This is a genomic window from Thermococcus sp. 2319x1 (assembly GCF_001484685.1).
Lineage (GTDB): Archaea > Methanobacteriota_B > Thermococci > Thermococcales > Thermococcaceae > Thermococcus_A.
Genome location: NZ_CP012200.1, coordinates 389923 through 609275 on the forward strand (window position 1 = coordinate 389923; position 219353 = coordinate 609275).

The 219353-nt window shown below is 44.9% G+C and carries 258 protein-coding genes, 5 tRNA genes, 3 pseudogenes and 1 CRISPR repeat array (2 of these 267 only partly in view); of the genes and pseudogenes, 172 read left to right on the plus strand and 94 right to left on the minus strand.

The genetic code is table 11. The features are described 5' to 3' along the window. The 4 genes from ADU37_RS02165 to ADU37_RS02180 all read left to right on the plus strand — a co-directional run. Nucleotides 1-63: the end of a FeoA domain-containing protein gene (locus ADU37_RS02165; RefSeq protein WP_238981985.1), read on the plus strand. The gene continues 180 nt to the left of window position 1, outside the view; the window shows 63 of its 243 coding nt (coding positions 181-243); the start codon falls outside the window, past its left edge; the stop codon is at nt 61-63. Further along, nucleotides 63-2108: a ferrous iron transport protein B gene (gene feoB / locus ADU37_RS02170; RefSeq protein ID WP_058946074.1), complete on the plus strand. Its 2046-nt coding sequence runs from the start codon at nt 63-65 to the stop codon at nt 2106-2108. The genes ADU37_RS02165 and feoB overlap by 1 nt, the downstream gene beginning before the upstream one ends. 12 nt (nt 2109-2120) lie before the next feature. Then, complete coding sequence (locus tag ADU37_RS02175; protein ID WP_058946075.1) at nt 2121-2378, plus strand: helix-turn-helix domain-containing protein; 258 nt, start codon at nt 2121-2123, stop codon at nt 2376-2378. Between the two features lie 81 nt (nt 2379-2459). Beyond that, complete coding sequence (locus tag ADU37_RS02180) at nt 2460-3701, plus strand: sugar phosphate nucleotidyltransferase (RefSeq protein WP_058946076.1); 1242 nt, start codon at nt 2460-2462, stop codon at nt 3699-3701. 15 nt (nt 3702-3716) lie between these two features. Here ADU37_RS02180 and ADU37_RS02185 read toward each other — a convergent pair whose 3' ends face one another. Beyond that, nucleotides 3717-4514 (minus strand): diadenylate cyclase, encoded by a 798-nt coding sequence (locus ADU37_RS02185; RefSeq protein WP_058946077.1) that lies wholly within the window; start codon nt 4512-4514, stop codon nt 3717-3719. 135 nt (nt 4515-4649) lie between these two features. Here ADU37_RS02185 and ADU37_RS02190 point away from each other — a divergent pair, with 135 nt between their 5' ends. The 3 genes from ADU37_RS02190 to cyaB are packed head-to-tail and all read left to right on the plus strand — an operon-like array spanning nt 4650 to nt 6178. Next, nucleotides 4650-5183, plus strand: coding sequence for a UbiX family flavin prenyltransferase (locus ADU37_RS02190; RefSeq protein WP_058946078.1), 534 nt, complete (start codon nt 4650-4652; stop codon nt 5181-5183). A gap of 1 nt (nt 5184) precedes the next feature. Continuing rightward, nucleotides 5185-5667, plus strand: a complete 483-nt coding sequence (locus ADU37_RS02195) for an Lrp/AsnC family transcriptional regulator (RefSeq protein ID WP_058946079.1) — start codon at nt 5185-5187, stop codon at nt 5665-5667. Nucleotide 5668: 1 nt separating this feature from the next. Next, nucleotides 5669-6178, plus strand: a complete 510-nt coding sequence (gene cyaB, locus ADU37_RS02200; RefSeq protein WP_058946080.1) for a class IV adenylate cyclase — start codon at nt 5669-5671, stop codon at nt 6176-6178. Here the strand turns inward: cyaB and ADU37_RS02205 are convergent. Then, nucleotides 6171-7364: a redox-regulated ATPase YchF gene (locus ADU37_RS02205; protein ID WP_058946081.1), complete on the minus strand. Its 1194-nt coding sequence runs from the start codon at nt 7362-7364 to the stop codon at nt 6171-6173. The two genes, cyaB and ADU37_RS02205, sit on opposite strands and share 8 nt — an antisense overlap. Before the next feature lie 452 nt (nt 7365-7816). Here ADU37_RS02205 and ADU37_RS02210 point away from each other — a divergent pair, with 452 nt between their 5' ends. From ADU37_RS02210 to ADU37_RS02225, 4 genes are read left to right on the plus strand one after another with little or no spacing between them, the layout of a single operon-like run. Next, nucleotides 7817-8047: an LSm family protein gene (locus tag ADU37_RS02210; RefSeq protein WP_058946082.1), complete on the plus strand. Its 231-nt coding sequence runs from the start codon at nt 7817-7819 to the stop codon at nt 8045-8047. A gap of 17 nt (nt 8048-8064) precedes the next feature. Further along, nucleotides 8065-8253 (plus strand): 50S ribosomal protein L37e, encoded by a 189-nt coding sequence (locus ADU37_RS02215; protein ID WP_058946083.1) that lies wholly within the window; start codon nt 8065-8067, stop codon nt 8251-8253. A 55-nt stretch (nt 8254-8308) separates the two neighbouring features. Next, entirely contained in the window at nt 8309-9313 is a 1005-nt protein-coding gene (locus ADU37_RS02220) for an ABC transporter substrate-binding protein (RefSeq protein ID WP_058946084.1), read from the plus strand. Nucleotides 9314-9373: 60 nt separating this feature from the next. Beyond that, the gene (locus ADU37_RS02225; RefSeq protein WP_058946085.1) at nt 9374-10738 is read left to right on the plus strand and encodes an MATE family efflux transporter; all 1365 of its coding nucleotides are present in this window, start codon (nt 9374-9376) and stop codon (nt 10736-10738) included. On the opposite strand, the gene ADU37_RS02230 is transcribed toward ADU37_RS02225, so the two are convergent. From ADU37_RS02230 to ADU37_RS02240, 3 genes are all read right to left on the minus strand, one after another. Beyond that, nucleotides 10739-11875, minus strand: coding sequence for a tRNA (guanine(10)-N(2))-dimethyltransferase (locus tag ADU37_RS02230; protein WP_058946086.1), 1137 nt, complete (start codon nt 11873-11875; stop codon nt 10739-10741). A gap of 31 nt (nt 11876-11906) precedes the next feature. Next, nucleotides 11907-12170, minus strand: coding sequence for a 50S ribosomal protein L35ae (locus ADU37_RS02235; RefSeq protein ID WP_058946087.1), 264 nt, complete (start codon nt 12168-12170; stop codon nt 11907-11909). A 61-nt stretch (nt 12171-12231) separates the two neighbouring features. Continuing rightward, nucleotides 12232-12308 (minus strand) — tRNA-Phe (locus ADU37_RS02240). Nucleotides 12309-12452: 144 nt separating this feature from the next. On the opposite strand from ADU37_RS02240, the gene ADU37_RS02245 reads away from it, so the two are divergent. After that, on the plus strand, nt 12453-12962 hold the full coding sequence (locus ADU37_RS02245) for an Hsp20/alpha crystallin family protein (RefSeq protein WP_203226258.1): 510 nt from the start codon (nt 12453-12455) through the stop codon (nt 12960-12962). A gap of 75 nt (nt 12963-13037) precedes the next feature. Beyond that, nucleotides 13038-15470 (plus strand): CDC48 family AAA ATPase, encoded by a 2433-nt coding sequence (locus ADU37_RS02250; RefSeq protein WP_058946089.1) that lies wholly within the window; start codon nt 13038-13040, stop codon nt 15468-15470. 177 nt (nt 15471-15647) lie between these two features. Here ADU37_RS02250 and pfpI read toward each other — a convergent pair whose 3' ends face one another. Then, a complete protein-coding gene (gene pfpI, locus ADU37_RS02255) occupies nt 15648-16148 on the minus strand; it encodes a deglycase PfpI (RefSeq protein ID WP_058946090.1) in 501 nt (166 codons plus the stop codon). Nucleotides 16149-16294: 146 nt separating this feature from the next. On the opposite strand from pfpI, the gene ADU37_RS02260 reads away from it, so the two are divergent. The 5 genes from ADU37_RS02260 to ADU37_RS02280 all read left to right on the plus strand — a co-directional run bounded on the left by ADU37_RS02260 (nt 16295) and on the right by ADU37_RS02280 (nt 18801). After that, nucleotides 16295-16711, plus strand: a complete 417-nt coding sequence (locus ADU37_RS02260) for a YhbY family RNA-binding protein (RefSeq protein ID WP_058946091.1) — start codon at nt 16295-16297, stop codon at nt 16709-16711. Nucleotides 16712-16714: 3 nt separating this feature from the next. Further along, nucleotides 16715-17167, plus strand: coding sequence for a 30S ribosomal protein S19e (locus ADU37_RS02265; RefSeq protein ID WP_058946092.1), 453 nt, complete (start codon nt 16715-16717; stop codon nt 17165-17167). Nucleotides 17168-17237: 70 nt separating this feature from the next. Then, nucleotides 17238-17576 carry a DNA-binding protein gene (locus ADU37_RS02270; RefSeq protein ID WP_058946093.1) on the plus strand — a complete coding sequence of 113 codons (339 nt, stop codon included), beginning with the start codon at nt 17238-17240 and terminating at the stop codon, nt 17574-17576. Continuing rightward, nucleotides 17539-17853: a hypothetical protein gene (locus tag ADU37_RS02275; protein ID WP_058946094.1), complete on the plus strand. Its 315-nt coding sequence runs from the start codon at nt 17539-17541 to the stop codon at nt 17851-17853. Before ADU37_RS02270 ends, ADU37_RS02275 begins: the two co-directional genes overlap by 38 nt. Before the next feature lie 48 nt (nt 17854-17901). Beyond that, nucleotides 17902-18801 (plus strand): transcription initiation factor IIB, encoded by a 900-nt coding sequence (locus tag ADU37_RS02280; RefSeq protein WP_058946095.1) that lies wholly within the window; start codon nt 17902-17904, stop codon nt 18799-18801. Between the two features lie 22 nt (nt 18802-18823). On the opposite strand, the gene fen is transcribed toward ADU37_RS02280, so the two are convergent. Both fen and ADU37_RS02290 read right to left on the minus strand, forming a co-directional pair. Then, a complete protein-coding gene (fen, locus tag ADU37_RS02285; RefSeq protein WP_058946096.1) occupies nt 18824-19846 on the minus strand; it encodes a flap endonuclease-1 in 1023 nt (340 codons plus the stop codon). Continuing rightward, a complete protein-coding gene (locus tag ADU37_RS02290) occupies nt 19846-20265 on the minus strand; it encodes a phosphate-starvation-inducible PsiE family protein (RefSeq protein WP_058946097.1) in 420 nt (139 codons plus the stop codon). The genes fen and ADU37_RS02290 overlap by 1 nt, the downstream gene beginning before the upstream one ends. 456 nt (nt 20266-20721) lie before the next feature. On the opposite strand from ADU37_RS02290, the gene ADU37_RS02295 reads away from it, so the two are divergent. The 5 genes from ADU37_RS02295 to acs all read left to right on the plus strand — a co-directional run bounded on the left by ADU37_RS02295 (nt 20722) and on the right by acs (nt 25877). Beyond that, on the plus strand, nt 20722-22077 hold the full coding sequence (locus ADU37_RS02295) for a S1 family peptidase (protein WP_058946098.1): 1356 nt from the start codon (nt 20722-20724) through the stop codon (nt 22075-22077). Beyond that, entirely contained in the window at nt 22068-22694 is a 627-nt protein-coding gene (locus ADU37_RS02300; RefSeq protein ID WP_058946099.1) for a hypothetical protein, read from the plus strand. Before ADU37_RS02295 ends, ADU37_RS02300 begins: the two co-directional genes overlap by 10 nt. Before the next feature lie 188 nt (nt 22695-22882). Further along, a complete protein-coding gene (locus ADU37_RS11555) occupies nt 22883-23209 on the plus strand; it encodes a hypothetical protein (protein ID WP_238981986.1) in 327 nt (108 codons plus the stop codon). Nucleotides 23210-23246: 37 nt separating this feature from the next. Continuing rightward, nucleotides 23247-24254 (plus strand): adenosylmethionine-8-amino-7-oxononanoate aminotransferase, encoded by a 1008-nt coding sequence (locus ADU37_RS02305; RefSeq protein WP_238981987.1) that lies wholly within the window; start codon nt 23247-23249, stop codon nt 24252-24254. A gap of 234 nt (nt 24255-24488) precedes the next feature. Next, nucleotides 24489-25877 carry an acetate--CoA ligase alpha subunit gene (acs, locus tag ADU37_RS02310; protein ID WP_058946100.1) on the plus strand — a complete coding sequence of 463 codons (1389 nt, stop codon included), beginning with the start codon at nt 24489-24491 and terminating at the stop codon, nt 25875-25877. A 36-nt stretch (nt 25878-25913) separates the two neighbouring features. Here the strand turns inward: acs and rgy are convergent, their stop codons facing one another. Beyond that, the gene (gene rgy / locus ADU37_RS02315) at nt 25914-29558 is read right to left on the minus strand and encodes a reverse gyrase (protein WP_058946101.1); all 3645 of its coding nucleotides are present in this window, start codon (nt 29556-29558) and stop codon (nt 25914-25916) included. A 76-nt stretch (nt 29559-29634) separates the two neighbouring features. On the opposite strand from rgy, the gene ADU37_RS02320 reads away from it, so the two are divergent. After that, a complete protein-coding gene (locus tag ADU37_RS02320; RefSeq protein ID WP_058946102.1) occupies nt 29635-30006 on the plus strand; it encodes a hypothetical protein in 372 nt (123 codons plus the stop codon). On the opposite strand, the gene ADU37_RS02325 is transcribed toward ADU37_RS02320, so the two are convergent. Beyond that, complete coding sequence (locus ADU37_RS02325) at nt 29975-30514, minus strand: SWIM zinc finger family protein (protein ID WP_058946103.1); 540 nt, start codon at nt 30512-30514, stop codon at nt 29975-29977. The genes ADU37_RS02320 and ADU37_RS02325 overlap by 32 nt on opposite strands. Before the next feature lie 117 nt (nt 30515-30631). Here ADU37_RS02325 and infB point away from each other — a divergent pair, with 117 nt between their 5' ends. After that, nucleotides 30632-32425, plus strand: a complete 1794-nt coding sequence (gene infB, locus ADU37_RS02330; RefSeq protein ID WP_058946104.1) for a translation initiation factor IF-2 — start codon at nt 30632-30634, stop codon at nt 32423-32425. A 30-nt stretch (nt 32426-32455) separates the two neighbouring features. After that, nucleotides 32456-33067, plus strand: a complete 612-nt coding sequence (locus ADU37_RS02335; RefSeq protein ID WP_058946105.1) for an asparagine synthase-related protein — start codon at nt 32456-32458, stop codon at nt 33065-33067. On the opposite strand, the gene ADU37_RS02340 is transcribed toward ADU37_RS02335, so the two are convergent. Next, on the minus strand, nt 33058-34779 hold the full coding sequence (locus ADU37_RS02340) for a glutamate--tRNA ligase (RefSeq protein ID WP_058946106.1): 1722 nt from the start codon (nt 34777-34779) through the stop codon (nt 33058-33060). The two genes, ADU37_RS02335 and ADU37_RS02340, sit on opposite strands and share 10 nt — an antisense overlap. Nucleotides 34780-35034: 255 nt before the next feature. On the opposite strand from ADU37_RS02340, the gene ADU37_RS02345 reads away from it, so the two are divergent. From ADU37_RS02345 to ADU37_RS02375, 7 genes are all read left to right on the plus strand, one after another. Continuing rightward, complete coding sequence (locus tag ADU37_RS02345) at nt 35035-35418, plus strand: hypothetical protein (protein WP_058946107.1); 384 nt, start codon at nt 35035-35037, stop codon at nt 35416-35418. A 35-nt stretch (nt 35419-35453) separates the two neighbouring features. Further along, nucleotides 35454-35831: a hypothetical protein gene (locus ADU37_RS02350; RefSeq protein ID WP_058946108.1), complete on the plus strand. Its 378-nt coding sequence runs from the start codon at nt 35454-35456 to the stop codon at nt 35829-35831. An 83-nt stretch (nt 35832-35914) separates the two neighbouring features. After that, nucleotides 35915-36313 (plus strand): hypothetical protein, encoded by a 399-nt coding sequence (locus ADU37_RS02355; protein WP_058946109.1) that lies wholly within the window; start codon nt 35915-35917, stop codon nt 36311-36313. 12 nt (nt 36314-36325) lie between these two features. Further along, entirely contained in the window at nt 36326-37012 is a 687-nt protein-coding gene (locus tag ADU37_RS02360) for a hypothetical protein (RefSeq protein WP_058946110.1), read from the plus strand. Between the two features lie 85 nt (nt 37013-37097). Beyond that, nucleotides 37098-37619, plus strand: coding sequence for a nucleoside-diphosphate kinase (gene ndk, locus ADU37_RS02365; RefSeq protein ID WP_175059057.1), 522 nt, complete (start codon nt 37098-37100; stop codon nt 37617-37619). A gap of 54 nt (nt 37620-37673) precedes the next feature. Then, nucleotides 37674-38933 (plus strand): C69 family dipeptidase, encoded by a 1260-nt coding sequence (locus ADU37_RS02370; protein ID WP_058946111.1) that lies wholly within the window; start codon nt 37674-37676, stop codon nt 38931-38933. A 40-nt stretch (nt 38934-38973) separates the two neighbouring features. Beyond that, nucleotides 38974-39441: a COG2426 family protein gene (locus tag ADU37_RS02375; protein WP_058946112.1), complete on the plus strand. Its 468-nt coding sequence runs from the start codon at nt 38974-38976 to the stop codon at nt 39439-39441. Between the two features lie 22 nt (nt 39442-39463). Here the strand turns inward: ADU37_RS02375 and ADU37_RS02380 are convergent, their stop codons facing one another. From ADU37_RS02380 to ADU37_RS02390, 3 genes are all read right to left on the minus strand, one after another. Further along, on the minus strand, nt 39464-40789 hold the full coding sequence (locus ADU37_RS02380; protein WP_058946113.1) for a TldD/PmbA family protein: 1326 nt from the start codon (nt 40787-40789) through the stop codon (nt 39464-39466). 5 nt (nt 40790-40794) lie between these two features. Beyond that, entirely contained in the window at nt 40795-42213 is a 1419-nt protein-coding gene (locus tag ADU37_RS02385) for a TldD/PmbA family protein (RefSeq protein WP_058946114.1), read from the minus strand. A gap of 132 nt (nt 42214-42345) precedes the next feature. After that, a complete protein-coding gene (locus tag ADU37_RS02390; protein WP_058946115.1) occupies nt 42346-44478 on the minus strand; it encodes a DUF4350 domain-containing protein in 2133 nt (710 codons plus the stop codon). A gap of 118 nt (nt 44479-44596) precedes the next feature. On the opposite strand from ADU37_RS02390, the gene ADU37_RS02395 reads away from it, so the two are divergent. Then, entirely contained in the window at nt 44597-45112 is a 516-nt protein-coding gene (locus ADU37_RS02395; protein ID WP_058946116.1) for a cob(I)yrinic acid a,c-diamide adenosyltransferase, read from the plus strand. 5 nt (nt 45113-45117) lie between these two features. Then, nucleotides 45118-45804 (plus strand): aspartate/glutamate racemase family protein, encoded by a 687-nt coding sequence (locus ADU37_RS02400; RefSeq protein WP_058946117.1) that lies wholly within the window; start codon nt 45118-45120, stop codon nt 45802-45804. Here ADU37_RS02400 and ADU37_RS02405 read toward each other — a convergent pair. After that, a pseudogene (locus ADU37_RS02405) lies at nt 45799-46685 on the minus strand (magnesium and cobalt transport protein CorA). The gene ADU37_RS02400 and the pseudogene ADU37_RS02405 sit on opposite strands and share 6 nt — an antisense overlap. 128 nt (nt 46686-46813) lie before the next feature. On the opposite strand from ADU37_RS02405, the gene ADU37_RS02410 reads away from it, so the two are divergent. Together ADU37_RS02410 and ADU37_RS02415 are read left to right on the plus strand one after the other, a co-directional pair. Continuing rightward, entirely contained in the window at nt 46814-47059 is a 246-nt protein-coding gene (locus ADU37_RS02410) for a hypothetical protein (protein WP_058946118.1), read from the plus strand. A 194-nt stretch (nt 47060-47253) separates the two neighbouring features. Further along, nucleotides 47254-47658 (plus strand): tyrosine-type recombinase/integrase, encoded by a 405-nt coding sequence (locus tag ADU37_RS02415; RefSeq protein WP_058946119.1) that lies wholly within the window; start codon nt 47254-47256, stop codon nt 47656-47658. A gap of 327 nt (nt 47659-47985) precedes the next feature. Here the strand turns inward: ADU37_RS02415 and ADU37_RS02420 are convergent, their stop codons facing one another. Continuing rightward, complete coding sequence (locus ADU37_RS02420) at nt 47986-48393, minus strand: hypothetical protein (RefSeq protein WP_058946120.1); 408 nt, start codon at nt 48391-48393, stop codon at nt 47986-47988. Between the two features lie 108 nt (nt 48394-48501). Next, nucleotides 48502-48954 (minus strand): DUF365 domain-containing protein, encoded by a 453-nt coding sequence (locus ADU37_RS02425; RefSeq protein WP_058946121.1) that lies wholly within the window; start codon nt 48952-48954, stop codon nt 48502-48504. Nucleotides 48955-49122: 168 nt separating this feature from the next. Between ADU37_RS02425 and ADU37_RS02430 the strand changes: the two genes are divergently transcribed. From ADU37_RS02430 to ADU37_RS02465, 8 genes are all read left to right on the plus strand, one after another. Further along, a complete protein-coding gene (locus tag ADU37_RS02430) occupies nt 49123-49620 on the plus strand; it encodes a hypothetical protein (RefSeq protein WP_058946122.1) in 498 nt (165 codons plus the stop codon). Nucleotides 49621-49848: 228 nt separating this feature from the next. Beyond that, a complete protein-coding gene (locus ADU37_RS02435; protein WP_058946123.1) occupies nt 49849-52908 on the plus strand; it encodes a DUF1156 domain-containing protein in 3060 nt (1019 codons plus the stop codon). Next, nucleotides 52905-56291, plus strand: coding sequence for an ATP-binding protein (locus ADU37_RS02440; RefSeq protein WP_058946124.1), 3387 nt, complete (start codon nt 52905-52907; stop codon nt 56289-56291). Before ADU37_RS02435 ends, ADU37_RS02440 begins: the two co-directional genes overlap by 4 nt. A gap of 1 nt (nt 56292) precedes the next feature. Then, nucleotides 56293-56823, plus strand: coding sequence for a hypothetical protein (locus ADU37_RS02445; protein ID WP_144433171.1), 531 nt, complete (start codon nt 56293-56295; stop codon nt 56821-56823). Next, a complete protein-coding gene (locus ADU37_RS02450) occupies nt 56823-59819 on the plus strand; it encodes a helicase-related protein (RefSeq protein WP_058946126.1) in 2997 nt (998 codons plus the stop codon). Before ADU37_RS02445 ends, ADU37_RS02450 begins: the two co-directional genes overlap by 1 nt. Before the next feature lie 243 nt (nt 59820-60062). Continuing rightward, entirely contained in the window at nt 60063-60326 is a 264-nt protein-coding gene (locus ADU37_RS02455; RefSeq protein WP_058946127.1) for a hypothetical protein, read from the plus strand. Nucleotides 60327-60330: 4 nt separating this feature from the next. Then, a complete protein-coding gene (locus ADU37_RS02460; protein WP_058946128.1) occupies nt 60331-60609 on the plus strand; it encodes a hypothetical protein in 279 nt (92 codons plus the stop codon). Between the two features lie 41 nt (nt 60610-60650). Further along, entirely contained in the window at nt 60651-61082 is a 432-nt protein-coding gene (locus tag ADU37_RS02465) for an EVE domain-containing protein (RefSeq protein ID WP_058946129.1), read from the plus strand. A 466-nt stretch (nt 61083-61548) separates the two neighbouring features. Here the strand turns inward: ADU37_RS02465 and ADU37_RS02475 are convergent. Next, nucleotides 61549-61625, minus strand: a tRNA-His gene (locus tag ADU37_RS02475). A 142-nt stretch (nt 61626-61767) separates the two neighbouring features. Here ADU37_RS02475 and ADU37_RS02480 point away from each other — a divergent pair. Next, nucleotides 61768-62394: a hypothetical protein gene (locus ADU37_RS02480; RefSeq protein ID WP_058946131.1), complete on the plus strand. Its 627-nt coding sequence runs from the start codon at nt 61768-61770 to the stop codon at nt 62392-62394. Here ADU37_RS02480 and ADU37_RS02485 read toward each other — a convergent pair. Next, on the minus strand, nt 62366-63334 hold the full coding sequence (locus tag ADU37_RS02485) for a ribose 1,5-bisphosphate isomerase (protein WP_058946132.1): 969 nt from the start codon (nt 63332-63334) through the stop codon (nt 62366-62368). The two genes, ADU37_RS02480 and ADU37_RS02485, sit on opposite strands and share 29 nt — an antisense overlap. A 259-nt stretch (nt 63335-63593) precedes the next feature. On the opposite strand from ADU37_RS02485, the gene ADU37_RS02490 reads away from it, so the two are divergent. Beyond that, complete coding sequence (locus ADU37_RS02490) at nt 63594-64847, plus strand: PLP-dependent aminotransferase family protein (RefSeq protein WP_058946133.1); 1254 nt, start codon at nt 63594-63596, stop codon at nt 64845-64847. A 144-nt stretch (nt 64848-64991) separates the two neighbouring features. Next, the gene (locus tag ADU37_RS02495) at nt 64992-65720 is read left to right on the plus strand and encodes a helix-turn-helix domain-containing protein (protein ID WP_058946134.1); all 729 of its coding nucleotides are present in this window, start codon (nt 64992-64994) and stop codon (nt 65718-65720) included. On the opposite strand, the gene ADU37_RS02500 is transcribed toward ADU37_RS02495, so the two are convergent. The 3 genes from ADU37_RS02500 to ADU37_RS02510 are packed head-to-tail and all read right to left on the minus strand — an operon-like array spanning nt 65717 to nt 68585. Continuing rightward, on the minus strand, nt 65717-66505 hold the full coding sequence (locus ADU37_RS02500) for a 4-phosphopantoate--beta-alanine ligase (protein ID WP_058946135.1): 789 nt from the start codon (nt 66503-66505) through the stop codon (nt 65717-65719). The two genes, ADU37_RS02495 and ADU37_RS02500, sit on opposite strands and share 4 nt — an antisense overlap. Nucleotides 66506-66551: 46 nt before the next feature. Next, complete coding sequence (locus tag ADU37_RS02505; RefSeq protein WP_058946136.1) at nt 66552-68084, minus strand: hypothetical protein; 1533 nt, start codon at nt 68082-68084, stop codon at nt 66552-66554. A 42-nt stretch (nt 68085-68126) separates the two neighbouring features. Further along, nucleotides 68127-68585, minus strand: coding sequence for a hypothetical protein (locus ADU37_RS02510; RefSeq protein WP_058946137.1), 459 nt, complete (start codon nt 68583-68585; stop codon nt 68127-68129). A 179-nt stretch (nt 68586-68764) separates the two neighbouring features. On the opposite strand from ADU37_RS02510, the gene ADU37_RS02515 reads away from it, so the two are divergent. From ADU37_RS02515 to ADU37_RS02555, 10 genes and pseudogenes are all read left to right on the plus strand, one after another. Further along, nucleotides 68765-69091 carry a transcription factor S gene (locus ADU37_RS02515; RefSeq protein WP_058946138.1) on the plus strand — a complete coding sequence of 109 codons (327 nt, stop codon included), beginning with the start codon at nt 68765-68767 and terminating at the stop codon, nt 69089-69091. An 11-nt stretch (nt 69092-69102) separates the two neighbouring features. Continuing rightward, a complete protein-coding gene (locus tag ADU37_RS11480) occupies nt 69103-69273 on the plus strand; it encodes a hypothetical protein (RefSeq protein WP_175059091.1) in 171 nt (56 codons plus the stop codon). Nucleotides 69274-69275: 2 nt separating this feature from the next. Then, nucleotides 69276-70025 (plus strand): DNA polymerase sliding clamp, encoded by a 750-nt coding sequence (locus tag ADU37_RS02520; RefSeq protein WP_058946139.1) that lies wholly within the window; start codon nt 69276-69278, stop codon nt 70023-70025. 31 nt (nt 70026-70056) lie between these two features. After that, nucleotides 70057-70617, plus strand: a complete 561-nt coding sequence (locus ADU37_RS02525; RefSeq protein ID WP_058946140.1) for a hypothetical protein — start codon at nt 70057-70059, stop codon at nt 70615-70617. 9 nt (nt 70618-70626) lie between these two features. Then, complete coding sequence (locus ADU37_RS02530; protein ID WP_238981988.1) at nt 70627-72525, plus strand: molybdopterin-dependent oxidoreductase; 1899 nt, start codon at nt 70627-70629, stop codon at nt 72523-72525. A 59-nt stretch (nt 72526-72584) separates the two neighbouring features. Continuing rightward, on the plus strand, nt 72585-72905 hold the full coding sequence (locus ADU37_RS02535; protein WP_058946141.1) for an iron-sulfur cluster assembly protein: 321 nt from the start codon (nt 72585-72587) through the stop codon (nt 72903-72905). A 5-nt stretch (nt 72906-72910) separates the two neighbouring features. Next, nucleotides 72911-73270 carry an iron-sulfur cluster assembly protein gene (locus tag ADU37_RS02540; RefSeq protein WP_058946142.1) on the plus strand — a complete coding sequence of 120 codons (360 nt, stop codon included), beginning with the start codon at nt 72911-72913 and terminating at the stop codon, nt 73268-73270. Continuing rightward, nucleotides 73260-74096 (plus strand): annotated as a pseudogene (locus ADU37_RS02545) (aldo/keto reductase). The gene ADU37_RS02540 and the pseudogene ADU37_RS02545 overlap by 11 nt, the downstream one beginning before the upstream one ends. Before the next feature lie 33 nt (nt 74097-74129). Next, nucleotides 74130-74369 (plus strand): LysO family transporter, encoded by a 240-nt coding sequence (locus ADU37_RS02550; RefSeq protein WP_058946143.1) that lies wholly within the window; start codon nt 74130-74132, stop codon nt 74367-74369. Further along, nucleotides 74366-74953, plus strand: a complete 588-nt coding sequence (locus ADU37_RS02555; RefSeq protein WP_058946144.1) for a lysine exporter LysO family protein — start codon at nt 74366-74368, stop codon at nt 74951-74953. The genes ADU37_RS02550 and ADU37_RS02555 overlap by 4 nt, the downstream gene beginning before the upstream one ends. On the opposite strand, the gene ADU37_RS02560 is transcribed toward ADU37_RS02555, so the two are convergent. Beyond that, complete coding sequence (locus tag ADU37_RS02560) at nt 74941-75138, minus strand: hypothetical protein (RefSeq protein WP_058946145.1); 198 nt, start codon at nt 75136-75138, stop codon at nt 74941-74943. The genes ADU37_RS02555 and ADU37_RS02560 overlap by 13 nt on opposite strands. Before the next feature lie 74 nt (nt 75139-75212). Continuing rightward, nucleotides 75213-75503, minus strand: coding sequence for a hypothetical protein (locus ADU37_RS02565; RefSeq protein WP_058946146.1), 291 nt, complete (start codon nt 75501-75503; stop codon nt 75213-75215). A gap of 163 nt (nt 75504-75666) precedes the next feature. On the opposite strand from ADU37_RS02565, the gene ADU37_RS02570 reads away from it, so the two are divergent. The 6 genes from ADU37_RS02570 (at nt 75667) to ADU37_RS02595 (ending at nt 79313) form a co-directional block, all read left to right on the plus strand. Next, the gene (locus tag ADU37_RS02570) at nt 75667-75945 is read left to right on the plus strand and encodes a 50S ribosomal protein L44e (protein WP_058946147.1); all 279 of its coding nucleotides are present in this window, start codon (nt 75667-75669) and stop codon (nt 75943-75945) included. Between the two features lie 17 nt (nt 75946-75962). Beyond that, nucleotides 75963-76154: a 30S ribosomal protein S27e gene (locus ADU37_RS02575; protein WP_175060245.1), complete on the plus strand. Its 192-nt coding sequence runs from the start codon at nt 75963-75965 to the stop codon at nt 76152-76154. Nucleotides 76155-76233: 79 nt separating this feature from the next. Then, on the plus strand, nt 76234-77061 hold the full coding sequence (locus ADU37_RS02580) for a translation initiation factor IF-2 subunit alpha (RefSeq protein ID WP_058946149.1): 828 nt from the start codon (nt 76234-76236) through the stop codon (nt 77059-77061). Further along, nucleotides 77058-77237, plus strand: coding sequence for an RNA-protein complex protein Nop10 (locus ADU37_RS02585; protein ID WP_058946150.1), 180 nt, complete (start codon nt 77058-77060; stop codon nt 77235-77237). Before ADU37_RS02580 ends, ADU37_RS02585 begins: the two co-directional genes overlap by 4 nt. Continuing rightward, on the plus strand, nt 77234-78019 hold the full coding sequence (locus ADU37_RS02590; RefSeq protein WP_058946151.1) for a proteasome assembly chaperone family protein: 786 nt from the start codon (nt 77234-77236) through the stop codon (nt 78017-78019). The genes ADU37_RS02585 and ADU37_RS02590 overlap by 4 nt, the downstream gene beginning before the upstream one ends. 28 nt (nt 78020-78047) lie before the next feature. Next, nucleotides 78048-79313 (plus strand): TIGR00375 family protein, encoded by a 1266-nt coding sequence (locus ADU37_RS02595; RefSeq protein ID WP_058946152.1) that lies wholly within the window; start codon nt 78048-78050, stop codon nt 79311-79313. On the opposite strand, the gene galT is transcribed toward ADU37_RS02595, so the two are convergent. Continuing rightward, on the minus strand, nt 79310-80290 hold the full coding sequence (galT, locus tag ADU37_RS02600; protein WP_058946153.1) for a galactose-1-phosphate uridylyltransferase: 981 nt from the start codon (nt 80288-80290) through the stop codon (nt 79310-79312). The two genes, ADU37_RS02595 and galT, sit on opposite strands and share 4 nt — an antisense overlap. Nucleotides 80291-80343: 53 nt before the next feature. Between galT and ADU37_RS02605 the strand changes: the two genes are divergently transcribed. Next, nucleotides 80344-81606, plus strand: coding sequence for a glycoside hydrolase family 1 protein (locus ADU37_RS02605; protein ID WP_058946154.1), 1263 nt, complete (start codon nt 80344-80346; stop codon nt 81604-81606). On the opposite strand, the gene ADU37_RS02610 is transcribed toward ADU37_RS02605, so the two are convergent. From ADU37_RS02610 to ADU37_RS02620, 3 genes are read right to left on the minus strand one after another with little or no spacing between them, the layout of a single operon-like run. Next, on the minus strand, nt 81601-82932 hold the full coding sequence (locus tag ADU37_RS02610) for an MFS transporter (RefSeq protein ID WP_058946155.1): 1332 nt from the start codon (nt 82930-82932) through the stop codon (nt 81601-81603). The two genes, ADU37_RS02605 and ADU37_RS02610, sit on opposite strands and share 6 nt — an antisense overlap. Then, entirely contained in the window at nt 82919-84013 is a 1095-nt protein-coding gene (locus tag ADU37_RS02615; RefSeq protein WP_058946156.1) for a polysaccharide deacetylase family protein, read from the minus strand. Before ADU37_RS02615 ends, ADU37_RS02610 begins: the two co-directional genes overlap by 14 nt. Then, nucleotides 84014-85063, minus strand: coding sequence for a galactokinase (locus ADU37_RS02620; protein WP_058947607.1), 1050 nt, complete (start codon nt 85061-85063; stop codon nt 84014-84016). Nucleotides 85064-85154: 91 nt separating this feature from the next. Here ADU37_RS02620 and ADU37_RS02625 point away from each other — a divergent pair, with 91 nt between their 5' ends. Next, the gene (locus tag ADU37_RS02625; RefSeq protein WP_058946157.1) at nt 85155-86090 is read left to right on the plus strand and encodes a thiamine-phosphate kinase; all 936 of its coding nucleotides are present in this window, start codon (nt 85155-85157) and stop codon (nt 86088-86090) included. Here ADU37_RS02625 and ADU37_RS02630 read toward each other — a convergent pair. Next, complete coding sequence (locus tag ADU37_RS02630) at nt 86087-86794, minus strand: SDR family oxidoreductase (protein WP_058946158.1); 708 nt, start codon at nt 86792-86794, stop codon at nt 86087-86089. The two genes, ADU37_RS02625 and ADU37_RS02630, sit on opposite strands and share 4 nt — an antisense overlap. 99 nt (nt 86795-86893) lie before the next feature. Between ADU37_RS02630 and ADU37_RS02635 the strand changes: the two genes are divergently transcribed. From ADU37_RS02635 to ADU37_RS02690, 12 genes are all read left to right on the plus strand, one after another. Then, nucleotides 86894-87559, plus strand: a complete 666-nt coding sequence (locus ADU37_RS02635) for a helix-turn-helix domain-containing protein (RefSeq protein ID WP_238981989.1) — start codon at nt 86894-86896, stop codon at nt 87557-87559. Nucleotides 87560-87612: 53 nt separating this feature from the next. Beyond that, nucleotides 87613-87882: a hypothetical protein gene (locus ADU37_RS02640; protein WP_058946160.1), complete on the plus strand. Its 270-nt coding sequence runs from the start codon at nt 87613-87615 to the stop codon at nt 87880-87882. Beyond that, nucleotides 87851-88303 carry a type II toxin-antitoxin system VapC family toxin gene (locus ADU37_RS02645; RefSeq protein WP_058946161.1) on the plus strand — a complete coding sequence of 151 codons (453 nt, stop codon included), beginning with the start codon at nt 87851-87853 and terminating at the stop codon, nt 88301-88303. Before ADU37_RS02640 ends, ADU37_RS02645 begins: the two co-directional genes overlap by 32 nt. Before the next feature lie 68 nt (nt 88304-88371). Beyond that, nucleotides 88372-89223, plus strand: coding sequence for an ABC transporter ATP-binding protein (locus tag ADU37_RS02650; RefSeq protein ID WP_058946162.1), 852 nt, complete (start codon nt 88372-88374; stop codon nt 89221-89223). After that, nucleotides 89220-89921 carry a hypothetical protein gene (locus ADU37_RS02655; protein ID WP_058946163.1) on the plus strand — a complete coding sequence of 234 codons (702 nt, stop codon included), beginning with the start codon at nt 89220-89222 and terminating at the stop codon, nt 89919-89921. Before ADU37_RS02650 ends, ADU37_RS02655 begins: the two co-directional genes overlap by 4 nt. Then, a complete protein-coding gene (locus ADU37_RS02660) occupies nt 89918-90622 on the plus strand; it encodes an ABC transporter permease (RefSeq protein WP_058946164.1) in 705 nt (234 codons plus the stop codon). The genes ADU37_RS02655 and ADU37_RS02660 overlap by 4 nt, the downstream gene beginning before the upstream one ends. A 224-nt stretch (nt 90623-90846) precedes the next feature. Continuing rightward, nucleotides 90847-91194 carry a hypothetical protein gene (locus ADU37_RS02665; RefSeq protein ID WP_144433175.1) on the plus strand — a complete coding sequence of 116 codons (348 nt, stop codon included), beginning with the start codon at nt 90847-90849 and terminating at the stop codon, nt 91192-91194. A gap of 94 nt (nt 91195-91288) precedes the next feature. Then, a complete protein-coding gene (locus ADU37_RS02670; RefSeq protein ID WP_058946166.1) occupies nt 91289-91813 on the plus strand; it encodes a hypothetical protein in 525 nt (174 codons plus the stop codon). A 171-nt stretch (nt 91814-91984) separates the two neighbouring features. Next, complete coding sequence (gene amrS / locus ADU37_RS02675; RefSeq protein WP_058946167.1) at nt 91985-93031, plus strand: AmmeMemoRadiSam system radical SAM enzyme; 1047 nt, start codon at nt 91985-91987, stop codon at nt 93029-93031. A 1-nt stretch (nt 93032) separates the two neighbouring features. Beyond that, nucleotides 93033-93857, plus strand: a complete 825-nt coding sequence (locus ADU37_RS02680) for a hypothetical protein (RefSeq protein WP_058946168.1) — start codon at nt 93033-93035, stop codon at nt 93855-93857. A 283-nt stretch (nt 93858-94140) separates the two neighbouring features. Beyond that, the gene (locus ADU37_RS02685) at nt 94141-95940 is read left to right on the plus strand and encodes an S-layer protein (protein ID WP_058946169.1); all 1800 of its coding nucleotides are present in this window, start codon (nt 94141-94143) and stop codon (nt 95938-95940) included. A gap of 45 nt (nt 95941-95985) precedes the next feature. After that, entirely contained in the window at nt 95986-96660 is a 675-nt protein-coding gene (locus tag ADU37_RS02690; protein WP_058946170.1) for a hypothetical protein, read from the plus strand. On the opposite strand, the gene ADU37_RS02695 is transcribed toward ADU37_RS02690, so the two are convergent. The 6 genes from ADU37_RS02695 to ADU37_RS02720 all read right to left on the minus strand — a co-directional run bounded on the left by ADU37_RS02695 (nt 96653) and on the right by ADU37_RS02720 (nt 102053). Then, nucleotides 96653-98398 (minus strand): radical SAM protein, encoded by a 1746-nt coding sequence (locus ADU37_RS02695; RefSeq protein ID WP_058946171.1) that lies wholly within the window; start codon nt 98396-98398, stop codon nt 96653-96655. The two genes, ADU37_RS02690 and ADU37_RS02695, sit on opposite strands and share 8 nt — an antisense overlap. 173 nt (nt 98399-98571) lie before the next feature. Then, nucleotides 98572-99390 carry a 16S rRNA (adenine(1518)-N(6)/adenine(1519)-N(6))-dimethyltransferase RsmA gene (rsmA, locus tag ADU37_RS02700; protein ID WP_058946172.1) on the minus strand — a complete coding sequence of 273 codons (819 nt, stop codon included), beginning with the start codon at nt 99388-99390 and terminating at the stop codon, nt 98572-98574. A 2-nt stretch (nt 99391-99392) separates the two neighbouring features. Then, nucleotides 99393-100019: a DUF655 domain-containing protein gene (locus ADU37_RS02705; protein WP_058946173.1), complete on the minus strand. Its 627-nt coding sequence runs from the start codon at nt 100017-100019 to the stop codon at nt 99393-99395. Nucleotides 100020-100095: 76 nt separating this feature from the next. After that, nucleotides 100096-100458: an RNA polymerase Rpb4 family protein gene (locus tag ADU37_RS02710; protein WP_058946174.1), complete on the minus strand. Its 363-nt coding sequence runs from the start codon at nt 100456-100458 to the stop codon at nt 100096-100098. 5 nt (nt 100459-100463) lie between these two features. Continuing rightward, nucleotides 100464-100757, minus strand: coding sequence for a 50S ribosomal protein L21e (locus ADU37_RS02715; protein ID WP_058946175.1), 294 nt, complete (start codon nt 100755-100757; stop codon nt 100464-100466). Nucleotides 100758-100880: 123 nt separating this feature from the next. Continuing rightward, nucleotides 100881-102053 (minus strand): tRNA pseudouridine(54/55) synthase Pus10, encoded by a 1173-nt coding sequence (locus tag ADU37_RS02720; protein WP_058946176.1) that lies wholly within the window; start codon nt 102051-102053, stop codon nt 100881-100883. A gap of 45 nt (nt 102054-102098) precedes the next feature. Here ADU37_RS02720 and ADU37_RS02725 point away from each other — a divergent pair, with 45 nt between their 5' ends. The 3 genes from ADU37_RS02725 (at nt 102099) to gatE (ending at nt 105680) form a co-directional block, all read left to right on the plus strand. After that, the gene (locus tag ADU37_RS02725) at nt 102099-102392 is read left to right on the plus strand and encodes a transcriptional regulator (RefSeq protein WP_058946177.1); all 294 of its coding nucleotides are present in this window, start codon (nt 102099-102101) and stop codon (nt 102390-102392) included. 79 nt (nt 102393-102471) lie between these two features. Continuing rightward, nucleotides 102472-103791: a Glu-tRNA(Gln) amidotransferase subunit GatD gene (gene gatD / locus ADU37_RS02730; RefSeq protein ID WP_058946178.1), complete on the plus strand. Its 1320-nt coding sequence runs from the start codon at nt 102472-102474 to the stop codon at nt 103789-103791. Continuing rightward, nucleotides 103791-105680, plus strand: a complete 1890-nt coding sequence (gene gatE / locus ADU37_RS02735; RefSeq protein WP_144433290.1) for a Glu-tRNA(Gln) amidotransferase subunit GatE — start codon at nt 103791-103793, stop codon at nt 105678-105680. The genes gatD and gatE overlap by 1 nt, the downstream gene beginning before the upstream one ends. A 244-nt stretch (nt 105681-105924) precedes the next feature. On the opposite strand, the gene ADU37_RS02740 is transcribed toward gatE, so the two are convergent. The 9 genes from ADU37_RS02740 to ADU37_RS02780 all read right to left on the minus strand — a co-directional run bounded on the left by ADU37_RS02740 (nt 105925) and on the right by ADU37_RS02780 (nt 115009). Continuing rightward, entirely contained in the window at nt 105925-107208 is a 1284-nt protein-coding gene (locus tag ADU37_RS02740; protein ID WP_058946180.1) for a sodium-dependent transporter, read from the minus strand. A 216-nt stretch (nt 107209-107424) separates the two neighbouring features. Further along, nucleotides 107425-107994, minus strand: a complete 570-nt coding sequence (locus tag ADU37_RS02745; protein WP_082663005.1) for an RNA 2'-phosphotransferase — start codon at nt 107992-107994, stop codon at nt 107425-107427. 19 nt (nt 107995-108013) lie between these two features. Next, complete coding sequence (locus ADU37_RS02750; protein WP_058946182.1) at nt 108014-109333, minus strand: NAD(P)/FAD-dependent oxidoreductase; 1320 nt, start codon at nt 109331-109333, stop codon at nt 108014-108016. A 50-nt stretch (nt 109334-109383) separates the two neighbouring features. Next, the gene (pyrH, locus tag ADU37_RS02755; protein WP_058946183.1) at nt 109384-110061 is read right to left on the minus strand and encodes a UMP kinase; all 678 of its coding nucleotides are present in this window, start codon (nt 110059-110061) and stop codon (nt 109384-109386) included. Between the two features lie 60 nt (nt 110062-110121). Next, nucleotides 110122-112617, minus strand: a complete 2496-nt coding sequence (malP, locus tag ADU37_RS02760; RefSeq protein WP_058946184.1) for a maltodextrin phosphorylase — start codon at nt 112615-112617, stop codon at nt 110122-110124. A gap of 89 nt (nt 112618-112706) precedes the next feature. Then, complete coding sequence (locus ADU37_RS02765) at nt 112707-113495, minus strand: energy-coupling factor ABC transporter ATP-binding protein (RefSeq protein ID WP_058946185.1); 789 nt, start codon at nt 113493-113495, stop codon at nt 112707-112709. Continuing rightward, the gene (locus ADU37_RS02770) at nt 113492-114148 is read right to left on the minus strand and encodes an energy-coupling factor transporter transmembrane protein EcfT (protein WP_058946186.1); all 657 of its coding nucleotides are present in this window, start codon (nt 114146-114148) and stop codon (nt 113492-113494) included. Before ADU37_RS02770 ends, ADU37_RS02765 begins: the two co-directional genes overlap by 4 nt. A gap of 1 nt (nt 114149) precedes the next feature. Beyond that, nucleotides 114150-114398 (minus strand): PDGLE domain-containing protein, encoded by a 249-nt coding sequence (locus tag ADU37_RS02775; protein WP_058946187.1) that lies wholly within the window; start codon nt 114396-114398, stop codon nt 114150-114152. Then, on the minus strand, nt 114395-115009 hold the full coding sequence (locus ADU37_RS02780) for an energy-coupling factor ABC transporter permease (RefSeq protein ID WP_058946188.1): 615 nt from the start codon (nt 115007-115009) through the stop codon (nt 114395-114397). The genes ADU37_RS02775 and ADU37_RS02780 overlap by 4 nt, the downstream gene beginning before the upstream one ends. 200 nt (nt 115010-115209) lie before the next feature. Between ADU37_RS02780 and ADU37_RS02785 the strand changes: the two genes are divergently transcribed. The 3 genes from ADU37_RS02785 to ADU37_RS02795 all read left to right on the plus strand — a co-directional run bounded on the left by ADU37_RS02785 (nt 115210) and on the right by ADU37_RS02795 (nt 118436). Next, nucleotides 115210-116484, plus strand: a complete 1275-nt coding sequence (locus ADU37_RS02785) for a S8 family peptidase (RefSeq protein ID WP_058946189.1) — start codon at nt 115210-115212, stop codon at nt 116482-116484. 61 nt (nt 116485-116545) lie between these two features. After that, nucleotides 116546-117166 (plus strand): hypothetical protein, encoded by a 621-nt coding sequence (locus ADU37_RS02790; RefSeq protein WP_343203976.1) that lies wholly within the window; start codon nt 116546-116548, stop codon nt 117164-117166. 97 nt (nt 117167-117263) lie between these two features. Beyond that, nucleotides 117264-118436 (plus strand): CBS domain-containing protein, encoded by a 1173-nt coding sequence (locus tag ADU37_RS02795; protein ID WP_058946191.1) that lies wholly within the window; start codon nt 117264-117266, stop codon nt 118434-118436. A 13-nt stretch (nt 118437-118449) separates the two neighbouring features. On the opposite strand, the gene ADU37_RS02800 is transcribed toward ADU37_RS02795, so the two are convergent. The 4 genes from ADU37_RS02800 to ADU37_RS02815 form a co-directional block, all read right to left on the minus strand. Then, complete coding sequence (locus tag ADU37_RS02800) at nt 118450-119562, minus strand: DUF835 domain-containing protein (RefSeq protein ID WP_058946192.1); 1113 nt, start codon at nt 119560-119562, stop codon at nt 118450-118452. 5 nt (nt 119563-119567) lie between these two features. Further along, the gene (gene glmU / locus ADU37_RS02805) at nt 119568-120827 is read right to left on the minus strand and encodes a bifunctional sugar-1-phosphate nucleotidylyltransferase/acetyltransferase (protein ID WP_058946193.1); all 1260 of its coding nucleotides are present in this window, start codon (nt 120825-120827) and stop codon (nt 119568-119570) included. Next, nucleotides 120824-121642 (minus strand): undecaprenyl-diphosphate phosphatase, encoded by an 819-nt coding sequence (locus tag ADU37_RS02810; protein ID WP_058946194.1) that lies wholly within the window; start codon nt 121640-121642, stop codon nt 120824-120826. Before ADU37_RS02810 ends, glmU begins: the two co-directional genes overlap by 4 nt. A 120-nt stretch (nt 121643-121762) precedes the next feature. Continuing rightward, nucleotides 121763-121978 carry a TRAM domain-containing protein gene (locus ADU37_RS02815; protein ID WP_058946195.1) on the minus strand — a complete coding sequence of 72 codons (216 nt, stop codon included), beginning with the start codon at nt 121976-121978 and terminating at the stop codon, nt 121763-121765. A 341-nt stretch (nt 121979-122319) separates the two neighbouring features. Between ADU37_RS02815 and ADU37_RS02820 the strand changes: the two genes are divergently transcribed. From ADU37_RS02820 to ADU37_RS02960, 29 genes are all read left to right on the plus strand, one after another. Next, the gene (locus tag ADU37_RS02820) at nt 122320-122820 is read left to right on the plus strand and encodes a monovalent cation/H+ antiporter subunit E (protein WP_058946196.1); all 501 of its coding nucleotides are present in this window, start codon (nt 122320-122322) and stop codon (nt 122818-122820) included. Next, nucleotides 122817-123080, plus strand: a complete 264-nt coding sequence (locus ADU37_RS02825; protein ID WP_058946197.1) for a cation:proton antiporter — start codon at nt 122817-122819, stop codon at nt 123078-123080. The genes ADU37_RS02820 and ADU37_RS02825 overlap by 4 nt, the downstream gene beginning before the upstream one ends. After that, nucleotides 123077-123442 carry a monovalent cation/H(+) antiporter subunit G gene (gene mnhG, locus ADU37_RS02830; protein WP_058946198.1) on the plus strand — a complete coding sequence of 122 codons (366 nt, stop codon included), beginning with the start codon at nt 123077-123079 and terminating at the stop codon, nt 123440-123442. The genes ADU37_RS02825 and mnhG (ADU37_RS02830) overlap by 4 nt, the downstream gene beginning before the upstream one ends. Beyond that, nucleotides 123439-123705: a DUF4040 domain-containing protein gene (locus tag ADU37_RS02835; RefSeq protein ID WP_058946199.1), complete on the plus strand. Its 267-nt coding sequence runs from the start codon at nt 123439-123441 to the stop codon at nt 123703-123705. The genes mnhG (ADU37_RS02830) and ADU37_RS02835 overlap by 4 nt, the downstream gene beginning before the upstream one ends. Continuing rightward, a complete protein-coding gene (gene mbhE / locus ADU37_RS02840) occupies nt 123702-124001 on the plus strand; it encodes a hydrogen gas-evolving membrane-bound hydrogenase subunit E (RefSeq protein ID WP_058946200.1) in 300 nt (99 codons plus the stop codon). The genes ADU37_RS02835 and mbhE (ADU37_RS02840) overlap by 4 nt, the downstream gene beginning before the upstream one ends. Further along, a complete protein-coding gene (locus ADU37_RS02845; protein ID WP_058946201.1) occupies nt 123991-124437 on the plus strand; it encodes a Na(+)/H(+) antiporter subunit B in 447 nt (148 codons plus the stop codon). The genes mbhE (ADU37_RS02840) and ADU37_RS02845 overlap by 11 nt, the downstream gene beginning before the upstream one ends. Further along, nucleotides 124434-124796, plus strand: a complete 363-nt coding sequence (locus tag ADU37_RS02850) for an NADH-quinone oxidoreductase subunit K (protein ID WP_004066472.1) — start codon at nt 124434-124436, stop codon at nt 124794-124796. The genes ADU37_RS02845 and ADU37_RS02850 overlap by 4 nt, the downstream gene beginning before the upstream one ends. After that, on the plus strand, nt 124793-126376 hold the full coding sequence (locus tag ADU37_RS02855; RefSeq protein WP_058946202.1) for a proton-conducting transporter membrane subunit: 1584 nt from the start codon (nt 124793-124795) through the stop codon (nt 126374-126376). The genes ADU37_RS02850 and ADU37_RS02855 overlap by 4 nt, the downstream gene beginning before the upstream one ends. A gap of 1 nt (nt 126377) precedes the next feature. Further along, entirely contained in the window at nt 126378-126725 is a 348-nt protein-coding gene (locus tag ADU37_RS02860; RefSeq protein WP_058946203.1) for a hypothetical protein, read from the plus strand. Nucleotides 126726-126729: 4 nt separating this feature from the next. Next, complete coding sequence (locus ADU37_RS02865) at nt 126730-127200, plus strand: NADH-quinone oxidoreductase subunit B family protein (protein ID WP_058946204.1); 471 nt, start codon at nt 126730-126732, stop codon at nt 127198-127200. Then, complete coding sequence (locus ADU37_RS02870; RefSeq protein WP_058946205.1) at nt 127197-127718, plus strand: NADH-quinone oxidoreductase subunit C; 522 nt, start codon at nt 127197-127199, stop codon at nt 127716-127718. Before ADU37_RS02865 ends, ADU37_RS02870 begins: the two co-directional genes overlap by 4 nt. Before the next feature lie 2 nt (nt 127719-127720). Beyond that, on the plus strand, nt 127721-129010 hold the full coding sequence (locus ADU37_RS02875) for a nickel-dependent hydrogenase large subunit (protein WP_058946206.1): 1290 nt from the start codon (nt 127721-127723) through the stop codon (nt 129008-129010). Beyond that, a complete protein-coding gene (locus tag ADU37_RS02880) occupies nt 129010-129999 on the plus strand; it encodes a respiratory chain complex I subunit 1 family protein (protein ID WP_058946207.1) in 990 nt (329 codons plus the stop codon). Before ADU37_RS02875 ends, ADU37_RS02880 begins: the two co-directional genes overlap by 1 nt. Then, the gene (locus ADU37_RS11805) at nt 129996-130565 is read left to right on the plus strand and encodes a 4Fe-4S binding protein (RefSeq protein WP_058946208.1); all 570 of its coding nucleotides are present in this window, start codon (nt 129996-129998) and stop codon (nt 130563-130565) included. The genes ADU37_RS02880 and ADU37_RS11805 overlap by 4 nt, the downstream gene beginning before the upstream one ends. A gap of 278 nt (nt 130566-130843) precedes the next feature. Next, nucleotides 130844-131347, plus strand: coding sequence for a Na+/H+ antiporter subunit E (locus ADU37_RS02890; protein WP_058946209.1), 504 nt, complete (start codon nt 130844-130846; stop codon nt 131345-131347). Further along, nucleotides 131344-131619 (plus strand): cation:proton antiporter, encoded by a 276-nt coding sequence (locus ADU37_RS02895; protein ID WP_058946210.1) that lies wholly within the window; start codon nt 131344-131346, stop codon nt 131617-131619. The genes ADU37_RS02890 and ADU37_RS02895 overlap by 4 nt, the downstream gene beginning before the upstream one ends. After that, nucleotides 131616-131972 carry a monovalent cation/H(+) antiporter subunit G gene (gene mnhG / locus ADU37_RS02900; RefSeq protein ID WP_058946211.1) on the plus strand — a complete coding sequence of 119 codons (357 nt, stop codon included), beginning with the start codon at nt 131616-131618 and terminating at the stop codon, nt 131970-131972. The genes ADU37_RS02895 and mnhG (ADU37_RS02900) overlap by 4 nt, the downstream gene beginning before the upstream one ends. Continuing rightward, nucleotides 131962-132225, plus strand: coding sequence for a hydrogenase subunit MbhD domain-containing protein (locus ADU37_RS02905; protein ID WP_058946212.1), 264 nt, complete (start codon nt 131962-131964; stop codon nt 132223-132225). Before mnhG (ADU37_RS02900) ends, ADU37_RS02905 begins: the two co-directional genes overlap by 11 nt. Beyond that, nucleotides 132222-132497, plus strand: coding sequence for a hydrogen gas-evolving membrane-bound hydrogenase subunit E (gene mbhE, locus ADU37_RS02910; protein ID WP_058946213.1), 276 nt, complete (start codon nt 132222-132224; stop codon nt 132495-132497). The genes ADU37_RS02905 and mbhE (ADU37_RS02910) overlap by 4 nt, the downstream gene beginning before the upstream one ends. Then, nucleotides 132494-132961 (plus strand): MnhB domain-containing protein, encoded by a 468-nt coding sequence (locus ADU37_RS02915; protein WP_058946214.1) that lies wholly within the window; start codon nt 132494-132496, stop codon nt 132959-132961. The genes mbhE (ADU37_RS02910) and ADU37_RS02915 overlap by 4 nt, the downstream gene beginning before the upstream one ends. Next, nucleotides 132951-133316, plus strand: a complete 366-nt coding sequence (locus ADU37_RS02920; protein WP_058946215.1) for a sodium:proton antiporter — start codon at nt 132951-132953, stop codon at nt 133314-133316. Before ADU37_RS02915 ends, ADU37_RS02920 begins: the two co-directional genes overlap by 11 nt. Then, the gene (locus ADU37_RS02925) at nt 133313-134866 is read left to right on the plus strand and encodes a proton-conducting transporter membrane subunit (RefSeq protein WP_058946216.1); all 1554 of its coding nucleotides are present in this window, start codon (nt 133313-133315) and stop codon (nt 134864-134866) included. The genes ADU37_RS02920 and ADU37_RS02925 overlap by 4 nt, the downstream gene beginning before the upstream one ends. Further along, nucleotides 134863-135204 (plus strand): hypothetical protein, encoded by a 342-nt coding sequence (locus ADU37_RS02930; RefSeq protein ID WP_058946217.1) that lies wholly within the window; start codon nt 134863-134865, stop codon nt 135202-135204. The genes ADU37_RS02925 and ADU37_RS02930 overlap by 4 nt, the downstream gene beginning before the upstream one ends. Nucleotide 135205: 1 nt before the next feature. Continuing rightward, the gene (locus ADU37_RS02935) at nt 135206-135652 is read left to right on the plus strand and encodes an NADH-quinone oxidoreductase subunit B family protein (RefSeq protein ID WP_058946218.1); all 447 of its coding nucleotides are present in this window, start codon (nt 135206-135208) and stop codon (nt 135650-135652) included. Next, nucleotides 135649-136209 carry an NADH-quinone oxidoreductase subunit C gene (locus tag ADU37_RS02940; RefSeq protein ID WP_058946219.1) on the plus strand — a complete coding sequence of 187 codons (561 nt, stop codon included), beginning with the start codon at nt 135649-135651 and terminating at the stop codon, nt 136207-136209. The genes ADU37_RS02935 and ADU37_RS02940 overlap by 4 nt, the downstream gene beginning before the upstream one ends. Further along, nucleotides 136202-137440 carry a nickel-dependent hydrogenase large subunit gene (locus tag ADU37_RS02945; RefSeq protein ID WP_058946220.1) on the plus strand — a complete coding sequence of 413 codons (1239 nt, stop codon included), beginning with the start codon at nt 136202-136204 and terminating at the stop codon, nt 137438-137440. Before ADU37_RS02940 ends, ADU37_RS02945 begins: the two co-directional genes overlap by 8 nt. Next, entirely contained in the window at nt 137437-138405 is a 969-nt protein-coding gene (locus tag ADU37_RS02950) for a respiratory chain complex I subunit 1 family protein (protein ID WP_058946221.1), read from the plus strand. Before ADU37_RS02945 ends, ADU37_RS02950 begins: the two co-directional genes overlap by 4 nt. Before the next feature lies 1 nt (nt 138406). Then, nucleotides 138407-138865 (plus strand): 4Fe-4S dicluster domain-containing protein, encoded by a 459-nt coding sequence (locus ADU37_RS02955; protein WP_058946222.1) that lies wholly within the window; start codon nt 138407-138409, stop codon nt 138863-138865. 23 nt (nt 138866-138888) lie between these two features. Continuing rightward, nucleotides 138889-139608, plus strand: coding sequence for a DUF72 domain-containing protein (locus tag ADU37_RS02960; RefSeq protein WP_058946223.1), 720 nt, complete (start codon nt 138889-138891; stop codon nt 139606-139608). Here the strand turns inward: ADU37_RS02960 and gyaR are convergent. Next, nucleotides 139589-140590 carry a glyoxylate reductase gene (gene gyaR, locus ADU37_RS02965; protein ID WP_058946224.1) on the minus strand — a complete coding sequence of 334 codons (1002 nt, stop codon included), beginning with the start codon at nt 140588-140590 and terminating at the stop codon, nt 139589-139591. The genes ADU37_RS02960 and gyaR overlap by 20 nt on opposite strands. Before the next feature lie 73 nt (nt 140591-140663). On the opposite strand from gyaR, the gene ADU37_RS02970 reads away from it, so the two are divergent. Then, on the plus strand, nt 140664-141887 hold the full coding sequence (locus ADU37_RS02970; RefSeq protein WP_058946225.1) for a PLP-dependent aminotransferase family protein: 1224 nt from the start codon (nt 140664-140666) through the stop codon (nt 141885-141887). An 82-nt stretch (nt 141888-141969) separates the two neighbouring features. Here the strand turns inward: ADU37_RS02970 and ADU37_RS02975 are convergent. Next, nucleotides 141970-142057 (minus strand) — tRNA-Leu (locus ADU37_RS02975). 102 nt (nt 142058-142159) lie between these two features. Here ADU37_RS02975 and ADU37_RS02980 point away from each other — a divergent pair. The 4 genes from ADU37_RS02980 to ADU37_RS02995 all read left to right on the plus strand — a co-directional run bounded on the left by ADU37_RS02980 (nt 142160) and on the right by ADU37_RS02995 (nt 144068). Further along, nucleotides 142160-142237 (plus strand) — tRNA-Lys (locus ADU37_RS02980). 98 nt (nt 142238-142335) lie between these two features. Next, nucleotides 142336-142701, plus strand: coding sequence for a BlaI/MecI/CopY family transcriptional regulator (locus ADU37_RS02985; protein WP_058946226.1), 366 nt, complete (start codon nt 142336-142338; stop codon nt 142699-142701). A 6-nt stretch (nt 142702-142707) separates the two neighbouring features. Beyond that, complete coding sequence (locus ADU37_RS02990) at nt 142708-143490, plus strand: M48 family metallopeptidase (protein WP_058946227.1); 783 nt, start codon at nt 142708-142710, stop codon at nt 143488-143490. A 47-nt stretch (nt 143491-143537) separates the two neighbouring features. Further along, a complete protein-coding gene (locus tag ADU37_RS02995; RefSeq protein ID WP_058946228.1) occupies nt 143538-144068 on the plus strand; it encodes a cytidine/deoxycytidylate deaminase family protein in 531 nt (176 codons plus the stop codon). On the opposite strand, the gene ADU37_RS03000 is transcribed toward ADU37_RS02995, so the two are convergent. Beyond that, nucleotides 144065-144427 carry a DUF2304 domain-containing protein gene (locus tag ADU37_RS03000; RefSeq protein WP_058946229.1) on the minus strand — a complete coding sequence of 121 codons (363 nt, stop codon included), beginning with the start codon at nt 144425-144427 and terminating at the stop codon, nt 144065-144067. The genes ADU37_RS02995 and ADU37_RS03000 overlap by 4 nt on opposite strands. Nucleotides 144428-144432: 5 nt before the next feature. Further along, nucleotides 144433-145755: a glycosyltransferase gene (locus tag ADU37_RS03005; RefSeq protein ID WP_058946230.1), complete on the minus strand. Its 1323-nt coding sequence runs from the start codon at nt 145753-145755 to the stop codon at nt 144433-144435. A 76-nt stretch (nt 145756-145831) separates the two neighbouring features. Here ADU37_RS03005 and ADU37_RS03010 point away from each other — a divergent pair, with 76 nt between their 5' ends. Continuing rightward, the gene (locus ADU37_RS03010) at nt 145832-146731 is read left to right on the plus strand and encodes a glycosyltransferase 4 family protein (RefSeq protein ID WP_082663006.1); all 900 of its coding nucleotides are present in this window, start codon (nt 145832-145834) and stop codon (nt 146729-146731) included. On the opposite strand, the gene cas6 is transcribed toward ADU37_RS03010, so the two are convergent. Further along, nucleotides 146700-147437: a CRISPR-associated endoribonuclease Cas6 gene (cas6, locus tag ADU37_RS03015; RefSeq protein ID WP_058946231.1), complete on the minus strand. Its 738-nt coding sequence runs from the start codon at nt 147435-147437 to the stop codon at nt 146700-146702. The two genes, ADU37_RS03010 and cas6, sit on opposite strands and share 32 nt — an antisense overlap. A 199-nt stretch (nt 147438-147636) precedes the next feature. On the opposite strand from cas6, the gene ADU37_RS03020 reads away from it, so the two are divergent. Genes ADU37_RS03020 through ADU37_RS03040 form a run of 5 tightly spaced genes read left to right on the plus strand, consistent with a single transcriptional unit; the run spans nt 147637 to nt 151495 of the window. Further along, a complete protein-coding gene (locus tag ADU37_RS03020; protein WP_058946232.1) occupies nt 147637-148092 on the plus strand; it encodes a 30S ribosomal protein S15 in 456 nt (151 codons plus the stop codon). Nucleotides 148093-148122: 30 nt separating this feature from the next. Continuing rightward, nucleotides 148123-149550 (plus strand): DHHA1 domain-containing protein, encoded by a 1428-nt coding sequence (locus ADU37_RS03025; RefSeq protein WP_058946233.1) that lies wholly within the window; start codon nt 148123-148125, stop codon nt 149548-149550. Beyond that, complete coding sequence (locus tag ADU37_RS03030) at nt 149540-149785, plus strand: KEOPS complex subunit Pcc1 (RefSeq protein WP_058946234.1); 246 nt, start codon at nt 149540-149542, stop codon at nt 149783-149785. The genes ADU37_RS03025 and ADU37_RS03030 overlap by 11 nt, the downstream gene beginning before the upstream one ends. A gap of 16 nt (nt 149786-149801) precedes the next feature. Further along, entirely contained in the window at nt 149802-150404 is a 603-nt protein-coding gene (locus ADU37_RS03035) for a 30S ribosomal protein S3ae (protein ID WP_058946235.1), read from the plus strand. A 35-nt stretch (nt 150405-150439) separates the two neighbouring features. Then, on the plus strand, nt 150440-151495 hold the full coding sequence (locus ADU37_RS03040) for an SPOUT family RNA methylase (RefSeq protein ID WP_058946236.1): 1056 nt from the start codon (nt 150440-150442) through the stop codon (nt 151493-151495). A gap of 46 nt (nt 151496-151541) precedes the next feature. Here ADU37_RS03040 and ADU37_RS03045 read toward each other — a convergent pair whose 3' ends face one another. The 8 genes from ADU37_RS03045 to ADU37_RS03080 form a co-directional block, all read right to left on the minus strand. Beyond that, on the minus strand, nt 151542-152246 hold the full coding sequence (locus ADU37_RS03045; protein ID WP_058946237.1) for a TIGR00297 family protein: 705 nt from the start codon (nt 152244-152246) through the stop codon (nt 151542-151544). Nucleotides 152247-152334: 88 nt separating this feature from the next. Continuing rightward, the gene (locus ADU37_RS03050; protein ID WP_058946238.1) at nt 152335-152784 is read right to left on the minus strand and encodes an Lrp/AsnC family transcriptional regulator; all 450 of its coding nucleotides are present in this window, start codon (nt 152782-152784) and stop codon (nt 152335-152337) included. 110 nt (nt 152785-152894) lie between these two features. Next, complete coding sequence (locus tag ADU37_RS03055; protein WP_058946239.1) at nt 152895-153194, minus strand: MazG nucleotide pyrophosphohydrolase domain-containing protein; 300 nt, start codon at nt 153192-153194, stop codon at nt 152895-152897. Between the two features lie 25 nt (nt 153195-153219). Beyond that, a complete protein-coding gene (locus tag ADU37_RS03060) occupies nt 153220-153597 on the minus strand; it encodes a helix-turn-helix transcriptional regulator (protein ID WP_058946240.1) in 378 nt (125 codons plus the stop codon). Nucleotides 153598-153660: 63 nt separating this feature from the next. Further along, nucleotides 153661-154029, minus strand: coding sequence for a Mov34/MPN/PAD-1 family protein (locus tag ADU37_RS03065; RefSeq protein WP_058946241.1), 369 nt, complete (start codon nt 154027-154029; stop codon nt 153661-153663). Beyond that, a complete protein-coding gene (locus ADU37_RS03070; RefSeq protein ID WP_058946242.1) occupies nt 154013-154627 on the minus strand; it encodes a hypothetical protein in 615 nt (204 codons plus the stop codon). The genes ADU37_RS03065 and ADU37_RS03070 overlap by 17 nt, the downstream gene beginning before the upstream one ends. Nucleotides 154628-155136: 509 nt before the next feature. Beyond that, nucleotides 155137-155445 (minus strand): hypothetical protein, encoded by a 309-nt coding sequence (locus ADU37_RS03075; protein WP_058946243.1) that lies wholly within the window; start codon nt 155443-155445, stop codon nt 155137-155139. Further along, complete coding sequence (locus tag ADU37_RS03080; RefSeq protein WP_058946244.1) at nt 155442-156191, minus strand: ParA family protein; 750 nt, start codon at nt 156189-156191, stop codon at nt 155442-155444. Before ADU37_RS03080 ends, ADU37_RS03075 begins: the two co-directional genes overlap by 4 nt. Before the next feature lie 142 nt (nt 156192-156333). Here ADU37_RS03080 and ADU37_RS03085 point away from each other — a divergent pair, with 142 nt between their 5' ends. From ADU37_RS03085 to ADU37_RS03105, 5 genes are all read left to right on the plus strand, one after another. Next, nucleotides 156334-157659, plus strand: a complete 1326-nt coding sequence (locus ADU37_RS03085) for an SLC45 family MFS transporter (protein ID WP_058946245.1) — start codon at nt 156334-156336, stop codon at nt 157657-157659. Nucleotides 157660-157669: 10 nt separating this feature from the next. Further along, nucleotides 157670-158971 (plus strand): MFS transporter, encoded by a 1302-nt coding sequence (locus tag ADU37_RS03090; RefSeq protein WP_058946246.1) that lies wholly within the window; start codon nt 157670-157672, stop codon nt 158969-158971. Then, entirely contained in the window at nt 158968-159828 is an 861-nt protein-coding gene (locus ADU37_RS03095) for an alpha/beta hydrolase (protein WP_058946247.1), read from the plus strand. Before ADU37_RS03090 ends, ADU37_RS03095 begins: the two co-directional genes overlap by 4 nt. Nucleotides 159829-159898: 70 nt before the next feature. Next, nucleotides 159899-160903: a phosphorylating glyceraldehyde-3-phosphate dehydrogenase gene (locus tag ADU37_RS03100; RefSeq protein ID WP_058946248.1), complete on the plus strand. Its 1005-nt coding sequence runs from the start codon at nt 159899-159901 to the stop codon at nt 160901-160903. Nucleotides 160904-160940: 37 nt separating this feature from the next. Next, nucleotides 160941-161297, plus strand: coding sequence for a hypothetical protein (locus ADU37_RS03105; RefSeq protein WP_058946249.1), 357 nt, complete (start codon nt 160941-160943; stop codon nt 161295-161297). Here the strand turns inward: ADU37_RS03105 and ADU37_RS03110 are convergent. Beyond that, the gene (locus tag ADU37_RS03110) at nt 161294-161578 is read right to left on the minus strand and encodes a DUF167 family protein (RefSeq protein WP_058947609.1); all 285 of its coding nucleotides are present in this window, start codon (nt 161576-161578) and stop codon (nt 161294-161296) included. The two genes, ADU37_RS03105 and ADU37_RS03110, sit on opposite strands and share 4 nt — an antisense overlap. 48 nt (nt 161579-161626) lie before the next feature. Here ADU37_RS03110 and ADU37_RS03115 point away from each other — a divergent pair, with 48 nt between their 5' ends. Both ADU37_RS03115 and ADU37_RS03120 read left to right on the plus strand, forming a co-directional pair. Continuing rightward, the gene (locus ADU37_RS03115) at nt 161627-162253 is read left to right on the plus strand and encodes a right-handed parallel beta-helix repeat-containing protein (protein ID WP_058946250.1); all 627 of its coding nucleotides are present in this window, start codon (nt 161627-161629) and stop codon (nt 162251-162253) included. Then, entirely contained in the window at nt 162222-162560 is a 339-nt protein-coding gene (locus ADU37_RS03120; RefSeq protein ID WP_058946251.1) for a hypothetical protein, read from the plus strand. Before ADU37_RS03115 ends, ADU37_RS03120 begins: the two co-directional genes overlap by 32 nt. Here the strand turns inward: ADU37_RS03120 and ADU37_RS03125 are convergent. The 8 genes from ADU37_RS03125 to ADU37_RS03160 all read right to left on the minus strand — a co-directional run bounded on the left by ADU37_RS03125 (nt 162534) and on the right by ADU37_RS03160 (nt 168810). Next, nucleotides 162534-163049 (minus strand): DUF402 domain-containing protein, encoded by a 516-nt coding sequence (locus ADU37_RS03125; protein ID WP_058946252.1) that lies wholly within the window; start codon nt 163047-163049, stop codon nt 162534-162536. The genes ADU37_RS03120 and ADU37_RS03125 overlap by 27 nt on opposite strands. A 406-nt stretch (nt 163050-163455) precedes the next feature. Next, the gene (locus ADU37_RS03130; protein ID WP_058946253.1) at nt 163456-164088 is read right to left on the minus strand and encodes an ATP-binding cassette domain-containing protein; all 633 of its coding nucleotides are present in this window, start codon (nt 164086-164088) and stop codon (nt 163456-163458) included. A gap of 1 nt (nt 164089) precedes the next feature. Next, entirely contained in the window at nt 164090-164497 is a 408-nt protein-coding gene (locus ADU37_RS03135) for a hypothetical protein (protein WP_058946254.1), read from the minus strand. 4 nt (nt 164498-164501) lie between these two features. After that, complete coding sequence (locus ADU37_RS03140) at nt 164502-165650, minus strand: hypothetical protein (protein ID WP_058946255.1); 1149 nt, start codon at nt 165648-165650, stop codon at nt 164502-164504. 35 nt (nt 165651-165685) lie between these two features. Then, on the minus strand, nt 165686-166129 hold the full coding sequence (locus ADU37_RS03145) for a hypothetical protein (RefSeq protein WP_058946256.1): 444 nt from the start codon (nt 166127-166129) through the stop codon (nt 165686-165688). A 103-nt stretch (nt 166130-166232) separates the two neighbouring features. After that, nucleotides 166233-167939, minus strand: a complete 1707-nt coding sequence (gene glyS / locus ADU37_RS03150) for a glycine--tRNA ligase (protein ID WP_203226276.1) — start codon at nt 167937-167939, stop codon at nt 166233-166235. Nucleotides 167940-168030: 91 nt separating this feature from the next. Beyond that, nucleotides 168031-168107, minus strand: a tRNA-Ala gene (locus ADU37_RS03155). A gap of 46 nt (nt 168108-168153) precedes the next feature. Further along, nucleotides 168154-168810 carry a YfcE family phosphodiesterase gene (locus tag ADU37_RS03160; protein ID WP_058946258.1) on the minus strand — a complete coding sequence of 219 codons (657 nt, stop codon included), beginning with the start codon at nt 168808-168810 and terminating at the stop codon, nt 168154-168156. 81 nt (nt 168811-168891) lie between these two features. Here ADU37_RS03160 and ADU37_RS03165 point away from each other — a divergent pair, with 81 nt between their 5' ends. Beyond that, nucleotides 168892-169221 (plus strand): hypothetical protein, encoded by a 330-nt coding sequence (locus tag ADU37_RS03165; RefSeq protein WP_058946259.1) that lies wholly within the window; start codon nt 168892-168894, stop codon nt 169219-169221. 48 nt (nt 169222-169269) lie between these two features. Beyond that, complete coding sequence (locus ADU37_RS03170; protein WP_058946260.1) at nt 169270-170283, plus strand: deoxyhypusine synthase; 1014 nt, start codon at nt 169270-169272, stop codon at nt 170281-170283. 59 nt (nt 170284-170342) lie between these two features. On the opposite strand, the gene ADU37_RS11400 is transcribed toward ADU37_RS03170, so the two are convergent. From ADU37_RS11400 to ADU37_RS03185, 5 genes are all read right to left on the minus strand, one after another. Continuing rightward, nucleotides 170343-170483 (minus strand): hypothetical protein, encoded by a 141-nt coding sequence (locus ADU37_RS11400; protein ID WP_158508480.1) that lies wholly within the window; start codon nt 170481-170483, stop codon nt 170343-170345. 101 nt (nt 170484-170584) lie between these two features. Then, nucleotides 170585-171775, minus strand: a complete 1191-nt coding sequence (glp, locus tag ADU37_RS03175) for a gephyrin-like molybdotransferase Glp (protein WP_058946261.1) — start codon at nt 171773-171775, stop codon at nt 170585-170587. A gap of 43 nt (nt 171776-171818) precedes the next feature. Then, nucleotides 171819-172328 carry a molybdenum cofactor biosynthesis protein B gene (locus ADU37_RS03180; protein ID WP_058946262.1) on the minus strand — a complete coding sequence of 170 codons (510 nt, stop codon included), beginning with the start codon at nt 172326-172328 and terminating at the stop codon, nt 171819-171821. Between the two features lie 162 nt (nt 172329-172490). Further along, complete coding sequence (locus tag ADU37_RS11865) at nt 172491-172709, minus strand: CPBP family intramembrane glutamic endopeptidase (RefSeq protein ID WP_082663009.1); 219 nt, start codon at nt 172707-172709, stop codon at nt 172491-172493. 24 nt (nt 172710-172733) lie between these two features. Continuing rightward, complete coding sequence (locus ADU37_RS03185) at nt 172734-172991, minus strand: hypothetical protein (protein WP_058946263.1); 258 nt, start codon at nt 172989-172991, stop codon at nt 172734-172736. Between the two features lie 130 nt (nt 172992-173121). Here ADU37_RS03185 and ADU37_RS03190 point away from each other — a divergent pair, with 130 nt between their 5' ends. The 3 genes from ADU37_RS03190 to ADU37_RS03200 all read left to right on the plus strand — a co-directional run bounded on the left by ADU37_RS03190 (nt 173122) and on the right by ADU37_RS03200 (nt 176310). After that, nucleotides 173122-174309: a TIGR00529 family membrane protein gene (locus tag ADU37_RS03190; protein ID WP_058946264.1), complete on the plus strand. Its 1188-nt coding sequence runs from the start codon at nt 173122-173124 to the stop codon at nt 174307-174309. Nucleotides 174310-174591: 282 nt separating this feature from the next. Next, nucleotides 174592-175647 (plus strand): DUF835 domain-containing protein, encoded by a 1056-nt coding sequence (locus ADU37_RS03195; protein WP_058946265.1) that lies wholly within the window; start codon nt 174592-174594, stop codon nt 175645-175647. Nucleotides 175648-175695: 48 nt separating this feature from the next. Then, the gene (locus tag ADU37_RS03200) at nt 175696-176310 is read left to right on the plus strand and encodes a DUF116 domain-containing protein (RefSeq protein WP_058946266.1); all 615 of its coding nucleotides are present in this window, start codon (nt 175696-175698) and stop codon (nt 176308-176310) included. Here ADU37_RS03200 and ADU37_RS03205 read toward each other — a convergent pair. After that, a complete protein-coding gene (locus tag ADU37_RS03205; RefSeq protein ID WP_058946267.1) occupies nt 176307-177140 on the minus strand; it encodes a DMT family transporter in 834 nt (277 codons plus the stop codon). The genes ADU37_RS03200 and ADU37_RS03205 overlap by 4 nt on opposite strands. A gap of 113 nt (nt 177141-177253) precedes the next feature. On the opposite strand from ADU37_RS03205, the gene ADU37_RS03210 reads away from it, so the two are divergent. The 5 genes from ADU37_RS03210 to ADU37_RS03230 all read left to right on the plus strand — a co-directional run bounded on the left by ADU37_RS03210 (nt 177254) and on the right by ADU37_RS03230 (nt 180764). Continuing rightward, entirely contained in the window at nt 177254-177805 is a 552-nt protein-coding gene (locus tag ADU37_RS03210; protein WP_058946268.1) for a 4Fe-4S dicluster domain-containing protein, read from the plus strand. A gap of 5 nt (nt 177806-177810) precedes the next feature. After that, nucleotides 177811-179685 (plus strand): aldehyde ferredoxin oxidoreductase family protein, encoded by a 1875-nt coding sequence (locus ADU37_RS03215; RefSeq protein ID WP_058946269.1) that lies wholly within the window; start codon nt 177811-177813, stop codon nt 179683-179685. Nucleotides 179686-179757: 72 nt separating this feature from the next. Beyond that, nucleotides 179758-180189, plus strand: coding sequence for an OsmC family protein (locus ADU37_RS03220; RefSeq protein ID WP_058946270.1), 432 nt, complete (start codon nt 179758-179760; stop codon nt 180187-180189). A gap of 43 nt (nt 180190-180232) precedes the next feature. Beyond that, on the plus strand, nt 180233-180559 hold the full coding sequence (locus ADU37_RS03225) for a hypothetical protein (protein ID WP_058946271.1): 327 nt from the start codon (nt 180233-180235) through the stop codon (nt 180557-180559). After that, entirely contained in the window at nt 180543-180764 is a 222-nt protein-coding gene (locus tag ADU37_RS03230) for a MoaD/ThiS family protein (RefSeq protein WP_058946272.1), read from the plus strand. Before ADU37_RS03225 ends, ADU37_RS03230 begins: the two co-directional genes overlap by 17 nt. Here ADU37_RS03230 and ADU37_RS03235 read toward each other — a convergent pair. Beyond that, nucleotides 180761-181045: a hypothetical protein gene (locus ADU37_RS03235; RefSeq protein WP_058946273.1), complete on the minus strand. Its 285-nt coding sequence runs from the start codon at nt 181043-181045 to the stop codon at nt 180761-180763. The genes ADU37_RS03230 and ADU37_RS03235 overlap by 4 nt on opposite strands. Nucleotides 181046-181100: 55 nt before the next feature. Between ADU37_RS03235 and ADU37_RS03240 the strand changes: the two genes are divergently transcribed. Then, nucleotides 181101-182900, plus strand: coding sequence for a glycoside hydrolase (locus ADU37_RS03240; RefSeq protein WP_058946274.1), 1800 nt, complete (start codon nt 181101-181103; stop codon nt 182898-182900). Here ADU37_RS03240 and cca read toward each other — a convergent pair. Genes cca through ADU37_RS03255 form a run of 3 tightly spaced genes read right to left on the minus strand, consistent with a single transcriptional unit; the run spans nt 182897 to nt 185273 of the window. Then, nucleotides 182897-184246, minus strand: coding sequence for a CCA tRNA nucleotidyltransferase (gene cca / locus ADU37_RS03245; protein ID WP_058946275.1), 1350 nt, complete (start codon nt 184244-184246; stop codon nt 182897-182899). The genes ADU37_RS03240 and cca overlap by 4 nt on opposite strands. An 11-nt stretch (nt 184247-184257) precedes the next feature. Then, a complete protein-coding gene (gene thpR, locus ADU37_RS03250) occupies nt 184258-184815 on the minus strand; it encodes an RNA 2',3'-cyclic phosphodiesterase (protein ID WP_058946276.1) in 558 nt (185 codons plus the stop codon). After that, nucleotides 184812-185273 carry a phosphoribosyltransferase gene (locus ADU37_RS03255; RefSeq protein WP_058946277.1) on the minus strand — a complete coding sequence of 154 codons (462 nt, stop codon included), beginning with the start codon at nt 185271-185273 and terminating at the stop codon, nt 184812-184814. Before ADU37_RS03255 ends, thpR begins: the two co-directional genes overlap by 4 nt. A gap of 82 nt (nt 185274-185355) precedes the next feature. Continuing rightward, nucleotides 185356-185662: direct repeats of the CRISPR family, unit length 30 nt; unit sequence CTTTCAATTCTTTTGAAGTCTTATTGGAAC. A 173-nt stretch (nt 185663-185835) separates the two neighbouring features. Between ADU37_RS03255 and ADU37_RS03260 the strand changes: the two genes are divergently transcribed. Next, entirely contained in the window at nt 185836-186123 is a 288-nt protein-coding gene (locus ADU37_RS03260) for a hypothetical protein (protein WP_058946278.1), read from the plus strand. A 22-nt stretch (nt 186124-186145) separates the two neighbouring features. Here ADU37_RS03260 and ADU37_RS03265 read toward each other — a convergent pair whose 3' ends face one another. Next, complete coding sequence (locus ADU37_RS03265) at nt 186146-187921, minus strand: ribosome biogenesis/translation initiation ATPase RLI (protein WP_058946279.1); 1776 nt, start codon at nt 187919-187921, stop codon at nt 186146-186148. 301 nt (nt 187922-188222) lie between these two features. On the opposite strand from ADU37_RS03265, the gene ADU37_RS11570 reads away from it, so the two are divergent. The 4 genes from ADU37_RS11570 (at nt 188223) to ADU37_RS03280 (ending at nt 192168) form a co-directional block, all read left to right on the plus strand. After that, nucleotides 188223-188765: a hypothetical protein gene (locus ADU37_RS11570; RefSeq protein ID WP_238981990.1), complete on the plus strand. Its 543-nt coding sequence runs from the start codon at nt 188223-188225 to the stop codon at nt 188763-188765. Next, complete coding sequence (locus ADU37_RS11575) at nt 188755-189123, plus strand: hypothetical protein (RefSeq protein WP_058946281.1); 369 nt, start codon at nt 188755-188757, stop codon at nt 189121-189123. The genes ADU37_RS11570 and ADU37_RS11575 overlap by 11 nt, the downstream gene beginning before the upstream one ends. A 60-nt stretch (nt 189124-189183) precedes the next feature. Further along, complete coding sequence (locus ADU37_RS11750; protein WP_255357529.1) at nt 189184-189318, plus strand: hypothetical protein; 135 nt, start codon at nt 189184-189186, stop codon at nt 189316-189318. 162 nt (nt 189319-189480) lie between these two features. Further along, entirely contained in the window at nt 189481-192168 is a 2688-nt protein-coding gene (locus tag ADU37_RS03280) for a DEAD/DEAH box helicase (RefSeq protein ID WP_058947610.1), read from the plus strand. Here the strand turns inward: ADU37_RS03280 and ADU37_RS03285 are convergent. From ADU37_RS03285 to ADU37_RS03300, 4 genes are read right to left on the minus strand one after another with little or no spacing between them, the layout of a single operon-like run. Next, nucleotides 192146-192541, minus strand: a complete 396-nt coding sequence (locus ADU37_RS03285) for a hypothetical protein (RefSeq protein WP_058946282.1) — start codon at nt 192539-192541, stop codon at nt 192146-192148. The genes ADU37_RS03280 and ADU37_RS03285 overlap by 23 nt on opposite strands. Then, nucleotides 192519-192842, minus strand: coding sequence for a hypothetical protein (locus ADU37_RS03290; protein WP_058946283.1), 324 nt, complete (start codon nt 192840-192842; stop codon nt 192519-192521). Before ADU37_RS03290 ends, ADU37_RS03285 begins: the two co-directional genes overlap by 23 nt. Then, complete coding sequence (locus ADU37_RS03295; protein WP_203226260.1) at nt 192805-193665, minus strand: DNA-3-methyladenine glycosylase; 861 nt, start codon at nt 193663-193665, stop codon at nt 192805-192807. Before ADU37_RS03295 ends, ADU37_RS03290 begins: the two co-directional genes overlap by 38 nt. Then, complete coding sequence (locus ADU37_RS03300; RefSeq protein WP_058946284.1) at nt 193653-193940, minus strand: hypothetical protein; 288 nt, start codon at nt 193938-193940, stop codon at nt 193653-193655. The genes ADU37_RS03295 and ADU37_RS03300 overlap by 13 nt, the downstream gene beginning before the upstream one ends. A 93-nt stretch (nt 193941-194033) precedes the next feature. Here ADU37_RS03300 and ADU37_RS03305 point away from each other — a divergent pair, with 93 nt between their 5' ends. The 5 genes from ADU37_RS03305 to ADU37_RS03325 all read left to right on the plus strand — a co-directional run bounded on the left by ADU37_RS03305 (nt 194034) and on the right by ADU37_RS03325 (nt 198940). Next, nucleotides 194034-195389 carry a nodulation protein NfeD gene (locus ADU37_RS03305; RefSeq protein ID WP_058946285.1) on the plus strand — a complete coding sequence of 452 codons (1356 nt, stop codon included), beginning with the start codon at nt 194034-194036 and terminating at the stop codon, nt 195387-195389. Between the two features lies 1 nt (nt 195390). Next, on the plus strand, nt 195391-196188 hold the full coding sequence (locus ADU37_RS03310) for a slipin family protein (RefSeq protein WP_058946286.1): 798 nt from the start codon (nt 195391-195393) through the stop codon (nt 196186-196188). A 71-nt stretch (nt 196189-196259) separates the two neighbouring features. Next, complete coding sequence (gene minD / locus ADU37_RS03315; protein WP_058946287.1) at nt 196260-197093, plus strand: cell division ATPase MinD; 834 nt, start codon at nt 196260-196262, stop codon at nt 197091-197093. Continuing rightward, on the plus strand, nt 197090-197332 hold the full coding sequence (locus ADU37_RS03320; protein ID WP_058946288.1) for a hypothetical protein: 243 nt from the start codon (nt 197090-197092) through the stop codon (nt 197330-197332). Before minD ends, ADU37_RS03320 begins: the two co-directional genes overlap by 4 nt. Before the next feature lie 96 nt (nt 197333-197428). Further along, nucleotides 197429-198940 carry an AMP phosphorylase gene (locus tag ADU37_RS03325; protein WP_058946289.1) on the plus strand — a complete coding sequence of 504 codons (1512 nt, stop codon included), beginning with the start codon at nt 197429-197431 and terminating at the stop codon, nt 198938-198940. Here ADU37_RS03325 and ADU37_RS03330 read toward each other — a convergent pair. Then, nucleotides 198937-199317 carry a DUF2095 family protein gene (locus ADU37_RS03330; protein ID WP_058946290.1) on the minus strand — a complete coding sequence of 127 codons (381 nt, stop codon included), beginning with the start codon at nt 199315-199317 and terminating at the stop codon, nt 198937-198939. The two genes, ADU37_RS03325 and ADU37_RS03330, sit on opposite strands and share 4 nt — an antisense overlap. Nucleotides 199318-199418: 101 nt before the next feature. Here ADU37_RS03330 and ADU37_RS03335 point away from each other — a divergent pair, with 101 nt between their 5' ends. The 3 genes from ADU37_RS03335 to ADU37_RS03345 all read left to right on the plus strand — a co-directional run bounded on the left by ADU37_RS03335 (nt 199419) and on the right by ADU37_RS03345 (nt 201533). After that, entirely contained in the window at nt 199419-199880 is a 462-nt protein-coding gene (locus ADU37_RS03335) for a DUF123 domain-containing protein (protein WP_058946291.1), read from the plus strand. Beyond that, on the plus strand, nt 199858-200625 hold the full coding sequence (locus tag ADU37_RS03340) for a geranylgeranylglyceryl/heptaprenylglyceryl phosphate synthase (protein WP_058946292.1): 768 nt from the start codon (nt 199858-199860) through the stop codon (nt 200623-200625). The genes ADU37_RS03335 and ADU37_RS03340 overlap by 23 nt, the downstream gene beginning before the upstream one ends. A 65-nt stretch (nt 200626-200690) precedes the next feature. Beyond that, on the plus strand, nt 200691-201533 hold the full coding sequence (locus ADU37_RS03345; RefSeq protein WP_058946293.1) for a M55 family metallopeptidase: 843 nt from the start codon (nt 200691-200693) through the stop codon (nt 201531-201533). On the opposite strand, the gene ADU37_RS03350 is transcribed toward ADU37_RS03345, so the two are convergent. The 3 genes from ADU37_RS03350 to ADU37_RS03360 all read right to left on the minus strand — a co-directional run bounded on the left by ADU37_RS03350 (nt 201530) and on the right by ADU37_RS03360 (nt 204940). Beyond that, the gene (locus tag ADU37_RS03350; protein WP_058946294.1) at nt 201530-201769 is read right to left on the minus strand and encodes a hypothetical protein; all 240 of its coding nucleotides are present in this window, start codon (nt 201767-201769) and stop codon (nt 201530-201532) included. The two genes, ADU37_RS03345 and ADU37_RS03350, sit on opposite strands and share 4 nt — an antisense overlap. A 200-nt stretch (nt 201770-201969) precedes the next feature. Beyond that, nucleotides 201970-202572, minus strand: a complete 603-nt coding sequence (locus ADU37_RS03355) for a DUF257 family protein (RefSeq protein ID WP_058946295.1) — start codon at nt 202570-202572, stop codon at nt 201970-201972. A 52-nt stretch (nt 202573-202624) separates the two neighbouring features. Beyond that, entirely contained in the window at nt 202625-204940 is a 2316-nt protein-coding gene (locus tag ADU37_RS03360) for a DEAD/DEAH box helicase (protein WP_058946296.1), read from the minus strand. Nucleotides 204941-205028: 88 nt separating this feature from the next. Between ADU37_RS03360 and ADU37_RS03365 the strand changes: the two genes are divergently transcribed. Further along, complete coding sequence (locus ADU37_RS03365; RefSeq protein WP_058946297.1) at nt 205029-205391, plus strand: DUF134 domain-containing protein; 363 nt, start codon at nt 205029-205031, stop codon at nt 205389-205391. Nucleotides 205392-205512: 121 nt separating this feature from the next. Here the strand turns inward: ADU37_RS03365 and ADU37_RS03370 are convergent, their stop codons facing one another. After that, nucleotides 205513-206400: a P-loop NTPase gene (locus ADU37_RS03370; RefSeq protein WP_058946298.1), complete on the minus strand. Its 888-nt coding sequence runs from the start codon at nt 206398-206400 to the stop codon at nt 205513-205515. 5 nt (nt 206401-206405) lie between these two features. Next, nucleotides 206406-207266, minus strand: a complete 861-nt coding sequence (locus ADU37_RS03375; protein WP_058947612.1) for a P-loop NTPase — start codon at nt 207264-207266, stop codon at nt 206406-206408. A 297-nt stretch (nt 207267-207563) separates the two neighbouring features. Between ADU37_RS03375 and ADU37_RS03380 the strand changes: the two genes are divergently transcribed. The 15 genes and pseudogenes from ADU37_RS03380 (at nt 207564) to ADU37_RS03445 (ending at nt 216776) form a co-directional block, all read left to right on the plus strand. Next, nucleotides 207564-208142, plus strand: coding sequence for a NifB/NifX family molybdenum-iron cluster-binding protein (locus ADU37_RS03380; RefSeq protein ID WP_058947613.1), 579 nt, complete (start codon nt 207564-207566; stop codon nt 208140-208142). Between the two features lie 98 nt (nt 208143-208240). Continuing rightward, nucleotides 208241-208570: a NifB/NifX family molybdenum-iron cluster-binding protein gene (locus ADU37_RS03385; RefSeq protein ID WP_238981991.1), complete on the plus strand. Its 330-nt coding sequence runs from the start codon at nt 208241-208243 to the stop codon at nt 208568-208570. Nucleotides 208571-208701: 131 nt separating this feature from the next. Then, nucleotides 208702-209609: pseudogene (locus ADU37_RS03390) on the plus strand (hypothetical protein). A gap of 242 nt (nt 209610-209851) precedes the next feature. Further along, nucleotides 209852-210208, plus strand: a complete 357-nt coding sequence (locus ADU37_RS11580; RefSeq protein WP_238981992.1) for an MBL fold metallo-hydrolase — start codon at nt 209852-209854, stop codon at nt 210206-210208. Nucleotides 210209-210250: 42 nt separating this feature from the next. Then, nucleotides 210251-211042, plus strand: a complete 792-nt coding sequence (locus ADU37_RS03400; protein ID WP_058946299.1) for an SDR family oxidoreductase — start codon at nt 210251-210253, stop codon at nt 211040-211042. Between the two features lie 171 nt (nt 211043-211213). After that, nucleotides 211214-211444 (plus strand): hypothetical protein, encoded by a 231-nt coding sequence (locus ADU37_RS11225; RefSeq protein WP_144433177.1) that lies wholly within the window; start codon nt 211214-211216, stop codon nt 211442-211444. Then, nucleotides 211410-211685 carry a hypothetical protein gene (locus ADU37_RS03405; RefSeq protein ID WP_058946300.1) on the plus strand — a complete coding sequence of 92 codons (276 nt, stop codon included), beginning with the start codon at nt 211410-211412 and terminating at the stop codon, nt 211683-211685. Before ADU37_RS11225 ends, ADU37_RS03405 begins: the two co-directional genes overlap by 35 nt. An 87-nt stretch (nt 211686-211772) precedes the next feature. After that, on the plus strand, nt 211773-212054 hold the full coding sequence (locus ADU37_RS03410) for a hypothetical protein (RefSeq protein WP_144433179.1): 282 nt from the start codon (nt 211773-211775) through the stop codon (nt 212052-212054). 361 nt (nt 212055-212415) lie between these two features. Further along, entirely contained in the window at nt 212416-213267 is an 852-nt protein-coding gene (locus tag ADU37_RS11230; RefSeq protein WP_158508481.1) for a hypothetical protein, read from the plus strand. Next, a complete protein-coding gene (locus ADU37_RS11485; RefSeq protein ID WP_203226261.1) occupies nt 213261-213413 on the plus strand; it encodes a hypothetical protein in 153 nt (50 codons plus the stop codon). The genes ADU37_RS11230 and ADU37_RS11485 overlap by 7 nt, the downstream gene beginning before the upstream one ends. Nucleotides 213414-213475: 62 nt before the next feature. Then, nucleotides 213476-213784: a hypothetical protein gene (locus ADU37_RS03425; protein WP_058946304.1), complete on the plus strand. Its 309-nt coding sequence runs from the start codon at nt 213476-213478 to the stop codon at nt 213782-213784. Nucleotides 213785-213856: 72 nt separating this feature from the next. Beyond that, on the plus strand, nt 213857-214429 hold the full coding sequence (gene scpB / locus ADU37_RS03430) for an SMC-Scp complex subunit ScpB (protein ID WP_058946305.1): 573 nt from the start codon (nt 213857-213859) through the stop codon (nt 214427-214429). Nucleotides 214430-214546: 117 nt separating this feature from the next. After that, a complete protein-coding gene (locus ADU37_RS03435) occupies nt 214547-215608 on the plus strand; it encodes an OB-fold nucleic acid binding domain-containing protein (protein WP_058946306.1) in 1062 nt (353 codons plus the stop codon). Next, nucleotides 215608-215976 carry a hypothetical protein gene (locus tag ADU37_RS03440; RefSeq protein ID WP_058946307.1) on the plus strand — a complete coding sequence of 123 codons (369 nt, stop codon included), beginning with the start codon at nt 215608-215610 and terminating at the stop codon, nt 215974-215976. Before ADU37_RS03435 ends, ADU37_RS03440 begins: the two co-directional genes overlap by 1 nt. After that, entirely contained in the window at nt 215973-216776 is an 804-nt protein-coding gene (locus tag ADU37_RS03445; protein ID WP_058946308.1) for an OB-fold nucleic acid binding domain-containing protein, read from the plus strand. The genes ADU37_RS03440 and ADU37_RS03445 overlap by 4 nt, the downstream gene beginning before the upstream one ends. A gap of 31 nt (nt 216777-216807) precedes the next feature. Here ADU37_RS03445 and ADU37_RS03450 read toward each other — a convergent pair whose 3' ends face one another. The 3 genes from ADU37_RS03450 to ADU37_RS03460 are packed head-to-tail and all read right to left on the minus strand — an operon-like array spanning nt 216808 to nt 219152. After that, complete coding sequence (locus ADU37_RS03450) at nt 216808-217188, minus strand: hypothetical protein (protein ID WP_058946309.1); 381 nt, start codon at nt 217186-217188, stop codon at nt 216808-216810. 4 nt (nt 217189-217192) lie between these two features. Further along, entirely contained in the window at nt 217193-218032 is an 840-nt protein-coding gene (locus ADU37_RS03455; protein ID WP_058946310.1) for a geranylgeranylglycerol-phosphate geranylgeranyltransferase, read from the minus strand. Between the two features lie 46 nt (nt 218033-218078). Continuing rightward, nucleotides 218079-219152 carry a Clp1/GlmU family protein gene (locus ADU37_RS03460; protein ID WP_058946311.1) on the minus strand — a complete coding sequence of 358 codons (1074 nt, stop codon included), beginning with the start codon at nt 219150-219152 and terminating at the stop codon, nt 218079-218081. 150 nt (nt 219153-219302) lie between these two features. Between ADU37_RS03460 and ADU37_RS03465 the strand changes: the two genes are divergently transcribed. Continuing rightward, a protein-coding gene (locus ADU37_RS03465) for an Lrp/AsnC family transcriptional regulator (protein WP_058946312.1) crosses the window boundary here: on the plus strand, nt 219303-219353 show its 5' end (the start). 414 nt of this gene lie beyond the right edge of the window; 51 of the gene's 465 nt are visible here — the first part of the coding sequence; the start codon lies at nt 219303-219305; its stop codon lies off the right edge, out of view.

A 219353-nucleotide genomic window follows, 5' to 3' on the forward strand; every position in this document is an offset into this window, starting at 1 on the left:
AATACCCGCATAGCTCTGGGAAAAGGGGTGGCGGAGAAGATCATAGTTAGGAGGGAGCTTTGATGAGCTCTTGCTGCAATATTGAGAAAGTCCCCGTGGAAAAGAAAAAGGGCTTGAAGGTCATTGCACTGGCCGGTAACCCAAACGTTGGGAAAACTACGATCTTCAATGCCCTAACTGGTCTTAGACAGCACGTGGGGAACTGGCCTGGAGTGACGGTTGAAAAGAAAGAGGGAATAATGAAGTACCGGGAGAAGGAATTTTTAGTAGTAGACCTTCCGGGAACGTATTCTCTTACCGCAAATTCTATAGACGAGCTCATTGCGAGAAATTTTATTCTCAATGGGAATGCGGATGTTATTGTGGATATAGTCGATGCCTCCTGTCTTATAAGGAACCTCTTTTTGACGATGGAGATTTTTGAAATGGGAGTCAAAAACGTTGTTATTGCTCTGAATAAGATTGACATTGCAAGAAAAAGGGGAGTTCACTTTGATGTTAAGAAAATGGAAAAAGTTCTTGGGGTTCCTGTGGTTCCAACAAATGCTAAAGAAGGGGAAGGACTGGAAGAATTGAAAAGAACCATAGCCAATATGGCAGAGGGAAAAATAACGGCCAACCCCGTAATACCCGTATATGAAGAACCAATAGAAAGGGAGATAGAGCACATCTCCAGCCTTTTGAGAGAAACTCCGTTGGAGGAAATGTACAACATCAGATGGCTGGCAATAAAGCTCCTCACTAGAGACCAAGAAGTAATAAAGCTTGTCTTGAATTATCTCGGCCCGGGAAAAATGGATGAAATACTTAAGCATATAAGCGAGCTGGAGGTTTATTATAAGCGCTCCCTTGACGTAGTGATAGCGAATCAGAAGTACGAGTTTATAGATGATCTTATGCACCAATTCGTCACTCACTTTGGAGAAGTCAAAGAAACTCTGAGTGATCAGATAGATGGAATTCTCACTCACCCAGTTTATGGACTTTTGGGACTTTTGGGGGTATTCTACGTTCTGTTCAAGTTTGTGTTCACAATAGGCACACCCATGCAGGAGTTTCTGGACAATGCCTTTGCATCACTCGGTGAATTTGTTGCTGGATTCATTGGGAATGAAACATTAAGAGGATTAATTGTCGATGGAGTCATAGGTGGTGTTGGTTCGGTTTTGAGTTTTTTCCCATTGGTTTTCTTGCTGTTTATTGCAATGTCAGTTCTCGAGGACAGCGGGTATATGGCTAGAGCGGCTGTCGTCATGGAAAGGATAATGAGGAAGTTTGGTCTTCCGGGAAAGAGCTTTATCCCGATGGTTTTGGCATTTGGATGCAACGTTCCAGCTATAATGGCAACAAGAACGTTAGAAGACGAAAGGGATAGAATATTAACCATGCTGGTAAATCCACTTGTCCCCTGCAGTGCAAGGATGGTCGTCATAACTTTCCTAGCCGGGGCATTCTTTGGCGACCATAAAGTCCTCGTAGCGGTGGGCATATATGCAATTTCCCTCTTTCTCGCTCTACTTTCGGCTTTAATCCTTGGAAAATTTGTTGTTAAAGGGGAGGAGAGCCCGTTCGTAATGGAACTTCCCGAGTATTCTCTTCCATCATGGAAAGTTGCGGTAGTGCATTCATGGGAGAGAAGCAAGGAATTTCTAAGGAAAGCTGGTACAGTAATTTTACTTGGCTCTGTGGCGATATGGTATCTAAGCACTTATCCCGAACCCGTAGGTAGCGGCTTGAGTTATGCAGAAAAGCTTGGAAAGGTTTTTGAGCCTTTTACACTGCTCATGGGTCTCGACTGGAAAGCAGCCGTGAGCTTGATCTTTGGGATAATAGCCAAGGAGAACGTTATTGCAACATATGGCATAATATATGGCATAGGAGAAAGCGAAGAGGCTCTCATATCGCTGATGCAGAGTGCCATGACTCCCCTACAAGCGTTTGTCTTAGCCTTGGTGACCACTTTGTATATTCCGTGTATAGCCACAATAGGGGCAATAAGAGCCGAAGGAGGGAGTAAGTGGGCTTTGGTGGCCTCTCTCTACAACCTTTTGCTTGCGAGCTTGGTCGGCATACTCGTTTACAACATTGGTCTCTTGCTTGGGTTTTGATGGGTGAAGCGGATGGGAAAACTCGATGATGTGCTGGAATTGATAAAGAATGGGGTAAGAACATCCAAGGAAATAGCTGAAAGGCTCAACCTTACAGTTGATGAGGTTGAAGGAATAATAAAAATCCTGAAAAGCCTGGGCTACGTGGAAAAAGTCGAGATGGGTTCTTCGTGCCAGAGTTGTCCCCTAAAGAAAATTTGTCCGGGCAGTTGTGTAGTGTTTAAAGGCAGCCTCTATGAGCTCAAGAAGGATGACGAAAAGAATACATAGGCTGAAAAGCCGTTCATTGAGGGAATATTTAATCCACGTAAAATATTTAAGGCGATGGCCTAATGTATTATTGGTGATACTATGAAAGCGGTTATTCTTGCCGGTGGTTTTGGAACAAGATTAAGGCCACTCTCTTCAACCAGACCAAAGCCCATGATCCCGGTTCTTGGCAAGCCAAATCTCCAGTACATACTCGAAAGCTTGGAGAAGATAAAGGAGATCGACGAGGTTGTCCTTTCGGTCCACTATATGAGGGGAGAGATCAGGGAATTTATAGAGGACAAGATGAGCGATTACCCGAAGGATATTAGGTTTGTCAATGATCCAATGCCCTTAGAGACAGGAGGGGCCCTTAAGAACATTGAGGAGTTTGTAGGCGAGGAGTTTTTGGTTATTTATGGAGACGTGTTTACTAACTTCAACTTTGAAGAGCTCATAAAAGCACACAGAGAGAACGAAGGGCTTGTAACGGTGGCACTTACAAAGGTCTATGATCCAGAAAAATACGGTGTGGTCGTTACAGACGAAGAAGGAAAGATAATTGATTTTGAAGAAAAGCCCCTGAAGCCCAAGAGCAACATTGTGGATGCTGGAATTTACATGGTCAACAAAGATGTTTTGAAGGAGATACCCAAAGGAAAAGAAATATACTTTGAGAGAGAAGTACTTCCAAGGCTTGTAAGTCAGGGTCAGGTTTATGGATACATGATGCCGAGAGAAAACTACTGGGTCGACTTAGGAACTCCGGAAGATTTCTTCTATGCCCACCAAGTTGCGCTGGATGAGATAGCTAAAAATAACGGTTATTACACAGTAAAAGAGGGAGCCGAAGTGCCAGAGGACGTCGAGATACAAGGGCCGGTGTACATTGACAGAGGCGTCAAAGTAGGACATGGAGTCAAAATCAAGGCCTACACTTACATAGGGCCGAACACAATTATAGAGGACAAGGCATACCTCAAGAGGTCAGTACTCCTAGGACACGATATAATAAGGGAGAGAAGCGAGCTGAAGGACTCAATTCTTGGAGAAGGTGTCGTAGTTGGCAGAAATGTTATCCTAAAAGAGAACGCAGTAATTGGGGACTACGCAAGAATTTATGATAATCTCGTAATATATGGGGCGAAGGTACTCCCATGGAAGAAAGTTGAGGAGTACGAAGCATACCTAAAGATAAGACTCGATCCGACCAAAGTAAGGCCAGAGCTTACTCCAGAAAGGTGTCCTCTCGGGTTACCAGAGTGTATATACTCAAAGTTCAAGGCAATAGCAGCGGAAAAGCCACCATGTGATGAGTGTATAGAAAACCAGTGGCTCTTCTGACCCTTTATTCTTTATTTAATGCAGTCTTGGGTTATACTCGAAGATTATCTTTCCATCTTTGAAGACCCTCACTATCCCACTCTCCGAGACCGTTATTGCTATTGCTTTGGTAACTTTTGAAATTCCCGCCGCTGCTAAGTGTCTACTTCCCAATCCGGAAGGAATGTTCACGCTTACTTTCTTAAAATCAATATCCAAATACCTTCCTGCGCATAATACCCTACCCGACTTGCTTATGACAAAAGCTCCATCTAAGAAGGCGAATTCCTTTATGATCTCTTTACTCCCCTTATCAAAGATGTTTATCTTGTATCCCTTAAAGGGATTTGGCACCATCTGGTGAGAATGCTTGATAACGTTTTGCGTATCCCCTATTACGAATATAGTCCCTATTGGCTTTCCTTCCCTGCCCTCAAGGCTAAGCTCTATGGCAAGCTCAAGAACCTCTTGGAAAACATGTTCAATTTGGGAAAAAAACTCGTCTTTAACCTCTACGGCCTTTTTGGCCTTTCTAATGCCCAGTGTGGATGGGGTCACGTATATGAACGTTTCTCCCTCTTTGATTATTCCCTCGGCTATCATAAAGCTCGAAGCTAAATTCACGAGATTCTTGGTTCCCATTGAGAGGGGAAGAGAGAGGGTTTTAAGGCTGTGTTGTTTGCTCGTTTCTCTTCCTACTAAAAGGGTTGGTATATTTATTTTTGGGGGCTTTTTTAGTTCTATGCCTATGACAACTAAGGCTTTGATATCCAGAACCTCCGTGAGCTCCAGGGCTTTTTTGAGAAGAACCTCTGCGTAGTCATTTCCCTTCATCTTTACACCTGAGTGTAAATATGGACAACTCAACCTTATAAACATTGTTTCGAAAAGCAATGCATCCGTTATGAAATTCACAACAAAGTATTTTTAAGTACCTGAACGTAAAAGCACTCAAAACGGTGAAGGGTTATGAGAATCGTGGTTGCCATTACTGGGGCAAGTGGGGTTATTTACGGGGTTCGGTTAATTGAGGTTCTAAAAGAGTTGGGACATGAGGTCATTAGCGTTGCCTCAGAGACGGCTTTGAAGGTTATAAAATATGAAGTGGGAGTTGACTTTAAGCCTGACTTCAGAGAGAATGACCTCTTTGCACCAATAGCCTCCGGTTCTTATGGGTTTGATGCCCTTGTTGTGGCTCCGTGTTCAATGAAAACGCTGAGTGCCATAGCTAATGGGTATGCCGATAACCTTATTACGAGGGCTGCAGACGTTGCTCTAAAAGAACGAAGGAAGGTAGTATTGCTGATAAGAGAGACTCCTTTAAACTTGGTGCATATCCAAAACATGTTGAGGGTTACCCAAGCAGGAGCTATTGTTATGCCAGCATCTCCAGGTTATTACCATAAGCCTAAAAATTTAGACGACATCGTTAATTTTATAATTGGAAAAATTTTAGATGCTCTCAGCATACCCCATAATTTGTACAAACGATGGGGTGAGTAGGATGATGTATTTAGACGATTTAGATAGGGCGATTTTAAAGGTGCTCAAGGAAGATGCTCGGTTAACAATCTCCGAGGTTAGTGAGAGGCTGGGCAAGCCTGAATCTACTATACACTTCAGAATAAAGAAGCTCATTGAGAGAGGGATTATAGAAAAATACACGATAGTCCTAGGTGAAGTCGCAAGGCCCAAGGAGGTTGCCTTTGTAGTCTTGGAGATAGAAAAGCCGATAATAGAGGATTTCTTAGGCAGATACCTTGAGTATGTATCAAAAAACCTGGCAAATCTTCCCAATGTCCTCTTGGTGGCAAAAACCGAGGATGAGCGGATAGTGGCTCTCATTGGAGCAGAAACAAAAAAGGAGTTGAATGAGTTCATTGAGGAAAACATAAAAAGCATACCGAGCGTACGGGAGATTGTAGTTTACCCAATAGAGGAGTTCAAAAAGGGAGAGGAAATTAAGGGGTTGCTCTTAGGGGTTTAAAATGGAAGTTGAAGTGAAGTTCAGGGTTCTCTTCGATGAAACAAAGAAGAAGATAGAGAAACTGGGGGCTGAACTGGTTAGAGAAGAAGTTCAGGAGGATCTCTACTTTGATATTCCTCTCCCCAACCTTCTTCGCATTAGGCGTATTGTAAATACAGGTGAAATAATCCTGGGATACAAGGAGATCAAAGACCAGAAAAATGAGGAATTTGACGAGATAGAGGTAGAAGTGAAGGATTTTGACAAAATCAGGGAGATTTTGAGGCGCTTGGGGTTCAAAGAGGATGTATGGGTTAAGAAACACCGGCATGTGTACAGACTTGGCAACGTTACCTTTGAGCTAAATCGGGTTGAGGGGCTCGGGGATTTTCTGGATATAGAGGTCATAAGCGATGACGTGGAAGAAGCGAAAAGGAAAATATGGGAGGTTGCGAGGGAACTTGAATTAAAAGAGGAAGATGTCGAGCCAAGGCTCTACCAGGAGCTTATAAAAGAAAAGGGATCTACCTAGCGGTGGCAACTATCTTTATGATGTCGTTGAACTCAAGCTGGTAATCTTCCCCAATCCTTCTGTGGGTTTTGGCATTGATGGCATAAAGGAAGGTCTTCCCCAAATCGGTGTGCACTTTAAACGCAAGGTCTCTCGGTGTTGAGCCCTTCTTCATTAAGAACACATGCGGCAGAACGTTTCCAAATTGATCTGTTAGCTTGTGCTCATCCTCCACGGGATAAACTGGAATTAGTTGAAGGAGTCCAAAAACTGCTCTGTTTATCACCTCCTGAACTCCGGTAGATCCGAATCTGTTGAGCACCTTCTCCCTGATTAGCTCCAACCCGTGCTTTTGCTTTTCGTTCAAAGGCTTTAAGATTTTAAAATCCCCCGACCCCGGGATGTAGTCAATGTACCCTGCTTTAGCGGCTTTTCTGAGTGTTAGCTCGGCAGCTGCCGAAGTAGGCACTACTATGTATCCCCTTTTCTCACCTTCTCTTATTAATCGTTTTATCTGCTCATCGTCGGCAGCGTCGGCTTTGTTTGCGGCTATGATTATGGGCTTGTTTATCTTTCTAAGTTCTCTAACAAAGTTAAAGAGCTCTTCCTCGCTCCATTTTGTTGGGTCATCGCTCAAATTTACCCTGTGCATGGCACCGAGTACGTCATCTTCACTAACCCCAATTCCAGTAAGCTGCTCAGCTATTGCCTTGGAAAGCTTTAAACCCTGCATTTTTATCCTCTTGGCAAACTTCTCCCAGTTTTTTCTTAGAATTCCGTATATCCAGTAGTCTATTTCTTTCTCCAAAAATTCTATATCCTCGACGGGATCGTGGTAATCAGTTGGTTGTCCTTCGGCATCGGTTTTTCCGGTTGCATCAACCACATGTATTAAAGCGGATGCCATCCTTAAGTCGTCTAAGAACTTGTTCCCCAAACCCCTCCCCTCATGAGCTCCGGGTACTAATCCAGCAACGTCTATCATCTTTATTGGAATTAGGGCAATTCCGTCTTGGTACTGATAGTTCTGTGGATTTGGAGTGCAGTTGAGCTCTTTGCATGGATGCTCCGCGGTTGCGTAGCTAACTCCTATGTTGGCCTCTATTGTTGTGAAAGGATAATTCGCTATTTGCACATCCACAAGCGTGGCAGCGGCGAAAAATGTGGACTTCCCCACGTTTGGCTTTCCTACAACCCCAATTTCCATGCTATCACCTCAGAGTATTGTGAATTCCCCATTTTTCATAACAGACAGTCGTAATGGTTCAAAGCTGGAGCATCGTTGTCGTAATTTGCTCCTATAGTGGTTCTTTTACTGTCTCTTCCTAATTAATGCCGTAAGCTTCTATAACGGCTCTCCCTGCGTACTTTAGAGTTCCTTTTGGGCTCTGCCTCGTACTCTTTAGCAGCTTCAAGGAGGCTCAGAGATATTTCAAGAGACTCTCCACGGTTGTTATTATTAAAATCTTTTTTCCTTTTCAACTCCTGAGACCCGTTCCATGACCGTTCTTGATACATAGATTAGCTTCATTTTTTCAACCTAACCTTCTTTTGCTTTCCCCCTTAATTAGACTTATGCTCAAGAAGGGAAAGAGTTATAAAGCAAACTTCCCGTTATCACTGTGAGCTCTATCTTTGATTATTTAGGAGGGAAGAAAAATGGCGGAAAGACCACTCGATGTTATACACAAGTCACTTGATAAGGAAGTTTTGGTGATCCTCAAGAGAGGAGCTGAGTTTAGGGGAAGACTCATCGGTTATGATATCCACCTGAACGTTGTTTTGGCTGATGCCCAGTTTATTGAAGAGGGTGAGCCAAAGAAGAACTATGGCAAGATCGTTATTAGAGGGGACAATGTTTTGGCCATCTCCCCGGTTGAGATAGAATGAGCGAGAGGTGAGGCTTCGTGGGAAGTGGAACAGCCCCTCATGGAAAAAGAAACAGAACTCCCACTCACATAAAGTGCAGGAGATGCGGGAGAAAGTCCTTTAACGTTAGAAAAGGCTACTGTGCGGCCTGCGGTTTTGGAAGAAGCAGTAGAATGAGGAAATACAGCTGGAGTCACAAGTGGAAGAAGGCAAAGAACGTCCTCTGATTTTCTTTCTTTTTTGGAGATAAATTATAAAAGCACTACGTTCTTATCCTTTCTCATGAGTGCCAGAGATGACATTTTGAAGTATCTTTGGGAAAAATCCCATGAAGGGGCACTTCAAAGTGAGCTTTACGAACTCGGGTACTCCAGATCCACGATAGCTGAGGCCATTGAAAGCCTCGAATCTGAAAAAAGAATTGTGAGAAGAGAAGTTGGGAGAAAGGCATATAGGATATGGATTGTTGAAGAGGCGCCGTTTCCTATTAAGGGACTTCTCAGGCTTGGGGTGTTAAAGGCCGCTGAGTATCCCCATGCCCTTTTGACAGCCAGAGATCTTGAAAAAAAGCATGATGTTAGGGTAATCGTTTACAGCAGCGCTTTGGAGCTTACCAATGCCTTAGCATTGGGCAAAGTCGATCTGGCATGTTCACCATTAGTGACCCAAGTACTTTTTGGACTTTTGACCAAGAGTTTGAGAATCGCTGCGGGCTGTGGTTTTGGGGGAAGTGGCCTTGTTGTTAGGAAAGAACTCAAAGAGGGAATAATCATAGGCTCGTCTGAGCTCTCCACGATGGAAACGATGCTGAAGCTCTTTTTAGAAAAGCACGATCTCATTGGCAAGGTTAACGTGGTCTACTTCAGGAAGCCGGAGGAGATAATAAAGTCATTTTTAGAAGGGGAAATTGACGGTCTGAGCATATGGGAGCCCTATCTGAGCAAGCTGGGAAAGAAAGGGTTTAAGGTGTATAGGTACACGGAAAAGTTTGGTCTTTATCCTTGCTGTACTTTGGGAGTAAATAGGGAGTTCCTAAAAACTAACGGGGAGATTTTCAAAGAATTTATGGAGTTGTACAAGGAGAACACCGAAAGGTTAAAGGAAAGGAAGGAAGAAGCTTTGGAGATAATGGTTCGCCTCTTTGGATTTAGCAAAGAAGAAGCAAAAGCGGGGCTAAAAGGATTTGTTTTTGATTACAGATTGAGCGAAGAGCAGATAGAAGAAGCCTTAGAGCGCTTTGGTCTTAAGGTCTTCAACCTCGATTCCCTTTTAGCAAAAGATTTTTAACCCCCTATGCTTCTTTTTATTCTGTCTCTAACCGTTAAGACAATAATCTAAGTGAGCACCATGGACGGCGAACTAAGAAAAGGGCTATGGGCGTTAGCATGGCCTGCCATCCTCGCTAATATAGGCCAGACGCTGGTAAACCTAGTGGACATGATAATGGTGGGACAGCTCGGCTCTTTGGCCATAGCAAGCGTTGGCCTTGGGGGGCAGTTTTCTTGGTTTATGATGCCGCTCATGTTTGCAATCTCTACTGGAACCCTTGCACTGGTTGCCAGATTTGTAGGTGCCAAGGACATTGAGACCGCTGAGAAGGTGCTTGAGCAGAGCATATATCTGGCATTTATAATGAGCATTCCGGTGATGCTGTTCGGTCTTTTCTTTGGAGATGATGCGTTGAGAATAATGGGTGCGAGTGAAGAGGTTGTGAGACTTGGGTACTCGTATATCCGTGTCTTCTTCCTGTTTTATCCTGTGAATTTTATGGCATTTGCAGCTTTTAGTGCCCTTAGAGGTGCCGGAGATACAAAAACCCCAATGAAGCTTAGTTTGCTTACCAATGGGGCAAACGTTTTCTTAAACTACGGTTTAATATTCGGGCACTTCGGTCTTCCGAGGCTTGGGGTCGTTGGAGCGGCGTTAGCTTCAGGCTTATCAATTCTCCTTGCCTTTATAGTGGGGTTGGTTCTCTTTCTAAGGGGTTCTCTCGTTTTAAAGTTTAGACCATCCTTTAAACCTGAACTCGAAACCATAAAGAGAATCTTAAGAATAGGGATCCCTGCAACCATTGAAAGGGCTATCTTCAGCTTTTACAACTTCCTCTACATCAGTATAGTCACGCGTTTTGGTACCATAGCCTTGGCGGCCCATCAAGTGGGCCTCAGGGTGGAGAGCATTGCCTATATGCCCGCATTTGGGTTTAACGTTGCTGCATCAGCTTTAGTCGGTCAGAGCCTTGGAGAAGGGAATCCAGAGAAGGCTGAGAAAGTAGTCTATGAGGCATTAAAAATGGTCTCCGTGTTCATGGGGGTTATGGCAATAATACTGGTGGTTTTCCCCAAATACCTTGTCATGCCGTTTGTCACAAAGAGCGACCCGAACTATGCCGAAGTTCTTAGGCTCGCAAGCATCTACCTCATAATCGTGGGAATAAGTGAGATTCCGCTTGGGTGGACTTTTGTTCTCAGCGGTGCCCTCAGGGGTGCTGGAGACACGAAGAGCCCTATGTATGTAACGGCCATAAGCAAGCTCTTGTTTAGAATAATACCTTCCTACATTCTCGGCTTTGGGATTTCACTCTGGATAATTCATATCGAGGGAATGGGAGTTATTGCGGCATGGCTTGCGATGACACTGGAGACCTTCACAACGGCGCTCTTCTTCTGGTGGATATTCAAGAGGGGAAAGTGGAAGTACATAAAGGTGTAGCTACTGGAGAGATTTTAGAGCTTCCAGCACCTCTTCAAAGGGAGCGTCGGTTTTTATTGCAGTCGGAGAGAAGTGCGTTCTGCTAACTCTATATCCCTTTTCTTGGAGCATAGCCGCTATATCTGAAAGCTTTCTTACCTCAAGGGAGTTTCTTCTTGCCAGAGCGTGGATATCGTAGAAAAATGGAACGTCAAGCTCTTCAACAACAACGTTCAAAAATTTGGAGACTTTCTTTTTCTCGGCCAGTTCGCCTTTATCCTCGGCGTTCATCTTCTCCACGATCTCTTGGCTCTTAAGGGGACCAAGCCACAGCGGTCCAAAGGCGTCCGGTTTACTTGGCAGAAAGGCCCTCTCAACTTTAAACTTCCCCGTCTTTTTGTCGAAGTAAAGATACCCGAGGTTTTTGAGGGCTTTATCTCCTTCCTTTGCACCATCTTTTAGCCTTAAGAACGCTCTGAAGTAGTGGTCTTTGTAGTAGGCAAAGAGAACTTCAACACCGAGATCATATTTTGCCGCATACCTCACAGCAGTTCCGATTAAAATCCTCAAACCGCTTTCGTGGCATAATTCTCCCCTTACTGGTTTTGCATTATACTTTCGCAGGCATGCCTCTGGATGAGCTCCGCAAAGGGGAGCTGTATCTGTTGCCGTCAGTGCAATGACCCCTTTTCTCTTTACACTCCTAAGGGAAGAATCGAGGAACTCCACTGGAGAGCCAAAAGGATCGAGGTCAAGGAAGTCAAAGTACCTGAACTTTTCAGCCATTAAAAGGTTTGCATCTTTGTTTTTGGCTATTAACGTTTTTTTGTCCTTTAAAGTTGCGGATTTCTCATTAATCTCTACTTCTCCTTCAAAATTAAGCTTCAAATTTTCAATTATCAGCTTAAACGCCTCGGGATTTATATCGTTGAGCCAGATTTCATCCACATCGGTTTCCAAGGCGTATCTTATTCCCCTAACACCTGTGGCGGATAAAGCGTCTAAAACTCTCTCCGCCTTTACAACCCTTAGGAGAAGAACGCTCAGGTCTCTGTTAAGTGCCATTACTGGATTGTAAAATACTGGAGCATCGTAAATACGCTCTGCTTTAGGCACAAGAATTTCGGCTTTCCCTTCTTTGAGTTTGATTAACTCCATTAAGTTGCCTCCAAAAAAGAGGAGAGAGAGTTCACTTTATTTCAACATAGTCTCCTAGAGCTTGGCCGGGCAAGGGCCTCTCGAACCTTACCTTTACTTCCCCCCTTGTGCCGTGGGCCCTTGTGATTTTGCCAACAAGGAGCTTTCCGGTTGGGCTCTTCCAAATTACTTTCCTTCCTATTAGCCCCGAGGCCTGTTCTCTGCTGTCGATTCCAAGAGGCTTAATAATCATGTGGTTGTTGTGCTGGTTCTCTTTACTTCTCATATAGCTCAACACTATGCCCTTCATTATCATCACCGGAAATCACTATGGAATGGGACTTTTAAATTTTTATGTTGCCTTAGAAGCGCAGAAGTGGTGGGGCGAGGGGGATTTGAACCCCCGACACCCGGATCTTCAGTCCGGCGCTCTCCCAGGCTGAGCTACCGCCCCGCACTCAAAGTATAAAAGGTTAAATCCGCTTTATAAATCTTGCGGTGAGGTTAATCTTACCCTTTTATACTAAAATCGAAAAGTTTATAAAGGGTTACCATTTTAATAACTATTGGTAACCAAAAGTGGGGGGAGGTGATGGGGATGGCAAGGAGATGGTGGAGGAGAGACATATGGGATCCGTTTGACATAATGAGAGAGATTCAGGAAGAAATAGACGAGATATTCAACGAATTCTTCAGGGGTCCCAGACTCTGGAGCTACAGAACATTCGGCGAGCCAAGAGAGGAGTTTGAAATGAGAAGCGAGGGCGTATGGAGGGAACCATTCGTTGACATCTTTGACACCGGTGAAGAGTTCGTTATCACCTCTGAGCTTCCAGGAGTCAGAAAAGAAGACATCAAGGTAAGGGTGACAAGTGATACAGTTTACATAGAAGCCCAGGTCAGGAGAGAACAAGAACTTGAGAGAGAAGGTGCAGTAAGGATAGAGAGATACTACAGCGGCTACAGAAGGGTTATCAGATTGCCAGAGGAAGTCATCCCAGAGAAGGCAAAGGCCAAGTACAACAATGGTGTCCTTGAGATAAGGGTTCCCAAGAAGCACCCGACAAAGAAGGAAGAAAAAGAAGGATTTGAGGTTAAGATTGAGTGATTCCTTTCGTTATTTTTGAATTTTTGCTTAAATAAGCGGTATCACGATCATCACACTAAAATGGAGGTGAGATGGATGGCAGAAAAGAGAGAAACCAGGCTTAAAGTTGCTTCCGCTTACCAGAGGGATGTTGGTAGGGGGATTGTTAGGATTGATAGGAGTGCAATGAGAAAGATTGACGTCCAGCCCGGGGACATAGTGGAGATTATCGGTGCCAAAAACACAGCGGCAGTTGTTTGGCCCGCATATCCTGAGGATGAGGGGCTCGGCATAATTAGAATGGACGGTACAATAAGAAAGAACGCCGGCGTTGGTCTTGGAGACGAGGTGACCATAAGAAAGGCAGAGGTCAAGGAAGCACAGAGAGTTGTTTTGGCTCCTACAGAGCCCATTAGGTTTGGGCAGGACTTTGTTGACTGGCTTCATTCAAGGTTAGTTGGGAGACCTGTAGTCAGAGGGGACTACATTAGAATAGGTGTCCTTGGACAGGAGCTTACGTTTGTCGTCACGGCGACAACACCTTCCGGTGTAGTCCAGATAACGGAGTTCACCGAGTTCACGATCTCAGAGAAGCCCGTAAAGGAGGTCGCAAAGACACCGGCTCTGGGGGTTACCTATGAGGACATTGGTGGTCTCAAGGACGTTATACAGAAGATTAGAGAGATGATTGAGCTCCCCCTCAAGCACCCGGAGGTTTTTGAAAAGCTTGGCATTGAGCCGCCTAAGGGTGTTTTGCTTTATGGTCCTCCGGGTACTGGTAAGACTTTGTTGGCTAAGGCTGTGGCCAACGAGGCTAATGCTCACTTCATAGCGATTAATGGGCCGGAGATCATGAGCAAATACTACGGAGAAAGCGAAGAAAGACTAAGAGAAGTTTTCAAAGAAGCTGAAGAAAACGCTCCCAGCATAATCTTCATTGATGAGATTGATGCAATAGCGCCGAAGAGGGAGGAGGTTACGGGTGAGGTTGAGAAGAGGGTTGTTGCTCAGTTGCTTACCCTAATGGATGGTTTGAAGAGTAGGGGGAAGGTTATAGTTATTGGTGCTACTAATAGGCCTGATGCAGTGGATCCGGCTCTTAGGAGGCCGGGCAGGTTTGATAGGGAGATTGAGGTTGGAGTTCCAGACAAACAGGGAAGAAAGGAAATACTCCAAATCCACACAAGAGGAATGCCAATTGAGCCAGACTTCAGAAAGGTAGATGTTAAGAGAATCCTTGAGGAGCTTAAGCAGGACGATAGGTTCAAAGAATCCGCCGAGAGAGCCCTTGAGAAGATAGACACAGTACCGGACAAGGACGAGGACATTAAGAGATTACTCAGCGAGATTGACGAAAGACTCTATGAAGAGGTTAGGCATCGTTTGATTGACCTTCTCCTTGAGGAGCTTGCTGAGAAGACTCATGGATTCGTTGGTGCCGACTTGGCGGCATTGGCAAGAGAAGCCGCAATGGCTGCGTTGAGAAGACTCATCGAGGAGGGCAAGATAGACTTCGAGGCAGAGAGCATTCCGAAGGAAGTACTTGAAGAGCTCAAGGTAACCAGGAGGGACTTCTACGAGGCACTGAAGATGGTTGAGCCTTCAGCTCTAAGGGAAGTTCTTTTGGAGGTCCCCAACGTTAGGTGGGAGGACATTGGAGGTCTTGAGGAGGTTAAGCAACAGCTCAGAGAAGCCGTGGAGTGGCCGCTCAAATATCCGGAGGCATTTATGGCCATGGGAATCACTCCACCGAGGGGAATTCTCCTCTACGGTCCCCCAGGTACTGGTAAGACTTTGCTGGCTAAGGCAGTGGCAACGGAAAGCGAGGCCAACTTTATAGGCATTAGAGGGCCAGAAGTGCTTAGCAAGTGGGTTGGTGAGAGCGAGAAGAACATAAGGGAGATCTTTAGGAAGGCAAGACAGGCAGCTCCAACCGTAATATTCATTGACGAGATTGACGCTATAGCTCCGAGAAGGGGTACAGATGTTAATAGGGTTACTGATAGGCTTATTAATCAGCTTTTGACTGAGATGGACGGGATTGAGGAGAACAGCGGTGTCGTGGTTATTGCTGCCACAAACAGGCCTGATATCCTTGACCCGGCTTTGCTTAGGCCTGGCAGGTTCGATAGGCTTATCTTAGTTCCAGCCCCGGATGAAAAGGCAAGGCTTGAGATCTTCAAAGTCCACACAAGAAATGTTCCGCTTGCAGAGGACGTCAGCTTGGAGGAACTCGCAAAGAGAACTGAAGGCTACACGGGTGCTGACATTGAGGCAGTTGTGAGAGAGGCGGCATTAAATGCCATGAGAAGGGCAATAGCGGAGGGCATTATCAAGCCCGGCACAAGGGCAAGCGAGATTAGGCAGAAAGTCAAGGTTACAATGAAAGACTTTGAGGAAGCGCTCAAGAAGGTCGGCCCAAGTGTTGGCAAGGAGACGATAGAGTACTACAAGAAAATAGAGGAAATGTTCAGCAAAGGTAGGGCTGAATTAACTAGAGGGGAGAACAGAGACAGGGGAGTCCTCTGACCCCTTTCGATATTTTAATTTCCTATTTTTGATTCACGTTCTCAGTTCATCCTTTGGGCACTCAATTTGATTTCTTGCCCGTACTCATCGAAATCAATGTTTCTTTCTGTCTTTTCAAAACATGCCAAACGGAATTGCTATTTGTAAGTTTAAACCTAAAAAGAAAAGGAGGGGCATTCACTTCAAGAGCTTTACGAATTCCCTCATCCACGCGTATAAATCCCCGGGATGTCTTGAACTTATCCAGTTGCCATCAACGACGACTTCCTTGTCAATGTACTCCGCACCCGCGTTTATGAGATCGTCCTTTATTGTGACAACACATGTTCCTTTTCTCCCCTTTAAAACTCCAGCAGAGATGAGTATCTGCGGGCCGTGGCATATTGTTGCTACTGGCTTTCCAGCCTCGAACATCTTTTTAGCTATTTCAACGGCCTTTGGGTTTATCCTAACTATCTCTGGAGCTCTTCCACCAGGCAATACGAGTGCATCGAATTCCTCTGGATCTACTTCCTCAAACAGCAGATCAACCTTTACAGAGTAGCCGTGCTTTCCAGTTATGGTCTCCTTCTTGTTACTCGCTATGTAGACCTCATGCCCCTCCTCTTTTATGCGGTGGAGGGGGTATATTAACTCCAAGTCCTCGAATCCATCGGCACTTAAAAACAGCACTTTCATTGCTATCACCAATATAACGTTAAGACCAAAACTTAATAAGGGTTTTTGGTCAAAAGTGTGCAACACTTTAAGCAAGGTTTAAAAAGGGCTTCTCCTAAAAAACTTCGCGTCCGTGAGTAAGGGCGAGATTGCTTGAGGTGAGAGAGATGGAAAAGCGCTTACCTGGAACGGTGAGAAGAGCTATAAGGGCTAAATATTACGATATTGAACCTAAAGCGTGGATTGGTAAGAGAGGGTTAGACGATAGCGTTATTGACGAGATCAATACTCAGCTTAAGAAAGATGGGATATTAAAGGTTGAAATAAAAAAAGGTGCTTTAATATCAACCCAGATGGACAGAAAAGCGATAGCAGAGAAAGTTGCAGAGCTTACGGATAGTGAACTTATTGATGTGAGGGGCAAAAGGTTTATATTGTTCCGTCCCAGAGAAGGATGGGAAAAGTATTTAAAGAAGCTCAGGCTTAAGGAACTCTCGAAAGAGAGACGGGAGGAAAAACCCGTTAAGAAAGTCAAGCTCGACATTGCTCAATTTAGGAAAAAGTTCAAGAAAGGGAGGGAGTGAAGAATGGCAACAGTTTATGACGTTCCCGGTGATTTGCTCGTTGAGAGGGTAGCTCAAAAATTGAAAGAGATTCCCGAAATAAAGCCACCTGAGTGGGCACCCTTCGTTAAAACAGGCAGGCATAAGGAGAGACTTCCAGAGCAAGAGGATTGGTGGTATTATAGAGTGGCTTCAGTCTTGAGAAAGATATACATTGACGGACCAGTTGGGATTGAAAGGTTAAGGACTTGGTACGGTGGAAGGAAGAACAGAGGGCACGCTCCAGAGCACTTCTACAAGGGAAGCGGAAGCATAGTTAGGAAAGCCCTTCAGCAGCTTGAAGCGGCAGGGTTTGTCACAAAGGTGCCTGGAGAGGGAAGGGTAGTTACACCAAAGGGAAGAAGCTTCCTTGACAAGGTAGCTACGGAGCTCAAGAAGGAGCTCGAAGAGGTAATTCCAGAGCTTAAGAAGTACTGATGTTCTCTTGCTTTTTGGCTTTAATCAGTTTTTGGATACTTTTAAATATCATTTTATCCGGGGTGGTGTGATGGCCGAGGATATAGAGGAAATCAGAAAGAGAAAACTTTTGGAGCTTCAGAAGAGACTTGCAGAGCAACAAAAGGCAGAAGAAGAAAGGGTAAGGCAGGAGATGGAGTTAGAGGCTCAGCTAAATGCTATAATGAAGCAAATTCTCACGCCTGAAGCGAGGGAACGGCTTACGAGGGTTAAACTCGTAAGACCTGAGCTTGCGAGACAAGTGGAGTTGATTCTCGCTCAGTTATACCAAGCCGGTCAGATAACCGAGAGAATCACGGATGAAAAACTTAAAAAGATTTTAGCTCAAATAGATGCCAGAACGAGAAGAGAATTTAGGATTAAATGGTGACAAAAACGTGAGAATTAGAGACGTCATCAGGATACTAAATGAAAAGGGCGAGGTTAGTTTGGATATCTGGAAGCCATTATCGGCAAGAAAGAGCAGCGATGGAACCCTTGATATTCTTTACCGCAACCTTGTTGTTGGAAGTGAGAGAGATCCGGTTTTCCTTTGGGTGTATGTCAACGTCCTTGAAGACGATGTCAGAGTGCTTGAGAAGATCACCTTTAAAAAAGAGCATGTAAACTGGATAACAAATTCAATATTAAAGTTTGGAAAAACTTAAGGTTTATATAAGGGAATTGACAAGTTTACTGACCGTGGGGGTGTAATTGTGACTAAGCATAGGGTTTGCCCAGTTTGCGGTTCCGAGAAGTTTGTTTATGACCCCGAAAGGGGAGAGGTAATCTGTGCAAATTGTGGTTTTGTAATTCAGGAGAACATTATTGATATGGGTCCCGAATGGAGGGCATTTGACGCTTCTCAAAGGGAGAAGCGTTCTAGGACTGGTGCGCCTGAGAGCATTCTGCTGCACGATAAGGGCCTTTCGACGGATATTGGTTACGACAGAAATGTTAAGGGCTTGATGAGGGAGAAGATTTACCGTCTCAGGAAGTGGCAGAGCAGGTTGAGGGTTAGCGATGCCGCCGAGAGAAATCTTGCTTTTGCCTTGAGTGAGCTCGACAGACTTGGTGCGAGGTTAAACCTTCCAAAGCACGTTGAAGAAGAGGCTGCGAGGCTTTACAGGGAGGCCGTTAGAAAAGGCCTTATTAGGGGCAGGTCGATTGAGAGTGTTATTGCTGCCTGCGTTTACGCTGCATGCAGACTCTTGAAGATTCCGAGAACTCTCGATGAAATTGCAGATATTGCCAAGGTCGACAAGAAAGAAATTGGCAGGAGCTTCAGGTTCATTGCGAGGAATTTGAATTTGACTCCCAAGAAGCTCTTCGTGAAGCCGACTGATTACGTTAACAAGTTTGCCGATGAGCTCGGCTTAAGTGAGAAAACCAAGAGAAGGGCAATAGAGCTCCTTGAAAAGGCTTACGAGATGGGCTTGACGAGTGGTAAAAGCCCTGCTGGCCTTGTTGCTGCTGCACTTTACATAGCCGGTCTTCTCGAAGGAGAGAAGAGAACTCAGAGGGAAGTGGCGGAAGTGGCAAGAGTAACAGAGGTCACAGTAAGAAACAGGTACAAAGAAATAGTAGAGAAACTAGGGCTAAAGCTCCCACTTTGAGCTTATCTGGGAATTTGCTTTATCATTTTTTAAACCAGCTGTCCAGCGTAAACTGTTTTCCGGCCTTAACTGTTTTTTTAAGCCTTTCTAAGCCGTTTTTAACTCTTTCTTCACTGAACTCGTGTTCATCACAGAGGAACTTTAATATTCCTTCTTCATCGGGCATTTTCCATTCGAGCTTGTATTCGTCTGTTGTCGGCGGGTTTAGGAAGAAGTCTTTTATTGCATAGAGATCAACGTCGCTCATTTTTTGGTACTTTGCCAGGGGATCCTTGGAGTATCTGACTATTTCAAGGGCTGTTTTTGGCCCAATCCCTTTTATGCCTCCGGGATTGTAGTCCGTTCCCACAAGAATTGCAAGTTCTATCAGCTTTTCCCTCGTTATCTTAAGCTCTTTTAATACCTCTTCAAGAACTATGAGCTCCGGTTTAACTTCCACGTAGATGTCCTTCCCGGGGAGCTTTCTTTTTCCAGTTATGGTGAGGTTCCTCACTAGCCTTGGTGTTCCGAAGAGGAGCGAGTCGTAATCCTGGCTCGCCGAAGCCCAAACGTGCCCTTTGGATGCCATATAAGCTGCCTGCGCTTCACCTTCGCTGGGAGCCTGCACCCACGGAATTCCCATAAGCTCTAAAAGCTTTTTAGCCTCCTCGATAAGCATCTCATTTACTTTGCTCGCCCGCTGTGCGTATTTCTTTGCCTCTTCGATATCACCTCTTGCCAGGGCCTCTTCCCATTTTTCCTGCGCTTCCTCCCTGGCTTCGGCTCTCTTTTCAAGCTCCTTTTTCTTGAACTCCGGAGGCTTCCCATCGAATACATACGCAGGCTTTATACCCACTTCCATTAGGTTTATAGTCCTGTAAAAAAGCCCCGAAAGGTGGGAAGTTATCCTTCCCTTGGAATCCATTAAAGGAGTCCCGTCTCGCTGCCTTATCGTTGAGAGGAACTGGTAGATAGCGTTAAATGCATCTATAGCAACTTTTCTTCCGTTTAAATTTTCAAGCTCAAGTTCTTTCCTCGGTAAAAGCTCACCAATCTGTACTCCCATTACTCACCACCTATCCTAATGTATAGATGCCCAAGTATAAAAAGCAATCCACCGACGGCAAAGAGCTTTAATGCATCGAGCTCCCTAAAATCCGAGGCAACGATGAGCTTTTGGACAAGTGCCACGATTCCAACCTCAAGAATGTGGGATATGCTCACACGGTGTTGCCTCAAATAGATTATCAAGATTCTGTAGGTTTCTATCAGGATAATTGTCACGAGTATGTTCGCAATCAGAAGTTTTGGGTCGTTGACCTTGTAAGTTAGCTTAAAGTTAAGGTAGATGGAGTACAGGGTGAGGTAGAGTATGAAGAACAGGAACACCATAACAACTGCATCAAAGGAAATCTCTAAGGTTTTTCTGAAAAGCTTATGAATTTGGGTATATTGGGCTGTTTTTTCATCTTCAATCTTCGTCATCTCTATCAGCCTACCGGTGTGTTCATCACCCTCTCAGGGAGGGGAAGGGTCATCACCATTTTCTATTTTCTCTTCATGGCTTTAAAGCATTGCTCCTTTTTGTTAGATTATGGGATTTATGCCATTCAAAGCGATCCCGGAAACCAATGATAGCTTGTAAACGTACATAAAAACCCTAGTTCTCACCACCCGTGAGGCAATCCCTCATCTTCACGGCCAGAATCGCCCCAAAACCCTTATCCAAAAACAAGAAAAACCAGTGAACTTCTCAACAATCACCCGGAGTTTCTCCTTGACAACGCTCATATCATGAAGTTAGGGATCAACAGAGGTGATTACTCATCAAGATTTTTGATTTTTAATCTCTTCAAAGCTTAGCTTATTTTACTATTATAAATCAAAAAAGTTAAATAGTTTGGTAGATATAACGATTATGAAAACTTTGTGGTGGTGTCAATGCGGTGGAAACTGCTTGGTGTTTTGTTACTTGGTTTGTTGATTTTGAGTTCTTTTGGTAGTGCGGGAATTGGTAACAGTGATAAGGACAAGGCTTGTCGGCTTGTGAGGTACTGGGTTTTTGAAAATGGGAGGTGGGTTGAGAAAAGTGAGCCCAGAGTTTGGTGGTACTGTCAAGAGCCTGAAAAAGTTAAGGGTTTTAGGGGTTTTGCATTTAGAGAAATGCCCTACGGATTGTTCAAGAGGCCTGATGTTGGTGTTTTACATCAAGCTGTAAGGGATTTGGCTGGTTTGATGGGAATTGATGAGCTTCATGGGGAATTCTCCGCCAATTTGCCTTCTTACGGAGGAATGTTTATTAACGAAGAGAAAGGATTAATTTTCGTGTACGTGAAGGATGAGAAGGACAGGGAGAAAATCAAACAAGCATTAGAAAAATACAGAGGAAAAGTAAACATAGTATTCCTAAAGAGTAAATACAACTTTGAAGAACTGTTAAAGTGGAAAGAAAAGACAAGAGAACTTTTTAGAATCAAAGAACTTGAAGTTACAATGCTCGACGCCGATGAAGCCCACAACACCTTAACCATCGGTTTAGCAGATGTAACACCAGAGAAATTGCAACTCCTTGAAAATGAATTAGAAAAAATAGGAATACCAAAAGAAGCAGTAAAGATAGAGAAAAGAAAGCCAGGCATGCCTACGTTATCACCAACGGACAAATTTGATACTCTTATTGGTGGAATTAAAATAACTGCTCTCAGAGGATCATGCACGCTGGGATTTACATCCAAAATTAACGGAGAAGATTATTTTGTAACAGCTGCACATTGTGCAGAATTTGGGGTAACTGGAGAACCCGTATATCAACCCTGGGGTATTGGTTCATGGCGTAAAGTCGGAACCATTATAAAGAATCCACCCTTAAGTTCAAACTTTCCTTCGAGGCTTACAGATAGCATGTTAGTCAAAGTTTCGGGAAGAGATATTGATCACAGGGTTTACTCAAATTGGAATGTTATCGGAACGGCAGAAAGTTACGTAGGAGCCTATGTTTGTAAAATGGGAATAACTACATACACAACATGTGGGTACATAACAGAAACACACAGTTCAATTGGTATTGACAGAGATAAGGACGGGTACACTGACTATTGGCTCTTTGATGTTGGTATAACTTGTTGTATGGATAGTGATGAAGGCGATAGCGGTGCTCCGGTCTTTTATAAATCATACTACACAAACGACATCAGTATCGTTGGCATCCTAAACGGTAAGTACTACGATGGAATATATTACAGTGAAATCGATGGTATATTTTCAGAACTTGGTAATATGGAGGTGTCATGGAGTTGAAAAGACTTTTCCTCCTTCTCCTCCTTTTGATTTTATTGATATCCATATTCTATATCCCTTCCTATGTGAAAAAGAGAACTGCAAACTTTGCAGTGAACGTTTACTATCCAGGAGAACTTGAGTACAAGGGCTATGAAATTGAGGGAGACAAAATAATCTTTGAGTTTGAGGTTAAAGAGAAGAGTGACGAGATTATTAGGAACCGTGCCTTTCAAAGAATAATCAAGCTATTTGGAAAGAGTCCTTGGGATGTACCTGATGTTTACGTATCTATCAATGGAGAGATGCTTGAAGCGTATTTTGGAGTAAGTGATTTCGTGACAATGAGCTATTGTGCTTCACCCTATGATATGGAAGAACTCGTTGAAATCTACACTCCAAATGGATATCAGTTTAAAGATATCCATCTCAAAAATAAAAGTTTAGTTATAGCTCTGGAAAAAGGCAATCAAACAAAACCAAAAATTGTGAAATATGAATCTTTAGCTGGGATAATCAATGATCTAAGGCATAATCGGATAAAAGTGGTTTATGTGAGTGAGAATAAAATGTGGAATGGCGTAATTGGAGATAAAGGCCCCAAATGTCCCGTTTTCATTTTACCAGAAATTCCATAAAGGCAAATTGGATATCTCATCCCTCTAAATAGAGAAAAATCAATAAAAATAACTGCTACTGATAACATGTTCAACAATCTTGAGGCAAGTTAATGATAGGCTAACCAGAGGTGAGAAAAATGCGAGCTATTTTCCGAATTATCTCCATTTTGTTTCTTGGCATCATCCTCTTGTCATCGGGGATTGCTATGACAAATGCTCCAGTAAACCCTCTGTGGAGTTTGAGCATACAAGCAAAACATATTGATGTTTCCAGTGATTTTATATTGATAATTTCTAATGATACCCTTCATGTATTTGACAAAGTTGGAAACTTAATATTAGAGGAACCAGCTCCATTATGGGCCGGAGTTGTTGAAGGGGGTCTTATAACAATTGAAGATACAAATTCTACTGAAATGATTAATGGTATTGGACTGAAGATTCTCCGCATTGTTTGGATAAGTTTACAGAATTATTCCTCAGAGAGCTATACAGTTAAAGTAAAAAACTCTTCCATGGTGGTTAATTGCTAAAGGAGATAAGCAGATAGCTCTTGTTGACCTTGAACCCATGGGATATTCAAAACTCTATGTCCTCGGGAGAGATGGAATATTGCTGTCAACTAACCTCTCGGTATATCCCTCTGATATACTAATAAAAGACAGCTCCATCTATGTTAAGGGTATTAGCGTTATTCAAAAGTTTCTGGATGAACAAGAACTCAATTTAAAATTTCCAATATGCAACTATCCAAAGAGTTTTGATGCCCATGGGAACTTCCTCGCAGTCCTGCTGATGAATGGCTCCCTATCTTTGATGGAAAATACAAAAGTACTATGGATGAAAGATCTTGAGTTTAGGGAAGGAAAGATACACGAGTGCCTATATGATACACACATTTCCCCAATATATGGAAACGTCAGGTTCTTTGGAAACTATGTGCTTGTTGGCATAGATGATAGAGTTGAGCTTTACTCCCTTAACGGCACTCTCTTCTGGAGATTCAAGCTTGATGGGAATATTACGTCTCTTGAGGCGTCAGACCTATTAGCTCTCGCCGTAACTCCTAACAAAGTATATTTCATCTCAAAAAACGGGATTTTAGGAAGCTATACAACTAATGTCAAACACGTTGCAGTTTTCGGACTAGACGCTGTGATAGCGGATTCCCAGGGAATATCTTTTCTCACATTTAAGCCATTTGTAACTGTTACAGAGATTGATGAGAGTATCGCAAGGGAAGTGTTTTCTAATGAAACACCTGATCTCCAGATTGTTCTCGGAAAAGCTGCAGCTAAGTTTGTTAATGCGATCTTTACAAGAGATACCATGGAATTTAATGGGATTATTTATAAAAGCGCTTGGAAGAGAGAAGATTACTGTCTAATTCAGCCCGGGAATGGGAGGGGGTTCATAGTAGGAACGCATAGATACGGAACCAAAGCTTGTTTGCTTTATTACAAAGAAAGAAAACCCAAAAAGCCTGTGCTAATCAGATGGAAGGATTTAAACAGAAATAGCAAAGTTGAGGTGGAAGAGATTGAAGTTGTATTTATGGAAAATTCCCGAGAACCATAAAACCCACAGCACTTTAAACCTGAACAACAATATGAGATTGGTCCATCTAAGGGAAGAATTTTCATTGCTGTTTCAGAGATTACAATGAGATAAGAATGGCTCCTCTCACCCAACGATCGTTCAAAACCATTGGTTTCTTTAACAAACGCCGATATCCAAGTCGTCAAATGAATAAGAGAAAAGTTATAACTCCTCTTTCGCATTAACCTTTGTAAAGTTCATGGGGTGGGGGAGATGAGCGTAGAAGCACTTTTCAAACCAAAGAGCGTTGCCGTTATAGGCGCTTCTGATAAGCCCGGGAAGATAGGCTACGCGGTTATGAAGAACCTCATCGAGTACGGCTACGAGGGCAAAATCTATGCCGTCAACGTCAAGGGCGGGGAGATGGAGATAAGCGGGAGAAAGTTCCCAGTATACAAAAGCATCCTCGATGTTCCTGATGAAGTTGACATGGCCGTTATAGTTGTCCCGGCCAAGTTCGTTCCCCCTGTGGTTGAAGAGTGCGGAAAAAAAGGCGTTAAAGTTCTCCCCATCATAAGCTCGGGCTTCGGTGAATTGGGTGAAGAGGGCAAGAAAGTTGAAGAAGAGCTTGTTAAGACAGCCCACAAGTACGGCATGAGGATTTTGGGTCCAAACATCTTCGGTGTCGTTTACACTCCAGCAAAGCTCAACGCCACCTTCGGCCCGACAGATGTAATGCCCGGCAAGCTCGCCCTCATCAGCCAGAGCGGTGCCCTCGGAATAGCCCTTATGGGATGGACAATACTTGAGAAGGTCGGTCTTTCGGCTGTCGTCAGCATTGGAAACAAGAGCGATCTTGACGATGCCGATCTGCTTGAGTACTTCGAGGAGGACGAGAACACCGGTGCTATTCTCATCTACATGGAGGGCGTCAAGGACGGAAGGAAGTTTATGGAAGTCGCGAAGAGAGTTTCAATGAAGAAGCCGATCATCATCATAAAGGCCGGAAGGAGCGAGCGCGGTGCTAAAGCCGCTGCCTCACACACGGGTTCACTTGCTGGTGCAGACAGCATCTACACTGCTGCATTCAAGCAGAGCGGCGTTCTTAGGGCTTTAACAATTGGCGAGGCTTTCGACTGGGCGAGAACCCTCTCGAACCTTCCCGAGCCCGAGGGAGAGAACGTCGTTATTCTCACCAACGGCGGTGGAATAGGCGTTATGGCAACCGATGCAGCTGAAGAGGAAGGATTGAAGCTCTATGACAACCTTGAGGAGCTTAAGATCTTTGCAAATCACATGCCGCCATTTGGAAGCTATAAGAATCCAGTGGATTTGACGGGTATGGCCGGGGCTGAGGCCTATGAAGGTGCAGTTAGAGATGCCCTAGCTCATCCGGAGATGCATGCAATAGCCGTTCTCTACTGTCAAACAGCCGTTCTCGATCCAAGAGACCTCGCAAAGATAGTCATCAATGAATATGAGGCAAGCGGAAGGAAGAAGCCAATAGTGGTTGCCATAGTTGGTGGCGTTGAGGCCAAGGAAGCAATTGATATGCTCAACGAGAACGGAATTCCGGCATATCCAGAGCCCGAAAGGGCCATTAAGTCACTTGCGGCTTTATACAGGTGGCACAACTGGAAAATGAAGCATAAGAAAGAGTGATTTCCTTTTTCTTCTTTTTCATTGATAAAAAGGAAATCAGGCAATGTACTTTCTTATCTCCTCGTACATATCGTTCAGCACTTCTTGGTAATCTACCTTGTTTTCCTCCACAAGATCCATGAGTTCTTCCAGCTGTCTGGTTCTTTCCTCACTCACAAGCTCCTTGTATTTTGTGATCAGGTAGTGGTAAACCTTTGTGCCCAGTTCTGTTGGCACTAACTTTTTCCTTCCCTTCGTTTCGATAACGTAGTGCCTGTCTAAGAGAGTTTTGACTATCTTTGCATACGTAGAAGGCCTACCGATTTTGCGCTCCTTCATAAGGGCAATTATGTCTCCCTGAGTAAACAGAGGCACCTTTGAGGCCCTCCATTTCTTGATGTCCTTAACCTTAATCCTCTGTCCTTTTTCAAGTTTGGGAAGCTGTTTTAGAGGTGGGGTTCTAATCCTTGTCCATCCATCGAAGAGTATCTCCACGTAACCTTCTACTTCCGCTTTTGCTACCTTTGCATCAATAACTGCCTTTTCATAAAGTATTTTTGCCGCTTTCATCTGGGAGGTCATGAAGCGTTTGAATATCATGTCATAGAGTCTGAAGTGGTCTCTTGTTAGACCCCTTGCCAGGGTTATTATTCCATCCCTCAGCAACTGCATGAGTCTTCCAGTGTCTATGGGTCTTGTGGGCCTTATACACTCGTGTGCTCCCTCTTCACCCCACTTCCTCGGAGCGAAGTAATCTTCGCCAATTTCTTCGGTGATGTACTCCTTGGCCACCTCAACACCAACGTTGCTCACGTGGGTGGAATCCGTTCTTATATAAGTTACCAGACCGAGTTCAAAGAGGTCTTGGGCGAGTCTCATAGTGTAGTCGGTCGAAAATCCTAGGAATCTTGAGGCGTCTTGAAGCATTGTATCGGTGGTGTACGGTGGGAGGGGATTTAAATCTCTCTCTTCCAGCTGGACTTCTTCCACGATAACTTCTTGAACTTCTTCCTTAACTCCCTCCAGTGTAACTTCCAAGTCGTTTTCAAGCGTTAGCCTCGTGAAGTCGGTTTCACTTTCCACGAACTCCTTATATCTCTCTATGACCCAGCCCAGAACGGGGGTTTGGACTCTTCCAGCTGAGAGATAGGTGTTCTCAAAGACCTCCCAAAGCTTCTGGCTGAGCTCAAACCCTATCCATCTGTCCTCTATTCTCCTCACAAGCTGGGCGTTTACCCTTGCCTCGTTCACATCTCTTGCCTCTTTAAGGGCCTTTAGAATAGCGGGCCTCGTAACCTCATGGAACTCTATCCTCTTTATGGTTGGGGCATAGGGGGAGAGGACGTTTCTTATGTCCCATGCTATCTTTTCACCCTCAACATCGGGATCCGTTCCAATCAATATTTCGTCAACCTCTTGGGCAATTTCCCTCATTGCAATCACGTTTTCGAGGGCATCCCTCACGTCTCTTGAACCACATCTGGGACATACTCCTTTCTCTTCCCAGTCCACAAACTGGTGTCCACACTCCCTACAGCGCTTTAGGGTATCGTAAACTGGAACAAAGTAGAGCTTTCCGTCGTTTTCCTTTATCAGAACTCCATGGTAACCTTCGTTTGTAACGAGATCAAACATATGCCCTCCGCTTGCCAGTATGGTGAGCATTAGTTCTCCCATGCTTACTTCATACGCTACCAAATCACCGATACGCCTCTTGCTTGGCTGTCCAAAGAAACTTGCAATGGTTCTGGCCTTGTTTGGTGATTCCACTATCATAAGGGCAGATTTTACAAGATCTTTTGTCTTCTCTGCTATCTTGCCCTCCATGATGAGCTTGACTTTCTCCCTATCGGCGTCAATCTCTTTCAGTATCTCCTCCAAACTGAGCTCGGTGAAGGGCTTCATCTCAAACTCTGCAAAGCGCCAGCGCATTTGTCTCTTCAGACCATTGAAAACCTTCTCGTTGTCCACTATCACAACGCTAAGCCCCTTTGTAATACCCCCAGCAAAAAGCCTCGAAGTCCTTCCCGTGGCCTGTATGTACGTCCTCACGTCGGGAATCTCTATGTACCACTTTCCTTCCTCTTTCTTAAGGCTGACAAAAGGATCTTCTTTTATTCTTTTTAGGACTTCGGGCTTCCTCAACACGCTCCTAAGAAACTCGACGGCCTCTCTAAAGACCTCAAGAACGTGATTTGAGAACCCCTCTAAGGGCAATCCCTCAGCTAATGCCTCCTCTATCTTTAGGATTTCAAACTGTGGGATATTCCTTATGAGCCTCCTTAGCCTGGCATACAGCTTTTCGGCGTTTCTTCTGTTTTCATTTTCGAGGAATTCCATGAGCTCACTCATCAGCCCTAAAACTCTATATATGGTGGGCTGTTCAAGGTCTATGCTGAACCGGAACTTTGGAACCCCGGTAAATATGGCGTATCTTATTAGGTGGGGCAAATCAAGCCCCCTAACAATGGAGCCATAATACGTGGCAACTCCTATTAGATAATCAACCTCCCCCTTCTCGAATCTTTCAAGCCCCTTTTTGTTCCTTGCCGAGACTAACTCCACCTTAAATCCTAAATCCTGCAGGTAATTCGTTAGTTTCTCCGCATACGCTATTCCCTGATCAATTGGGACGAATATGAGTCCTCCCGGGCCTAAAGTTTTTAACAGCTCTTTGACGTGCTCCTCTATTGGTTTTTCGGGGAAGATATAGCTGTCCACGACGTTTCTCAGCGCAGATCTTCCACTTCCCACCTCAAAATCGAGAAGCTCACGGTAAAGCTTTATTCTGTCTCCCCTTGCACTTCCGGTAGCGGAGGCTACAATTAGAACTCCAATTTTGTTTTCTCGCTTAAACTTTATAATCTCCCTCTCAACTGCGTTTATTTGCTTGTTCAGCTCTTTTAACTGCTCATTTTTGCCATTACTGTTGCCGTTTAGGTATTTTGCCATCTGTTTTTTGAGCTTTATAATCTCCCATGCTTTCTGGATTATCTCTTCGGTAAAACCGAGGAGAATAAGGGAGCGGTCTATGTTCTTTGAAGCCTTTAGGAAAGCATCAACATCATCTACAAATATGAAGTCAAACCTTTTATCCTTGAGAAGCTCAAAATTCCTCGCCAAATACTGTGTGGAGGTTATAAGGATGTCAAAATCCCCGCTCTGGATCTTCTGTAGCATTTCATCCTTTTCCTTTTTCTTCATGTTTCCGTGGTAGTAAGCTAAGTTAACGCTTACCCCGGCTTTTTCTGCAAATGTCTGGACTCTTTTGATTGTCTGAATTACCAGAGGTGTTGTTGGCAAAATTATATATGACTTTTTACCTTGTTTTGCGTAGTAAATCGACATGAAAGCCCCAAAAACGCTTTTTCCCATTCCAGTAGGTGCTATTATGGAGAAGCTTTTTCCCCTCACCAAACGCTTGACCCAAGTTTTTTGGGCACTCCAAAAAGTGAAGCCGGTAGCTTTCTTGAAAAGCTCTTCAGCCTCGTTCAACTTTTTCTCAAGAGAATACAACTCCTCCCAGTACTTTAAAGTCCCCCTGAGCTTTAGGGCATCCCTAATTCCTTTTATCAGATCAAAATATACTTCGGCTTTTATTTCTTCATCCAGGCAGACCTCACAAGGATGCTTCCTGTATAAACGCAAATCACTTATACTGCCCTCACAGTTAGGACACATGCCCCTGTATATGGCCTTCATATTACCACCTTCCGATGCGCTTTTAGGGGATGCAAACTTTATAAGACTTTTTTTGAAGACCTTTTCGGTGAAACATATGATAGTGGAAAAACTCAAACTCACTGCAGAGCTCAGTGAACAAGAGTACAAAAGGGTAGAGGAGATAGTGGAAAAGTTGAGGAGAAAGTTCCCAAACGTTATGGTGAAGGAATATAAAACACAGAAAAAATTAACCTTTCTTGACGTAGAACTTGCTGGAAGACTTAATTTTGATGTAATTCTCGGGAAAAGAAAGGACTATTTTGTCTCAGTTGAGATGGAGGGCACCAAGGCAAAATATGCCTTTCAAATAATGAAGGTCCTTTTAGATGAAGCCGGTGTAAGTTATAGCTTCACCCTCGATGGGAAGGAGGTTTATGACTCTTTAAGGAAAAAACTCAAAGAGAGCACCCTTCTAGAGTTTCTTTGACCTTCCTTTTCAGCTCTCCGGTTAAATTGTAATCTGGAAAAAGTCTCTCGAATTCCTTGAAAATTTCCAATATTTGAAAACCTTTTTCTTTAGATGGATTAAGGCTGAACAACCTCAAGGCTTCCCCCAAGAGTCTGGCTACTTCACTCCCGCTCTCATCGTTGTTTATCTGGTATTGAAGCTCCTTTAAAATAATCTCCAGTCCCAATTCCGGATTCTTATAGAACATATATCTCTTTAAAGCTGCCTCGGGGAAAAATTCCGAGAGTGGCTCATGACTTTCTATGTAGAATCCCTCTTCAAAGGCCATTATTGTGGCGGCAACGTGTTTGCAGTCTTTTCCTTGAGGACAGGTGCACCTGCTGGAGTTTTTTGCCAAGTCGACTTCTACATAATAGGGATAAGTGCCCAAAACCTTGGAAAACAGCTTTTCTTCGTATTTTAGAACCCATAAAACCTTTCCTTTTTTGTAGTAGTTCTTCCCTTTTTGCATACTCTTCCTCTCCATGATGACCACTAAATGTGGTAAGCATGGGGATTTTTAAGGTTAACCCCTAACCTTTAAAAAGCGGGCGTTTTAGTTAATCCCACAGCGCTCATCAAAAGTTTTGTGGAGTGTGAGAGTATGAAAAAAATTAGACAACCAATTATAGCGGTTCTTGGACACGTAGATCACGGTAAGACCACAATGCTTGATAGAATACGTAACACCCGCGTAGCTGAGAAAGAAGCGGGTGGAATTACCCAGCACATCGGTGCGACTGAAGTTCCTATTGAAGTAGTTAAACAACTTGCTGGACCCCTTTTAAGTTTGTGGAAAGGCGAAATTAAACTTCCGGGATTGCTCTTTATAGACACTCCCGGCCACGAGGCTTTTACGAGCTTGAGAGCAAGGGGAGGCAGTTTAGCCGATTTGGCAGTTCTTGTGGTTGATATAAACGAGGGCTTTCAGCCTCAGACCATCGAGAGCATAGAAATTTTGAGAAAATACAGAACGCCCTTTGTTGTCGCTGCAAATAAAATTGACCGTATTAAGGGATGGAAAATCGTTGAAAACGAGCCTTTCTTGGTAAACATCAAAAAGCAGGATCAAAGGGCAGTTCAGGAGCTTGAGACAAAGCTTTGGGAGCTAATAGGAAAGTTCTATGAACTTGGTTTCCAGGCCAATAGGTTTGATCGCGTTCAGGACTTCAGAAGGGAACTCGCCATAGTTCCCGTTTCAGCCAAATATGGAATAGGCCTTCCAGAATTGCTTGTTCTTATAGCGGGTTTGGCCCAAAAGTACCTTGAAGAGAGGCTGAAGATAGAGGTTGAAGGTCCCGCGAGAGGAACTATTTTGGAAGTTAGGGAGGAAGTAGGCTTTGGAACAACAATAGACGTGATAATCTATGATGGAACCCTCAGAAAAGACGACGTAATAGTTGTGGGTGGCAAGGATAAGGCAATAGTCACAAAAATAAGGGCTCTCCTTAAGCCCAAACCTTTGGATGAGATAAGGGATCCAAGGTATCGCTTTGATCAGGTGGAAGAGGTTTCTGCTGCAGCTGGAATTAAGATAGCCGCCCCAAACTTGGAGGAAGCTCTCGCAGGTTCCCCTGTTATAGCGGCGAGAACTGAAGAAGAAATAGAGAAAGCAAGGAGAGAAATCCTTAAGCAGATAAAGAGTGTAATTATAAGCACTGACAAGGTTGGCGTTATTGTAAAAGCCGACACAATAGGAAGTCTCGAAGCGCTAAGCAAAGAACTGCAAGCGAAGAACGTCCCAATAAGAAAGGCAGATGTTGGAAACATAAGCAAAACGGATGTTATGGAGGCACTGAGCGTAAAGGAGGAGGAACCTCTCTACGGTGTTGTCATAGGTTTTAACGTGAGGGTCAATGAAGACGCAGAGGAAGTTGCAAAGGCCAAGAAGATCCCGATATTTGTCGGCAACGTTATCTATAAAATCATAGAGGATTACGAGGCATGGGTGAAGGCTGAGGAAGAAAAGAAGAAAAAAGAACTTTTAGCCCAAACAAAGTTCCCGGGAGTAATTAAGATATTCCCAGATGAACGCTACATCTTCAGGAGAAGCCATCCAGCAATAGTTGGAATAGAGGTTATTGAAGGCAGGATAAAACCGGGATATCCGCTTATGAAGCAGAATGGAGAGATGGTTGGAGTTATAAAATCAATAAAATCCAAAGAAGACTTCTTGCAGGAAGCAAAGAAGGGAGATCAGGTTGCTATAGCCATTGAGGGTGCAATAGTCGGGAGGCACATCCATCCCGGGGAGATACTTTACGTCGATATAAGCAGGGATGATGCAATAAGACTCGCGAAGGAGCTCAGAGATATGCTGGATGAGACCGACATAAAGGCATTAAAGGAAACTGCGAAAGTGAAGGCCCAAAAGGATCCATTTTGGAGTGCCCTATGATTTTAACTTTTTTAACTGCCGGTGAGCCCCATGGAGGTTTATCACCTCTACAGCGGAGGGAAAGATTCTTCGCTTGCGGCTTATATTTTGAGAAAGATTGGATACGAGGTAAAACTCATTACCGTTAACTTTGGAATCCTCGACAGCTGGAAATATGCAAAAGAGACTGCCAAAGCCCTTGGATTTCCCCATGAGGTAATCTTCCTTGACAGGGGAATTCTTGAGGAAGCGGCTGAGATGTGTATAAGGGACTCTCATCCCAGCAATGCAATTCAGTTTATCCACGAAAAAGCTCTGGAGGAGGTTGCAAAGCTTAGGCATGTGGAGAGAATAAGCGACGGAACAAGAAGAGATGACAGAGTGCCCTTCCTTGATCAGAGAAAAACGAGAAGTCTTGAGGATAGGTTTAACGTTCAGTACATAAGACCCCTTCTCGGTTTGGGCTATAAGACGATAAGGGAACTTACGGAGAAGCTTTTCGTGGTGGAGCTTAAAGAGAGCGAAAAGCTTGAGAAATCCGACTATGAAGTAGAGCTGAGATATCTTTTAAGGGAAAGAGGTGTGGATCCTCTCACGATTTTTCCGAAAAGGCATCTGCAGTCGAGGGTATTGGGGTGGAAAAAAGAAGGGGGTCACTTGTGAGCAAATATCGCTATCACTTTATCTCCCTCAACTTTGTCCACCCTTACGAAACCAAAGCGTTCAAACTGCACGATATCGTCAACCTTTAAGTTAGCATCCCTCTCAAGTAGCCCCTTCCTAACAATAAGTTCATCTCCCTCCGGGACGAGAACTTCACACGGCTTGCCCTCGGGAACCCAGTGGATCATCCTCCATCTGTGCTCTCTGGCTTTCTCATATTCAGCGCTGTCAAACTCCGCTATGATTTTTTCTTCGCTTGCCTTAACTATTCTGACGTTGAATAAGTCCTTGAGCCTAACGTATTCGTTGCTCTTCAAGAGCTCAAGGTCGTCCTTTGAGACGTAGATGGGCTTTCCGGGGGTGAACTTGAGTCTCCTAACCCCTCTCTCGGGATAATCTGGATGGAGTGGTATCTCTGCGGTAAACTCTTCTTCATAACCTCTAATCTCCATTGGGATCGGGTCGGCAACGAAGAAGTATCTGTTCGCTATTGGCTCTATTATTTTTCTGTTTATTGCAGCTAGGTTGTCCCAGCTTATTGTGGTGTCGCTCTTCTTGAGCCCGACCTCGATTATAAGCTCCCTTATGGCTTCCGGCTGAATACCCCTTCTTCTAAGTGCTCTGATTGTTCCAAGCCTTGGGTCGTCCCATCCGAGATATTTGCCCTCTTCAATACCTTTTCTTGTCTTGGACTTGCTTAGAATTACCCCTTCGATGGAGAGCCTTCCGTGATGAACTGTTTCCGGGTATTCCCATCCAAAGTATTGGTAGATGTATCTCTGCCTTGTCTCGTTTTCGGCATGCTCCTGCCCTCTGAAAATGTGTGTAACACCGAGCTCGTGGTCATCTATAGCGGAGGCGAAGTTGTAGAGAGGCCATACGCGGTATTTGTTTCCGGTTCTTGGGTGATTGGGATTATCGATTATCCTAAGGGCAGGCCAGTCTCTAACTGCGGGGTTTGGGTGATTTAGATCGGTTTTAATTCTAACAACAGCCTCTCCCTCTTTGTACTCTCCGCTGAGCATCTTTTTCCACTCCCTTAGCTGAACTTCTGGGGGAAGTTCCCTGTGGGGACAGGCTTTTCCCTCGTCTCTGAGTTTTCTGAAGTGTTCTGGATCGCAGGTGCAGACGTAAGCCTTTCCCATCTCAAGGAGCTTCTCTGCATAGGAATAATAAACCTCCAACCTGTCGCTTGCGTGGTGGATTTCATCTATCTGGAAGCCGAGCCATTTTAGATCTTCAATAATCCATTCGTAGAATATGGGCTCGGGTCTTTTAACCTTCGGATCGGTGTCATCAAACCTTAGAATAAACTTTCCATCATAAAGCCTCGCATATTCATGGCTTAAGATAGCTGCCCTCGCGTTTCCAAGGTGAAAGGCTCCGTCGGGATTCGGTGCAAACCTCGTAACTACTTTTCCCTTTTCTGCCTTTGGAAGTGGTGGGAGACCTTTCTTTTCTTCTTTTTTCTCCTCCTTCCCCTCAAAGAACTCCGGGTAAATCTCTCTGAGTTTTCCCTCCTGCTCCTCCTTGCTCATGGAGTTAACTTCTTGAACAACCTCATTTACAAGGGGAATTATTTCCCTCGCCCTTGGCCTCAGCTCCGGGTTCTCGCCGAGTATTTTCCCTATGACAGCCTTTGGATTTGCCTTTCCATCGTGTTGAATCGCATTGATGAGTGCGTATTTGAGTATCGTCTCCCTTAGCTCCATTTTCTTCACCAGAGAAAAAAGGTGGAGATGAGTTATAAACCTTGTGCGGGATATTATAGTTTGTTTGGTATGATTTGTCTTGGAACAATTCTTATTCGTTCCAGTACTTTTTGATAGGTGTTAAGTCAAATTTATTTCATCAAGTGTAAAATATTCTTTGTTAAATCATATTTACATATATCGACTACTTAGAACAGGGGCGTGTTTATAGTAACTTTTATTTAGGGTTTTTGCTGAATTTTTTCTGGTGATCACATGATCCCCAGATGGGATCACAGACTCAAAGACCCCGAAAGCGTAGCATTTACAATTCTTGACGTCCTGGCAGACCTAGAATCAGAAGGAAAACTGAAAAACCTACCAAAATCCAAAAAATTCCCAGTAAAAACAATAATAGCAGTACTCCTCTTCAAACAATACTACAACCTACCCCTCAGAGACGCCCAACACTACGGCAGAAAACTCTTCGCAGCAAACATCCACTACTCAACCCTCCACAACTGGGAGAAAAAACTGGACTTAGAAGAACTAACAAACCACCTCCTGAAAAAACTCCAACAACTACCCTACACCAGCACCCAAGCAGACTCAACAATCATCACAAATAAAAAAAGACAAAAATCAAAGTCCAGGCAATAACAAGAATCCTGCCAGGCTTACTGTACCCAGTCGCCGTGAAAATCACAACTTCTGAAAACGAGCTGATTGAACTCCTGCCAGAAGGTTCCGGGAAGTTCTACGCTGACGGGGCTTATGATTCGAAAAAAGTACTGAACACTGTGGTGGAGAAGGGTTATCTGCCGATTGTCAAAAAGACTAAGAATCCTCCGGATGGCTTTGGCAGTAAGAAGAGGGATGAAGTGTTTTCTGAGAAGGAGTACAGGCACAGGAATCCGCATGAAGGGTTCTGGGGTGCTTTTACAACCTGGTTTGGCGGTAGGATTCGTTGTTTTCTGAGAGAAACTACTGTAACGAGGATTCTGCTTGGTGTGATGTGTTATGCGCTGAAAATCCTCCTCAGAGTCAAGTACTATTTAAGTAACGGGAGGTGAAACTAAACACGCCCCTTAGAACAGTAAAATTTATATAGTTCCATGGCATTAAAGAATAATGAAACCCACATTGGGGGGGGCAAATGCAAAAAAGCAAAGTATTGGTTGTCTTTATTTTGGTGGGTGTAATAGCAGAGGCACTGTTAGTCTCTGCTCAAAGCTGGGATGTAGTTCTGTGGGATAGCCCGGGTCCCTACTTTAGAGATGTGAAAGATGTAGGAACATGCAGCTTTGTTCTCAGTGGGACTATAACCTCATATGAGAACGCATATATTAGTGGACAAGGATGTTACAATATCTATATCTGGCCGTTGGGAATACTAACTTTTACCCAAGGTTCCGCTGCAATAGAAAATGTGGCAGGATATTATAGAGGTTTTTACTTCTATTCTCCAGGCTTCAGTAGATCTTATTCATATCCCTATCCGGCAGATGTAGAAGCAGAAATGTGGGCGGGATGGCACTATGAAAAAACTTATTAGGGGGTGAGAATTGTGAAAAAGCTTGTTGTAGTTTTAGCTAGTGTTCTTTTAGTGTTTTCAACCTTTGCTCTCGCATATGGGAATGGAAGAGCTCCAACTGAAAACATGGTGGCACAAGGAATAAAAGCACTTCAACGATACTCCTACGTACAAACTGTTGAATTCGACAACTATCAACTTGTTCCTGATGAGAATGGGGAGATTAGGGAAGTCTTTCTGTATCATGGGAAACTTATCGAGAAGGGACATGTTGACTTAACTACTATGAGCATTGAATATACTCAAGAATTCTATGTAAATGGCACACTTTTGAGCAAGGGATACATCAAGATAGAGAATGGAAAAGTTATCGCTGGATACAAAGAAGAAAATGGAAACAAAGTCGTTTTAACAAAAGAAAATGCAGTTCAACTAACGGGATATGATCTTAAGGTACTTCCTAATGAACTGCTAAAGTTCGAACCTCTCAAAGTTGTAAGAAATCCTCAGAGAGTGGTTCCTAAACAAACAACAATCTCTGCAGTGGATAGAGTGCTAATAGGGCTTGGTGTTAAAGATGGGGAATTTGAATACGAGATAACTACTGCAAACGGACAAATATGGCTTGTTCAAGTTAATGGAAAAGGGATTCCAGTAAGATTGGAAAACATTCCAAAAGATGAGAGACATCCAAAAGTTGTCATCACAATTGGAGCATGAAATTGTTTATTTTGGTATTTTATTTTTTTCTTTTGGTTCGCAAACCTTTTTAATTCTTTCACTGTTATTCTTTTCGGTGTTGTCAATGAACAAGACGGAAAGGACTCTTGTGATTATAAAGCCTGATGCCGTTGTTAGGGGTCTTATAGGCGAAATTATAAGCAGATTCGAGAAGAGGGGTCTTAAAATCATTGGAATGAAGATGATCCACATTGATAGAGAATTAGCGGAGAAGCACTATGAGGAGCACAGAGGAAAGCCCTTCTTCGAGCCTTTGATAGACTATATCACCAAAGCGCCAAGTGTAGTAATGGTTCTCGAAGGCAGACATGCCATAAGCGTCGTTAGGAAAATGTGCGGTGCAACTGACCCCAAAGATGCAGAGCCGGGAACCATAAGGGGCGACTATGGTCTTGATGTTGGAGACGCTATTTATAACGTGGTTCATGCCTCAGACAGCGAGGAAACCGCAAAAAGGGAAATAGCACTCTACTTTAAAGAGGACGAGCTCTTTGAGTACTGCAAGGCTGCTGAGTGGTTTTATCACTCCCACTGGGACAAGGAGAAAGGGGGATACTTGGACTCAACTAACTGCTTGAAGCTTTGATGCTTTTCCAAATTGTTAAAAAACCTCCACCTCTAATTTTTTTAGGTGCCCAACATGTGTGACATTCTCGTTGCAACTCCCAAAGCCACTGAAGAAAAAGTTATGCTTTTTGCGAAAAACAGCGACAGGGATCCAAATGAAGCTCAGATTCTGGAGGTTATTCCAAGGCAAAAACATGAGGAAGAGACCGTTAAACTGACCTACGTTGAATTTTCCCAGGTTAAAGAGACCTATGCGGTAATTCTCTCCCGCCCTTGGTGGGTTTGGGGAGCTGAGATGGGAGTTAACGAATTTGGTCTAGCTATAGGCAATACTGCCGTTTTCACCAGGGAGAAGATTCCAGATAAAGGCATCTTGGGAATGGACATAGTAAGATTGGCCCTTGAAAGAACGAAAACCTCCAAAGAGGCTCTTCACTTTATGGTTGAGGTAATCGAGAGCTATGGGCAGGGAGGAAATGGTAGCTACGAGCACAAACTGCTCTACAGCAACTCATTCATAATTGCAGACCCAAAAGAGGCATGGGTCTTAGAAACTGCCGGTAAACACTGGGCTGCAAAGAAAATTGAGGGCGTATACTCAATCTCAAATGCACTCACAATAGACGATGATTGGGATTTAGCCTCAGAAAGCGTTGAGAACCTTGCCAGAAAATCAAACTTCAGCTTTGCCAAGCATTTCTCCGATAGATTCTACACCCATTTTGCCCATGGAAGGGAGAGAAGGGCTTTCACATATCGGAAACTCAAAGAAAGAGAAGGCGAAATAACTCTCGAGTACATGATGGAAATCCTGAGGTCTCACAGATTTGAGCCGTATTCTCCAGAAAAAGGCTCCATGAGGGATATCTGCATGCACTACGGTGGTTTAACGAGGCCCTCTCAAACAGCCTCATCCCAAATATCAGAGCTTGGGAAGGATGTACACTGGTTTACGGGGACTTCGCTTCCATGTTTGAGCATCTTCAAGCCGATATCTTTTGAAGGCGGGATTCCAGAGTCAGAGACACCTACGAACCGCTATAACCCCAAAAACTACTGGTGGAGAATTGAAAAGTTCCACAGGCTGTTCCAGACCAACCATCAAAAGTACATTGGAAGATTCTCAGAGGAGAGAGATGAGCTGCAGATGGAGATAATAAGAAGGGCGAGGGAAGTTAAAGAGAACGAAAGCCCTGCAGAACTCACAAAGTGGGCTTTTGAAAGAGAAAAAGAGCTTGTAGAAAAATGGGAGAAGAAGATTGTTGAAGGCAAGTATTCTCTGGTGTATGGTATGAGGTGGAAGAAGGAGAACCAAAAGGCTGGCTTGAGATAAGTTTTTTAACTTCTCTCCATTTACGTTTTTGGTGTCAAAAGTGAACGGTCTGCTTGAGGTGTTTTTACTCTCACTCCTTCCAACATTTGAGGGAAGATATGCCATAGTTTATGGTATCGGTAGGGGTTACTCTCTCCCCGGCACTTTGATAATGGCATCGCTTGGGGTGCTGCTCCTCTCCTTAACTTTGCCCCTTATCTTACCTCTGATAGACTGGGTTATGCTTAAACTTGGAGATACCCCTTTAGGGAAGTTTGCGGAGCTCTATTTGAAATATGTGGAGAGAGTTCGAAGAAAAGCACACCCATATGTGGAAAAGTGGGGGTTTTTAGGCCTTATAGTCTTTGTTGCCATACCTCTTCCGGGAACTGGCGTATGGACCGGAAGCTTAGCGGCTTACATATTTGGGATGGAAAAAAGAAAAACAATACCCGCGCTGATAGTTGGAGGGCTTTTAAGCATTTTGATGACCCTCATACCAAGCTTGGGTCTGGTAAAAATAATTTAAAAAGAAATTCGCCAGAGAAGGATCACTTAGTAGCCTTCGTTATTCCCACATTCTTTACGAGAACGTAGGGAGTGAACACTGGAGTGTTAACTTCCCACCAATGGATGTGGTAGAGGTCTTTTCCTAATGCTGCAATGCTCTCCAGTATGTGCTGGAAGTTATCGCTTACCCTTATGTTTCTTATGGGCTTTACTATTTCGCCGTTTTCAATTAAAAACGCTCCATCCCTTGGAATTGTTGAGAAATCCCCGGTAACATAGTTTTGGAACCTTGTGTACCACACGTTGGTTATGTAGATTCCCCTCTTCACCTCGCTGAAGAGCTCCTCCTTTGAATAATCCCCCGGCTCTACATAGACGTTCCAAGCTTCGGGCATCAATAGACCAGCATTTGCGGTGGTTTCCCTCTTGTATTTCCTTGCAAAGCTTGTGTTGAGGAGGTAAGTGTTCAGAGTTCCGTTCTCGATGATTGTGGTTTCCCTTGTAGGAACACCCTCATCGTCAAATTTCCTTGTGCCATAGGCGTTTGGCATGTTTCCAACGTCCTTAATTGTTACGTTCTCATTTGCCACCTTCTGTCCGAGTTTGCCCACCAAAAAGCTGAACCCGGCCTCTACGGCAAAAGCTGAAGCCATGAAGCTCATGTAGCTCATCAGGTTGGCAAATGCCAGCGGATCGAATATTACATCAAAAGTCCCGGCTTCGCCTTGAACCGGATTAACGGCCATCTTTGCTATCTCTCCGGCTTTTCTCCCCGCACTCTCTGGATCAAACTTTTTAAGAACCCTCACCGAATTGGTCCCATGCCCGCTCTCTTCATCGCCTATAAATGCCCTTATGCTTATCTCTATTCCCGTTCCCTCGTCAAAGGCTTCAACACCGTTGCTTGTAGTTAGGTAGAGCTTGTTGTGATCTGTGTAAAGGACACCTGCAGTTCTTTTTGCCCCTTCTTCAAGTGCAGCATTTATTGCCCTCTCAACGTATTCATCTGGCTCATCAAGCTCAACTATTGCCCTATCAAAGGTCTCTGGAATATCCTTGTACTCAAAAGGCCCCTCGGCTATTCCGTAGTAGTCCTCCTTGGGAGCGAGGTTTTTAACGCTCTTCATCAGCATCTGGAGGGTTTTTTCTATTGTGCCCTCATCCAGAGCTGTTAAAGTTGTGGAGGCCAATCTCTTCTGGTACTCAACGAAAAGGTTTACCTTTTGCGTGTGCCAGTTCTTTGCAACCGTTATTTCGTTGTTAGCAAACCTCACCTGTCTTCTGTTTTGCTCGTAAGCCAATACAACGACATCGCCAAAGCCGAGCTCTTTCGCCTTTTTTAGGATTAATTCGTTAATCTCAAACATCTCTTTCACCTCCTCAAAATAACTTCCCTAAGCCTCGCATGTGCTCCCCCCATCCATACTGGCACTCCCTGTCCGGGTTCACCTTTTCCACACGTGCCAGGGTAGAATTCCACTTCCTTTCCAACGGCATCGACGCTGCTCCACAGCCCTCTGGTGGTTATCTCAAGAATTGGTCTCCTCACAGGGTGCTTTATTTCACCATTCTCGATTAGATAAGCCTCTCTGCCTATATACCTCTGCTGGAATCTTCTATCGTCGATGTTCCACTCATTAAAGCTCACCATGTAGACGCCGAGCTTGACGTCCTCAATAAGCTCCTCGAAGGAATAATCACCCGGGGCAAGGTAGGTGTTTGCCATTCTCACTATTGGCTCGCGGTCGTAGTTTATAGCTCTGGCTGCTGCGTTTGATTTCATTCCAAGATAAGCAGCATATTCCCTGTTCATGAGAAACTCGTTTATTATGCCTTCTCTAATTAGGTACCTTGGCCTCGCCTTGACACCTTCGTCATCGTATAGGTAGAAACCCCAGCTGTTTGGAATCGTGGGGTCTTCTATAACCGTCACAGCTTCGCTTCCAATTCTCTCTCCCAGCATTTCGGGCTTCACAAAGCTCTCTCCAGCCTGAGCAGCTTCTCTTCCCATTATTCTGTCAAGCTCATAGGGGTGCCCAACGCTCTCGTGAACTGCTATGCCAGCAACTTCTGGGCTTATAACAACGTCAACTTTTCCCTCCGGCGGCTTTTGTCCTTCTTTTATCAGCTTTTGGAGGGCTTTGACATCCTTAACAGCCCACTCCCATGGCTTGTCCTTCTCAATAAGCTCAAGCCCGCCTGAAAATGCCCTCTGAACGAAGGGAGCCTGCTCCATCTGTCCTTCCTCAAAGACAACAAGGTTGTATGTTATGGAAACCCTCGGGATAAGGCTCTCAACGAGTGCCCCCTCGTTGTTCATGAAAACCTTGTGCCACATGAGGTCGCCATACCTCAAAAAGCGCATTGGTACGTTTACGCCAGTCTCTTTTACCCTTTCCTCGATGAGCTTGAGGTACTCCATCTTTTCTTCAGCACTAACGTCTCGGAAGTCCTTCTTCATCTTCACTTCGTAGAAAACCTGGTGGAAGTCTTCCTCACTGAACTGTATGGGCTTATTTCTTAGCTTTGCCGCAGCTTTCGCAAGCTTCACAGCTCTTTTAACAGCCTCTTCCACGCTTTCCTTTGTTAAGACGTTTGTAGAAGCAAATCCCATCCCGCCGTTCACAAGAACCCTGATGCCTATGCCCCTATCGGCCAATATTCCAAGCCCTTCCGGGTTGCCGTTTTTCATGACTATCTCCGTTCCGTTCTTTTCCTCAAACCTTGCTTCCGCATAACCTGCACCCAGCTCCTGGGCCTTTTCAACGGCAAATTCAACAAGCTCATGCATGCATATCACCTCTGGTTAATGCATATAAAAGTGCTCTCTTGAAGTATAAAATCGTTTCGTTTCGATAAATGTAGAAATGATGTTCCCACCATTCATCAATTCATGACAAAAATGAGAAAAAAGGGAGATGGGTTAAATTTCGCCTGCTAGCCATAGTAATACTCCTTTCAAGAAGGGCCAGTTGCTGGCTATGTATCTTCCGTAATAGTCATCGCTTAGGGCTTTGCTTGATCCATAGGCTACCATTCTTCCCTTTCCAACTTCAACAGCTGCTGCCACAACTGGCTTCGAGCCCTTTTCTTTTACTACCTTCTCACTTCCATCTATCGCGTAGGCAGTTGGGTATCCCCTAATAACCCATACAGCGTTTCCGCTCACCTCTAGGGTATCTCCGTTGTAGTAGAGCTGTGAAGTCTCATTAAGGAATTTTGTAGCTGGGTGATCAAAGTTGAATTCACCAACTAATGGGAAGTACGGACGTCCTGTATTTTGGTCATCGTCCATAAGCTCATCTGGATTGAATTTAATTCCAAACTCCTCTGTAACCCTGTTGAGGCTCTTGTAATAAACGTATCTGTACCAGTCCCCGGTTATGAGCAATCCTCCACCCTCTTTTACCCACTCTTTGATTGCCTGGGCTTCTTCTTCGGTAATGTCTTCTCTCGGATTTGTTATAATAAGCACGTCATACTTTGAGAGAAGCTCCCTGTTAAGTTCTTCTTGATGGTTCACATCGACCAACCATCCGAGCTCTTCTTTTATTCTGTTTATCAGCCCGCTGAGTTTTTGATCATTATAATATTGGTCGTGGCTTGAATCGATGAGAACTCTGACTATTTTGACCGTTATTTGGGTTTGATTCATGGTTTGGTTTGAAGGCTGCGTGATGTTGCTTGGCCCCGGAGTTGTTTCATTTTCCGTTGGTAGGGTTTGGTTTGCCTGTTGGGCAATTAGCTCCCTGACTTCTTGGAGGGTTGCATTCAATATTGGCAGTATTTCTTTTATCTTTTCTTCGGTTTCCCTTGTAAGGAAGTATGCTTTCCTGATATGGGTCACTGGCGTTAGCGGGTATTCAGTCCAGTAAATTGACTTTAATTCAAGATACTTTGAATAGTGTTCTTCTATCTGTTTGACCTTTTCGTTTATTTCGTTAATTCTGTCTTCAATTGGCCCCAAATCTACGCCATAACCTCGTAGCTCTGTAAGGATTTCTGAATACTGGGCATATTGTTTTTCAAATATCGGTCTCAGCCCTCTCGTATACCTAAAATCGTAGAACTTCAAAAGATAGTTGATTACAATTCTGGGATGCTCAACAACCTCTATTGACAGGTATTTTGTATCATAGCCAACAATCTCTGCCTTAATCTCATAACTGCCGAGGTTTTGAGGTGTCCATTCGTATTGAACTGTTTCAGTTTCTCCGGCTTTGATTTCCAGAGTTTTATTGATTACAATTGTCCCCCCTATTGAAAGAACAGCTGTAACGTTCTCATCAAAGTTTCCTTCGTTTTTAATGTCCATTTCGATTAAAATGGAAGTGCCTTTATAAGCTACCATTGGTGCTGTGAGGGTAGTTATTTTTACTGAGGGGATATACTCTTTTATATCATCTGCACTTCTTGGCTCTATCTTGAAGTTTCCAAAAGAATAGTAAACTACCCCAATTATGTACTCAAATTTTTGTCCTTTTTGGGGAGTATACTTATATATGAGGTCATCTATCCTAACGGGACCGCTTCCGTCATTAACTTCCCATTCTCCGTATCCCAGATTCTCATTCGTGACTTCCACTTTCTCCACTTTTATTAGTACCCCTTCCCATTGCTCCTGAGAGACATTTCCCGTTGGAAGCACAACGGGTTCTGGAACTGGAGCGGTCCCTAGAACAGTCACGTAATTACCTTTATCTTTGTCTATAGAAAGCTCAGTGAGTCCGTGGTACTCCGTTACATTACCCTTGACTTCTACGTAACTTCCAATAGTTAGATCATTGGGCATTGGATAATTACGGAGATACACGTAGACACCGCTCCAAGGGCCAGTACCGTTCTGTATGAAGAACCCTTTGCTTCCCTGGACAGCCGTGACCACTCCCCTTGTAATCACAGTCTGTCCTTTGTAAGGTGAATCCCCACTTGGGTCGGTGGTATATTGAATGTCGTGTATTGGGACATAAGGGGCAGCGCTTACGAAGTTTAGTGGTATTGTTGGGGCTAAACTTAACAGCAAAATTGCTATCAAAAACAAGGCTCTCCTTTGCATAGCGTCACCCAATAGAAGAGGGCATCTAAGTATTATTAAGTTTTCTTCGATGAACAATAATATAATATCCCGCAACAAGATTTAATTGTGATGAACGCTAATATTAAGCGGTGATGCCATGTCGATAACAACAAAAACTGGAGATAAAGGAACAACGGGAATTTTCACTGGAGAGAGAATAGCTAAGTTCTCTCCGATAATAGAGGCCAACGGTACCATCGATGAGCTGAGCTCCTTTTTAGGGGAGGCAAAGCACTATCTCGATGAAGAATTTAAGGAAATCCTCGAGAAGATCCAGATTGAGCTCTATTCGCTCATGGCTGAAATTGCAAGCAAAGGAGAGTACAAAAAAGTTGGAGAAGAGGAAATAAGGTATTTGGAGGAACTCATTGAGAAGTTTGAGAGGGAAGTAAAGCTCGAAGGATTCGTTGTTCCGGGCTCAACAATAGCTAGCGCGAAGCTTGACGTCTGCAGAACAATTGCGAGAAGGGCCGAAAGGAGAGTTTCAAAAGTGGTTTTGGAATATGGAACTGCCAAGGACGTTCTGAGATATCTCAACCGCCTGAGCGATCTGCTCTTTATAATGGCCCGCTACATTGAGCTTAAAGAAGGGAAGATCAAGTACGTAAAGTGATTGACATGGAGAAGGTCATAGGGATTTTAGGCGGCATGGGCCCTCTTGCCACTGTGGATCTCTTTAAGAGAATAGTACTGAAAACTCCCGCAAAGAAAGATCAGGAGCATCCGAGAATAATTATCTACAACAACCCCAAGATTCCAGACAGAACTGCCTACATTCTCGGAAAAGGCGAAAATCCACTTCCAGAACTCATTGACAGCGCAAAAAAACTTGAGAAATGGGGGGCAGATTTTATAATCATGCCCTGCAATACCGCTCATTACTTTGCGGACGAGATTCAAAAGGCCATCAAAATACCGCTGATAAACATGATAGAGGAGACCGCATCCCACGTAGAGGCACTGGGCGTGAAAAGAGTCGGCATCCTTGCAACAACCGGAACAATAGTGAGCGGGATCTATCAAAAAGCCCTCGAAAAGAGAGGAATTGAAGCGCTCGTTCCCTCGGGGGAGGATCAGGAAAAGGTTATGAAAGCTATCTATGAAGGAGTAAAGGCCGGGGATATAGAACCCGGAAGGAAACTGCTTCTCGAGGTCGCAAAAAAACTTGAAAATGAAGTTGAAGCTATAATAGCCGGCTGTACGGAAGTAAGTGTGGCTCTAAAGCCGGAAGATCTAAGCGTCCCCCTTGTAGATCCCATGGATATACTGGCTGAGAAAGCCGTGAAGCTTGCCCTTGGTTTATAACCATCCTTTCTTTTTGAAGTAATAAAGCATTCCGAGAGCTATTATGAGCATAGCCAGAAGTGTGGCCGGATAGCCATAATACCAGTTGAGTTCGGGCATGTTGTAGGGAGAAACATGGGTGTTAGAGTTCATTCCGTATATACTAGTCCGTTGGCCATTTCTCTCTGGTTTTCTATTATATCAAGAACCTCCATCACATGGTTGTAGAGCTCCTCTAAGTACCCTTGTGTCTCTTCACTGAAGAGTTCTTTTCCTTCCAGTCTCAACCTCCTAAAAACCTCCAAAAGCGGGAATATCGTTCTCCTAACGAACAGGATTCTTCTCCTTATTCCATGTATTTTTCGGAGCACTTCTTTATTTCCATCCTTTAGAACTTTGGTCTCTATAACTTCCATTTGCGAGCTGATGTTCTCTAGAATTGGGACGTAGTTCTCAACTATAGCATCGAGGAGTGCAAAGAGCAGATAATCCGCACCTTTTTCCCTGAAAATTCCTTCTCCGTGTCGTATGCTTTCCCTGATTGTGTTGAACACGTCTCCCGGCCGTTCCTGCATTGTTATGATAAAGTTGTCTTTCAGAAAAACCGCAGTCCTTTCTTTTTTCAGGCCCCCTTTTAGCTCGTAGACTTGATGAAGAAGGACAAAAATGTGGTCTTTTAAAATGGAAACTCTTGCCCGGGTCTTTGCTCTGAGAATTGACTTAATGGCCACCTCATGAAACCCAAAGGTCTCTTTGAGTTCTTGGAGATAGCCAATACCGTCTATATTCACCCAAACTACCCTGTAGTCTTTGTATCTAAGGGCGTCTTCAACTCTTTTAATCCTCTTTTCCTCAAATTTGTCATCCGAGCATGCAAAGATAGTTATCTTTGGCTCATCCATGGTGAGCACCACAATGAAAGCCGCTAATTTGAATTCTACTTATAGTTTTCTCCCTTCTGATTTCCTCCACACCGTGAAGGGCGAGGCTTTCAAAAGAGAAAATAACGTTGAGAATTCGGGCTGATTTGGTGGAGTTTGCGAAGAATAACGGCATTAACATGCCTCAATTGCTTGAAGAAGCCCTTCTAAATATTTATCTTCAGAATAGTTCTTTTCTGGGGCCGGGGCCGGGATTTGAACCCGGGCTAGGGGATCCACAGCCTGAGAGAGCTTTATTCGTCAAAAGAAGGTCGGAAATGACAGAAAAATTTGGAGAACAAAACGTCGCCATGCCAACATTTGTACATAACGAGCGGACGACAACCAGTACATAATAACAAAAAGACACCTTGACATTCTTTTACTCGAACTAAAGGCCAACAACGTTGCAGGATACCATCTAAAGTTCGTGAACCGTGTGGTCCATAAATTCCTGGACAAAACAGCCCAACACGGTGATTAATGGTCGTTCACGGTTGAAAATCTGATTTCACACCTCCAGGAGCTTCAGAAGCAGTATTCGCCCTCGATGTACCGTAAGCACATCACGTATCTCAAAAAGCTCTTTAGAATCGCCAACATTCCGCTTGAGCACAACCTCAAGAGCCCGAGATACGTTGGAGTGGACATGACGGCCATCACCGTGCAGGACGTTCAAACCCTCCTAAAGATAATACACAGGGTTCAATTCGCGAAAAGGGAAGAAGTCTCACGAAGAATCGCCAACAAACTCGCCCTGGGCCTCTTAATAATGGCGACGAGCGGTCTTAGAGTGTATGAGCTCACTAAGTTGCCACTTTCATATATCGACTTGGACAAGAGACTTATCAGGGTGCCCCCAAGCGTCGCCAAGACGGGCCAGCCAAGGGTAACGTTTATAACAAAGGAAGTTCGGAGTCTGCTCAAGCAGCATCATAAACCACCCGCCCCATGATGAAGTTATATTTCCTTTAGGAGATTTGCTAAGAACATTCCGTCGTTGATTTCATTCTCAGCTAAAAACGCAATGTAAAACGAGCTGTCTCCCACCACAGACTCCCTTCGACTCATATTATCCACCTTGCACTCTTTGCTCTTTGGAGGAGGGCCGCCTTCATGTCTTCGGTTATTATGCCCTTCCTGACAAGGCGATTAACGATACTCTCGGCATTTTTCAAGACATCGCGAGATAACTCAGATTTAATCGAATACTCCTTGTTGGTCTCGTCAGTATAAAGCAGGAAAAGGAGTTCGTCCCACGAAAGCTTAGTGTAAAGCGGAACTATAAGCTCAACGGCGGAGAGAATGGCGAGAGCATCCTTGTCTTCCTAGGCTTTCTTTTCAACCCTTCAATAAGCTTTCCATAAACCCTTTTACCCTTATCTGTAATTACGAGGTATCCACCTTTGGCCTTCTCAGCTTTTGACTTGTTTCTCGGGGGACGGTATTCCCAGCAGTCCACAACGTAAAGGGGATTTTTTATCGCATCGTCCAGATCATCAGAGAACGGCCCTTTCAGATGGGGCACGAACTCCACAAGCCGTCTTACCTCCGGGTGGAACTTCCAGAGGAAAAAGAATATCTTCTGCAGGTGGAGAACGCTAATCTCGCCACCAGCCTTCCCCAGGATAAGCAAGATGAGGTATTCGATGGTTTTGAGATCATTCTCGTCGTGAAACTCCTGGGACATCCCTCCACCCGCACCAACGGCACATTAAGACAATCGCTCAATCTCTGATTTAAATTTTTTGAAAGTTACTGAAGCAATGCATCAGTGTCACAAGACCGTAAGCATGCTTCAGATTCCTGTCCTCTTCAAGATCTCCCTGTACTCGCCCTCTTTGATGTATCTTCCAGAGACCGCGATGAACCTCTTCGGCTTGACGATTTTCGGGTACTTCCGTATATTCTTCAGCTTCACTACCATCCACGGCCTTGGCCTTCTTCCCCTTGAGTGCCACTTTGCCCTGTCGCGCTCGTATTTCCTGAGCTCCTCGGGGGTGAGGAAGAGCTCTTCCCTGTATTTTTTAATAATCTCCTCAACGTTCGTGAAGTGCTCGACGCTCTCGACCTCCGCCTCGCCATGCCAGCCCTGATCCTCGTGGGAAGCGTAAAAGACCAGCTTCATGCCCGGTTTGAGCCTAAGCGTCGAGGGCTTGACGAAGACGGTCTTTCCCTCGTCGAGTATCCTTCCCAAAAGCGGTTTCGGAACTGGAAAGGTTGCACCGATGGCATCTTCACTCGTTGTCATCGTTTTTCACCGAAGGTACTTCACTCTTGATCCTTATTAGATTTACTGTCCAAATTAGTCGTAACGCTAAAAAGACGCGGGAGGAGATGAGTTGGGGTTTGCCACAGTGGGACAGGGGACCTCATAATCGCCATTGACAAAGAAGTTTCAGCCGTTGCGATAGTAAGTGTGTCGCACCAATACCTCGATAAAGTCACGGACGAGTTCTCTGAAATCAAACACATAAAAGAGATGGAGGACGACAGGGATAGATACCTGAAGGAATACTTTAAACCCCTTCTGGAAAAAGTCCGGGACAAGTATCCCATTGAGATCAGGAATTACCTCAAGGTCGACCATTACTTCTGGGAGGACCTTGAATATCTCTCCAAGTGGGGACTCGAACTCATCGTGGACGACGGCCTGTGGACGGCCGTAAAGGACAGGTTCGGGGGCACTCAAATATCACTTGTTAAGGAGGGTGAGATAAGAAAGCGCATTCGAGAGCTCAAGAAAAGATTCAGAGAAGCAAAGCGGAGGAAAGACACCTTAGAAGAAGATGAAATCATGAGAGAGCTAAAAATCGAGAGAAGAAGACGCATCTTAATAATGATCGCCGATAATTACCTCCACTTGAAAAATCGTGGTATTGGTCCCATACGTGGGCAGAAGAACAAAAAACATTAAAAGCGACAGAAACCGCCTGCTCCACCGCCCCTTCATACCCCATTCCGGGGTCGTGGCGGGGAACGGGCGAGAGATTCTCGTTAACGTTGCTGTCTCCACTCTTCCTTAGTGTGAATCCCCTAATAACGGTTTCGTCTGTGACCACATCTGGGGGCGTTATCCGATGTATCGCCCATCATCAAAAGGTATTTATCGCATGCCGTGTTAAACATCAAGGGTGTGAACAACATGGAGAGGAGATTCATCGAAAGCCCCCGGTTTCCAATCTGGGAGGTCAATGAAAAGAGCCTCAAAGAGAAGGGCCCGGCAAGGCCGCCGTACTGGGAGATGGTCTTTTACTGGACAAGAAAGCCCCTCATCGGAGCGAGGGCCGTTATCGCCGGTGCACTCCTGCCGGAGGAGATTGACGAGAACCGCTTTAAAACTCTCATAGGCTTAAATGAAAAGACTCCCCACCACCTCAACCCCAAGATTCCGGCCGAATGGGAGAAGTACTTCAGGGACAAGAGGCTCCTCGACCCCTTCGCAGGCTTTGGCTCAATACCGCTCGAAGGGCTTCGCCTTGGATTGGACGTTACGGCCGTCGAGCTGTTGCCCACAACTTACGTCTTCCTCAAGGCCGTTCTTGAGTATCCGAAGAAGTTCGGAAAGCCCCTCGTGAAGGACGTCGAGAGATGGGGCAACTGGATTACCGAGCAACTCAAAAACGACCCCGAAATCAGGGAGCTTTACGATGATGACGTTGCCGTTTACATCGGCACCTGGGAGGTGAAATGCCCCCACTGTGGCAGGTGGACTCCGGCGATTGGCAACTACTGGCTCGCAAGAGTCAAGGATTCTAGCGGCTACAATAGGCTGGCCTACATGGTGCCCGAAAGGAACGATGAGGAAGTCGAGATAAGGGTGGTTGACCTCAACGAGGTCTTCGGCGACGTCTCGAAGGCCAAGGTGGACACGAAGGCTGAGGAGATTGTCTTTGAAGGCGAGGAGTTCGTTGAGAGGGCCCAGAAAGCCGTCAGGGAAGGAAAGCTGAAGGAGAAGGACTTCAGGGTCGAGGGCGAGAGGGTGATATTCAAGGTTCCCCACGCTAACATCGAGGCAAGGAAGAGTCAGCTCACCTGTTTGGCGTGCGGCAACGTGATTAAGTACGCCGATGAGGAGGGTAGGCACTACACCGAGAGGAGGAAAGGCAACAACGAGTTCTACGTGAAGTTCGCCCTGAGGAAGTACCACGAGGGCAATGAGAGGTTTGCAAGGCAGAGGCTCCTCGTGAAGGTGAAAGTCAAGGACGGGGACTTAGTCTTCGAGCCCGCCAGCAGAGAGGACAACGAGAGGCTCTGGAGGGCGAAGGAGAAGGTCAAGGAGATGCTCGAGGGAAATGATCCAGACGTGCCGACTGAACAGATACCCCTTTATGACTCAAGAAATATCTGGGTCATTGCCTATGGTTTCCATAGATGGTTCCACCTTTTCAACCCCCGCCAGCTCCTCACGCTGGTTAAGATTGTGAGGCTCATCCGCGAGGTGGGAAAGAAGGTCGAGGAGGAGAAGCTCAAGGAAGGCTGGGACGAGGAGAGGGCCTTCGAGTACGCGGAGGTGGTGGCGACGTACTTGAGTATGGCGATGTTGAAGTATGCAAACTACAGCTCTGTGGTTACAGTATGGAATCCATCTTTAATTATGGGCCATACATTGTCAATGAGAGGTATTGCTATGACTTGGAATTATTTCGAGGTACCTCCGTATGCGAGGTGGACCGGCTCATGGAGACAAGGAATCGAGCACACAATTTCAAGATCTCTTAAGTATCTCACCACCGCCCTCGCTTCCTCTTCCCAGAAGACCCTCACTGACTTCACGAAGACGAATTCTGTAAAAGTTCTCCAGGGCGATGCGACCTCTCTCAACCTCGGCGAGAAGTTCGACGTGATTGTAACCGACCCGCCTTATGCCGACGATGTCCCGTACACCGAGCTGAGCGATTTTTACTACGTCTGGCTCAAGCGCGCTTTGAGCGACTCCGACGGGAGGAAGCTCGTCCCAAGATTCCACAGGAGCGCGTTCTTCAAGAAAATCGGCCCCAAGTGGGTTGAGATAAAGACGCAGTGGGAGGAGTTCGCTAAAAAAGAAGTCTCAACCAACCCCGGCCGCTTCATGGACGACGAGAACAAGAAGGAGAAAGCCGTCCAGCACTTCGAAAACCTCTTTAGCCAAGCATTCGTTGCGATGAGGGAGCACCTCAAGGACGACGGAATCATCGTTACCTACTACGCCCACACCGACCCGGAGAGCTGGGCGAACCTCATCGAGGCCGGCTGGAAGAGGGCGAAGCTCCAGATAACGAGGGCGATTCCAATCGGCACGGAATCAACGACGAGCATCGTGAGCAGGGGCAAGCTCAGCCTCGACACCTCGATTGTGGCGGTCTGGAGAAAAACCGATGGAGAGAGGAAGCAGGTTCAAATCTCCGTCCTCAGGAGTGAGATGGAGAGAAAAGCTAAGGACTCCGCCAGGGAGTTCATCAGGTACGGTTACGCCGGCCTCGACCTGCTCTACGGCGTTATGGCTGCTGTGCTTGAAGAGGTGACGAAGTACTCTGAAGTCCTCTCGCCCAGGGGCCCGCTCCCGACGAAGGAACTCCTCAACGATTACGTTTACCCTGCAACGATAAGGGGCATCATCGAGGCCATCGCGGAAATTGAGGAGGGGCAGACGATAACCTCGAACGAGGCGGTCTTTTACACCGCTTACAAGGTGCTTTTCGGCAACAAGACCCTCAAGCCCAACGACATAATCCTCCTAAACCTCGCGACCTTCACCGATTCCAGCGGTCTCATAAAGGCGGGAGTGTTAAAGGAGAAGGGCTCGGCCAGCAAGAAGGAGTTCACACTCTACAGCGTTGACCTCCTCGGAAAGAAGGCCCTCGATGCCAAGGAGCTCCAGAAGTTCCTTTACGAGAAGGGCATCAACCCGCTTGAGCCAGAGCCGAGGAACGCGATTGACGTCCTCCAGCTCCTTGAGTACCATGCATTACTTGGAAAATCCCGCCTTGAGGAGGCCAGCGAAAGGCTCAGGAGGAAGTGGAGCGCAGAGGTTGAGGAGGCCCTCGCGATTGCGAGGCTCGTGAGCGAGTATTACACCGCCGTTTACGGCCAGCTCCTGGCCCCGCTGGGTGGCAGGATAAAGGCCGATGAGCGTGATATTGAGAAGGAACTCGAAAAGGACGGCCACTTTGAGGTTCTCCTCATGAGGAGGCTCCTCAGGAGTATTGGGGGTGGAATATTATGAGGCTCGGTTCCTTTGAGGTCTGGGACGACGTGATGGATGAGGCCCTCGACAAGCAGGTGGCCCCGGAGCTTGGGGACGTTGTGAGCGGAAACGCCCCTGAGATATACACCGACTCAAGGGAGTTCTTCAGGAGGACTTACTTCACGGACTCGATGCTCGAAATCATCGGCAAGCTCGTCAAGACCCTCGAAGGTGGCGAGAGGCACAACATATTCCTCATTTACTCCCTCTTCGGCGGTGGTAAGACCCACACGCTCCTCACCCTTTACCATGCCTTCAAAGAGCCGGATGCGATGCTTGACCCTGAGGTTCTGGCCGGCCACGACCCTGAGAAGAGGGAGAAAATCAGAGGTCTGGCGGAGAGGATAAAGGCCCTTGGCGGTGTTAAAATCGTCCCAGTTTACGGCAAGGGCAGGCTCGGCCAGCCGAGCAAGCCCCTTGAGGTCGGGCCGTACAGGGTGAGAACCGTCTGGGGTTACATCGCCCACGCCCTCGGGAGGTATTACATCGTCGAGAGAGACGACGAGAATGCCACGGTTCCGGAGATTGACACCCTGAGGGAGCTCTTCAGGGGAGAGAGGGTTATTCTCCTCGTTGATGAGATCGTGGATTACTTCGACAACCTTTACAATTCCGGAAGTGAGGACGACAGGCGCTATGCCAAAAACGTGGACAACTTCTTTGACAGGCTTTCCACGGCCCTGCTCGGCTCCGGAAGCGCGATGGTCATGACGCTCCCGATGGAGAAGAAGGAGGGCATGTTCGAGGTCGAGAAGGAGTACAACAGGGAGGTCGTCATGGCCATCTGGGGCGCCGTCAGCAGGGTCGGCGGTTCCGAGCTTTACTCCCCGCTGAGGACTTCTGGAGCGGGCAACGAGCTCGTTGAGGTTCTCAAAAAGAGGATTTTCAAGGGAATTAACGACGAAGAGAGGGTTAAGACCCTGACCAGAATGCGCTCGGAGCTCAGCAACACCGACGTCTTCGGTCATGCGCACAACCTTGAGGACGAGCTCCGGAGGAGTTACCCGTTCCACCCGGAGTACGTGGACGTCCTCAGAACGATAATCGAGAGGACCGGCTTACAGAGAACGAGAGACATGCTCAGGATCACGAGAATCGTTGTGAGGGAGCTTGTCAAAAATTACCTTGAGACTGGCTTTGCTCCTTCGATGGTAATGCCCCACCACATCAACCTCAGGAACGAGAAGATAAGGGGCATGCTGTTCGGCAAGAGCGAGACCTTCATGGACTACGCTACCATCGTCGATACCGACCTTGAGGGGGACAAGTTCAAGGACTTCACCAACCCGGGACTCGCGGAGATAATTCTCAAGTACGTTTTCCTCAAAACGTATCCCTTCGACTCGCCCGTTCCCCTGCCCGGTTTCCCAACGGCCGATTCAATCGCGAGGGGCGTTTACGAGCCGAACGAGTTTGACGCCAACAGGTGGCTCCCAACGGACATTGGGGATACGGTTGAGGAGATAACCGCGAGCGTCCGCTTTGTTTATCTCAACAAGAAGGATAATGTCCTTTGGTTCTGGCGCGTTGCCAACGTGGCCCAGATGGTGGACAGCAAGGCCAAGGAGCTCCTCGAAATGAGGCCCGGTGAGGTGTGGAACAGGCTCGTCGAGTACGTGAACAGGATGGTCAGGGAGAGAAAGAGCCTCACCTCAACGAGAGGAAAGGGGGCGAAGATTGAGGACCACGTGACGTTCTTTAAGGAGCAGTACATCATCGTGGCGAAGGACCCGCAGGAATTCCACGACACTCCTGATTACAAGCTCCAGGTGCTCGTGAGGGACGACGTTGATGAGAGAACCCTGAGGAAGCTGATTTACGCTTATGGAACCGGTACGAGGACGTACAGGAACACGGTCGTCGTCTGTTATCCGGTCGAGGGGAGCTTTAAGCCTCTCCTTGAGACGACGGCGAGGATAATGGCGTGCGATGAGGTCACCAGGGACATCGAGGTCAAATACGGCAAGTTCGGCGAGGAAGTCGTCAAGATACAGATGAACATGGTGAAGGACATCAGGAGCAAGGCCCTCGAAGACCTTGAGGCCCAGATTGTGAACTCCTTCAGGCAGGTGGCCTATCCGGAGGATGACGGGGTCCGCGTCACCAAGGCCCCGTCCAGCTCAAAGTCGGTCGTTGAGAACGTGTACTCCGCCCTTCTCAGCAAGGGCAAAATCGTGGATGAGTTCGACTTTGACTGGCTCGTGGAGCTTCTCAGGGACGTCGGTGTGGAAGTTCTGAGGCCCGAAGGTTACAGGGTCTCGGAGCTCATTGCCATAATAAGGATGAACACCCGCCTGCCGATGATTGAGGACAGCCGCATTAGTGAGGCCATAAAGAACGCCGTTCTCGACTTGAGAATTGGCCTTGAACGTGATGGGGAAGTGTTCTTCAAGAAGGTTTACAATGAGGTTCCAAGCTCTGAAGAGGAGGGTAATCCACCCAGTGCCGTTAAGCCAATGGATCTAATCCTGCCGAGGGAAGTCGCCCTCCACAAACAGGTCTGCAATCTGCTGAAGAAGGAAAAGGATTTAATCGTGCCCAGAGGGGACAGGGATTTCCGGGTGAAGACCTGGTATGAGGTTTATTCGCCGTCATCGGACATTGGGATCCCGCTGAGGAGTCTTGTAACCGGCGAAGAAGACTGCAGGGTAAAGGACGAGTATCTCGACATGGTTCTTTGGGGGCACATTGTTGAGAAGAGGGAGGAGACCCCAATAACGGAGGGTGAGTTTGAGATTGAGGTTGAGATGCCTCAGGTGAAGGAAAAGCCAGGGAAGCCGGTTCAGCTCGAGGTAAGGGTCGTGCCCCTCGGAAGAGACTCTTTCACGGTGGAGCTCTCGGTGAACCATGGAGAGCTCGACTCTTACGAGGTTAAGCTTGAAGACGGAAAACCTGTTGAGGTTACTTGGACAATAATCATGCCAGAGACGAGGACAATCGCAACGATTGAAGGGCGGAGCCCCAAGAGAACGCATTACAGGGACGTGAGTTTAATTCCTGACCTCGGCACGGAAATCGTTGAAACTGACACCCTCAAAGAGGAGCACAAGGGCATGTTCCTGACTTCAATCCTCGACATTGAGGACGTTGATACGCTTGGCCTCATCCCCGAGAACGTTAAGGGCATCGTAAGCGGAAGCCTGAGGATTGACAGGCCGCTGTGGGAGGGCCGCTTTGAGGGCGTGGACAGGGAAGTGCTGGCTTATCTCCTCAGGGAGATGAAAGAGCTCTTCGAAGGAAAGGCAGTCCTTAAAGCAGACCTCAGCCTCTTAGAGGAAGTAATGATTGATGACCTCCTCTTCGAAAAGCTCAGGCCCCTCAATGGAAAGGTTCGGTTCAGGCTCAGGAAGGAGGAGGATTGAGGTGGAGGGCAGCGTCGAGTACCAGGTTAATCTCAGGTACATCAAGAAGGCCTTCCTCCCGGTAACGCGGGAGCAAAAGCTTGCCGAGTTCGTACCGGTTTTCAACGTTATGGGCACTGGAGAGCAGAAAAAGGTCCCGGGAAAAGTTGAGGCGAGGGCGAGGGTATACCTACCCGAATTTCTCAATTTTGGCAAGAAGCTGGGATTTAAGGTCGAAGCGGAAGAGAATCTCCTCAAGTGGCTGACCCTGCCTCCGTCAAAAAGAGAAAGGCTGGAGTACAGCGGGAACAAGAGGATAATCCTGAGGACAAACGATGATTACGCTTATCTCCGCCTGATGGTTTACGGCGTCGTTATGAGTGTTCTTAAGACGCCGGCGGAATGGGGGCCGCTTGAGGAATACGTGCTCTCGATGGAGCCGATACAGCTCCGTTTTTGGTCTTCGAAGTTTAAAAATACTTACTGGAAGTACAAGAACCGGAGGAAGCTTGATTACCTCGCAAGACGCTTCTTGGAGGTGGAGTGGATTTGATGGAGGATGTTGGGGGGGCCGTCTTGAGGGATGTCCTCCTCCACAGTCCTGCACTGTTTTACACCGCTTTGACTGCTCCGGCCAGGAGACCAATAACCCCATTCAAGCATCAGTTCCAGCCCCTTTACCATGCTATGATCACCCGGCCGGTGAGAATACTGATCGCCGATGAGATCGGGCTTGGAAAGACCGTCCAGGCGCTTGCAATTGCGAGGTATCTCCAGCTGAGGGGCGAGGCCAGGAGAATTCTTGTCCTCGTGCCGAAGATTCTCCGCGAGCATTGGAAGCAGGAGATAAGAAGGGTTGGAGGCTTCCCAACCGTAATCGAGAACGGTCACGAGGTCGAGAGCAAGCTGAGAAACACGTACGGTTATACTGTCGTCTCAATTGATCTTGCCAAGAGGTCCCCCCATCGCGAGAGGTTCCTCGATATTAAGTGGGACTTGATAATCGTTGATGAGGTTCACAACGTTACCCTCGGCACCCAGAGGTACGAGTTCCTTAGGGCCCTTGTTGAGAAGGGCGGAGAGGACCTCAACCTGATTTTCCTTTCAGCGACGCCCCACAGGGGCAATCCCAAGGATTATCTCGCAAGGATTGCCCTCCTTGACCCGACCCTTACCGATCAGTACCAGAAACTTGACAAGCCCAGTTTTTACAGTAAAACTCAGGATACGCTCGTCATGAGAAGGACCAAAAAGGTCGTCAACGAGCTTGAGGGTAGGGAGGTCTTCAAGAAGTGTTATTTTGGGGCAGTTGTCGTTGAGATAAGCGACGCTGAAAGGGCCTTTTTCGATAAGCTCGATAAAGCGCTCTTCGAGATGATAAAAGGTGCCAGGGAGGACTCTCCGGAGGCCCTTCTCGCGGTTCTTGTCAGGAAGAGGGCTTCATCGAGTTATGAGGCGGCAGTAAAGACAATCAGTAAGATTGCTGAGAGTACAAACTCTGAAGGGAGCGGGAAGGCAGAAAAGGTTAGCAAATACATTAAAAGTCTCTTTGGCCTCGGTTATGATGAGATTGAGCTGGAGGACTTCAACGAGCTTGACGATGCCGTTGAGAAGATAATCGAGGAGTATTCTCCCCTGCTCGACAGAAAACAGGTCGAATCATTCAGGGAACTTCTTGAATTAGCAAAGCAAATCAAAGAGAGGGACAGTAAGCTCCAAATGGTGGCGGAGATTGCCGCGTATCACATCAAGCAAGGGGAGAAGGTGATAATCTTCACGGAGTTCAAGGACACGCTGGAATACATAAAGCGAAAGCTTCCCAAGATTCTGGCCGACGAGTACGGCGTTAGATTGGAAGGCCGTGAGATTTCCCTCCTTTACGGGGGAATGTCGAGCAGAGAAGTGGAAGAACAGATGGCCCGATTTGAGCGGCATGGGAAGCTCTTGATATCAACTGACGTTGCCTCCGAGGGTTTGAACCTTCAGATTGCCAGCGTTGTCATAAATTACGAGGCTCCCTGGAGTCCGATAAAGCTTGAACAGAGGGTCGGGAGGATATGGAGGCTCAGTCAGCCAAGGGAGACAACCGCTTACACCCTGTTCCTGGCGGCAGAGACAGACCTCTACGTTCTGGAGAACCTTTACCAAAAGATTATGAACATAACTGAAGCCATTGGGAGTGGTCCGCGCCTTGGCAAACCTGTTTTCGGAAAACAAATGTTCTCTGGGGATTTCGAGGTACTGTGGAAGGAAGAAGCCTCCGAAGAGGGTGCCAAGGGAGAACAGCCTTCCGAGTACGACCTTGTGATTGCGTCAATAAGGAGGGAACTTACAGGTTACGCGGGGGCCATAATACACACTCTAAAGAGTCTCCGACAGAACATTGAGAAAATGGTTCCCTCTGATACGGCAAAGCAGGTTCAGGAGGAGCTTGAGCATATACTCACTCCGAGAGACTTTGACAGGGAGGCGGTCTCAGAAGTGCTGAGGACTTATCTCACTGAGGTTCTTGGCAAGAGGAACATTCCCGAAATTTCCCCGATTCTCCATGATGTCGTTAAGGAAGGCCCCTCAAGCCTAATGCCAATGAAGATTGGTGTTAAGGGCAGGGATGGTGTTGAATACCTTTATTTTGTAAGGTTGGTTGATGAGGAAGATGGTCGGGAGTTCCATCGTTATCCCGTCCTCGTGAGGAGGAACGGTGGAAAGCTTGAGTTCCTTTATGGCGTTGACCTGTTGAAGCGCCTTATTGAGGTGTTCTCGCAGGATTTCGTTGTTATTGGCCGGCCCGAACCCACCATGGAAGAGAATTTAATATCTTCCCAGCTCAGGACGCTCGCAAGGGATGGGTTTTATAGGCCCAGGACAAAGTACAGAAATTACGAGCTGGTATTTTCAAAGGGCAAACTGAAGAAGGGGCGCCTCTTCAAGAACACGAAAATTGAAACAACTGAAGTGTTGAGGATCGAGGGCATCAGCGAGGAGAGGTTCAACATACTAAAGTACGTTCCAAGTGGTATTCTCGACGTTTATGGGCTCTCGGAGAAAGACGTGGAACCGCCCACCGATGAATACAGGCGCATCACCGAGAGGAACTTCGTGCCCCTGGAGGATATCCTGAAGAGCGAACGGAAGGCAATGGAGATCGTCATGGAGCTTGAGCGGAAAAGGTTGGAAAAGAAATATGGCCCCGGTGGAGGCTGGGAAGTCAAAGACGTCTCATTGAAGGAACATTATGACATCAAGGTCGTTGAGCCGAATGGAGAGAGGTACATTGAGGTTAAGGGCCACAAGCCACTCCTGCTTACTGCAGAGGTCACGCCCGCGGAGTATGAATTCGCGACGGACTCCAAAAACGTTGATAAGTACTGGATTTATATCGTCGCAAACCTCGGAAAGAAAAAGCCGGTCATATTGAAGGTTTTCAGGCCTTTTGAGAGGGATGCCAGGGTTTATGCGGTCCTCGAAGACGGGAAGGAAGTCGAGATTACCGGAAAGGTCAGCATCAACATTAAGAACAAGATTCGAAAGGTGCTCTCGGTGGAGTAATTTACTGCGTCTCTTTTATTCCTAATTTCTGTCTCAAAATTCCAAGCGGTTTTATAAAAACGTCTGAATTTTTGAGACTTTGAGACCATCAGGGGAAACGTGACCTTTTAGATTACTCGAGCATTCATAAATTCGTGTGATTGTGTCATGAGTATCTTCGATAAAAAGTGAATAATATCTTGGCATTTAACGAATCAAAAAGGTTATTTATTCCAGGATTGTAAACCATACTGGTGGGTTTAGATGGACCTTGGAAAGGCGGTTTTCGCTTTTATTGGGCTTGGGATAACACTGTTTTTGACACTTAGTGTCCCGAGTATTGAACAGGTAATTTACGATGCTTTCACACCCCTTGTATTTCAAGCTTCTCAAGAAATTCAGGCATACGACTGGTCAACTGCATTTCTCATCAAAGCAACTTGGATTCTTGTGGGAGTGTCCGTGATTATTTCGATTGTAACTCCAATAATGGATGCACTTATGGAGCTTATATCTTCGCTGAGGTGATATGATGGATGCCCTGGAACCCCTGGAACAACTTGCTGAGACCTTTGAGGTACTGAGTAAGATGCTTCTTGAAATGGCCCTTCCAAGCGCACAGTTCATAATGGCACTGACTTTTTATAGTCTTATATTATATATCGGGAACATCTTAGGAGTGACTTCCGATACTCCAATTTACGGTATGACTGTGATGGATCTCTCCGATGCCCTTTGGGTTGGGATTAGCTTATTGGGACTTGCAGGTACATTATCTGCGTTGAGGCATCTGGAAGAGCTTCCATTCTAATGACAACTTATTTATCCTTTTTCTCTGGTTGGGTGAGTGGAATGAAGTACTGGCTCTGCATCACCAACCGTGACAACTGGGAGGTTGTCAAAAAGAGGAACGTCTGGGGAGTCGCGAAGAGGCATAAAAACATCATTGCCAAGGTCAAGCCCGGGGATAAGCTCGTCATTTACGTGAAACAGGAGCGTGAGAACAAGGAAGTTCTCGAACCGAAGATTGTCGGCATCTTCGAGGTCGTGAGCGAGCCTTACACCGACTCAAGCAGAATCTTCAAGAGCCCACCACACCTCAATGAGACGTACCCGCTGAGGGTCAAGATCAAGCCAGTGAAGCTTGGTGAGCTGGACTTCAAGCCCCTCATTCCAAAGCTGGAGTTCATTACCAATAAGAAGCGCTGGAGCGGGCATTTAATGGGCAAGGCGATGAGAGAAATCCCAGAAGAGGATTACAGGTTGATTGAAAGCCTTCTTTGAGTTGTCTCAATTTCTCTTCCAACTTTTTAAGGTGGCTTTTCCCTCTTTTTGGTATTGGGCTGTGGGGCCAAATGCGTGTAAATACACGTGTATTTATACAGGTGATGCGCAGAAGGGGGCACCAAAGTGGAAGGTTACGCCGTTGGTCAGGGTGGATTTGGTTGAGTTTGTAAGGAAAGAGGGCATCAAAATGTCTCAATTGCTTGAAAAAGCTTCACCAAAAGAACTCCCTTCCTGCTGAACTGGCAGGGGATCAAGCGTGCACTCCAAACTTGCCTATGAAAACGGGTTTAACATTAAACCGGGACTTTTTGTGAGTTCCACTTTTATTCTTCTCCCCTCGGACGCCTTGTTGAGAGTGGAACACTGTAAAACCGCCAGTTAAAGAGTAAACCACTTGAAAACAGGCACCTTCAGAAGGGCACGCCTTCTTTCCGTCAACGCTTTGCGGAGCAAAGGGTTGTTCTGGGGCCGGGGCCGGGATTTGAACCCGGGCTAGGGGATCCACAGTCCCCTGTGCTAACCAGGCTACACCACCCCGGCCATGTCCACTTTAGCTATCTGGGATATCTTTATAAACTTTTCGCCAAAATATGTTCGAAAAGTGCTAAGAATGGATTAATGACCAATTAATCACCTCAGAGAGAGTTTATTGAAGAAGAATGCCTTTAGAGGTGAGTTAAAAATGAGAGCAAAAAGAGAAGCCTTGAAGACACTGTTTACAGCAATAAAAGAGGGTAAGGTCGATAGTGATATAATTGACCTCCTTTTGCTTATCAACTCAATAAAAGGAGTTTACACAACGAGCTCATGTTCTGGTAGAATAGGGATAATCGAAGAGCCCAAAATAGGGGCTAAACCTTTATCGAGATGGCTAATTAAAAAACACTTCCCAATAACATTTGAAGAGGCAAAAAATAGCTTAAAAGCTGCACAAAAAGGAGTAATATTCCTTAAAGCCCAGCCTCCAATTTTTCACATAGTTGGAGAAAATGTAGAAATCGGGAAAAAGCTCCACGAAATCGGTCTTTCTTCTGGCTTTAAGTACACCACCTTTAAAGCTCTAAACAAGGAACGAGTGTTGGTGGAGATAAACGGCACCGAATACTTAACCGTTCCCCTCGGCAGAGATGGGAGAATATTGATAAGCGACGAATACCTTGAGTTTTCAATCAATCTGGCAAATGAGATGCTTAAGCGGAGCAAATCAAGGTTACCACGACTTGAGAAGAACTTCAAAAAACTGAAAGAGGAGCTTGGAGGGGATGAACTTTTCTACGAGCTCAGTCCTCCCATGGCTCGGTATATTTGAGAGCCCATCCGAATTCTTCCTTTAGGATATCTATCGCTGCATACGGAGGGATAACGGCTTTTTCGGTGATTATAACGTCAATGTACTCTGGTGGCGTAACATCGAAGGCCGGATTTTTCACAACAATATTTTTGGGCCATTTATCGAGCTCTTCTTTCGGAACGACCTCATAGGGATCCCTCTCCTCTATTTCAACAAGCTGCCCTAAGAGTGTCTCCGGGTGGAACTTATATGTTTCTGCGGCTATCATGACCCACACTCTATGTTCTTTTGCCGTTAAAGCTACCAGAGCAGTCCCTACTTTGTTGATAACGGCACCGTTAGCTGTTATTGAATCTGCACCCATAACCACCTTGTCGGTCATTTTCATGTAATGTCTCGCCGCCCCATCAACGACGTAGATAACAGGGATTCCTGCTTCAGCAAGCTCTTTAGCGGTAATTTTTCCCTGGTATCTTGGCCTTGTCTCAGTGACAATGACCTTGATGTCCTTCCCTTCCTCCCATGCTTTTTTCATAACCCCAACAGCAGCCTTTGAGTGGCAGTGGGTCATTATAATGTCCCCATCTTCAATCCTTTTTGCACCAAACTCGGCTATTCTTTTAACGGCGTTTTCTGAGTTGTGTATGAACTCCTTTGCTGAGTTAATCACTATGAACTTAAGCCCCTCTAAATCCGCACCGCCGCTGTATGCCACCTTTGCACGATATGTAACGTATCTTAAGGCATTTGGAAGGGAAACGGCAGTGGGTCTTGTGTGGTATAGAATTCTCGCTGCTTCCCTAATCTCCCCCCAGAGTTCATCTGCGCTTTTTGCCTTGCTGTTTTCAGCTTGTAATTGCAGAGCATAGGCAGCTGATCTCGCTATCTTTCCCGCCCCTCTTATTTCCATCGTCTTTATTTTCTCCGCTATCTCTAAAACCTCTTTTATCACGGGCATTTCGATCCCCCCATTATTGTTCTAATTCCTCAATGGGGTTTATATAGCTCACTCCTACCTTTCAATTTCTGTTCGTTGATGTTTTTATATGTTCCTTGGTGTACATAAATCTGTTATATTCTGAATCTTTACAAATATAAAGGCCATTTCCGACCAACGCCGAAAGCTTTATATTTAATTGCCACAAAACTATCAATGCATAAAATAGGGTACGTGTTCACTTTAGTACATCAAATAAACTGCCTGGAGGAAGATTAGGATGGAGCTTGAGAAAAGGCTTAAGGAGAAATTGGAGGCACCAACTTTGGATTATGAAAAGTACTTCTCGGAAAAGGCTCTTGGGATGAAGGCTTCAGAAATTAGGGAGCTTTTAAAGCTCGTTGAGACTTCAGATGTGATCTCACTTGCGGGTGGCCTTCCAGCGCCTGAAACCTTCCCAGTGGAGATAATTGGGGAAATTACCAAGGAAGTTCTTGAAAAGCACGCGGCTCAGGCACTTCAATATGGAACCACCAAAGGTTTTACTCCTTTGAGGCTTGCTATTGCCGAGTGGATGAGGAAGAGGTACGATATCCCCATCTCCAAAGTAGATATTATGACCACAAGCGGATCACAGCAGGCTCTTGACCTAATAGGCAGGGTCTTCATAAATCCGGGGGATATTATTGTGGTTGAAGCCCCAACTTACCTTGCTGCCCTTCAAGCTTTCAAGTATTACGAGCCTGAATTTGTCCAGATACCTCTTGATGATGAGGGAATGAACGTTGACCTCCTTGAAGAGAAGCTGCAAGAGCTGGAAAAAGAAGGGAAGAAAGTGAAGATAGTCTACACAATACCAACTTTCCAGAATCCGGCTGGTGTAACAATGAACGAAAAGAGAAGAAAAAGGCTCCTTGAACTTGCAAGTCAATACGACTTCATAATAGTTGAAGATAACCCATATGGAGAGCTCCGCTATTCTGGTGAGCCGGTAAAGCCCATTAAGGCATGGGACGAGGAGGGCAGGGTTATATACCTCGGAACGTTCTCCAAAATCCTTGCACCGGGCTTTAGAATTGGATGGATAGCTGGAGAACCACACTTCATAAGAAAACTTGAGATAGCCAAGCAGAGCGTTGATCTCTGTACAAACACCTTCAGCCAGGTTATAGCGTGGAAGTATGTAGAGGGAGGATATTTAGACAAGCACATACCGAAGATAATTGAATTCTACAAACCAAGGAGAGATGCAATGCTGGAAGCCTTGGAAGAGTTCATGCCAGAGGGCGTTAGGTGGACAAAGCCAGAGGGTGGAATGTTCGTTTGGGCAACTGTTCCTGAGGGAATAGATACGAAGCTCATGCTTGAGAAGGCCGTTGCGAAAGGTGTGGCATATGTTCCGGGGGAGGCTTTCTTTGCCCACAGGGATGTTAAGAACACAATGAGGCTTAACTTCACCTACGTTCCAGAGGAGAAGATTAGAGAGGGTATAAAAAGGCTTGCCGAGACAATAGAGGAGGAAATGAAGAAATAGCAAAGGTTATTAATGAAAAGTTCCAACTACACCTGCCCGGGGAGCACCGCCGAAGGCGGAGTCGATGAACTCGGGCGGGTTATTACCCCCTTTCTATAGGCAATTGCCGAAAAACTTATAACAACCTAATGTGAGGAATTAATTATGTTGGAGAAAGAGAAGGAAGCTCTGGCAAAAAGAATTGCCGGGGAAATAACCCTATCTTCAGATCCCGGAAAGACCATGAGAAAGTGGAGAGAAATATTTGGCGTAAGTCAGACAGAACTTGCCGAGTTTCTTGGTGTATCTTCTTCGGTGATCAGCGATTATGAGGGTGGTAGAAGAAAAAGCCCCGGTGCCTCTACAATTAGGAAATTCGTTGAGGCTCTCCTTGAAATAGATGAAAAGCGGGGAGGAAATGTCATAAGGGCTTTTAGCAGGACTATAGGTAGTGATCTCCCCACAAATGCTATTCTCGACATAAGGGAGTTTGCCTTTCCCGTTACAGTGGCTGAGATAGTTGCCGCGGTAAAAGGAGAAATTGCCGCAAACGAAGATCTTCTTGGAAGGAAAATCTATGGTTATACCGTTATAGACAGCATACAGGCCATTTTAGAAATGAGCAGTGATGAGTTTTTGAAGCTCTATGGCTGGACCACTGAAAGGGCGTTAGTCTTCACCAAAGTGACCACGGGAAGGAGCCCAATGATAGCTATAAGAGTTCAAGGATTAAAACCAGCGGTGGTTGTCCTTCATGGGGTTAAAAGACTTGATGAACTCGCTGTAAAAATAGCGGAGAGGGAGAGAGTCCCTCTGGTTATATCAAAAGCTAAAGACGAAAACGAGCTGATTGTAAGCCTAAGAGCTCTAGTAGAAAAAGCTGAAAAAATTTAAAGATTTTCTCTCCTCCAAACACCTTCTTCGGCTAATTTCTCTAGCCTGGACTTTATATAGCTTAAGACTTCACTGAGTATTTTCCCGTTGTTGTATTCCGCCACTATCTTTTCAAGTTCCTTCCGGGGGAGTTCTTTCATTTCCTTGGCCAGCTCGATCATTCTTGGGTATGCCCTTACTATGTTGTCAACTATGGTTATGTCGGCCATTCTTGCGCTCCGTGAGAGGGGGTTCAAATCGACTGTTATAACGAACTTGCCCATCTTCACGAGTGCTTCCGTTCTGTCTCCATCCTCCAATGGTACAACGACAACGTCTGCCTTCCATATGCCGTTCTCATCAACTTTGCCCCTTTCGCTTTCCAAGTTTGGAATTCTTTTGGTTGGGTTTATGCCGAGAAGCTCCACTTCCGGGTCATACTTCCTGAGTTCCTCCGCTATCGCCTTAACTCTTTCCTCTGTCCGGTAGAAGAGGTTTATCTCAAGTTTTGCATTGAGAGCCTTTGCAAGCTCTATCGTCTCTTTTGGAACCAGTGCTGCCACGTTTCCATTTACCGAAATTACCGGATGCTTAGCCAATAGAAGTTTCGCAACAGCGGCTTTCATAGCTTTCTCCGCCGGTTCAATTGTGGTTTCCCCGATAAGGTAATCAAAAGCTTCTCCCCTTCCATGGGCAATTAACCCTGCTGTAGCTAAAATGCCCTTTTCAAGGGCTTCCTCCAGTTTATGCCTGTAATAAAGGCTCCAATATCTGGGATGAGACTTTGGGACAAAAAATTTTGCCATTTTTATCACCGAAGGGGTATAAGAGAGAGAAAATAAAAGTCTTTTCTTACCTCTTCAGGTGTCTCCAGAGGAGTGAAGCCATAGTGAAGAGCAGGATTATTGAGGGGCCGCAGATACCTTTGCTCTCTTCACTTGTGGTCGCAGAGCTCGTTGTTGAGGGAGTGGCTGTTGGAGAGGTAATTTCAGAAGAAGATGTTTCTTTTTTAGTTGTGGTTGAAGGGGTAGAAGTGGTCTGTGGTGGGGAAGGGCTTTGGGCTGTTGTTTGCGTTGTGCTTGTTGTAGATATTGAAGGGCTCGTTTCTACGGAAGTTTTGGTGGTGGTCTCAACCTCACTCTTCTCTTTTCCGAATTTGAAGAACCATGCGTCGCCGTTTTTTGGGGAGTTTAACCTTCCGCTGACCGTCTTTACGAGGACTTTGTAGTCGGAAGATTCCAAGGTTATCTTCTTGGGTTCGGGTGAATATTCCCCTTCCGGTATGTCTAGGGGGCCATATAGGGTTTCCCATGTAACTTTTGAAACATTAGGAACGATGAATCTCTTAGAGAAATCCTCAGTGTAACCGGCTGCGTATATGACGCCATCTTTTAGAATCCCTTTGGCAACTATATCCTCTTTTCCTCCTTGGATTATTCCAAACCATTGCAGCTCTCCCGTTTCATCAAATTTTGAGATTATTCCATCGCGGTTGCCAGAGGTAAAGTTGCCTGTGTAACCTAAGAGAACTATTTCGGAATTGTTGAACATTATGGAAACGAAATTGTCTCCATACCCTATTCCAAAGTGCTTTTTCCATATGGTATCTCCATTTTGTGAAATCCTCAGTAGGAAGGCATTCCCAAACCCTATGTCATCCTTTGTGCTTCCGGCTACATAAACGTCGTTTTTGAACTCAATTGCCTCCACATCTTTCAATGGATACGCCTTAGCCCACCTTAGCCTTCCGATTAAATCAAAGGCACACACAAAAATACCCTTATCATAAGTTCCGGCAACGTAGATGAGGGACTGGGTGGCTTTCACTGCAGTTGCTTTGGCGTTTTCATTTCCGAATTCCACTACCCAGTTTACTTTTCCCTCAAGAGACAATTCCGCTAAGAATGCCCTTTGGATACTCCCCGTCGGGCTCGTATAGCCGACTATGTAAATTCTGTCATTTGCTATATCCATTGCTTCAGCACCATCATTAAAGCTCCCACCAAAGGTTTTGAAATAGACAAGTTCTCCATTTACGTTGAGTACTCCCACAAATGCATCGGCATCCTGAAAGTTTATGGAACCTATCTGCCCCACCAAATATGTCTTGTCTCCGTAGAGGGTTGCATCCCTAATGAAGATTGGTTTGGAGGAGTAGATGAGCTTTTGAAATTCCAGACCTCCCTTATCATCGACTTTAACAATAAATCCTCCTCTCAGATCTTCAAAACTTTTGGTAGAGCCCACCAAAATGGAGTATCCCTCTCCCGGGAGGTAGGCTACACCACTATCTATCTCATCGCCGCCCCATGTAAGGTATTCCAGCTCTTGGGCATATGCAAAGGGCAGCAAAAACAATAGCATAAACACCACTAACCTTTCCATGAGATTCACCGAAAAATATGTTTAATTCCCCCTAAATAAGGTTTACCACTGCCTTCTTCTGTCCCCCAAGAAGACTTTCATAAAACCTGAGAATTCCTCTCCCCTAAAGTCCTTGTAGAGCTTTTGAGTTTCTTCCTCGCTCAGCCACTCCATGTCATCGGGAATGCCCTCAAAGAAATCGTAGTAAATCTCGTTACCTTTCCTCGCCACGTTTATGGTGTAAATTTTCTTCTTAAGCTCTTGGGCGATTTGTATTTCCCTGCTAACGAGAGATGTAAACTTTCCCACTATGCCGACTGCCACGAATATTTCGGCGTCTTTTATCATGTGGTGTGTAGGCTTTAGCCCGTAATCTGAAGGAAGTATAATGTTGTTCGAATTGAGCCTTTCCTCAATAATCCTCAGCAGTGCCCTTTCGGTTTGGGTATGATAAATAATGGTGGGCTCACTCACATATATCAAAGCACCGTACTTTTTCTTCTTTTTGAAAAATTTGAACATCTTCCACACCTCAGGTGGGGATAAAACGTCGTCACCACTCGGCTGGGATGACACTCATCATCGGTTATCCTTATTCTTGAGTTTTGGTGTGGTCTTAAAAACTCTTCCCTTTATGAATTTAATATGGCAAAACTTTTTATTTCAATTTGGCAACCTTGTCTTAGACTGGGGGTGAGAGAATGAAATTCTGTCCAAAATGCGGGAGCATAATGCTGCCAGATAAGAAGAAGGGAGTCTTTGTGTGCAGAAAATGCGGATATGAGGAACCTCTTGATCCGGAGACGGCAAACAGATACAAAATAACCCAAAAGGTCAGGCATGAGAGAGAAGACGTCCCCGTTATTGAGCAGGACATAGCTACACTCCCAAAAGTAAAGATAACCTGTCCAAAGTGTGGCAACGATGAAGCCTACTGGTGGGAAATGCAGACAAGGGCTGGAGATGAACCTTCAACGATCTTCTACCGCTGTACAAAGTGCGGCCACACGTGGAGAAGCTACGAATAACGGTGAAATTCATGGAGGGACTTGAAATAGAAGTGCTTAAACGTCTTGTAGAAAAAGCTTTAAAGGAGTTAGATGAAGCATATAGAAGGATACCCGATGTGAACAATGGAAAAACTTATTTATGGAGGGGCAGAGAAAGGATAAGGTTGATGGCTAAAATTCTCAACGATACGGAGGGATAAAGATGCCGTTCGAGATAGTTTTTGATGGGGCAAAGGATTTTGCAAGCTTGATTGACACAGCAAGCAATTTAATCGATGAGGCGGCCTTCAAAGTTACGGAGGAAGGCATATCGATGAGAGCAATGGATCCAAGCAGGGTTGTTTTGATTGACCTCAACCTCCCCGCTGGAATCTTCAGCAAATACGAAGTCGAAGGAGAAGAAACAATCGGCGTTAACATGGACCACTTTAAGAAAATCCTCAAGAGAGGAAAGGGCAAAGACATCCTTGTCCTTAGAAAGGGAGAAGAGAACTTCCTTGAGGTAATCCTTGAGGGAACTGCAAAGAGAACATTCAGACTTCCCCTCATTGAAGTTGAGGAACTTGAGCTTGAGCTCCCCGAATTGCCCTTCACGGTAAAGGCAGTCGTTCTCGGTGAGGTTCTTAAGGAGGCAATTAAAGATGCATCTCTCGTTAGTGACTCCATAAAGTTTATTGCCAAGGGAAATGAGTTCATTATGAGGGCCGAGGGGGAGACTCAAGAGGTCGAGATAAGGCTCACGCTTGAGGACGAAGGCTTGCTTGACCTTGAGGTTGAAGAGGAAACCAAGAGCGCCTACGGCGTGAGCTACCTCGCGGACATGGTAAAGGGAATAGGGAAGGCTGATGAGGTAGTCCTCAGGTTTGGAAACGAGATGCCCCTCCAGATGGACTATCCCATTAGGGATGAAGGAAGGCTAACGTTCTTACTTGCTCCAAGGGTTGAGGAGTGACCTCTCCCATACTATTTTTTAGGTGGTTAAATTGGATCTCGCAAAGCTCAGGGAACTTCTTGAGATGGAGTTATCTTCAAATGAATTAACTTCCTTAGATGAGGAGTTTTACAAGGAGTTCGACAGCCTTGTAAAGGCATTGAAGCTTAGGGCAGAGTCTTCCAAGGAGAGGGGAGAAGAAATCGAGGAAAGACTGTACCTTGCAGAGATGAACGTTGCAGAAAAGCTAATCAAGGAGATACTTCGGGCAAGGCTTCATAAAATAGTGGACATGGTCTTTGAAGGAAGACCACAAAACCTTGTCGGTGAAGAAAGGAGAATCTTTTCCCTTCTTTTGGCGTTTGTGAACAGGGAGCATATTCCCATGGAAGGTTTTGAGATGGTTGAGGAGGAAACAGAAGAAGAAATCCCAGAGAGCGGAAAACAAATTTGGGAGGCTTACCTTATTCTCGAAGATATCCCCAAGGTCATGGACGAACGCCTGAGGGAGTACGGGCCTTTCAAGGCGGGGGATCTGGTTACTCTTCCAAGAACCCTCGGGCATGTTTTAGTTCAGAGGGAAGTTGCTAGAAGGGTGAGCATTTCCCCTTAGGTGGTTCTAATGTTTAGTGTGTGCATGAGAGACTGCTATGACACGTGTGCAATTATAAGCGAGCTCAAAAACGGAAAGCTTTTTGTTAGGGGGAATCCGGATCATCCAATAACGAGAGGTTTTTTATGTCAGAAGGGCGCTCTTCTGCCAAAGTGGTTCCACAGCGAAGAGCGGTTAAAAAAGCCGCTAATGAGGGAAACGCTGGAGGATAAATTCAGAGAGGTAGAATGGGACGAAGCTATCAAAGTAGTTGCAGAGAAGTTGAAAGAAACAATAGAGAGCTACGGAAGCGAAAGCGTTCTTGTTTATAACTATGCCGGCGATAGGGGGGTTGTTAATTATGCCTTCCCGTTGAGGCTTTTCCACTATCTCAACACCGCAATGCTCGATTATGGAATATGCGATAGAGCCGGCCAAGAGGCTTTAAAAGACGTCTATGGAAGTGCAGTAGGAATGGATCCGGAGGAGCTGAAGAATCAGAAACTCATTGTGTATTGGGGAATAAACCCCCTATGGACGAACCTCCATGGGTTTATGCTTGCGAAAAAGCACAACCTCGAAAAATGGGTTGTTGATGTTATAAGAACTGAAACTGCAAAAAGGAGCGAAAAGTTTTTCCAGATAAGGCCCAACACAGATGCTCTGTTTGCCCTGGGAATTGCGAAGGTAATCGTTGAAAACGAACTCTACGATAAGGACTTCGTAAGAGAAAACGTATACGGGTTTGAAGGGTTTGCAGAATATCTCAAAAAGATAAACCTGGACTTTGTAAGCGAGGAAACCGGAATTGAAAAGGAGAGAATAGAGGAGTTTGCCTTTGAGTATTCCGAGAAGAGGGGAGTTATCCACATCGGATACGGTTTTCAGCGCTCCCTCAATGGCGGAGAGGCCGTGAGAGCAATTTCCATTCTCCCAGCCCTTGTGGGACATAAGTTTGGCTTTATCTACGATATGAAAACAATCGATAAAAGCTATGCTGAGGGGGCTTTTCTAAGAACAAAACCGGTCAAGGGAATACCCCAGATGAAGCTTGCCGAATACATTGAGAGGGGAGAGATTAAGTTTCTCTACATATACAATGCCAATCCCCTGGCTTCGCTTCCGAATCAGAACAGATTAAGAAAAGCCATAATGGAGAACGATGTATTCGTTGTTACTCATGACATCTTTTTAACTGACACAGCGCTCTATTCTCATGTGGTTTTACCTGCGAACACGTTTTTTGAGAGGTTTGACATTGCCGATTCCTACTACCACCGCTATGTTGCATTAAACGAGCCTGTGACGAGGCTCTATGGGAAGAGCAACAGTGAAGTAGCTAGAATGCTCGCTAAAGCCATGGGTATAGAGAATCCCTACCTTTATGAAAGCGATGAAGAGGTCGTGAGAAAGGTCTTGGAGATGAACGGTTTAAGCTTGGAGGAGCTCAAAAAGAAAGGCTTTGTAAAAGTTGAAGCAAAGGGGAGAAAATACGACACCCCAAGTGGAAAGATAGAGTTCTACTCTCAGAGGGCTCTTAGGAGAGGCCTTTCTCCTTTCCCCAAGTATAAACCGCTGAAAGGGAAAGGGCTCCAGCTTTTGAGTCCGACATGGAAGCTGACAATCACAAGCCAGTACCACAACACTTACAACATAATTGATCCTCACCTCTACATTAACCCCAAGGATGCCCAAGCAAGAGGTATCAAGGAAAACGATGAGGTGGAGGTTTTCAACGAATACGGAAAAATAAAAACGGTGGCGAAGATTAGCGAAGATGTTCCTGAAGGAGTCGTGATTCTCTACAAGGCATTTTGGGTTAGACTGCTCGGCTGGAATGTGAACTTCCTTACAAGCGATGAGACCGTTGAGAAATATGGAAACGCCTCAGCTTTTCATTCGACATGGGTAGAGGTGAAAAAGGTTTAACCAAATTTGTCCAAAAATGTTTTTATGCATTCTCTCCAATCTTCAAACGGTGAGGAATAATGAAAGTTTACAGAAGGGATAGGGAGTATCCTCAGGAATACAAAGAAGTTCTCGAGGAGTTGAGCACTGTTATTGATCCGATAAGCACGATGAATATACTCGATGCCGGTCTTTTAGCGGGACTTGACGTTAGTGATAACACCCTCAAGATATGGCTCGCCGTGGAGAGCAATGCATATTACAACATGATTGGGGGCGCTGCAATAGCTCATTCAAAGATAATTGGCGATATAATGGAACGCTTTGCCCTTGTGAAGTTTCCGAGGGTTTACATATATGACATGAAAAACAACCTCCTCGCAAAGTTTGAGAAGAAGTGAGGAAGATGGGATTTTTAGACTTCCTTAAAGAAAAGCCAAGAGGAAACCTGAGGGAGCTCCCTCCTGAGGTTAAAGAGGTCGTGGAGGAGCTTAGGAAAGTAAAAGACCCGGAAACGGAACTTAATATAGTGGACGAAGGGTTAGTGTATGGCCTAACTGTGGAGAATGAAAAGGTTATGGTATGGCTTCTCTTAGCGAGAACCACTCCAGAGTGCCACTTTTGTCAGGCGATTGCCATGAACGTGCAGAAGAGGATTATTAGAGACATCATTGGAGTATTAAGGGAAAAAGGTTTTAGGAGCGTTAAGGTGTATAATGAAATTGGACTTTTACTTGAGGAATGGAGGGATAAAGATGAGGGTTAAGGCGTTTAATGATCTGAAAAGAATTGGAGACGACAAGGTTACGGCCATCGGAATGGGTACATAGGGTGTAGGAGGCTGGGAGAGTCCGGACTACTCAAGGGATAGAGAACATGTAGAAGCCCTTAAATACGGGCTTGAGCTTGGAATGAACCTCATAGACACGGCGGAATTTTACGCCTCTGGCCACAGCGAAGAGCTCGTTGGAAAAGCCATAGAGGGGTTTGAAAGGGAAGATATTTTCATAGTGAGCAAAATCTGGCCCACCCATTTTGGATACGAGAGTGCCAAAAAAGCAGCAAGGGCAAGTGCAAAGAGACTTGGCACTTACATAGACCTCTATCTCCTTCACTGGCCTACTGAGGACTTCAGAAGAATAGAGGAAACCCTCCATGCTCTTGAAGAGCTCGTCGATGAGGGCCTTATCAGGTACATCGGCGTTAGCAACTTCGACCTTGAGCTCCTCAAGAGGAGCCAGGAAGCTATGAGAAAATACGAGATCGTGGTGAATCAGGTAAAATACTCTCTAAAAGACCGAAGATCAGAAGAGAGCGGCTTGTTGGAGTACATGAAGAGGGAGGGCATCACGTTGATGGCTTACACCCCACTGGAAAAGGGAACCCTGGCAAGAAACGAGTGTTTGGCAGAGATAGGGAAAAAATACAACAAAACCGCCGCTCAAGTTGCATTGAACTGGCTCATATGGAAGGAAAACGTTGTCGCAATTCCAAAAGCGACAAACAAGGAACACATTAGGGAGAACTTCGGTGCGATGGGATGGAGGCTGAGCAGAGAGGATTACGAAAAAGCCCTTGAATGCGTCCGGTAGTTTTATTAATATTTGTGTACCTTAAGTTAAGACATGAACATTTTCATCCCCCTTGTGCTGGGTGTCTTCGTGGGTTATCTGCTTAGGGATAGAATAAAGTTTAGCATGGACAAACCGATGAGTATTGCTTTGCTGTTTTTGATATTTTTCATGGGTGTTGAAGCGGGCAGAGTGGAAATAGACGCTTTCAAGCTTTTCATCTCTTCCCTCGTTTTTGCCTCTTTTACAATACTCGGAAGTCTTTTCATGGCGCTGCTGGGGGTGAGGAAGTGAGTTTTCTCTATCTGGTACTCTCATCCCTCCTCCTTGGCATGCTCGTTGGGAAGTACACGGGTTTAGAGTTCGGTAACCTCTACGAGCTCATGCTCTATCTCCTCATATTTATTATAGGCATCGACATTGGAAAGAGCAAGGGATTAAGAGAAGAGCTTAAACGACTTGGCAAAATGGCTCTTTTGCTTCCTTCTGCTACAGTTGTGGGCTCACTGATAGGGGGCCTTTTTGCTTCTCTCCTTTTGAAGGTTCCTCTTAAGTGGGGATTAGCAATTTCTGCGGGTTTTGGGTGGTATTCCTTAACGGGCCCTCTCTTGGCAACTTATTCTCCGATATATGGGGTAATTGGATTTCTGGCAAACTTAACGAGGGAAATTCTAACGATTATTTTCTACCCCCTTGCAATAAAGAAGATTCCAAAAGAGAAGGCGATAGTCATGGGGGGCGCAACGACCATGGATACAACCCTTCCACTGATGGCAAAGTTTGGGGGAACGGAGATAACGCTTCTTGCTTTTGTACATGGGTTTATTTTAACGGCAATAGCGCCTTTTTTGATTCCCCTAATACTTCAGCTTTTGTAGTGCTCCAATAGCTTCTCAAGCATCTTTTTATGCTGTTCTTTGTTGTTTTTGATGTCCTTTGCGATTCCCTTCAGCACTGGGTGCTTGGCTTTCTCCGAAAGCTTTTCGTAGTTCATTATGAGGGCTTCCTTGTTCTTTATGTATTCTCCTAACTTCTCCTTAATCTCTTCCATGAGCTCTCCCACAACGGGCTCCCCCGGGAATTCTCCGAAATACTCCTCTAAAATTTCATCTGTGGGGATTTTAGTGCCAATGGCGTCTACTTCCTTGGAAGAATTATCGTTGGCACCCCCGGGAAGAGGACGGCTGTTCCAAGTTCCGCTTCTTCCTCCGGGGTATACTCTCTCACAAGCTCTTTAACTTCCTGATAAGCCTTTTCCAGAGCTTCGGAGATGTGCTTGTGCAGTGTTTCGTCTATGGTCAGCTTTAGGAGAAAGTTTCTCAAGTCTGCGTATTCTGGATCTTTGAGCTTTTTAAGGAGTTTTTTGTAGCTCTCGAGCTCTTTTTCCTCCAGCCCTTTAATCTCATGAAGGAGCTCTTCCAGCATCATTGCCCCTCACCCCGATTTTTAGTAACATTTTGTATTTAAAAATTTTTCTGAGCTTCCAAAAACGTTTTAAAGGGTTCTATGTTAGGGGTTCTCGGACTGTCATGGGTTCATGCTCGGGGGTGTCCGTGAAGGAACCTACCGGGCGTGTTATGGAGGTGGAAGTATGAAATACCCGAAGCAGATAAGGACATACTGCCCGTTTTGTAAGAAGCACACAGTTCATAAGGTGGAGAGGGTAAAGAAGAGACCTAGGAGTGAGCTTAGCGCTGGTCAGAGAAGATTCAGGAGAATCTTAAAGGGTTACAAGGGTTTCCCAAGGCCGAACCCAACTGGAAGGGAAAAGCCAGTGAAGAAGCTTGACCTTAGGTTTAGGTGCACAGAGTGCGGAAAGGCACACACAAGAGGCGAAGGGTTTAGAGTAAAGAAGTTTGAGCTCGTGTGAGGTGAGAAAAGATGGCAGTGCCTAAAAACCTCATCCCAATGCCAAGGTCAAGATTCCTCAAGGTTAAGTGCATTGACTGTGGAAACGAGCAGATAGTCTTTAGCCACCCAGCAACAACTGTACGATGTTTGGTTTGTGGCTCAACTCTCGTCGAACCGGCTGGCGGAAAGGGAATCATAAAGGCAAAGATTCTCGAAGTTCTTGAATGACCTCTCTTATTTTTCTCCAAAACCTTAAAAACCTCATACAACTACCTTTATTTGGTAAAATTTTTGGGAGATGATGAGAATGCCGAGGAGAGCTAGAGAATTTCCGGAGGAAGGAGAGTTTGTTGTTGCTACCGTTAAGAGCATTCACCACTACGGTGCGTTCTTGACACTTGACGAGTATCCCGGAAAGGAAGGTTTTATGCACATAAGCGAAGTCGCCCCAACTTTTGTGAGAAACATCAGGGATTACCTTAAAGAAGGCCAGAAGATTGTGGCAAAGGTTATACGCGTTGATCCAAGTAAGGGGCATATAGATTTAAGCCTTAAGAGGGTCAAGCAGCAGGAGAGAAAGGCAAAGATTCAGGAGTTCAAGAGGGCTCAAAAGGCAGAGAACCTCTTAAAGATGGCAGCCGAAAAACTCGGCAAAGATTTTGAGAGGGCTTGGAGAGAGGTTTGGGTGCCGCTTGAGGAGGAATACGGAGAGGTTTATGCGGCATTTGAAGATGCCGCTCAAAATGGCATTGAAGTTCTTAAAGATCTCATCCCCGATGAATGGTTACCGGTTCTTGAGGAGATAATAAAGAACTACGTTGAGATTCCAACCGTCACAATAGATGCGGAGTTCGAAATAACTGTCCCCACTCCTAATGGCATTGAAATCATAAAAGAAGCTCTCATAAGGGCCAGAGACAGGGCAAATGAAGAGCAGGGGATAGAGGTTAAGTTCAGCTATCTCGGGGCACCGAGGTACAGAATAGATATTACCGCTCCGGACTACTATAAAGCCGAAGATGTTTTGGAGAAGATAGCCTCGGAGATACTTCATGTTATAAAACAAGCCGGTGGAGAAGCTTCGCTCATAAGGAAAGAAAAGAAGATAAGGAAGATAAAGAGGAGAGAGGCATGAGGTTCAGAATTAAAAAATGCCAAAAATGTGGCAGATACACTCTGAAAGATATTTGCCCGGTTTGTGGAGAAAAAACCAAATCGGCTCATCCTCCTAAGTTTTCCCCGGAGGATCCGTACGGGGAGTATAGGAGGAGACTTAAGAGGGAACTATTCGGCGTTGGGGTGAAAAAATGAAGGAAACGATGATAGTTGTTTATGAAAAGCCCGACATATACGACCCGGTCTTTATTGAAGGTCTCCCCGGAATTGGTTTAGTTGGCAAATTAGCTGCAGATCATTTAATTCAGGAACTCAAGGCAAAGAAATTTGCCGAGCTTTACTCTCCTCACTTCATGCACCAAGTTATAGTAAAGAAGGATTCGACAGTGGATTTAATGAGAAATGAGTTCTACTACTGGAAAAGCCCAGATGATGAGCACAGGGATTTGATAATAATCACCGGAGACACTCAAGTACCTCCAACCGACAGCTACGGCCACTTTGAAGTCGTTGGGAAGATGCTTGACTTTGTGGAGCAGTTTGGAACGAGGGAGATAATCACAATGGGCGGTTATCAAGTGCCAGAGCTTGAAGGAGAGCCAAGGGTATTGGCTTCTTTCACCGATTTGGAAACAAAGGAGAAATACAAACATCTACCTGTTGTGTTTAGGGAAGACGAAGGGGGAGCAATAGTCGGAGCAGCAGGTTTGCTTTTGGGCATAGGAAAGCTCAGGGGAATGAGAGGGGCATGCTTCCTTGGAGAAAGCCTCGGCTACATAGTGGATGCGAGAGCTGCCAAGGCAGTTCTAAGCGTCGTTGCACAGGTTCTCAACTTAGAGATAGACATGAGTGCCCTCGACGAGAGGGCGAAAGAAACCGAGGAAATCCTTAGAAAGGTTCAAGAAATGCAGAGAGCGATGTTTGAGCAGCAGCTTCCACAACCGGGCCATGAGGAAGAAGATAGAGGCTACCTTTGATTTTTTCCTTTTCTTTTGAGGTGCTTTTATGATAGTTGACGCTGATCTGCACATCCACTCCCGCTATTCCAAGGCGGTCTCAAAGTTGATGACCTTTCCCATTTTAGCAGAAAACGCAAAGCTCAAGGGTCTTGAAATTGTGGGCACTGGGGATATTCTAAACCTCCAATGGGAGAAGGAGCTCTTAGAAGCTGCTCAAAAAGTTGATGAGGGGAGTTATGAAATAAAAGGCGTGAGATTTCTCCTTACGGCTGAGGTTGAGGACAGCAGGAGAGTTCATCATCTCCTGATTTTTCCCTCTATTGACGCGGTAAGGGGGATGCGTGAAAGGCTCAAGCCCTACTCCAAGGATATTGAAAATGAGGGAAGGCCGCACGTAAATTTAAGTGCTGCCGAAATAGCTGATTTAGCAAATGAACTTGACGTTTTGATAGGCGCGGCCCATTCATTTACCCCATGGACAGCTCTCTACAAGGAGTACAACAGCCTTAAAGAGGCATATGGTGACGCCAAGGTTCACTTCCTTGAGCTGGGGCTTTCTGCAGATTCCTACGTGGCCGACAGGATAAAGGCTCATCACGGGCTTACCTATTTAAGCAACTCCGACGCTCATTCTCCAATGCCCCACAGGCTTGGCAGAGAATTCAACCGCTTTGAAATTGAGGATGCGACGTTTGATGAGGTTAGAAAGGCCATCCTAAAGCGTGGGGGGAGGAAGATAATCCTCAACGTCGGGCTTGACCCGAGGCTTGGTAAGTACCATCTAACAGCCTGCTCAAAGTGCTACACCAAATACAGGCTTGAGGATGCTAAGGGGCTAAACTGGAGATGTGAGCTTTGCGGAGGAGTTATAAAGAAGGGGGTTCATGATAGGATTCTTGAGCTTGCCGATACAAACGAAAGGCCAAAGGACAGACCTCCTTACCTCCATTTGGCCCCTCTTGCGGAGATAATAGCCATGGTTCTCAACAAAGCTGTTGAAACCAAAGCCGTCAAAAGCATATGGGAACGCCTTTTGAGGGAGTTCGGCAGTGAAATTGCCGTTCTGGTCGATGTTCCGATAAAAAGCATAACCGAGCTGATTGGGGAAGAGATAGCCAAGGCAATCTGGGCGTTCAGGAATGAAAAGCTTATCGTAATCCCCGGTGGAGGGGGCAAGTACGGCGAGATTAGGCTCCCAGAAGAGATAAAGAAAGCTAAGCTTGAAGAAATAGGGGATATAAAAATAAAGCATGAGGATGTCTACTACAGACCAAAACAGAGCTCGATTTTGAGCTTCTTGAAGAAAGCCTAAAAACACCTGCCCTCCGCGTTTAGCCTTTTTACAACTCTTCTGCAGGCCTCTCTGAGCTTTCTCGCGTTCTCCTCCGGGATGCCGTCATAAGTGAACTCCCACGTGCCCAATTCAATACCGGCAGTGTATTTGACCTTTCCGTTGTCCCTTAGGATTGGGTAGAACTCGATGTGCAGGTGGTAGAAGGGGTATTTCCCTTTAAACGGTGCCTGGAAGATCATCATCGCGTAGGGCATGTCCCTCTCTAAGACTTCATTTAGGCTTCCGGTAACAGCTTGAAGCACATCGGCTAAATCTTTTGTCTCTTTGCCGTTAAGCTGAGTTAAATACTGAACGTGTCTCTTTGGATACACATGGATTTCAAAAGGCCAGCTGGCAAAGAAGGGCATGAAGGCAATGAAGCTTTCGTTTTCATAGATAGCTCTTTCTTCATTGGCTTCTTCCTTAAGTATTCTGCAAAATAGACATTCTCCAAAGCGGTGGTAGTAGTTCCTTGAGTTTTCAATTTTTAACCTCGCCTTGAGGGGGATAAAGGGAAGCGCGTAGAGCTGGCCGTGAGGATGAGTTAGGCTAACTCCTATCTCTTCCCCTTTGTTGCGAAAGATTGCGAGATAAGCCACTCTGGGGTTTTCCATGAGCTTGGCAGTTGTCTCTTTCCACAGCTCTACGACTTTTATCATCTGCTCCTTCGGAAGCTCGTTGAAATCCCTCAGTTCGTGTTCAGGGGTTTCCACTATAACACTGCACTGACCGAGGGCTCTGGCTTTTGTGTAAAATTTCTCCTGCTCCGGCTTTGGTGCATCAAAAGACAGCATGGGGAATCTATTTGGTAAAAGAAGAACTTCCCAGCCGTAACCGGTCTCCTCAGTGCCGGGACAGAAAGGGCAGAAGTTTTTAGGCCTCCAAGGGCGGTTCCTTCTAACAGCGGAAACCATAATCCACTGCCCGGTTAAAGGGTTATAGCGGAGTTCCCTCATAGCCATCACAATGGATTTAAGTTTTCAGGGCAAATAAATGTTTGGTGAATGTCATGCTTGTCTTTCCCGATTCCTTCCTCTTTGGAACAGCAACATCTTCCCATCAGATTGAGGGGGACAATAGGTGGAACGACTGGTGGTATTATGAGGAGACAGGCAAGCTCCCCTACAAATCCGGCAAAGCCTGCAATCACTGGGAACTTTATAAGGAAGATATAGAGCTGATGGCTCAGCTCGGCTACAATGCCTACCGCTTCTCTATAGAATGGAGCCGCCTCTTCCCGGAAGAGGGCAAGTTCAACGAGGAAGCCTTCAACCGCTACCGTGAAATCATTGAGCTCCTCCTTGAGAAAGGAATAACGCCTAACGTCACGCTTCATCACTTCACCTCCCCATTATGGTTTATGAAGAAGGGAGGCTTTTTGAGGGAAGAGAATCTCAAGTACTGGGAGCAGTACGTTGATAAAGCCGCGGAGCTCCTCAAGGGAGTCAAGCTTGTGGCAACTTTTAACGAGCCGATGGTCTATGTTATGATGGGCTACCTCACGGCCTACTGGCCACCCTTCCTCAAGAGCCCCTTTAAAGCATTTAAAGTCGCCTCAAATCTTCTCAAGGCCCATGCAATGGCATATGAAGTTCTTGGCAACAGATTCGAGGTGGGAATAGTCAAAAACATCCCCATAATGCTCCCTGCAAGCAACAGAGAGAAAGACGTAAAGGCTGCTCAAAAGGCTGATTCCCTCTTTAACTGGAACTTCCTCGATGCAATATGGAACGGGAAATATAAAGGAGCTTTTGGGACTTACAAAACTCCAGAAAGCGATGTGGACTTCATAGGGATAAACTACTACACAGCCAGCGAGATAAAACACAGCTGGAATCCGCTGAAGTTTTTCTTCGATGCCAAGCTTGCAGACTTAAGCAAGAGAAAAACAGATATGGGTTGGAGTGTCTATCCAAGGGGCATATACGAAGCTATAGCAAAGGTTTCACGCTACGGAAAGCCAATGTACATCACGGAAAACGGGATAGCTACCTTAGACGATGAGTGGAGGATAGAATTTATCATCCAGCACCTCCAGTACGTTCACAAAGCGCTGAGTGAAGGGTTTGATGTGAGGGGGTACTTCTACTGGTCTTTTGTAGATAACTTTGAGTGGGCTGAAGGCTTTAGACCGCGCTTTGGGTTGATTGAGGTGGACTACACGACCTTTGAGAGGAGACCGAGAAAGAGCGCTTACGTATATGGAGAGATTGCAAGGGAAAAGAAAGTAAAAGACGAACTGCTGGCAAAGTATGGACTTCCGGAGCTATGACGTCCCTTTTACAAGCTCCTCCGCTCTTTTTCTCAAAATTTCTCTGATTCTTTCTCTGTCTTCGGGGTAGCTCTTTCTTATCCAGAGCCACACCAATGCACAGGGTATCCAGAAGAGGCTCCCTATTAGGAGCGTATATTGGTAAGCTAAAGCGTCTGAGTAGCCCATGCTCCTAAGTGTCTCTATTAAAAATCCACCGAACAAGGGGCCAGTGGCTTTCCCAACGTTATCCAGGATGTTAAAGAGGCCAAACACAGTACCCCTGTCTTCTGGGAGGTTAAGTTGAGAAACTATTGCCCTAACGTTTGGCCCAGCATAGGAAACGAACTGAACAAACACTATGGAATAGAGCGTTAAAGCTACCCAGTGAATTGGGATTAATTTGCTTGGGAGGGGATAAAGAATAAGGCCTATAGCAGCTATCATCCCGATGAAGATCGCCAGGCCGGTAATTACAGCCCTTCCGCCCCTCTGCCTTGCTTCGAAGTAATCCCCCACAAATCCGCCTATTAGACTTCCCATGACGCTTGAGATGCCAATTATAAGGAGGACAAACGTGGCGGTGCTTTTTTCCATTCCACGCGTCACAATGAAGAAAGAGATAAGCCAGTACATTATAACCCCCCATGGAACTGTTCCTATGATGCCCTGAAGGAAAATTAGGATGTTTGTCTTGGTCTTGAAGGACTTTTTGAGGGCTTCTTTGTTTAGCCGGTAAGTGTATTCATAGCCCCTCTCCAAAATCTCTTTAAGCTCCTTTTCTCCCTCTCCTCTCTTGGGTTCCTCTGCTACGAAGTAGAAGAGCGGCGCGAGGATAAAGTTTGGAACCGCGGCGATTATAAATGGAGTCCTCCAGCTCACTATTAAACCTGCTATTATCATTCCGAAGAGCGTCCCAAAACCAAAGGCAGTCTCTATGTAAGCGTAACCCCTTCCCCTCTTTTCCTCCTCGAACATGTCGGCTATTAGGGAGTATCCTATGGGGATTATCGAGCCTATACCTATTCCCGTAAGGAAGCGCATTGCCAAGAGTTGCCAGTAGCTGGTAACGTAAGCCGTTAGGAAGCACGGGACTTCTCCAAGGAGAACTCCTATCACAAGGAGCTTCTTTCTGCTTTTTATGTCGGAGAGCATGCCCCATAAGATAGTGATCAAAGCACTCGTTGCAACAAAAATAGTTGAAACAAGGCCCATTTGAGTTTCGCTTATACCGAATTCTGCCATTATCTGCTGGTAGTTTGGAGGAAGAAGGTTCTGATCTGCCATCAAAAAAGCCGCCATCAATACAAGCAGTGCAATCGAAACCCTTCTTCTAAGGTTCTCCATTTTCACCCCTCCAATCGTTATATATAGCCCGGAAGGCGTCCAGCCTCCTCTCAGGGAGGGGCTCCCATCCCCTTGCATCGCTGTTCTCGGCTAAAAAGGCAAGTTCGCCGTCCATACCAAAGGAAAGCATATTTAGCCTTGCGTTCCCCTCATCCTCCGTCCATATCCTCAAGCTCTTATCTGGTGCCCAGCTTGAAGTCCGTAAGTAGAGCTCTCTTCCACTGTGCTTCAGCTCTGAGGGAAGGCACAGTTTCGAGCCGAGCTCGTCTATAACCTCTAACAACCCCTCAACGCTCATTCTGTGACCTGCAATGTCCCTATAGCCAATGAACTCTATGTCGGTGCCGTATAGGAGGATGTTGTCCTTGTCCTCTATCCAGCCCGCCACTTTCTTAGGATTCATAAGGGGAAGTCTTCCGATGCCGAGCATTACAGCCGTGTTCACGGACACCCAAACCGGTACGGCTTCGATGTTTTTGACTGCCTTTAGCGTTACCTTACCTTCAAAAACGAGCTTTATCGCCTTCCTAAGCTCCCTGAGACCGAGGAGATAGTTGATGTACCTAAAGCGCTTTTCCTTCTGGGCCTTTATGAGGTGCGGATAGAGCGGTTTAATTGGCTTTATCGCCGAGTTGAGGTGAGCTGAGAAAAGCATCGCCTCCCCGTCGGCGAATAGATATTCATAGCCGTTGTCCTTCAGTATGGCCGGTATTACCGGATCATAAGCAAGCTCTGGCAGCCAGAAGCCCTTAGGGGAGACCTCGAAGAGCTCTTCCTTAACCTCCCTATCCCTCTGAACTTGTGCTTCTACTCTGTTAAGGGGCAGGAGGGGGAGTATTGCATGGGTGTAGCTCGTTCCGATTATCTCTATCAGACCACTCGCGATGCCCTCCCTAACGAGATCTATGACCTTCTTCGGGAGGAGCTTTAAGGTATAGCCCGTTATGTTGAGCCCAAAAGGAATCTCTTCTTTAATCAGCGTCCCAATAGTTGGAGTGTATGCCTTCTCTATGACCTTTGGGATTTCGCTCTTTGGGATTTCGGCATACTGTAGGTTGCCATGAAAAACAAGCGCCCTCAACTATCTCACCCCATCAGATGGCTCTACGATGAAGTACCCAGCCTTCCACGGGAACTTTTTCCCATACTCCTCAAGGACTGCTTTCCCAAGCCCTTCTGCATTTTCCTTGTCAACGAGGGCTATCGCTGAACCTCCAAAGCCTGCTCCTGTTAACCTTGCCCCATATGCTCCAAGTTCTCCGGCCTTTCTTACGAAGAAGTCCAGCTCCTCTGAGCTCACTCCGTAGTTTCTTGCAATGTCCCAGTGGGCTCTGGTTAAGATTTTCCCGACCTCTTCAATATTCCCGTTCTTCAGGGCATCCCTCACTTCGAGGACACGCCGATTTTCCCTAACGATGTAGCCAAAGAATTTTCGATAAAGAGAGGGAAGTTTAACAAGTTCACTCTCATCAACGTCTTTTGAGGTTCTTTTTCCAAGAAGACGAAGTGATTCCTCTGCGATTTTCCTTCTTTCCGCATATGCTGAAGAGGCAAGCTCCCTTTTAACTCCCGTGTAGAACACCAGCACTGAAACATCCTCTGGAAACCGTATGTATTCGTAGCTTAGTGTGTCTGTATCCAGAAATATTGCGTGTCCCCTCTTTCCAAAGGCTATTGCAAACTGGTCAAGTATTCCACAGGGCACGCCTACAAACTCGTTTTCCGCTTTTTTGGCAAGCAATGCCATTTCGAGACGAGAAAGGTTGAGGGAATATGCCTTGTTCAGGAAAGCCATAACCGCAAGTTCTAAGCTTGCTGAAGAACTTAATCCTGCTCCAATTGGCAGGTTGCCCAATATTTTCCCATTAATTCCACCTACATTGTACCCTTCCGACTTTAGAACCCAGTAAACTCCCTTCACGTAGTCTATCCATGTGTTCTCCTTGTAAAGCTGATTCAGGCTGAAGAACTTCTCCTCTTTAAAGTGTTCTGAATAGAGAGTCACCGCTTCCGCTTTTCTTCCTTCCAAAATCGTGTAGAGGTTTATTGCCATCGGCATTACGTAGCCAAGAGTGTAGTCGGTGTGCTCACCTATTAAGTTCACCCTGCCGGGGGATTCAATCCTTATCATGACCATCTTAAGAATTTTGAGCTCTTGGGATATAAATTCCTTTCTCCCAAGACTTTTTAACCCCCATATTGTAGTATCAAAGGGGATCACAGTGGAGCGCGAGATAATAGAGCTCTTCATGAAACACTTCAAGAATCAAGGGGATTTGCCTTTGGGAGATGACACTGGGGCACTAAAGCTCGGCGATGAGTGGCTCATAGCAACAAACGACATGCTGGTGAAAAGCACGGACGTTCCGGGAATAATGACGCCCGAACAGGTTGGCTTTAAGGTCTTCACTATGAACGTAAGCGACGTTGCCGCCATGGGGGGTAAACCGATAGGGTTTCTCTTCTCCCTTGGAGTGCCCAGAGAGATTGATATAGGGTACCTTGAGGGCATTGCAAAGGGAATCGCTGAGGCTTCTGACTTCTACAGCACGCCCATAATAAGTGCCGATACCAACGAAGCATGCGATCTCATAATAGATGGAATAGCCCTTGGAAAGACCAAAAGGTTGCTCACGAGGAGCGGAGCAAAGGTGGGGGATTTGGTCTGCGTTACCGGCGACATTGGAAGGGCCTTAGCTGGGCTTAAAGTCTACTTTGATAGCCTTGGAGTTAGCCCAAAAACAAGGAAAGCTCTCTATGAGAAGCTCCTCGAGCCCAAGGCGAGGGTTAGAGAGGGGCAAATACTTTCAAACTATGCAAACGCCGCAATAGACATAAGCGACGGCATGAGCAAGGAGCTCCACTTGGTAGCTGAGATGAGTGGAGTGAGAATAACCATCTATGCCGAAAAGCTCCCAATAAGGGAGGAAGTTTTTGAAGTTGCAGAGCTCTTGGGGGTTGACCCTATTAACCTTGCACTGGCGAGTGGAGAGGAGTTTGAGCTCATCTTTACTATCCCTGAGGAACATCTCGAAAAGCTCGACTTTGAGTTTTCCATAATTGGAGAGGTTGAAAAGGGAAAAGGCGTTTACCTGCAAAAGGATGGAAAAATTAGAGAGATGCCTCTCTTAGGGTGGGAACACCTGGCAAATCCTTAAAATTCAAACTTATACGTCAAAGCCGGCCATCTCGGAAGGTATTTCGCAACCTTGATGTATCCCGGCACGAAAACTTCTTCTTTTTCCTTTTCTATTGCCCTCATTATGGCATCTGCTACCTGCTCTGGTGAGATAGCTCCCTTCGGAGTTTTGTCCCAGAAGGGCGTGGCAACCTGCTTGGGATATACCCTTATGACCTTTATCCCCTTTTCCCGGAGCTCTTCGCTGAGTGTAAGTGATAAGTAGTGAAGAGCAGCCTTTGCGGCACCATACGCTGGAATTTCAGGAGTTCTAACAAAGGCAACACCGCTTATTACCATCACAACTTTTCCGCCCCTATGCATAAATGGCAGCAGCTCTTTGGTCATTAAAACCGGGCTTATCGTTAAAACTCTAAACAGCTTTTGGAGGTCTTCTTCGCTGTGTTCCAAAAGGGGCCTCATTAGGGCAAATCCAGCATTGTTTATCAAGACGTCAACCCTGTTTACCCCCAAATCCTCAAGAGCCTCCTTAACATCTTTTTCTGCATTTTCTTTGGCCAAGTCTTGGACTACATATTCAAAAGAGTCACCGAATCTGGCTTTAAGCTCCTCCAGTGCTTCTCTGCTCCTTGCTATCCCCACAACTTGGTAGCCCTTTTTGATTAACCTCTCAACCAAAAGACGGCCGATGCCCTTTGACGCTCCCGTAACTACAGCCAACATTCTGCTCACCGTCTAATCTTTTTTGAATCATCCTTGGATATAAGTCTAACTGAAACGGCTTTGGCAAAATTAATAACTTTTGCTTTCCAACTATCTTTGATGCCTATGAAGAGGATAAAGTTCAAATTTCCCAATTTTTCGGAGCAGTTCTCAGAGTTTAAGTGGTTTATAGAGGCAATAGAATGGGCATATGGAGACACGCACTTCATGGTTGGTGACGAGATTATAAAGCTCGTGGAAGTTAAGTTCAAAGAGGAAGCCAATCCCCAAGATATCGTAAATCGCATGAAGAAGCTTCCCTATGTCGAGGACATCAAGCTGATATCTCTAAAAAACGGTCATTACTACATGTACACACGTGCAAAGCTTCCAAAATACCCGAACTCAGAAGAAGCTTTCGACGTACTTGAGCTCCAGAAAAGAGGCTTCGTAATATTCGAGAAAGGTACGATGACACCAGAGGAAAGTTTTCTCTACGTTGTCTGCGAGGAGAATTTCGTCTCAGAAATTATATCGGTTCTCAAGAAAACCTACAATGCGGAGGTTGTTGGCATAGAAGATTACACGCCAAAGGAGGACATATTCTCAAAGCTCACAGAAAAACAGCTAAAAACCCTGTTAGTAGCTTACAAGAGCGGCTACTTCGACAATCCAAGGAGGATAACCCTCCGAGAACTGGCGCAAATACTCGGTCTGAGCCCCTCAACCGTGAAGGAGCACTTAAGGAAAGCGGAGAGGAAAATCCTTGGGGAATTGATAGGCTAATTTTACCGAAATACTTAAATCTGTTTTTCGGTAATTATCTACAGGTGAGACTTATGGGGAAGATCAAAACCAGCATTTATATAGATGATAAACTATGGTGGGAGCTCAAAAAAGATGCTGCGGAAGAGAAAAAAGAGCTAAGTAAGCTTCTTGAAGAGATTATTTCTGAGGGCCTTTTATTGGATGTTGAAAGTGCCTTGGAGAAGATGTTAGAAAAATTCGAGAAAAAAATTGAGTTCGAACCAGTCCCTGCCAGGGGTTCTGTAAGTGGACTTGTTAGGAGGATGAGAGATGAACGAGAAGACAGCCTACTTGGACAGTAGTGCTATAATAAAGCGCTACATAAAGGAAGAAAACAGCGAAAAAATAGTGGAGCTATACATTAGGGCATATCAAGGTGAAATTAAGCTGGCCTTTAGTTTGTGGAATATAGGAGAAGTTTTGGGGGTATTGGATAGAGCAAAGAGAATAAAACGGGTTGACAAAGAGAGTTATGAATTAGTTAGAGTCAGATTTCTTTCTGAAGCCCTTAGGATGAAGAAACTTGGGATACTAAAGATAATTCCGGTCCATGGCTCAATTCTAGCAAATTGTTGGAATCTTTTGGAGAAATATCATATCTACCAGGCGGATGCTATACAAATTGAATCCGCAAAGCGAGTAAAGGCTTCTGAATTTTATACAGCGGACAAAAAATTACATCAAATAGCAATCTCAGAAGGACTGAATTCATTTCTTGTTTAGGCAGAGGCCCGCACATGTGCGGGGTTAACTATAACTACTTCAAAGCCCTATTTTAAATTGGTGGAAGCATGCCTGTGATTGAGGTTAAGAATGTTAGAAAGTATTACGGCGATGTTAGGGGTGTTGAGAACCTCAGCTTCGAGGTCGGGGAAGGGGAAATCTACGGCTTTCTTGGACCAAACGGGGCCGGAAAAACAACCACCGTCAAAATCCTCGTCAAGATAATCAGGGACTACGAAGGAACGATCAGGGTTCTCGGAAAAGACCTGCGCGAGTGGGGCAAGGATTACTACAACAGAATCGGCGTCTCCTTTGAGTTTCCAGCGGTTTACTCCCGATTAACGGCCCTCGAAAACCTTGAGTTCTTCGCGAGCTTCTACAAAAAGCACCTCGATCCGATGGAAGTGCTCAAGATGGTTGGCCTTGATAAAGAAGCAGACCAGCTTGTTGCCGGGTTTTCCAAGGGCATGAAGAAAAAGCTTGATCTGGCGAGAGCTCTACTTCCAGATCCAGACATACTCTTCCTCGACGAGCCACTTGAGGGCCTCGACCCGGCGAGCGCGAGAAAGTTCAAAGACCTCCTCCTTGAAATGAGGGAAAGCGGAAAGACGATTTTTCTAACCACGCACAACATGTACGTCGCTGATGAGCTTTGCGACAGGGTTGCCTTCATCGTTGACGGCTCCGTAAGGTTGGTTGACAACCCGGGCGAGCTCAAGGTGAAGATGGGGAAGAGGCTCGTTAAGATCGAGTACGTGGCGAGCAACGGGGTGAAAACGGCGGAGTTCCCGCTCGAGGGCATCGGCCAAAACGAGGAGTTCCTGAAGGTTCTGAAGGACCACGAGATAAGGAGAATCAACACGGAGGAGCCTACCTTAGAAGAGATATTCCTCAAGGTAACCGGGAGGCGGCTCGTATGATGAAGAACCTGCTGAAGACGAACTTCGTCATCGGGGTGAGGAGTTATGTCTACCCCATATACGTGCTCATAGGCCTCGCCTACGGTTTAATGCTCATGGCGTTTCCAGAGCAGTACCTCCCGGCGATGGTGCCAATATTCCTCCTCTTCGAGCCTGGGCTTGTCGGGTTCATGTTCGTGGGCACGGAGATATTCGCGGAGAAGAAGGATGGTGCAATAGGAGCCTTAGCAGTGACTCCAATAGAATGGAGGAACTATATTCTGGCAAAAACGGTCATAATGAGCGTTCTCTCGGTGGTTGGTGCCGTGTTTATAATGGGCATCGGCACACGCTCCCTCAACGGGCTTTCCTACATCATCTTGGGAGTCCTCCTGTGCTCCATAGTTTACACCCTCCTCGGAATAGCCATATCGGCGAAGTACCGCGACCTTGATGAGTACTTCGTCCCAATATTGGCCGTCATGGTGGTTTCGCTACTTCCCTTTGCCCATTATCACGGCTACCTGACGCACTCAATCTGGAAAGCCCTCTACATTGTTCCCAGCTACCCAGCACTTTATTTCTTCAAGGCACCCTTTGAGGAGATTTCAAGGGGCACCCTGGCGCTTTCAGGAATAGCTTTGCTCCTCTGGTCGGCTATAGCATATCACCTCGCTAAAATAAGGTTTTACAAATATGCTGTGGAGGGATTGAGATGAGTTTTGTCAAAAAGTTTGGAGCCATTTACAAGACCGACCTCAAGCTTTTAAGGAGGGATCCGATGCTGCTGTACAGCGTTGCCATGACGCTCGTCCTCCTCCTCATCGTCCGCTACTTCAAAGACCGTGTGGGAGTTTATTACTCCCTCCTGGCCCTCGTAGTGCTGGTGCTCATTCCCATGATATTCGGCATGTTGCCAGGCTTTATGATGGCCGACGAGAAGGAGGAAAAGACGGTTCAGGCATTGAAAGTTATCCCCATCTCGAGCGAGGCTTTTTTAGCGTATAGGCTGACCTGGGCTTCAATAGTAGTGGCTGTATTTACTTTCGTTGCCCCCTATATACTCGACATAGAAATACCCCAAAAGGGCCTCTTAGCTCTAATGACGCTCTTCCTCTTCGAGGCATGGACGTACGGCCTCATGATATCCTCGCTCTCCGAGTCAAGGATGCAGGCATTAACGGTGAGCAAAGTCCTCGGCTGGCTGCTCTTCCTGCCCCCGGCGATAAAGCTCATCGTCGTGTGGAGAAACCTCTCAACGGACTGGAGCAAGTTCACAGCTTTCCTCCCAACTTACTGGCTCTATAAGGTCTTTGAGGAAATATCACTTAACGACTACAGCAATTTCCCAATAGCTCTTGCGGTGCATCTGGCGTGGCTGATACCTTTGGTGGTGATGTTTAGGAAGAGAGTGCTGTAAAGGGGTATCCATTTTTTGCTTGCTATTTCTTGTAGTCATGGTTTATGCTTGGGGTGCTACTCGGGAGTTTATTTTTTATTGCGACAGAACCGAGCAGTAACACTCCTAAGCTGGGAGAAAGAGATGATGTTCAAGTAGAGACACTGAATTTCCAGAGCCATACGGTTTTCCCGCTCTACGGCACCCTGGAAAAGCCTCTAACACCAGCGCTAATCTCTTAAAAAATGAAGAGTATAATGGAATTAAGTAAAAGCAGGTATAAAATGTATGCAATCCCTATTGAAACTCCCGGCACCAATATAATCGGATATGGAGTAAAAATATCTCAAGATGGCTCAGTGGAAGTCAACATCCAGAGAGTGGTGGCAGATGGAATCATAAACATCACTAAAATTCACGAAAACCTTAAGAAATGGGCAAAAGAACCCTTTCAGAGAGCTCCGGATATAAAAGCGGAGCGTCCTATTGGAACTCCACATGGATACGAGGTAAAAGCTATAAAAAGCGATGGGACAGAAACCATGCTTGCCAGGGCACATCAGAGCCGTACTGACGTAACTTTGGTGCCGTGAAAGATGAAGTTTTTTATCCCCCATATGGAGACATTTATGCAAAAGCTTACTACTGGGGGCTCTGGAATGACAATGATCCCATAGGGAGTATTTTATGGTAGCAGGCGATCAATATGGGACGTGGGCTTATTATAGAAGCGACCCGGGGTATGAGTTAAAAAATGAGTGGGGCTACTCCAATTATTTGCCCTATAGGAACTACAAAGGAAGCGTATATCATAAATGGAAGTTGGAAACGAGCCTTCTCCCGAACTTGGAAGAAGTTGGACCGGGAACTCCTTTGGATGGTCCAGCGACTTACCAGCTGTCGATAGGATATGGAGGAGTTTCTTTGCCTTTAGTAGTTGTGGTTCCGAGTTATGGTATGTATACGGCTGTTGATCAAGGTGGAGCGGGAGTTAAGTGGGGGCTCAACTTTGATATGTACTCCAATTCAGGAAAATACTCTTTTCAGACGAGAGTGGCATCAGTGGGAAGCGTAAGCGAAAGTGCCCTCAGGGATGGCCGGTGGCACAGCATTGTTGAAATAGACTACGAAGTTACGTTTGCCAATCCACTACATATTTCCGACTCTGGTACTGCTCATGTCGGCTGGGTTTGGATGATAAAAGTTGGCTGATAAGGTTTGAAATGTGTTTAGAGATTTTTCCCTTTCTATTTTTGGGGTAGACCGCCTAAAAGAGGAGTAGGAATAACACTGATTACTCCTGTTCTAACTTTATACAGCCACATTTTCTTCCTGAACCAAAAGCTTAAACTATAGTAAGTGCTATTTTAGAATGGTGGTTTTATGAGAGAGGCTATGTACTGGGAGCCCTTAGAGGGCAACAGGGTGAGATGTTACTTATGCCCCTTGAACTGTCTTATAGATGAAGGGCAAAGGGGTTCCTGCAGGGTTAGGAAGAACATTGGCGGTAAGCTTTACACCCTTAATTATGGGAAGGTATCCTCTATGGCTGCCGATCCGATTGAAAAGAAGCCGCTCTTCCACTTCTATCCCGGCTCTTGTGCATTCTCTATAGGCACAGTTGGGTGTAACATGCACTGCATCCACTGCCAGAACTGGGAGATAAGCCAAGCTGATGAGACTTTCCCCTACTTGGAGGATGCCACTTCAGAGGCTGTAGTGAGATTGGCCAAGCATTACGGATGCAAGAGCATAGCTTACACGTACAACGAGCCGACGATATGGTATGAATTCGTTCTCGAAACTTCAAAGCTCGCCAAAAGAGAAGGCCTCAAGAACATTCTCGTGACGAACGGCTACATAAACGAGGAACCCTTTAGGGAGTTAGCCCCCTACATTGATGCAATGAACATAGACATAAAGGCATTCAAAGATGAGTTTTACAGAAAGATCTCGAAGGTGCCAAGTTTGGAGCCGAGCAAGAGGACTGCTGTTATGGCCAAGAAGGAGTTTGGGATTCACGTTGAGCTTACATACCTCATAATACCAACGCTAAATGACAGCGAAGATGAGATAAGAGCTTTTGCGAGATGGGTGGTTGGGGAGCTTGGTGATGATACACCGGTGCACTTCTCACGCTTTTTCCCCCATTATAAGCTTCTCACGTTGCCTCCAACGCCGGTTGAGACCATTGAAAAGGCCTATCGCATAGCTAGAGCGGAAGGGTTGAAGTTCGTCTACATTGGTAATGTCCCGGGCCATGAGGGGGAAAACACCTACTGCCCAAAGTGTGGAAAACCTTTAATAGTCAGGTGGGGCTTTACGATAGAGGAGTACCACATAAAGGATGGAAAGTGTGAATACTGTGGTGAGCCAATACCGATAATTGGCGAATATAAGAAAAGACATTACGGAGGAATGTGGTGGTAATATGGCAACAATGAGGGTTAGATTCTATATAGAGGCGCTCTCAAACCATAAGAAAGCTTTGGAAAGGGCCGTTGAGGAAATCATAACGTCCCTAAAGAATGAGACCAACGTAAAGGTTGAGAACATAAGAGCCGAGGATGTCCTTGAAAACCCTGAAGAGGAGATGCTCAAATACTCAAGCATGGTTGAGGCTGAGCTGGAGGGTTCTTTTGAAGAAATAGTGAAAGCCACCATGAAGTATGCCCCCGCAATAGTTGAGGTAATATCCCCGGCTAAAATTGAAACAGATGCCAAAGACCTTATGAGAATCCTTGGGGAAGTTTCTTTATTCATGGGCAAGCTCATGGAGAAGTTTGGGGGCCTTGTGGCATACCCATCGCTTGATGAGATTCCAAAGCCAAAAGTGGGCTACAGCAGGGAAGAGATTGAAGATATGATAATCGACGGCAAAGAAATTCTCTACCGCTTCGTTATTGAGACCTACGGGAAGGGCAAAGGGGAGATAGAGGAAACCATGCTGAAGGCCTTCGCATATGAGGGCTGTAAGATAAACAAAATAATTGTGAAGGTGCAGGAAGAAAGGGATGAAAGAGTCTACGCCCTTGTTGCGAGTGAGCTGATATCACCTTTTGAGGTTCTCTTCCAGCTTACGGCAAAATATGCACCGGTCGCAATATCGATAATCGAGCCGGAGATAGTTGACATATCTGCAACGGAGCTTCAAAATGCCCTAACCGATTTGGGTGGTTTTGTCCACGAACTCATCCACAGGCCGCTTAAGAAAAAGCTTATAGAGAAGGACACCTTCAAGTTCAAGCTCTCCTGAGCCTTTAATCTGTCGGAGGAAAAGATTATAAGCAGAGGCCATCATTGCTGGTAGGGAATCTACTGCCATCTTCAACTCTTGTCGAGATATTATCGGCAAAAGGCGAATTGAGTGTAGGCATTAGGTAAATGCCACTTTTGGCCATCGGAGGAAAAAGACTGCTTTTCTAATCGTTAGAAAGGGTCTGAAAGCGAAAAGTATATAAACCCCAAGGCACCTATAGGTAATGAAGAATACCATAGCTAGGGGTTTAGCCCCTACAAGGTATCGGAGGTGTGAAGACATGAAGGTAAGGAAGATCGCGGCCCTTGCAGTTGGTGCCGCAATGGTTGGAGCAACCCTTGGATACGCAAATGCTGCAATGCCGGGAAAGGAGTTCTTTGTTAAGGATGGAATGCCAAACGTTAAAATCGTAGTCGGTGCAAACGCACCATCAACTATGGACGTCGCCTCAGCGGCAGACATAGCCCTTGCAATTGGAAGCTTACTCTACACATCTGAGGAAGTCAAGGCAAGCGGAGTTAGTGTTGTAGTTAAGAAAGACATCACAGACGACCCAGACGACATTACAATCTACAAGTACTTCTACTCAACAGTTAAAGGTCCAATAACTGCCGAGGAATGGTCAGACTTGCCAGGAGACTACTGGTGGAATGGAAGTGCCTACAACGGTTCCTATGATGACTGGGTAGCTGCTTACCAAACCCTCCCATGGATGTACGAAGTAGAAGACATGGATGGGATAGATGAGGACTTCAAAGTTGACTGGGACTTCTCGATTGACGAAATACACCTAATACCAACTGATCCAGATGATTGGGATGAAAACGATATCGACCAACCACCAAAAGACGCGAAGCTCCAAATTCCAAAAGGAGCATTCAAAGTTCTCCTGAACTACACAATCTCAAACTGGTCAGTGGAAGTTGACCTCGGAAAGGACAGCCAGTGGGGAATCCCATACTCAGAGAGCTTTAACATAATAGATGATGACAAACCAGACCCAAATGAGATAGCAGATGAGTACGACGTTGATCCAAGTGACGTTAAAATAAACTTCAAAGGCTACGTGTACGAAGGAGTAGCTTCAGGAGATACATTTACCGTTCTTGGCAATAGTTACTATGTGCTCAATGTTATTGACAAAGCCTTTGAATACGGTAAGGATCACGGCGAAGTCTGGTTCAGGCTTGGAGACATCAAGGACTACGACGGCTACAAGGTTAAGGCCGTTGACATAAGCGTTTACGAGAACAGAGCACTGGTAGAGGTCACAAGCCCAAATGGAATTGACCAGCTCGTTATACTCAAGAAGGACGAAGAGAAGGATGTCTTTGGTAACGGTGGAATAATCCTTACCCTTACCGACACATTCGTTGGTATCGACAGCAACTTGATTGCTACAATTCAAGTAGTTACAAATAAGAAGAAGATTGAAAGCGGTGACGAGTTAGTGGCTGGGTGGAAAGCAGAGATTACTACTGGCACAAACAGTGATGGAGACAAAGTCATCAAGTGGATAACACTAAGCAATGCAGATGACATCGAAGAAAAGACTGTAGACGTCTTAGGAAAATACAAAGTCTACTACAAGCTCCAAACATGGACCAAAGACGAAGCAGATGCTAACTATGACATTAATGATGATGGTGACAAGAAAGACGAGTTAATGACTGCAAAAGCTATGATTGTAATTGAACCAACAGAGAGAGTATATGAGACCAAGGAGCTTGCAGTTGGTGGCGAGCTTGACGGATGGATAATCGAGTCAATCAAGGGCGAAACCTACACCAAGGTTACACCAATGGTCCCAACAGAGCCAATCACAGTCCTTGACACCGAAGTTGACGTCAACGCAGTTGACAGCAACCTCATCCTCGTCGGTGGACCAGTTGCAAACGCAATCACCAAGTACCTCGTTGACCAAGGACTAAGCACAGTTGACTGGAAGAACAGCGATGGCGACCTAGAGTACATCGAAGATGCATTCGGAACATTCGACGTCCTCATCGTTGCCGGTAAGGACAGGTACGCCACAAGAGAAGCAGCCAAAGAGCTTATGCAATACTTGGCTCAACTCTGAAGCCTTTTCCTTCTTTTTTAATTAACTTTTCTGGAGGTTTTGAGATTGGATAAAAAACTAGTTGCAGTGCTCCTTTTGGTTATCCTTGTGCTTGCTCCTTTGGGGGTCCTTACTTATGGGTATTTGCACTTTTCGAGTAATGTTTATCCGGACAAAGAACCTTTGAGAAAAGTTCTTGTTAAGGTTCCTTATAAAGGAATCGACTATAAAATCCTTCTTGAAAGCTACAACACTGGAGATCCCCTCTTGGATTTAAATCTAACCCTGAGAGGGAACGTATATGAGAGCATGACCCTCATCGTTGGAGATCCAATGTTTAGAAACTGTGATGCCAAGGCTCTTGGGGATGTGTGCATATGGAGGACAAGGACAGTAACGGAAATAGCCGCTGTGTTGTCACCGGCGTTCACAGCAAATAGATACTGGTATTACATGGGAAAGGGATACGATGAGAATGAGTCCATGGCTATGGCTCAAGCCGATGTTGAAAAAATGCACACTGTCTCCCTTGGATTCATTCAGAAGGTCAAGATTGGACTTGGGATCGTTGGAAACAAAAAGCATCTCCTTGTCCTATTAAAGGGGCCTGCAGAAGGAGGAAAAATAGACCGCATATATTCCCCAAAAGAGGGTGTTGTAGTCCTCGAAGCAACAAGCGAGCAGACTCTCTTTGCGGAAGTTTTGCTGTTGAAAACCATCATAGCGTCGAGGGTTAAATGACCACCACATCCCTGTACATTTCCCTTTTCTCTGCTTCTATAATTTCTAAAAACTCCTCCTTGCTTTTGAACGGTCTTTTTGCGAGGATTTTTGCAACTTTTTTCTTTCCAATTCCGGGCAGATAGCTTAAAACCTTTGAGCCCTCCCTGTTCACGTTTATGGGAATTGGTATACCGGTTATGCTCCTAAAGCCGTGGTCAACAATCAAAACGTCATAAAACCTGTTCAGCTCAATTTTCTTTGGGATTCCTACTATCAATGGATAACTCCCTATCTGCCTGCCGTATGTTAGGCCGTTATCAAACACCTCCGCCCTAACATCCCTCAAAATCGTCCCCACCGGTACGAGCTTTTTAAGCATTGGGTAATCTATCTCGTGCCTTATCTTGTACTTGTAGTGCTTTATGAGACTTTTGTGCTTTTCGGTCTTTACCTTATCCCTCATATACCACAAAGGGGTTCCTGGAAAGACAACGACCTGCCTTATGTTTATTCTCCTAACCAGTAACCCGTCGTCAAGGATTTTCTTTAAGAACTCGTAGGTAAGCTCGTAAGTCTTCTTAGTTTCTCCAGGAAGGCCGAAGAGGATGTTTATCCCTGGTAAAAGCCAGGGCATTCCGTTGTAGCCCCTTTTAGCGCCAACTTCATTCAAAATCCTGACCGCTTCGTAGGTTTCCTCCGCTGTGGAGTTCAAGTTGTTGATCCTCGCAACCTTTGGATCGGCCGTTTCAAGCCCAAAGGCAACGACGTTTCCAGGCGTGCCGTATTTTATAAGCGTCTTCGCAATTTTAATGCTTTCCTCGGGATAATTTGCTATAACCGCCGGGTTGGCATTGTCTACATGCAAGGTCTTCACATCCGGTGCAACTGTTCTAATCCCCTTGAAGAGCTTCTCAAGGGCTTCTGGATTTGGAATCGGAACCCTGCCGTTTGGCTTAGCCATGTATGAAAAGATACAGCTCTGCCTTCCTACCCTAAAGTGCCTTACTCCCAAGTTATAGAGCACTTCAACTTCCTTAACGATGTCTTCAATAGGTCGGTCTTCTATTGCTCTGTATCTCACGGGTTCGGTGCAGAAGGAACAGCCCCCCATACCTGCAGCTTTGGGACATCCCCTCTGGGTTTCGATTTCCACTATAACGAAATCTGGATAATCGGGAAATTGCTTCACGACTTCGGCACCTAAGAGTGCGTAGTCCCTTAATTCCAAATAGTCCCTAAAGCGAAATGGATTTGCGTCCTTAGGGTTTGTGAAGAAGTCATAAAGAAAAGCCTCTAAGTCGCCGTAAACGATGTGGTCAAAAATTGCATGGGCAAGGGCTAGTTCCCTTGGGCTTATCTTTGTCCCACCTTCATGGGCTGAGCCCATAAAAGCCGGCCCGCCGAGGATTTTAATGCCTTTGAAGGGTTTTATAAACTTTGCAACCTCTTCCACCTGAGAGGGAACCGCAGAGAGGTATTTTCCCGGAGTGTGCAGTCCACCGATGTATATGATCACATCAGCCTTCTCAAGGATTTCCTTTGTTTTATACACGTTGGGAGTTTTGTTCTTGGTTTTTATCCCCTGCTCGCCCTCAAAAGTAAAGCGGAGGTCATCTATCGTGAGGTAAAAAATTCTCGCATCTTTTCTGGCTTTTTTTATTGCACCGTAGGCGTATCTCGGGTAGATTCCTAAATAAGGGGGAACTCCGAGGCCAGCGGGTTCATCGGTGTAGCCGTCTATTATTGCAACTATCATGTGTGGGGATTTTGGTTAGAGGTTTAAAAACCCAGCGAAAGTATTTAAGTTTAACTCAGATAGTTCGTACTGCGGTGTCCTTAATGGAGTCGAAGTATTCCAAGCGGGTCATCGAAAAGCTGAACCTTGGACATTATGGGATGATAAACGATCTTTATCAGACCCGGGTTTCCTCAAAGTAGTCCATTTTGCCTTAAGTACTCTTCGATATCTTTTATCTCCTCTATGGACAGCTGAAAGACTCTTTTTTGAGAGTGGGGAATGTGTTCAATGATGGGCTTAAGTTTTTTGAACTCACCTTTTGTAAGTCCCAGCATATGGTAAGAGTCCTTTAGGGCCTTGCTTGCCAGCTTTCTCCTGTGCTGGAAGAGGGCCTTCACGAGGTTTTCGTTTAGAGTTATCCGCTCATCTTTGGGTTTGGGCGTCATTACTATTACTGCGGAATCAACCTTTGGTTTTGGGTAGAATGCTCCCCTGCCAATTTTTTCAACAAGCTCAACATCAGCCTTAGCCTGCACCATTACCGAGAGGCGGGAATAGTTTTTATCTCCCGGCTTCGCCACCATTCGCTGGGCAAATTCAAGCTGATAGATAAGCACGGCTTTCTTGAAGTCATACTTCAGAAGTTTAAAGGTTATGGGAGAAGATATCTGGTAGGGAAGGTTGGAAACTATTTTATCAAAGTAAGGAAAGTCTATTTTTAGAGCATCTCCGAGTATGAGCTCCACGTTGTCCCATCCGTACTCCTTCTCCAGGATTTCGATTATCCGTGAATCCTTTTCTATGGCGTAAACCTTCTTTGCCCTCTTTGCCAGCTCGTCTGTTAGCACCCCCAAACCGGGCCCTATTTCAAGAACGGTCTCGCTTTCATTTATTTCTGCCCTTTCCACTTCTCTCTCGATAACATCCTCCACTATGAGGAAATTCTGACCAAGATCAGAATTGGGCTTTAGATGGTATTTAGAAATTAAAGAAAAGACCTTGGAGTGCATATCTACTCCCTGAATATTCTCCTTGAGCCTACAAAAAGCCTGTAGCGGTCTTTGTTCTCAAGTTCGTCCAGGATTCTTCTCGCTATCATCTTCACGGGATCTGGAAGTCCCTTTACCCTATGTTTTAAGTCCTCAAAGCTCTTGAATGGTTCTCTTTCCCTCTCCTCCAAGATGTCCCACATGTGCTTTTTCCCTATTCCCGGAAGCAGTTCCAGGCTGTGAAGCCTGTTCGTAATTGGTGGAGCAAGGTTAAAAAACTTCACAAAACGCCCTTCATTGTTCTTTACAATTTCCTCAAGGACGTACGGAAGTTCAGCCTTCGCAGTTGGAGTGAGGTCATCGTAATTAAGCTTTCTGGTTATCATTAATATTTTATCCCTCTGTCCTTTTCCAACAAAGACCCTCTCATAGAGCATAAGGTCTGTCTTAGGGATTACCTCGAGCAGGGTAAAAGCACTCTCCCCAATAACCTGTGCTATAGGCTTGTTTTCCCTAAGGTTTCGATGCTCAAGATCGAGATAACCGGTGGGAAGATAATCTAACACATATGCGTATTCTTCATACTCCACGTGACGCTTTTTTTTATCGGTGCTTTGGGCATAGGAATGCCTTCTATTATAATAATCCATGGTCTCTCCCCCCAAGAATATACAGCTTAGGGCTTTTAATACTTTTCGAGAAATTTTGAAAAAGAAGAAGAGAGCGCTACTCTCTAAACTCTTCAAGGATTTCGAGTATCTTTTCTGCTTCTTCTTTGGTGGGCATGTGTTCTTCCTTGGCAAAGATGACCCTTATGTCAAAGTAGTCCTCGGGCATTATGTCAACAATTTTTGTTGCTATCCTTCCGTCGAGCCATTCAAAGAGGCCCGTTAGCTTTTCTCTAAGCTCTTTTGCCTTTTCTGCTGGAAGCTTTGAAAACCTCTCTGCATGCTCAATGCTGACCCTTGCCTCGTAGAATATTGGCTCCTCTGGGTTTTCCTCGACTCCCTCTTCTTTCCTTCTAAGCAGCAGCTCTTTTGCCTCTGGGATTGAGATGTATTCCTCCTTAAGCTTCTTGCGCCCTATCATAGCTCTCACTTCTGGGGTCTTAAATGGACTGGGTGAATAAAGAATGTCTTGGTCTTATCGCCATCAGTGAGCTGGACTATGTATGCATCTCCCCTCTTTCCAACCACTGTACCGGTTCTTCCATGGAACCTTGGATCGGGCATTCCTTTGTGGTAGCTTGGTTCAATCACTATGTGGACTTTCTGTCCAATCTCAAACTCTTGGAGGAACCTTGTTAATGGAGGAAGGCCTCTCCTCCTTGGTGACTTGCTAAGCTTACCTCTGGTTTTCCTTCTAACAGTATGGGCTTTCTGAACCATATCAATCACCTCTTAGAGCTTATTTAGGAGTTTCAACAACTTATACGTTTAGGAACAGGCTTTTATCAACTACGGGTCTTTCCCAGTACCATAAGCTCATTTGCTCGACCATTTATAAAGTTTTCACTGTTCATCCAGGATGTTCAGCACATCAAGCTTTTCGCACCAAGCCTTCTTTCCTAATATCTCGCTCACTGAAGGGGTTGTCCTTCCCTTGTCCCCGGAAATCAGCTCCTTTATGTAGAGTCCTCCGTCAGCTATCAGGCGGAGTTTAAAATGCCTCTCATCTAAAAGCTCACCTTCAGCCTTATGGACTTTTCTTATCCTCACAATATCTGCCCTTCTCCCTAAAACCCTTCTGGGGGTTCTTTGATGAATAGTCGCCCCCTCGAGTGCCTTAACGACCTTTTCAACCTCTTCCCTGCTGATGCCCTCCTCAACATAAACAAGGGCCTCGTATTCTTTTTTGTGGTTTGACGTGAGAACCTTTTCGGCTTCTTCATTGGTTATAAACCTAAGCCCCAAAACCTCAACTTTCCCGCTCTTGTTGATTTCCTCTGCAATTTTCTCTAAGTCAACATGCCTTTTTATTGGTCTCTTAACCTCAACGACAAAAGGCCGCCCATTCCCAAGCATTCTCACATCTACGTCCTCTCTTCCAGCCCCGTGGAATATGCATTCCCCTTTTGTCGCTTTTGAAAAAGGTTTGCAGATTATTGACGCAACACTCTCTTTGAATCCCCTCAAAGGCGTTTGAGGGATTCCCCTAACCAGCTTCCTATAGCGACCGTAGATGTAGATAGGCCTTATCTGGAGTTCCACCCTCTCATTGTATGGTTCCACTATAAAAACAACATCCGGGTCGCTTTTGTTTACAGGCTTTTGAAGTATGAGTTCAAGGATTTTTCCAATTTCTCTGTTCAATTCTCTGTTTATTGGCTCGGCATACTTCAACCCAAACTTTTCAATTATCTCCCGTTCTTTCTCTACAATTTCCTTGGGAACCCTTGAGCCAACGAGAAAGCCCTCAAACTCAAGCCCAAGCCTTGAAGCCTTATCATAGCAAAGCCTTGCAAGATATTCGGTCTTCTTGAAGACATTTCCGCAAAGCTCACACTCTTGGGGCTCCTGAAATCCATCCTCCCCCCTAGCTTCTCTTTCCATATTAATGACCAACCTTATTGATTTCCCCCGGATGCGATTTTCTCCTTTCCCAAGCAGGGCAAAGGCTCTTCCTAAGCAGTGGTTACATAGCTTGTGCTCTTTGAGCATCTCTTCGGCCTTTTCCATTATCATCGCTCGCACCCTTAAGCTTTTTAATGCCCTTTCAGACTTTTCCCTATGATGACGAGAAGACAGAAGATAATAAAGCTTTTGGAGGAGAGGGACTACAGTGTAAGTGAACTTGCAGTGCTCCTTGAGATGAGGGGCAAAGGGAGTAAAAAGGCAATCCTTGAAGACCTTAAAGCTATTTCAAATATTGTAAAGCGTGAAGGAAAGGTTCTCCTCATTCAACCAGCCCAGTGCAGGAAGTGCGGCTTCGTATTTAGACCGGAGATAAAGATACCGGGTAGATGTCCAAAGTGCAGGTCGGAATGGATCGAAGAGCCGAGGTTTAAAATAGAGGCCCTATAGGGGCTATCTCGGTGGTAAAAGAGACAAGTTTATATCCCTCCCACCTCTACCCAGCTTAGGATTCAAAGGGGGTTTCGCTATGAGGAAGGTTGAGCTTTTCATGAAGGAAAAAGGCATTGAAGTTGGCGATTATGTTGAGATCGTTGAGAAGGAAAACGGCACAAGAGCTGTCTACAGGGGCCTTGTAATGCCCCCATATGAGCTTTCGAAGGGGGAAACCCTTACAATAAAGCTGGACAACGGGTACAACATCGGGATTTTAATCGACCAGATAGTTGAAGTGAAAATCCTCGAAAAAGCCAAGCCAAGAGAAGAAATCTCATTTAAAGAAGTTTTACCTAAAAAACCTGGGCTTCCAAACGTTACCATAATAGGAACCGGAGGAACCATAGCGAGCAAAATAGACTACAAAACCGGTGCGGTTCATGCGGCTTTCACTGCTGAAGAGCTCGCAAAAGCCGTTCCAGAGATTTTTGAGATAGCCAATATAACCCCAAAGCTTCTCTTTAACATAATGAGCGAGGATATGAAGCCGGAATACTGGAAAAAGATGGCTCATGAGGTTGCAAAGGCTCTCAACAGCGGTGAAGATGGAGTTATAATAGGCCATGGAACAGACACGATGGGGTATTCTGCCGCTGCATTAAGCTTCATGCTGAGGGATTTAGGAAAGCCCGTAATCTTCGTTGGCTCCCAGAGGAGTAGCGATAGACCTTCAAGCGATGCCGCGGTGAATTTAATATGCTCCACCAGAATGGCCGTTGAGGACTTTGGTGAGGTTGCCGTTGTGATGCACGGAGAAACCAGCGACACCTACTGTTTGGCACACAGAGGGACAAAGGTTAGAAAAATGCACACCTCAAGGAGAGACGCTTTCAGGAGTATAAACGACGTCCCCATAGCGAGGATATGGCCTGATGGAAGAGTCGAGTACCTAAGGGACGACTACAGAAAAAGAAGAGAGAGCGAAGTTTGGGTGGACGACAAGCTTGAAGAGAAAGTTGCCCTAATAAAGGTTTATCCGGGCATGAGCGGAGAGCTCATAGACTTTTTAGTGGATAAAGGCTATAAGGGAATTGTAATAGAGGGCACAGGTCTCGGCCACACGCCAAACGAGATAATACCAACAATAGAAAGGGCAGTTGAGGAAGGTGTTGCAGTTTGCATGACGAGCCAGTGCCTCTACGGTAGGGTCAACCTCAACGTCTATTCAACCGGAAGGAAGCTTCTTAAAGCTGGAGTTATTCCATGTGAGGACATGCTTCCGGAGACGGCTTACGTGAAGCTCATATGGGTTCTTGGTCATACGCAGAACCTTGAGGAAGTTAGAAATATGATGCTCACGAACTATGCTGGAGAGATTACCCCCTACACAAGATTTGACACTTATCTGAGGTGATAGACATGGAGTTTGATTATAAGGCACTTGGTCTCAAGGTTGGTCTTGAAATTCACAGACAGCTCGATACAAAAAAGCTGTTTTCCCCAGTACCGAGCGAACTTCATGAGGAGGTGGATTTTACAGTTGAGAGAAGGTTAAGGCCCACGATGAGCGAGCTTGAGGAGATCGACCAGGCTGCACTTGAGGAGTTCAAAAAGGATAGGGTTTTTGTCTACGAAGGGAACTACAGGTACAGTGACCTCGTTTATCTGGACGAAGAACCGCCCCATCTACCGGATGAAGAGGCATTAAGGGTTGCCCTCCAGATTACCTATCTCCTGAATGCCATTCCAGTCGATGAAGTTCATTTTATGAGGAAAATCGTCATAGACGGCTCCAACGTCTCTGGCTTTCAGAGAACTGCCATAGTTGGCATGAACGGCAGGGTGGACACTCCATGGGGGAGCGTCGGGATTCCAACGATCTGTCTTGAAGAAGACGCATGCAGGATTATAGAGCAAAGTGACAGGAAAGCAGTTTACAGGCTTGACCGTTTGGGGATTCCTCTAATTGAAATAGCAACTACTCCAGACATTCACCACCCGGAACAGGCAAAGGTCGTGGCAAAGTTCATAGGCGATGCTTTGAGGGCAACGCGCAAGGTAAAACGTGGTCTCGGAACAATAAGGCAAGATCTAAACGTTTCCATCAAAGGCGGGGCGAGAATTGAGATTAAGGGTGTTCAGGAGCTGGATATGATACCCACCATAATTGAGCGCGAGGTTGAGAGACAGCTCAACCTTCTAAAGATCAAAGAGGAGCTTGAGAAGAGGGGAGCAAAAGAGGAAGAACTTAAAGAGGAGTTTTATGACGTAAGCGACATCTTTGCTAACACAGGCTCGAAGATAGTTGCCAATTCCTTGAAAAAGGGAGGAAAAGTTTTGGCTATTAGGCTTCCAAAGTTTAGAGGTCTCATAGGCTTCGAAATTCAGCCCGGAAGAAGGCTTGGAACGGAAATGGCTGACAGGGCTAAGAAGTACGTAAAAGGTATATTCCACATCGATGAGCTGCCAAACTATGGCATAAGCCAGGAGGAGGTTAACAAGGTCATCGAGAGACTCAACCTTGGGGAACTTGATGCCTTTGTGTTAGTTGCGGCTGAGGAAGAGATCGCCAAGAAAGCCCTTAGAGAGGTTCTTCAGAGGGCAAGAGAGGCCATCAGAGGCGTTCCCGAGGAAACGAGAAGGGCTTTGCCGGATGGGAATACCCAATACATGCGCCCTCTCCCGGGAAAGGCTAGAATGTATCCAGAAACAGACATTCCGCCAATACTCATCAGTGAAGAGCTTAAGAAAGAGATCTTGGAGAACCTTCCAGAGTATCCACAGGCGAGAGTGGAGCGTTATGTCAAGGAATACGGCATAGATAGAAGCTTGGCACAGACGTTAATTGATGAGGAGAGAGATGAGCTCTTTGAAGAGCTTATAGGAATGGGTGTTAAACCTTCCCTGGCGGCTTCAGTCCTTGTGGTGGTTCTCAAAGGTCTTAAGAAGGAAGTGCCAGTTGAAAACATTACGGAAAAGCACATAAAAGATGCGTTCAAACTTTTCCTCGACAACAGAATAGCAAAGGAGGCATTTGAGGAGATATTCAAGGAGCTTGCACTCCATCCAGAGAAGACCGCTCTGCAGGTTGCAGAGGAAAAGGGGCTTGCTTTGTTAAGTGAGGAGGAAGTTGAAAGAATAGTCGAGGAAATAGTTCGGGAGAACATAGATGTAGTGAAGGCCAAGGGCATGGGTGCAATGGGAATGCTCATGGGAAGGGCAATGGCCAAGCTTAGAGGAAAGGCCGATGGAAAGCTGGTTAACCAGCTCGTGAGGAAAAAGATTCAAGAGCTCAGCTCTTAATTCTCCTTTTTCAATATCTTCATGCCTGTTCGCCGGTTCCATCAGGGTAACGCATCGTTGATGTACGGTAGAAACCGCGGAGCATAGCCAAGGACGACTGAACCGGGGGGAGGGGCTTGTTGAATCACCAAAATAAAAAATTAAGGGGTTGAAGCCTTTGAAAGTTTGTAGAGAGCCCATATTAGGGGCCCATAGACTATAAGCACTACAAACAGGGCTATTATGTACACTGCATCCATTCAACTCACCCCAGAAGGAATTGTGAGACATATATGGCCGCTATCACTATTGGGTACAGGAACTTTACCCAGGGCTTCCAGAGTTCTGGGACTTCTATGAGGGCTCCTTTTTTAAGTTCCTCATATGCTTTCTCCACTCCAAGCTTTATCAGCGCTAGGGCCGCTATTAAAGCCCCCAGTGGCCCTATATAAACTGTTGAGACGTTGATCAGCCACTCAAAGTAGGATGGATTAATTGCAGAAGGTACTCCCACTAGGAAAGTTAAGAGCCCCAAGAGGATTGAAGCGTTCCTTCTGCTCATGTTGAGCTTTGTGATGGCTGAATCTACATAAACTTCGAGCATTGAGACCGTTGAAGAAAGCCCGGCGAATATTAGCAAGAGGAAGAACAGTGCACCAAAGAGCATTCCTCCCGGCATTTTCTGAAATACCATTGGCAACGTTACGAAAACTAACCCTGGGCCGGCTGTAGGCTCGAGACCAAACGAAAAAACCGCGGGAAATACTAGAAATCCAGCTGTAACTGCTACCGCTGTATCCCCAAAGGCCGTTGCTATTGCCGACAGTGGAATGTCGTCTTCCTCTTTTAGATAACTTCCATAGACTACCATTGTAGTTCCTAAGACGCTTAGGGAAAAGAACATCTGCGACAGGGCTATCATCCAAGTTTTTCCACTCATCACTTTGCTCCAGTCTGGGAGAAGGTAGAACCTCAAACCTTCATACGCATTTGGCAATGTAACGCTCCTTATCGTTAATATCACCAGTAGCACAAACAGAGCGGGCATCATGACCTTATTAGCCCTTTCAATTCCCTTTTGAACGCCCATAGCCACTATGGCTACCGTTATTGCTATGACGATAAACTGCCATAAGATAGCCTCCTTACTGAAGGCTAAAGCATCGAAAAACGCCCCTGGATTAACTCCCTTTAGCTCTCCGGTAAGGGAGGCTATGAAGTATCTGACTATCCAGCCAAGCACCAGGGAATAGAAGGCAAATATCATGACCATTATCGCGTTTACAAGTACTCCAAGGTATTTTCCTCCCGGCAGTGTTTTGGCAAATGCCTCTATGGGACCTCCTTTAGTTGCCCTCCCCAGAGTCCACTCCACCGTAAGTCCAACTACTCCCACTGCGAAAAGCAACACCAAGTACGGAAGCAAAAATGCCGCTCCACCGTAGAGACCCGTCCTCATTGGGAACATCCAGATGTTTCCCAGACCTACTGCACTTCCTACTGCAGCTGCAACAAACCCTACTCTACTTCCCCAAGTTTCTCTTGCCACAAACTACCACCTCCAAAAGGTTTTATGGAATCAGCGCCAAAAACAATCCCTACCTTGAATTAACGATAGAAGAGCTTCACCAACTATACTTCCAAAAACACTCACTCCTGAACGTCATAGGGCATCAACGCATTGGAATGTTCTTCCCTATAAAAATATTTCCCAGTTTTGTTTGTCATTATGTCAAAAAAGCCGAAGTTGAATAGGGGTTTTTGGTTATTCGTAGAGGATTATGCACTCAGGAGGAACAAATTTAGCTATACGAACACTCTTCCCGGCTTTGTAGATTTTGTATCCTTTCCTTCTCAGACATTCAGCATCCACTAAAATAACCACCACATCCCTTCCATACCTACGCCCTGTTTCGTAGGCCTCTTCTTTGCTTGTTGTTAGATGAACAAACTTTCTTTTCATCGATTTTATGCCTTCTTTTAGTATCTTTTCAAGGTTTCTTCGGGGAGTTCCATGATAGAGAACCTTAACTTCAACATCTTCCTCATGATCCAAAGAAACATCAAAAGTGTGTCCATATCTGGCTCTTATTTTGTTTCCTCTAATCTCAAACCTGCCCTTTGGGTCGTTCTCGATTATCCAGAGGAGATGCTCTTTTTCTACCCATGGATGGGACTTTTTAACAGCCCCGACAACCTCTTCAATATTGGCGAAACCTTCTTCATCTACCTCAACGTCAAATTCCCAGGGAGCGTGCCTTAAGATGTAGCTCATTAGTTTGCTAATTTTAATCCTTTCTCTGCTCCTCAAGAACTCGTCTTTGCCCCTCATCATTTAAAAAATAGAAAAAGGATCATTTAAACTTTCTCAATGCCATTTCAGCTGCGACTGTAATGGGATCTATCGTGGGGCTTATTGGAGGAGCGTAGGCGGTTTCTCCATAGGCTATATCCTCCACCGTTGCCCCCTTCTGAGCGGCAAAGCTAAGGGCCATTATTCTGCCCCATACCCTCTCTCCACCGACTATCTGGGCACCTATTAGTCTTCTGTCTTCCTTTCTAAAGATCAGCTTTACGGTTATTGGCTTTCCTCCGGGGTAATATTCTGGCTTTGTTGAGCCCTTGAATTTGCCCACAACGACATCAATTCCTTCTTTCTCTGCTCTCTCCTGAGTTATCCCAAACGTCCCAATTTCTAAGTCAAAGAGCTCGGTTATGGCTGTGTTAAAAACGGGTCTGAATTTTACGCCTTTTCCAAAAACGTTTTCCGCCGCTACCTTTGCCATTCTTACTGCCGTAGTGCCGAGTTGGCTTAGCGTTCTATTCCCTGTAACCGCATCGAAGACCTCAGCACAGTCTCCAATGGCATAGATATCGGGATCGCTTGTTCTAAGGTATTCATCAACAACAATGCCCCTGTTAACTTCCAATCCGGCTTTACGGGCAAGATCGATGTTAGCCCTTACACCAGTTGCCACAAGAACAAGATCTGCTTCAATCTCTTCTTCTCCTATTTTAACAGCCCTCACAGGGTTTCCGATAATCTCACTTACTGCAACGCCGAATTTAAACTCTATTCCCTTTTCCTCAAGATGGGACTGGACTATTGAGGCGATGTCCTTATCAAGCATTGTTGGGAGCAAATGCTCGAGCAGTTCGACAACAAGAACTTCCAGTCCGAGCTCCCTAAATGCCACCGCCCCTTCTAATCCTATCAAGCCCGCTCCAATCACAACGGCTTTTCTTGGTTTTCTTTTCTCCAGATATGCCTGGATTTTCTTTACGTCCTCCATTGTCTTTAGGGTGAAGACCCCCTCGCTTTCCACGCCCTTTATTGGGGGAACAAACGCTTTAGAGCCTGTGGCAAGGATGAGCTTATCATAAGGGACTTCACCTTTGTCTGTAATCACGACCTTCCTTTCTCTGTCTATTTCCTTTGCCTCAGTGTCCAGCATCATCTGAATCTTTTGCTTTTCGTAGAATTCGTTTGGAAATATTACGATGTTTTCCAGCTTTGGAATCTTCCCGCTTAAAACAAAGGGCAACGCACATGGAGAATACTGCATTGTTTTTTCTTTTCCTATCACGATGATTTCCGCTTTTCTATCGAGCTTCCTTGCAAAGAGGGCAAAATTACTTCCCGCAGTTCCGGAACCGATGACCGCTATTCTCATAATTATCACCAAATAGGAGAAAAGCCGGAGAGTATAAAAAAATTGTGAACTCAAGGTTCAACTAGAGTGCCCCTGTGTTTGCCCTTTATTGCGTCGAAAAGATTTCTTGCATCATCCTTACCGATAATTAGGGTTCTTATTTTGCCCCTCTGGATGAATTTGGCAGCTAAAGCGTCAACAACACCACTTCCACCCGCTTTGCTCTCGCTCTGCATAGCTATCTCTACGAGTTTTTCAGTTGAAACCCTCTCAAGCTTCTTTGCGTTTGGGTTCTTTTTAGGGTCGCTATCGTAAACGCCATCAACGTTTGTTATAACCACCAGCAAATCCGCTTGGAGATACTCGGCTAAGAGAGCGGCAACGGCGTCTGTTGTGTGCCCCGGATGAGTCCCACCCATTATAGGTATCTTTTTGAGCTGCATTACTTCCCACGCTTTTCTAAAATCGCTCACCACAAATGGATACGCTTTTTCTCTGAGTGCCGCTATCAGGAGCATTGCGTTGGCCCTTGTTATGTGTATTCCGATATAGTCTATGAATGTTTCATTTGGAGTAAAAGCCCTTGCGGCATGAATGTATTCTCTCGCCACCTTTCCTCCTCCGACGACGACTGCTACCTCGTGATCTTCGCTGATTTTTGTCAGCTGATAGGCAATCTCCTCTATAAATTCAACATCAGGTTTGTCGGGAACTAGAACAGAGCCTCCAATGTCGAATACTATCCTCATGGTAACCCTCCATAAGTATGAGCCCTCTGCTTTATAACGTTTTCCAAATAAAATAAAAAGTCAGGGTTCAAAAAATCCCTTCCACTTGACAAGACCAAGTAAAAACTTGTGGGGAAGCTTGTCGTGGTATGGATAGACCCTAACGGCATAATGCCAGCAGGGATGGCCGAGATTTTTGAGTGCGTTCCCTTCATAGCGATAGAGCCATCTGTTGCCTCCGAGACTTTGAGGGTGTTTAAGCTCTATGACGTAGGGTTTTTCTATTGCGTATCCTTCTGCTTTGACTCCGTAATAAATTTCAACCTTTACATCCTCTGGGCTTAGGCTGTCGAGGTTTACTATAACTTCAACTCCAGTGGCATCATGGGTTATAATGCGCTCTATCTCTACCTTATCCCAAGAGTTGAAGATCTTCGCTTTCCACGATGCAATTTCCCTCGCTGCTTTAAAGCTGTCCCTCTGGAGAAGGACAGCATTTGTCAGAGCTTTTGAGTAGAACTTCTCTACATACTCTTTTACCATTCTGTGGGTGCTGAACCTTGGTGCGATGCTCCTTATGCTCTCCTTCATCATGTAAATCCATCTTGTCCTGTTTTCGTAGTATGTGGGAATCACTTCGTTTTCAAGGAGCTCATAGAGGCTTTGAGCATCTCTAATGTCATCTTCCTCTGTTTCCGGTTCAAGGCTTTCATCTCCTATGACCCATCCGTTTTTGCCGTTGTAACCTTCGACCCACCACCCATCATAGACGCTCAAATTCAAAACGCCATTTAAACCTGCTTTCATTCCGCTTGTTCCGCTTGCTTCTAGGGGTCTTCTTGGATTGTTGAGCCACACATCCACTCCTGCCACCATGGCTCTCGCGGTTCCCATATCGTAGTTCTCAAACACTATGATTTTGTTCTTAAATTCGGGCATCTGGGATACTTCATAGACCCTCTTGAGGAACTCCTTGCCCGCTTCATCCCTTGGATGTGCTTTTCCTCCAAATATTATATACACTGGTCTTTCTGGGTTGTTGAGTATCTTTTTCAGCCTCTCCAAATCGGTTAGAATTAGCGTCGCCCGTTTATAGGTTGCAAAACGCCTTGCAAAACCTATTATTAAGGCGTTCTCATCTATTTCTGGGAGAGGCTCTTCAATCCCAAGGCGCTCGTTTCTCTCTTTTATCTTTCTTTTGATGAGCTCTATGAACTCCCTTTTTGCCTTTAAATGGGCTTCCCAGAGTTCTTCATCAGGAATTCTCTCCACTCCATACCAGAGACCCTCGAGCTCTGCATAATCTCTCCAGATTCTCCCGATATACCTATCGACGAGCTTCTTTATCTCGTTATGAAGCCATGTTTTTGTGTGGACGCCGTTTGTGATGCCCTCTACCGGAATCTCGTCTAAAGGAACACCGTTCCAGAGGTCTCTCCACATTTCTTTAGTTACCTTTGAATGGAGCTTGCTTACGGCGTTCACATAGCTTGAGGTCCTTATTGAGAGAAGGGTCATGTTAAACTGATCTCCCTCTTTGCCTAAATTAAGAAATTCATCCTTTGGAAGACCCTCGAGGAACTTGGCAAGTCTTTTCTCAACTTCTGCTATTGGGAATTTGTCATGTCCAGCTGGCACGGGGGTGTGAGTTGTAAAGATCGTTGTGCCCCTTACAACGGTTAAAGCCTCCAAAAAGTTTAGACCCTCTTCCATATACCATGCTATCCTCTGGAAGTTTGCAAACGCTGGATGTCCCTCGTTAAGGTGGATAACAGCTGGATTAATTCCCAGCATTCTTAAGAGCCTCATTCCTCCAATACCCAAGAGGATTTCCTGCTTTATTCTCTTGTCTATCTCAGCGTTGTAGAGGTAGTCACATATGGTCCTGTCATCCGGAGAGTTTTGAGGAACATCGGTATCGAGAAGATACAGCTTTACCCTACCGACATTGACTTCAAAGGCTCTTGCGTATACTGTTCTATCCTCTATTGGCACTTCTATGAGGAGTGGCTCTCCTTTCTCCGTGGTTAAGGGCTTAATCGGCATCTCCTCTGGGTTGTACTCCGGAAACACCTCTATCTGTTTCCCATCTTTGTCGATTTCTTGTTTGAAATATCCGTGCTTGTAGAGGAGACCGATGCCTATGAAAGGTATCCCCAAATCGCTTGCCGTCTTTATGTGGTCTCCAGCGAGTATTCCAAGTCCACCGGAATAAATTGGGAGGCTCCTGCTTATCCCGTACTCCATGCAGAGATATATTACGGGTTCCTTCCATTTTGGATAATTGGTTGAGAACCACGTGCTTTCTGGGTTCATGTAATGCCTGAACTGGTCAATAACGAGTTCGTACAAGTTTATAAAATCATCATCTTTCGAAAGCTCCTTTAATCTCTCCTCTGGAGTATCGAGGAGGAGCTTGACTGGATTTTTATATTCCCACCAGTGTTCGGGGTCTATTTTTTCCCAGAGTTTTGTGGCTCTCCTATTCCAGCTCCACCAGTAGTTATAGGCCAGATCCAAAAGACCTTCCAAATTTTCTGGGAGTTTTGATTTTATCCGATTAACAACGGTCTCCATGCTATCACCCCAAGTTCATGCAACTTTGTTACTCATTCTCAGTGATACATTATAAGGATTTTGGAGAAAATGAAAATCGACGAGCGAATTCATATTAAAACCTTTTTGAGCTTCCTTTTTGCTTCTTCTATGCTCTTGGGGGTTTCCAGTCCAAGACTTGAGAATAAATCTACTAGGGGAGGAACATCTAAATTATGCCCTCTGAGAAGGTCTGCGTTTCCTAAAATCTCCTCTGGACTTCCAATTTTTATAACTTTGCCTTCATCTAAAAGGGCTATCCTGTCGCAGAGTGTAAGATACTCAGCTTCGTGAGAGGATAAGATTATAGTCTTTTCTCCTCTGAATTTCTCAATTAACTCCCTCAACATTTTCTTTCCCCGAAAATCAAGGTTGGCAAAGGGTTCATCAAACACTAAAATCTCCGGTTCCATTGCAAGTACTGTAGCTATTGCTATCCTCTTTTTCTCTCCAAAGCTAAGTTCTTTTGTTTCTCTGTTTTTATATCCCTCCATACCAACAAGCCTTAGGGCTTTTTCAACCCTTTCTTCTAATTCTTTTCCCCTCAAACCAAGATTGTAGGGGCCGAAAGCAACATCGTCAAATACCTTGGGGGAAAATAGCTGGTCGTTTGGGTCCTGAAACACTATCCCAACTATTTTTCTAACTTCTTTTGGATTTTTATTGACTTCTATCCCGTTTACAATAACTTTGCCCGTTTTGGGTTTCAATATGCCGTTTAAGTGCATTATCAGAGTTGATTTTCCTGCCCCATTTGGACCCAGAATTCCAAATACCTCCCCGTCGTTTATTTTAAGTGAAATGCCTTTCAGCACTTCTCGGTTGTTATACGAGAAATGGATGTTCACGAGTTCTATCAAAGCAACGCCACCCCCAATGCAATTAAGGTCAGAATTAAGGGCTCAAGTCTTCTTTCTTCATTAACTTTGGGAAATTCTCCAAAACCCCTGGAAAGCATTGCCCAGTGTATCCTCACACTTCTCATGTATGCTCTGGTAAATATCTCTCCTATAAGAGTCCCTAACTTTCTGTAGTATTCTATTTTCCCAACGTTAAATGCTCTGGAATCAAGTGCCCTCCTCATCCTAAGGGCCTCTTCTTCAAAAAGTTCAAGATACCGATAGGTGAATGCAAGAGTTAGCACCAGTATTCTGGGAAAGCCAAGGCTTTCCATCTCACCCAATATGTATGGAAATCCCAAAGAATTTGAGACTACAACAACGGCAGAGGACGAGAGAAAGGCCTTTCCAAGTAGAAGAGAGAACCTTTGAATGCCTTCATAGGTTACTACCCCAAGGGGAGTTTTTAATGCTGGCTCTCCCGGTGTAAACAACGCCAGAATAAAGAGTAGCCCCTCAAAGCCCAGAAGGAATCCTAAGTGTTTAAAGAGTGCCCTTTTTGGTTTGAGTAATAATATCAAAGCCATCAGCACCGGGAGAAAATAAAACAGCTCAACTAAGCTTGTTCTTGTAACGATCAGCAGTGCGTAAATAAAAATAAAAATGAGGTACAAGTCAGACACCTTTTATCAGTTTTCCAAGTCCGTAAGCTATTCCAAAGACAAGTGTTATCCCAATTGCTCCCATTATAAGACTTTGTCCCCACGTTTCACCATAGTCGAGAGGGGCATTGTAAACTGGAGATTCTTCCAGATGTACTTTTTCCATTGTTGCTTCAAGCCCATCCGGGTTTTCGGATGCAAATGGCAAAGCAATTGCGAGCAGGATAAGGATTATGATCAATCCTTTTACGATGTCTCTCATGCTGGAACACCCCCTATCTCGGGGAGTTTAGACTTGAGAGCGTTCACCACAAAGAGAGTTATTAACGCCTCTCCAATCCCTATCACTGCATGGTAACCGACCATCAGAGCTAATACTTTCCCAAAAGGCAGACTGTGGCTTATTCCTATCTCCACCGAAGCTAAGAAGGCCCCTAAAACCACCGCCGACCAAGAGGCAAAGGCTATTCCAAACGCCTCATTGAAGTTCTTGAGCTTGGAGTATATCCAGTATCCAACAAAAGCCCCAACTATCCCCATGTTTAGTATGTTTGCCCCTATGGCGGTTATTCCACCGTCTCCGAAGAGAAGGGTCTGGATCAATAGCACTGCCGTCATTACAAGCACTGCTGCATATGGGCCCAAGAGCACCGCTACAAGCACGGCTCCAAGTAAATGTCCGCTTACTCCTCCTATAATTGGGAAGTTTACCATCTGTGCGGCGAAGATTCCGGCTGCAAATAATCCTAAGAGGGGGATTTTCTCTTCTGGGAAGTCCTTTAGCTTCCTTAAGGAATACGCGAGGATGCCAATTGTCGCTGCATATGTTACCACTATCACGGGAAGACTCAACAGACCATCGGGTATGTGCACATAACTCACCTCCTTTGGTCATCTGGTAACACCATATCTTGTTAAGGTAACACCAAATAAAAGCTTTTTTAAAACCTTCCTTTTCCAACTGGAGGTTGCTGTAATTAGTTCAAACAAAACACCTAAAGTGTTAAATAGTTTGGAGGTCGAAATAGATTATAAGGAAACAAAAAAGTTTCCAAATATTGGGGTGAAAAGATATGGAATTTAACAAAGTTTTTTCTCTGCTGTTGGTCTTTGTTGTACTTGGAGCTACAGCGGGGATAGTAGGGGCAGTGTCTGCCGAGAAAGTTCGGGTGATAATAACAATAGACAAGGACTTTAACGAAAACTCCGTCTTTGCACTTGGAGGAAACGTTGTTGCAAGAGGAAAGGTATTTCCAATCGTTATAGCGGAGCTTTCTCCACGAGCAGTTGAAAGGCTAAAGAATGCTAAGGGTGTCGTGAGAGTAGAGTACGATGCAGAAGTGCAGGTATTAAAGGGCAAATCCCCGGGAGCAGGCAAGCCAAAGCCTTCACAACCAGCTCAAACGATTCCATGGGGAATTGAAAGGATTAAAGCCCCGGATGTATGGAGCATAACTGACGGTTCAAGTAGTGGAGTAATTGAGGTTGCAATCCTAGATACTGGAATTGATTATGACCATCCAGATTTAGCGGCAAATCTCGCGTGGGGTGTAAGCGTACTTAGGGGCAAAGTGTCCACAAAGCCCAAAGATTACAAAGACCAGAATGGCCATGGGACTCATGTTGCGGGAACTGTAGCGGCACTCAATAATGACATTGGAGTTGTAGGAGTCGCCCCAGCTGTGGAGATCTATGCTGTTAGGGTTCTTGATGCAAGCGGTAGAGGATCCTATAGCGACATAATCCTTGGAATAGAGCAAGCACTGCTTGGTCCCGATGGAGTTCTTGACAGTGACGGAGATGGAATAATAGTGGGTGATCCGGATGATGATGCGGCCGAAGTCATAAGCATGAGCCTTGGAGGTTTAAGCGATGTTCAAGCCTTCCATGATGCAATAATAGAGGCATACAATTACGGAGTAGTCATTGTGGCGGCAAGTGGTAATGAGGGAGCCTCAAGCCCAAGCTATCCAGCAGCTTATCCGGAGGTTATAGCCGTTGGGGCAACTGACGTTAATGATCAAGTACCTTGGTGGAGCAACAGGGGAGTGGAAGTAAGTGCTCCTGGCGTTGATGTACTAAGCACGTATCCGGACGATAGTTATGAGACGCTTAGCGGCACTTCAATGGCAACACCCCATGTAAGCGGAGTTGTGGCGCTAATCCAAGCGGCGTACTACAACAAATATGGAAGTGTTCTTCCGGTTGGAACGTTTGATGATAATACCATGAGCACTGTTAGGGGAATTCTACACATCACGGCTGACGACCTTGGAAGCTCGGGTTGGGATGCAGACTATGGTTATGGAATAGTTAGAGCGGATTTAGCTGTTCAAGCTGTCAACTGACTCTCTTTTCTAATTTTTCTTCAGAAACTTTTAAATGGAATATCCTCGTATTGCTATTTTGGTGATTCATATAGAGCCAAAAACAGTTCTCAATATAAGCAGATTCATCGTTTTCATGGGATTTATAACTGCCCTTCTCTATCAAAGGGTGGATCACATATACCGGACTCTTGTGGCCTTAATTGGCCTTTATATCCCGGATGTGGTTGAGGGGTGTTTTCCGAACAATGCTAAATTGAGACAATTTTTGGCTCCAATCTACAACAAAAAGACAATGGCACTCTTGGGAGTTTTTATAGCGGTTCATGTTTCCCTTGTAAACGTTCCCTTCACTACAGTCGATCTTTTTCACAAAGAGTGGAGAAACGCGGACATGATAAGCCACTTCCTTGGAGGAATGGTTGTTTGGATTATAATTGCTGAAGTTCTCCTTAACCTATCAGATGGAGGGTATTTAAGGTTAACAAGAAGAAAACTGACCCTTTATTCTTTTTTGGTTCTTTTCATTTTAAGTTTTGGATGGGAAGTTGCTGAAAAACTTAGTGAAAGCGAAATTTCGTTTATTCATGAAGATGCTGGGAATAAACTGAGGGACGTTGTTATGAACACATTTGGAGGATTATCTGCTCTGTACTTAGTTCTCAAAGGAAGGTACCCGTTTGAAATGGATTTGGAGCATTAAGGAATCGAAAACTTTATTAACCTAATGTGAATAAAGTCTATCTCGGAAAGGTTTAAATGGAATGGAAACCAATATAAAATTGAAGGAGGTGTCAAGAATGGTCGGGATTTCTGTCCAAGAGGTTATGACAGAAAAATTTGCAAAAATCGACATAAACGCCCCCCTTTCTGAGGCGATTGGAATTTTTGAAAAGGAAGATCCGGATTTAATCATTGTTTTTGATGGAAAGCTGTATAAGGGTGTATTGACCCAAGACTTGATAATCCGCTCCCACTTAAAGTGGGATCCAACAAAGGCTAAGGTTAAGGATGTGTACAAGCCCGCACCCGTTGTAAAACCCGATGAAGATTTAAGTTTAGCGGCTAAACTTATGATTGAGACCGATTTGCGTTCACTCCCTGTCGGAGAGGATAAGAACAATGTTATTGGTGTAATAAGCGATATTTCCTTACTTGAAAGGGTTGCCAAGGAAGAATTTGGAAAAAGAAAGGTTGAAGAATTTATGACAAAAGACGTCATTGCACTTGAACCCTCAGATACCGTGGCTAAGGCACTTGCAACAATGAGGGATCATGCAATTTCAAGAATTCCGGTTGTAAACGAAGAGGGAAAGCTCGAAGGCTTGGTAACACTGCATGACCTGATTATCAGGTTCATAAAACCAAGATTCAGGGCACAGTTCGGAGAAGTGGCTGGAGAAAAAATCCCGCCGTTCTCAACTCAGCTTAGGGAAGTTATGTTTAGAGGAGTGATAACAGTAAGACCAGAGGCAAGCGTTAGGGAAGCTGTAGAATTAATGAAGGAGCACAACATCGACGGACTTGTTGTAGTTGATAGTGAAAACATAGTCCGGGGAGTTCTCACAGTTAAAGATCTTTTGCTCCCGATCTCAAGAATGGTCGAGCAGAAAGCAAGATTCTACTTACAGCTTGGTGGGGATGCCCACTATTTAAGTGACTTTACAAGGGAGAGAATAATTTCAGACATAAAGAGGTTTGTGGATGGGTATGAAGAGCTTCTCGGAAACGAGGGGATAATCTATCTTAGAATCAGAAGATTTCCGGAGAAGCTCCGTGGGGTTCACCTCTATCAGGCAAGAATGAGGATTGTAACCGATAAAGGGCAGTGGATTGCTACTGGAGAGACATGGGGTGCAATACAGGCAGTTCATGATGCCCTAAGGGCAATAGAGAGGCAGATACTTCAAGAAATAGAACTTAAAAGGGAAACAAAGCACACCAGAAGGTTTATAGAGTATCTTGGCTTCTGAGCCTTTTTCTTTTTCATGTTCTCTTGCCAAATTCTCTCTCTAAGAGTGCCATCTGCTTCTCGGTTAGGGTTCTTGGGTCTATTATTAAAGCAATAACTTTTCCCTCACTTATCACTCTGTCCTTCAAATCAAACAAGAACTTGACGGCACTCTCAAACCCGTTTTCTATCATTAAATACTCAAATCCGTCCATATAAACTGCGTTGTAGCCACTTTCAAGGTTCTTGGTTAGGAGATGAATTAGGATATCTATTCTCGTTGGTGACACTGGGTAAATTTTTCCATCAGATTTAATGCTACTCTGCTCAATTTTTGTGAGCCAGTAAACTAAAGTATTTTCGGGAACTTTTTCCTTTGGTGGGTTCCTTGTTATCATGATAACATTCTGCTTAAAGAAGTCTGGAATTACTTTTTCAAGGTCTTCTTTGCTTTTGAATATAAATGTTCCTTTAATCCCCGGCGGTTTTTGCTGTTTTGGTGTCTCAAACACCGCTATTTCTGAGGGATATATTACAAATTTCAATGCCCCCACTGCAGCCATTAATCGAAAAACTGCTGCCAGCAGAAATGCCACTGGTGCAATCGACTCAATGTTTCTTATAAACGGGTATGTGAGGTTTATTGCTCCCAAAAGAATTAATCCCCATGGAAAGAGTTCCTCAAGCGTGTTCTTGGAGATCACATAGTTCCTCAACACGTATCCAACATATATTAAGGAGACTCCAAAGACAAAGCTGGGAAAAGACGCTTTAATTGCAAATGAGTGTTTAAATCCCTCAAAGAATTCAGTTGCCAAAAGAAAGAGCCAGATGTACGCAGCAACAGCAAATACCCCTAAAGCTACAACGTCTTTGAACTCGCTTCTCTCTTTCTTTAGCTGAATCCCTCCCCAAAATAGTAGGCCTGCTATAAGGAAGTTTGGTATTTTGGAGGCAATCTCATATGCCTCTGGCTTAATGGAAACTCCAAGAGGGGTTAAGATATAGCTTTCTACATCGAGGGCATTTATGAAGAGAGCAATGGTTATTAATCCCCACCTTTTTTCTTTGGTTTTCGTGGTTTTATAAAGCGCGGCAAGGAAAAGCAACCATCTCGATAGAAAATTAATGTAAGGGATAACACTCATTCACCTCACCTTTCAACAATCTCTTTTTCCTGTTTGGCAACAACCAGCACGTTGGGAGGAATGTTCTTATCAACTATCACACCCGGGCCGATAAAAGAGTTGCTCCCTATTTTTCTTCCCGGGTAGATAGTCACGTTAATGCCCGTTTTTACGTTGTGTCCTATTATCGCCCCCAGCTTCCTTCTTCCGCTATCCTCGAGTTTACCTTTTATTTCCACCTTTATAGTTTTGTTGTCGTGTCTTAAGTTAGCCGTTATTGTTCCAGCCCCTAGGTTGGTGTTCTCACCTATAATTGAATCTCCCACGTAGTTTAAATGAGGAGCATTGCTGTGATCCATTATTATTGAGTTTTTAATTTCAACGGCGTTTCCTACGTGACAATTGTCTCCAATGCTTGTGTAGGGTCTTATAAAGCAATTAGGGCCTATTTTGGAGTTTTTCCCGATTTTTACGGGCCCTATGATATAGGCTCCACTTCTGACGACAGTTCCTTCTCCGATTTCCACCGGGGGGAGAATTGTTGCCCCTTCCTCCACAATACCCTTTATACTGTGCCGGAGATGGTTTTTGAGAATGTACTCGTTTAGCTCTAAGAGGTTCCATGGCCTTCCTATATCGTTCCAGTAGCCCTCATAAATTGCGTAGGTTACTTTCTTACCTTCTTTTATCATGAGATTTATTGTGTCCGTTATCTCGTATTCTCCGCGCTGGCTTTGTGGAGTGTTCTCTATGAACTTAAAAACTTCTGGCTTGAATAAGTAAATTCCCAAGTTCGCATACCCTGAAACAGCTCCGGGCTTTTCTCTAATGCTCTTTACGAGCTCTCCCTCTACCTCTACCATTCCGAAAGAGGTTAAATCTTCAAACCTTTTCACAAGCAACGCGGCATCGGCATTGCTTTTCCTGAAGGATTGTAAAAGAGTTTTTATGCCTTCCTTCTCAAAGTATATGTCCCCGTTAACTGCCAAAAACTCCTCATTTTCTACGTATTCAATTGCAGAATAGATAGCTTTTGCTGTCCCCTCTCCTTCTACCTGCTCCACGTAGGTTATTGGCTTTCCGCCGTATTCGTCTCCTAAGTACTCCATGAGCTTTTCCTTTTGGTACCTCACAATTACTATGAACTCGTCAACAAAAGGGTATATACTTTCAAAGACATAGTCTATTATCGCTTTGTTTGCAACCTTAAGCATGACTTTTGGTCTATCATCTGTAAGAGGTCTTAATCTTTCACCCTTTCCAGCCGCGAGCACTACACCCTTCATACCAACACCCCCAAGAGAGATGCTATCAAAGCTATGGAACCGAAGAAAATGCAGAACTTGGAAAAGTCAAGTCTCTTTGCTATTTTTAGTATGGCCTCAATCATAAGGAGGCTAACCACAAATGCTGTCACTATTGCAGTTAAAGGAAGTGTAAGGGGTTCAGAAGTGCTTGAGACCTCGGGCAGCTCTAAGAACAGCGCTCCTGTAATAGCGGGAATTGCCATTAAAAAACTAAGCCTCACAGCCTTTTCTTGTTTTACACCCAAGAGCAATAGACTTCCCACCGTCATCCCCGATCTTGATATTCCGGGGATTACTGCCATTCCCTGTGCCACTCCTGCAACTATTGCATCGAATATTGTAACTTCCTCTTTTTCCTTTTTTAATCCTTTTTCCAGCTTTTCCAAAGGAGCTTCTTGAGCTTTCTTTAGGACTATGCCGGTGAGTATTAGAGCTATGCCTATTATTCCATTAATTGCCTCTCCGTTGAATGAAGATGCAACAATCTTAAAAGTTTTGTATATGGGGAGGCCTATTATGCCCGTGAACAGGGTGGAATAGAATAGGAACCTTTCCTCTTCTTCCCATCTAAAGAGAATCAATTTGAGCAAAATCCTCCCCAAATCATATCTGAACTTAAAAAACAATGCCATGAGAGTTCCTAAATGCAAAAGTAGGGAATAAGAATAGGCTTGCTCCGGAGGAATCTTGAGAAGGTTTATCAAAAATAGCATTACCTGTCCAGAACTGCTTATTGGCAACCACTCCGTAATCCCTTGCAGTAGTCCGATAAAAATTGCTTGGTAATACTCCATTGCTGTCACTATGAAAAAATAGCTAAATTATGATAAATAAACCTTTCGTAGCTCAAAGGTAAAAAATTAAGAGAAAAGCCCAAATTTGAATCTCTGAATTAGTTTTGGGGGTAAACAATATCAGATAACCTCAGCGAAGGCGAATTTTCGCTTTACACTGTTAATCACAATCTCTACCTCGTCCCCAACTTTTGTGTTTGGAACGAATACTACAAACCCCTTAATTTTGGCAATTCCATCTCCGCCTTGTCCAATACTCTCTATCTTTACCTTATATCTTTCTCCAACCTTAACTGGGGCTTCAAATCTTCTTCCACCAAATCTATCTCCATACATTTCCAGCAATCTCCTTTCAAATTTTCAGCACCCTAGAAGAGCGCTGAATTTAGTTCTTTTGAAGGTTTATAAAGGTTTGCATTTTGTTTTGACTATGTACAATGGTAATTACTCAGGCATTCAAAAGTTGATTAATGTATATTATTGTGCAGCATAGTCTGTAACTTGACAGAAAAAAACGCCTTTGTACATAACCTTTGGTTAAAAACAAGACTTTTTATACCTTTATTGTTAATTTAGACCTTTACAAAAGCCTTTTAAAAGAAATTGTTGAAATCTATATCGACAGAAGTAAAAACTGGTGAGAATTTGAGCCTAAATTGAAATTCGGGGTGGGAAAAATGAGTTTCATTGTTGCATTTATATGGTCGTTCATGCTCTGGCTTGTACTTACAGCAGGCACTAAGGGGATGCTCTGGAGCACAGAAGAGGTGATAGCAGGAAGTATATTCGCCACGATAATTGGGTTTTCAACAAGGAACATCGTAGGAGAAAAGACACAGAGATTTCTAAATCCAGTAAAATGGGTTGGGTTTATTGTTTATGCATTGGGTCCCCTCTTCTGGGGAATGGTAAAGGCAAATTTAGACGTTGCTTATAGAGTGATTACCGGAAAGATAAAACCTGGAATTGTTAGAGTGCCAGTCGATCTTGAAAATGAGGCTCAATACACTATCTTAAGCAATTCGATTACCCTCACTCCCGGAACTCTGACTGTAGATGCCTGTCCAGAAGAAAAAGCCCTCTACGTTCATTGGATTTATGTAAAAGAAGAAGAGCCAAAAAGCTCTGAGCCTGTCGCAGGTTCTTTTGAAAAATGGGCAAGGAGGTTGGGGAGATGATTTTTAGTGAATTTTTCTATGGAGCGATGGCAATCGCTCTTGGAGCATTTATAACTTTGATTCGCATTATGCTTGGCCCCAGTGTTCCCGATAGAGTTGTTGGCGTTGACACATTGAATACCCTTATTGTAGCTGGAATGGTTCTCCTGGGGGCGGCCTATGATAGAGTGATCTACATCGATATAGCCATAGTCTACGCTTTGCTCAGTTACATAGGAACTTTGGTGATTGCAAAGTACCTTCAGGGGGGATTGGAGTGATTAAAAGCATAATTTACGTTTTTCTGGCAATTAGCATTACATTCAACTTACTTGGGAGCCTTTCACTTCACAGATTCCCTGATGTTTATACCCGACTACATGGAGCCACAAAGTGCACAACTTTTGGAACAATATTTGCCGTTTTGGCTGTGATCGTTCATGCTGTTTGGCAGATAAGAGAAACGGGAGATCCAAAGTACCTCCAAATGGCATTGCACAGCTTAGTTGCTCTGATATCTTTGATGCTTACAAATCCAACAGGAGCCCATGCAATAGCGAAAGCTGCCCATTTGAGCGGTTATAAACCAGCAAAGGCCGTTGTCGATGCCTATGAGAGGAAGCTGAGGGGTGGGGAAGCATGAACGTATTGAGCGTTGATATGGCAATTCAGGCGGGACTGCTTATTGGGATACTCCTATCCTCATACTGGATGATAACCACAAGAGATTTGCTTTCAGCGGCTTTAGCCTCTGCAGCCATGAGTCTCCTTCTTAGTTTGGAATTCTATATGCTCCATGCACCAGACGTTGCCATAGCGGAAGCAGCAGTTGGTGCGGGTGTTGTTACTGCGATAGTTGTTTATGGAATCTCAAAAACTGAGAGATGGGAGCGTGAGGGTCCATGAGGAGGACTTTTGGAGCATTATCCTTGCTCTTCATATTCGGGATATTACTCCTAATCGCCAATCCAGATTATGGCTTAAAATTTGGTTTGGGAGGAGAAGAATGGCAAAAGTACCGCTACACCGACCAGTATTATATAGACAATGGTGTTGAAGAAGTGGGAGGAACTAACGTTGTTACCGACATAGTCTTTGATTACAGAGGATACGATACCCTCGGAGAGGCAACTGTTCTTTTCACTTCAATAGCGGGAGCTGTTGCATTGCTTAGAAAATGGAGGGATGAGGATGAAGAATGACATGGGGCTTATAGTTAAAACAATGGCGAGGGCTACGATACCTCTTATTGGGATCTTTGGAGCTTACGTGATCTCTCATGGTCACCTCACCCCTGGAGGAGGTTTTCAGGGAGGAGCAACAATTGCTGGAGCAGGGATATTGTTCCTTATAGCATTTGGTATCAACGAGGCCAAGGAAAGGATAAACAAAAGCTTATATTCTGCCCTTGAGGGGTTAGGAGGACTGGTTTTTCTAGCAGCAGGCATGCTCGGCCTTGGTGTAGCGTTCTTTTACAACACATTATGGTACAACGGCCCGATTTTCAATGGAAAACCAGGTACACTTCTCTCAGCAGGTTATCTCCCAGTAATGAACTTGGCTGTGGGCTTAAAGGTTTATACTGGACTAGTGAGCGCCGTTTTTGCAATGGCCCTATTCAGGAGGTGGAGAAAGTGATACCTCTCCAATTTGTTACGGCATTTTTAATGATCTTCATGGGAATCTATGCTTTCTTGTACAAGAGGAACCTCATTAAGCTTATCTTAGCTCTCAATTTAATTGATGCGGGCATACACCTCTTGCTGATAAGTCTTGGATACAGATTGGAAAATGGAGTTTTACCCACGGCACCAATTTACACCGGCTATGAAACATTAAAGGGCACCCCAATGGTCGGCCCAATACCACAGGCTTTGGTGCTCACGAGCATAGTCATTGGAGTTTGTGTGCTTTCATTGGCAATGGCACTGACAATAAACGCCTACAGACACTACGGAACGCTTGATGTTAACAAGTTAAGGAGGTTGAGAGGATGACGCTCCCGTTTCTGGTTATCCTTCCACTGTTTGGGGCATTTTCAATGCCAATAGTTAGCTTACTTGGGAAGAAACTTAAGGAGTATTGGGCGGTTATCATCAGCGGCGCTACATTTGCAGTTGCCGCTAAAGTATTTTACACGGTATGGAGAAACAATGAAATCCTTCTCTACACCCTTGGAAGCGATAATCCAATTGGTCGGGGGGTGGATTTCCCGATCAGGATTGTGTGGGAGGTAGATTTATTCGGGGCACTTTTAGCTTTAACGATAACTTTTGTGAGCTTTTTGGCGATAGTTTATTCCCTCGGATATATGAAGCATGACACTGGCCTGGAGAAATACTATACATTAGTGCTCGTCCTGGAGCTGGGAATGCTGGGAGTTGTCATTACCGGGGATATTTTCAACTTCTACGTATTTTTGGAGATAATGAGCATTGCAAGCTATGCTTTAGTTGCCTTCAGAAATGACACATGGGAAGGGATTGAAGCAGGAATCAAGTATATGTTTGTTGGTTCACTGGCGAGTTCCTTTATTCTCTTGGGCATTGCCCTGCTTTATGGCCAGTATGGAACGCTTACAATGAGCTATCTCGCAATAAAAATAGCCGAAAATCCAACACTTGTGGCAAAAGTAGCTTTAGCTTTCCTTATTGGTGGGCTGCTCTTTAAGAGTGGTGCGGTTCCGGTCCATATGTGGCTGGCTGATGCCCATCCGGCGGCTCCAAGTTCAATCTCTGCGATGCTCTCGGGATTAGTCATCAAAGCTGGTGGAGTTTACGCTATAGCAAGGATAATATTCAGCATTTTCAATCCCGGATTGCACATATACTTGAGAACATTTAATGCTCCCTCAGTCAATATGGACGTAATTGGCTGGATTATAGTGTTCTTTGCTTGCTTAACGCTTCTTGTGGGAAATGCCATGGCGGTGGTGCAGACTGACATGAAGAGGCTTTTTGCCTTCTCGAGTGTGGGGCAAATAGGGTATATCTTACTTGGAATTGGAATTGGAACCCTTGCGTATGGCACTAAGGTCGGAGAGCTTGCATTGGCTGGAGCAATATACCACATAGTGAACCACGCATTGATAAAAGCTCTCCTCTTCCTTGTGGCGGGAGTTGTTATCCATGAGGTTGGCACAAAGAACCTTAATGAATTGAGTGGACTGGCAAAAAGAATGCCATTGACGACGTTTTCCTTTACAATTGGAGCGGCTGCTATAATAGGCCTCCCACCGCTAAATGGATTTGCGAGCAAGTGGATCATTTACGAAAGCTCCGCCATGTATAATCCAATCTTAGCGGCCGTTGCAGTTTTGGGCACGGTGTTCTCCCTCGCTGCGTACACTAAAGTGCTCTTCACCTTCCTGGGCACTGAGAGTCATGCGGTGAGAAAAGCAAAAGAGCCAGAAAAGAGCATGATGTTTCCAATGTTAGTTCTTGTAGTTGCAATAACCGTGATGGGTCTCCTTCCATGGCAAATAAGCGACAAAATAATGATACCGGCTGCAAAAATGCTCGAACAGCTCAATGGTGAGTACATACTTGCTCTCTTAAAATTCATTGGGGGTGCGTGAAATGTTTGGTTATTGGGATGCTCTCTATTTCCTTTATGCTTTCCTAATTGGTCTGTTGATCAGCTACCTACTCATGAAATGGGCGGAAAAAGTTAGCACTGGTACTAGGAGGGCAGGAGATGGAACGAAAATATACATTAGCGGTGAGGATCAGGACAAGGTTATTCCCCATTTTGAGCACCTTGAAGGTTACTTTACGGGGAGACATGTTATGTGGGGTTTGATAAGGGGAACCCACAGGATGTTTTTGATGTTTAGAAGGGAGCACACTGGCCTTCTTACAGATTATGTTGCATACCTATTGCTCACTGTGGCAATAGTGCTTGGAGCGCTCGTCATTGGGGGGTGAAGCTATGGGTGAGAGAGAAATGCTTGAGAAAAAAATTTCAAAACTCTGCAAGTATCTTGGGAGATCGCCGTGGGTATTTCACGTTAACAGCGGTTCATGCAACGGATGTGACATTGAGATAATCGCCGCCCTCACACCTAGATACGATGCGGAGAGGTTTGGGATAAAACTCGTAGGAACCCCGAGACATGCGGATATCTTGTTGGTAACCGGTCCGGTTACAGACCAAAGCCTTGAAAGGGTTAAATTGATCTACGAGCAGACCCCCGATCCAAAGGTGGTTGTTGCCATAGGGGCATGCCCAACTGGTGGCAGCGTGTTTTTTGAGAGTCCCTTTACAAATGCCCCCTTAGACAAGCACATTCCGGTAGACGTTTTTGTTCCGGGATGTCCTCCCAGGCCGGAGGCAATACTTTATGGTGTGGTTTTAGGGTTAGAAAAGCTCATAAAAAAGATAGAAGGTGAGAAAGAATGACCCCTGAAGAGTTCTTGGAGATAATTCTAACAAAATTCCCTAACGTTGAGGGAGAAATTCGTGAGAATAAGCTTCCCCATCCAAGAAAGAGGGTTTGGATAAACGTCGAGAGAGAGAACTTCAAGGATCTTATGAAGCTTATCAAGGAGATAGACCCTAAGGCACAGTTTTCCATAATAATAGCCAGGGATGGAGGAGATTACTTGGAGGCTAAATATCATCTTGAGCTGTTTTACGAGCAGACCCCGAGTATCTCGCTTATAGTCGGCACTAAATGCCCCAAGGATGACCCAAAACTTCCCACTGTTACAGATGTTTTTCCGAGTGCGCTTCCCTATGAGAGAGAAGTTCAGGAATTCTTGGGATTGTTCTTTGAGGGAATACCAGATCCAAGAAAGCTGTTTTTACCAGAAGACTTTCCAGAGGGCGTTTATCCTTTGAGAAAAGATGAGAAAGGTATTAGCAGTGGAATGGTAAAGAACGCAGGCCATCCTTACAAAATGAAAAAGGAGGGTTAAGAATGGAGAATAGAGTTGAATATTGGGTTAAAATCCCAATTGGTCCTATTCACCCAGCACTTGAAGAACCTGAAAAGTTCATCATTACCCTCGATGGAGAAAGAATAGTAAATGTTGATGTAAAGCTTGGATACAACTTGAGAGGGGTAGAATGGATTGGCATGAGAAGAAATTACATCCAGATACTCTACCTTGCTGAAAGAATGTGTGGGATATGCTCTTTTTCTCACAACTATACGTATTCAAGGGCAGTCGAAGAGATGGCGGGGATAGAGGTACCAGAGAGAGCCGAATACATAAGGGTGATAGTAGGAGAACTGGAAAGAATCCACTCTCATTTGCTCAATCTCGGAGTTGTAGGGCATGCCATAGGCTATGACACTGTTCTCCACCTAGGCTGGCTTGCCAGGGAGAGGGTTATGGATCTCCTAGAGGCAATTGGGGGAAACAGGGTAAACTACTCTATGAACACAATTGGAGGCGTGAGGAGGGATATAGAAGAAAAACACAAGAGGGCAATTTTGGAGATGATAAAATACTACCGCGAAAAGGTCATGCCAAAGATTGAGGAAATATTCCTCTATGATCCAACTGTTGAAGCAAGGCTTAGAGATGCCGGGGTCATACCCAAGAGGATAGCCATTGAGTACAGCGCTCAAGGCCCAACGGCAAGGGGGAGTGGCGTTGAGAAGGACGTTAGGTACAACGAGCAGCTGGGAGTTTATCCAGATCTGGGAATTAAACCAGTAACTCCAAAGGAATTCACGGGGGTTATCAAGGGAGACGTGTTTGATAGGATGGTCGTCAGAGTTGGGGAACTGTGGCAGAGCATGGAGCTCATAGAGAGGGCTTTGGACCAGATGCCAGAAGGAAAAATAAAGGCATTTCCGAAGGACAACGTAACTCTGGTCAGACTTAAAAAAGCAGAAGGGGAAGGCGTAGGTAGGTATGAGGCCCCAAGAGGGGAGCTCATTCACTATGTAATGGCCAACCCTGGAAGCGAAATTCCGGAAAGGTGGAAAATGAGAGAGCCCACTTTTCCAAACCTCTTTGCAGTTGCGAGGGCATTAGTGGGAGAACAGCTTGCTGATGTTCCAGTTGCAATAGCGTCAATAGATCCCTGCCTGAGCTGTACAGATAGAGTGGCCGTTATAGATGCCAAAACCGGCAAGAAAAAAGTTCTTACAGAAAAAGATCTTCTCAAGGCTTCAATTGAGAAAACAAGAGAAATAAACCCCAACATAAAGGCAAAACCAGAACCCGTTGGGGGTTCTTGTGGGGGTGTTAGGTGATGAACATCGTTTATTTAACTTTGGGGCTAATAGCGATTTACCTTTACGTCTCCTTTGCTTCTCTCCTTTGGGAAGGAATAGATAGAAAGCTCGTTGCGAGAATGCAGAGAAGGATAGGCCCTCCGATACTCCAGCCGTTTTATGACTTCCTAAAGCTGGTAAGTAAGGAGTCCATAATCCCAAGAGACGCCAATAGACTCTTTGAAATCGCCCCAATATTAGCATTAGCCTCTTCAATAGCCCTCTTGGCTTACACTCCTCTTGGATTTGAGCCACTCCTAGCAACAAAGGGTGATGTGATAGTTTTCATTTATTTACTCGGCCTCATAGCCTTCATAAGGGTAATGGGTGCCGTTAGCTCAGGCTCTCCATACGCACAAATAGGGGCTCAGAGAGAGATAATTATGCTCGTTTCCAGGGAAGTGCCCATGATGCTGGGACTCTTTGCAATACTCTGGCGCTTAAGCAAGCTCGGAGTTGAAAAACCCTTTAGCTTGGGAACACTTTATCAGTACAACATCTGGGAAATTGGTACTCCTTTGACAGTCGTCGGTATATTTGTTCTTCTCCTAGTGTTCTTGCTCTGGCTTGCGAGTGAGATTGAGGTTGGTTACTTCAACATTCCAGAGGCAGAAACAGAAGTTGCAGAGGGGCCTATGGCAGAATACAGCGGAAGACATTTGGCATTATTCAAGCTAAGCAATGCTCTGAAAGAATTCGCGAGTGCCAGTTTGGTTGTGGCTATCTTTCTCCCATGGGGTATAAGCGGGCACATCGGTTTAACCGGTGTTGCAGCAATGGTTCTTGATCTAATCTTCCACACGCTTAAAGTTTTTGCAGTGCTTTTTGTTAGTATGAGCGTATTTAGGGCTATAACTGGAAGACTCAGGATTACACAGGCAGTTGGCATGTTCTGGAGCAGGATACTTCCAATGAGTCTAATAGGTGTATTGTTGTTGATCATAGACGTTCTGGGGGTGATTTCATGAAGATTCCCCCAACTCTCTCCGTAGTTTTAAGCAACCTCTTCAAAAAGCCTGCAACAAATCCCTTCCCCCAGAATGATCCAGTTCCAACTCCAGAGGGATTCAGGGGAAAACTAGTTTATCACGTGGATAAGTGTATAGGCTGTAAGCTTTGTATCACAGTTTGCCCGGCAGGAGTGTTTGAATATGTGCCGGAACTCAAAAAGGTGACCCTCTGGCTGGGAAGATGTGTCTTCTGCCAGCAGTGTGTTGATGTTTGTCCAGTAAATGCACTTGAGATGAGCAGTGAGTTTCTCTTGGCTACTTACGATAAATACGATGATAACCTCAGATGGCTTAAAAATGAGGAAATTGAAGAGATGCTTGCCAGACAGGGAGGAAAAACAAAGAAGTATCGCATAATTGCAGAGAAATGTAAGGGATGTACACTGTGTGCCAGAAACTGTCCACAAAATGCTATTGAAGGCTCGCCTGGAAAGGTGCATAGGGTTGATCCCAGTAAGTGCGTTGGTTGTGGAATATGTGCAACGGTATGTCGCTTTGGTGCAATAGAAGAATACGAAGAGTGAACGCTATCTCTTTTTCCCCTTGCCCTTATGGTTTTTAGCTGAATTGTCCATTTATTGTCATAACCTCCAGATTTTTTAACATCACTGCACTTTTTTGGACAATTTTGTATTTTTATGTTCTCTTTTATGTAAAGCTTTGTTACCTTTATATTTGTCAAATTACATGTTTTTAACCTTTTGTTAAAGAAACGTATTTAATGGATTTTAGACAAGCAGATAATGGAGACAGTTTGAAATATGCTCTTAAAAGGTTTAAAACCTAAAGTTGAGGTGGGAGAATGTCCTTTACGACATCTTTCCTATGGTCGTTGATTGTGTACCTGATCTTAACAGCAGGCTCCGGTAGTGTTTTACTATGGAGTCCGGAAGAACTAGTGGCGGGAATTGTAATAGCAGCTCTCATAGGCTACTCAACGAGAAACATAATGGACGAAAGACTTGATTATTTCTTCAATCCAAAACGATGGGTGCTTTTTCTGATTTATGCAATAGGGCCGTTCTTTTATGCTATGGCAAAGGCAAACCTTGACGTTGCCTACAGAGTTATAACCGGGAATATAAGGCCGGGTATAGTGAAAATATCTCCCGGGCTAACAAGAGATGAAAGCAGGACTCTTCTTGCAAATTCAATAACCCTCACTCCTGGAACGTTTACTTTGGAAATTGATGATGAAGGAAACCTATACGTTCACTGGATTAACGTTCCACCTGGAAAAGAAAAGCCAACCCCCGAAGAGCTCTGCGGCTATTTACCAAAGTGGGCAAGGAGGATTGCGGAATGATGCCTGAAAGTTTGTTTATGGGGGCAATGATACTGCTCTTCCTTTCAGCCACATTAACGATGATAAGAATGCTAATTGGCCCAACAATCCCTGACAGGGTTGTGGCATTGGATGCCCTAACAACCACTACTGCCGGTGCCATGGTTCTCTATGGGGTAATTACGGAGCAGGCGGTGATTATCGATGTTGCACTTGTCTATGCAGTCCTTAGCTATATTGCAACCCTGTATATAGCGAGGTACTTAGTAAAGAGGAGGGTGGGATTGGCATGATAGAAGGAGTTTTGGCTATACTTCTTGCAATCGGAGTTGGGTTTAATCTACTGGCCAGCGTTGGAATACTGAGGTTTCCAGACGTTTACACAAGGATCCACGCCTCGACAAAATGTACTACCTTTGGAACGATTTTCATAGTCCTGGCAGCGGTAGTGTACTCAATTTACAGGTGGCTTCCAAGCCATGATGCAAGATGGATTACAATAGGAATCCACTCGGCACTTGTGGTGATCTTCTTAGTACTAACAAACCCCGTTGGAGCCCATGCAATTGGTAGAGCAGCTAGAAAATCCGGGATAAGGCCTTATGGTGCCGTAATAGATGAACTGGAGGGATACTATGAACTTTGAAAACTTCTTCTGGATTCTGCAAATCTTCATTGCAATCGGCCTAGTGGGAAGCTCAATAGCTGCCATTAGGTTCAAAAACTTAATTGCTGCTGTAATAGCAATGGCAGTCTTCAGCTTGGCCCTTTCCGTGGAGTTCTACGTTCTACAAGCTCCAGACGTTGCTATAGCGGAAGCGGGTGTTGGAGCCGGGCTCACAACGGCGATGTACCTTCTTGCCATCAAAAACACCACCGATGAGGAGGTGGTAGAATGAGAAGAGCGCTCGGATTATTTGCGTTCTTGTCGTTCATAATCTTCCTTCTGGCTGCAGCTATAAGCTTGAGACCTTTTGGGGAACCTCCCCATGCGGAGATGGACACTTACTTCATAGAGCATGCCCAAGAAGAAGCCTCTGCAAACAACGTTGTTACGAGTGTTGTATTTGACTACAGAGGTTTTGATACCCTTGGAGAGGCAACGGTCCTTTTCACCGCAGTTTCTGGGGTTCTAATGGTGTTAAGACACTACGGGGGGAAGGAGAAATGACCACCACAATCATAAGAACAACAACAAAAATCTTAGCACCTTTAATACTGGTGTTTGGGTCTTATATTATTTTGCATGGACACCTCACCCCCGGTGGAGGTTTTCAAGGTGGAGCCGTGTTTGCAAGCGGCTTAGCCCTGCTGATAGTGGCAAACAACAAAGAAAAGGTCAAGGAACTATTCGATAAGGTTCCTCTAAGTCAGTTAGAAAGCCTTGGAGCTTTGGGATTCTTGGGAATTGGTGCATTAGGCCTTATGGGATATACGTTCTTGAAAAACGTAATTGCAAACAGCGGATTCCTCTTTGGAGCACCAACACCTAAAGGAATCAATCCGGGTTATCTCAACACCGGTGGAACGCTTTCATACCTAAACATCTTTGTAGGAACGAAGGTATTAGCCGGTCTTACAAGTATAGTTCTGATCTTCTTCCTTATACTGAGGAGGGAGAGAGATGAATGGTAGTGTCTTTGTGAACTTCCCGTTTATCGTAGTTGCAGTGCTGCTTGCGCTCGGCTTTTACACAATCGGATTCAAGCGGAACCTCATAAAGGTCGTAATTGGTATTGAAATCCTTGAAGGAGCGGTAAATATGTTCATTGTTGCGTTAGGTTATGTAAAAGGTGGCTACGCTCCAATCTATACTCAGGCACCGCCTGAAGCTGCAGGAAAAATGGTTTTACCAACGCCACAGGCACTAACGCTTACGAGCATAGTTATCGGTGTTGCTGTAACCGCTCTAATGCTGGCTTTTGCCGTTAACATCTACAAACACTATGGAACTCTCGACGTTACCAAGATAAGGAGGTTGAGAGGATGATTGAGCACTTACCTGCTTTAATGATTGCCGTTCCTCTATTTGGAGCATTTACAGCACCCCTATTTAAGAAACACTACAAGGGAGTTTCAATATGGGCAATCATAATAACCGGCATAACTGTAATCTTATCCCTCCTGCTTGCCAAGGAAGTGGTTACCGGGGGAATAATGGTCTACGTTTTTGGAGCGGACAAGCCAACCCTTGTTCTACCTTCTGGTTACTCTGTTCCAATAAGGATTATGTTTGAAGTAGACGCTATGAGTGCCTTTATGGCAATATCCGCAACGCTGATGAGTTTTATAGGGGCTCTCTACTCCTCCAGCCATGTAGAGGGAGAGACAGGTCTTGAGAAGTACTATGCCCTGTTAATGCTCCTTGAGGTGGGAATCCTTGGCATGGTGCTTACGGGAGATCTCTTCAACCTCTTCGTGTTCCTGGAAATAGCGGGTATAGCCGGATCAGCGTTGGTAGGATTTAGGAACTATCGCGGTGAAGCAAGCGAAGCGGGAATAAAATACCTTATTGTTAGTGCTGTAGCCTCTTTAATGGTGCTCTTTGCAATAGGTATACTCTATGGACAGTACGGAAACTTAAACCTCGCATACATAGCCAAGAACGTGTCCTTTAACATGGTTGACATGATTGCGCTTGGATTGCTCTTTACGTCCTTTGCAATGAAATGTGGTGCCGTCCCAATGCACTACTGGGTGCCGGATGCATATACAGAGGTTCCAACTGGAATAAACCCACCCCTCCTGGTAGCGACTTATGCAAGCCTTTATGCCCTCTTTAGGGTGAGCTTCACACTCTTTGCGAATATTGTAGTGGATTTGGCAAGGGTAGGGTGGATCATGTCTATCATAGGAGTGCTTACAATGTTCATAGGCGTTACAATGGCTCTGGTGCAGAAGGATGTCAAGAGATTAATGAGCTACCACGCTATATCTCAGACCGGCTATATGCTTCTTGGTGTCGGCGTTGGTTTGACGGTCTTACACGATCCTTCAAAGCTCGCTGAGTTCGGAAGAGATGCCATGGCCGGTGGAGTGTTCCACATAATAAACCACATCATCTACAAAAGCTTACTCTTGATGACCGCTGGAGCCTTGTTCTACGTTACGGGTACGAGGAACCTTAATGAAATGGGAGGCTTGGCCAGAAAGATGCCCGTAACTACGATAAGCTTCATGGTGGGAGCCGCTGCGATATCCGGTTTGCCACCGTTTAACGGATTTGCAAGCAAGCTTCTCATATATGAGACGTCATACCGGCTTAATCCCCTCCTAACGGTGTTTGCAATGGTTACCAGTGTTTTAACTCTGGCTTCCTTCGTCAAGGTATTTGCATCGGCTTTCCTCGGTCCTCCGCTTGAAAAGTTTGAGAGTGCAAGAGAGGTTCCCGGGCCAATGGTAATTGCAATGATAATCCTGGCAGCGCTTTGTATAATATTTGGTCTCTTCCCGAACTTGGTGCTTGACAAGCTTGTTTATCCGGCAGTTGATGCGTTAATCAACTTTGCTCAATACCACAGCTGGGGTGGTCTGGCATGAGCTTTACACTTACTACCCCTTCGGGATTTTGGAATCCACTCCTATGGCTGGTATTCTTGGCCCTCTTCGGCATAATAGCCTATCTGATATACTCCCAGGGCAACCCCTCGTATAAGAAGGATACCGAGCAGATAAAGCCCTATTTGAGCGGTAATCCAGAGCCTACAAAGGAGAAAATCCAGGTAAAGGCTGGAGACATCTATTGGGGATTCATTGAGGCTTTGAAAGGATACTACAAAGTACTCCAAGCAATCCATACTGGGGACATGAGGGATTACATCTTGTGGTACCTCGGCGTTGGGGCTATAATAACATTCATACTAATTGGAGGGGTGTAATATGGGCAAGCTGACCAATTTTAAGCGCTCTCTTTGGGTTTTCCATGCTTCAGGGGGTTCATGCAACGCATGTGATATTGAAATAGTGGCTGTGCTTACCCCAAGATACGATGCAGAGAGGTTTGGGATAAAGCTTGTCGGTTCCCCAAGACATGCGGATGTTTTACTTGTCACGGGAGCTATTCCAAGAGACTTTGCCGACAAGCTTAGGCGCATCTACGAGCAAATGCCAGATCCAAAGGCCGTTGTTGTAATAGGAAACTGCGGAACCACGGGGGGAGTTTTTTACGACTCCTACAACATAGCCGGACCAATAGATGAGGTAATACCTGTGGACGTCTATGTTCCAGGGTGTCCTCCAAGGCCAGAAGCAATAATAGACGGAATTGTAAAGGCATGGCTCAAGATTGAGAAGCTTGAAAAGGAGCTGGAGGGGAAGAAAGAATGACGCTAACAACTGAAGAAATCCTTGAGAGGTTAAAGGAAAAACTTGGAGATGCGATATTAAACTATGAGGTAAAGGAATACAAGATGGGTGTTAAAAGACCCAGAACCTATCGGGAAATCTGGATGGAGATTAACAAAGATGCCTTTAGGAAAGCAGTTGAGGCGATATTCGAAATAGACTATCCGCATTTGCACTTTATAGCCGGAGAAGACGTTGGCGAGGTAATCAAGGTGATATACTCTTTCGGAGTCTTCCACTCCCACCCATGGGGTGAAGTGAGCATAGTGATGAAGCTTGACCTCCCGAAGAACAACCTTGTTCTCCCCACGATAACGGATCTTATGATTGGTGCAGAGACCAATGAGAGGGAAATCAGAGAAATGCTTGGCATTGAGTTTGAGGGACTTAAGAACAAGAGACACCTCTTTTTACCAGACGACTGGCCCGAAGGAAAGTATCCATGGAGGAGAGATGAGTATGGAGTTGAAGACATGATCAAACACACCCATAAAAGTGTAAAAGAAATTAGAAAGCAGAGGGGTGGGCAGAATGGCTAAAACAACTTACTACGTTCCCATTGGCCCAATTCATCCGGCATTAAAAGAACCAATAAGAGTGGAGGCGGAGGTTGAGGGAGAGAGGATAGTGAAGGTTGACGTTAAGAGGGGCTTTGCCCACAGGGGAATTGAGTACATGGGAATGAAGAGGAACGCCATCCAGACGCTTTACCTCTCGGAGAGGATATGTGGGATATGCTCTATATCTCACCCCTATGCATTCGTCATTGGCAGCGAAAAGGCTTTAGGCATTGAGGCTCCCCCAAGAGCCCAGTACATAAGGACAATAATAGCCGAGCTTGAGAGAATTCACTCCCACATACTCTGGCTTGGAGTTATAGCACACGAGATAGGTTTTGACCCGCTCCTCTTCTGGACATGGAAGGGAAGGGAGAAGGTTCTTGATGTTCTTGAAGCCATAACGGGCAACAGGATAAACTACTCCATGTACATGATTGGAGGGGTCAGGAGGGATTTGAAGGAGAGTCACATAAAAGCCTTGAGAGAAATGATAACTTACTATTGGGAGTTCACAGAGCACATGAAGGAAGTCTTCTTGTCTGATCCGGTTTATAAGGCAAGGACAAGGGGGGTAGCACAGCTCTCAAAGGAGATGGCATTGAAGCTCAACGTAGTCGGGCCAACAGCGAGAGCGGCCGGCTTAAGGATGGACATTAGGCAGGATATTCCATACGATGCCTATGCGGATATGGACATTAAGGCGGTTGTTCCTCAAGACATAGTGGGAGAGGCAAGGGGAGATGCTTATGATATTACAATGGTGAGGCTTTACGAGATTGAGCAGAGTTTGGATATAATAGAATTCTGCCTTGACAACCTTCCAGAAGGAAAGATACTTGCAATTCCAAACTATGTGGCTTTGCTTAACAAGATCAAAAAGACCGAGGGGGAGGCAATCGGAGCACATGAAGCTCCGAGAGGAGAAGTTATCCACTACTTCAAGTACGATGGGACAAGGGATGGTCCAGCGGTCTGGAAGGTCATAGCTCCAAGCTACAACAACATAAATTCATGGGCGCCATTGTTGCTTGGAGCAGAGGTTGCTGATATTCCGGTAGTTGTGGCATACATAGACCCATGTATGTGCTGTAACGACAGGGTAGCTGTCGTGAAGGATTCGAGCGGAAGAATTCTTGATTACTCCTACTTACACAGAAAAGCTGTAGAAAAAACCAAAAAACTTGAAAAAGAGTTGGGGGTGAGGAGATGACCCCCGAAACTCTCTTTTACGCTATAGGGATGCCAATAATTGGAGTATTCCTCGGATTGGTGTACAAGGGTATTGACAGACGGGTTTCAGCAAGAATGACATCGAGAATAGGGCCCCCAATAAGACAGCCCTTCTGGGACGTTGGAAAGCTTCTCCTTAAAGAAACAGTTGTACCGGAAAACGCGGTAAGATGGATCTTCAACGCAATGCCTATCTTGGCATTTGCTTCATCAATGACTCTCCTCCTTTATATCCCATTCGGCATCTTAAAGGCACCCTTAGAAGGATACGGTGATCTGGTAGTGATTTTATACCTCTTAACTCTCCAGGCGCTTGCAATGGCCATTGGAGGATTTGCCTCGGGCAGCCCGTTTTCTTCAGTGGGAGCACAGAGAGAAATGGTTCTAATGATGAGCTACGAAATGCCCTTTGCAATAGTTATAACAGGCTTTGCTCTAATCTACAAAAGCTTTTCGTTGAGCACAATAGCCTCTACCCCCGTATGGAGCATTGTAGGTCCTTTGGGAGGATTGGGCGTTCTATTGCTCTTGATAGCATTTCTATGGGTAACTCCAGCAGAGCTTGCAAAGCTCCCTTTTGATATAGCAGAGGCCGAGACGGAAATAGCAGAGGGTATGCTTGCAGAGTATAGCGGGAGAAATCTTGCCTTGTTCTACCTTTCAGATGCAGTTAGGGGCTTTGCCATGATAGCAATAGAGGTGGTCTTATTCTTCCCCTTCACGTTGAGCTACCTCTTTGGCTTGAATCTCTCGGGAGCGGCTCTCTATATAGCTGAAAGTCTGTGGTTCCTCTTCAAAGTGCTGGTGCTTTATATTCTAGTAGTAACGCTGGTCAGGACATCCTTCGCGAGGTTCAGGATAGAGCAGGCATCGAGGATCTTTTGGGTATATGTGAACATAATAGCCCTGCTTGGACTTTTGCTGATATGGGCGGAGGTGATGTGAAATGCCAACAAAAGCAATGTTCCTAATGATAAAACAGATGCTTCAGAGGCCGTTCACAAATCCATTTCCAGTAAAGCACGCTCCAAAAGACGTAACATCACTCATTGAAAAGATCCAAAAAGGGGAAGTGAAGATATATCCCCCCGTCCCTGTTCCGGAAGGATTTAGAGGGAAGCTGCACTACGATCCCGAGAGGTGCATTGGGTGCAGGCTGTGTATAATGGTATGCCCTGCAAATGCTATGGAATGGATCCCGGAGCTTGGGAAAATAAGGCACTATGTTTCCCGCTGTATGTTTTGTGCCCTCTGTGTAGACGTCTGTCCAGGCAAAAAGTTTCCAGGAGAGGAGAAGGCTGTGAAGGCACTCTCCATGAGTGAAGAATTCCTCATTGCTGACTACGACAAGTACAGCGACAACCTTATAGAGGAACCTCCCGAAGCTAAGGAAAAAGGTATTTAGTTACCTTTTCTTTATTCTTTACCATGATACTCGTCGGAACATGTGGTTTTTGTGAGGCCAAGAAGAGATATTTTGAAGACTTCAGCACTGTGGAAGTTCAGCAAACTTTTTACAAAATTCTGCAGGAGAGGACTCTCCAAAAGTGGAGGAAAGAGGCTCCAGAAGATTTTGTATTTTCCCTCAAGGCGTTTCAAGGTATAACACATCCTTCAAACAGTCCCACTTGGAGACGGAGTAATGTAAAACCATTCGGGGATGTGGGACTGCTGAGACCTACAGAGGAGGTTCTTAGATACTGGGGGCTTACACTTAAAGAAGCTGAGGCGTTAGGGGCAAGGTTTATTCTAATTCAGCTCCCCAAAAGCTTTAAAGAAAATGAAGAGAGCTTTAGCAATGCGGAGAAGTTTTTTGAGCAGATAGAAAGGGGAGATTTTGAAATTGCAGTTGAACTTAGAGGCTGGAGTGAAAGGGGAATAAAGAAATTCGTTAGGGGGTTCGATCTCATCGATGTCACAGACCCTACAATACGGGAACCCACTCATGGGGGAATGATTAACTACTACCGTCTTCACGGCACTTATCAGGGAGGGAGGATAATATACAAACACAAATACAGTGAAGAAGAGTTAAGGGCGATAGCCGAAAAAGTTAAAGGGTGGGATAAAGGGGAGAGCTACGTTTACCTCAACAACGTCTATATGTGCGACGATGCCAAGCGTTTTATTAAAATCCTGGCTTTCTAATTTTTACAACATCTTTGTTGACAAGGTTCGGTGGGATCTCACCTTTGGCAAATGCTATTAAGTTCTTTGCAACCAGCTCTGCCATGCCTTCTCGAGCTTCACGAGTTGCGCTGCCTATGTGTGGAGCTAAAACAACGTTTTTTAACCTGAAGAGCTCTTCATTGTAGTAGGGCTCCTCTTCAAAAACATCTAAGCCAGCTCCAGCTATCCACCCTTCTTTTAATGCCTTGATTAAGGCGTTGGTATCAACGACTGCCCCCCTGGATGTGTTTATTAGGATTGCGTTGGGTTTCATAAGCTTGAGCTCCTTCTCTCCTATCATGTGGTAGGTCTCTTTGGTTAGGGGAACGTGAAGGCTTATAAAGTCGCTCTCTTTCAAAAGGGTCTCAAAATCAACATACTCTGCGCCAATCTCTTTTTCTGCCTCAACTTTACGTGTTCTCGAGTAATAGATGATTTTCATCCCAAATCCTTTGGCTCTCTTTGCGAGGGCCTGGCCGATTCTTCCAAAGCCCACTATTCCCAAAGTCTTTCCTTTCAGCTCATATCCTAAAAACATTAGCGGATGCCAGCCGACTTCTCTTTTCTTCCATTCGCCACTCCTCACAAAGCCATCAGCCTCTACAATCCTCCTTGCAACTGCCAGAAGAAGGGCAAATGCAAGGTCAGCCGTTGCATCCGTAAGGACTCCGGGAGTGTTTGTAACGTATATTCCCCTTTTTGTAGCCTCTTCTATGTCTATGTTATCATAGCCGACCGCATATTGGGCTATTATTTTTAACTTGGGGGCGTTTCCCAGTAGTTCTCTATCTACTTTGTCCGTTACAAGGGTCACTAGAGCATCGACCTCTCTGACTTTCTCCAGAAGCACTTCCCGCGGAGGTGCTTTCGGATCTTTCCAGAGTTCTATTTCATAGAATTCTTCGAGCATCTTAATTCCATTTTCCGGGATTTGTCGTGTTATAAACACCTTGGGCTTCATGGTATTTCCCCTTCTAAGATAACGGTCAAAACGTATAAATATCTTTATGAAGATTAGTTAATGGTGATGTTGAATGGATTACACAAAATACCTAGCCGGAAGGGCGAATTGGATTAAGGGCTCGGCTTTGGCTGATGTGATGAAAAAGGCTTCAGAACTTCAAAAGAAAGGAGTGAAACTAATTTCTCTCGCAGCTGGGGATCCAGATCCAGATTTAATCCCAAGGGCTGTTCTTGGAGAAATAGCAAAAGAGGTTCTTGAAAAGGAGCCAAAATCTGTTATGTATACTCCAGCAAATGGGATTCCAGAGCTTAGGGAGGAGCTGGCAGCATTCTTGAAAAAATACGACCATTTAGAAGTTTCTCCAGAAAACATTGTTATTACAATAGGGGGAACGGGAGCACTGGATCTTCTTGGAAGGGTCTTGATAGACCCTGGAGATGTCGTGATAACGGAGAATCCCTCGTACATAAACACTCTGCTGGCATTTGAACAGCTGGGAGCCAAAATTGAGGGGGTTCCAGTTGATAACTATGGAATGAGAGTTGATCTGCTGGAGGAGAAAATAAAGGAGCTTAAAGCTAAAGGACAGAAAGTTAAGCTCATCTATACCATCCCGACTGGCCAGAATCCAATGGGCGTCACCATGAGTATGGAACGCAGAAAGGCTCTTCTGGAGGTTGCATCCAAGTACGACCTCCTAATAATTGAAGACACCGCTTATAACTTTATGAGGTATGAAGGTGGGGATATAGTCCCCTTAAAGGCTCTGGACAATGAAGGGAGAGTTATCGTGGCGGGAACGCTCAGCAAGGTCCTTGGAACAGGATTCAGAATTGGATGGATAATAGCAGAGGGAGAAATCCTCAAAAAAGTTCTCATGCAGAAACAGCCAATTGACTTCTGTGCTCCAGCTATTTCCCAGTACATTGCCCTGGAATACTTAAAGAGGGGCTATTTTGAGAAGTATCACTTGAAAGGAGCACTGCTCGGTTATAGAGAGAAGAGGGATATCATGCTGAAGGTTCTTGAAAAGCACTTGCCAAATGCAGAATTTACAAAGCCAATAGCGGGAATGTTTGTTATGCTTTTCCTTCCAGAGGGGGCAGATGGTATCTCATTTGCCAACGAGCTCATGGAAAGAGAGGGGGTTGTGGTAGTTCCAGGAAAGCCTTTCTACACGGACGAGTCTGGAAAGAATGCTATAAGGCTTAACTTCTCAAGACCAAACAAGGAAGAAATTCCAGTAGGAATCGAAAAACTTGCTAAACTTTATAAGGAAAAGTTTGGCGAGTGAACTCTTTGTTTTTACATTTTCTTTTGGGTCGTCATATTCTCGATGGGAGTATTTGTTTTTAATGCACTCAGAAAAGTTTTTTTGGTGCGGGGGCGGGGATTTGAACCCCGGAACCCCTGCGGGACGGGACCCTCAATCCCGCGCCTTTGACCAGGCTCGGCAACCCCCGCAAGAGCGCCGTTTATTTGTCTTCTCAGTTTGTTTATAAATTTTTCTATCCCCTTTAACCGAAAGGTTTATAAATGGCCTTCAATCCTTATTGGATTGGGCGTGGGCCGGTAGCTTAGCATGGTTAGAGCGGCGGACTCTTAATCCGCAGGTCGGGGGTTCAAATCCCCCCCGGCCCGCCAAATAGGCTCTTCTACAGGCCATTTATTTTCCAAAAAATTTATGTATAATATTGGCTCTAAACTAAAGTGGATAGGGAATAAACCGGAGGAGATGCTCAATGCAGCCTCATGAATTCAAGATAGATGAAGATGGTTTAAGAGCAGTTTTACCTCCAATGGAAGCCGAGATAATGGAGTATATGTGGAAGGTGAAAGTTGCAACGGCTGGAGATGTTTATGAATATCTGAAAGAGAAACATGAGAACTTAAGACGTTCTACGGTTAGTATACTAATGAACAGACTCTGTGAAAGAGGGCTATTAAAGAGAAGTGTGGATACGGGAAGGGGAGGAATGAGATACGTTTACAGTGTGGCTACAAGCAAAGAGGAGTTCGAGAAGAAAGTTGTAGAGAGCATTTTGAATGCCCTCATGAGCAATTTTAAGGAGGCAACCGTTGCATATCTTTCAAAGATAAAGAAGTGATAGCAGATGCTTAAGCTCATATTCCTTGCCCAGGTGTTGATTACACTTTTATACTTGGGAAAACTCGGCCTGTTATTTGTAGTTGCGGTATTCCTTATTCTCGCTGGACTGTACCTGTGGACTATTAAGAGCTCCTTAAATAAGAAACAAAGGAAGCTTTCTTATGAAGACCTCCCATGGCTCTACGATGGAATAATGAGAATGGCAAATAAGGCCGGGATAGCAACTCCCGAAATTTATCTGCTGGATGACTATATACCCAATGCTTACTCTTTTAGAAATTCGATTGTGCTTTCTATGGGTCTATTTGAGGTTCTCGATGAAGAAGAAATCCTTGCAGTTGCGGCCCATGAGATAGGTCATATAAAAAACGGAGATACTGTCCTCTTCCCGCTCATATCTTATGGGAGATATCTCATGCTCGCCATAGCCCTTTTGAATTTCCTAATCTCCAGAAACACCTTGGTTTCATTGGCTTCCTTAATATTTTACCTTCTCTATGAGGTTCGTAGGTCTGATTATTTAAAACAGAGGGAATTCAAAGCTGATGAAACGGCATTGCGCTTAATACCCGTTCCACTGGCTCTAAAAAGAGCCCTCGAAGAACTTAAGTACTACGAGGACTTAAGGATCGAAGTTAAGGAATCTGCGCTGCCTTCTATAGAGCCGGAGATAGAGAGAACTCACCAAAAATCACTTTTTGAGACACACCCGAGCTATGAAGAGAGGATATGGAAGATTATGGCCGAGGTTGAAGCTATGACCCTCATGGGGAGAATTTTCAACTGATCAAAAATTCTTTTAAGCTCCTTGCTTCTTTTTTATTAGGTGGTACTGTGGAGATAGAAATAGTTCTGGATAAAGAGCGAGCAGAGCATATAAAGAAAATACGCCCCACAAAAGATGAATACTTCATGCTCATTGCAAAACTTGTAAGCTTAAGGGCCACATGTCCCAGGCTCAGGGTTGGAGCAGTTGCCGTAAAAGACGGCTACATTTTGGCGACGGGCTATAATGGTGCCCCGAGGAACATGGAGCATTGTATAGACGTGGGTTGCTTAATAGTTGATGGCCACTGTCATAGGGCGGTTCATGCGGAGCAGAACGTCATAGCAATGGCTGCTAGAAAGGGGATAAGCCTTGAGGGGGCCACACTTTATGTTACCCACTTTCCATGCGATGTCTGCTTTAAGTTACTGGTAAATGCGGGAGTTAGGGAAATAGTTTACGAGGAAATGTATCCCAACAAGGCAACTGAGATTTTGCTGAAAGAAGCCCAAGAGAAAGGGATTGTGAAAATAAGACAATTCAAAGTACCAAAGGAGAGGGTTAAAGTATTCTTGAAAGAGCTTTTTGGAGATGACTAGTCCCTTTCTAGTTTTTCCAGCATTTCCTTGATTTCCTGGAATTCTATTGTGATCCGACGTGTCAGCTCGGTTATTTCCCTTTCGGCTTTGTCTATTGCGATGTAAAGCCTAAACAACAGCAGGTAGCTGAGGCCTATGGAGACCACAAACAATGCATCCAGCCCTCTACCAAGCCCGAGTATGTTTTTTATTGTTAGGGAAATCTCCACCGGTTTCAGGGAAATTATCAGCATTATGAGAAGCAAAGCCTCCCAGAACACCAGATCTTGCCAGTCAAGTTCTTTTCTCCTGTATTTTCCAACTACGTACACCATAAGTGCCAGGATAATAACAACGGCGATGTATTGTACGGCATACATTTTTATCACCTCATCCTATCTAACAGCAAGTTAAAAGCTATTTTTACGCCCTCTAAAACGTTGGTCCCTTTCTTTTTGGAATATTCGGTATAAACCGCTTTTATGGGTACTTCAACTATTCTGCATCCGTTCTTTGAGGCTTCGATTATTATTTCACTTGAAACAGCATATCTATCGCATGTGATTTTTATTTTGGATGCACATTCTCTATTCAAACACCGCAGACCACTCTGGGAATCAGTGACGTATTTCCTTGCAAATATCGCTGTTATGAAGTCGAGAACAAAATTTCCAAAGCGCTTTACAAAAGGCATTTCACTTATATCTCCTTTCAATCTTGAGCCCACGGCAAAATCTGCTCTTCCCTCTGCAACCGGCTTCATTACTCTTAGGGCATCATCAACTAAATGCTGGCCATCTGCATCGAAGGTCAGTATTAATTCAGCTTCTTTAAGGAGGGCATACTTTATCCCCGTCCCCAATGCTCCCCCAAGCCCTCTGTTTACGAGGTGTGTTAACACTACCACGCCTTTTTCTTGGGCCACTTCTCTGGTTCTATCCCTGCTTCCATCGTTTACCACCACAATCTCTTTTCCTTTAAAATACTGGAGTAGCTCCTCTAAGACGCTGCCGATGGTCTTTTCTTCGTTGTAAGCGGGTACAACAACGTATGTTTTAAGCAGTCTTTTGAAGAGCCCGACGGCTTCTTTGACATTTGCCACTTCAAAGTTTGCATCTTCTTCAATTTTAAAGCTCATCCTTCCGCTTTCGTTGGAGGTTATAAGTACACTCAGGCACCTTAGTTCTTTTGCCGGGAGCAGGTCATATCCATGATCTCCCACTACAACTACTTTTGTTGGTGGGACATTAAAATGCTCCAGTATTGTTTTTAAATGGCCAACGTTGGGCTTTACATCCTCCGGAGGCACGTCATCCCTGGTAACTACAAGATCAAAAAATTCCTCGATGCTATGTTTTTTTAGCACATATTCTGTGGCCTTCCTGGAGCTCCTAGTCATCAGGGCGATTTTTATTCCATTTTCTTTTAAAAGCTCTAGCAGTTCTCTGGAACCTTCGAACAAATAGCTGTCCTTAGCCCTTTCTACTTCCAGTTCAACGAGGAATGAATGCAGATATTCAAAATCCATACCCGTAGTTTGGGATATCTTGAACAGGGTTTCATACATAGGGGTTAGGTCGCCAATGAGCTCCTTTGGTATTCCCTCCATCTCAAGCCTCTCTCTTAATCTCTCCTTTACCTCTGCAAAGTCCATTGGAGCGCCCACAAGGGTTCCATCGAGATCGAAGACAACCAACTGAATGTCCATGCTTTTTCACCCTGTGACATTTCTTATAAGCGGAAGAGTTATTAAGTCCTTGCTTAATTTAGCTTGGGTGGTTATAATGATAACGCCCGTTGTGGGTTTTATCCTTTCCCTTCTCCTTACTCCCTACATCGGCTCGTTAATGAGAAAAGCCGGCATAGTTGGAAGGGACATTCATAAGCTGGACAAACCTGAGGTTCCAGAGATGGGAGGCATTGTTCTTTTACTCGTATTGCCTCTAAGTCTTGCATCTCTTCTAAATGAAACCCTCGCAAAGGCTCTTTTAGTGTTCCTCCTCTTTGGGGTTATAGGTATAATAGATGACACGACCCAGCTTAAACAATCTCATAAAGTTCTGCTATCTTTGCTGATCTCCTCAATAGTAATCTCGATACACATAAATACTGATCTGGATATTCTGGTGGCTTCCTTTGAACTGGGCCTACTCTACTATCTCTTTGCAATCCTTTTCATAACCGGCTCTGCCAATCTGGTGAACCTTCTGGCGGGATTCAATGGGCTGGAGGTGGGGACCTCCGCTATAGCCCTCTTCTTTTTGGGATTGGTAACCTCTGAAAATGCCCAAATCTTGGCATTGACGGGAAGTGCTGTGGCCTTTGGATTTTTGTGGTGGAATAAATACCCTGCCAGAATCTTCCCTGGGGACACTGGAACGTTGGCCCTTGGGGCATTAATAGGGCTGGTTGGCATCTTAGGTAAAGTTGAAGTATTTGCAGCGTTTCTGCTACTACCCCATTTCGTGGACTTCCTCCTCAAGTCAAAAATACGATTTAAAGGCAGGCCTTTGGGGAGAACAGAAGTTTTGGAGGATGGAACTTTAAAAGCACCCCCTTACCTGAGCTTTCTGGGTTTGCTGATGAGACTAAAGAAAGTAAAAGAACCCCAACTAGTTGCCATGGTCTGGGGGATAGAAACAGTCTTAGGCATTATTGTCCTTCTTCTTCATCAATTACTTTGACCATTCCGAAACCATAGCTGGTTTTTTCTCCAAAACCGTTTTCGTACCCGAACTTTGCTATCTCCTTCGACCCATAATACCGAAAAACCATCAGAGAGCCTCTGTAATAAGTCTTACCCACCTTTATCCTGACGGGTTTGAATTTTATGACATCAAGGTGGAAGTCGGTGTCCTTTGGGAGTATACCATTTATCTCTGAAAACTTTGTAAGCATTATTTTCCTGAGTTTGTCTTGGAATCCTTCGTTGTTTGGATAAAGATCCCATATCTTTATCTTATTGTCCTCAAACTTGGCTGTCCTAACAACTATGGGGCTCAACGTTGAAAAAAGCGTTCCATCCTTTATCTTTGGCTCCCGGAGTATTTTTATCTCGGTCATGGAGAACATTGCATCTCCAACTTTCAGAATGGGGTTGGAGATAAACCCCTCTGCAATTGCCTTTATGATTTGGGTGAAAGAAGATGAAACATATAGTGATATGTCATTCGAGAGCACTTTAATTCCTTTATCGGGAATAATCTCCCTCTCTCTAATCATTATCCTGGAAAAGGTGAAGTAATCCCTATACTCCGTTTGAAACATCTCAGCTAAGTCTGGCTCCGCAAGGAAAATCTTTTCGAGCAGCTGGTCGTGAATTTCATCGTTATAATTAAACGGCACTATAGCATTCTTATTTTCAGGTTTAAGTTTGATTTCAATTCTCATCAACCAACCCTCCGCTCCAAATAATATCTTTGCTTTTGATGTTAATAAGAATTTCGAATGCAGATTGTCTTTCTGCTTATTTTCCAAAAGGGTAAAAGCCTCTCAAGGACAAACTTTTTAAAGTCCTTTTATCACCCACTATTGGCAATCTTATAAGGGACGGCTGGCAGCAGCTGGCCGTCACCGGGAGGTGTTGGAAATGGCAAGGTTGCATGCAAGAAAGAGAGGAAAGTCTGGATCAAAGAAGCCACCGAGGACTGCTCCACCCACATGGGTGGAATACACTGCTGAGGAAGTTGAAAATCTTGTTGTTAAACTTAGGAAGGAAGGCTACAGTGCTGCCATGATAGGCACTATTTTGAGGGATCAATACGGAATTCCGAGTGTTAGGCTCATCACCGGCAAGAAAATAACCAAGATACTCGAAGAGAACGGCCTTGCTCCGGAGATTCCAGAGGATTTAATGTTCCTCATTAGAAAGGCAGTCAAGCTTAGGAAGCACTTAGAACAGCATCCCAAAGACCTTCATTCAATGAGGGGTCTTCAGCTTACTGAGAGCAAGATCAGGAGACTTGTAAAGTACTACAGAAGAACAGGAAAGCTACCGGCCAATTGGAGATACGATCCGGAGCAAGCAAAGCTTCTCGTTCGCTGATTTTCACCTTTTCCTTATTAAGGTGGTATAATGGATAAGAACGCATTTTTGGAGAAGGTTAGGGAAGGTGCAGAGCTAATAAAGATGCATATTGAGTTAGGCCATACTATCCGTATTATTTCACACAGGGATGCGGATGGCATAACCGCCGGTGCAATTCTAGCAAAAGCCCTTGCTAGGGAAGGTGCGAATTTTCATCTCAGCATAGTGAAACAGCTTGGGGAAGATACGTTAAAAGAGCTTGCAGAAGAAAAGCAAAAAATTTATGTTTTCAGTGATCTTGGAAGCGGGTCTATAAAGCTGATTGAGAACTATCTAAGGGATGCCAGTGTTGTTATAGCGGATCATCACCCTCCAGAAGATGGCGAAATCGAACAAGAAAACCATATACTTGTAAATCCCACCCAATTTGGAGCGGATAGCGTTAGAGACTTGAGCGGTTCCGGTGTGGCCTACTTCATAGCAAGGGCCATAAACGAAAGAAACAAAGATCTAAGCTACTTGGCTTTGGTTGGTGCAGTTGGTGATATGCAAGAGCTCGATGGACAATTTCATGGAATGAACATTGATATAATAGAAGATGCAAAAGAGCTGGACTTGATAGAACTCCGTAAAGAGCTGAGGCTCTTTGGAAGAGAAACCCGGACTTTGGCTCAGATGCTCGCTTATGCATCAAATCCAGAACTTCCGGGTGTTACAGGGGATTTGAGAAATGCAATAGAATTCCTGCGCAGCAAGGGCTTTGATCCAGATATGAGGTACTGGCAGCTTAGAGAAGAAGAAAAAAGAAAGCTCCACGATGCACTTGTTATTCACTTGATTAAGAACAACGCTTCTAAAGAGGACATTGACAGGCTTATCGGTGACGTTGTGCTGATTAAGCTCTATTCTGAAGGAGACCCTAGGCATGAGGCAAGGGAATTTGCTACCCTCCTAAATGCTACGGGAAGGCTTAAAACGGGCACTTTGGGCGTTGCAATATGTCTGGGGGACGAGAAGGCATTCAAAGATGCATTAAAACTCGTGGACGAGTACAAGAGGGAGCAAATAGAGATGAGGAAATACTTGATACAAAACTGGAGCAATGCAGTTGAAAAAGAACATGTCTACATATTCTACGCCGGCAAAAACATCAAAGACACAATGGTCGGAATAGCGGCAACAATGGCGATAAATGCCCAGCTTGCAAAACCAGAAAAGCCTGTAATCGTTTTAGCGGACAGTGAAGAGGACGGATTGATAAAGGGTTCCGCTAGAACAACAAAAAGAGGAATTGAAAAAGGATACAACTTGGGAGAAGCCTTAAGAAAAGCCGCAGAAATTCTTGGAGGAGAAGGAGGAGGGCATGCAATAGCAGCGGGCATAAGAATTCCCAAAGATAAAATAGATGAATTTGCTGAACTAATAGACAAGCTCCTTGAAGAGCAGAATTCAAGCGGTGGGACGGATGAAAATTAAAGCTAGGGCGGAGATAATTTGGGAGTGCGGGGATGAAAGCATCGCCAGGGCAATCGCCGAGGCCGTTGAGGTGGACAATCTGAATCTACCAGAAAACTTTAAATTTAGAACCTACTGGGAAGATGGTAGGGTCATAACAAAAGTTAAATACCTTGGTGAGATTGAAAGCTTGATAGTGGCGCTGGATGATTTGGTGTTTTCAATCAAGATCGCTGAGGATGTCATAAAGAAATGAAATTGGAGGTGTTAAGATGGCAAAGGCTAACCCAAGGAAGAGGGCTGCCACTGCAAGGGATAAGTGGAAGCTTAAGGACTGGTATATAGTTTACGCTCCAGAGTTTTTCGGGAGCAAGGAAATTGGGTTAACTCCCGCAGACGATCCCGAAAAGGTAAAGGGAAGAGTAATTGAGACCACTTTGAAGGATTTAACCGGGGATTTCACGAAGGGTCAGGTAAAGCTTTACTTCCAGATTTACGACGTTAAGGGGCAGAACGCCTATACTAAATTTAAGGGCCACAAGTTGGCGAGAAGTTACATAAGAAGCCTTGTAAGGAGAAGAACCACAAGGATAGATGGTATATTCAACATAACAACAAAGGACGGCTACAAGCTTAGAGTTATGGGTATGGTTATAGCAATAAGAAGAATCCAAACAAGCCAGGAGAGGGCTATCAGAGAGATAATGGAAAACATAATCCGCAAGAAGGCAGAAGAGCTTAACTTCACGGACTTTGTGCTTGAGGCAGTTAATGGAAAAATGGCGGCAGAGATAGCAAGGGAGGCCAAAAAGATATACCCACTCAAGAGGGCTGAGATAAGAAAGATAAAGGTTCTCGCAGAGCCAGAGGCTTGATTATTTCTCTTTTCTCTCAGCTTTTGGTGGTTTTCATGAAGTTTCTAATTAAAACCCAGCGGGGAATGGAGGCTGTTGCTGCCAATTACATTAAGGATGCTCTTGAGGATGCCAAAGTTTGGATAGCCCCTCAGGGGTATTCTGGTCTTGTTCTTGTGGAAAGTGAAGATAAAGATGCAGAACAAAAGCTTTTTGATATTCCCGAGATTGAAAGAGTTATCCCCGTGCTATTTGAAGTGCCAGCAACAATTGAAGACATCTTAAGCGTCTCAGAGCAAATAGCTGCTTACATAAAGGAAGGCGAAAGTTTTGCAGTAAAAACTAAAAGAAGAGGAAAGCATGGGTTCTCAAGTGTTGATGTTAACATAGCTCTCGGCGGGAAGATAAAAGAGCTTACAAATGCCGAAGTTGATTTAACTTTCCCAGATAAAACGGTCTTAGTGGAGATCATAGGGGATAGGGCTTACATATCCATAACCGGAAGGGAGGAGTGGAAGAAGTTTACTCCAGAGAAGATAGACGCAAGAAAGCTCTTTAAAAAAGTTACAATAGTTCAGATGCCCTACTGGGGCGATTACAAGGCCTGTAGAAATTTTGGAGAGAAAATCGGGAGAGCCGCTCAAGCTTTTGAGGTGAAAGAGCTTATTATAGCACCTAAAGATAAGATGGATGCCTATGAGCTGATGGAATTTATACAAGGAGTAAAAATCGGTCAGGAATCCAGGCATCAGATTCAGCGAGAGGCGTACCCCTGGAAAGTGGAAAAAGTCCCAGTTAGTGTGTGGGATCTTTATCAGGTTGTAAGGGACAAAAGACGAAACAAAAGGTTGCTTATAATAACCGACCCAAAGGGAAACAGCGTTTCTGAAATAAAAGATAGCTTGGCAAAAGACCTCTACTATGCTAAAGAAGTTGTTGTTTTTATAGGCTCGAGGGAAGGCATCCCGAGGGGACTTTTTAGATACGCAGACTACGTCATTGATCTTGCCCCTTATATGACTTTTGCAACAGAACACGGAATTCCAGCTGCTCTAATTGCTCTCTGGACAATCTACGAGGAGGAATTGAGAAAAGAAGAAGGCAAAAGATAGCTCAGATCCTAAGGTCGTCATCACGATTCAGCAATCCGCCATCTCATCACAGCAGGGAGAGGAAAATTACCCCTCCAATTATTCCCCCTATGATGGTGGCTAAAAAGTTTGTGTGATGGTTGTTTATAACCCCCTTATTCTCAAGTGTCGCACCGAGTAAGCTATCAATGTTGCACCCTATAAACCCACCAAGGGTTACCGCAAAGAGCATTTCCATTTTTTGAGGGGTTAAAAACACCGCAAAGAGGCCTATGATGAATGCTCCAATTAGGGCTATGAGCTCACCCTGCCATGAGATAGCCCCGTTTTCTCCCACATTTGCTGGCTTTAGATTTGTTATCATTTTTGGGGCTTTACCGAATATTTTCCCCAGTTCACTGGCAAGAGTGTCAGCATTTGCAGTTGCTATTGCGGAAAACGTAGCTGCCCAGAAGAGGTCTTGCTTGGTGTAGTACTCAATTAGCAAAAATATTACAGCGGCAAGACCATTTCCAAGAACGTTCTGCCAGCTTCTTATCCCATTTCCTTCTTGAGCGATTCCTTTTTTGACTTTTTCTGCAAGACGGTACTTGGTCGCAAAAACTCCAAGAAGGACAAAGGTAAGTAACGCCAAAAACGGAAAAATCCCCCCAAATACGATGGTCATTACCCCAATAAGTGCAGCTGCTATAGTGCCTTTGGCATCGAGGGCCTTTAGTTTATACGCTAAAGCTCCCAATAATGCAATTACTGCAACCGTGGCAATGTTCATTGTACTCACCGCTTATGACTCTGTCGGTCTCTCCTATCCGGGCTTTTATTAGCTTTTCTCTTACTTATTGCCGAAAAAAGAGAAGTTTTCAGACGAGCTCAAATTTGACAACTTCTGTTATGAATGTTACGTCAACCCTTTCCACGTTCTTGAGTCTTCCGGTTATTTCCGTTATTTTTTTCTCAACTTCCTTCATGTCTTTTGGTACCAAGAGGTGAACTACGAGATTATGAGCTCCAATGGCCCTCTCTATTACCTTAATATCTTCATCGTTTTTAAGAACTTCTATCTGTTCTTCCAGTGAAGTTCCGGGAGTTAGTGTTATTCCAAGTATTACGTATATGTATCCAAGCTTGTCAAAATCCGGGATAATTGTGTATTTCTTTATTATTCCCTCCCGCTCCAACCGCTCCAAGCGTCTTGAAACTCTTTGACGAGTTGTATTTAGGTATTCCGCAAGTTGCCTGTAGTTTAGTCTTGCATTTTTTGAAAGCAATTTTATTATCTGCAAATCAAATTTGTCAATTTTTTTCCTCATGTACAACCACCCTCACACATTTTTGTTACCAATTTATATAAATATTTCGAAAAATCCTTAACGGAGTGATGAATGAACAGAAATTTTGTCGAATAATAAGTTGCAGAGATTCAGCCTTTATCACCCCATCTATCCCTATCCCTCGTTGAGTACTTGGAGATGCTCTCAAGAAGTGCCTCTTCCGCATTTATTCCATAATAGTTCGCGATGCATAAAAGAGCGAACAGTACATCGCCGATTTCTTCCTTAATTTTCTTCTTTTCTCCCTTTTCTTTAATACCCTCAAATTTTAACATTTCTCTCGATAACTCTCCGAGCTCTTCAACAACCGCACCAAGCATTTCAAAGGGCTCCCAGTATCCGCCAAAACTCTTTATCACTCTATCGACTTCCCTTTGAATTCGCTCCATGACCCTCACCAAGTAAAATAAAGTTTTAAAGAAGCTCCTTTTCCATCACGTTAACATATTTCTTAAGCTCCTCAAGGTTTGTCCTGTAGAATCTGAGCTTTCCTTCCCTTCTCTCGTGTAGGAGATTCATTCCTTTAAGGGTCCTGAGGTGATGACTTATGAGGGTCTGATCCTGGTTCAATGCCTTTGCTATCAAGCAAACGCACATCCATTTGTTTTTGAGCATTTTTAGTATCCCCGCTCTTATTGGGTTTGATAGAACTTTCAAGAACTCTATTAAATCATTGGAAAGCTCAGTTTCGACTTCTTCCTCCAAATCCAGTATCTCACACGAAGCTAAGCATTTTTGCACGGTTCTTCTCTGCTTTTCGTTTAAGCCCTCAAGAAGTTCCCTAACCTTCATGGGGAGTCACCAGAGTATTTAGGAAAATCAACATTTATAAAAATTTTCATATGAATTCTAACTTCACTCGATTATCACTATTTCGATTTCTTTCCCTTCGCTGTTGTAGGCTTTTACGCTCTCTTCCTTGAAGGGATATGCGATTATTATATGAACTCCTCCGAATTTGGAGAAAAAGCTCACGTCTGCTTGAGAAGGCCTTGAAGAAGGAACTGGATGCGAGTGAACTGTTCCCTTTATGTTTTCATCGTGGGGCAATAGCCATGTGTCGAAATAAACGGAACTTTTCCCGAAATAGCCCTTTGGAATTATGAGGACTTCCTCAAAGATTCCATCCTTTTCTCTTAGAAATCCCCCAAATTCGTTGGGATAAAAATCCCTCGCTAGTTGTAGGAGATACTCCAAAAGTTCTTTCCTAATCTTTACCTTCATTTTTTCTCTCCTCCAGCATGTCAAGTGGGGAGTAAAGAGTATAGCCTTGTTTTCCCCTTACCAGCTGACATGCCTTGTCTACTTCTTTTTTAATTCCATTCCATAGCTCTGGGTTACCTTCTTTAAACTCTTCCAGTAATGCTTTGAGTTTCTCTTTGTATTTTACAACCTCTGGATCACTTCTCAATTTTTCTGGTTTCTCATCCTTTAGTTCTTTTTCAATTATATAGGTTCCTAAGAATGCAGCTGGAAACCTGGAAACTGGAAATACAAGGAACAAAGCAGAATGAAGTGGTGTGGGGGTATATTCGGTTATTGAGTTTAGTCCTTTTCCTAGAATCCCATATCTCTTTGGTATTACCCTTTTTCTTGTGAAGATTATGCTCTTCCAGAGCAGTTTTTTCTTGGATTCTAACTCCACGTACCCCTCGTGAACAAGTTCAGCTATTGTAGCCCCTACAACAGAATAAGCAACGTCATAACCGTCGTATCTCTTCTGCCACTGGAAATACTTGGCACCCTTCCTAATTGAAGGGTTCTCCCTCGCAAAATCTTCGAGGAATAATAGCACAACAAGGGCCGGGCTGAGTTCCTCCATGCTCTTCCCCTTATTTATTCCTCGTCACAACGCTATAAATCTATCCCAAGAAGACTTTTAAACCTCCCGCTTTACCTCTATTCGTGCGGGCATACTCGCCTTTCCCGAGAAGAAGTGGGAGAACTATCTTGATTATTAAAGAGCCAGCAGGTTGCTTTAACGATCTATATAGCACTGAATTCCTCCCTTTAACAAAAGGGGGCCAATCTTCCTCGTCGGAAATAGTAATAAAACCAAAGAAGTTATTATTGAATTCATTGAAAATCTCAGATTATGAGGGCTGGCTTGACCGAGTAGTGAGGATTTCTCGAGAGTTTTTGGGACACTGCTTCGCTCTATTATAGAAAAAGCCAGCTTTAACCCCTTATCACGAGTCCTCAAAGCCTTGGGTATCTTAACCTCCGTTGTTGATACACTCTTAAAGAGATTTTGCTGTTTTCAGGTTCTCCAAGACCGCTATGGGCTATTATCACAGTTCTCACTTACAACTTAAAAGTTAGAAGGAAGGACTATTCAAGCCCTTTCAATCTCTTTTCAATTACACTCCATATCCCCGGGTACTTTTCCCTTATTGCCTTTTCCAAGAGCTTGCTTGCTTCGTCTGAGATGCTGAATTCTGGAATAGTTTTCCTCAGATATCTAAGCACTGCCGCAGCCTCGGGGGACCACAAGGTAATCCTTGGATTCTTTAAAGCCTCCTGCAAACTTCTTTCGAGTGCTTCCCCATTTATCTCCTCCTTTGGAGGGCTCTCTAAGTCGGGCATCGGCTCGGAGATTATTGCTTCCAGTCCCCTTCCAAGGGCCTTTTTCTTCTTCATGCACCATCAACCTCCTCGGCGAGCTTCATATATGCCTTAGCACCTCTGCTGTCAGGCGCATATAGAAAAATTGGCTTTCCATGGGAAGGCGCTTCAGCCAGCTTTACGTTTCTTGGGATCATAGTTCTGAACACCTTTTCTCCAAATATCCTCTTTACTTCTTCCCTGACTTCCTTGGATAAATTGGTTCTTTTATCGAACATAGTGATTAAGAACCCCCTAATCTCGAGGGGAATACCCAATCTTTCCCTAACAAGTTTTATCGCCTTTAGCAGGAGACCGATTCCTTCTAAGGCATAATATTCTGCCTGAATTGGTATTATCACTTCATCGCTGGCGACAAGAGAATTCATCGTTAAAATGCCGAGGGAAGGAGGGGTGTCTATTATGACGTAGTCGTAATCATCCTTAATTTTAGCGAGCTTGTTTCTTAGGATGTACTCTCTCCCTATTTGGCTGCTGAGTTCAATCTCAGCACCGCTCAGTGCAATGTTGCTTGGAATCAGCTCAAGCCCCTCTATTTCAGTGGAAATTATTGCATCTTCAGTGTCCACTTCGTCTAAGATCACGTTGTAGATAGTTGGAGTAGCATCTCTAAACCCAAGTCCGATCGTCGTTGCTCCTTGAGGATCCATATCAACGAGAAGAACCCTTTTTCCTTTGAGTGCCAATGCGGCTGAAAGGTTTATTGCGGTGGTGCTCTTTCCTACTCCACCCTTTTGATTTGCAATACTTATCACCGGCATGCCATTATCTACGAGCTTGGAAGTTATAAATCTTGGCAGTTATAAGATATAAGTTATAACTTATAAGTTAGATGAACCGAAAGAATAATAACCTTCCTTAACGTACAGCATCAATGCGCTGATGTACTAAGGGGGTGATTGAATGCCCGAGTTCAACTATAGGCGCATTTTCCTGCTCGGGTTTGGGTTCTTTGGAATAAGTATAATATGGTCTCTGTACAATGCATACATCCCGATCTTTCTTCAAGACACATTTAGGATGAGCAGGACTGTTACTGGTTTCGTCATGACCATCGATAACCTCTTTGCGGTGCTGCTGTTGCCTTTCCTCGGTGCTTTGAGCGATAAAACAAGAACAAGAATAGGCAGAAGAAAGCCCTACATCCTTCTTGGAGCTCCTTCAGCAGCGTTGCTCTTTGCACTTATTCCAGTAGCGAGAAGATATGAGAACCTTGCGCTCTTCATGGGTACGATAGTCTTCATGAACTTCTTCATGGCACTGTTTCGTTCTCCTGTAATAGCCTTCATGCCAGACATAACTCCAAGTGAAAAGAGAAGCCAAGCAAATGGAATCATAAACTTTATGGGAGGCATTGGAGCGCTTTTGGCTTACTTTGGGGGGAAGCTTCTCTATGACATAAACTATGCCTATCCATTCTTTGTTGGAGCGGCGATAATGCTCATCGCCAACCTCCTTGTAGTTTTCTTTGTACCAGAACCAAAAGAATACTGCCTTCCCGGGGAGAAAATAAACCTCAAGAAGCTCATAAAGGAGACCTCAAAGAAAAGCTTTGGTGAACTCAAAGAGAACCTCAAGGACGTATTTGCAAGTAAAGAAAAGAGCCTGCTCTTTATTTTACTCTCGATATTCCTCTGGTTCATTGCCTTTAATTCAGTGGAGACATTTTTCACAAGCTACGCCAAGTACCATCTTGGGATTGAAGAAAGCACTGGGGCGTTCATGATGGGGGTTGTTTCCCTAAGCTTCATGCTATTTGCAATTCCAGCTGGATTCATCGGAGGAAGGATAGGAAGAAAGAAAACAATAACCATGGGCTTAGTGCTTACAACAGCTGTAATGGTATTAGCTTATCTTTTGGGAGAGGCTTCAAAACCCCAGAGCAGTGCATTGACGGACCCCGTGGTGCTTAAATTCATGGTGCTCTTTTTCTTTGGCGGCATTGGCTGGGCGATGATAAACGTTAACTCCCTTCCAATGGTCGTCGACATGACTACGGAAGAGAAGCTTGGAGGTTACACCGGGCTCTATTATTTCTTCAGCCAAGCGGCAAACCTTGTAGCTCCGCCTTTAGCAGGTGCATTTTTAGATGTCATTGGTTACAGTACTCTGCTGCCCTTTGCGGCAATTTTCTTCATATTGGCCACCATAACGGTTCAATTCGTTAAAAGAGGAGACATAAAAGGAAAAGTTGGCGATGTTTATGAGCTGATACCGGATATGGACTGAGGTGATGAGAATGGAGAGGAAAAAGTTTAGCTGGGGTGTTGTAATAGGATTGGCACTGTTGGGCTTCAGCAGAAGCACAGGATGGGCATTAAACAAGGGGCTCTCCTTCCCCTTACTTTCCAGCTATACGGAATCGGCATTCGTTAAAGGTACAATTCTTGCCCTCGAAGGATTCATTGGGATTCTAATCCCACCTCTACTCGGCTATTACAGCGATACCCTTAAATCAAAACACGGGAGGAGAAGGCCATTCATAATGATGGGTGGCCTTCTCGCTGGCATTGCGGTGTTGGTAATCTACACAGGCTATGCCCTTGAGATTCCTTTGGCAGGGTTTGCGCTTACATTGGCAGTATTTTACTTTTCCATGCACATCTACACAGCTCAATTCAGAGCTTTGATGCCAGACACCACAGAGAGCGGGGAGCGGGGAAAAGCCAGTGGAGTCATAACCTTATTTGAATGGGCGGGCAATCTCTTTCTTTTTGGACTCGCTGGATTTTTAATAGCCAAAGCAGTGGCAGAAACGGGGGAGAGTGAGAGCATAAAAGCTTTAGCTCAAACTCCTTACCTTAAGATACCTTTTATTGTGACATCGCTCTTCCTCATAGGGGCTGCTTTGTTCGTTTACTTCATAGTTAGAGAGCCAAAGGCACTTGAAATCATGGAAGATGAAAGCCTGATGAACTACCTCAAGAGCATCGTTACGAACAGGGACTTCCTCAAATTCTATGCTGCCCAGACCCTTTGGTGGATGAGCTTTGAGTTTGTGGCTATATTCCTCTATGGGATACTTGCTTTTATCCTCCATGGAAGTGCAAGTGAAGAAAACGTAAAAGCCGTTACCTCACTCGGCCTTTATTTAATGGCACTGTTCAATGTGACCGTCTTGCTTGGAGCCCTGCCTGGAGGTTTAATTTACGACAAAATCGGAAGGAGATTGAGCATCATAGTGGGCGGAATTGTGTTTGCTATGCCCCAGCTGTGGGGATGGTTCATAAAAACCCAGACCCAAATAGTGGTGGCACTTGGGCTTGCTGGACTTGGCTGGGGAATACTGATGGCGGCGTCATATCCAGTTATCGGAGATTTGTTAACCCGGTACGAGAAAGAAGCATTTACTGGAAGATACTATGGATTCTTTGAGGCAACACGTTCCTTGCCTGTATTGCTGGCTGGAACAATAGGTGGAGCCATAGTTGATTTAGCAGGAGGAAACTATAGAGTTTTATTCCCCATAGGAGCTATCATGGTGCTGGTGGCAATGCCAATGATATGGAGCATGAAAAAACTTGAGGTGGATAAGAAATGATTCCAGAGATAATCCTCCTTGCCTTGGCTTTGTTCTTTGCTTTTATCTTTGTCGTGGCTTATAAGATGGTCACTCCCCCCAGAGAAATCAAGGATTGGACGCCCAGAGATGCAGGGATTGAGTATGAAGAGATAACCGTACCTACTTCCGATGGGCTCAAGCTCAAGGGATGGTGGATAGATAGAGGAAGCGAAAAAACGATAATCCCCCTTCACGGATACACCTCAAGCAGATGGGGCTTCTACATAATTCCAATGATAGAAACCCTCGCAAAAAGCGGCTATAACGTTCTGGCCTTCGACTTTAGGGCCCACGGGGAAAGTGAAGGCAAATACACTACCGTAGGAGACAGAGAGCTTGTGGACCTTATCTCTGCTATCGATTGGCTTAAAAAAGAGAAACCCAGCAGTGCCAAGCGCATTGGTCTAATAGGCTACTCCATGGGCGCCATGGTGGCTATTAGGGCTCTTGCAGAAGATGAAAGAGTGTGCTGTGCCGTTGCCGATAGTCCCCCTATGTATCTTGACAGGACGGGGGCCAGAAGTCTGAAATACTTTGCAAACCTGCCCGAATGGCTTTACTACTTTGTGAAGCCCATATCAAAGATGATCACCGGTGCTAAGGAGGTAAATCCAATGGGATATGCCGGCAGAGTCAAGAAGCCCCTCCTTTTGATAGCGGGCAGAAAAGATCCAATAGTCAAGGTTGAAGAAATTAAAGAGTTTTATGAAAGCAACAAGAAGATAAATCCAGATGTTGAGCTTTGGATCACTGAAGCGGCACACGTAAGGACGATTCAGCTTATGCCTGAGGAGTATAAGGGAAAGGTTTTGCAGTTTTTTGAGAAATACCTCTGATTCCTTTCTTCACTCCCAGTGAAAACAATGCTTAAGTATTTCCCTCCTTTAAGATCATTCGGGTGAGAAAATGAGAGTCAAGGTAGGAATTAACGGCTACGGGACTATAGGAAAGAGGGTTGCTTACGCAGTTTCAAAACAGGATGATATGGAGCTAATAGGGGTTACAAAGACGAAGCCAGACTTTGAGGCTTATCGTGCTAAAGAGCTCGGAATACCTGTCTATGCAGCATCCAGTGAATTTTTACCGAGATTTGAAAAGGCTGGATTCGAGGTAGCGGGCACTCTCGAGGACCTGCTTGCGAGGGTGGACGTAATCGTAGATGCCACACCCGGAGGAATGGGTGAAAAAAACAAACCCCTCTACGAGAAAACGGGGGTTAAGGTGATATTTCAAGGGGGAGAGAGAGCGGAAGTTGCAGAAGTTTCCTTTGTTGCACAGGCAAACTACGAAAAGGCCCTTGGCAAGGACTACGTTAGGGTTGTCTCCTGCAACACCACCGGCTTAACGAGGACCCTCAACGCAATAAAGGATTATATCGACTACGTCTATGCCGTAATGATCAGAAGGGCCGCTGATCCCAATGACATTAAGAGAGGCCCAATCAATGCAATAAAACCCAGCGTTGAGGTCCCATCACACCACGGCCCCGATGTTCAGACGGTCATTCCAATAAACATCGAGACAATGGCATTTGTCGTACCAACCACATTAATGCACGTCCACAGCGTAATGGTAGAGCTCAAAAAGCCCCTTACAAGGGAAGATATCATCGACATCTTCGAAAACACCACGAGAGTTCTGCTCTTTGAGAAGGAGAAGGGTTTTGACAGCACGGCCCAGCTGATAGAGTTTGCAAGGGATTTGCACAGGGAGTGGAACAATTTATACGAGATAGCGGTGTGGAAGGAGAGCATTAGCGTTAAGGGCAACAGGTTGTTCTACATTCAAGCGGTGCATCAGGAGAGTGATGTGGTCCCAGAGAACGTTGATGCCATAAGGGCAATGTTTGAGCTTGCGGATAAATGGGAGAGCATCAAAAAGACCAACAAGAGCCTTGGGATTTTGAAGTGAAGCCAAAGCTTTTATAGCCTTCTATAAATTTTTTGTCATGGAGGCTGAAGAATACATCATTATTTTTGGATTAATCTTAATCGTTGCCTTTTTCCTCTTCCCAAGCGAAACTATCTCTGGAACTTTTTGCGAAGGGGATTACGGGAAGCTTAGCAATTACGATGTAAGCGTTCAGAATGGGTTTTTGAAAGTTTATCTAAAGGGAGAGGAAATTTTTACTGCAAAGGGGGAGCGAATCTTTGTCAGAAAAGCAGATATCAAGTACTCCATCTCAGATGAATGTTATGAAGTGAGCATAAGGGAAAAGCCTGAGAAAGCTCTCTACCTCTTTGTTGTTGGAATCATTCTAATTGGGATAGCTTTCTATTACATTGCCTTTTTGCGCTACCGTTAAATCCCAAGTTTTTCCTTCACTTCTTCTGCAGTGAGCCCTTTAACTAGCAAATCTTTCTCCCTACTTGCCTCTCCCCTCAAAAGGACAACATCCGCTCCGAGGAGCTTCGAGAAGAACTTAACAACTTCCTTATTTGCCTTTCCTTCTACTGGCGGAACTTTTACCTTGACCTTCAGCCTTTTCCGCCATTCATCTATGCCCTCAATTTCAGTTTTCTTTGCATTTGGCTGCACATATATTTGGATTATCACTCCTTCTTTGGCGTCTTTTATCGTTGTAATCACCGTAAAGTATTTGAGAGGAGAAAATATTTAAAGGTGAGGGGCTCAATGAGGGCACTGATAATTTCTCTTGTCATGCTACTTTTTCTTCCCTTAGCAAGTGCAGCTCAGCTAACATTTGTCGGGGATGAAAGCCTAAAAGAACTCCCTGGCTCTGGAACTCCAGATGATCCATACCTTCTTGGAAATCTCTTCATAAATGCCAGTAATGACACCGCTATTTTAATCAAAAACACGAGTGCATTCCTTTTAATAAAAAACGTGAGCATAGTGGGAGAAAACAAGCGCCCGGGAATAATTCTTGAGAATGTAAAAAACGTCAGGATTGAGAATGTACGAATAGTTAGATGCAGTTATGGAATAAAGATTATTAACTCCGGGAACATCACGGTTGCCAATAGCACATTTGAGGGAAATCTGTACTGCTATTGGAAAAGCGAATTTGCTGGGGACGCTGATTGCAAAGGCGGAGCAATTTTTGCCGACTATTCAAGAAACCTGCGCATAATAAATAACTCCTTTGTCCCCCATTCCTACCTCTTTTCAAACATATATGGGGTGTATCTGGTAATGGTCGAGAACTCCACGATTTATGGCAATAGATTTGTGAGCTCCGTCAAGTGCTTTCCATCGGCAGCATTTGGTGGGTACTGTAAAGGAGCGGCTTGCGAATGAGACGTTTGAAGGATTTTTAGGCAACTACTGGGATTCTTACAGTGGATCCGATGAAGATGGTGACGGTGTTATAGAGCAACCTTTCAAAGTGGATAGGTATCCATTGGTCCTCCCCTCAGAAAACTACGAGATTCTGGGCTTAGTGAGGGAAGAATTAAACACTACCACAAGCCCAACACAGGTTTCTTCACCGTTGAATATTTCATCCCCTTCTGCTCCATCCCCACAAGAAGAAAATTTCAGGTATATAAGCCTCGTCTTAATAGTATTGGGGGTGGTTCTATTCATCCTCTGGAGAAGAAAGTGAGTACTTCCAGACAACTTCGGGAGGAAATGATCCCTCCCTGAATTTTTCTACGATTTCTCTCGCTTTTGAATATGCGAAGTCAAACGTTTCTTTGTCTATAAGCTCATAGAGAAGTGCCATCTCAAGCTCCTCCTCATCAAGGAGGAAGATTTCTCCATTGGGGAAAATGAAAATGTCCAAGAACAAATCCAGCATCTCCAAGGTGTTACCCTCTCGCTTGGTATAAGATAGGATATCAACGTATAAGCCCTTAAAATTGCCTTCCTTATCGTAAACTTTCAGTATATCATAGTTCTCGCCAATAAAGGCAAAATATATCATGGTGTATCCGTTCTCTATGACCTTGACACCGTTTACAAAAAGCGGAGTAAGCATTCCTTCAAACTTAGATTTCGCAACGATTATATCTCCTAAGTCCGCAATGAGCTCATCTTCTCTTTCGAGAATTCTGTTTGGAATGCGCTTGTATATGAGATGGATTTTCTTCATCCTTATCCCCCATATATCGGCTCATCCAGAAGCTTTAAGGCAGTTGCGGAACCGAGGATAAGATGAACCCAGCGAAGCCTCTCGCTTCCGAGCTTTAGGGCAGCTCTCACCCCAAGCATAGTGGAATGGGTATCGGGAGGAGCAGTTCTCCGTTGACTTTCCCTCCCTACTCGGAATCAGCGTGGACTTAGTCACGAAAAACGCTTCTATGAGCAGGAGAAACTTCTGGGAGCATATGAGGGGGATCTCATCTATGTCCAAGCGGGACCTATGTCTTTCCTCAGCGGTACTATCGATGCAGTTTGGCAGATTGGGGAGGATTTTAGATTTTAAACTATAAAGCCCAAAAGCCAGCGGCCAGTATGGGGGCTCAAAAGGCCGAGGATAATCAGAACGGGTTAACTCTCTATTCAATTTTTGGCAGAGTCTTGCTGTATTTTACAACATTAATAACCTTAGCATCCTTCCCGAGCAGTTCTATCAGAGACTCGGTCCTGGTTGTTATGACGACTATCTTTTCCATTCTCCTTAGCTGCTCTACTAACCAGGGGATTAAAATCTCGACGCTATAGTCGTCAAGACCCACGGTTGGATCATCAATAAGGAAAAGTTCGGCACTTTTGGCACTTAAAGTGGTAGCAAGCTGCAATCTCCTTTGCTGTCCTTGGGAGAGATGAGAGATTAACGTGCTGGGGTCAATTCCAAAACGTTTGAGTAGGTCAGAATAATCCTCAGAAAATACACCGTAGAGAGCGCTTATTACTTTCATGTATTCTATTGCTCTCAGGCTCTTTGGCAGATTCACCCGTTCATCCAAGAGAAAAATTTTATTTTTAACCCTGTGGATGGGCCGCCCATTTAGCTCCATTTTCCCGTCTAACGGCCTTAAAAGCGTGGCAAGCGTTTTTAAAAGCGTCGTTTTTCCCGTCCCATTTGGTCCATATAGTATTATCGCGTTCCCTCTTTCAACCCGGAAGCTTATGGGACCTATTATGGGGGTCTTACCATAACCAGCTACAAGGTTACTAACCTTTAGCATTTTACACCACCTCCAATGCATCCAGCAGAGTGGCGGCAGCGATACCCAGCCACAGGAATATGAAGATGGGGTTTTTGGAAATTGATGTGAAGATTAGTGCTATGAGAAGGGGAAGAAGTGCACTGAGGAGAATTGCAGAGTATGGTATCGGGGCGCTCGTTGAAATTGCTGCGCTGAATCCGCTGTTCTGAACTCTGATGTCGTGGTTCCTGAGCGGGATGTAATGACCAAGTTCATGAAAATAAATCATGAGAATAACCGAAATGGGAAGTTCAATGTTAAGAGGGTTTTTAAGTAAACACCCGAGACGATTTAGGTATGCTGCTACACCCAATATTACCATGCTCATCACCAGGGATATGCCAACTAAAGGTTTACCTATGGCCTTTGTAAATTCCCAAAACTTCATACCATCACCTCCTCGTTAACTTTAACTTGAGCCACAGTAAGTGGACAGGGAATGTCATGAGTAAAAGCATGGAGATGAGATACTCTTGATGTATATGTATACTGAGCCTTCCAATTATAAAGGCCAAAACCATGTAAACAAGTAAATAATTGCCCAAAGAGCTTCCCACATCTGGAGAGGGAGATACTGCAGATGTTACAAGAAGGGAAAGAGACACAACGAGGATAGCCCCCTCGAAGCTTCCAATCCCCATGCGTACCATCGGAATAAAGATAAACAAAATCATTAAGGTACCAAAAATGGCATTCAGTAGGCTTCTTATCGCAAAGTCTCTCCAAAACCTTCCTGCTAAAACCTGCAGACTCCATATATAATTGTCCAGATAGCTAACCGCAGAAAAGAAAATTGGTAACGTGAGTGATAAAATCATTGATAATGAGGTAAAAACTCCCCCAAACAAGAGCGTTTGGAAGTCTCCACTGGTGGAGACGGCAGAGAAATAAGTGGCTCCTCCTCCAATTGGAGATACCCAGAGTTTTGTGTTTTGAACTTTCAGTGCAATAAGGAGCATTCCGGCAACTGCAAGACTCAGAGACCACAAAAACAGGGGATTAACAATGGTGATGGGAGTTCTTTTAATCCAGGTAATGATCACCCTTCTGGCGGGAACCAACTTTAGCACGAATTTAACCAGTAGAGTTGTTAAAAACACCGTACTAACAATAAAGGAGAATCTGAGTGCTATCCCGAAACCCACTAAAAGAAACAATGGATTGTCAATGATGCCCAAGAATAGAAAAACAGAAAACAAGATATAGTACAAACTAATGTTTACTGAAGACCTATAAACAAAAAGAAGGAATGGTAAAAATGATAATAGACTTAAGATGCTGAGCTTCCACCCTGAGGCGGGCAATGTTTCAATACCCAGCATAACACGGGGATTGTACACGATAGAGTATACCCAGCCAATAATAACTGTCATGATCAGCATATTTGTCATCAAGATTTCCCTGGGTACCTCCGCCATTAGCGGAGACAAATCATTGAGGGTATACATTATTCCGACACTCATAAATAGGAATACAATGTAACTCAATCTTCTGAGGAGTATTTTGAACCATACAATAGACAAATAAAGGAAGGCCCTCATGTCGGTCACCTTATGGGAAAATAAGAAAAGCCAAGTCAATGTATACATCTGCACACGTATTTCACATAAAACAAGCCCGTGTGCCAAGTGCACGAATCCATGGCACCATGGCATGCAAGTCTCGGACACACTACTCCGCAGGCCGCTATTGAACCAAAGATCAGGACGATAATTGAAATTGCCAGTACCAAGACTATCACTTGGACTATCCTCAAACTACCTGACTTTTGAGAGGCCGGCACTCCGTATCTAATTATAATGGCAGAGATTGCATAGCTTAAAAGTATAAGCAACGGCGTTGCCTTGAAGGTTGTTGCTCCGTTTGAGGATGCTTTCTCAAGTAGCAGTGGTATGTTGATGCCCTTGGCAATAGACAGAATTGAAAGTGCCACCACGGATGTCTGGGCTATCAGGGTTCCCACCAATAGCGCTGCTGCACCAAGCAGTACCTTCTCTTTTGATAAATGGGGGTATCCCATCTATACCCCTCCAAAGAACTTTTCAATGTTTTATTACGAAATTACATTATATAAGTTTTTTCGACAAATATTTTTAAAATGCTATTACTATTAAAAATAAAAATCAGTCGAAAATCAGCTCCCTCAGCTTTCCTGGGAGTTCTTCGATCTTCACCCTTATCTGCTCTCTCGTGTCGCGGTCCCTGATGGTTACCGTTCCGTCTTCGGGCGTCTGGTTATCCACTGTTACACAGTAAGGCGTTCCTATCTCGTCGTACCTTGCGTATCTCCTTCCAATGGTGTCCTTCTCGTCATAGACCACTATGAAGCCCTCTTTTTGCAGGGTTCTGAAGATGTCGTAGGCTATGCTCGTTAGGGGTCCCTTGGCCACGAGGGGCAAAACGGCAACTTCTATCGGTGCCATGTCCTTCTTTATCTTGAGATAAACTCTTCCGTCTTCGTCTATAGCCAAGGAGTTCTCAAGGAGCAGGTAAAACGGTCTATCGATACCAAAGCTCGGCTCTAGGACGTGAGGCACTATCTTTTCACCGGTCACCTTTTCTTCGACTTCTTTGATGATGAAGTCGTCCTTTTCGAGTTCATAACCGTCAATGATAACCCTTCCAATCTGCTCAAGCCCTTCCACTATTTTCTTGAGCTCTTCCTGGCTCATCTTCTGTAGCTTCTGGTCAATCCTTTTTGCATCTCCCTTGAGTTTAGGCCCAACTTTTTTCATGTTGAGGGAAACCTTAAGCTTCTTAACTACCTTGGGCTCTTTGTAGTGGATCATTACGGTTAAATCCGCCCCGCTTTCTTTTATGTGTCTGCTCAAATCGTAGTCTCCCCTGTAGGCTATACCAACGCACTCTATCCACCCAAACCTCTCGCTGTGTATCTCTACATCCCATGTGTCGCTTGAGTAGTGAGCTCTCTCCTCCGGCAACTGCTGTCTGAACCTGATCTTATCTTCGGGAATGCCTATGTCAAGGAGAATCCTCTTCACCATTGCCATGTAGTAGGCAAAAAAGGTGTTCAGCACGTAGCCCTTCTTCACGGCCTCCTCAAGGGTAACCTCAATCATACCTAAATCTTTAAGCTGGTGCTCTATTGGATAAAGCCTGACGACCTCTTCCTTCACTTCATCAAAGTGCGGATGTTCAGTTTCATTGGGGTTGAAAAAGATCTCGACCTCTGCCTGAGTAAATTCCCTTAATCTAAGCATCCCCTGTCTTGGGGAAATCTCGTTTCTATAGGCTTTTCCTATCTGGAAAACTCCGAAAGGCAGCTGGTTTCTGGCAAAGTTGTTCAATCTCTTGAAGTTCACAAATATTCCCTGTGCTGTTTCGGGCCTCAGATAGCCCTTCTTATCCTTGTAAGGCCCGATATAAGTTTCAAACATCAAATTGAAGTACCACACATCGCTGAGCTCTCCGCCACATTCGGGACACTTTATGTCGTGCTCTCTTATGAGTTGCGTGAGATGCTCCGCACTGAGTCCTTCGGTATCTATGCCAAGGGCTTCTTCAACAAGGTGATCTGCCCTAAACCTTGAGCCACACTTTTTACACTCAGTTAATGGATCGACGAACTTCTCCACGTGTCCTGAGGCAATAAAAACCTCTTCCGGTGTGATATCAGGGGTTTCAATTTCAAAGAAGCCCTCCCTTATAAAGGCTTCTCTGATTTTCTTCTCGATTTTTCTTTTTATTGTAGCCCCCAAAGGACCGTAATCATAAAAACCTCTCGCTCCACCGTAGATTTCAAAACTACCCCACGCAAAGCCCCTTCTTCTCATCAGGTCTTGAAGAACTTCATACTTATCCATGAACACCACCTTAGTGCATGAAGGCAAATCACCTAAAAAAGTTTTGCTTCAGAGGTTTGGATTTTTGTTCAACAATTAAAACTTCCTCAAACGAAAATGGTGGACCGGGCGGGATTTGAACCCGCGGCCTACGGCTTGCGAAGCCGTCGCTCTCCCAAGCTGAGCTACCGGCCCATCCCGATTTTTATCTTTAGGGTCAACTTAAAAAGTTTTCCATTCATTAAAACTTCTCGAGCGTTATATCCTTTACTTTTTTCTTTTCTTCATCAAAATCTATTGTGGCATAGTGTCCCTTTGACAGAGGGCCTGGGTTTACAATTATGGTTTCCCCAATCTCGTCTATTCCAATTGCCTCGTGTATATGCCCGCATATGACCAGTGGAGGTTGCTTTTCCTCAATGAATTTTCTCAGCGACTTGCTCCCGGCATGTGTTCCCACGAAGGTTTTGTCAACTTTGGTGTTTTTAGGCGGAACGTGAGAAAGCACCATATCTCCACCTTGGTAATTTTTGGTTAAAATTTCCCAAATCTCCTCCTCGCTGAACTCCCATATCGTAGAGAAGGGCGTTATGTTTGAACCTCCTATTCCAATAATGCCGACACCATTAACCTCCACCCTCTTGTTGTGGAGGCTGATATGGAGTTCTTCAAGCAGTTCAAGAACATCCTTCCCATCACAGTTCCCCATAACTGCATAGAGGGGTTTTCCAAAGGTTATGAATTCCTTCAGAACATTATAAGCTGCTTCTCTTCCCCTGAAATGGGTTATATCGCCGGCTATTAGAATAAGGTCAGGCTCTTGTCCCTTGATGTGTTCTAAAAGCTCTTTAACCTTGTTTTCCCTCCCGTGAATGTCCGTTACCGCCATTATCCTCATCCCACCACCCTTCCAAAATAGATGAGGGAACTTAAATGTTTGGCGGTTAAATTTAAAACTTGAACTCCAATTCATAAATGTATGGCAGGATGGAAGGAAGTCTTAAAGAGGGAAGGGATTATTGAGGTAGGCGATTTTGTAATTGAAGTAAGCATAGATTCCGAATGCCCGTGCAGGGATGACACCCTTTACCCGGCAGTTTTGATATACGACCTCAAAAACGAGGAAATTTATTACCTTGATGAACCCTTTGAACCTGTAAGCAACTTTAAGGAAGCAGTTGAGCAGGTTTTTAAATGGTTTGAGAAGTATAAGACGGGAGAAAGGCCTATAATGAAGAGAAGCCCCAAGAAAGAGGCTCCAGAAGAAGTGGTGCGGAGATTTCTGGAGTCTATAAAATCACTTGAGTAGGACAAAAACTTTAAGCTCTCGTCAAGATTCCAACCTGAGGTGTGAGAGTTGGATCCAAGAAAGTCCGTTCTTAAGGAGTCATCAACTGAGGGACTCGAAGAAATCCCAGTCATCGGCCCATGGCTTGAGGACGTGAGCAGTTTGGAGGAGGTCATTGACTATTATGAGAGAATAGGCTTTCAAGCCACACATCTTGGAAAAGCCATTGAAATCTGGAGAAAAGTGGAGGAGAAGAGAAAAAACGGGGAGGAAGTTAGAGTTTTCCTCGGCTATACCTCCAACATAGTTTCTTCCGGTCTCAGGGAGATTATAGCTTATCTTGTGAAGCATAAGAAGGTCGATGTAATTGTAACCACCGCTGGAGGAGTTGAAGAGGACTTCATAAAAGCTCTGAAGCCCTTTATCCTCGGAGACTGGAGCGTAAACGACGCCGAGATGAGACAGAAGGGAATAAACAGAATTGGAAACATCTTTGTGCCCAACGACCGCTATATCGAGTTCGAGAAGTACATGATTCCCTTCTTTGAGATGCTCCTAGAGATTGAAAAGGAGAAAAAGGCGCCTTTGACCGCGAGTGAGGTTATCTACGAGCTCGGCAGATATATGGACGAAAAGCTGGGCAAAGAGAAGGAGAAAAGCATTCTATACTGGGCATACAAGAACGACATACCAATTTTCTGCCCTGCTTTAACGGATGGTTCCTTTGGGGATATGCTCTACTTCTTCAAGGAGGAGAGGGGCGACAAAGATCTGATAATTGATATCGCAAACGACATAGTTAAGCTCAACAACCTTGCCATTACGGCAAAAGAAACGGCATCAATAATCCTCGGTGGCTCATTCCCCAAGCATGCCATAATCAATGCAAACCTCTTTAGGGGCGGGACTGATTATGCAATTTACATCACAACTGCAATCCCGTGGGATGGATCTCTCAGCGGAGCTCCCCCAAGCGAAGGCGTGAGCTGGGGCAAGATAAAGGCAAAGGCTGATTACGTGGAGATATGGGCAGATGCCACGCTTGTCTTCCCAATACTTGTATGGATGGTCATGAAGGGCTAACTCCTTATGCCCATATCCCGAGTGAGCATTGCCGCGATGTCCATAGCTATTTCCACACATTATGAGAATATAGGAGAGCGCTTAGCAACTTCATCTTTTATCTCTTCATACTCCTCCCCCAGTCTTTCAAGCTTTGCCTTCTCATGGAATCTGTACTTTCTCCAGTGGCATGAGAACCATAAAGCAAAATGCCCATGCATTTGTTTCTGACTTTACGGAGTTCATAAATGGGCTGCATCCCTACCTCACCGTATCCTTTGCTGCAGAGGATTAAAAGAATTTCTGCTTGACTATAAGAGGATTAATAAAGCGTAATCCATACCTCCTCTCCCTCTTTATACCCTTCGCTGTCCTCCGGGATTTCGAGGTAAGCATTGCTCTCAACTATTGCGCTCATTATTCCGCTTCCCTTCTTCTTGATCGGCACGGCTTCGCCGTTTTCATAGTATACCTTCACAAACTCATGCCTTCCAAGGGAAGAGGGGACTTTTTCCTTGAGCTTTGCCTTAACTTTTAGCGGCTTGTAATCAGCTCCGACAAGCTTTGCAAGGGCGTATTTAACGTAAAGGTGGAACTGGGCAAAAACTGCAGCTGGATAGCCGCTCATTACAAAGGTTCCCTCTCCATAACCTATCGGCCTCCCCGGCTTGTTCGTACATCCATGGAAGAGCAGATTGACAAATCTGTGTGCGTAGTCCTTCTCTCCGAAGGCACTGCCCCCAGTTATTAGGACAAGGTCGCATTCTTTTTTTGCTTTCTCGATTGTTTTTCCAATCAGTTCTTCATCATCCGGAAGCACGCCATAAAAGACAGGCTCGCCAAAGTACTGCCTTACAAGGGCCTTCAGCATTGCGGAGTTGCTCTCCAAGATTTTTCCTTTGTTCAAGGCTTCTTCATCAAATTCTTCTATAAGCTCATCGCCTGTAACTATTATCCCGACTCTGGGCTTTCTTTTTACTTTGATAGTTTTAATTCCAAGGCCCTTGAGCAGTCCGAGGTCTTGTGCTCTTAAAATACGTCCCTTCTTCAGGACGACTTCTCCCTTTTTCACGTCTTCACCTTTGAAAGCAACGTTTTGTCCGGGCGCAACGGGTCTGAGGACGTAGATCTTGTTCCCTTCTCGCTTCACCTTTTCCTGCTCTATGACAGCATTGGCCCCCTTTGGCATTTTGTTGCCTGTCATTAACTTAACCGCTTTTCCATTTGTAACTTCCTTTTCGCTTTCCATCCCCGCTGTTATTTCATCGATAACCTCAAGCTCTACTGGAGCGTATTCCCTCGCTTGAAATGTATCTTCAGCCCTAACGGCGTATCCATCAACGGCGGAACGGTCAAAGGGAGGCAAATCTATTGGTGAAACAACGTCCTCAGCAAGCACTCTCCCAAGGGCCTCGTCAAGAGGAAGTTCCTCAGTTTCTTCAATTTCCTTTATGTCGTTCAGCATCATCTCAAGGGCTTTTCTGTATGGGGTGAGCTGTTTGAATTCTCTCATCTTATCACCTTCTAACTTTTAAGTTAAAAGTTAAAACTTCTAACTATTCCCTCGCATGCTTGAGTATGTGGTAGGCTTCTTTTTTGATAATTTCAAGCGCTGTTTTCACTGCGTTTAAGCTTCCAGGCAGGCAAAAGACAACTTTGCTCTCCTTGTCCCTTATTATTCCGGCTGTTGCCCTGCTTAAAACTGCGGCAGTTCCAATTTCTTCGTAGCTTTTTAGTCTAAACATTTCCCCAAAGCCAACAAGCTCTTTATCGAAGAGGGGTCTTAAGGCTTCAATTGTCACGTCTCTCCTTGTGATTCCGGTTCCTCCGGTGGTGATTACAATGTCAGCCTTTTCGAGGGCTTCAATCACAGCCTTTATTATCCTGAGCTTCTCATCTGGTACAACTGTATAGTAAACGTTTTCATTTCCTTCCTTTTTCAGCTCCTCAATGATATAATAACCGCTTAAATCTTCCCTCTTTCCAAGACTTGCCGTGTCGCTAACTGTTACAACGGCGAACTTAAACTTTTTGGGTGCTTTGGCTTTGTGCTCTTCAACTCCCATTTTACACCACCATTTAACATTCAGCTAAGAGGTTAATAACTTTTTTCAAAACCAGCTAAACGCTTGTGAAATAGAGGGGAAACGGAGCTTTCCCCAGATATTTCTGATTTTACATGAAACTCTCTTTAACCTCTTTTCTCCGAACCATTCTCCTGGGTATCATCAGCACTGCCGCGGTAGCGGAGCAAGGAACATTGACAAAGCAGCTTCGTACTGGGGTCCTGCTTTATCGGACATAAAATTCAAAGGCAAATGCCAAAAGGCCCATAATACCCCGATTATCACACTGGAGACAAGTGCACTGTGATTTGCTTGAAGACGGGGCGATGCATACCCTCTCCAACCAAATTCCTCTTGAAGAGGGCCTCCTAGAAAGAGCATATATGCAAAATTTCCCAGAATCAATCAAGGCTTGGATAGCACACTCAGTTCAGAGGGGTTTTCTCCACTCCACATGAGTAGCAAAAGGGAAACACCTGTAATAAAAGGCATTAACAGAAAAATGGGGAGGTACCATACCTTTGGAAATCTGTAGTCTATCCCTTTTTTAAGTAACTTTAACACTCCTTCTTTCTCCCCATTCAGGTAAGTGAGGACAAAAGCAGCAACAGAGGGACCAAATGGCGCAAGGTACAGGCGATAATTCCATAAAACTTCAGGCATCCAGAATACCCATGACCATGCAAAAGCAATCCATTCAGCAAAATCACCAAGTGATATCATAAAACCTTGGGGATAATCTTATAAGTCCCAATAAGATACATATCTACACATTAATACAGTGGTGAAAACAATGAATGAACTCCTCTACCTTTTGCTTTCCTTTGGAATTATAATAGGGTTCATAAGACTGAAGGTGAATGTAGGAGTATCCATATTTTTGGGTTCTCTCTTATTGGGAGTTCTCTTTGGATTGAAACCAAAGGACCTTCTGTTCTCCCTTTACACATCCTCCACCGAGTGGCAAACCTTAAGGCTCATTCTGATTATAGCCTTTATAATGGCCCTAACGAGCATCTTTTCCCAAATCGGATACCTCAAAATAATGGAGAGAGCAGCTAAGGAGCTGTTTCCATGTGAGAAATATTCTTTAGCCGCACTTCCAGCATTAATAGGGCTAATGCCGATGCCCGCCGGAGCCCTTGTTTCGGCCCCCATGATAGAGACCGTGGCTGACAAGCTCAATATCTCTCCGGAGAAAAAGACCCTCATTAACTACTGGTTCAGGCATATATGGGAGCACTCCTGGCCAATGTATCAGGCGATAATAATCGCCTCGGCAATTCTAAGCATCTCTGTAAGAGAATTCAGCAGCAAGATGTTTCCATTAACAATACTCATGGCCATAATTGGGTATCTTTTCTTCCTTAGGCCTATAAAATCAGCAGATGATGAGAGGGGAAACATAAAAGAGGGACTGAAGCTGTTTCTTAAGAGCACGTATCCGATAATTGTGATCATCCTTATATCAATAGTTCTCGGCTACGACATGGTTTATGGGGCATTTATCGGCTTTTTGTCAGCGCTTATACCCCATTTTAAGAGAGTAAACAAAGAGGAGGTTATAAGATATGCCCTCCAGCCAAAGATAATATTCCTCCTTCTATCGGTCATGTACTTTAAAAAGCTTCTTGAAGTTACAGGGGCCGTTGAAGCCCTCCCGGGGATTATCCTAGAGCTAAACCTCCCAATAATGGCAGTAATAGTTTTGACTCCCTTTTTAGTTGGATTGATGACCGGTATAAGTTTCGCTTATGTGGGAATGACCTTTCCGTTGCTAGCACCGTTTTTTGGTAGCTTTGATAAAATTGCACTCGCGTACTTGAGCGGCTACATGGGGATGCTCTTCAGTCCAGTCCACCTGTGCTTAGTTTTCTCTGCAGAATACTACAAAGCCGACCTGGGAAAAGTTTACAGGGCGATGCTGATTCCCGGATTGGCTCTCTTCCTTCTCGGGGTTCTTTATATCTCTTTCCTCTAAGCACCAGAAATGCTTTTTAAGTTCTTTAAGCCTCTCCAATACCCTTTCTTCCAAAAGAACATCCTTGGGGGCTAAGTTTATCTCATGGTTCATCCTCTCCCAGAGAGGATAGCCAGCGAATGTCCTTTTCTTTGGATGAAATCATGGGATATGTCCCAGCTTTGCAATTTTCTCTTTAACGTTTGTCTCGTCACCAACAGAAACTCCCTTTAGGGGTTTTAAGAATTATGGATGAGGCAAAGAGGTTATATAGGTGGGAGACCTAAATAGTAAGGGGGCTATATGAACCACGCACTGCTACTCCTAGGACAGATATCCAGTCTCTCTGCAAAAATAGCCGGAGCCCTATTTCTCGCTTACATTTACTGGAAACACAAGCGAAAGCCCGCTCTCTGTTGGTCTCTCTCTTGGATGGCTGCTGCTTCTTCAATACTTTCCGACATAACCGGAAACATGTACATTGTTTCATTATCAGAGGCATTCTGGGCGATGTTCCTATTCTATGGTGCAGTCCTTCTGCTGGAAGAAAAGGGAATCGCAAACATGGAAGTAGGAGTCCTGTCGGTAATTCCCGTCATAACAAGCCTATATGGCATTTTAATAGGCAATTTAGGTCACTCCTCTGACTGGTTTACACTTCTAGGTCTGCCCTATGCGGTTTCAGCTCTCTTCATAACATCTTCCGGACTTATGATACTCTCTCTCAGAGAGCTCTATGACAGCAAGGCATTATATTTAGGAGGGATTATCACACTCTACGGTCTCCACGAGCTTGATTATCCTGTTTTGAGACTTGTTGAGTGGTTCGCTCCAATAGGGTTTGTCCTCGGAGCAATATTTAGCATTCTATCTGCATACGTCATGATAAAATTCGTCTTTACTGAAGAGTTCATAAGGATTGAGAGGCCCCCAGTTGAGATGTATCTTAAGCCGGGAGTGATGATAATCGGGCCCGAGGAGTACAATACAATAAAAGAGAAGCTCGAAAAAGTGCCGGTATTGGCATTTATTAGAGACCTGCATGTCCCCGGGGGATGGAATGCTTTCTTCATAACGACCACGGGGGAAAGAAGTTCCATATTCCCCACTGATCTGGCAAAAATTGTTGATATGGCAGTTAGATATCTAAAAGAGGCAAAGGAGAAGGGATTTGAGGGAATAATCGTTATAGACTGTCCGGAATACTTGAAAACTTACAACGGTTTTGAAGCCCTCGTAAAATTCCTCGCTTCTCTAAAGGATTTCACAATTTTATACAACGGGGTTCTAATTCTGGTAATTGAGGAGGAAGCCTGGGAAAAAAGGGAGCTTAAAATCCTAAAAAGAGTTCTCACTTAATCCCAAAGATTTATAACTTTCCATCATTCAACCTCAAGAGGTGAAAGGATGGGGATTGACAACATAATCGCAAAGCTGGCATCGGCTGGAGCTGATCTCAGCACTAGAAATGCAGTAAGAATGGCGCTCTCTTTAATAAGCGAGGATGAGGAGCTTACGGATCAAATATACGTGGAGATAAAGAACAAAGCGTACAAAGAAGACTTTGCAAAGGTGCCTGTTGAAAAGAGGGCTGTTTTCATCCCCCAGTGTTTAAGGAATGTAAAAGAATGCCCCGCAGAGTTTGGCGAATATGGGTGGAAATGCACAAAGTGTGGAAAGTGTTCAATTGGGAGTATAATTGAGTATGGTGAAGGGCTTGGCTACAAGCAGTTCTACATAGTCCCGGGTGGGAGTTTGGTAAAGAAGATATTAAAGGAGAAGGTCCCTAAAGGAGAAATAAAGGCTGCATTGGGAATAGCATGCTGGCCTGAGCTTGCAGAAGCCAGTGAGAAGCTTTCCATTTTGAAGATTCCGCTTCAAGCCGTGCCTCTATTGAGAGCGGGGTGCATAAACACCCTTGTTGACATTGAAAGGGTCAGGGTGGCCTTGGAGGTTGGCCTTACACAAGAAAGCAAAAATCCAGCATTTTCCACAGACATGAATCCCCAACCGACTCTCTAATGGCTTTCATTTCTTATTTCATTCCAGATCGCAGCCAAAATCAACAGGGCACCCAGATAACCTCTCAAGCTCAGGACTTCCCCGATAGTCAAAAACGCTGATATATGCCCAAAAATTGGTTCAGCGGAGTATATTAAGGCTGCTTTATGGGCTTTCGTTTCTTTCTGATACTTTACCTGAAGAGTGAAAGCAATTACCGTTGCAAAGACTCCCGTGTAAATAATGCCAAGCCACGGAGTTATCCCTACCGGAAGTGCAAATCCCTCAAAAATCAAGGCATAAATTGTCGAAAACACAAAGTTCCAAAATATCTGCCAAAAGGCAAGGCTGGGATAGTCTTTCTCCCCAAATTTCTGGACGAGGACTATCTGGAATGCAAATGAGATTGCACAAAGAACCGTCAACAGATCGCCATAGTTAAAACTTAAGCTCGCTCCTGAGATTAGATACAAACCAGCTATGGCAACACTCAAGGACAGAAAATCCCTTGCCTTCAGCTTATCACCTAGAAGAAAATAAGCTATAAAGGGCGTAAAAACCACATAAAGGGAAGTTATAAAAGCGGAGTTAGATGCGGAGGTGTATTTTAAACCCACTATCTGAAAACCATGCCCAAAAAAGAGGGTTGCCCCCAAAATAAACCCTTCAAAGAAGGTTTCGCTCTTTATGGCTTTCTTTCTAAAAGCAAAGAGCATGAGAAGAGAAGCTATTCCAAAACGGTAAGCCAAAAATAGGACTGGAGGAAGATAAGAAAGGCTAACTTTCATCGCCGGAAACGTGAAGCCCCATATGACCGTAATCCCAAGAAGAATTAGCTCCGCCCTTTTCATGCTCCAATCTAAATTCCCTTACTTTTTAAGCGTTTTCCTTTAGACATAGGTTTAAGCGTTCTAATTTTCGTAACCCTTATATAAAATGAAGGCGTGTCATTTTTGGTGATACCATGGGTGAGGAAGAAGCTTATGAAGTCCAAAAGGAGAGCGTTGAGCGGATATGGATTCTGATAACTCCCGATAGGTGCAGCGGTTGCAGGCTGTGTGAAGTTGCCTGTTCCCTTGAACACGAAGGAATCATATGGCCAGAGGCATCAAGAATCAGGGTCTTTGAGCTTTTGCCCGGTGTTAACGTTCCACACACATGTGTTCAATGCCCGGACTATCCATGTGTAAATGCCTGCCCTACAAAGGCCCTTAGTGTTGATGAAAAGACAGGGGCAGTGCTTGTCGATGAAGCGAAGTGCATAGAGTGCGGGGCTTGTATAACAGCTTGCCCCGGGGATGTCCCGAGAATTCCAGCTGGTAAAGGAAGCGTTGTCATATGCGACCTCTGCGGTGGAAATCCGAAGTGTGTTGAAGTTTGCCATGAGGCCGGGCACGATGCCCTAAAGATTGTCACAGGAAACTACAGGCCTATCTTCAAGACATTTGCAAAGGATCCCGTGGAAAAGAGCTCTGAGATAGCGAAAAAGATCTTTGGAGAAGAGTTCCTGGGGTGAGTAAAATGTATGCATACACTGGGAAGCTCCTTGATGTTGACTTAACAAGGGAAGAGATTAAGGAAGTTGAGCTTGAGGAAGAAACTCTAAGGAAGTTCTACGGGGGAAGAGGGCTTGGAACTTACCTCCTCTGGAAAGAGCTTGGAGACAGGTGGGAGAGCGTCGATCCCCTTGGCGAAGAAAACATTCTTCTAATCCTAAACGGACCTCTAACCGGTTACTACCCGGGCATGAAAACCGCTGTTGTTTCTAAATCCCCGGAGAGCAATGGTATTGTGGGGAGTGTTTTAAGCAGTGAGGTGGGATTAGAGCTCAAGGCATCGGGATACGATGGGATTATAGTCAGAGGAAAGGCAAAAACACCCGTCTACCTCTTCGTTTACAACGATACCGTAGAGATAAGGGATGCATCTAAGTACTGGGGCATGGGAGGCATTGAGCTTCATAAAACCCTCTTAAAGGAAGTGCACGAAGAGATAAGAAAAAAGGAAATGCTGAAAGGGATCCCCAAAGAGCCCGCAATGATGTACATAGGCAAAGGAGGAGAGAATAAAGTTCGCTTTGCTGCAATAATGACAAAGCTCATGCATGCCGCAGGTTACGGTGGCTATGGAGCTGTTATGGGGAGCAAGAACCTCAAAGCGATAGTTGTAAAGGGAAGCAAATCCCTTCCAGAAGTTTACGACAAAGAAAAAATGAAATCCCTCCTCAGAGAGTTCTGGAAGGAGCTCTTCTCAATGACCACATTTAGGGAATGGGGCACCGGGGCTGGGGGCTATAGTGTAGGGCATGACCGCTCAAGCGAGCCGATAAGAAACTGGCAGGAGGAATATCACAACAACGAGGAGATAAGTGTCGTTAACTTCGAAAATAGGGCATGGATAAAGAAGTACTGGGCAGACTACGGCTGTCCAGTGAACTGTATGAAAATCTCCTACCTCCGTTATGGCGAATACAAGGGCTCAATAACGGATGCACCTGACTACGAGCTCCAAGCGTATATGGGAACCAACCTTGGAATATTCGAGCCTGAGAAGATCGTTTACCTCTCATACCTTGTGGACGAACTCGGCTTGGATGGGATAAACGCCGGAAACACCATGGGATTTGCAGCGGAGCTTTACCAGAGGGGGATCCTCACAAAGGAAGACATAGGATTTGAGCTCAACTGGGGTGATGAAAAGGCATTTGCAAAGCTTTTACAGCTAATAGCAGAGAAAGAGGGGATAGGAGAAATACTTGCAGAGGGAACCTACAGAGCAGCATTAAGGATTTCCGAGATGAAGGGAGTGGATGCAACAAAATATGCAGTTCACGTGAAGGGAATCGGAGTAGGAGCCCATGGAATAAGGAGTGAGCTTGACTACACAAAAGACATAAGCTATGCAGTATCAGTCCAAGGGGGAGACCACACCTCAACTGCTGGCCTTCCAGCAAAGAGCTACGAGGGAGAAATGGTAAATGCCTTCTATGACTCAGCTGTTGTGTGTATGTTTGTCACAAGGCCCGGATTTGAGAGAATCCTTGAGTTTGGAAACGCCTTAACGGGATTTGACATAACCCCAGAGCAGTGGTTTAATGAAGTCGGCTTGAGGATAATCCATCTCCAGAGAATACTTTTACTCCTTGGCGGGCCAGACGTATACTGGGATCCAAGAAAAGACGATGACAATCCACCAAGATTCTACGAACCACTACCAAGTGGCCCCGTTAGAGGAAAAGCTCCCAGCAGAGAGGAGATAAAATCAAAGGTCAGACAGTACTACGAGGAAATTGGCTACGACGAGAATGGAATTCCAAAAGAGGAAGTTCTTGAAGAACTCGGCTTAAGCGAGGCAAAGAGGGAAGTTAAGAGAATCAAAAAGCGCTTAAACCTTTAACCTTTTCTTTCAAACTTTTGGTTTTGATGAACTTTTTAAGGCTTTATTGTCAAAAAATATGCGGTGAGTGTTATGGTAGACTATAAAGACATGACAATCAAAGTTATAGGGGAGAGAATTTCTCCAACAAAAATGAAGGTCAAAGCCGGGAATTTTGAGATTACAATAGACAAACTCGGCGGGGAAGCCCCAAGCCCGTTAGATTACACCCTCGCAGCCCTTGCAGGATGTTTAAATATCGTCGCAACCCTTGTAGCCAAAGACATGGGGATGGAAATTGAAGATCTGAGTGTTGAAGTTGAAGGAGTTTTCAATCCCGAAAAACTCTACGGCAAAGGAACTCAAAGAGCTGGCTACAAAGAGATCAAGGCCAAAATTAAAGTGAAAACTGATGCTGATGAAGAGACCCTCAAGAAGTGGCTCGAACAAGTTGAGGAACGCTGTCCAGTTAGCGATAATTTGGCAAATCCAACCCCAACAAAGGTTGAATTTGAGAAGTGCTGAAAGTTTTTAAGCTCTTATCTTTACCCTTTTTCTGGTGAAGTTAATGTGGCGTGAAAAGCTTAAGCAGGGGTTCCTTGAAAACGACAAGCTCATGATTGAGCTCAGCATAGGGGGAGAATGTGGAGAATGGTTCCCGAGCCTGGCTTTATACGATAAAGAAAACGATAGCTGGTATTACTTTGACAACGACATCCCTCCGGGATCTACTGAAGAGGAGGCATTAGAAAATGCCATCGAGTTCTTTGAAAAAATGATTATAGGCCTGGAAGAGCCCAAAATAAAGAGCTCTCCCCTAAAAGAAGCCCCTGAGGAGATATATCTAAAGTTTAAGCATTTCCTGGAGGAGTTAAGAAATGAGGATAAAGGTTAGGCTCTATGGTGAGCTTGCTCTAAAATATGGTGCGGAGGTTGAGCTGGAGGTTGAAGATGGAACAACTATCGGGGATGTCCTCAAAATTTTGAAAATAAGTGATTCGGAGCACCATTTAATTTTGAATGAAAGAAAAGTTTCAAAAGACCACCCACTAAGCGATGGAGATACCTTAAAGGTTCTCCCGGTAGTTTACGGAGGCTAGCCCTCTCCCAGTCCAACATCTTCTCCAAAAGTGAGCGTCAGGTAAAGTTCCACCAAGCCTTTTTTGATGTTCTCCAAGATTTTCTCTTCAAGCTTTTCAATCTCATCCGTAGAAAGGTACCTTCCCTCCTCCAAAACCTTTATTTTCCAGCTTTGTCTGTCAAATACGATTGTCCTCTCCTCTGTTATAAGGGGGACGTACCTTATTCTAACCCCATAAAGCTCTTCTGCATAACTTGCCTTCCGATTTATATCCTCCAGATGTGGTTTTAGCTTTTCCATAAAACCACCGCAACCCTTAATACTCCTCTCGACTTTAAACCTTTGGGGTGATACAATGTACCAGAAGTTTGGATATCATTTTCATGCTTACCAGCCCGGCGATATCATATATATTCACGATGGTTCCGGGTGGGATCCGATAAAATATTCAGAGCGATTAAGTCCGGTGTCCCTAAAAATAAGGGATATAGAGGTAAAAGCCAGAAACTGGACAAGAACCGTTATTAAAGCATACGAATACACAAGCGATGCCTTAGGATCTCTAAAATCTGGGTGTATAAGTGTTGATTTTGAGCCCTTCACACTTTACATGATCCTGAGATATAAACCAAAGATATACGCGGAAATAGTCGATCTGCTCAAGAACAAAGTGGAACCGGTTCCAACAACACCTTTTCATCCAATAATGCCTCATCTAAGTACTTTTGAGCAGGAAATCCTTGCGAGAATCTCCTTCGATTTCTATGAACCCTTTATCAAAGACAGGGACGTTGTTGGGTACTGGCTTCCCGAGAACGTTATCACTAAAGAAACTGCCAAAATCGTAGCTGAGTCGACCCAAAAAGAGATAGTGTTCCTTCTGGACGAGCGGCAGTTTGTTGGCCTTCACTTTCCCCAAGCAAAGTTCTCCTGCAACACCTACAAGTGCGACGATAAAATAGGATACGTCTTTGGAAGGGATCACCAGCTGAGCGATGCTTTTGCCTTCAACACACTTGACGTTGATGGCCTTGTGAGGGCTGTTGTAGAAGGTAGAATAGATGTTTTCAAAGAGAACTCTGAGATTCCCTATTTGGTTTACCTCGCAAGCGATCTTGAGGCTTTGCTGAGCAACCCACAGCAGCTGGACAAGTTCATCACTTGGCTTTCAAAACTTGAGGAAAAAGGAGTTGAAACAATAAACGCAGTGGAGTTCATTAGAAAGAAGAGAAATGGGGAGTTCAAAAGGTTAGAAGGAGAGTGCAGTGAGCACTTTAGAATCAACGTCAAGGACTACTCGAGCTGGAGTGATTATTACGATCTCAGCACAGACGGAAGGACAGGTGACATCAGATGGCTCGGCATGAGAAGAGAAGACGGCAGGGTAATTAACCGTGTCTACAAAGGGAAGAAGGTTTCACAGCTTTGGAAGTATGCCTTCACAAAGCTGTTCAGGGAGCTAAATAGAAGCATACGCTTTGGTGTTATTGATCTGATCCACAGGTACCTCCCAGAGGCAAGCATAGAAGATATAAAGGAATTTCTGGCGAGATATGCGAGAATATTCTTTAGAGAACACTACGAATACTTTGAGATGGATACAACGGTGGAATACATAATGGAACCGCTTAAAGACCTTGATCCAACGCTTGCTTTAAGGTTGGGAAGGATATACTACATAATGCTGCTCGCCAACCACTCAGATCCCCGGTTCTGGGAGAACATCGACACAAGGGTAACATTTGAGAACGTCTCCGCGATCAGCAAGGCACTTATAGAGCTCATGAAGGTTTATATTGACGAGAACATGCATGAGAGAGCCAACTACATTCTCCTCGAATACATGAAGCTTCTTGCTTTCCCCCAGCTCTACTACGACTATGAGCTCTTCAAGATGCCCGGGCTTGAGGGATGGGAGACAAGCGAAAAGGCTTGGTTCGATAGCCTAAAAAGTGAGGTTCCAAACTGCGATTACAATGTAATAACAAGGGCAGCCCTCTACGTTGGAAAAGAAGACCTCCCAGAGGACATAAGAAACGCCCTTGAGGTTCTATATGATATGAAAAAAGCAGTGGCAGATACGGGGCATATCTCCGGAGAAATGCACGGAAACTGGGAAAACAAGGAATGGTGCGAGCATAGGGCCAGGGTTTAGCCCTTTATGTTCCATTTTTCTTTGCTGAGAAAGAGATAAGCCTCTTCCTCAAGTTCTGGAGGAACGAAGTTGATTAAAATTTCTGCATTTTTTATAACTCCACTCAGGTTTTTGCCGAGGGCAACCTGGTTTTTGATGAGAAGGTCTTTGATGACGTCCACTATGCTCTCCTTAACCTCTTTCTCGGAATAGAGCCTCTTTCCCCTTATCCAGACTTTTTGGTTCTTTGAATAAAAATCAATCGCCCTCTCGCTCAAGAACTCCGGCCCGGGTTTTAAAATTACCCTTGACCTCTCCACCCTATCGACTTCAAGCATGATAAAGGCCCTCTCAGTATACCCCCAGTTCAGGTCAAAAACTTCAAAACCTTCCCTTTTCAGGCTCTTCTCAAACCCCTTCGCACTTCTCTCAAGCTGGGGAAGGAGAATATCATCCACGAGCTCGGGCTTTGGAAAGAGGAGAGTAACCAGATTTGTGCCTTTTTTCTTGAGCAAAGCCTTATAATCACCAGTTTTTGCTTTTGATGGAAAGAAAAACTCAATCCCCGGCCTTTCGACGAACTCTTTCGCTTTAAAATAAAACACTCCAAACTTTTCCCAGCTAAGAGAGGAGGCAACGTTTCTTCTGGGATCGACGGGGTCTATAACAATCAAGGGACTTTCCCTTTCTCTTTCCACAGTTTTGTACGCTATTTCCGGCTCCTTCTTTAACCATCCCCCAAGGTCTATTATCTTGCTCCTTGCAAGAAACCCAACACTCTCAAGCAGGTTCATAAAGGAACCGTATTTTATTATCAAAAGCTCCGTTAAATAGCCGGAAAAGCCTCTAACATAAACCTCACTGCCATATGCATTTATCCCTTTCAGAAACTTCTTGAGAAGCCTTACTTCATCGTTTCTCCCGTCTAAGTGCTTTATCACCCACTCTGTGTGGAGTAGGGATCTATCAACGGCAGTCTTTACCTCTCTCCAGCTTTTCACATTGTAGCAAGGTACAATGTCCACATCAAAACCCTTGTAAAAAGCCCTTACATAGGGATGCTCAGCGTAGGCTATTTCGTAACTCTCAAGTCTCTCCCCAATGGCCTTCCCCAGCTCTAGCCCTATTTTCCTCAGCTCCTCAAGTGGAACTTCAGGAGGAAATGCCAAAAAAAGATCCACATCGTGGTCTCCTGATAGGTAGGTGTCCTTCGCTATTGAGCCCACCAAACGAGGGATAACCTCTAAGTCCTTTTTCACTATTTCTTCCTCTGCTATCTCCACTATTTCCCGTGTTACAGCATTGACTAAGGCCCTTTCCTCTTCTGAGGGCTTTATTTTGTCCAGAACTTCCATCAAAAGCTCCATCAATGCTTCACCTAATCCTTCAGCTCAAATCTTGCGAGGGTTTCATAAATGGGCCCCTTTGGTGTTAAGGTGCTCTTCTTGAGCTCTATTGCACCTACCTCAAACTCGCCGAACTCTTCGTTAGAAAGTTCCTTCAATGCCAGCATGAGCTCAACCTTGTCCTTCACGAATTTTACCCTTCCTATTGTTATGTGGGAAACAAAGTCCTCCTCTCGCTTAAAGCCAAGTTTGAAAAGAGCGTTGTCTATTTCCTTTGCCATTTTCCTTATCTCTCCATCGTTCTCCACTCCAGCCCAGATAACTCTGACGTAGTTGTAGTTCGGGAACACTCCTATGCCCTTAACTTTTACCCTGTGCTTCTTGTGCTTTTTGGCTATTCCTTCTAAGAGTTTTTTGATATCCTCTGCCTGCTCCTCGGTTATCTCTCCCAAAAACTTTAGAGTAAGATGGAGGTTTTCCGGCTCAACAAATTTGATTTTTGCAGATTTTGTTTTTTCGATTTTCTCCTGCGCCTCTATGAGTTTTTGTCTAACTTCGTCGTTAATATCAATCGCTATGAACGCCCTCATTCTCTAACCACCACTGGGAACTCTTCCCATGGGAAAACTATCCACTTGTCTGTTCTGAAAACGTAAAAATCAGGCACAACTGAAGTCCACGGCTTCATTGCCAAGCATGCCACTTTGATATCTTTTGCACCTTTCTTCTTTACTTCCTCGATAACAACCTGCAGAGTCTTTCCTGTATCGCTGACATCATCCACTACTACGACTTTCTTTCCTTTTAAGTCCCCGTGGAGCGGGATCGTTATCGTGGGCTTTTCTCCCCTTTCGTCAATACCCTTGTAGAACTTTACGTCGATTACCTTGAACTCAACATCTCCTAAAATGTGACTGAGCCTTACCGCCGGGATAAGTCCACCCCTCGAGACTCCAACGATAACATCAGGCTTGTATCCTCTTAAACTATCAGCAAGTGAGAAGATCGCCCTATCAACCTGCCACCACGTGAGATAGACCTTGTCCATTCTCTCACCCTCCTTTGATATATGGTAGAGTAGAAGAGTTGGAGTTTAAAAACCCAGCGTTTTCAAGTGCTGAGGTTTTAAGCTTTCAATTCTTTTGAAGTCTTATTGGAACTTTATAAAAGAATGGGTGATGGGGGAGAAAGGGGAGTGACCTTTCAGTTCTTTTGAAGTCTTATTGGAACAACGGGCTTTCCGGCGGGAACAAACAAAAAAAGGAGGCCTTTCAATTCTTTTGAAGTCTTATTGGAACGAGGTCGTAACGATTGGAACCTTGAACGTGCCGCTCCACTTTCAATTCTTTTGAAGTCTTATTGGAACCTCAAGCCTATCTTAAACCGTGCTTTCTGTTCCTCCTGTGCCTTTCAATTCTTTTGAAGTCTTATTGGAACAGGGGTGAATTTTCCTTGAAATTCCTTGCAAAGTAATTAGATGGCTTGAATCTTATAAGCTTTTCGTCAAAGGGTCAATAAAACAGCATTTCAAAGCCTCCGATTCCAATGACCAACTAAGAGTTTAGGCTTGTTCCGCAAACGAAAACCTTCAAATTCCCCCATGCACAAAAATGTTCACAAGACTTCCGGGGGAAGGACAAAAGCCCAAACCCAAAACAAAACCACAAAAAAGCATTAAATCCGAAAAGGTCAAACTTCCACTGGGAGGGGATACAAAAGAAGTGCCGGAAATCCCCGGCCCAAAAACCCGAAAAAATTTCGTTACAAAAACCTCAAAATATCATAACTCTTTGTCTGATAATAACCTTCAGTTACTAAAAACATCCAGAGCAACCTTAGAGGCTAAAAATCAAAATATGGACAAAAAAAGAAAGAAAACCCGAAAAAGGAAAAGCTAAACGTGATACAAAGAATCTTCGGCTATTCACTCACGTAGTAGTACTCCCCTATCTCTTTCTGTTCTCTGTCCTTGACGCTTCCTTCTTTATTTGCCCTCGGCCTTCCCGTGTCCGGGTCTCTTCTGAAGGTTATGCCCACGTTTGCTAAAAATCTGTTCATCCCTTCCCTCATTCCCATTGGAGGCAGAGCCCTGCCGTGCTTACTGGGTTCACCCTCGAAGACCATTATGCGGTCGCTTATGTAGTCTATCATCAGCACATCGTGTTCAACCACGAGTGCGGTTTTCTCGTTCTTTTCCATTAAATGCCTTATGGCCCTCGAAACCGCCAACCTCTGCTCGACGTCGAGATAGGCGGAGGGCTCGTCGAGGAGGTATAAATCGGCATCCCTTAACAGACAGGCAGCTATTGCCACCCTTTGCAATTCACCACCGCTTAGGTCGTTTACGGCTCTATCGTAGAGTTCTGGAATTCCCAGGGGATTGAGGAGCTCGGTTTTGTAAAAGTTGCTCATGAGCTTTGCCGCGTCAATCTTGCTTAAGAGCTCATAAACTGTCCCATCATAGTCGGCTTTTATATACTGGGGCTTGTAGCTTACTTTTAGCTCCCACTCCACTTTTCCTTCCGTCGGTTCTTCAACTCCAGCCAGCATTTTTACGAAAGTTGTCTTACCTATGCCATTAGGCCCTACTATGCTCACAACCTCTCCCCTGTACAGTTCTCCCCCATCTGCTTCAAGCCTAAAGCCTCCATAGTCTTTGACCAGTCTTGGATACTCCACAAGAATATCTCCAGCTTGGCTGTGCCTCTCGCTGAGCTTTGTGAACCTTATCTGATAAGGCCTGAACCTTACATTTTCTTCGGGGAGATAGCCCTCCAGGAAGGCGTTTATACCGACTCTGGTTCCTTTGGGCATTGAAAAGATACCATATGCCCCGGGCCTGCCGTAAACTATGTGGATGATGTCGCTCAAATAGTCAAGAACGGCCAAATCGTGCTCAACGACCATAACGGATTTCCCTTCTTCTGCAAGTTTTCTAATTGCCCTTGCAACTTTAAGCCTCTGCCTTATGTCAAGATAGCTTGAGGGCTCGTCAAAGAAATAGAAATCGGCATCCCTCGCCATGGCTGCCGCTATAGCTACCCTTTGCAATTCACCACCGCTCAAATGTTGAATTTCCCTGTCTAAGATGTTTGAGAGCTCAAGCTCTTCAACAAGCTTCTCCAGAATACCCTTTTCATCTGCCTTCTGAAGGAGGTCTCTCACCTTCCCTTTAACGACCTTGGGGATTAAGTCAACGTACTGGGGTTTAACTACCTTCTTTATGTTGCCATCTTTGAGCTTTTCAAAGTAGTTCTGGAGCTCATTCCCCCTGAACATCCTTATGACGTTGTCCCAGCTATCGTTGGAACCGCAGAGGTTAGGAATCATTTCTCCAGATAGTATTCTAACGGCAGTGGTCTTACCGGTACCGTTTGGGCCTAGGATACCAACTACCATTCCTTCCTTGAGCACTGGTAATCTGTAGAGGGCAAAGCCGTTAACTCCGTATCTGTGTACACACCCTTCCTCCAGCTCCTCTGGGAGGTTAACTATCGTTATAGCATTGAAGGGACATTTGTGGACGCATATCCCACATCCGGTACAGCTTGCCTCTTGAATTATTGGCTTATACTTATCCTCGTCGATGATTATAGCTTCTCCACCCATTCTATTTACTGGACATACTCTCTCACACAGGAAATGACCGCACTTGTCGGGATTACACTTGTCGTAATCGATGACCGCGATCCTCATAAGCCTCACCGATTACCACTTCTGGAATGCCTTTAAAAAGTTGTTGAAGACTTGGTCTCTACTTGTTGGGTTGTTCATTTTTGACCGTTGTTTCTTTGTTTGAGCATTCTATTAATTATTGGTGTGATGTTTGGTTTCGAGGGTTTGAGGGGTTTGGAAGAAGAAACCTGAAGTTCAGAGAGAATGCGGGAAATACACGGCAATGAATTTTCAAAGGAGGTTATTATGATAAAACATTGCAGGATAGGTTTAATGGCTAAAGTTAATAGTTTAACTGCATCAAAATGTTTTTATCATTGTTTTGGTGGTATTTGTGGGTATTCCCACAGCTCATGGAGTATCCCCTGAAAACTCAGATGTCCTCTACAGCGCTTATTTGAACTGGCTCCAAGGAAAGCCTGTGGGGCTTGCAAGCATTGAGATAAAGGTTAATGAAAGTCTCCATAATCCGGTTGTAATAGTTCAGGACTATAGCAAAGAGCATCCAAGGACTTTGTACTCAGGTTCTCTTCTCTCACCGGCTGTAAAAATAGAGAGAATTCCCGTTGATACATATGTGGAGAGGGTGCAAGAGAATGGAAAAAGTGGGAGTGTCCTTAAGACGAGGTTCAGGCCAGTCTCTCTCTTAGTAATAGTTGCAGATGAAAATTATTGGGGTGCACGAGTGATAAGTTTTGAGCCTAAAAAACCCTTGGTAAGAATCCCTGCAGAGGTTCCCCTTCATTATGCACCCGCCAAAAAAAGGAAATTACGTCCAGACTGCTTCGGTCACAGACCATGGCACGGTCAGGATGAATGGAATAAAAACGGCCGTAATAAGAAGTATCCCTGGAGTGGACGTTAAGTGGGTCATTGAAAGAAACGATGGAGTAACCTACGGGAGCTTTTCTCAGGAAACATGGGGCGGAAGACCGAATTCAAACGGTTGGCTGAGTAGTGGCCCCACCTTGGTTCAAGACAAAGACGTATGGATAACTTATACTGCCTCCAATGGTGATGTTAGGCTGGTAACCTCTGATGTTCTCTACCAGATAACTGAAAACGAAATAACCTCCCTATGGTGCAGAGACATTTGGACCTTAATACCAGTAAGAATAAAAAACTTTCATTCTACAGTTACGGGCTCTTACAGCGGAGGAATACCCTCAAACCTTGAAAGGGGGACAAGTATACATGGGAAGGAGCAAATGAGTTCGCTATAAGCTTTGACGCACCAACAGACAATGGAGGAGTTTATTTTAGCACTTCTCTCTCAGTATGCGGTGGTGAAGGAGTACAAGTGTGCTTTACAGGGAACGCTGAGACATACAGAGAGAGTAAATCCTATTACAGGCCACATTATGAAGTCAAAATCAATAAGTGGGAAGGCCATGAGGTTCTTTATTATGCATATCTAGACAAAAACGGCAGAAACTATTACGAAATATTCTTGGAGTGGGGTTAACAACAACAGTAGATTCTTTAAATTGCTTAGTGGCGATAGTTTTGACCCCGGATATCCTGAGGTTTTCAATCTCGGCAAAAAGTACTTTAACCAAAAACCAAAAATTATTCTTGTCATGTTGGGCATCTTTGAGGGATTAAAAAGCGAGATTATAGCAATCAAGGAGTTTAAGCCTAAGCGGGGTAAATACGGCTCTTTTGAGTTTAAAAACCCTGAAGTGAACAAGTTAGTTGAAGAAATGGGCTTTAAGCTTTACAAGCATCAGGTTGATGCCTTGAAAGCCCTCTATTCTGGTGAGAACATAGTGGTGACAACCCCAACCGCCTCCGGCAAAAGCGAAATTTTTAGACTGGCTATATTTGACAACTATCTCTCAAATCCCCAAGACACGTATCTCCTCATCTATCCAACGAGGGCATTAATAAACAACCAATACGAAAAGTTCAGCATTGAGAACTTCCACTTTTTCCAGCTTACAGGAAAAATTGTTAGTGCAAGAATTCTAACGGGCGATGTTGAGTGGAGCGAGAGGAGGAGGCTCATTAAAGAAAAGCCGAGGGTTGTTTTCACGACTCCGGATATGCTGCACTACAACATTCTAAGGAACAGAAAAGATTACGAGTGGCTTTTAAGAAACGTGAGGTACCTCGTAGTTGATGAACTTCACATTTACAGAGGTGTTTTCGGAACTAACGCCGCTTATGTTTTTAAACGGCTTCTCAAGGCGCTGGAGAGATATGGAAGGAGACTACAAATAATAGCCCTCTCAGCAACACTGAGGAATCCAAAAGAGTTTGCGGAAATCTTTTTTGGAAAGCCCTTTGAATCTATCACAAAACCTGCGAACCCCTTTCCAAAACGATACCTCGTGATGTTCGAGCCAAGAAGGCTCAATGAGATGCAGCTTTTAAGGGCAATCGTCGAAAAGCTGGCTGAGAAGGGAATTAAAACCCTTGTTTTCTTTGATTCGAGAAAGGGAACTGAAAAGCTTATGCGATTCCTCTTGACATCTCCAGCGGTTTACAGAACAACCACCTATAAAGGCACCCTTCCAAAGAATATCCGCTGGGAAATCGAGAGGGACTTTAAGGAGGGAAAACTTCTCGTGCTTTTAACAACAAACGCTCTGGAGCTTGGAATTGACATAGGCGACCTAGATGCCGTTGTAAACTATGGAATACCACCTGATGGGCTGTTCTCCCTTATCCAGCGCTTCGGAAGGGCAGGAAGAAAACGGGAAAGGGAAGCCATAAATGCAATCGTTTTAAGAAAAAACGGCCTAGACTATTACTATAAGGAGCACGTTGAGGAGCTGGTAGAAAAACTTGAGAAAGGGATAATCGAGTACATGCCCATAAACCTCAAAAACCGACTCGTTGTGAAAAAGCACCTCCACTACCTCTTGAGTGAGCTCAAGATTCTTGATTGGGACGAGCTGAACGAGTTTGAGAAGGAGATCGCCATGGACCTCGTGGATGAGAAAAAAGCAAAGCTCTACGATAATCCAATTACGGGTAAAAGGGAAATCCGCATCCTGAGGCCGGCTTTTAATTACTCCTCTATAAGAACGGCAAGCGATGAGAGCTACTTTTTGATTCTTGACGAGCCTTGGATAAGGTACAAACTTCTGGAAAAGTCCAGTGTAAGGGACTTAATCCGACTTACAAACTGGCTCAAGCTTAGGGGGTATGTAATAGAGGAAGTAGATAAGCCTGAATACTACAGGTCGCTCTTGCCGGGAATGGCGTATTTCTCAAGGGGAGAGCTTTATATTGCAAAGGACAAACTGAGCCTTGGAAAGTTTCATTTTATCTTCGCCTCTCCACTCAACAAGTTCTGGGAAGTTGATACGTTCCCCTCGAAGAGAGAAGAGGTAGAGGTTCTTAAGATCTATGACAAAAAGGAGTACAAGGGTGTGGAGATATATCTCGGTCGGTTGAGGGTAAAGCACCATTATTGGGGGTTTGCCGTCAAAGGAAAAGATACGCCTCTGTACCTTCAAGAGTTGTTGAAGCTCAAGGAAGAGGGGATTCTGAAGGGGGAGCTTTATTCTCCAATGCTGGAGCTCAAAGAGAGTACCGAGGTTGATGAGGAGTGGAGCATTCTTAGCTGGGAGAAGTTTGCGAAGGTTGAGTTTGATGAGCCTTTCACGTGGGAGTTTGAAACCGATGGAATCTGGCTTGTATTTCCAGAGAAGATTAGGGAGATTGCAAATGAGGAGTTTGGGGAGTTCTTTAAAATTGCTATGGAGAAGGGATATGAAGATATTGCCCTTAGTCTTTACGAGCGCTTGGACAGGAAGTATCTTTTTCCTGAACTTTTGGGAGCAACGAGTCACTACCTAAGAAACTACATCAAAGAGAGCCTAAAAAATTCAAAGATTGAAGATGAAGAGCTCGCTTTTGCAGTAAAGAAGATGGTGGACAGCAAAGATGGCATCGGGAGTGGGCTTCATGCAATAGAGCACAACATGATTAAAATCGCCCCAATTTTCACCTATGTGGACAGCAGGGAGCTCGGTGGTTATAGCTATGAAAGTTTTCCAACTCCTCCCTTTGTGGGCAAGCCCGTAGTGTTCATATACGATGGAAACGAAGGCGGCTTTGGACTGGCGGAAATTCTCTATGAAAACTCTGAAAAGCTCATGGAAAAGAGCTTCGAGCATCTGAAGAAGTGCGAGTGCAAAGATGGCTGCCCTCTGTGTGTTTATTCGCCAAAGTGCGGCACTTTTAACGAGTTTCTTGACAAATGGCAGGCTATAAGGGTTTGGGAAAAACTCCTTAGCGAAGATAGTACTGAATAAGCCCCCTTAGCTCCGGATTCCGCTCTATTTTCTTTCTTAAAAAGCGCTTCAACTGGGAGTTTTCTGCGAGAAGGGCGTTAAGCTCAATAGCCAAAATCTTGTTGTCTTCACTGACTCCGTAAGCTTTGTACCTTAACGGTGCCCACTCCCTCTCAAGCTTACCAACTTTTTTCTCAAGCTCCCTGACTTCATTTTCCAGTCTTTCGACGTCCTCTTCTGGCTCTTTAAAGCTCTCGGAGAGTACTATTTCGAGGATTCTACCCTCGCTAACGTTATAGCGCTTACTGAGTCTTTTTATCCTCTCTGCCAGTTCACTGGGGACTTCAACTTCAATTCTTCCAAGACCCCTTTTAGGTTTGATTATTACTCTCACGTTTTTTCCCCTCCAGCTCCTTTTTAAGCTCCTCGTTCTCCTTTCTCAGCTTTTCTCTAATGCTCATCATAAGCTCTTTATCCCTCAGAGCCTTTTCATAGAAAGCCCTAAGGTCTTCCAACTCATCCTCGATTTCCTTCAGCTTTTCTTCAAGCTTTGCCTTTTTCTCAAGGAGAAATGCCTCTCTCTCAGCCTGCAGGGTTTTCTCAGCTTTGGCGAGGTTCTTTTCTATCAGTTCCAGGATATCCAGTTCTTTTAGTTTTCTAAATCTTTTTCCTTCTACCTTTATTTCTATTGGCATTTTTCATCATCTCGGTCTTCCTGTCATAGCAGAGAATATAAAAAGCAAGCAGGGACTTCCATTTTCCATACGGCTCGATGATTTCTCTCACATCCCTCTCTTTTACCTCTCTGGGGTTCAGATTAAATATCTTCGCTATTCCCCTCCTCAGTCCCAAATCTCCCGCAGGATATGTGTTCTTCCCAAGGCCATAGGCCAAGAAGAGCTCGGCACTCCATTTTCCAATGCCCCTGAATTTTGTGAGGTATTTTATCGCCTCCTCCTCGTTGAGCTTCTCAAGATCCAAGCTTAAGTTCCCCTTGACGTACTCTTCTGTAAGGGATTTTATGTAAGCTGTCCTATAGCCGAGCTTGGTCTCTTTGAGCTCTTCGTCACTTAGGTTTAAGATGTCCTCCGGCTTTGGGAAGAGGTAAAGGTCTCCAACCTTTCTCCCCGCGAGCTTTACAAGGTTGTTAATTGTTCTCATGGCAAATTCAAAGCTCACCTGCTGCTGGGCTATTACCTCCACGAGGGCCTGATATTTGTTCGGTGCCCTTGGTATGGTTAACCCATAAAACTCCTCAATTAAGAACGAAAAGTTTGAGTCCTCTATCTCTGAATAAAACTTCTCAAGGTCAATATCCAAGCCAAGAATGAATTCAAGCTTCCTTTTGGCATCTTTTCGCTCTTTTTGTGAAAAATATTCTGGAAAATAGAAGTTCTCTCCGTCAAAACCAACTACACCATTCTCTAGCGCTTGTTTGAAGACTCCATTCTCAAACTTCCAGGTGCCGTTTTTTATCATCTCGTGGGCTACCTTCTTGAGGTCGATCACTTCAACCATCTGTCCAGCTTAACGGGGTTTTCCTTTATATCCTTTAGCGTGGATACATAGAGCCTCTTTCCATCCACGGAACGGTGAATTTCAAGTTCCCCTACCTCTTCCAGAAAACGCATGATTTCCTTAACGTCTTTCTCCCTTATTCCAAAGTTTTCTCTTAAGAAATCCCAGTAAGGTTCTGTATGGGAGTATTTGGCCACCTTTCTAATTATGCTCCAAGCGGCCTTGATTTTCTCTTCTCCTTTGGATAGTTTAAACTTTCTCATCTCCTCTTTCATGCCCCCCCATGTAATCTTGGGTTCCATTCTTATTAACTTTTCTTGAGAAAACTTAATTAAGCTGAAGAGCCATATTTACACAAGGTGGTGGTTATGAGAAAAATCATTCTTATCTCTCTGCTTCTGCTCATATTCTTGGTCCCAGCGTTAGCTGAAGCAAAAACCGTTTATGTTGCCCAAATAAAAGGTGAGATAACTTCCTACACCTACGACCAGTTCGACAGGTATATAAGCGAGGCAGAGAAGGCAAACGCAAATGCAATAATAATTCTCCTTGACACTCCCGGCGGTAGAGCTGATGCTATGCAAAACATAATCGAGAGGATAAAATCCGCCGATGTTCCCGTTATAACCTACGTTTATCCACCTGGAGCTATGGCGGCCTCCGCTGGAACATATATTGCCTTGGGTTCACATTTAATAGCCATGGCACCCGGAACAAGCATCGGTGCATGCAGACCTATTTTAGGTTATTCTCAAAATGGAAGCATTATAGAGGCCCCCCCAAAGGTCGTTAACTTCTACGTCTCCTACATAAAAAGCCTTGCAAAGGCCAGTGGAAGAAATGAGACAGTTGCAGAAAAGTTCATAACAGAGGATTTGGCCATAGATTCCGAAGAAGCCCTAAAGTATGGAGTGATTGAGGTTATTGCAAACGATGTAGATGAACTCTTGGAAAAAGCGGATGGCATGAAAACTAAAGTTCCCGTAAGGGGAGAGTACGTAACTTTAGATCTTAAAGGAGCCGAGATTAGGTATTTAGAACCGAGTTTAAAGGATAGGGTGATAACCTACATAACCGATCCAGCGGTTGCTTACGTTCTCTTAACACTCGGCATATGGGCTCTTGTTTTAGGCTTTCTGAGTCCGGGGTGGCACGTTCCAGAAACGGCTGGAGCAATAATGATTGTCCTAGCCATAATAGGTCTTGGATACTTCGGCTACAGAAGCGCTGGTTTGCTGCTTATAATCCTTGCAGTTATATTCTTCATAGCAGAGGCATTAACACCCACGTTCGGTCTCTTTACCGTTGCTGGCTTTATAACGTTTGTTTTGGGTAGCATAATGCTCTTCAGCGGGGGTGGAGGAGTGGACTATCTGGTTTCAAGGGAAGTTTATTCCCAGATTAGATTGATAATAATAACAATCGGCGCACTGCTTTCCTTGTTTTTCGCCTTTGGAATGGCTGCAGTGATAAGGGCTCATAGAAGAAAAGCACAAACAGGGAAGGAAGAGATGATAGGCCTTTCAGGGGAAGTGGTGGAACCTTTAGTTCCAGAAGGGATGATAAAAGTGAGAGGAGAGCTTTGGAGGGCAAGAAGCAGAGATGGTGAAACAATAAATGTTGGGGAGGAAGTTAAGGTTGTTGGGATGGATGGGCTCAAACTTATCGTGGTTAGGGAAAAAGAAAAAAAGCTTGAAAAGGAAAATATTAATGAGGTGAAGTAGAATGGCCTTTGAGTGGATTGTGTATGTTATTGTTTTGGTTTTTATTTTGGTGTTTTTGGCCTCGGCCATAAGGATAGTGAAGGAATACGAGAGGGCAGTGATCTTCAGGCTTGGTAGGGTTGTCGGAGCCAGAGGACCGGGATTGTTCTTCATAATCCCAGTATTCGAAAAGGCCGTGATAGTTGATTTGAGAACTCAGGTTTTAGACGTTCCAGTTCAAGAAACAATAACAAAGGACAACGTGCCTGTCAGGGTTAATGCCGTTGTTTACTTTAGAGTGGTCGACCCGGTAAAAGCCGTTACTCAGGTTAAGAACTTTATCATGGCAACCTCTCAGATTTCCCAGACAACTCTGAGAAGTGTAATTGGTCAAGCGCACTTGGATGAGCTTCTTAGCGAGAGGGAAAAGCTCAACAGAGAACTGCAGAGGATAATTGATGAAGCCACCGATCCGTGGGGAATAAAAGTTACAGCTGTGGAGATTAAGGACGTTGAGCTTCCGGCTGGAATGCAGAGGGCAATGGCAAGACAAGCAGAAGCAGAGAGAGAAAGGAGAGCAAGAATTACACTTGCTGAGGCAGAAAGACAGGCTGCAGAAAAGCTTAGAGAAGCTGCAGAAATTATCTCCGAGCACCCAATGGCACTCCAGCTCAGGACTTTGCAGACAATAAGCGACGTAGCAGGAGACAAGAGCAATGTTATAGTTCTAACACTTCCGATGGAGATGTTGAAGCTATTCAAGAGCCTCTCTGATACAGCTGAAGTCGCAAAGAAAAAGTTAGAGGGGCAAAATGAGTAGCCTTTTTAACTGCCCTTTGATTTTTTATTTAGAGTTAACTATAAAAAGCCAGACATCAACATATGAGTCAGATGCATCGATTACAAATTTCGTACATTGAAGTTAAAGAGGGGGGAATCAAATTGGGGAGGTCTATTGTTTTTGCCTCTGGAAAAGGTGGCACGGGTAAAACCACAACACTGGCGAACGTTGGTGTCGCTTTGGCACAGTTTGGAAAGGAGGTCATAGTTATAGACGCAGATATTACAATGGCAAATCTGAGCTTAATCCTCGGTATGGAGGATATTCCAATAACCCTCCACGACGTTCTCTCGGGAGAAGCAGAGCTCAAGGACGCCATCTACGAAGGACCAGCGGGTGTTAAAGTTATTCCCGGTGGACTAAGCCTTGAAAAAATAAAGAAGGTAAAGAATCCAGAGAGATTAAAAGAGCTCATAAGGGAGATCTCATCAATGGCGGATTTTGTTTTAATCGATGCTCCTGCTGGTCTTGAGATGACCTCAATCACCGCTCTGCTCATAGGAAAGGAACTCATTTTGGTAACAAACCCGGAGATTTCCGCAATTACAGACTCCCTTAAAACGAAACTTGTAGCAGAAAAGCTTGGAACCCTTCCACTGGGGGCTGTACTGAACAGGGTAACAAACGAAAAAACAGAACTGAGCAGAGAGGATATTGAAGCCATCTTAGAAGTCCCGGTACTTGCTGTAATACCCGAAGACCCGGAAGTGAAGAGGGCAAGTGCTTATGGAATTCCATTAGTTATCAAAAATCCAATGTCTCCTGCAGCAATAGCCTATAAGCAGCTCGCCGCAAAGCTTGCGGGAGTTAAATACAAGCCTCCAGAACCAGAGAGCCCAATAAAGAGAGTTTTCAAAGCCTTATTTGGAGGGGGTAAAAGATGAACCCACTCACTTTTCTGATCATTATCCTTCTGGCTACAAATATAATATTAGCGATACTATACATAGCGGAGAGGAGATCTCCATACTATGTTGGATATGACGCAGAAACTAAGAATACCTTGAAGAGAAGGGTTACCCATCTAAAAGAAGAGCTGGAGTCGGAGTTAGTCGAGTTTGATGTTGAGGAATGGGAGAGGAGCCTTGAGGAATCCTTGGAAGAAGAGATACGGAACTTATGACCTTCTCTGTCTCTTAAATTCTTTTTGCCCTTAAGAAAAGCTTAAGTATTCTCGGGTAATATCCCTAAATCCCCACTCATTTAGGAGGGTCGAGACATGAGGGCAAAAGTGAAGATTCTGGATGTGGAGACCGGGAGATTCATGGTAGTAATCAACGAGGAAGATGCTAAGAAAGCAAAGCTTCATCCGGAGGATCTAATTAAGATAGAAACCGCAAAAAGAACGATATACGGAGAGGTGGTTATAAGCAACATGGTCCAGCCGGGAGAAATAGGAGTTACAAAAGACACGATGTCCTTTTATGCCTTCTCTGAAGGAGAAATTGTAAACGTAGTCCCTGCAGGAACTCCGGAAAGCGTGAGATATATTAAGAAGAAGATGGACGGTCAAAAGCTTAAGAAGGTTGAAATAGAGGCTATTGTTAAAGACATCGTCGACAGAAAACTTAGGGACATAGAAATAAGTTCTTTTGTGACTGCTCTCGAGATAAACGGGCTTGATATGGACGAGATTGCGTGGCTTACAATGGCAATGGCAGAGACTGGAGATATGTTAGATATAGATAGAAAGCCGATTATGGATGTCCACAGCATAGGTGGAGTTCCCGGAAACAAGACAAACGTGCTTGTAGTGCCGATAGTTGCCGCAGCCGGCTTAACAATTCCCAAAACTTCTTCAAGGGCAATAACAAGTGCCGCCGGAACTGCTGATGTGGTGGAAGTTCTCGCTCCGGTGACTCACTCATTGGACGAGATAAAGAGGATCGTGGAAAAAATTGGTGCTTGTCTGGTCTGGGGTGGGGCCCTTAACTTGGCCCCCGCCGATGACCTAACAATTAAAGCCGAAAGGGCCTTAAGCATTGACCCAAGGGGGCTTATGCTTGCGAGCATAATGTCGAAGAAGTACGCCATAGGTTCTCAATACGTTCTCATAGACATACCAACGGGAGAGGGAGTGAAGGTTGAGACCATAGAAGAGGCAAGGTCTCTGGCAAAAGACTTCATAGAGCTGGGAAAGAGACTCGGTCAATATGTGGAAATAGCGATTACTTATGGAGGCCAGCCCATAGGACACACAGTTGGCCCTGCGCTTGAGGCTAAAGAGGCCTTAGAGACCATAATGACAGGCAAAGGCCCGGGGAGTCTGGTGGAGAAGGCCACGGGCTTAGCGGGGATTCTGCTTGAGATGGGTGGAGTAGCGCCGGCAGGAATGGGCAAAAAGATGGCAAAAGAAATCCTCGAGAGCGGAAAAGCTTACGAAAAGCTAAAGGAGATAATAGCCGAGCAGGGTGGAGATCCAAATATAAAGCCGGAAGATATTCCAATAGGCGACAAAACCTACACCTTTGTAGCTCAAACCTCTGGATATGTAACAAGGATCGACAACAAGGCAATAACGACAATAGCAAGAGCCGCTGGAGCTCCGGAAGACAAAGGTGCCGGAATTCTGCTCCACGTCAAAGTTGGGGAGAAAGTGAAGGAAGGGGATCCCCTCTTTACGATACATGCAGAAAGCGAAGTTAGGCTCGACCAGGCAATAATCCAAGCAAGGAGAATGGAGCCGATAAGGATAGAAGGAATGGTGCTCCAGAGAATCGGAAACATCTAACGTTTTCTATGCCTCTCGTACCATCCCCACTCTTTTTTGGTTCCAAAGCTTCTTACCCCTTCTTTCACAAGCTTTATCCTGAGTTCTTTGGCCAATTCAGGAGTTATCTCGCCGTGCTCCTCCATCCAGTTGATAATTTCCAATGCCTCCTCATCGGTCTCGCATCTTCTTATGAAGTCAATAACCGTAGGATTGTACCCGGAAAAATCCATCAATTCTTCCTCTTCTTCCTCTTCCACTCTATAGCCTTCGATAACAAGACCGGGCTCTTCTTCAAGTTCTTTAGCTAAGTGGGGGTATTTTTTCTCAAATTCTTCCTTATCATATTCCTGCCAAGGAAATTCATCAATAGGACGCTTTTTCTTTTTGTCCACCATACTGGGCACCTCTTTTCAAACTTTATTCCGCTGGTCCACTTTATATACTTTGTTGACCTGTGTTTCAAAGCCCTTATATATTCTCCTGCAGAGTTCCAAACATGAAGGGCTCCTATCTTCTTGTAATCTATTTGGAAAGAGATGTAAACATAGGAACAAAAGCCCGAGAGTTTCGTTTGAAGAAAGGGTATTACATTTACGTTGGCTCTGCGATGAACTCCCTCGAAAAAAGGGTTGCAAGACATTTCAGAAAGAAAAAACGTCTTCACTGGCATATTGACTTTCTTCTCCAAAAAGCACAGCTTTTGGAGGCTTATCTAATACCCAGCGAGGAAAGACTGGAGGAGGAACTTTCCCGCATTTTGGAAAAAGTTTTTCAGGGGGTTGAAGGTTTTGGGGCGAGTGATGTTAAAGTAAAAACAAATTTATACTACTCCGCAACTCCTCCAGATGGAACAATGTGTAACATCTTAAACTCAAGAAACCTTAGGTGGAAAAGAGTTAAAAGTTCCGAAGGGATTATGGATTGGAGGGAAGAGAATGCTGAGGATAGGAAAAGTTGAATCTTACATTCACGAGAAGCTCGAGAAAGAAAAACTTCACTTTGTTCTCCTAGACCCAGATGATGTTTCTCCCGAAACTGCCGGAGAGCTTGCTAAAATAAGCGAAGAACTTGGCGTGGATGCAATAATGGTTGGGGGTTCAACCGGGGCAGAGGGAGAAATTCTTGATGAGGTCGTTAAGTCGATAAAGGAGAGCTCCAGCTTACCTGTGATACTCTTTCCGGGTTCACATGGCGGAATAAGCAAATACGCGGATGCCATATTCTTTATGAGCCTTCTAAATTCGCGAAATCCTTTTTTCATTACCGGAGCCCAGGCGCTTGGAGCTTTTACGGTAAAACGCTATGGAATTGAGCCGATACCGATGGCATATCTCATCGTTGAGCCGGGTGAAACAGTTGGATGGGTAAGTGATTCCAAGCCGATTCCAAGGCACAAACCAAAGATAGCCGCCGCTTATGCATTAGCTGGCCAGTATATGGGGATGAGACTTGTTTACCTTGAAGCGGGAAGCGGTGCTCCAGAGCATGTGCCGAATGAGATGATTAAAGCCGTCAAAGCTGTCATTGAAGTTCCTCTCATCGTTGGAGGGGGCATAAGGAGCTACGAAGATGCAAGAGAGGTTGCCCGGAGCGGTGCGGACATAATCGTTACTGGCACAGCGATAGAGAAAGCGGGCTCTCTGGAAGAGGCAAGGAAAAGACTTGAAAGAATAATCAGGGGAGTTAAAGAAATTAAACCGTGATAAGTCTTTCTTCTTTTTTGGAAACCTATTTAAGCAACAGGTTGAATTTTAAGTTGGGTGATATTATGAAGGCCTTTATTTCCGTCGATTTGGAAGGTATGCCTTTCGTTGTAAGTTTGGAGCACTTGGTAGAGAAGGGTGCTCTCTATAATGAAGCCCGAAAAATAGCCACAGAAATAACTTTAACCGCTGCAGATGCCCTTCACAGAGCTGGTTTTGAGGAGATAATAATAGCCGACAGCCACGGCCCGATGGTAAACCTCCTCCCGGAGGAGCTCCCCGATTATGCTTACCTCGTCAGAGGATATCCAAGGCCGATGGCCATGATTGCCGGAGCAGAGGGATGTGATGTTGCACTGTTTTTGGGCTACCACGCAAAGGCCGGAACGGCATATGGTATCTTTGACCACACCTACAGCGGTGCAAGCGTTGGTAAGCTTGAGCTAAACGGCATTGAGGTCAGCGAATTCCTTCTCAACGGATACGCGGTTGGTCACTATGATATTCCCGTAATCCTTGTTGGAGGAGACAAGAAACTTCTTGAAGACGACGTGGAGAAATTCACACCATGGGCTGAGAGAGTGGTATTTAAGGAGGCGTTCTCAAGGTATTCCGCCATAAGTCCAAGCATGAAGAAAATTAAAAGGAATCTTGAAGAGGCAGTCCTTAGGGCCGTTGAAAAATACAAAAACGGAGAAACGAAGCCCCTAAAACTTGACTATCCCGTTAGGGTGAGGCTCACCTACAACAACAGCGGCATGGCAGATGTAGGAGAGCTTCTACCGGGGGCAAGAAGGATAGATGGAAAAACGGTGGAGTTTGAAGCAAGGGACATCATCGAGGCATACAAGGTATTCCAATTGTTAGTGTTTGCCGCCACGGGAGTTACCTCACTCTTGAGACGTTAAGCCTCACTCAAGACTTTAAAGCTGACCTTTCCCTCCCTTACTATCTTTTTGATGTCTTCAAGGAGCTTTTGAACGTTCTCTTCTGCAACCTCCATTCTTATTTCACTAATACCTTTGCTCGTGGGGGGCAGGAAGTGTATGTCCTTAATCTTTCCCCTAACCTCATTTAAAATTTTGGTCAAAATTTTTCCCCTTTTCTCATAGGGCAATTTTATGTCCAGTTCAACAATTTTCATAGCTGTCACCATTTTATTTTAGAAAAGAAACCATATATAACCTTTTTCATGAGCCAGAGGTATGAAGCTTTTGACGGTTTATTCCTCCCGGTTATGAGAAAATTTTTGATTTTTTCATCCAACTATCAATGCCCCGGAGAAACCGCGGGGGATGAGCGAGGGGCGAGCTGTGATTCCCCTTCGCTCCTCCGGGGCACACTTTAAATGTTGAGTGGCTTAAGAAGGTTTATCCTGAAGCCATCCTTCTCCTCGATTGAAACAACTGCTGTTGAAATCTCCTCCATGATAGGTAAAACTTCCGTAGCCGCTGATTTTATCAAATCTGCGTTGATGAAGTAGAAGGCAATCCTCTTTTTGTTTCCGAGATACTTCAGCACTCCGTATATACTGGGAATGAAATCTTTTCTCTCGCTGTGGAGGATGAAAAGCTTATCAAAACCCAGCACGAGGTTTATCATTTTCTCTTCGGGCAGTTTTTCAAAGATTTTATCGTATTCTCTTTCCAAAATTGTGCTCTCGGTTATTGGGACTCTTCCCAAGACTTTCCCTATGTTTATGGCTCCTCCAATCTTTATTACGTTAAGGTCGTTGAGAAGAGAGGTATCTATTCCAGCAATCTCCATCTGAGCTCTGTACATGTGAAGCGTGTCCAGAAAGTCATCTACAAGAACCGGGTAGTTATTCTCCCTGCTCCATTTTACAAGTTCGTGGAAGAGCAGATAAATCGGAGCTTTTGAAGAGTACTCCACTAAAACGGTTTCGCCAAATTTTAGTTTTTCCAGTATAGAAAGAAAGTTGTGCACGGCGGCACCCCCGTTTGTGATTTTTCTATTGGTTTAGATAATTTTGGAAATCTTATATATTTTTCTCTTCCTCCTCTTCGTATGGGGCTGTTATGACTTTTCTTATCTCTCTGGCGATTTTTTCTCCAATTCCCTCCACCTGCATTAACTCGCTCTCTTTTGCCGTGAAAACCCTCTCCACGCTCCCGAAATGCCTGAGGAGTCTTCTCGCTAAGGTTGCCGATACATAGGGGAGTCCCTCAACGATTAGCCTCTGCCTTTCAGCTAATGTTAAGGCCTTCTTCTCACTTCTAACGGCTATTTCCTTCTTTCTCTCCTCCTGTTCGCGCTTGGCTATGAGATAAATGTAGCTGGCAACTTCACCCGAATCTTTGGCGAAAAGAACTGGGATCCCCCAGTCTACAGTTAAAGCAGCCAGGGCACCTCTAATGGCATTGGGGTGCACGTTCCTAATTCCGTAGAGTTCTCCTTCGATAATAATGACCGGTCGGGGATAGGTTTCTTTTAAACGCTTTGCCTGGTCAAAAAGCCTTCCGTCTATTATTGACTGGATAAAATCATCGGCGGCTTTTCTCTCTATAGCAACATCTTCACTCACTATGTAGTCCCCAACGTCGAGGGTTTTAACTTCCAAATGAGCACCAAGCTCCTTTAGTATCTTTGGAACCTGGCTCTTGAGCTCGCGCGAATCAACATAGACTACAATTCCTTTCGGTTTTTTCACAAAAATTGGCTTTATGGGAAGCTTTTCGTACACATCTTTCTCTGGCTCTTCCCTCTTTTCGACAACTTCCTCAGCTTTTTCCTCCTTCTCCTTCGACTTTACAAAACCTAAGAGGGAAGCCTGTTTTTCCTTTTTAACCATATGCTCCACCTTCTCTAAGAGAGAAATCATCTGTTTCTCCTTATGGCGGGAACTCCAGTAGTAAGCTTCATCTCTCGTTCCCTTTGCCATTAATATAACAACTCTACCCGGCCTGTGTCTTCCGGTTCTTCCCCTTCTCTGGATGCTTCTTATAGCAGAGGGGACTGGTTCATAAAAAATAACCAGATCCACTTCGGGAACGTCAAGACCTTCTTCTCCAACGCTTGTGGCAACGAGAACGTTGAATTCTCCCTGAGAAAAAAGATCTAAAATTTGCTTTTGTTTCTTTTGGCTTAAGCCCCTGTCGTTTTCTTTATTTGCCTGCCCCACAAAACGCATGCTCTTTATTTGCTCCTGAAGGAGCTCTTTTACGATCTTTTTTGCAGTTTCCCTGTAGTTTGTGAAGACGATTATCTTTGAGGTAGGTTTTTTGCTTAGCTGCTCTTTAATCAGCTCTTTTGTCTTGTCTAACTTTGGATGGTCAATTCCCAGTTCCTTTGCTTGGACGAGAAGTGCTATCGCCTTTTTCATCCTTTGATCCTGCATCAGCTCCTTCGTCGACTTTGTCTTTCCCCTCTTGGCCTCTTCATAGAGCTTCTTGAGATAAGCCCTCAGGGCGGACAACCCTTGAGTTTCGAGAAGTTCTATTGCATGATGGAGCTTCAGGGCCTTTGCTTGGTAAAAGATGAGTTTTCCTACATCATAGCTGCCCTTTGCCATCTCGGCGTTTATTATCTGTCCCGCTTTGAGGATTTCTTTTTTCGGAACATCTGGGGAAGCGCTCTCTACAAGACCTGCCTCAGCCAAAGGCTTCAACGAATCTTTGAGCATTTCCCTTAGAATTTTTCTAACTTCTTTGTAAATCCCCGGCAGCTCAACTTTAACCCATTCAAACTTTATCCCTTGGACGTAAGGTCTAACATCGGGAGAGTTCTCGGTTCTAACCTCAATGTGCTCTATGAAGAGGTTCCTAACGATTTCCTCAATCTTGGCCTCGTCACTCCCAGGAGAAGCTGTAAGACCCAGAATTAGGGGATGCTTTGCCTGCCTCATGTATTCTTTGGCTATGTAAACATAGGCATACTCCCCCACTGCCCTATGGGCCTCATCAAAGACGAGCAGAACAACGTCTTCAAGGCTTATCCTCCCAACAACAAGGTCGTTTTCTATCGTTTGGGGAGTGGCGGTGATGATAATGCTTTTCTTCCATATTTCCTCTCTTCTCTCCGGCGGGATTTCACCAGTCAAGGTGTTTATCTTCTCCTCAGGGAGGTCAAAAAGTCTCAAAAAGCTTTCTCTATGTTGCAAAGCGAGGGGTTTTGTTGGTGCGAGCATCAGAACTTTCCCGCCGTATTTAGATAAGCGATAGTCGGCTATCATCTGAGCTATCAAAGTTTTCCCTAACCCAGTCGGCAGAACGACTAAGCTGTTTTTGTCTTTGCATTTCGCGTAAATTACTTCTTGATAAACCCTCGGCTGGATGAGCTCTCTTCGCAGGTACATTGGTCTATATTTTGTTAAATAGGTTTATAAAAGCGCCGTCGCACAAAACCTAAAAAGGGGAAACCCAAACTGTAATTTAGGTGTTGAAATGCCACGCGGGATGGGATGGGGGAGAGGGAGAAGGCGAAAAATGCGATTTATAGGATTTATCCCCGAGGTTAGGCATTTCTACCCAGCTAAGCCACCTTTTGGCCCTCCGCAGCCTCCGATTTTCATGACCTATGAAGAGTTTGAGGCCTTAAGGCTGGTGGATTATGAAGGACTAACTCAAGAGGAAGCCGGGCAGAGAATGGGTGTCTCAAGAGGAACAGTATGGAGGGCTTTAAGTTCTGCAAGAAAAAAGGTGGCCCAAATGCTTGTTGAGGGGAGGGAGTTAATAATCCTGGCCCAGGGAAATGAAATTCCTGGGTCATCTCAGGAGCCAGAGGTTACCGATGAAGACTCGTTTTAGCCCTTCTTTTCCGGCGATTGTATAAACCCTTTCCATCCCTTACTAGTGGTTGGCACATAGTGCATCAGATGCTGCGGTGCAAATGCTAAGAGGACGTTATGAGAAAATTAAAGGGCAGGAACTACTTTAAAATCTCCTCTTTAACGGCCTCTGCTATTTCTTTGAGCGCTATAGAGGCTTTTGAATCCGGAAACGCCTCGACTACTGGCTTAAGCATTACCATGCTTTTTGGGATTGCTATATCGTATGGTATCTCACCGATTATTGGGATGGCTTCTTTTTCGGCGAATTCATAAAGTCCCTTAAAGCCCGGATTCAGATCAGCTTTGTTTATTATAAGGTATGCTGGCTCTCCGAAGTGCTGGACAACCCTGTAAACCCTCTTCACGTCACTTAGCGAAGCGGGGGTTGGTTCTGCTATGAGTATTGCAACATCTGCCCCACCAAGGCTTGCTATCACTTGGCACCCTATGCCAGCTGCCGAATCAACTATCATGTGCTCCAGATTTTGTTCTTTCATAATTCTCTTTGCCCACTCTTTTTCCTCTGTAACGAGCTTTCCGCTGTTTGGCCTTCCCACGTAGAGCTGGGCTGAAATCAGAGGAAAGCCGTATCTTGTTGTTGTCTTTCTAATTATGCCGGAACGAACTTCCTCTAAAGTGATTACCCCTTCTATCGGGCATACGAGCTTACAAACTCCACACCCTTCACAAGTTAGCTCATTAACCACGTAATTTCCATCAACAATCTTTATGCAGTCATGGGGGCATTTCTCAGCGCATATACCGCACTTTATGCAGGTTGAGGTGTTTATCCTTGCCACTTTTGCTCCTGTGAGCTCTTTCTCCTCTTCCCACCTCTCAACTCCAAAGAGAAGGTCGAGGTTTGGAGCGTCGGCATCGGCATCGACCGCTATTAGGGAATACTCATCTTTGAGAAGGTATATGAGTGAAGCGGCAACACTTGATTTGCCAACCCCTCCTTTTCCACTCGCTATCGCGATCTGCATTTTAATCACCCCAGATAATTGGCTACCCTTTCGGCAAGGTCTTTGAAGATTTTCGCTTCCTTTTTATCGGTTAGGACTATAGGTTCTCCTTTAACATAACTCCTGATAATAGCCTCGCTGTATGGAATTTCCCCAACTATCCCGGCGTTGTATTTCTGCACCATCTCTTTTACTCTCTTTTTCTCCCCGATATCGGCCCTATTGACAACAACCCATGCCTCTATGCCCATTAACTTGGCGAGCTCGAGGATAAGGGTCAAGTCATGAAGGCCAAGTGGGGTGGGCTCTGTAACTGCTATGAGGAGCTTTGAATCTTCCAATGCCTTAGAAACAGTGTTGCTTGTACCTGCGGCAGTGTCCACTAACAAAAGCTCTTTGTTAAGGGCTTTCGCCCTCTTTTTTGCCGCGGTTACGATAGGCAGTGCCCGCTCTTCCCCTTCGAGCAGTTTTCCGGTAACCAAAGGAAACTCATAAGGTGTCTCGGTGAAGTAGGTATGCCCCATAAGCTTCTCTCCCTCCAATATTGCCCCCGTAACTGGGCAGACTATCTCACAAGCCCTGCACCCAGAACATAGAGTGGGCATTAAGAACGGTGTTCCATCCCTCATTGTGATTATTGCGTTTTCTCCACAAACTTCTGCACATTTTCTACATTTTATGCACTTGGAATAATCAAAGCGCGGCATGAACATGTGAACGGGTTCCTCATTCTGCAGCTCAACTCCAAGGAGAATATGATCGTTTGGCGCCTCGACGTCTAAATCCGCCAGAGCCAAGTCGAAATACTCCCGTAAGGCCATTGCAAGGTTAACGGCTACTGTTGATTTTCCTGTTCCGCCTTTACCCCCACTCACCGCTATCTGCATCACCTCACCTCCACAGTTAGGGAAACCTAAAACCTTAAAAATTTTGTGCATATGCTCACTCATTTCCCGCTTCTTAATTTTCTCGTGTAGAACCACCCCTATGGTGACCATGGGTGCGCCGGGCTCAGTAAACTGGAAAAAATCTACCGGGTGGAGGGCAAGAAACGCGTACGGCGCAGAAACGGCCTTTTCCATGGATATCACACGGAGTTGTTCCGTGAAACGGGTCTATAAGGGTTAGGGAAACCGAAAAGTTTAAATGGTGTGCATATGCACAAAATAATAGAGGCGGTGGATATGAGGATTGCTGTTCCAACAAACGGTGGAGGTAGGGAAGATACAGTTGCTCCGGTCTTCGCAAGGGCACCGGCATTCTACATAGCGGATGCTGATGAGAATGGCAACATAGTCGGTGAGAAGGTCATCCAGAACAGCGCTGCAATGGTCGGTAGAGGCACCGGCCCAATGGTTATGCAGACGCTTATCAACGAGGGCGTTGAAGCTATAATAGCTCCCCTGGGTCCAAAGGCATTCGGCTTGATACGGGCAGCGGGCATTAAACTCTATCAGGTCGCCCCCGGAACTCTTGTTGAGGAGGCCATAAAGAGCGTTGTGCGCAATAGAGCAGGCCAGTTCACAGAACCGGCTCCACAGGCTCCGATCGCTCCGGTTACCCCCGTGACCCCAGCGACACCAGCTACCCCAGTGTATCCCGCCTACCCAGCCTACGGCTTCGGCTATGGATGGGGTAGAGGCTTGGGAAGAGGACGCTGTTTTGGCAGAGGAAGAGGCTGGGAAGCAAGACTCGGCTACTGCCCTTGGTGGGGATTTCCAAATAGAAGAAATCGGTTTGCGGGATTCCTTGGCCGGTGGTGAAATTTTTAGGGAGTGAAAATGCCACACAGGAGGACTGTTTTTGAGCTTATGCAAAATTTTTTAAATTCGGCTTTCCTAATTTACTCGGGGGTGATAGGATGAGGGTAGCAGTTGCGACCATAACGGGAGGTCTGGAGGATTTCGTCAATCAGCACTTTGGGAGAACTCCAACATTCACAATAGCTGATGTTGAGGACGGGGAAATAAAGAGCGTTAGAGTGGTTCCCAATCCGGGTGCAAGTGCCCAGAGGGGTGCTGGGGTTCAAGCGGCTCAATTCTGCATAGATGAGGGAGTGGATGTTGTTATAGCCGGTCAACTTGGGCCTACTTCATCTCAAGTGCTTCAAAAGTCGGGCATAAAGTTTGTCTCGGCCCCTCCCACAATGAAGGTGGAAGAAGCGATAAGGGCGTTCCTTAGGGAGGATTAGCCAAGCTACATTTGGTCCAGCGTGAGGAATTGGGAAAGAGTCGCGGCGGGGGAGCGTAAGACACTGGAGACCGTGTCCTTCAACTTCCAAAAGTCGTTTATACTTCTTCCTACTTCTCTTTGGTGAACTTCATGAAGTACGGTAAACTTGCCGTAAAGATTCTGGAGTATGAGGGGAAGGGGATATTCTATGATCCCGCCTATCACGGCAGAACTCTAAAGGTTTTTGGCATCGACGATGACCCTACGAGGGTTATAGAATATATAGGAGACCAGTTTCTCGAAAAAGATTACGGGCTGATTTTCTTTGACACGGGGGGAAAGTATCCCAGAGAGAAGTTTGACACCGTAATGGAAATAGAGGACAACAAGCCTACGGGCCTTGATCCCGTAAAGATGGTTAAAAAAGGCCTCCTGAAGGATTTTTACACTGCAGCAACGATAATTCAGACCATATACGGATTGGATCGCTCTCTTACGGATAAACTCTATGCCGATATCTTAGGGGGTAAAGTTAAAAGTGTGGCAGATGCGGCAAAGTCAAAAGAGCACTACGGGGAAGTTATAAGGGAAGCCTACACTTCCCTGGACGAAACCTTTTTTGAAGGTGAACCTCCAAAACTTGGCAAGAGCATTTTGGTCGACTTCGGGAAAACCTACAGCATAAGCATTGTGGGAATGGCGTTTCTAATACTTGCGGCGGCTGTTAAAGATAGAAGAAGCACATTAGTTGGAATTGACGATGCGGCGGTTCTTTTCTACACAACTCCAGAAGTGCGGCAATTCCTCTGTTGACTCAACCCATGAGGGGGAGGGTTACGGTATTGGGCTCCAGATACGTTGGGGAGAACCTTTTCAATATACCGGGGCCAACCCTAGTACTCTACAACGATCCCGACTTGCAGAGCATGATATATGAGGCAAATGGAGTTCCTCAAGGAGATATGAGGAAACACGTCCTTAAGGGAGAAGGGGCTTTTATCTGGAGGACGACGCAGACACTGGAGGTCGAGTTTGGCAAGCTCCCCTTTGAGGGATGAAAATGAGGTCATCAGAAAGGTAAGGAAAGGCTCCGTGAATATTTATGCTCACCCAAACATATTCTTGAGGAGTACCCTTAAAGCCCGAACAGAGAGAAATTGGAATCCTCTTTTCGCGGGAGCATTTAGAAAAACTCGGAGCCAACTTTATACTAAAGGAAAAACCAGTTAAGATTTTTGATGGGGTATACACAAGCGGTGAGATAGAGAGAACAACCTGGGATAGGGCAGTTGGCTATGTCGTGGATGGGAGAAAGCTGATAAAAGACCCTCTAAAAGACGACATATCACTGCTCGTTGAGCTTGGAGGCAAAATGGTCGTTATAACTGGCTGTGGCCATAGTGGAATTTTGAACATAGTGAGGCACTCAATGAAACTCATGAATAAGCCAATTTTTGCTTTGATGGGTGGATTCCATCTAAACAAGGCCAAGAGAGATATCCTGAAGGATGCGGTTGAGGGCGTAAAAGCTCCCGGGATTGAGAAAATATATCCCGGTCACTGCACATGGTTTGATGGGGTATGTGCCTTCGTGAACACCTTTGGAGACAAAGTAGAACCTCTACACGTGGGAAAAGAGGTCAAATTTGTCCCTTAATCTTTTTATCCTTTGGTCTGTATTTTAATTATGGTGATGCCGATGCTGACTATAGATTTGTCCGGAAAGCTGGCCTTCACCACTGCCTCAAGCAGGGGCATAGGTTTCGGCGTTGCGAGGGTTCTCGCGAGGGCTGGGGCTGATGTAATACTCCTCTCGCGGAGTGAGGAGAACCTAAAGAAAGCGAAGGAGAGGATCAAGGCTGAAAGCGACGTTGAGGTGAGCTACATCGCTGCTGATTTAACAAAGAGGGAGGATCTTGAGAGAACCATAAAAGAGCTCGGAGACATCGGCGAGCCAGATATATTCTTCTTCTCCACCGGCGGGCCGAAGCCGGGCTACTTCATGGAGATGGGTATGGAGGACTGGGAAGAGGCTTTTAAGCTTCTCCTCTACCCGGCGGTTTACCTCACGAGGGCCCTCGTTCCGGCCATGGAGAGGAAGGGCTTTGGTAGAATAGTTTACTCCACGAGCGTCGCCATAAAGGAGCCGATACCCAACATAGCATTGAGCAACGTCGTTAGGATTTCGATGGCTGGCCTCGTGAGGACTCTGGCTAAGGAGCTCGGGCCAAAAGGCATAACCGTCAACGGCATTATGCCGGGCATCATAAGGACGGACAGGGTGATACAGCTCGCAAAGGACAGAGCTAAAAGAGAAGGCAAGACCGTTGAGGAAGCCCTCCAGGAGTACTCAAAGCCCATACCCCTCGGAAGGCTTGGAGAGCCGGAGGAGATAGGCTACCTCGTGGCTTTCTTAGCCAGCGACCTCGGGAGCTACATAAACGGGGCAATGATTCCGGTAGACGGGGGAAGGCTCAACTCGGTGTTCTGATCCACCTCTTCTGCTTCTTTCGTTTTGTCAAGCAAATAGCAAGTGAACCGCGGGTTTTGTAAAGTTCCGGTCGTCATACTTTCCAAAATCAAACCAAAACGTCTATATTATTTGAAGTCCAACCTCTTTTAATGCAAGGCTGGTGGGAGCATAGGGGTTAGGATAAGACTCTTGGTGGTTGCCCTTCTTTTGCTCGTGGCCTTTCCCGGAGTTCTCGCTGCTAAAGTGACAATCTGGAACGTCGGCGGGATGGTACTCCACCCAAGGCTTTCTCCGGACGGCCTCTACTTCACGGACTACATGGGAAGAGTCGGACTGAAGCTCAACGATACCCGCTTCCTCTTCTGGAGGCTTCCCTTCATGCCCAATGGTCTTCGATGCCCACAACCTCACATTCTATAACCTGTCTTCGGCCGGAATCATTAAGGTCTACGATGTTTTCCCATCGTCCGGGGGGATTTACTTTACCGCCGAGCTCAATAAGAGCCCTCAGGGGGCCGTTGGTCTGCTCGTGCCCTCCAACGGCACCTTCTACCTCTGGAAGTTTCCCTCCAATTATTCGAGGCTTGTCCCGGATGGAATTTTCCTTGATTCTGAAGGGTTTGTCTACATGGCAATAATGGAAGGGGACAGCACGGATTAATGCGCTTCTCCCCCTCTTCCCTTCTCCTTCCTTGAGGTGGAAGGCAGACCCCTTCACGTGAAGGCCTTTGGTGGAGGGGTACTCCTTATGGGCTCCGAAGGGTTGCTGAACCTTATCCATCCTGAAAACTTAAGCTGGACGGTTGAGGGGACGTTAAAGGCCGAAAAGGGCACCTTTACGGTTTTCCCCGTTGGCCCTCCGCGGAGGGTTGAGAATGTTGAAGCCGGGGAGGTAGCCATACTACCCGAATACCGGACGTTAGAAAGGAGGAAATTGATGGCGTCATCACCTATGAAGTCCTTGGGACCCACGACTTTGGAGGGGGCTACGGTGGGGAGATGGGAACCCCCGTTCGCCTTGACGAGCTAACTCCAAAGGTGCACCTCACCTATGAGAACGGAACAGTGAAAGCTACGCCGACGACATATGGGACAACCTTCCAAGGCCGGGCTGGGGGGACATTCACCCGTGTCTGGCTCCCCTCGATGGGATAGACCCCAAGGATTCCTCAGTAGTCTGCAGCGCTCTCTCCTGTGCCGGCAAGGACTTCGACTGCAGCTGCTATCTCACATGCTTCCTCGGGCCCTTTAAGATGTGGAATGCGTTCACCGGTTGCCTTGGAGGGGATGACTTTTCTTCCCTATTTTTGAGCGGAAGGAAGGAGAAGCCTAAAATACCTTGGAAGCGTGGGGGTGTAGAAGTCTGATAGGACAGAGGGGAGAACGGACGAGTGGTGATGGGACTGACCATTAAGGGGCGGAAGAAAGATGAAAGGACTCCAGAGATATACCTCATGGCTCATCCTCGGTGCCCTCTCCACTTACTTTGGAGAGGTTATAACAGCCTCCACTCCCTTTCCGTTCTTCACCCTTCCGGGGCTCCTCATAACGTACCCCTTCTACACCCTCAACATCCTCTTCTTTGCACGCATAGCGTTCAAAATTTCGGGCTCTTCGAGGCGTATGGCACCAAGATGCTCTGGAGCCCCGGCTGGGGTGCAGAACCCAAGCTCCTCGGAATCTCGCTGATTCCTTTCTTCCTGCTAATATTCCTGTGGCATCCCCTAATGTCCTTTACCCTTCCGATCATCATCGTCAAAAGCTACCTTTCTTCCTCCCGGGAGACACTAACCGGCATTCCGGAGTGGATTTCGCGCCGTTTAAATGATAAAACTCTGCCCATTCTGTTAACAATGTTTGTTCTTTTCTGCGCAATAAATCAGGCTGTAAATTCCCCTTCAAAGTTCATATCCCTTCTCTCTCCATCCGCTTCGTGGGCTCTTATAATCCTCTCAATCTGGCTCTGGAGAAGGCTGGGGTCAGAAGAGAGCCTCAGGAAGCTTTTACCAACCGAAAAAGAGATCCTCCTTCTGTTCCCGCTCCTCGTCTTCATGTACGTCCTCTTAAAACTCCGGTTGTTCTCCGAGGGAATTCCGCCGATGAAGGAGCAGATTGGGGCGTGGCTTCTCTACATCATCTTTGGAACGCTGCTGTATCTTGACGTAAAAACTCCGGTTACAAAGGTATCTCTTCCGGTTGTTGGAATTCCACGATCCTTTTTACTCTATTCGGATTTGTGGTAGCGTTTGTTGCTTATCTGCTCCCCAAATCTGTGTCGCTGGTTGTGGTTTTCTGGATTCCCGGGGTTCTCTTTGGAATTGCCCTCTTCTCAGGTGCCGTGAGGAGAACAGTCAAAACGGCACTGGGCTCAATGAAGGGGACAAAATGAGGACAGCCGGGCCTAAAACGGCATCTTTTTATATAGGTGACCTAAAGTAGAACGGTGATAGCATGACGATTATGAGGCTCTGGCACGGGCGCGTGCCGAGGGAGAAAGGAGACGCCTACGAGCGTTTTCTGATAGAGCGATCAGTTCCCGACTACGGCTCCATTGATGGGCTTTTGAAGCTCTACTTTACAAGACGGAATGAGGAGAAAGAGACCCACTTCCTGCTCGTGACGATATGGGACTCGATGGAGTCTACCAAGAAGTTCGCCGGTGAAAACCCTGAGCTGGCCAAGTACTACCCAGAGGACGACGAGTTCCTTCTGGAGAAGGAGAGGTACGTCCAGCACTATGAAATCTTCTATGAGAAATGATGGGTTGCGAAAGCAATATAAAACAGAAGGACAATAATGGGTTAATCTGAAGATTGTCCTTGGGTGATGGTTATGGGATTAGTAGAGGATAAGGCCTTGGTGGAGGCTGCCCTGTTTGTTGCGGGACGACCTTTAAGCCTTAAAGAACTCTCCAAAGCTCTTGGAATTAAATCCCTTGACTACCTCGAAAAGCTTATTGAGCTGATAGCGGCTGAATATGCCGAGAGAAAAAGTGCAATAGAAGTGGTGAGAGTTTTGGGAGACAAATACGTGATGCAAGTCAAGCAGGAATACTCCCAAATGGTTGCTCATCTAATGCCAAAACCCGATCTAAGAACTGGAGAGCTCAAAACTCTCGCTTTGATAGCTTATCTACAGCCAATAGAGCAGAGCAAACTGATAAAGCTTAGGGGGAGTCAGGCTTATGAACACATAAAACGCCTGTTGGAAATGGGCCTTATCTATGCAGAGCCCTATGAAAGGACTAAGATCCTTGGAACAACCCAGAAGTTTGCGGAGCTTTACGGATTCCCAGAAAACGACCCCTTGATAATAAAGGAAGCATTCAAAAAGGTTGTTCATGCCGAATATTCCGACTTAATAGCAAAAATGGAGAAGCAACAAGAAGAGAAAAACGTGGAGTAGTAATTTCTTATATCCCTCGTTTTTCTTTTTCTGCACTATGAAGAAATTTTAAGGGTCTGTTAAAGGTTCAAAAACTTTAAATACCTGCTCTGCGAATTACTATTTAGGTGAGTGTATATGGCGGTTATAACGAAAGAGGAGATTGTGGATAGGATAAGGAAGAAAACTGGTATGAGTCTAAAGGAAATAGAGCATAAAATCAATGAGATAGCCCAAACTAATGAGATCTCTGAACACGCAGCCGCACTTCTTTTGGCGGAACAGCTTGGAGTAGAAATCGAGGAGGAAGAGCCTGCCCTGATACATATTTCCGATTTAGTTCCGGGAATGAGAAACATAAACGTAGTTGGTAGAGTTCTGCGAAAGTATCCTGTTAGAGAATACACCAAGAAGGATGGCTCAGCGGGAAGGGTCGCTGCCCTTTTAATCTACGACAACACCGGAAGGGCAAGGGTTGTTTTGTGGGATTCTGAGATTGCAAAGTATTATAATGATATTCAGCCCGGTACAGTGGTCAAAATTATAAATGCAGACGTGAGAGAAAGTCTTAGAGGTCTTCCAGAGCTTCATGTTAACTTCAGGAGCAGAGTTATAATAAATCCCGAAGATCCAAGGGTTAAGGAAATCCCACCAATTGAAGAAGTCAGGAGCTACAACTACACGAGAAAGAGCATAGGGGAGTTGATGGGTGGAGAAAAGTTCGTCGAAGTTAGGGGTACAATAGCGAAGCTTTACAGGGTTATAGCCTACGATGCATGTCCCCAGTGCAGGAGAAAGGTTGACTATGACCCATCAACGGAGACATGGGTTTGTATAGAGCACGGTGAGGTTAAACCCATCAAAGCCACCATACTTGATCTTGGTCTCGACGACTCAACGGGCTACATAAGGGTTACTCTCTTTGGAGATGATGTAGTGGAGATTCTTGGAGCTGAGCCTGAGGATATTAGCGAGAAGCTTAAGGAGCTTGTAAACACCGGCTTAACTATGAGAGAAGCAGGGAGAAAACTGGCAGAGGAAGGATTTTACCACGTTCTCGGAAAAGAGATAATCGTCAGGGGAAACGTCGTTGAAGACAGATTCTTGGGACTTATATTGAAGGCATCCTCGTGGGATGAGGTTGAATACGAAAGAGAAATCGAAAGAGTTAGAAGAGAGCTCTCGGAGGAGGTGGAGTGATGGAGGAGATTCCCCAAATTAGAAGAAGAAAACCTGCAGTTGAAAAGAAAATTGCCGAAATAACCCCCGAAGATGTTAGGGTTTCACTGGTAGGCAAGGTTGTTAAAGTTGACCAAATAGACTACATCTTCTGGCTCGATGACGGAACCGGGGTTATTGCAATAGAATGTGAGGAGAACATTTTGCCAAAAATTGGACAAACGGTTAGGGTAATCGGGAGGGTCATTAGGAACGAAAAGGTTCACATATATGGGGAGATTGTTCAAGATTTCAGCAATGTAAATCTGGAGTACCTTGAGGAGATTCAAGAATTAGAGAAGAAACTCTTACCTAAACTTGAAAACGCTCTTGTGTGGTGGTTAGAATGAAAAAGAGATTACCTTCAACAAGGATTTATATAAAAGACATTCTAGAGGGATTCTACGTTAAGAGCGAGGGCGATTTCGAACCAAATTACCTTATCACGAAGGACGCAAGAAAAGTATATAGGGTAAAGATAGTGGGAACAGTGGTTAGAGAACCCATAATTGCGGAAGATGAAACTTATGGAAAATTCCAGGTAGATGATGGAACCGGAGTGATATGGGTTCTTGGATTCAGAGACGACACAAAGTTTGTTCGCTTGGTAAAAAGAGGTGACATGGTTCAGTTGATTGGAAAGATAGCCGAGTGGAGGGATGACAAACAAATACTCGTTGAGGGAGTTAGCAAAGTCGACCCTAATATGTGGATACTGCACCGATACGAGGCACTTAAAGACAAAGTTGAACACATTAAAAAAGCCAGAACGGCGTTTGAGATATACAACACCTATGGCATTACCGCAAAGGCAAAGGTTATCGCAAAGAACAGGGGAATAAGTGAAGATTTGCTCACCACAATAGACGAGCTTTACGGCATAATAATGGAGCAAAAAGCCGAAGAGGCTGCTTTTGAGGAGGAATTGTTTGAGGAAGAATCTGCAGAAGTTAGTAAGGACCTTGAAGATGTCAAGAAGGCCGTGTTGGAGATACTCAGGTCAAAGGGAACTGCAGTTTCATTGAAGTTCATCCAGAGAAAACTTCAAGATAAATACGATCCAGAGACAATTGAGGATGCAGTTAGGGCCCTTCTTGCGGAAGGAGAAATTTTTGAGCCTGAAGTCGGCTATTATCAAATACTCGAATAGCATCTTTCTTTTTAAATTTTAAAAAAGAAGGTCAATATTGCTCCCTCATTGTCCTGATTACCGGGTCGTAGATTAGGGTTGAAGTTATTCCATCTATAAGTCTGTAGAACTCGTTTTTGCCTCTTTCTAAATCCATGCTTTCTATCTTCAAAAGCTCGCACTTATCGCTAAGTATCCACCTTCCAAGCACAATCTTTTCTCTTCCATCTTGCTCGATGTCTATCCTTATAACGCCGTAAGGAATATCTGCAGTCCACCAGTTGGCTTTAAACACAACTTCCCACCCAAGCTCCTCCAAAGTATTAGCAAGCCTGTCCATCGTTTCCCCGGGGCCATAGGGGGTTTTGAAAGTGATGACCATCCACAACTCATTATCGGATAACTTATCTTTGAATTGCTCCTTGAATTCCATATTCTCACACCTCCTTTGTCAGTGAGCCTAACAAAAAGCTGAACACCGCCAAATAAATTGCAAGCTTCAATTTCCGTTGAGCTTTCCCGGCGGTATTTGGGGAGGGATCTTTTAAAATTTCGTATGAGGAAAACAGAATTATCCCATCTACAACTATTATCGGAAGGTATCCAAGGCCAATTCCAGCTTTTACGGGTAAGAATGAAGCGATTACGGTTGCAATGCTAAATAGAACACCAAGCTTTGACGCTTTTTCAACTCCCCAGACGATAGGGAGGGTTTTAGCTCCATGGGCTTTATCCCCTTCAACATCCTCCACATCCTTGAATATCTCCCTTGCGACGTTCACTAAAAACGCACAGAGGGCAAGATAACCTGCAAGACCAATTTTACCTACAGCTATTGCTCCATAAAGAGGAGTAGCTCCAGTAAGTAATGCTACTGCAAAATTCCCAACAAATGGAGCAGGTTTGAGCTTCCAGGCGTAGAGATACATCAGTAGATATGCACCAAATGCAAAGAGAAATGCCCGTAGATTAAGCATATAAGCTACCAAAAGGCCCAAAGCAGATAAGCATAGTCCATAAACGAGGGCGACTTTTCTTGAGAGTGCTCCTCGGGGAAGAGGTCTGTTGGGTCGATTGATTTTATCGATCTCATAATCAAAATAATCGTTGATTATATTGCCCCAGCTGCATCCTAAGAATACCACAAGAAAAATCATCAAGCTTTTTTCATAGCTGGGAAGACTGCCTAACGCCACAGTAACACCCAAAATTCCAACTAAACCCGCCACAACACAGTTAGCCGGCCTTAGAATTTCCAAGAACCCCTTGAGTTCCATTAGGCACACCTAATATTAAAATGGTTGAGCGGTTAAAAACCTTTCTCTAAAGGGCATCCCTGTGTAAAAGCCCAAGTTCCTCCCCATCTTCCCGAACTCTGATTCTTCCAAACCTTATTTCAACGGCGTTTTTAATTTCATTTTCATTTAAAGGAGTTAGCACATGGGCTTTAAGCTCTTTGAAGTTTATCAGCTTCAGAATCCCAAGTCCCAGGCAAAAACCGTCTTTGTCTATAAAACCAATAAGGAGGTTGCTCAAGCTCTCTAGATCCACTGCGTTCATGGCATTTTTATCGAAATTTCTTGGGAAACTCCCGATGTCAGCCTTTACAACAAAATACCTGCCGGCAATTTTTCTCCCATGGAAGATAAGCCATCTGAATAGACTCTCCAAGAGGCTTTTCTCCTCTTCACTTATTTCTTTTCCCTGAAACATCTGGGTGCCGCTGATGTAAAACTTTCGAAGGTCTAGAATGTATTCACTGGAGGTTTCAAAGTACTTTTTCCACTTTTCTTTTCTTATTTGCCTTCTTTCTTCCCTCGTATGAGGCTTTGCGTTTTCACTAATCGCTAGCCGAATCACTCTTGTTTTGTTTTCAAAAGGTCTGAGGATGTCCTCAAGTTCCTCTTTTCTCTGCAGAGCAAGTACCAGATCAGGCTTAATCATCTCTATTTTCATTCTTTTTAACTCAACTCCCGCACCATGAACTAGACCGGTGGTGTCTGTTATGATAACATCGGCCCTTTTCTTCATAGCTTCGTTCACAAGGAGCTTAACTCCAGTTACCATCTCTCCAAAAAACTGATCCGGTGTTATTGTACCGACAAAATAGTGCTTTACTGGTTTTATTTCCTCCATTGTTGTGAAAATTCTGTCAGGAAACCCGAGACTTATGAGAGCGGGAGGTAAAATACCCTTTTGACCAACGTCGCTGTCCACAATCGCTACTCTAAATCCTTGAGAGAGGAGTTCATTGGCCAGAAACACAGTTAGAGTTGTTTTTCCGCTGTCGACTCCACCCAGTACCATAATCTTGAGAGGCTTTTTCTCTTCTTGGATGATTTTGAGGACTTCGTTTCTATCTTCTGGAACTTCCTGTGTGTATTTCGCCTTATTCATGATTGAAAGTAAAAAGGAAACAATTAAAAAGTTAACTCCGAAATCTACAAGGGACTAAGCGGTGGAATCGATTTACAAAGACCAAAAGATTTATTAGACTATTAAACCAAGTAGTTTGTGATTGTAAAATAAACAAATGAGGTGGTAAAAATGAATACCGAAGCTACACTTACATCAAGACAAGTGGAATTACTCAAGAAG

Excerpts from the sequence above, each read along its gene's own strand:
- feoB (WP_058946074.1), top strand. The coding sequence starts at position 63 with ATGAGCTCTTGCTGCAATATTGAGAAAGTCCCCGTGGAAAAGAAAAAG.
- ADU37_RS02175 (WP_058946075.1), top strand. The coding sequence starts at position 2,121 with ATGGGAAAACTCGATGATGTGCTGGAATTGATAAAGAATGGGGTAAGA.
- ADU37_RS02180 (WP_058946076.1), top strand. The coding sequence starts at position 2,460 with ATGAAAGCGGTTATTCTTGCCGGTGGTTTTGGAACAAGATTAAGGCCA.
- ADU37_RS02185 (WP_058946077.1), bottom strand. The coding sequence starts at position 4,514 with ATGAAGGGAAATGACTACGCAGAGGTTCTTCTCAAAAAAGCCCTGGAG.
- ADU37_RS02190 (WP_058946078.1), top strand. The coding sequence starts at position 4,650 with ATGAGAATCGTGGTTGCCATTACTGGGGCAAGTGGGGTTATTTACGGG.
- ADU37_RS02195 (WP_058946079.1), top strand. The coding sequence starts at position 5,185 with ATGATGTATTTAGACGATTTAGATAGGGCGATTTTAAAGGTGCTCAAG.
- cyaB (WP_058946080.1), top strand. The coding sequence starts at position 5,669 with ATGGAAGTTGAAGTGAAGTTCAGGGTTCTCTTCGATGAAACAAAGAAG.
- ADU37_RS02205 (WP_058946081.1), bottom strand. The coding sequence starts at position 7,364 with ATGGAAATTGGGGTTGTAGGAAAGCCAAACGTGGGGAAGTCCACATTT.
- ADU37_RS02210 (WP_058946082.1), top strand. The coding sequence starts at position 7,817 with ATGGCGGAAAGACCACTCGATGTTATACACAAGTCACTTGATAAGGAA.
- ADU37_RS02220 (WP_058946084.1), top strand. The coding sequence starts at position 8,309 with ATGAGTGCCAGAGATGACATTTTGAAGTATCTTTGGGAAAAATCCCAT.
- ADU37_RS02225 (WP_058946085.1), top strand. The coding sequence starts at position 9,374 with ATGGACGGCGAACTAAGAAAAGGGCTATGGGCGTTAGCATGGCCTGCC.
- ADU37_RS02230 (WP_058946086.1), bottom strand. The coding sequence starts at position 11,875 with ATGGAGTTAATCAAACTCAAAGAAGGGAAAGCCGAAATTCTTGTGCCT.
- ADU37_RS02235 (WP_058946087.1), bottom strand. The coding sequence starts at position 12,170 with ATGATAATGAAGGGCATAGTGTTGAGCTATATGAGAAGTAAAGAGAAC.
- ADU37_RS02245 (WP_203226258.1), top strand. The coding sequence starts at position 12,453 with ATGGCAAGGAGATGGTGGAGGAGAGACATATGGGATCCGTTTGACATA.
- ADU37_RS02250 (WP_058946089.1), top strand. The coding sequence starts at position 13,038 with ATGGCAGAAAAGAGAGAAACCAGGCTTAAAGTTGCTTCCGCTTACCAG.
- pfpI (WP_058946090.1), bottom strand. The coding sequence starts at position 16,148 with ATGAAAGTGCTGTTTTTAAGTGCCGATGGATTCGAGGACTTGGAGTTA.
- ADU37_RS02260 (WP_058946091.1), top strand. The coding sequence starts at position 16,295 with ATGGAAAAGCGCTTACCTGGAACGGTGAGAAGAGCTATAAGGGCTAAA.
- ADU37_RS02265 (WP_058946092.1), top strand. The coding sequence starts at position 16,715 with ATGGCAACAGTTTATGACGTTCCCGGTGATTTGCTCGTTGAGAGGGTA.
- ADU37_RS02270 (WP_058946093.1), top strand. The coding sequence starts at position 17,238 with ATGGCCGAGGATATAGAGGAAATCAGAAAGAGAAAACTTTTGGAGCTT.
- ADU37_RS02275 (WP_058946094.1), top strand. The coding sequence starts at position 17,539 with ATGCCAGAACGAGAAGAGAATTTAGGATTAAATGGTGACAAAAACGTG.
- fen (WP_058946096.1), bottom strand. The coding sequence starts at position 19,846 with ATGGGAGTACAGATTGGTGAGCTTTTACCGAGGAAAGAACTTGAGCTT.
- ADU37_RS02290 (WP_058946097.1), bottom strand. The coding sequence starts at position 20,265 with ATGACGAAGATTGAAGATGAAAAAACAGCCCAATATACCCAAATTCAT.
- ADU37_RS02295 (WP_058946098.1), top strand. The coding sequence starts at position 20,722 with ATGCGGTGGAAACTGCTTGGTGTTTTGTTACTTGGTTTGTTGATTTTG.
- ADU37_RS02300 (WP_058946099.1), top strand. The coding sequence starts at position 22,068 with ATGGAGTTGAAAAGACTTTTCCTCCTTCTCCTCCTTTTGATTTTATTG.
- ADU37_RS11555 (WP_238981986.1), top strand. The coding sequence starts at position 22,883 with ATGACAAATGCTCCAGTAAACCCTCTGTGGAGTTTGAGCATACAAGCA.
- ADU37_RS02305 (WP_238981987.1), top strand. The coding sequence starts at position 23,247 with ATGGGATATTCAAAACTCTATGTCCTCGGGAGAGATGGAATATTGCTG.
- acs (WP_058946100.1), top strand. The coding sequence starts at position 24,489 with ATGAGCGTAGAAGCACTTTTCAAACCAAAGAGCGTTGCCGTTATAGGC.
- rgy (WP_058946101.1), bottom strand. The coding sequence starts at position 29,558 with ATGAAGGCCATATACAGGGGCATGTGTCCTAACTGTGAGGGCAGTATA.
- ADU37_RS02320 (WP_058946102.1), top strand. The coding sequence starts at position 29,635 with ATGATAGTGGAAAAACTCAAACTCACTGCAGAGCTCAGTGAACAAGAG.
- ADU37_RS02325 (WP_058946103.1), bottom strand. The coding sequence starts at position 30,514 with ATGGAGAGGAAGAGTATGCAAAAAGGGAAGAACTACTACAAAAAAGGA.
- infB (WP_058946104.1), top strand. The coding sequence starts at position 30,632 with ATGAAAAAAATTAGACAACCAATTATAGCGGTTCTTGGACACGTAGAT.
- ADU37_RS02335 (WP_058946105.1), top strand. The coding sequence starts at position 32,456 with ATGGAGGTTTATCACCTCTACAGCGGAGGGAAAGATTCTTCGCTTGCG.
- ADU37_RS02340 (WP_058946106.1), bottom strand. The coding sequence starts at position 34,779 with ATGGAGCTAAGGGAGACGATACTCAAATACGCACTCATCAATGCGATT.
- ADU37_RS02345 (WP_058946107.1), top strand. The coding sequence starts at position 35,035 with ATGATCCCCAGATGGGATCACAGACTCAAAGACCCCGAAAGCGTAGCA.
- ADU37_RS02355 (WP_058946109.1), top strand. The coding sequence starts at position 35,915 with ATGCAAAAAAGCAAAGTATTGGTTGTCTTTATTTTGGTGGGTGTAATA.
- ndk (WP_175059057.1), top strand. The coding sequence starts at position 37,098 with ATGAACAAGACGGAAAGGACTCTTGTGATTATAAAGCCTGATGCCGTT.
- ADU37_RS02370 (WP_058946111.1), top strand. The coding sequence starts at position 37,674 with ATGTGTGACATTCTCGTTGCAACTCCCAAAGCCACTGAAGAAAAAGTT.
- ADU37_RS02380 (WP_058946113.1), bottom strand. The coding sequence starts at position 40,789 with ATGTTTGAGATTAACGAATTAATCCTAAAAAAGGCGAAAGAGCTCGGC.
- ADU37_RS02385 (WP_058946114.1), bottom strand. The coding sequence starts at position 42,213 with ATGCATGAGCTTGTTGAATTTGCCGTTGAAAAGGCCCAGGAGCTGGGT.
- ADU37_RS02390 (WP_058946115.1), bottom strand. The coding sequence starts at position 44,478 with ATGCAAAGGAGAGCCTTGTTTTTGATAGCAATTTTGCTGTTAAGTTTA.
- ADU37_RS02395 (WP_058946116.1), top strand. The coding sequence starts at position 44,597 with ATGTCGATAACAACAAAAACTGGAGATAAAGGAACAACGGGAATTTTC.
- ADU37_RS02400 (WP_058946117.1), top strand. The coding sequence starts at position 45,118 with ATGGAGAAGGTCATAGGGATTTTAGGCGGCATGGGCCCTCTTGCCACT.
- ADU37_RS02415 (WP_058946119.1), top strand. The coding sequence starts at position 47,254 with ATGTACCGTAAGCACATCACGTATCTCAAAAAGCTCTTTAGAATCGCC.
- ADU37_RS02420 (WP_058946120.1), bottom strand. The coding sequence starts at position 48,393 with ATGTCCCAGGAGTTTCACGACGAGAATGATCTCAAAACCATCGAATAC.
- ADU37_RS02425 (WP_058946121.1), bottom strand. The coding sequence starts at position 48,954 with ATGACAACGAGTGAAGATGCCATCGGTGCAACCTTTCCAGTTCCGAAA.
- ADU37_RS02435 (WP_058946123.1), top strand. The coding sequence starts at position 49,849 with ATGGAGAGGAGATTCATCGAAAGCCCCCGGTTTCCAATCTGGGAGGTC.
- ADU37_RS02440 (WP_058946124.1), top strand. The coding sequence starts at position 52,905 with ATGAGGCTCGGTTCCTTTGAGGTCTGGGACGACGTGATGGATGAGGCC.
- ADU37_RS02450 (WP_058946126.1), top strand. The coding sequence starts at position 56,823 with ATGGAGGATGTTGGGGGGGCCGTCTTGAGGGATGTCCTCCTCCACAGT.
- ADU37_RS02455 (WP_058946127.1), top strand. The coding sequence starts at position 60,063 with ATGGACCTTGGAAAGGCGGTTTTCGCTTTTATTGGGCTTGGGATAACA.
- ADU37_RS02460 (WP_058946128.1), top strand. The coding sequence starts at position 60,331 with ATGGATGCCCTGGAACCCCTGGAACAACTTGCTGAGACCTTTGAGGTA.
- ADU37_RS02465 (WP_058946129.1), top strand. The coding sequence starts at position 60,651 with ATGAAGTACTGGCTCTGCATCACCAACCGTGACAACTGGGAGGTTGTC.
- ADU37_RS02480 (WP_058946131.1), top strand. The coding sequence starts at position 61,768 with ATGAGAGCAAAAAGAGAAGCCTTGAAGACACTGTTTACAGCAATAAAA.
- ADU37_RS02485 (WP_058946132.1), bottom strand. The coding sequence starts at position 63,334 with ATGCCCGTGATAAAAGAGGTTTTAGAGATAGCGGAGAAAATAAAGACG.
- ADU37_RS02490 (WP_058946133.1), top strand. The coding sequence starts at position 63,594 with ATGGAGCTTGAGAAAAGGCTTAAGGAGAAATTGGAGGCACCAACTTTG.
- ADU37_RS02495 (WP_058946134.1), top strand. The coding sequence starts at position 64,992 with ATGTTGGAGAAAGAGAAGGAAGCTCTGGCAAAAAGAATTGCCGGGGAA.
- ADU37_RS02500 (WP_058946135.1), bottom strand. The coding sequence starts at position 66,505 with ATGGCAAAATTTTTTGTCCCAAAGTCTCATCCCAGATATTGGAGCCTT.
- ADU37_RS02505 (WP_058946136.1), bottom strand. The coding sequence starts at position 68,084 with ATGGAAAGGTTAGTGGTGTTTATGCTATTGTTTTTGCTGCCCTTTGCA.
- ADU37_RS02510 (WP_058946137.1), bottom strand. The coding sequence starts at position 68,585 with ATGTTCAAATTTTTCAAAAAGAAGAAAAAGTACGGTGCTTTGATATAT.
- ADU37_RS02515 (WP_058946138.1), top strand. The coding sequence starts at position 68,765 with ATGAAATTCTGTCCAAAATGCGGGAGCATAATGCTGCCAGATAAGAAG.
- ADU37_RS11480 (WP_175059091.1), top strand. The coding sequence starts at position 69,103 with ATGGAGGGACTTGAAATAGAAGTGCTTAAACGTCTTGTAGAAAAAGCT.
- ADU37_RS02520 (WP_058946139.1), top strand. The coding sequence starts at position 69,276 with ATGCCGTTCGAGATAGTTTTTGATGGGGCAAAGGATTTTGCAAGCTTG.
- ADU37_RS02530 (WP_238981988.1), top strand. The coding sequence starts at position 70,627 with ATGTTTAGTGTGTGCATGAGAGACTGCTATGACACGTGTGCAATTATA.
- ADU37_RS02535 (WP_058946141.1), top strand. The coding sequence starts at position 72,585 with ATGAAAGTTTACAGAAGGGATAGGGAGTATCCTCAGGAATACAAAGAA.
- ADU37_RS02540 (WP_058946142.1), top strand. The coding sequence starts at position 72,911 with ATGGGATTTTTAGACTTCCTTAAAGAAAAGCCAAGAGGAAACCTGAGG.
- ADU37_RS02550 (WP_058946143.1), top strand. The coding sequence starts at position 74,130 with ATGAACATTTTCATCCCCCTTGTGCTGGGTGTCTTCGTGGGTTATCTG.
- ADU37_RS02565 (WP_058946146.1), bottom strand. The coding sequence starts at position 75,503 with ATGATGCTGGAAGAGCTCCTTCATGAGATTAAAGGGCTGGAGGAAAAA.
- ADU37_RS02570 (WP_058946147.1), top strand. The coding sequence starts at position 75,667 with ATGAAATACCCGAAGCAGATAAGGACATACTGCCCGTTTTGTAAGAAG.
- ADU37_RS02580 (WP_058946149.1), top strand. The coding sequence starts at position 76,234 with ATGCCGAGGAGAGCTAGAGAATTTCCGGAGGAAGGAGAGTTTGTTGTT.
- ADU37_RS02585 (WP_058946150.1), top strand. The coding sequence starts at position 77,058 with ATGAGGTTCAGAATTAAAAAATGCCAAAAATGTGGCAGATACACTCTG.
- ADU37_RS02590 (WP_058946151.1), top strand. The coding sequence starts at position 77,234 with ATGAAGGAAACGATGATAGTTGTTTATGAAAAGCCCGACATATACGAC.
- ADU37_RS02595 (WP_058946152.1), top strand. The coding sequence starts at position 78,048 with ATGATAGTTGACGCTGATCTGCACATCCACTCCCGCTATTCCAAGGCG.
- galT (WP_058946153.1), bottom strand. The coding sequence starts at position 80,290 with ATGAGGGAACTCCGCTATAACCCTTTAACCGGGCAGTGGATTATGGTT.
- ADU37_RS02605 (WP_058946154.1), top strand. The coding sequence starts at position 80,344 with ATGCTTGTCTTTCCCGATTCCTTCCTCTTTGGAACAGCAACATCTTCC.
- ADU37_RS02610 (WP_058946155.1), bottom strand. The coding sequence starts at position 82,932 with ATGGAGAACCTTAGAAGAAGGGTTTCGATTGCACTGCTTGTATTGATG.
- ADU37_RS02620 (WP_058947607.1), bottom strand. The coding sequence starts at position 85,063 with ATGATAAGGATTGAATCCCCCGGCAGGGTGAACTTAATAGGTGAGCAC.
- ADU37_RS02630 (WP_058946158.1), bottom strand. The coding sequence starts at position 86,794 with ATGTTGGCTGTAGTTACGGGAGCGTCAAAGGGCATCGGCCGTCTTTTG.
- ADU37_RS02635 (WP_238981989.1), top strand. The coding sequence starts at position 86,894 with ATGCCTATGAAGAGGATAAAGTTCAAATTTCCCAATTTTTCGGAGCAG.
- ADU37_RS02640 (WP_058946160.1), top strand. The coding sequence starts at position 87,613 with ATGGGGAAGATCAAAACCAGCATTTATATAGATGATAAACTATGGTGG.
- ADU37_RS02645 (WP_058946161.1), top strand. The coding sequence starts at position 87,851 with ATGAACGAGAAGACAGCCTACTTGGACAGTAGTGCTATAATAAAGCGC.
- ADU37_RS02650 (WP_058946162.1), top strand. The coding sequence starts at position 88,372 with ATGCCTGTGATTGAGGTTAAGAATGTTAGAAAGTATTACGGCGATGTT.
- ADU37_RS02655 (WP_058946163.1), top strand. The coding sequence starts at position 89,220 with ATGATGAAGAACCTGCTGAAGACGAACTTCGTCATCGGGGTGAGGAGT.
- ADU37_RS02660 (WP_058946164.1), top strand. The coding sequence starts at position 89,918 with ATGAGTTTTGTCAAAAAGTTTGGAGCCATTTACAAGACCGACCTCAAG.
- ADU37_RS02665 (WP_144433175.1), top strand. The coding sequence starts at position 90,847 with ATGAAGAGTATAATGGAATTAAGTAAAAGCAGGTATAAAATGTATGCA.
- ADU37_RS02670 (WP_058946166.1), top strand. The coding sequence starts at position 91,289 with ATGGTAGCAGGCGATCAATATGGGACGTGGGCTTATTATAGAAGCGAC.
- amrS (WP_058946167.1), top strand. The coding sequence starts at position 91,985 with ATGAGAGAGGCTATGTACTGGGAGCCCTTAGAGGGCAACAGGGTGAGA.
- ADU37_RS02680 (WP_058946168.1), top strand. The coding sequence starts at position 93,033 with ATGGCAACAATGAGGGTTAGATTCTATATAGAGGCGCTCTCAAACCAT.
- ADU37_RS02685 (WP_058946169.1), top strand. The coding sequence starts at position 94,141 with ATGAAGGTAAGGAAGATCGCGGCCCTTGCAGTTGGTGCCGCAATGGTT.
- ADU37_RS02695 (WP_058946171.1), bottom strand. The coding sequence starts at position 98,398 with ATGATAGTTGCAATAATAGACGGCTACACCGATGAACCCGCTGGCCTC.
- rsmA (WP_058946172.1), bottom strand. The coding sequence starts at position 99,390 with ATGCACTCCAAGGTCTTTTCTTTAATTTCTAAATACCATCTAAAGCCC.
- ADU37_RS02705 (WP_058946173.1), bottom strand. The coding sequence starts at position 100,019 with ATGGATTATTATAATAGAAGGCATTCCTATGCCCAAAGCACCGATAAA.
- ADU37_RS02710 (WP_058946174.1), bottom strand. The coding sequence starts at position 100,458 with ATGATAGGGCGCAAGAAGCTTAAGGAGGAATACATCTCAATCCCAGAG.
- ADU37_RS02715 (WP_058946175.1), bottom strand. The coding sequence starts at position 100,757 with ATGGTTCAGAAAGCCCATACTGTTAGAAGGAAAACCAGAGGTAAGCTT.
- ADU37_RS02720 (WP_058946176.1), bottom strand. The coding sequence starts at position 102,053 with ATGATAATGGAAAAGGCCGAAGAGATGCTCAAAGAGCACAAGCTATGT.
- ADU37_RS02725 (WP_058946177.1), top strand. The coding sequence starts at position 102,099 with ATGATGACGAGAAGACAGAAGATAATAAAGCTTTTGGAGGAGAGGGAC.
- gatD (WP_058946178.1), top strand. The coding sequence starts at position 102,472 with ATGAGGAAGGTTGAGCTTTTCATGAAGGAAAAAGGCATTGAAGTTGGC.
- ADU37_RS02745 (WP_082663005.1), bottom strand. The coding sequence starts at position 107,994 with ATGATGAGGGGCAAAGACGAGTTCTTGAGGAGCAGAGAAAGGATTAAA.
- ADU37_RS02750 (WP_058946182.1), bottom strand. The coding sequence starts at position 109,333 with ATGAGAATAGCGGTCATCGGTTCCGGAACTGCGGGAAGTAATTTTGCC.
- pyrH (WP_058946183.1), bottom strand. The coding sequence starts at position 110,061 with ATGAGGATAGTATTCGACATTGGAGGCTCTGTTCTAGTTCCCGACAAA.
- malP (WP_058946184.1), bottom strand. The coding sequence starts at position 112,617 with ATGGAGACCGTTGTTAATCGGATAAAATCAAAACTCCCAGAAAATTTG.
- ADU37_RS02775 (WP_058946187.1), bottom strand. The coding sequence starts at position 114,398 with ATGAGAGACATCGTAAAAGGATTGATCATAATCCTTATCCTGCTCGCA.
- ADU37_RS02785 (WP_058946189.1), top strand. The coding sequence starts at position 115,210 with ATGGAATTTAACAAAGTTTTTTCTCTGCTGTTGGTCTTTGTTGTACTT.
- ADU37_RS02795 (WP_058946191.1), top strand. The coding sequence starts at position 117,264 with ATGGTCGGGATTTCTGTCCAAGAGGTTATGACAGAAAAATTTGCAAAA.
- ADU37_RS02800 (WP_058946192.1), bottom strand. The coding sequence starts at position 119,562 with ATGAGTGTTATCCCTTACATTAATTTTCTATCGAGATGGTTGCTTTTC.
- glmU (WP_058946193.1), bottom strand. The coding sequence starts at position 120,827 with ATGAAGGGTGTAGTGCTCGCGGCTGGAAAGGGTGAAAGATTAAGACCT.
- ADU37_RS02810 (WP_058946194.1), bottom strand. The coding sequence starts at position 121,642 with ATGGAGTATTACCAAGCAATTTTTATCGGACTACTGCAAGGGATTACG.
- ADU37_RS02815 (WP_058946195.1), bottom strand. The coding sequence starts at position 121,978 with ATGTATGGAGATAGATTTGGTGGAAGAAGATTTGAAGCCCCAGTTAAG.
- ADU37_RS02820 (WP_058946196.1), top strand. The coding sequence starts at position 122,320 with ATGAGTTTCATTGTTGCATTTATATGGTCGTTCATGCTCTGGCTTGTA.
- ADU37_RS02825 (WP_058946197.1), top strand. The coding sequence starts at position 122,817 with ATGATTTTTAGTGAATTTTTCTATGGAGCGATGGCAATCGCTCTTGGA.
- ADU37_RS02835 (WP_058946199.1), top strand. The coding sequence starts at position 123,439 with ATGAACGTATTGAGCGTTGATATGGCAATTCAGGCGGGACTGCTTATT.
- mbhE (WP_058946200.1), top strand. The coding sequence starts at position 123,702 with ATGAGGAGGACTTTTGGAGCATTATCCTTGCTCTTCATATTCGGGATA.
- ADU37_RS02845 (WP_058946201.1), top strand. The coding sequence starts at position 123,991 with ATGAAGAATGACATGGGGCTTATAGTTAAAACAATGGCGAGGGCTACG.
- ADU37_RS02855 (WP_058946202.1), top strand. The coding sequence starts at position 124,793 with ATGACGCTCCCGTTTCTGGTTATCCTTCCACTGTTTGGGGCATTTTCA.
- ADU37_RS02860 (WP_058946203.1), top strand. The coding sequence starts at position 126,378 with ATGTTTGGTTATTGGGATGCTCTCTATTTCCTTTATGCTTTCCTAATT.
- ADU37_RS02865 (WP_058946204.1), top strand. The coding sequence starts at position 126,730 with ATGGGTGAGAGAGAAATGCTTGAGAAAAAAATTTCAAAACTCTGCAAG.
- ADU37_RS02870 (WP_058946205.1), top strand. The coding sequence starts at position 127,197 with ATGACCCCTGAAGAGTTCTTGGAGATAATTCTAACAAAATTCCCTAAC.
- ADU37_RS02875 (WP_058946206.1), top strand. The coding sequence starts at position 127,721 with ATGGAGAATAGAGTTGAATATTGGGTTAAAATCCCAATTGGTCCTATT.
- ADU37_RS02880 (WP_058946207.1), top strand. The coding sequence starts at position 129,010 with ATGAACATCGTTTATTTAACTTTGGGGCTAATAGCGATTTACCTTTAC.
- ADU37_RS11805 (WP_058946208.1), top strand. The coding sequence starts at position 129,996 with ATGAAGATTCCCCCAACTCTCTCCGTAGTTTTAAGCAACCTCTTCAAA.
- ADU37_RS02890 (WP_058946209.1), top strand. The coding sequence starts at position 130,844 with ATGTCCTTTACGACATCTTTCCTATGGTCGTTGATTGTGTACCTGATC.
- ADU37_RS02895 (WP_058946210.1), top strand. The coding sequence starts at position 131,344 with ATGATGCCTGAAAGTTTGTTTATGGGGGCAATGATACTGCTCTTCCTT.
- mnhG (WP_058946211.1), top strand. The coding sequence starts at position 131,616 with ATGATAGAAGGAGTTTTGGCTATACTTCTTGCAATCGGAGTTGGGTTT.
- ADU37_RS02905 (WP_058946212.1), top strand. The coding sequence starts at position 131,962 with ATGAACTTTGAAAACTTCTTCTGGATTCTGCAAATCTTCATTGCAATC.
- mbhE (WP_058946213.1), top strand. The coding sequence starts at position 132,222 with ATGAGAAGAGCGCTCGGATTATTTGCGTTCTTGTCGTTCATAATCTTC.
- ADU37_RS02915 (WP_058946214.1), top strand. The coding sequence starts at position 132,494 with ATGACCACCACAATCATAAGAACAACAACAAAAATCTTAGCACCTTTA.
- ADU37_RS02920 (WP_058946215.1), top strand. The coding sequence starts at position 132,951 with ATGAATGGTAGTGTCTTTGTGAACTTCCCGTTTATCGTAGTTGCAGTG.
- ADU37_RS02925 (WP_058946216.1), top strand. The coding sequence starts at position 133,313 with ATGATTGAGCACTTACCTGCTTTAATGATTGCCGTTCCTCTATTTGGA.
- ADU37_RS02930 (WP_058946217.1), top strand. The coding sequence starts at position 134,863 with ATGAGCTTTACACTTACTACCCCTTCGGGATTTTGGAATCCACTCCTA.
- ADU37_RS02935 (WP_058946218.1), top strand. The coding sequence starts at position 135,206 with ATGGGCAAGCTGACCAATTTTAAGCGCTCTCTTTGGGTTTTCCATGCT.
- ADU37_RS02940 (WP_058946219.1), top strand. The coding sequence starts at position 135,649 with ATGACGCTAACAACTGAAGAAATCCTTGAGAGGTTAAAGGAAAAACTT.
- ADU37_RS02945 (WP_058946220.1), top strand. The coding sequence starts at position 136,202 with ATGGCTAAAACAACTTACTACGTTCCCATTGGCCCAATTCATCCGGCA.
- ADU37_RS02950 (WP_058946221.1), top strand. The coding sequence starts at position 137,437 with ATGACCCCCGAAACTCTCTTTTACGCTATAGGGATGCCAATAATTGGA.
- ADU37_RS02955 (WP_058946222.1), top strand. The coding sequence starts at position 138,407 with ATGCCAACAAAAGCAATGTTCCTAATGATAAAACAGATGCTTCAGAGG.
- ADU37_RS02960 (WP_058946223.1), top strand. The coding sequence starts at position 138,889 with ATGATACTCGTCGGAACATGTGGTTTTTGTGAGGCCAAGAAGAGATAT.
- gyaR (WP_058946224.1), bottom strand. The coding sequence starts at position 140,590 with ATGAAGCCCAAGGTGTTTATAACACGACAAATCCCGGAAAATGGAATT.
- ADU37_RS02970 (WP_058946225.1), top strand. The coding sequence starts at position 140,664 with ATGGATTACACAAAATACCTAGCCGGAAGGGCGAATTGGATTAAGGGC.
- ADU37_RS02985 (WP_058946226.1), top strand. The coding sequence starts at position 142,336 with ATGCAGCCTCATGAATTCAAGATAGATGAAGATGGTTTAAGAGCAGTT.
- ADU37_RS02990 (WP_058946227.1), top strand. The coding sequence starts at position 142,708 with ATGCTTAAGCTCATATTCCTTGCCCAGGTGTTGATTACACTTTTATAC.
- ADU37_RS03000 (WP_058946229.1), bottom strand. The coding sequence starts at position 144,427 with ATGTATGCCGTACAATACATCGCCGTTGTTATTATCCTGGCACTTATG.
- ADU37_RS03005 (WP_058946230.1), bottom strand. The coding sequence starts at position 145,755 with ATGGACATTCAGTTGGTTGTCTTCGATCTCGATGGAACCCTTGTGGGC.
- ADU37_RS03010 (WP_082663006.1), top strand. The coding sequence starts at position 145,832 with ATGATAACGCCCGTTGTGGGTTTTATCCTTTCCCTTCTCCTTACTCCC.
- cas6 (WP_058946231.1), bottom strand. The coding sequence starts at position 147,437 with ATGAGAATTGAAATCAAACTTAAACCTGAAAATAAGAATGCTATAGTG.
- ADU37_RS03020 (WP_058946232.1), top strand. The coding sequence starts at position 147,637 with ATGGCAAGGTTGCATGCAAGAAAGAGAGGAAAGTCTGGATCAAAGAAG.
- ADU37_RS03025 (WP_058946233.1), top strand. The coding sequence starts at position 148,123 with ATGGATAAGAACGCATTTTTGGAGAAGGTTAGGGAAGGTGCAGAGCTA.
- ADU37_RS03030 (WP_058946234.1), top strand. The coding sequence starts at position 149,540 with ATGAAAATTAAAGCTAGGGCGGAGATAATTTGGGAGTGCGGGGATGAA.
- ADU37_RS03035 (WP_058946235.1), top strand. The coding sequence starts at position 149,802 with ATGGCAAAGGCTAACCCAAGGAAGAGGGCTGCCACTGCAAGGGATAAG.
- ADU37_RS03040 (WP_058946236.1), top strand. The coding sequence starts at position 150,440 with ATGAAGTTTCTAATTAAAACCCAGCGGGGAATGGAGGCTGTTGCTGCC.
- ADU37_RS03045 (WP_058946237.1), bottom strand. The coding sequence starts at position 152,246 with ATGAACATTGCCACGGTTGCAGTAATTGCATTATTGGGAGCTTTAGCG.
- ADU37_RS03050 (WP_058946238.1), bottom strand. The coding sequence starts at position 152,784 with ATGAGGAAAAAAATTGACAAATTTGATTTGCAGATAATAAAATTGCTT.
- ADU37_RS03055 (WP_058946239.1), bottom strand. The coding sequence starts at position 153,194 with ATGGAGCGAATTCAAAGGGAAGTCGATAGAGTGATAAAGAGTTTTGGC.
- ADU37_RS03060 (WP_058946240.1), bottom strand. The coding sequence starts at position 153,597 with ATGAAGGTTAGGGAACTTCTTGAGGGCTTAAACGAAAAGCAGAGAAGA.
- ADU37_RS03065 (WP_058946241.1), bottom strand. The coding sequence starts at position 154,029 with ATGAAGGTAAAGATTAGGAAAGAACTTTTGGAGTATCTCCTACAACTA.
- ADU37_RS03070 (WP_058946242.1), bottom strand. The coding sequence starts at position 154,627 with ATGGAGGAACTCAGCCCGGCCCTTGTTGTGCTATTATTCCTCGAAGAT.
- ADU37_RS03075 (WP_058946243.1), bottom strand. The coding sequence starts at position 155,445 with ATGAAGAAGAAAAAGGCCCTTGGAAGGGGACTGGAAGCAATAATCTCC.
- ADU37_RS03080 (WP_058946244.1), bottom strand. The coding sequence starts at position 156,191 with ATGCCGGTGATAAGTATTGCAAATCAAAAGGGTGGAGTAGGAAAGAGC.
- ADU37_RS03085 (WP_058946245.1), top strand. The coding sequence starts at position 156,334 with ATGCCCGAGTTCAACTATAGGCGCATTTTCCTGCTCGGGTTTGGGTTC.
- ADU37_RS03090 (WP_058946246.1), top strand. The coding sequence starts at position 157,670 with ATGGAGAGGAAAAAGTTTAGCTGGGGTGTTGTAATAGGATTGGCACTG.
- ADU37_RS03095 (WP_058946247.1), top strand. The coding sequence starts at position 158,968 with ATGATTCCAGAGATAATCCTCCTTGCCTTGGCTTTGTTCTTTGCTTTT.
- ADU37_RS03100 (WP_058946248.1), top strand. The coding sequence starts at position 159,899 with ATGAGAGTCAAGGTAGGAATTAACGGCTACGGGACTATAGGAAAGAGG.
- ADU37_RS03105 (WP_058946249.1), top strand. The coding sequence starts at position 160,941 with ATGGAGGCTGAAGAATACATCATTATTTTTGGATTAATCTTAATCGTT.
- ADU37_RS03115 (WP_058946250.1), top strand. The coding sequence starts at position 161,627 with ATGAGGGCACTGATAATTTCTCTTGTCATGCTACTTTTTCTTCCCTTA.
- ADU37_RS03125 (WP_058946252.1), bottom strand. The coding sequence starts at position 163,049 with ATGAAGAAAATCCATCTCATATACAAGCGCATTCCAAACAGAATTCTC.
- ADU37_RS03130 (WP_058946253.1), bottom strand. The coding sequence starts at position 164,088 with ATGCTAAAGGTTAGTAACCTTGTAGCTGGTTATGGTAAGACCCCCATA.
- ADU37_RS03135 (WP_058946254.1), bottom strand. The coding sequence starts at position 164,497 with ATGAAGTTTTGGGAATTTACAAAGGCCATAGGTAAACCTTTAGTTGGC.
- ADU37_RS03140 (WP_058946255.1), bottom strand. The coding sequence starts at position 165,650 with ATGAGGGCCTTCCTTTATTTGTCTATTGTATGGTTCAAAATACTCCTC.
- ADU37_RS03145 (WP_058946256.1), bottom strand. The coding sequence starts at position 166,129 with ATGGGATACCCCCATTTATCAAAAGAGAAGGTACTGCTTGGTGCAGCA.
- ADU37_RS03160 (WP_058946258.1), bottom strand. The coding sequence starts at position 168,810 with ATGAGGATAATGGCGGTAACGGACATTCACGGGAGGGAAAACAAGGTT.
- ADU37_RS03165 (WP_058946259.1), top strand. The coding sequence starts at position 168,892 with ATGGCAGGATGGAAGGAAGTCTTAAAGAGGGAAGGGATTATTGAGGTA.
- ADU37_RS11400 (WP_158508480.1), bottom strand. The coding sequence starts at position 170,483 with ATGCATGGGCATTTTGCTTTATGGTTCTCATGCCACTGGAGAAAGTAC.
- glp (WP_058946261.1), bottom strand. The coding sequence starts at position 171,775 with ATGAGAGAATTCAAACAGCTCACCCCATACAGAAAAGCCCTTGAGATG.
- ADU37_RS03180 (WP_058946262.1), bottom strand. The coding sequence starts at position 172,328 with ATGGGAGTTGAAGAGCACAAAGCCAAAGCACCCAAAAAGTTTAAGTTC.
- ADU37_RS11865 (WP_082663009.1), bottom strand. The coding sequence starts at position 172,709 with ATGCTCTTTCTAGGAGGCCCTCTTCAAGAGGAATTTGGTTGGAGAGGG.
- ADU37_RS03185 (WP_058946263.1), bottom strand. The coding sequence starts at position 172,991 with ATGCCTGAAGTTTTATGGAATTATCGCCTGTACCTTGCGCCATTTGGT.
- ADU37_RS03190 (WP_058946264.1), top strand. The coding sequence starts at position 173,122 with ATGAATGAACTCCTCTACCTTTTGCTTTCCTTTGGAATTATAATAGGG.
- ADU37_RS03195 (WP_058946265.1), top strand. The coding sequence starts at position 174,592 with ATGAACCACGCACTGCTACTCCTAGGACAGATATCCAGTCTCTCTGCA.
- ADU37_RS03200 (WP_058946266.1), top strand. The coding sequence starts at position 175,696 with ATGGGGATTGACAACATAATCGCAAAGCTGGCATCGGCTGGAGCTGAT.
- ADU37_RS03205 (WP_058946267.1), bottom strand. The coding sequence starts at position 177,140 with ATGAAAAGGGCGGAGCTAATTCTTCTTGGGATTACGGTCATATGGGGC.
- ADU37_RS03210 (WP_058946268.1), top strand. The coding sequence starts at position 177,254 with ATGGGTGAGGAAGAAGCTTATGAAGTCCAAAAGGAGAGCGTTGAGCGG.
- ADU37_RS03215 (WP_058946269.1), top strand. The coding sequence starts at position 177,811 with ATGTATGCATACACTGGGAAGCTCCTTGATGTTGACTTAACAAGGGAA.
- ADU37_RS03220 (WP_058946270.1), top strand. The coding sequence starts at position 179,758 with ATGGTAGACTATAAAGACATGACAATCAAAGTTATAGGGGAGAGAATT.
- ADU37_RS03225 (WP_058946271.1), top strand. The coding sequence starts at position 180,233 with ATGTGGCGTGAAAAGCTTAAGCAGGGGTTCCTTGAAAACGACAAGCTC.
- ADU37_RS03230 (WP_058946272.1), top strand. The coding sequence starts at position 180,543 with ATGAGGATAAAGGTTAGGCTCTATGGTGAGCTTGCTCTAAAATATGGT.
- ADU37_RS03235 (WP_058946273.1), bottom strand. The coding sequence starts at position 181,045 with ATGGAAAAGCTAAAACCACATCTGGAGGATATAAATCGGAAGGCAAGT.
- ADU37_RS03240 (WP_058946274.1), top strand. The coding sequence starts at position 181,101 with ATGTACCAGAAGTTTGGATATCATTTTCATGCTTACCAGCCCGGCGAT.
- cca (WP_058946275.1), bottom strand. The coding sequence starts at position 184,246 with ATGGAGCTTTTGATGGAAGTTCTGGACAAAATAAAGCCCTCAGAAGAG.
- thpR (WP_058946276.1), bottom strand. The coding sequence starts at position 184,815 with ATGAGGGCGTTCATAGCGATTGATATTAACGACGAAGTTAGACAAAAA.
- ADU37_RS03255 (WP_058946277.1), bottom strand. The coding sequence starts at position 185,273 with ATGGACAAGGTCTATCTCACGTGGTGGCAGGTTGATAGGGCGATCTTC.
- ADU37_RS03260 (WP_058946278.1), top strand. The coding sequence starts at position 185,836 with ATGTTCACAAGACTTCCGGGGGAAGGACAAAAGCCCAAACCCAAAACA.
- ADU37_RS03265 (WP_058946279.1), bottom strand. The coding sequence starts at position 187,921 with ATGAGGATCGCGGTCATCGATTACGACAAGTGTAATCCCGACAAGTGC.
- ADU37_RS03280 (WP_058947610.1), top strand. The coding sequence starts at position 189,481 with ATGTTGGGCATCTTTGAGGGATTAAAAAGCGAGATTATAGCAATCAAG.
- ADU37_RS03290 (WP_058946283.1), bottom strand. The coding sequence starts at position 192,842 with ATGCCAATAGAAATAAAGGTAGAAGGAAAAAGATTTAGAAAACTAAAA.
- ADU37_RS03295 (WP_203226260.1), bottom strand. The coding sequence starts at position 193,665 with ATGGTTGAAGTGATCGACCTCAAGAAGGTAGCCCACGAGATGATAAAA.
- ADU37_RS03300 (WP_058946284.1), bottom strand. The coding sequence starts at position 193,940 with ATGAAAGAGGAGATGAGAAAGTTTAAACTATCCAAAGGAGAAGAGAAA.
- ADU37_RS03305 (WP_058946285.1), top strand. The coding sequence starts at position 194,034 with ATGAGAAAAATCATTCTTATCTCTCTGCTTCTGCTCATATTCTTGGTC.
- ADU37_RS03310 (WP_058946286.1), top strand. The coding sequence starts at position 195,391 with ATGGCCTTTGAGTGGATTGTGTATGTTATTGTTTTGGTTTTTATTTTG.
- minD (WP_058946287.1), top strand. The coding sequence starts at position 196,260 with ATGCATCGATTACAAATTTCGTACATTGAAGTTAAAGAGGGGGGAATC.
- ADU37_RS03320 (WP_058946288.1), top strand. The coding sequence starts at position 197,090 with ATGAACCCACTCACTTTTCTGATCATTATCCTTCTGGCTACAAATATA.
- ADU37_RS03325 (WP_058946289.1), top strand. The coding sequence starts at position 197,429 with ATGAGGGCAAAAGTGAAGATTCTGGATGTGGAGACCGGGAGATTCATG.
- ADU37_RS03330 (WP_058946290.1), bottom strand. The coding sequence starts at position 199,317 with ATGGTGGACAAAAAGAAAAAGCGTCCTATTGATGAATTTCCTTGGCAG.
- ADU37_RS03335 (WP_058946291.1), top strand. The coding sequence starts at position 199,419 with ATGAAGGGCTCCTATCTTCTTGTAATCTATTTGGAAAGAGATGTAAAC.
- ADU37_RS03340 (WP_058946292.1), top strand. The coding sequence starts at position 199,858 with ATGCTGAGGATAGGAAAAGTTGAATCTTACATTCACGAGAAGCTCGAG.
- ADU37_RS03345 (WP_058946293.1), top strand. The coding sequence starts at position 200,691 with ATGAAGGCCTTTATTTCCGTCGATTTGGAAGGTATGCCTTTCGTTGTA.
- ADU37_RS03350 (WP_058946294.1), bottom strand. The coding sequence starts at position 201,769 with ATGAAAATTGTTGAACTGGACATAAAATTGCCCTATGAGAAAAGGGGA.
- ADU37_RS03360 (WP_058946296.1), bottom strand. The coding sequence starts at position 204,940 with ATGTACCTGCGAAGAGAGCTCATCCAGCCGAGGGTTTATCAAGAAGTA.
- ADU37_RS03365 (WP_058946297.1), top strand. The coding sequence starts at position 205,029 with ATGCCACGCGGGATGGGATGGGGGAGAGGGAGAAGGCGAAAAATGCGA.
- ADU37_RS03370 (WP_058946298.1), bottom strand. The coding sequence starts at position 206,400 with ATGCAGATCGCGATAGCGAGTGGAAAAGGAGGGGTTGGCAAATCAAGT.
- ADU37_RS03375 (WP_058947612.1), bottom strand. The coding sequence starts at position 207,266 with ATGCAGATAGCGGTGAGTGGGGGTAAAGGCGGAACAGGAAAATCAACA.
- ADU37_RS03380 (WP_058947613.1), top strand. The coding sequence starts at position 207,564 with ATGAGGATTGCTGTTCCAACAAACGGTGGAGGTAGGGAAGATACAGTT.
- ADU37_RS03385 (WP_238981991.1), top strand. The coding sequence starts at position 208,241 with ATGAGGGTAGCAGTTGCGACCATAACGGGAGGTCTGGAGGATTTCGTC.
- ADU37_RS03400 (WP_058946299.1), top strand. The coding sequence starts at position 210,251 with ATGCTGACTATAGATTTGTCCGGAAAGCTGGCCTTCACCACTGCCTCA.
- ADU37_RS03405 (WP_058946300.1), top strand. The coding sequence starts at position 211,410 with ATGGTCTTCGATGCCCACAACCTCACATTCTATAACCTGTCTTCGGCC.
- ADU37_RS03410 (WP_144433179.1), top strand. The coding sequence starts at position 211,773 with ATGGGCTCCGAAGGGTTGCTGAACCTTATCCATCCTGAAAACTTAAGC.
- ADU37_RS03425 (WP_058946304.1), top strand. The coding sequence starts at position 213,476 with ATGACGATTATGAGGCTCTGGCACGGGCGCGTGCCGAGGGAGAAAGGA.
- scpB (WP_058946305.1), top strand. The coding sequence starts at position 213,857 with ATGGGATTAGTAGAGGATAAGGCCTTGGTGGAGGCTGCCCTGTTTGTT.
- ADU37_RS03435 (WP_058946306.1), top strand. The coding sequence starts at position 214,547 with ATGGCGGTTATAACGAAAGAGGAGATTGTGGATAGGATAAGGAAGAAA.
- ADU37_RS03440 (WP_058946307.1), top strand. The coding sequence starts at position 215,608 with ATGGAGGAGATTCCCCAAATTAGAAGAAGAAAACCTGCAGTTGAAAAG.
- ADU37_RS03445 (WP_058946308.1), top strand. The coding sequence starts at position 215,973 with ATGAAAAAGAGATTACCTTCAACAAGGATTTATATAAAAGACATTCTA.
- ADU37_RS03450 (WP_058946309.1), bottom strand. The coding sequence starts at position 217,188 with ATGGAATTCAAGGAGCAATTCAAAGATAAGTTATCCGATAATGAGTTG.
- ADU37_RS03455 (WP_058946310.1), bottom strand. The coding sequence starts at position 218,032 with ATGGAACTCAAGGGGTTCTTGGAAATTCTAAGGCCGGCTAACTGTGTT.
- ADU37_RS03460 (WP_058946311.1), bottom strand. The coding sequence starts at position 219,152 with ATGAATAAGGCGAAATACACACAGGAAGTTCCAGAAGATAGAAACGAA.